The sequence below is a fragment of the Maribacter caenipelagi genome (assembly GCF_004364175.1).
In the GTDB taxonomy this organism is placed as follows: Bacteria; Bacteroidota; Bacteroidia; order Flavobacteriales; family Flavobacteriaceae; genus Maribacter; species Maribacter caenipelagi.
Map to the genome: position 1 here is coordinate 1 of NZ_SNZW01000017.1, position 230686 is coordinate 230686.

Consider the following 230686-nt stretch of genomic DNA (forward strand, 5'->3'; position numbering starts at 1 on the left):
GGAAATCCTTGCAATTAACTATCTTCGGTACGGGCGGACATTTTCCGTTGGAAAAGTCCGCAACTAATCATACACATGACCGTTAGCAAACATATAATGGGAACCTGTAAATTATGTAAACAAGAGAGGGAACTCATAAAAAAATCTCATATTCTGTCCGACTTCCTACATTCTGATTTGTACGATGAAAATCACAAACTGAGACAAATGGATGTTATTGCATTGTCTAATGGAATCAATAGGGAATCTAGACCATCTTCAGGAAGTTATGAAGGCGGAATTTTATGCAATATTTGCGATAACGAAACGATTGGAAAATTCGAAACTTATATTTCTAACGTAATAAAAGAAAACCTTGCTGAAAAAGAAAAAATCATTTGTAAAAGAGTAACTAACGTTCACGGGCTAAAGTTTATTGAGATAAGTAATTTGAATTACACTAAAACAAAGCTTTTTCTACTATCTCTGCTATGGCGTGCTGGAATTTCAACTCGTGAGGAGTATAAAGAAGTAGACCTTGGGATGTATAGTGAAATAATCCGAAAACAGATATTTGAAAATAAAACTTCGGAAGACAATAACATTCAAATAACGATTTACAAATTTGAAGATGGCTCAAATTACTCATCATTCATTGGGCAACCAAGAAGACACAAATTTGGTCACTCAACAGCTTATTCAATCGTTATTATTGGCTATCTTATTGTTTATCATCTTCGAGAAAATGACATTTCAAAGAAAGCCTTTAATAATCGACTTAAAGAAAATGATAGTGTGGCAATAATAGAAGTGCCAAAAAATAAAGTAGAAAAATTTGTAATGACATATACAGGAATGATATAAATACGTTTGCTAACAAAACCTAAACGTAATGCGGACTTTAGGGCAAAATCGAAAGGTCTGTGTATATTTATGAAGTCGCTAAATCTTATGGATTTAGCTTTGGAACAAAAAAAGAAAAAGCAAAACAATAAGCTATAGCTTCGTGCGCAGACGGAAACGAAAAGTTTCCTTAACACTGCACTACGCTTAGCTAAACCGTTGTAGTTTATTTATGAAAAACCTTATTTTAATTCTATACTTTTTACTACCAATGTGCAATTTTGCGCAAAAAATTGTGGATGTAAAAATTAAAAAAACTGGCGAAATATTCGAGACGTATAAAAAAGATAAAAGCTTTAGGGACGGGATTTACACGAAGTTTTATATATATCCAAAATGGAAAAAAAAGGAGATAACAGGATATTATTCTGAAAATAAAAAAGATAGTATCTGGTCATACTTCGATTGGCAGGGGAATCTATATAAAAAGGGTAGGTATGAAAATGGGCTGAAAAATGGGCTTTGGACATTTCATACGTTCAATGAAAAACATCCTAGTAGTAAAGGCATCTATTTTAACGATTTAAAGACTGGTATTTGGGAGTATTTTAATGAAAATGGTGTTTTAATTCATAAATTTAATCATTCGGACAACCAACTTTTATACTATACGGAGAAACAGGATTGCTTCGAAGAACAAGCTAATGATTTGATAGAATTGACAGATTTCAAAGGACTCGTCTTGGGTGGAGAAAAGAGTTTTCATAGTTATATAGGTCGAGAATTTCGATATCCAAAAGACGCTCAGTGGAATGGGGTGTCTGGAAGGGTGTTTGTCAATTTCTTTGTCGATGAAAATTTTAAAAAATCAGATTACAGTATTACAAATAATCCAGGTTATGGCATTGGGAAAGAGGCGAAAAGATTAATTGAAGAAGGTCCTGTATTTATTCCTCCGAAAAAAGATGGTAGTTACTCTAAAGTAAAACTATCCATTCCCATAAACTTTACGCTCAATTAAAAACAAACTACAACAACACCTATAAACAATACGGGCTTCGAGTATAAACTAATGGTTTGCGTATTTTTATGAGGTCGCGAAATCTTTGGGATTTCGCTTTAGACAGAAAAAAGAAAAAACAAAACCAAAAGATTTTGCTATGTACGTGGCGGAAAGCAAACGCTAGTTTGCTCCCGTACTGTTCATATCTCAACCGTTGTGCTTAAAGTAAAAAATAGAAAATAATGAAATTAAGAGATAATAATCCTGCTCTAATATTAGTCGATGTACAAAAAGCATTTATGGACGAAGAATATTGGGGAGGAAATAGAAACAATAAAAATGCTGAGATTGTTTGTGGTAAAATTTTGGATAAATGGAGAGAATTAGATTTACCAATATTTCATATTAGACACAGCTCAACGAATCTAAAATCCAAATTAAACCCATCTAACAAGGGATTTGAATTCAATGAAAATGTAACACCCTTGGAAAAAGAGCCAATTATTACAAAAGAAGTTAATAGTGCATTTATTGGAACTGACTTAAAAGAGCAACTGGACAAATTAAGCATTGACACTCTTGTTATCGTGGGAATAACAACAAATCATTGTGTGTCAACAACAACACGAATGGCTGGTAATTTCGGATACGAAACCTATCTAATTTCTGATGCGACCGCTACATTTGACAGAATTGGGATTGACGGAGAAAAATATGATTCGGAAACAATACATTTAACAACCCTTGCTAATTTGAATGATGAATTTGCAACTGTTTGGAATTTTAAAAAATTAATGTCCGAGATATAACAAAATGAAAAAACCAAATACAGCAGTATACATCGCTTTAGCAATTGTTATAATCGGTCTGATATTTCAAGTTATGGAAATGGGAGTTTTTGGTAAAGATCCCATACCTGAAATAACAAAATACAATCAACTGTTTTTTTGGACCGGAATCGCCGTTTGGGCTCTTGGTTATATTAAGCAAGAAGATAAAAAAAGAAGGATAGCGAAAATGACCTGTGAACTAAACAACAATCTAAATGGCCTGCTTGTTATGAACTACCACTTTAAAACAAACGAACCTTTCGCTATCCTCTTCTAAAAAAATATTCTCGCTTATTTAAATAAACGAATAGAAGATTCTTTCAAATTTAATTTTGCCGGTTGTGGAAACTCAGCGTGAATTATCAATACATTTTCATGATGCTGTTCTAGCTCGCTCAACACTTTTCTGTTCAACAATAAAATGGTTGAATGACCGTAATGATCTAGTTTATCTAGAATAGTTTTTCCGTTGAACTCACATACCCAATGGGTCTCAGACATATTCTCTTCATAAAATAATTCTAAAGTTGGTACTTGATAATATTCGTGCTCACCAATACCTTCTAAATCAAAAACCAAACGAAGCAATCCGCCCTCTAAAGAGGCTCCTTCACTAGAAATTCCTAATTCTTCAAACGATAATTTACCCGAAGTTGGTTCATTAAATTTTACTTTTATCTCTCCTTGATTTATCTCTACATTGCTCATTTACTATTGTTTTAATGATACCATCAAAGCTAGAGAACAACGACAATGTATTCTATGACATTTATCAGGGTTGAGAAATCAATTCATCATATATAATGTAGTTACAATAATACCGTGGGCATCAACGATTTTCAGTAGTTCTCGCTTTTCAACAATTTCCAAGTTAAATGGAGGCTCAAGAAGTTTGATGCCACTATTCTTTTTTAAACGCGTTCCCTGACCAGAGATAATATCTAAATTGGGGTTAAAATCTTTATTGGGAAGATGTTCTGTGACAATCACGTACTTATAACCAGATAACTTACGTGCAACTTGCTTTACCTCATCATTAGAGATATGCTGTAATACTTGACGAAGAATTGCGCAATCTGCAACAGGCAACATGTCTTTGGCGATATCTACACATAGAAATTCTAAATTCCGTGCTTTATACTTTTCCTTGTTACGTTCAATAAGTTCTGGGACAATATCTACCGCTACAATTTTTTTGGTGTAAACCACTAGTTCTTTACCAACATTGAAATCTCCGCACCCTAGATCACACACTGAAATCGGGTTTTTAAATGAAGTTAAAAATGCAATTAATGTCTCGATATAAGGTTTTAAAATTTCTGGTTTATGTGAACCTTCACCAGAGTAAAAATCTGAAGTACCACTACCCCACAGGTTATTTTCATAGACCTGCTGCATGGCATTCTTTGTGGGCCATGGTTGTTTATTCCGTTTCGATTTATTTTCTTCCTTATCCACCGGACTCCTATTTAAAAAAAACACGTCATAAATTTTTTGTTTATGACGTGTCAATTTACTTTAAAATAGATGAATTCTTGTTATTTCTGGGTTGCTATCCAAGCTTTAACCCTACGCTCTAATAAATCTAAAGGTAAAGCACCGCCGCCAAGTATAGTATCATGAAAGCCTTTAATATCAAATTTATCACCTAATTCGATCTCGGCCATTTTACGCAATTCTTGAATTTTAAGCATTCCTATTTTGTATGATGTTGCTTGCCCAGGCATTACCATATAACGCTGAACCTCTGCTACAATAGCACCTTGAGAGATGGAAGAATTATCGGTGAAATATTTAATTGCATCGGCTTCTGTCCATCCCTTGGCATGTAAACCTGTATCGACTACCAAACGAATGGCTCTCCAGATTTCATTTACCAAACGACCAAAATCATAATACGGATTCTGGTATCCGCCCATTTCTTTTGCCAATGCTTCTGAGTATAAACCCCAACCTTCGCTATACACACTAAAACCTGCTTGGGTTCTAAATTTTGGTACCGCCTCTAACTCTTGTGCAATAGAAATTTGCATATGGTGACCAGGGTTACCTTCATGATAGGCAACACCCTCCATCGTAGTTTTTGGCATCGCATTCATATCAGATAAATGCACGTAATAGGTACCTTTTCTAGAACCGTCGGGCGTACCCGCAGAATAGTGCTGTGGCGCACCATCTTGCTCACGAAATGCCTCTACCCTTTTTACCTGTAGCTTTGCTTTTGGCAAAATACCAAAGTAGTCTGGCAACTTCTTTGTCAGATCATCTAAGTACTTTGTCGACTCATCTAAATACCCCTGTCTACCTTCGTCTGTATTTGGAAAGAAGAATTGTGGGTCTGTATTTACAAATTTGAAAAAGGCATTTAAATCGCCATCAAAGCCAACCTTTTCTTTAATAGCCATCATTTCACCTTTGATTCTAGCAACCTCTTGGAGTCCGACTTCATGAATCTCATCGGCTGTCATTCCGGTTGTCGTAAAAACCTTTAAGCGATAATTATAAAAATCTTTTCCGTTCTCATGACGGCTAACGCCGGTCGGTGTTTCTTCGGCATTATCTATTTCAGTTTCTAACCATACCAATAGATTTTCATACGATGGTTTAAAATAATCATTTAACGCTTTTTCTGATTGCTCTTTCAACAAAGAAGCTTGTTCTACCGTTATATTTTCTGATGCAACAAGCGCATCGATTTTACCAGTCATATCATTTAATAATGGTGTACCATCTTTTAATGACTTTGTTTGAGCGATAACCGTAGTAAATGCAAATTTTGGTGGAAGATTACCCGCTGTAGCTTGTTCTTTTGCTCTAACCACCAACTGATCAATACCTCTAGATACTTCTTTAACCCTAGAGATATAAGCGTTCATATCTGACAGACTATCAACCTTATGAAAATTGATCAAATAACTTGGCAAACGCGTATGCATACCTCGCATTTGGTCAAAAACGTAATCTAAATTATCAAATGCGGCACCTTCTTTTAATGTCTCGTATTGGTATACCCATAAATCGTAAGACGTTTTATCGGCATCATTTAGCTTATCGTAATCGAATTTCTCTTTTAGTTCGTTGGTTGTTTCTGTATACCACGCCAACTCTTTTTCTTCAGCCGCCTTACTTAAATCGTCAATTTTATCATATTGGTCTTTTCTACCTTGAGCGGTCAACCCTAACGGACTCATCTGTAATTGCTCTTCGTATTTATCGTCGAACCATTGGTTCAACGCTACCGTTTGATCTATCTCAACCTTTGGTTCTTCTTTACAAGAAGAGAGTAGCAGAAAAGCAATGGAAAAGCTTGTCGCAATGCTCGTAGAAATAATTTTTTTCATGATAATTGATTTTGGATTTAATTTGTTATAATTCTACTGACTTATTTAGTAAAGAACAGCTGTCGGGGAAGAATTAAAGATAATGATTTTACCGAAATGAATTCTGCTAATAAGGTTTCCATTTTATAATCAAAATCTCTCATATGGAATATCAAGCTCGTAGGTATTAAAGCTTATAGACCATACCAAAAAAATCAATTTATCGATATAAATTATCGGGTCATTCTTGTTAATTCTTGTAGAAAATATAAATCCATATAGACCTAGATAGCCTAAAGTTTAAGGTGCTCAACAAAATTGCGCTTGAAGCTATTATAACGTACACCCTAACAGGTGATAAATCAACAAAGTACCAGAAGAGTATTAAGCATATAATCATTTGCGCTACAGCCAAAGCATAACTCACGAACATAGCGCCAAAAAAGAAACCTGTCTCTTTTTCGAACTTGAAATTGCATTCGGGACACCTCGCGTTCATCTTAGGCATTTTAAACAAGAAAATATTTCCGCCCTCACTAAAAACGTCTCCTTTTCTGCAATTAGGACATTTACATTTTAATACATCTACAACAATGCTCATAACTACTATTATAATACTGCAAAATTAAGACACAAAGTATCTATTTCGGTTATATTATTAGCCCCATTATTTGTACTTTTAAGACATTTATATGAAAATACCTGCTTTAAATATTCAACAATTCTTAGACAAAAAGCCTTTAGATAGCTTGTACGTAAACTCTTTTGCCACTCATATTGTACTTAACCAAAATTTAATCAATAGACCACACAGCCATAATTTCTACTTATGCGTTCTATTTACCAAAGGCAGCGGTACGCATGAAATTGATTTTAACAGCTACACCATTAAACCTGGTATGGTTTTTTTCTTAAAACCAGGTCAAACACATTTTTGGAAGTTCGATACACAACCAGAAGGATACATCTTTTTTCATTCACAAGAATTTTATGAGCTAAAGTATTTAGACCACACCTTGAGTTCTTTTCCGTTTTATTACTCGAATCAAAATCCGCCATTTCTTGAACTATCCGCAGAAAAACTACTTGATATCTCAATCCACTTTTCCGAGCTTTTTAAAGAATATCAAGAAAATAATCTTCTTCGAGAAGCTAAAATCATCAATCTCATCAATTACATTTATATTGAACTGACCCGTGTCTATACCGCTGATGTCGCCATAGAAAAATTAGGATCTACTAGTTATTCTCAAATACTAGAGCAACTAGAAACGTTAATCAACATCCATTTCTACAGCAAAAAACTTCCGAAATTTTACGCATCAAAACTAAATATCACTACAAAACACTTGAACAGAGTGGTACAAAAAACTATTAATAAAACCACTAGCCAATTAATATCTGAACGCATATTACTTGAGGCAAAAAGATTAATTGTACATTCTACAGACAATTTAGCCGGTATTTCAAATACGCTTGAGTTTTCTGATTATGCCTACTTTTCAAAATTCTTTAAATCTAAAATAGGAATGACGCCAATGGAATTTAGAAAAATGTATTTTCACTAAATCAATTTGGCATTATTTAAAACCAAGAATTATATATGGAACAAATAAAAATAATATTCTTTCTCTTAGCCTCATTTTTTGGTATTGAAGACGGTAAAATTGCTGCAGACAAAAACACCGTAACGGTTTACCCAAAAGACCATAAAATTGAGATTGTACAAGAACATCTTTTTACCATTATACAAACTGAAAAAGACACCGCACTGACCTTGGCACAATGGCAGCAATTAGTAAATTGGAAAGAAAACAAATTACCATGGGCCAAAGAACTAGATAACTTCACCAACAAAGATGTGACGATTAAAAATAACGGAGGGACTATAGAACCACGCATTTCTTTCAATTACACTGATGAAAATGATTTACGCGCCTTGGGTATTTGGTATAACAAAGAGAAAAATGAATATTCAATTAATAATGTTCCAAGAGAGCATACTACTAGCGAAAACGGTAAATTAGAAGGTAATTATTGGATTTTTGACGGAAACGGCAAATTTAGCTTTACCAATGAAGCTTTTGCTGGTTTACCTAATGAGTATAAAAAATTAAAACTCCCGATCACTGAAATCCTTAAGGACTAAATTTTCAAGTATGGACTTACAGAAGAATAAAGAAAATGCCATTGCTTTTTACAATACAGCTTATTTGGGGCAACCTAAATTGGCTATAGAGAAATATGTAGGCAACGAGTATATTCAGCATAACCCGGCCGTAGCGAACGGCACACAGGGCTTCATCGATTACTTTGAACGTATGCAAAAAGAATATCCTGAGAAGTCCATTAAGTTTGTACGCAGTATTGCAGAAGGTGATCTTGTTGCCTTACACACCCACCAAACGTGGCCTGGTAACGACCAATATATTACGATGGATTTTTTTAGGTTTGATGATAATGGCAAAATTTGCGAACACTGGGATGCTATTCAGCAAATTCCCGAGAAATCTGAGAACCCCAACACCATGTATTAATTCAACAACAAGACGAAAATCACTTTCATGAAGAACATTACTATTCAAGGCCTAAACTGGGATGCCAAGTCCTCTTTTCAACAAGGTCCGGCGAAAGCCCCTAATTTAATCAGAAAAGCATTGTATAGCGACTCTATGAATCTATGTACCGAATTCGGGGTATCGATTGAAAATGATGCCATAACCGATAAAGGTGATTTTATCATAAACGACTATTTTGATATTGCAGAAATTACCAAAAAGAACATGGAATCTGGCTCAAAATTGCTTTCTTTAGGTGGTGATCATTCGGTAACTTTTCCTATTATAAAAGCTTTTCATGAATACTACCCAGTTTTAGATATTCTGCATATCGATGCTCATGCAGATCTATATCATGATTACCAAGGCGACCCTTATTCTCACGCATGCCCCTTTGCTCGTATTATGGAAAATGGTTTTGCGGTTAAACTGGTTCAAGTCGGTATACGAACTTTGAATCCGCATCAGGCTGCACAGGCAAAAAAGTACAATGTAGACGTACATGAAATGCGGAATCTTGACCTAAATAACATTCCTAAATTTGAGAACCCACTATATATTTCTTTAGATATGGACGGGTTTGACCCTGCCTTTGCACCAGGAGTTTCTCATCATGAACCAGGCGGACTCTCATCGCGACAAGTTTTAGATTTGATCCATAGTATCGATACCGAAGTAGTTGGTGCCGACATCGTAGAATATAACCCAGATCGAGATTTTCAAGACATGACCGCATATTTGGCCGCAAAAATGATGAAAGAACTTTTAGGTAAAATGATGGAACGTTGAAACATATTTCAATAAAAACCATTAAATTGACCTGTTACTAAACCCAAAACCCTAATGCCGTTTTCCTTTAAAAATTTTATGAAACTCCATAGGGTTTCCTTGATATTGGCGGTATTGAGTTTTGTATTCTATTATACGTTTGCATATCACTTGCAGAGAACAGATTTTATAAAGCTACTTACGCTGTTTGTTGCGCTTTACTTTTTCTGTTTTAAACTTATACAGTTCGAAAAACTCAACTTTAGATTTCTACTGGGAATAGGGATAATTTTTAGGCTTATTTTTCTATTTACCGAACCCAATCTTTCTCAAGATTTTTATCGTTTTATTTGGGACGGTCACTTGGTATCTAACGGTGCCAACCCCTATTTAAACACACCAGATCAGCTAATGGAAAACATGGTATCTATGATACCAAATGCCAATATTCTTTATGAAGGCATGGGCAGTTTAAGTGCTCGACATTACAGTAATTACCCACCATTAAATCAGCTTATTTTTGCTATAGCAGCATTCGTAGGTGGTAAGAGTATTTTTTGTTCAGTGCTAACCCTACGGGCGATCATTATACTTGCCGACATTGGTATATTCTATTTCGGCAGAAAATTACTAAAGAACCTGAACAGATCTCCGCACTTAATATTCTGGTATTTTTTAAATCCGCTTATAATTGTAGAGCTTACCGGTAACCTTCATTTTGAAGGGGTTATGCTGTTTTTCTTTATTTTATCTATGTATTTATTATCTATAGATAAATGGAAAATTGCAGGTATTGTTTTAGCTTGTTCTATTTCAATAAAACTCGTACCCTTATTATTTTTACCTCTTTTCTTCAAGTACCTAGGATGGAAAAAAAGTTTCGCTTTCTATGCTATCATCGGTATAACCTCGATTGCTTTATTTCTTCCCTTTTACACACCAGAGTTCATTGACAACTATTCTAAAACCTTGAAACTGTGGTTTTCTAATTTTGAGTTCAATGCTAGCATCTATAACATAGTTAAAAAAATTGCCATACATTTTGATGCCAAGCCGTGGGAATTTATTAAAGAATATGGCAAAATTACCCCTATACTAAGTATAGCCACAGTAGGTCTATTTACGTTTTTACCTAAAAAATATGACCTAAATAGAGTACTATGGTCTATGATGTGGGTATTAACTATCTATTATTTTATTTCTACTACGGTGCACCCTTGGTATGTCATTTTTATAGTATTACTTTCTGTATTCACAACATATAGATATGCTATTATTTGGTCTGCCGCCATTGTACTGAGCTACTTCACTTATTCTCAAGCAGATTTTAAAGAGAACCTCTGGCTTCTTACCATTGAATATATTTCAGTGTACGGCTTCATTATTTATGAAATAATTGCACATAATAACAAAAAGTGAAGTTTTTGTAAAAATTATACGATGAGTGATGTCAAATAAATATAATTTGTACATTTACCCCGTAATGAACGAAAAAAACTACTTTCTAAATAGTACCGTGAGCGCAGTTGCTCTTGCGCGTCCGTTCACATCTCGCCGTCGTCGCCCGTAAGGGTAAGATATAATTATGGAATTAGGTGAGTCCATTTCCGCACGACAAATCAAATTTATTTTTACACTTTTAAATCTAACTGGCAATGAACTTAATTGTTGCTAACGAATCACATTTTAAATACGCTCAGGATATTTGCGATACTATAGCTGATTCTGCTAAAGTTCGCGGTACGGGTATTGCGAAACGTACTCCAGAATACATCCAGAGAAAACTTTCTAACGGCAATGCTATTTTAGCTTTGGATGGAGAAAAATTTGCAGGGTTCTGTTATATCGAGGTTTGGGGGCACGAGAAATTTGTTGCCAATTCTGGACTCATAGTACACCCAGACTACAGAGGTCAGGGACTTGCCAAGAAAATAAAAGCCAAGATATTCGATCTTAGTCGGGAGAAATTTCCAGATGCCAAAATATTCGGGATCACTACTGGTTTAGCGGTTATGAAAATTAACTATGAACTTGGTTATAAGCCAGTTACATTTTCTGAACTTACTGACGATCCTGAATTTTGGAAAGGCTGCCAAACGTGTAAAAACTTCGATATTCTTACCAGAACAGAACAAAAGATGTGCTTATGCACAGGTATGCTATATGATGGCAACACAAAGAAAAAAACCGAAGAAGCTAAAGAAATGAACGGTAAAGCTTTTACAAGATTAAAAAGTATTAAAGAGAGTTTGTTTCTTAAAAAGAAATAAGGAGTATAGAATATGGCAATCAAAAAAATGAATTGAATGAGGAAAATATCGATCTATTTTCCAACCTCTTTTTTCTTTATTCTATTTGCCTAATTTCAATCAAATAAAACAATAATTACCCGGTATTACCGGATTTGAACATATTAAAATGAAAAAATTAGTACTAGCATACAGCGGCGGATTAGATACATCTTATTGCGCTAAACATTTATCAAAAGACAAAGGATTTGAGGTTCATGCAGTAAGTGTAAACACTGGCGGATTTTCATCGGATGAAATAAAGGAAATCGAGAAAAAAGCTATAGAACTTGGCGCAACTTCATACACCTCTATTGATGCCGTACAAACCTTTTACGACAAGGTAGTAAAGTACCTTATTTTTGGAAACGTATTAAAGAATAATACTTACCCACTTTCAGTGAGTGCAGAACGAATCGTACAGGCAATTGAGATAGTAAACTATGCGAAGAAAGTAGGTGCAGGTTATATTGCACACGGTAGTACCGGCGCCGGTAACGACCAAGTTCGTTTCGATATGATTTTTCAAATCATTGCCCCAGAAATTGAGATTATCACTCCGATTAGAGATAACAAACTAGCAAGAGAAGAAGAGATTGCATATCTAAAAGAAAACGGAGTAGATTACCCTTGGGAAAAAGCAAAATACTCTATTAACAGAGGGCTTTGGGGAACATCTGTGGGCGGTGAAGAAACGCTAACTTCAGAAAAACCATTGCCAGATAGTGCATACCCTAGCCAATTACAAGAAAAGAACCCTACAGATGTAAAGCTTACTTTCGAAAAAGGAGAATTGGTCGCTATTGATGGAGAAAAAGATACTCCCGTTGCCAATATTGAAAAGTTAGAAGCATTAGCTTCTAAATATGCCATTGGCAGAGATATTCATGTTGGTGATACCATTATTGGTACTAAAGGAAGAGTCGGTTTTGAAGCTCCTGCGTCATTGATTATCATAAAAGCACACCATTTGCTAGAGAAGCATACACTTACGAAATGGCAACAATACCAAAAAGAGCAACAAGGTAATTTCTATGGTATGTTACTTCACGAAGGCAACTATCTAGATGCGGTAATGAGAAATATCGAAACCTTCTTGACGGATACTCAAAAAACCGTTTCTGGCGATGTATTTGTTGGTCTATACCCTTTTCAGTTTCGATTACACGGTATTTCATCTAAACATGATCTTATGACCGATGCTTTTGGTAAATATGGTGAGGTCAACAAAGGATGGACGGCAGATGACGCCAAAGGATTTATCAAGATTCTATCGAATTCAGGAAAGATATATAACCATGTAAATGGGGATAAATAGGAGTTAGGAGTTAGGAGTTAGGAGTTAGGAGTTAGGAAAAAAATAGTATTAAGTAATGAGTACAAAGTATTAAGTGAAAAGATTAAAAATGTTATTCAAGTACTTCGTACTTAATACTTATTACTTGATACTTGATACTCTTTACACAAAATAAAATTATGATTAAAGCAGGTATTATTGGTGGTTCTGGTTATACGGGTGGGGAACTTATTCGCATCTTATTGAATCATCCCGCAACGGAAATAGATTTTGTTTTCAGTACCACCAGAGCTGGAAAAAAAGTTACCACGGCTCACCCAGATCTATTAGGAACTACAGAACTTGAATTTACGGGAAATGTAAATCTAGATGTTAATGTTGTTTTTCTTTGCTTAGGTCACGGTAATTCTACTACATTTTTAAAGGAACACAATTTCTCTTTAAACACCGTTATCATTGATTTAAGCAATGATTTTAGATTACATAACGATGCTGATTTTGATGGTAAACAATTTGTTTACGGTCTTCCAGAGCTATTTAAAAATGAAATAGAAAACGCTAAATATATTGCGAATCCTGGTTGTTTTGCTACTGCTATACAACTAGCGTTGCTGCCATTGGCAAAAGCAAATCTATTGCAAAATGAAGTGCATATTAATGCCGTAACCGGTAGTACAGGTGCAGGTGTTAGTCCGTCTGCTACTTCACACTTTTCATGGAGAAATAATAATGTTAGCTGGTACAAGCCATTTACCCATCAACATTTGGGTGAGATTAACGAGAGCCTACATTCACTTCAAGAAAATACTGGCAACTTATTTTTTATGCCCAATAGAGGAAATTTCACTCGTGGAATTTTAGCGACTTCTTATACCAAATTTGAAGGCAGTTTAGGTGATGCCGAAAAAATCTTCCAAGACTTTTACAAAGATGCCATGTTTACCCAAATTTCTGATGAACCCATCAACCTGAAACAAGTGGTAAATACGAATCATTGCCATATTCATTTGCATAAACACGATGATATTTTGTTGATTACATCGGCAATTGACAACCTATTGAAAGGTGCATCTGGACAAGCGATACAGAATATGAATTTAATTTTTGGTCTAGAAGAAAATTTAGGCTTGAATTTGAAAGCAGGAGTCTTTTAGAAATAATGTAAAAAGTACTGAGTAATTGGTACAGAAATATATAAAACATGAAAATAGCCATTATAGGTGCAGGTAATTTAGGACTTTCTATAGCAAACGGAATTCTAAAAAGTAATGGTGCCACTAGTATGTACCTTACAAAAAGAGACACTAAATCTATTGCTGATTTTGAGAAATTTGACAAGGTTACGGTTACTGACGATAATCGTTTGGCCGTGCAAAATTCAGATATTTTAATTTTTGCGGTACAACCTGTTCATTTCGCTGTGATCCTAGAAAGTGTAAAAGATCTATTGACCGAAAATCATGTAGTAATATCTACCATAACCGGTTTCGGAATCGAAAAAATAGAGGCAGTTATAGGTAAAGATAATTACATTGTAAGAAGTATGCCAAACACCGCAATCTCAGTTGGTAAATCTATGACCTGTATTTGTAGCAATGAAAAAGGAAAAAAACGAATAGATCTAACAAAGGCAATTTTTAATAGAATGGGGCATTCTATGGTAATACCTGAAAGTCAAATGCAAGCTGCGACGGTTATTTGTGCAAGCGGTGTCGCTTTTTGGATGCGTTTAATTCGCGCCACCACACAAGGCGCCATACAATTAGGTTTTGATGCCAAAGAGGCTCAAGAGCTAGCCATGCACACCTGTAATGGTGCCGCAAGTTTATTAATAGATTCTGGTAATCATCCTGAAGAAGAAATTGACCGAGTGACGACACCAATGGGCTGTACCATAACCGGGCTTAATGAAATGGAACACCAAGGTTTAAGCTCTTCTTTAATACGAGGTGTTATAGCCTCCTATGATAAAATTACCGAATTTAAAACGAAGTAAATAACCTTGAAGAAAGATTGCGAGGTATTGAATTGAAAATATAATTATCATTTCGACGCAAACATCTCAGTATATAATCCTCGATTATCGAGTAAAACAAGTTACCAAACCGATTCATTATTAAAATTGATTCTATTGAATTATGAAATTATTTGACGTTTACCCACTATATAATGTTACTCCCGTTTCCGCCAAAGGAATAGTTGTAACCGATGATAAAGGACAAGATTATTTAGACTTTTACGGCGGGCATGCCGTAATATCCATTGGTCATTCGCACCCGCATTATGTGGAGCGATTAAAAGAACAGTTAGATAAAATCGGATTTTATAGTAATGCTGTTCAAAATCCGCTTCAAGTAGAACTTGCCGAAAAATTAGGTATAGTTTCCGGTTGTGAAGATTATAACTTATTCATGTGCAATTCTGGCGCCGAGGCAAATGAGAACGCCTTAAAAATGGCATCATTCGTAACTGGAAAATCAAAAGTTATTGCATTTAATAACGGATTTCACGGTCGTACGTCTGCTGCAGTAGCGGCTACCGACAACCCGTCTATCAACGCAGAGCTTAATCAACAACATGAGGTTGTGTTTTTAGACTTGAACGACATTAAAGGTTTTGAACGAGAAATTTCTAAAAATGTCTGTGCCGTAATTATTGAATCTATACAGGGTGTAGGCGGTTTAGATGAACCCTCTACCGAATTTTTACAACAAGTGGCTTTTCTATGTAAAGAAAACGACACATTATTAATTGCTGATGAAGTACAATCCGGATTTGGTAGAAGTGGAAAATTCTTCGGATTTCAACATCACGACATACAACCTGATATAATCAGTATAGCTAAAGGTATGGGCAACGGCTTCCCTGTTGGTGGCGTTCTTATTCACGATGATATTAAAGCTAAATATGGTATGTTAGGTACTACTTTTGGTGGTAACCATTTAGCATGTGTCGCCACCATGGCAGTTCTAGAAGTTATCGAAAAAGACAACTTAATTGCAAACGCCCAAGAACTAGGAGATTATTTCAACGAAAAGGCAAAAGAAATTTCGCAAGTAAAGCGCGTAAAAGGCAGAGGCTTAATGCTTGGGCTAGAGTTTGATTTTCAAGTAGCCGATCTACGTAAAAAATTAATTCATGAGCACTTCCTTTTTACTGGGGGTGCCAAAGATAAAATGGTTCTAAGAATATTACCGGCATTGAATATTACAAAACAAGATTTAGACGTGTTTTTCACAGCTCTTAATAAAGCCCTATCATGACAAAAACGCTCAGCTTAACAAAAAGAAATGCCGTATTAAAGCGTATGGCAGAATTGGTTTTACAAGAAGAATCTATTTTAATGTCTGCCAATGAAAAAGATTTAAATTCTTTCGAATTGGGTGATATCGCAATGATAGACCGCTTAAAAGTAGATAAAAACAAAATAGGGGAAATGATTTCTTCTTTGAAGAAATTAGCCGCTCTGCCCGACCCCTTACATGTAGAAAGTTTTCAGTTTACACATGATAACGGTTTAGAAATCAGTAATAAAACAGCCCCGTTCGGTACGATCATGATTATTTATGAATCTAGACCAGACGTAACAATTGAAGCTGCCGGTATCGCTTTTAAATCTGGAAATAAAATTTTATTAAAAGGCGGCAAAGAATCGTTGAACTCGAACTTGGTTTTAGTCAATTTATGGCATAAAGCTTTAGAGTCTTGTGACTGTTCTGAAGATTGGATTACGTACTTGAATTATTCAAGAATAGAAACCCAACAGTTTCTTGAAAATCCTACTCAAAAATTAGATTTGATTGTTCCACGTGGTGGCGAAAAACTAATCGCTTTTGTAAAGCAACATGCTCAGTGCCCTGTAATTGTTAGTGGTCGTGGAAACAACTTTGTATATGTTTCTCATGAAGCAGATCTGCAAATGGCTTTAGACGTGATCGTCAATGCCAAGACTACCAAAATATCGGCATGTAATGCGGTTGACAAAGTGATTATTTCTAGAGATTTACCTCGTAAGGCCGAATTTTTAAGTCACTTAATTCAAACTTTGAAGAAACATAATGTTGAAATTTTAACCGATACCAAACTAGCAGGTATGGATGGCACATCCCAAATGGAAGATGAGTCGGTGTGGTATGAAGAATTTTTAGACTATAAAATTGTTATCGGGCAAGTGCCTGATGTTGACGAGGCTATTCAGCATATCAACACATATGGCGGCGGTCACTCTGCTTCTATCATTACTAAAGACGAAGAAGAAGCTGATATTTTTATGCAATCTGTAGATACTGCTGCGGTATACCATAATGCATCTACCCGTTTTACCGATGGCGGTCAATTTGGTCTCGGTGGCGAACTAGCTATTAGTACAGATAAGTTACACCAACGTGGTCCCATTGGCTTACAGCATTTGGTTACCAATAAATGGTATGTTAAAGGGAATGGACAAGTAAGATAGGTTGTTCGTAAAACAAATGATAATTGTGTCCGGTCGAGCGCAGTCGAGACCTGAAAGAAGGAGTTAGGAGTTAGGAGTTAGGAGTTAGGAGTTAGGAGTTAGGAGTTAGGAGTTAGGAGTTAGGAGTTAGGAGTTAGGAGTTAGGAGTTAGGTAAAATAAAATTTACCTGACAAAATCAGAATTAGCATGTTGAAAAAGAGAATTTTATTGAAATTAGGTTCCAATACCTTAACCAAGGACACTGACCATATTTCTCGTGGTAAAATCGAAGATATTGGTAGGCAAATAGCTGCACTTAAAGATCAGTACGAATTTATTATTGTTAGTTCTGGCGCTATTGCGGCAGCGAAGCAATTCGTAAAGCTGGAACATAATGGTGAAGAAATCAATGTAAAGCAAGCACTCGCATCTATAGGTCAACCACACCTAATGCGTATTTTTCAAGAGAATTTTAGAGAACTAGGGCTTTTTACTTCACAATGTTTATTATCCTATTCCGACTTTGAAAAGGAGCAAACTAGAGTGAATATTAAAAACACAATAAATGTTCTCGTTGCCAATAATTTCATACCAATTATCAATGAAAATGATACTGTAGCCACTGATGAGATTAAGTTTGGAGATAATGATAAATTAGCGGGGTTGACAGCATCTCTTTTATCTGCAGATATATTAATTATTGCCACTAATACTGACGGAATTTATACAAAATCGTCTTTAGCTTCTTCAACACCAAAAACAATTGAGTTAGCATCAGACTTGGGTGAACTCTTAAAAGAAATAGGGGAATCTAAATCGACCCATGGTACGGGGGGAATGCAATCAAAAATAGATGCAGCAACCATAGCCCAAAAAGCAGGTATTGAAACCTGGATCACCAATGGCTTAAAAGATCATTTCATTACCGATGCCATTGACAATAAAAGCACATTTACAAAAATTAAAGCATCATGAACTACCTTTCAATAAATGATATCGACTCTTTATCTACATGGGTAAAAGAAGCTATATCTCTTAAAAAAGAGCCTAAAAAACATAAAGAACTCGGAAGTGATAAAACTATTGGACTCCTATTTTTCAATAATTCGCTACGTACACGATTAAGCACCCAAAAAGCAGCTATAAATTTAGGCATGGAAGTCATTGTTATGAACTTTGGTAGTGAAGGCTGGGCTATAGAATATGCTGATGGAACAGTTATGGACCAAGGTACTTCTGAACATATTAAGGAAGCTGCACAAGTAATTTCTCAATATTGCGATATTATTGCTATTCGTGCTTTTGCAGGTTTGAAAGACAAAGAATTAGATGAAGCCGAAAAAGTTTTGAACGGATTTAAAACTTACGCATCTGTACCAATAGTAAACATGGAAAGTTCTATTGGCCACCCATTACAAGCACTAACCGATGCCATTACTTTAGAAGAACATAATTTCAAAAATAACCCTAAAGTAGTTCTGTCGTGGGCTCCTCACCCTAGGGCTTTACCACATGCGGTTGCCAATTCATTTATTCAAATGATGCAGAAGCAAAATGCTGAATTTGTAATTACGCATCCTAAAGGATATGAACTTGACCCAAACATAACCAAAGATTCCAAAATTGAGTATGACCAAGAGAAAGCTTTAGAAAACGCCGATTTTGTGTATGTCAAAAACTGGAGTAGCTATTCTGATTACGGACAGATAAAATCTCAAGACACTAATTGGCAAATGACCCTAAAGAAACTAGGGAAAGCTAAATTTATGCACTGCCTACCTGTACGTAGAAATGTAGTAGTTGCCGATGAAGTTTTAGACAGCGAACAATCATTGGTCATTGAACAAGCGAATAACAGAACTTACGCTGCACAATTGGTTCTAAAGAAAATACTGGAGACTAATGAAAATTAATAAATGGATTTACATAGGTATCGCTTTATTTGCATTCATTTTATTTATTGCCAATATGATGAATATAGACCATAGTACTGCGCACTGGAAAACCTATATGGGTCCGGTCAGTAATATTATTCTCATTATTGCCATGGTACTCATGTTTAAATTTGCCGACTATGAAAAATAAACTAAGCGTTGTAAAAATTGGAGGCAATGTCATTGAAGATGAAAATGCTTTAGACACATTTCTTACCGCTTTTTCCAAAATTGAAGGCTTAAAAATATTAGTGCACGGTGGTGGAAAATTGGCAACTCAATTGGCTACGAAACTTGGCATTGAATCCAATATGGTAGATGGTAGGCGCATTACCGATGCAGAAACTGTTGATGTAATTACCATGGTTTATGGTGGTCTCGCAAACAAAAAAATAGTGGCTCAACTTCAAGCTAAAAATATAAACGCAATTGGCCTAAGCGGTGCCGACGGTAATAGCATACAAGCACATAAACGACCCGTAAAGGAAATTGATTACGGATTCGTAGGTGATATTGAAGGGGTAAACCCTGAATTAATCAGCAACCTCTTATCCATCAACCTTACGCCTATTTTCTGTGCTCTTTCGCATGATGGCGCCGGACAATTACTAAATACCAACGCAGATACAATTGCTTCAGAGATTGCCATTGGTATGGCATCTACTTATGAAACGACTTTATATTACTGTTTTGAGAAAAAAGGAGTATTAATGGATGTTGCCGATGATAATAGCGTAGTTAAGCATATTAACACTGCTACTTACCAAAAGCTTTTATCAGATAACATTATTGCTGACGGAATGCTGCCAAAACTACATAATTGCTTTCATGCTTTGAACAACACAGTTTCAAAAGTATGTTTAGGTGATGTTACCATGCTCGATAAAAATACAGAACTGTTCACTACAATAAAGCTTTAAGATGAACCAAACAGAACTTACAGAAAGTGCTATAGCATTATTAAAGGAATTAATTTCAATAGAGTCTTTTTCTAAGGAAGAGGATAAAACTGCCGATGCTATACAATCTTGGTTGGCACATTACGATATACCCACAGAAAGAGACCTCAACAATATTATTGCGAAGAACAAATTTTGGGACGATTCTAAACCGACGTTGTTACTGAATTCGCATCATGATACCGTAAAACCGAATACGGCTTATACTAAAGACCCTTTCTTTCCTCATATTGAAGATGGCAAGCTATACGGATTAGGAAGTAATGATGCTGGCGGACCATTAGTTTCACTTCTGGCAACTTTTGTGAATTATTATAATGCCGAAGACCTTAACCATAATATATTAATGGTCGCTTCTGCCGAAGAGGAAAATGCCGGTGAGAACAGTCTACGTGGATTGTTACCTAAACTACCCCATATTGATGTAGCGATCGTAGGCGAACCTACTTTGATGCAACTTGCTATCGCTGAAAAAGGTCTGGTTGTTTTTGATGCCGTGATTAAAGGGACTCCGTCTCACGCAGCCCACCCTAACGACGACAATTCGATCTACAACTCCATTAAAGTTTTAGAATGGTTTAAGAACTACAGCTTCGAAAAATCATCTGAAGCATTAGGAGATGTAAAAATGACAGTTACCCAAATTAGTGCTGGATCGCAGCACAATGTAGTGCCAGCTCAGGTTGATATGGTTGTTGATGTTCGTGTAAACGATGCCTATAGCAACAAAGAAATTGCAGATTTACTGAAGAAGGACGCGCCATGCGAATTAAAGGAGCGATCTTTACGCCTAAATTCGTCAAAAATAGATAAGAATCACCTGTTGGTTAAGTCAGGTATTGCACTAGGCAGAACCACTTACGGTTCTCCTACGCTTTCTGACCAAGCAGCATTAAGTTGCCAATCGTTAAAACTAGGTCCTGGAGACAGCACTCGTTCTCACTCAGCCAATGAATTTATCTATGTACATGAAATTGAAGAAGGTATAGATTTGTATATTAAAATATTAAAAGGCTTCATGCACTAGGCGTACGGCCAATTTTATAACTAATTTTATTATTAAGTTTTTGAACTTGATACTTGAACTTGACACTTGAATTATGAAACTCTGGGATAAAGGATTTAGCACTGATAAAAAGATTGATCATTTCACCGTTGGTAATGACAGAGAACTAGATTTACTTTTGGCCAAATACGATGTTATTGCATCTAGAGCTCATGCTAAAATGTTAGGAGAGATCGGATTGATTACGCCTAAAGAAACTCATGACCTCGTAAGAGAGTTGAATACTATCGCTGCACGAATAGAAAAAGGAACTTTTACCATAGAAAATTCTTTTGAAGACATGCATTCTAAAATAGAATACATGCTTACCCTTAGTTTAGGCGATACTGGTAAAAAAATACATACCGCACGCTCTAGAAACGATCAAGTTTTAGTGGCTATGCACCTATATTTAAAGGATGAGTTAACAGAAATTAAATCGATGACCAAGTCGCTCTTTAATCTTCTTTTAGTAAAAGCCCAAGAACATAAAGATGTTATGTTACCAGGGTATACGCATTTACAAATTGCCATGCCCTCTTCATTCGGACTATGGTTTTCTGCTTATGCAGAGAGTTTAATAGATGACCTATATTTTATTGAAGCTGCCTATAAAGTTGCTGATCAAAATCCGTTAGGCAGTGCTGCAGGTTATGGTAGCTCATTTGCTATCGACCGTAGATTTACCACTAAAGAAATGGGCTTTAGCACACTAAAATATAATGTAGTTGCCGCTCAAATGAGCAGAGGGAAAGTAGAAAAAGCAACTGCATTCGGCATCGCAAATATTGCAGCAACACTTTCTAAAATGGCAATGGATATTTGTTTGTACATGAGTCAGAACTTTAACTTCATCTCTTTCCCAGATGAGCTGACTACCGGTTCTAGTATAATGCCTCATAAGAAAAATCCTGATGTATTTGAATTGGTACGAGGCAAGTGTAATAAACTACAATCTATTCCTAATCAGTTGACTATAATCATCAATAATTTACCTAGTGGTTATCATAGAGATTTACAATTGGTGAAAGAAATTATAGTACCGGCAATACAAGATATGAAGGCATGCTTGGAGATTTTGACCTTTAGCCTTAAAGAAATTAAGGTCAACAAAGAAATTCTAGAAGACCCAAAGTATGACTATCTATTTAGTGTTGACACTTTAAACGAACTGGTACAAAACGGAATGCCTTTTAGAGACGCCTATAAGAAAATGGGTATGGAGATCAACGAAGGTACTTTCACTCCGAAGAGAGATATTCATCATACGCACGAAGGCAGTTTAGGCAATCTTTGTTTGAAGGAAATTAATGATAAAATGAAGGAGGTTTAATTCTCTTTCAAATACCTATCCGAATAAATTTTAGTGAATTGGGCACCGAAAGTGACTATTAAACTAGAATAAGATACCCATAGCATTACTAAAATTATGCTCCCGGCAGCGCCATATGTTGAACCTGGTTCTGCTTTTCCAAAGTAAAAGGCTAGCGCATATTTACCAATTAAAAATAATAAAGCAGTCAATGCAGCACCAACCTTAACCGCTTTCCATCGAATGTGTATGCTTGGCAAGTATTTAAACATTGCACCGAACAGGAGATAAATAAAAGAAAGGGATATAACAATATCCAAGACAAAACCAAGCTCTAACATCCCTTCTGGTAATAGACGAGAAAGTTGTTTAGAAAATGCTGATAAAAATGAAGTAAGGGCAAAACTAATTAATAATAAAAACCCGAAAATAAGAATAAATCCAAATCCCTTTAGCCGCATAAAAAGTGTAGATAATATTTCATTTGTATATTTTGGCTTTGCACTCCATATTTCATTCAAGGCATTTTGTAACTGATAAAAAACACCCGTAGCACCATATATTAGAACACCTACACCTAATATAGTAGCTATAATAGAAGTATTCTCACTACCTCTATCAGCCACCATTTCTTGAATAGATTGTGCAGTTTCTGGTCCCATGGCAGATGAGATTTCAGCAAACAATTCCCCACGAACTATTTCTTTTCCCCAAATACCACCTACCAATTCTAATATTAAAATGAGTAAACCAGGTAGTGATAAAATCGCATAGTATGCAATAACGGCACTTATCTGAAAGGGCTCTTTAGCCATCCAAGCCTTGTAGGTTCTTATAAGCAAGTTAGGAATATGGCTGAATCGGAATTTAGAATGTTGACTATCTTCTTTCTGTGACATCTAGTGATGTTTTAAACTTAGAATAAAAATAAAAACATCAATATAATGACTGTAACTCTAAACCGTATAATAGTATCCCTTAAAAGCTAGAAAAAACAATTAAATCATTAATATTTATGTAGTTCAACAAAAAAAGACGACTTCACATTCCATAATCATACATTCACAACAAATAATTTTAACATTTAACATTCATAGGCATCTTTGATATACACATTTGATCAAAACAACAGCATGCCATTATTTAAAAAGAGTATTACCCTTTTTCTTTTATTTTTAAGCGTTAATTTATTTGCTCAATCTTTCACCTCTACATGGAATACCAATAATATAGAATCTGGATCCTCTCCCAATAACGAAATTACCATACCCACAAACCCTGCATACACTACCTATAATTATGATGTAGATTGGGGAGATGGAGCAACGGATACTGGCGTAACGGGAAACATTACCCATGACTATGCCACACCTGGCACTTACACCGTTCAAATAAGCGGCACATTTCCTTCAATTTATTTCAATGATGAAGTAGCCAATGATAAACTTAAAATTATTGAAATACTTAGTTGGGGAAACATCCAATGGCAAACCATGGAAAATTCTTTTTATGGTTGCGAGAACTTAAATTTTGATTTAATTGACGCCCCAAATTTAAGTCAAGTTACTTCTTTAAAAAATATGTTTAGAGAAGGCACTTCATTCACCGGAATTGTGAACAATTGGGACGTTTCTACAATAACGGATATTTCAGGAATCTTTTCTGGTTGTACCATTTTTGATAGACCTGTTGATACATGGACAACAAACTCCGTTACCGATATGTCCGAGACATTTAAAAGCACAGCTTTTAATCAACCCTTGGATAATTGGAACACTTCATCAGTTACTACTATGAAAGGAATGTTTATAGCTGCTGGACGTTTTAATCAAAATATAAACAATTGGAATGTTAGCAATGTTACTGACATGTCACAAACATTTGCCTATACTAATGCCTTTAATAGACCTTTAAATAACTGGGATGTTAGCAGTGTTACAGATATGACATTTATGTTTGATGGCTCAGGTTTTAATCAGCCTATTGACAATTGGAATGTTAGTAATGTTACTAGTATGTCTGGCATGTTTAGACACGCTAAATATAACCAACCCTTAGCTAGTTGGGACGTATCTTCTGTTCTTGATTTTTCATTAATGTTTCAAAGAAATAGAACATTTAACCAACCTTTAAATACTTGGGTTGTAACAAATGCCACGGATATGTCTAGTATGTTTGATGGTTGGTATTGGGATCAAGTTTACAACCACCCATTAGACAATTGGAATGTTAGTAACGTAACGAACATGAGTTACATGTTTAGAGACAACTCTGGTTTTAACCAAGATATTAGCGGATGGGATGTGAGCAATGTCACCAATATGCAAGGTATGTTTTCGCAAACAGATGTTTTTAATCAGGACATAAGTGGGTGGGACGTTAGTAGTGTTACAAATATGTCTACAATGTTCCAACAGGCACAGGTATTTAATCAACCTCTAAACAATTGGAATATAAGTAATGTAGAAAATGTTTCATCAATGTTTGAAAGGGCTTCAAGTTTCAATCAACCATTAAATTTATGGAACCTCAGCAATGTTACTAGTTTCCAAAATATGTTTAACCTTGCAAGTTCTTTTAATCAAGATATAACGGGCTGGAATACATCTAGTATCACCAATATGTCTGGTATGTTTACTTCTGCCAGCACTTTCAACCAAAACTTGGGTGTTTGGGATATTTCTTCTGTAACCAACATGGCAAACATGTTGTCAAATAGTGGTTTATCACAAGAAAATTATGACAATACTTTAATAGCTTGGTCTGCACAAACTGTAAACTCCGGAATAAATTTAGGGGCAACAAACCTACAATATTGTGATGCCTTAAGCCAAAGACAAAGTTTAATAGATGATGATGGGTGGATTATTACTGGAGATGCCGTAAATTGTTCTTATGTATTGTGTACCGATATTACCATGCCACATGCTAGCGACACTGCTACACCAGCAAATAGTGATATCCGTTGGGATCCTGCACCTAATGCTACGGGATATCGTATTTACTTAGAAATTGAAAGAGGTGGAGCAAGAAATTATGTTAATATCAATGGCTCACCTGCAAACAATCTTGATGTTGGCAATACTGTTGGAATTAGTTTCTCTAGTGAATTTGACCCTGGAGATACTGTTTATGTAACAGTTGTTCCCTACAATGATGAAGGACCAGCGACAGGTTGTCAAGAAATTAGTTATACTGTAGTAGAAAGCTGGGTAAACAGAACCGATGTTTTTAAAATCACTATTGACACTAGAAATTTAGATACCCATTCTACCGCAGCTAATCAATATAGAATTGAGCTAAATGATGGTTATCCTGATTATTTAACCTATGATTTCAATATTGATTGGGGAGATGGACAGTATGATAATAATGTTACAAATGATATAACACATACTTACTTAACTCCAGATATTTATACCATTGCCATTATTGGAGATTTCCCTTCGTTCCGTCAAGAATCAAGCAATAGAGATAATAAAAAACTTATTTCAATAGACCAATGGGGAGATCAGGTTTGGGGTTCTATGGAGAATACATTCTATTACTGCCAAAATATGGAATACAATGCAACAGATATTCCTAATCTTACACAAGTTGAAAGCATGCAAAATATGTTTGGCTCTTGCTTCTTATTTAATGGCAATATTAATGATTGGGATGTAAGCAATGTTACTAATATGAGAGGTGTTTTCTTAGCGGCTCAAGCTTTTAACCAACCATTAAATAATTGGGATATAAGCAATGTAACAAATATATCTACAATGTTTCTTGGTGCGAATGCCTTTGACCAACCACTTGACAATTGGGATACCAGTAATGTAACCGATATGTCTAGAACTTTTGAACAGACCGAATTATTTAATCAAAACATTAATAATTGGAATGTCAGTAATGTAACCAACATGTCTAGTATGTTTGAAAGAGCATTACTTTTTAATCAACCACTAAATAATTGGGATGTCAGTAATGTAACCGATATGTCTAAAATGTTCGATGGTTTTGTTTTTGATATTCCATTTAATCAGCCTTTAGATAATTGGAATGTTAGTAGCGTTACCAACATGACAATGATGTTTAGGAGAGCAATAGACTTTAACCAAAATATCAATGGCTGGAATGTTACTAATGTAACCAATATGGCTTCAATGTTTAACAATACAGATGCCTTTAATCAACCTTTAAATAATTGGAATGTATCATCGGTAACAGATATGAATTCTATGTTCAACGGAGCAGATAATTTTAATCAAAATATAGATAGTTGGAATGTTACTAATGTAATTAATATGTCTTCCATGTTCAGCTATGCAGCTGCAATTAACCAGCCCTTAAATAGTTGGGATGTAAATTCTGTGGTAAATATGTCAAGTATGTTTCGTGGGGCATCAGCATTTAATCAACCTTTAGATAATTGGGATGTAAGTGCCGTAGCAAATATGACAAGTATGTTTGAAGATGCAGTTCTATTTAATCAACCAATAAACACTTGGAATGTTAGTTCAGTCACCTTAATGGAATCTATGTTTGAAGATGCTGCAGTATTTAACCAAAATTTAAATAATTGGAATACCGCGGTAGTAACCAATTTTGAAGCCATGTTTAAAAATGCCTTGACTTTTAATGAAACAATATCGAATTGGAATACAGGCGAAGCATTAACCATGCAAGAAATGTTTAGTGGAGCAACAGCATTTAACCAAAACATAGACCCATGGAATGTTTCTTTTGTAACTACTATGCGAGCTATGTTTAATGGTGCTACCAGTTATAACCAAACCATGAACTCTTGGAACGTAGCTTCTGTAACCACTATAGAAGAAATGTTTAAAGATGCAAGTACTTTTAATGAGAACATTGGTGATTGGAACGTTAGAGGCGTAACCACAATGGAAGAAATGTTCAGTGGCGCAACCGCCTTTAACCAAGACCTAAATAACTGGCGTATAGCGGGTGTAAGCAATATGGACTATATGTTTAGAAATGCATCGGCATACAACCAACCAATGGATTTATGGAATCCTGGTAATGTAACTATGCGTTCTATGTTCGATGATGCCATTGCTTTAAACCAAAGTTTAGCGGATTGGGATGTTAGTGGTGTTACCGATATGCGAGATATGCTGGATAATACGGCACTCATAAGAGAAAATTATGATACTACTTTAATTGCTTGGTCTGAGAAAAACTTAACTCCTGGTATTACACTTGGTGCAGAAGATTTACCTTATTGTGATGCTCAAGAAGAAAGACAGTCTATGATCGATAATTTTGGATGGTCGTTTGACCAAGATGTTCGAGATTGTCCAATACCAGATTGTACGCTACTAACATCTCCGCTTAATGGAGATATAGATGTACCGGTAAATACCAACATTACATGGGAGCATGCCTTATATGCAGAAGGGTACCGCTTAACGGTGGGCACCACTACAGGTGGTAATGATATTGTAGATAATATTACCATTACCAATAAAACTTCATACGAATTTGCATCAGATTTTAATACCGGAGATACTATCTACGTAACCTTGATTCCTTTTAATACAGAAGGAGATGCTGTGGGTCCTTGTACCGAAGAAAGCTTTACTATTTCCAGTAGTCCTGCTACCATACCTGAATGTACTAGTTTAACCGAGCCGTTACATGCCGCAACAGATGTAGCCGTAACTACAGATTTAAGCTGGAACCCGATTTCAAATGCCGATGGCTACAAACTTACTGTTGGTACTTCATCTGGAGCTAACGACATATTAGGCCCTGAAGATGTTGGTAACATAAATACCTATGAATTTACTTCTGACTTACCTGAAGATAGTGATATTTTCGTCACTATAATTCCTTATAATGATGAAGGAGATGCTACTTCATGTACCGAAGAAAGTTTCCATACCGAGATAATTCCTGTACCACCAACTTGTACAAACTTAACCAGCCCTGTTAACGGTGCTACCGATATTGCTATTGACACTCATTTAAGCTGGACACCAATAGCTAACGCAACAGGTTATTTAGTAATTGTAGGTACTACCTCTGGCGGTATAGAAATAGTAAACAATGCAGATGTTGTTGGCGCCAACACCTATGATATTCCTGTAGATTTACAAGAAGCTAGAATGCATTATGTAACCATTATTCCTTATAATGCTGAAGGGGATGCTACTGGTTGTATCGAAGAAACTTTTACCACTGGTGATTCTACAAGTCCACCGTCATGTACCACATTAACAGCTCCTATTAATGATGCAACTGCGGTTGACCCTAGCACAAATTTAACTTGGACAGAATTATCATCTGCAACCGGTTATAAATTGACTGTAGGAACAACAAGTGGAGGTTCAGATATTTTTACAGATGATGTGCTAAATGTAACTACGTACGACCTTGCCGCCAATTTACCAGAAAGCACACCTATTTATGTGACAATAACACCATATAACGATAATGGCGATGCTATTGGTTGTACCGAAGAAAGTTTTACTACAGATGGTGCTCCTTTATGTACCACACTAGCAACTCCAGCAAATGGAGCTACAAATGTTCCCGTAGACACCAATATTGAATGGAACACAGTAACTAATACCGACGGTTACCGAATTACCGTTATTGGCAGCAACAGTACCGCAAATAACATGACCGATTTTGAAGTGACAAGTGACAATACTCTTAACTTTTCAAATGATTTTATAGAAGGAGAAACGGTTACGGTAACTATTAAACCATATAACAGCAACGGAGAGGCCAGCGGTTGTACATCTGAAACTTTTACAATCGTGCCTCCACCAGTACCCACTTGTACTACGCTTATGACACCTGTAAACAATACTGCAAATGCAGATATAGATACTGATATTAGCTGGAATGCTGTTGCCGGAGCAACAGGCTACACGATAACCGTAACAGCAAGTGAAAGTACCGCCAATAACTTAACTGAGGTTGACGTTATTGCAACTTCCTATGATTTCACGAATGACTTTATACAAGGTGAAATGGTAACAGTTACCATAACACCATTTAATGAATCTGGTGCCGCTACCGGCTGTACATCAGAATCATTTGCCATTAAGCCCGTACCTACATGTACTAGCTTAAACACACCTGTAAATGGTAATGACGCGGTCGATGCCAGTATTTCAATATCTTGGGATGCAGTATATGATGCCATTGGGTATTTCGTTACCATTTCCGCCAATACAAGTACCGCTAACAATGTAACGGATTTTAAAACCACAGCTACTTCTTTAGATTTCACTGATGACTTTACGCAAGGTGAAACCGTTTCAGTTACCATTATACCTTACAACGAGTCTGGTAATGCCATTGGTTGTACTACAGAAAGTTTTTCCATTCAGGCAGTGCCTACTTGCACAGGTTTAATTTCACCTGCAAATGGTGCTATAGATGTACCTGTAAACACAAATCTAGAATGGACAACAGTGCCTGAAGCAGATGGTTATCTTCTTACGGTCACAGGTAGTTCAAGCTCAGCAAATAATGTTGACCAACTGAATATAACTACTGGTAACACCCATATGTTTACCAATGATTTTGATCAAGGCGAAACCGTATCGATTACTATAGTACCTTACAACAATGCTGGGGAAGCCATTGGTTGCACTATGGAAAGTTTCAGCATTAAGTCTATTCCAAATTGTACCTTCTTAACCTCTCCTCTAAACGGTGCAGTTTTGGCAGAAGTAAATGAAATTTCATGGAATGCTATACCAGATGCAGACGGATACAGATTAACTGTTTCCGCAAATAACAGTACAGCAAACAATGTATCCGATTTAGAAGTTACCGATACTACATATACTTTCCCTAATGAATTTAACGAAGGTGAAACAGTTACAGTGACGATAGTTCCTTTTAATGATGTTGGCGATGCCATTGGTTGTGTTTCTGAGAGCTTTACCATAAGACCATTACCAACTTGCACCAATTTGATAGCTTCGTTACAAAATGCAAATAATGTTGCCGTAACCGCAGATATTGAATGGAACCCTTCAAACGATGCAGATGGTTACAGAATCTCAATAGGTACAACCGCCAACGGAAACGATATCGTAGACAATGAAGATATAGCCTCTTTGACCAGTTATATACTGAATGAAGATTTACCTTCTGAAACACAAATTTTCATCACCATTACGCCTTACAATAGTTCTGGAGACGCTGAAAGATGTACTACCGAAAGTTTCACAACTGAAGTAATCGCACCCGATTGTGCGGTTCTTATTAGTCCGACAAACGGAGAAACAAATGTTTCATTAGAGAGTACAATTTCATGGAATGAAGTCGAAAAAACCAATGGCTATCGTATTTCCATTGGAACCTCAGCGAATTCTAACGACATCATCGACAATGTGGATATGGGTAATTTAACAACATATACTCATCATGATGAGTTTCCATTTGACACTGAAATTTTTGTAAATATCACCTCATATAACAGCGCAGGAGAATCCGCTGGTTGTGAAACTCAATCGTTTACTACAATGATTCCAGAAGATGAAACAAAATACGGATTCTCACCTGATGGTGACGGTATAAATGAATACTGGCATATTGAAAACATAGATTACTACCCTGAAAATGTAGTGAGTATTTATAACCGTTGGGGAGATATGGTTTTTCAAATTGAAAACTATGACAATGCCGCTAATGTGTTTTCAGGTACTGCGAATATGAGTATGAAATTAGGCGCAGACCAATTACCTGCAGGCACCTATTTCTTCAACATTCAAATAGATGGTGAAACTATATTAAGAAAAACACAAGGTTTCCTTGTATTAAAGCGATAATTACATGCAGAATTTATATAAAAATATCACTTTAATAGCATTCGTTTTAGGAGCATTGATCAATAATACAATGGCTCAACAAACGCCAACATTCTCAGAGTACAATTACAATCCGTACCTAGTAAATTCTGCTTTTGCCGGTTTGGCACCTAGTGCAGAAATAGGTATTAGTAATACTGAAACTTTCAATCAATTTGAAGGTAGTCCAAAAAGTTTTGCCTTAAGTTTCCATACTCCATTAAACAGAGGTAAAATTGGTTTGGGAGCCGGATTAATTCGTGATGAAGTTGGAGTCACCACTTCAACCAGTGTATTTGCTACATATTCTTACAAAATATTTTTCGACACCAAAAAGAATAGACCCTATTGGCAAATATATACCCCTAATTCCTTTTCATTTTCCATATCACCTGGCGTGCAACAATATCAAGAAAATTTACTGGAACTGGGTATTATGGACGACCCTAATTTTGCTATGAACATTAATGCTACCATACCTACTTTAGGACTTGGTTTCTTATTAAACTTAGCAGATGTATATGTGGGCTTCTCCACACCAAATGTAATTGGAGATATGCTGGTATCTGATGATAATGTGGAAATTTACGTGCCTTATTACGGGTACTTAGGCTATCGGTTTTTCTCTAGTAAATTTGAAGAATTAATGATCAAGCCCAACCTATTATTAAAGTATGAAAATGGCGCTCCTTTTCAAGCAGATGTAAATATAGCCGTAAGTTTTAGAAACCGATTTGAACTAGGTACCGGTTACAGAACCAATTCCTCTATAAATCTGTTGGCGGGAGTTTATCTTTTCAAAAATATTAGAGCTATTTACAGTTATAACCTAGCAACAAATGATTCTCCTTTAGGAAACACCCATGGTATTATTGCTACCTATCGTTTTGGAGAAGGCTTTAGTAGAGACTAGACCTTTCTCAATAAATCGTGAATGAATTCTAATTTTCTCTCAACGGGTTTAGAAATTATAAACGGATAAGGGTCATCTTCTCCCATAGAACGGTTCATACTATTTAAAGTAAACAATAATGGGATACCGGTATCCATTTTTTTTTCAAAACTAGTCTCTTTATAGGGATCAAAACTAGCATTCATTTTTATATTTTGCTTAGCGGTAATCTTAGGATTTGATCTTAATCCGAAATTATAGGCGGTCTCCAAAACATCGGTCAAGTGTAAATAATGCGACCATGTTTCCGCCCAATCTTCCCAAGGGTGAGAAGAAGCATACTTACTTATAAAATTTTGTTGCCAATTTGCTTGCGGACCATTGTTGTAGTGATTGGTCAATGCATCTGCATATGATTTTGACTCATCACCAAAAATGATTCTGAACTCCTCTAAAATATCAGGGTTATCACGAATAAGCAGGTCCCAAAAATAATGGCCTACTTCATGTCTAAAATGACCAAGTAATGTTCTGTAACGCTCGGCCATTTGCTGCTTTACCTGCTCACGAACAACGGGGTCGGCTTCTGATATTAAAAGGGTAATGACACCATTGGCGTGTCCTGTTTTGGTATCTTTTGATTCTTCCGGCAAATCTTCCCTAGCCAAAAAATCAAAACAAAAACCTTTTAAATCATCTCCAATTTTACTTACTACCGGTAATGAAAAACGCAATAACTGATAAACAAGTCTGTGCTTAGCAATTTCAATATGCTTCCACTTAGCTAAATTAGCATCATCTAATATATGGGGAATGGTTCTATTTAAGGAACAAGCCAGACAAAATTTTCGCCCTCTAGAAACATCTACCAGCCAATTACAAACTTTGTGTTTATAATTTTCACAGTACTCATAGGTTTTGCCATCTAATTCAAGTACTTGCCATTTAGAGGCATTCGTATCTAAAGCAACAATCTTATTATAATACGATGAATACCCTAAAAGGTAGCCACAGTTTACACATTTGTTATTCTCGAAAACAACTGTATTCTTACAGTTTGTACACTGAAATAATTTCATATCCTATCGTCTTTTTAATAGACAAGGACATTGTATTACTTGATCATCTTGAGATTTATAACCTCTTGATCGGTCAAATACCTCCAGTGCCCTCTTGGTAAATCTTTTTTAGTTAGACCACCATAAACAACCCTATCCATTCTTTGAATCTTATATCCTAAATTTTCAAAAATACGTTCTACAATTTTATTTCTAGAACTATAAATCTCAATACCGACTTCTCTTTTTGGAGCATCTGCAATAAAACTTACTTCTTGAACACGAACTGCCTTTTCATCAACAACTACACCTTCTTGAATCTTCTTTAAATCGGCACTTCTTAATTCTTGGTCTAAAACCAAATGATAAATCTTACGCATGCCGTTTACAGGGCTTTTCAACACCTTGGTCATGCTACCATCATTGGTAAACAAAAGTAAACCAGTGTGATCTTTTTCCAATTTATCTACAGGAAGTAATTTTGACTTAGACGCACTAGATATTAACCCAGAAACATGTCTTTTACCTTTTTCATCACGTATAGTCGTAAGAAAGTCTTTAGGCTTATTCAGCAATACGTATTCTCTTTTTACAGGGTTTAATAATTGACCGTCGAATTTTACCTCATCGCTCAACTTAACCTTATATCCCATTTCTGTAATTGGCTTACCATTTACAGTTACATTACCAGCTGCTATGTATATATCTGCATCTCTTCGAGAACATACCCCAGAATTAGCTACATATTTATTTAATCTAATAGAATTTGGGTCTTGTGGCTTAGCTGGCGTCACATTTTTCTTAATGGGCGCATTACCACGAGCGTAGCTCTTCTTTTTAAAATTACCGCCTTGCCTACCTGAAGCATTTTTTCCCCTACTAGAATCATCCCTACTCATAACTGTACCAATTTTGCACAAAGGTAGCAAATTGCATTGCGGTTCAAATAGTTATATGAAACATATTACCAACAACTATAGTATTCTGTTTAAAACAAGGTCTACATCTATAAGTAGAATACCAAAGACACCCATTACTATAATTAGTTTGAGAATATTGTGCAGCCAAACATAGTCTTTACGAGCCTTTGCTTTGAATAATAGAAATATAAACAATACCAATAATATTACACAAAGCATGAAATAAAGGTTCATATGCCCAACATCGAACTTAAAAATTAGAAGTAATGAGGGTACAATGGTCAATAAAATCAATAAACTGATGAGAATTTTAGAAGTACGAGATCCGTAAATTATCGGAATAGTTCTATAATTCTGGGCTAAATCTCCTGAAATATTTTCTAGATCCTTGATCATTTCACGTGCCAATATCAATAAAAAAAGAAATACTGCATGCATAAAAATCACAGGCTGAATATTCTTGTAATAAATGAATACTACAAAGAATGGTGTAATTGCCAAAGTGGCTGAAATAAAATTGCCCAAAAATGGAATTTTCTTCAACTTATGCGAATAGATCCAAATACCGAATATGTATGAAGAGAAAAAGAAAACAGCTCTGAAAGAAACATAACTGGCCGCTATTACCGCCAGAAAATTTAGCACAAAATAAGTCGTAAGCTTAAATCGCTGGCTTACCAAGCGATCCAACATACTCTTACGTGGTTTATTGATGAGATCTTTCTCTGCATCGTAGAAATTATTTATAATATAACCACCAGCAATAACCATGGCAGAAGCGATAACAATTACAAAAAGATTGACATCAAAAACTACTTTACGAACAGGAAGCTCTGGCGCAAGAATATAAATGGACGCCAAATATTGCGCTAGAGCTATAACTAGAATGTTATACCCCCTTACTACTGAAAACAGACTCAGTACTTTTAAAAGTAAGAGTTTATTTCTTCTATTAAGCATTTATGAAAATTACCTAAAAATTATAGACTACTTCTAGTTTGTAGCCTTTTAACGCAGTTTTAGCTTTTTCAAAATCTTCTGTAAAACCTAAAATATAACCACCACCACCTGAGCCACAAAGCTTTAAGTAATAATTGTTAGTATCGATTCCATTTTTCCATAAGGCATGAAACTTAGCAGGAATCATAGGTTTAAAATTATCTAAAACAACATGAGATAATTGCTTTAAATTACCAAACAATGACTGAATATTGCCGTTTACAAAATCTTCTACACAAGCATCTGTATGCTTTATAAATTGATTTTTTAGCATTTTACGAAAACCGTCATTCTTCATTTGTTCCATGAAAATCTGAACCATTGGTGCAGTTTCTCCAATAATACCGCTATCTAATAAGAACACAGCTCCTTTACCTTCTGCATTTTGTGAAGGTATGCTTGTAGACTCAATATTATCTTTAGAGTTTATAAGAATCGGAAGACTTAAATAGCTATTCAAAGGATCAAGCCCAGATGATTTACCGTGAAAAAACGACTCCATTCTACCGAATATCGTTTTGAGCTTCAATAATTTCTCTCTAGTTAAATTCTCAAGAACCGTTATTTTTTCGTGTGCGTATTTATCATAAATAGCTGCGACTAAAGCACCACTGCTACCTACACCATATCCTTGCGGTATAGAACTATCAAAATACATACCCTCGGCAACATCAGCTTTTAAAAGTTCTAAATCGAAAGAAACCAAACTTGGCTCTTCAACAGTTAACTCTTCTAAATAAAGAGCAAATGCTGCTAAACTTTTGTTAGATTTTATTGCCTCTTTTGAAATACTGGCATCCGATTTTAAAGCTCCTTTATAAAAATTATAAGGTATTGATAATCCTTTGGAATCTTTAATGATACCATACTCTCCGAAGAGAAGAATTTTTGAATAAAAAAGAGGTCCTTTCATTTTTAAATACTAAGCTACTTTTTAAACTTTTATAAATATAGTCAAAGATCGATATAAAGTTGAACGTTTTACCTTAAAAGGTTAAACAAAGTAGATAAATCATTCTTTTACAAACGTTTTTTATAAAAAAATAGTACATCAAATACTACAACTTCTTAGCACCCAGACCAATTCGATCACAAATATACTGCCCATTTTGACAAAAAGGTACTAACTTCTCTTTTATAAATGGAAAAACGATATCCTTTTCATATTCCGGATATAATACATGAACATTGGCACCTGCATCTAAGGTAAAGCATACATGGGTATTAGATTCTTGCCTAAATTTCCAAATCTCATTAATTATTGAAAGCGTATTAGGCTTCATTAATATGAAATATGGATTACTCGTCATCATCATCGCATGCAAGGTAAGTGCCTCGCTTTCTACGATACTTATGAAAGTTTTTAAGTCACCTTTTGATAAAACAGATTTTAACTTTTCTAAATTACTATGTGCCTGATCAAAACGTTGAGTCGCGAACGGATGCCCGTGCATTAACTCATGCCCGACAGTGCTACTTACTTGCTTCTCACCTTTATCGACCAATAAAATAGTATCATGAAAATTACTGAATACCTCATGCACTGCGTACGGATACTTTATACCGAATAGGTTTGAGCTTCCTTCGATTGAAGCTGTTTCTCCCCATTGTACCAAAGGCCCTTCAATACTTCGACATGCAGAACCTGAACCTAAACGAGACAAGAACGAAACTTTTCTATTGAAATCTTCATCGGAAATAGACTCAGAGAATGACCTTTCCATCTCCATAAAACATAATGCCAATGCTGACATACCGCTCGCAGAAGATGCTATACCACTACTATGCGGAAAAGAATTTGATGTATTAATGACAAAGTGATACTCTTTTAAAAACGGTAAATAGGCTTCTATCCTTTTTAAGAATGTATTAATTTTCGGCTTAAACTCTTCTTTTGGTTCTCCTTCAAACAATAGGTCGAAAGAGAACTCATCGCTTTTTTTATCTTTCTTTTTATACTGCACACTAGTTTTAGTTGTACAGGCTGCCAAAGTAAAACTGATTGATGGGTTTGCGGGAATCTGATTCTCTCTCTTGCCCCAATACTTTACCAAAGCAATATTGCTGGGCGAAGAATACGCCACAGTACCTTCTTCTTTCAATGTGGTATATGATGCTGGAATGAATTCTTTTTCTGACATTGAATTTTCAATTTGTGCAAATATAGTTTTTAGGGCTATCAATTAAAATAAATCCTTATTTTAGAGCTAAACACCAACCAATTGAAAAGAAAGCTTACATATATTATTATTGGTATTGTCATTTGCTCGGCTATTGGGTTTCTTAGTAGCGTGGTCACACAAAGCTCTGTAAACGGATGGTATATGACATTGAACAAACCAATTTTTAATCCGCCTAACTGGGTTTTTGCTCCTGTATGGAGCGCTCTTTATATTATGATGGGTGTTTCTGCCGGTTGGGTCTGGGCTAAAGGTTTTCATCACAAGTGGGTAAAAACCGGATTGTATCATTTTGGTTTTCAATTACTTTTAAATGGATTGTGGAGTATTGTATTTTTCGGTTTAAAACAACCATTTTTTGGGCTGCTAGTAATTATGGCCCTTCTCGTTGTATTATCTCTTACGATTAAATGGTTCAATGTGGTTAGCAAATTTGCCGCTGTATTGCTAATTCCGTATCTACTGTGGATTTGTTTTGCTACAGCTTTAAATTACAAAATTTGGGAGCTGAATTAATTTAATTGCCCAACTCTAACAATTTGTGCATGGTTCTATAATTTCGAGTGGTTGCCAAAACTTTTAGCTTTCGCTCTATTAAATTATTATTCAGCTTTGCTTTACCATACCCAGCTTTACACTTTAAATATATGCAATTATCAGAAATTGAAAATTCTTCGTTATTGTAGGATTCTGCTTTAAACTCCGTAAGCTCTCCAATTTTCGGAACATCATTTAACAGTACAAAATAGATTTGCTTTCTTATAATTTCACCTTCTGACTCGAACGAGTTATTATTAAGAATATCGTGTAATTGTAAAGTAGTCTTCACTATTACAGGTACTTCGAAACCAAAACTTTTTAAAATAGCTTTAGAAATGAGTGATTCTAATTTTGATGTATTCTGAAGTTCACTTTTAAAAACTACATTACCACTTTGAATGTATGTTTTAACGTCTTTCAAGTTTAAACTTTCGCATAATTCTCGAAGTTCAGCCATCGGAATTTTATGTTTTCCGCTGACATTTATCCCTCTTAAAAATGCAATATATGTCTTCATTTTATGATTGGTTTACATTCAAACTTTCTACCACTCCATTGGCTGCAATATAACCTCCTGTCCAGGCATTCTGAAAATTGAATCCACCAGTAATGGCATCTACATTTATGATTTCCCCAGCAAAATAGAGATTTGGAAGAATTTTACTTTCGTAGGTTTTAAAGTTGATTTCCTTTAAATCTAAACCACCGGCCGTCACAAACTCTTCTTTAAAAGTACTTTTACCGTTAACCTGAAAAACACCCATGGTTAATTGCTCTGCAAGTGATTGCAACTGTTGTTTAGATACTTCTGGCCAGGTTGTAGTATCGGCTATACCAGATGCTTTTACCAAGTTCGCCCATAAACGCTTCGGAATATCTAAGACCTTGGTTCTTAGAATAGTTTTCTTTTCTACCTGTTTTACTTTCAAGAACAATTCTAACAATCCGTTTTGGTGATACTCTGGCACCCAATTTACTTGAATTTTGAATTGATAATTATACTGTTCTAAAATTCTTGCTCCCCATGCAGACAGTTTTAAAATAGCCGGTCCGCTCATTCCCCAATGGGTAACCAACAAAGGTCCGTCTGAGCTTAAACCAGATGCATCTAATTTTGTTCTTGCTGTCTTTTTACCGAAGTTCTTTTTGGGTATAACGTTTACCTCGGCAAGCGTTACAATACCCGGTATATCCGTTATACGCTCATCTTTTATATTAAAAGTAAACAACGATGGCACAGGCGGAACAATGGTATGCCCTAAAGCTTCAAGATACTTCCACATTTTAGGATTACTTCCTGTTGCCAAAATGAGTTTATTGCAGTACATAAAACCCTCCCCTACGGCAACCTTCCACTTTTTAATTCCTTCTTCCTCGATTTGCTCAATTCCGCTTACCGAACAAAGTGTTTTCACCTGAACCCCTAATCTATCTGCCTCAGAAATAAAACAGTCTATAATTGTTTGTGATGAATTACTGACCGGAAACATTCTGCCATCTTCCTCAATTTTTAAAGATACACCGCGTTCTTCAAAAAAACCGACGGTATCACCACTGGCATAGGTATGAAAAGGACCTAAAAGTTCTTTTTCTCCTCTAGGATAGTTTTTGCTTAAATCTGCCGGATTAAATTCTGCATGAGTAACATTACAACGACCACCACCAGAAATTTTAACCTTGGTCAGCACATCCTTTCCCCGTTCTAAAATAGCTATTTTAGTATTTGGTCTTTTTTCTGCGATATGTATTGCCGCATAAAAGCCTGCAGCACCACCACCAATTACTAAAACGTCGTACATTATTTTACCCGTTCAGGAAAGTTTGTAATAATACCGTCAACTCCAATACGTTTCATGGCATCTATATCTGCAGGTTCATTAACCGTCCAAGTATAAATTTTAAATCCGGCATCTCTAATCGCATTCGCCTTCTCTAAATTTAGATTTTTGAAATACGGATTAATAGCTACGGCATTCAATTCTTTGGCTATAGGTATTGCATCTACAGGGTCTTCTTCGGTCAATACAGCTATAGCCACGTTAGGGTTATGTCTGCGCATTTCTTTTAATTCATCCCAATTAAAACTTGAAATTATGAAGTTTTCTGGCGACCAGTTTCTTTGCTCGATATAATACTTCATAATATGGTTAACCTTATCTGCAGTACCGGCACCTTTAAGCTCAATATTTAAGGTAACCTTATTGTCTATTAATTTTAAGACATCTTGTAGCATTGGTATCTCGTGCCCACCTTCAACAATCACCTTTTTTAGGTCAACTATATAATAATCTTCAATATTACCAGGGGCATTCGTTAATCGATCAAGCTTATCGTCATGAAAAACTACAATCTCTCCACTTTTAATTTTAAAGACATCGATCTCTATCATATCAACACCCAAATCCATTGCTTTTTGAATCGATGGCAAGGTGTTTTCTGTTTCGTGACCCATAGCACCTCTATGACCAATTACTAAAGGTTCTTTCATATTACAAGATGCTAAAGTGATACAAATAAAAGCTAAGGCAATTTTTTTGAGCATAACTTAAGATTTTAATTCAAAAATAAAGGATTCTAAAGGATTTAGTTTAATTGCGACATGACCTTCTCCATTTTCTATTCGTAATGAGTTGGTGTGACCATAAAGTGCATCTTTTAAAGGATAACTACCTTCTTTTAATTCCCAAGTTTTCATTAAATCAACCGGTAGTTTTAAATCGAAAGCAAAATGATCATTGACATCAAAATTCGAAACAACTATAAGTTTTTGATTCTCTGACCAACGTACATATGACAACACCCGGTGATTATAATTTTCAGTAATTTCTTTATTATAAAAATGAATTTCGCGGTAAGCCCCCATTAAGGCTTCACTATTAATAGTGAAATTCAATAGTCGCTTATAGAAGTCTCTTAATAAAGCCTCTTTTGGCGTAGATTGACCACCATCAAATTTTTTATTATTTACCCATCTTTGGTGGTGGGGCACACCAATGTAATCGAATATCGATGTTCTTGACGGACTTCCAAAACCTGCATGTTCAGCAGCTGGTTCACCTACTTCTTGCCCAAAGTAAATCATTGTCGGCGATGTACCTATCGTTGCAGATACTACCATTGCAGGCCTACCTATTTCAGCATTACCCACAAATTCTGGACTAGCGATACGCTGCTCATCATGATTCTCTAAGAAATGAAGCATGTTATGCTCTATGTCTTGCAAGCCGTTTTGTACCACCGGTAAATGATCAGACCAACCATAGCCTTTCATTATATGTTTTAATCCGTCATAAAAATCGACCTTATCATATAAATAATCCATTTTTCCTTTATAGATATATGTTCTATACAGATCTGGATTATACACTTCTGCCATTATAAAAGCATCAGGATTTTTCATTTTTATTGACGAATTCATGTAGCTCCAGAATTCTACCGGAACCATTTCTGCCATATCATACCGAAAACCATCAACGCCCATTTCCATCCAATACAAGGCAACATCTCTAAACTTGCGCCAAGAACTAGGTACTACTCTCTTTTTCCAATAATTAAAATGCTCTTCATGATCTTTTTCTCCGAAATCATTAGGTAACATATCAAAATCTAACCTGCCATCTGGTCTTACCCCATAATTTATACGAACGGTCTCATACCAATCGTTCATATCTGGTTGCGGACTGCGAGACCCATTACCTGTCCATTTCGCTGGAATTTCCTCTAATTCAGTATATGATAAATGAGGAGTATTCCCTCCTAAAGGCACATAACCATCTCGCCATTGGGGAGTTTTAAATTCCGTTCCCGGGATGTAATAAAAATTATTATCTTTTTGATATTCAATGGATGTATCATCACCAAATCCGAAATCAGAAACACCTTTCGGGTTCGTCTTTCCTTCATACTTTCTGGCCACATGATTCGGTACAATATCAATAATCACCTTCATATCAGCTTTATGCGTACGGTCAATTAGAGATTTGAACTCCTTTAACCTTTTTGCAGGATCTTTTGCTAAATCGGGGCTAACATTGTAATAATCTTTAACCGCGTAGGGCGAACCTGCTCTCCCTTTTACAACGTCTGGATCATCATTTGAAATACCGATTTCAGTATAATCATTAATAACCGCATGATGCGGAACACCTGTAAACCAAATATGGGTAACACCTAAATCTTTTATTTCATCAAGTGCCTTTTTAGTAAAATCTGCAAACTTACCTACACCATTTTCTTCAATGGTACCCCAAGGTTTGTTGTTGGTATTTGTATTACCAAAAAGTCTGGTAAATACATGATAAATTACAATTTTACTATTCATGAGGAAATTTCAATTTAATCTTAAAAATACTATAATAGCAACTACTTATACCGTAATCAACTCATTTGGTATTAAAGCTACTTTTTTTCCATTGACCCGAATAGATACTTCTTCAGTACCAATCAATTGAAACGTAGTATTCTGCGCCGTAACGGATACCTTAATTATTCGATCTCTAAAATTGACCTTGAAAGAATAGGCTTTCCACTGATTGGGTATTTGAGGCTTAAATGATAATTTATCATTGATAACGCGCATACCACCAAAACCTTCAACAATACTCATCCAAGTACCAGCCATAGAAGTAATGTGCAAGCCTTCTTCTACTTCTTTATTATAATCATCTAAATCTAATCTAGATGTTCTTAAATAGAAATTATACGCCTGTTCCATTCTACCCAATTTCGCTGCTTGAATACTATGTACACATGGCGACAAAGAAGATTCATGAACAGTAAAAGGCTCATAGAAATCGAAGTGTTTTTCTAAATCTTCAACAGAAAAATCTTCCTCAAAAAAATAAAAACCTTGCAAAACATCTGCTTGTTTTATATATGGAGACCTTAAAATTCTGTCCCAACTCCATTTTTGATTTATAGGTCTTTCTGTTTTTGGCAAATCATCTACCCTTACCAAATCTTTATCTAAAAAGCCATCTTGCTGTAAAAATACCCCATGCTCTTTCGAATACGGAAAATACATTTTATTGGCTACTTTCCTCCATTTATCACACTCTCTATCAGTTAGTTTAGTTTTACCAATTATTCTATGATAATCGTCTGAATAACCGTTTTTAACTTTGTCTAACTGAGTTAGCGTATAATTAATACACCATTTCGCTAAATAGTTAGTATACCAATTATTATTTACGTTGTTCTCATACTCATTAGGCCCTGTTACCCCAAGCATCACATATTTATTTTTATCCTTTGATAGGTTTACACGTTGGTGCCAAAATCTAGAAATACCGATTAATACTTCTAACCCCATTTCTGGTATGTAGCTGTAATCGCCAGTATATCTAAAATAGTTATGGATTGCAAAGGCGATTGCCCCGTTTCTATGAATTTCTTCAAAGGTAATCTCCCATTCGTTATGGCATTCTTCACCATTCATTGTTACCATTGGGTACAATGCCGCTCCATTAGAGAATCCTAATTTTTTGGCATTTTCAATAGCCTTTTCTAAATGGTTGTATCGATACTTCAATAACTTTCTAGCAACCTTATCATCTTTGGTAGCCATATAGAAAGGAATACAGTATGCCTCGGTATCCCAATAGGTACTACCGCCATATTTTTCACCAGTAAATCCTTTAGGACCAATATTAAGCCTAGAATCTGTACCTAAATAGGTTTGGTTTAATTGAAATATATTGAAACGAATACCTTGTTGCGCCTTTACATCGCCTTCAATAACAATATCGCTCATGCTCCAAATAGCTGCCCAAGCATCTTTTTGTTTTTGTAATAACTGATCAAAGCCTAAAGCACTTACTTCATCTAAACTATTATTAGCTACTTGTACTAATTCTTGATTAGGGTGATTTCTTGCAACAGTGTAACCACCAAATTTCGTCAACGTAACAGATTCGTCTGCCTTTAAATTCTGCTCAAACCTTAAAGACACAAATGAATCTGTCTTTTCATACGGCACACCCGAAATCTGATTCCCATTATATTCTAATGAAGCCTGCATAAACGTACAGGTCTTAAATTCAGTTTTCATAGTATGCGCCTCGATAAAGGCACGGTTATCTGTTGTGCTTACATTCGTAGTATTCCAGAATTTATCATCCCAATTACTATCTTCATTTGTAATACCACTATCTAAATATGGCTCAAAAACTAAGGTAGCATCTGTCTTTAAAACCTTAACGGTGTATGAAATAGCACCAACCGTATCAATATCTATACTCAAAAATCGTTTTACAACAACTTCTATTTCTACATTATTAGAAGCTACTGCTTGAAAACTACGGGTGTAAACGCCCTCTTTCATATTCAATTCTCTTCTAAAATTTGACACTTTTTTACTCGTGGCCAAATCGAACTCTACCTCATTAATATAAATTTTGATTCCGATCCAATTTGGAGCGTTCAAAACCTTTGCAAAATATTCTGGGTATCCATTTTTCCACCATCCCACACGGGTTTTATCAGGATAATAAACCCCAGCAATATAACTACCTTGAAAAGTATCACCTGTATAGGTTTCTTCAAAATTGGCACGTTGTCCCATGGCACCGTTACCTATACTAAATATACTTTCAGAAGACTTTACGTTTTCTTGATCGAAACCTTCTTCTATGATGCACCACTTATCTGGTTTAATATAATCTTGATTCATGAAATTTATATTGAATTGAAATATAGCTACCTTAAATTATTCTTTATGTTGTTTTTTGATCAATGATTCTAAAAAATCATCGCTCATTTCGGTAAAATCGTTAAAATTGTAATCTGCCTCGTTTAGTATTTCAGTATCTCCTATTCCTATGCTTACCATATTTGCTGCATTTGCTGCTTGAATACCTGCAACTGCATCTTCAAAGACCACACATGAATTTGCTGCAACACCTAAATTATCAGCTGCAATCAAAAACACTTCTGGGTCTGGCTTTGCCTTGGTTACGCTATTACCATCGACAATGCTATCGAAATATGGTAATAAATCAACCTTTTCTAAAATAGGTCTGGCATTTTTACTTGCAGAGCCCAATGCTATGGGGATATTTTTATTCTTTAAATATTGTAAAACCTTTGCAACATCTGGGAGAATTTCACTTGAATTCATCTTTTCAATGTAAGCTAGATAATCAACATTTTTCTCAACCATCCATTTATCGAACTGATCCTGTGTAGCAGTAATATTGCCAATATCTAAAAGAATTTCTAGGCATCTTTTTCTACTCACTCCTTTAAAGAGTTCGTTCTGATCTTTGGTAAATTCAAAACCTAATTCATTGGCTAGTTTTCGCCATGCTAAATAATGATACTTAGCTGTATCAACAATAACACCATCTAAGTCAAATATAAAACCCACTTTTTCCATTATTACAAAAATATTAGTTGATTGTAGAACCTCTTTTAATTAATGTCGCTTCAATTACCTCTGTTCTAAAAGGCTCTTCTACTACCTCAGTTGACTCCATTCTTTTTATCAGCATTTCGGCTGCTAATCCCCCCATTTTTTCACCATGCTGAGCAACCGTACTAAGTTTGGGCGAAGAGAATCGAGATAAGATTCCGTCCGTAAATCCTATTATAGATATATCTTCAGGTATTTTCAAACCTATTTGCTGAATAACACTCATACATTGAACTGCGAAAATCTCATTAACACACAATACCGCTTCTATTTCATTTTTCTGAAAAAACTCTGTTATTAGCTTTGTATTGTCTAAATCATGAGGTAAAGTCAAAATTAAATTCTTATCGAACGGAATATCATTATCCTTTAAAGCTTGTATATAGCCATCTTTTCTACGTTCACTTACATTAAAATAATTATCGGTCGTTATCAAGGCAATTTTCTTAGATCCTTTCTCTATTAAATGCTCAACCGACTCTCGAGCTATTTCCATATCATTCAATATAACCTTATCGCATGCAACCTCTGGGGCTACTCGATCAAAAAGAACTATTGGTATACCTTGATCTAACAATTCTTTTAAATGGGTAAAATCATTCTTTCGCTGGGTTTCGGCACTCAATGAAAGTATAAACCCATCTATACTGCCGTTTGCCAACATTTCCATGTTAATTACCTCTTTATCATAAGATTCATCAGAAATACAGACAATAACATTATACCCCATCTGATTGGCATACATTTCTATACCCCTAAAAACTGTGGTAAAAAAGTGATGCACAATATCTGGAATAACAACACCAATATTTTTGGTTCTCTTATTTTTTAAGCTAAGTGCGATATTATTAGGACGGTAATTATAGAATTTTGCAAAAGCCTTAATTCTATCTTTTGTGTCTTTGCTAATTTCTTTACTGTTCTTCAATGCCTTCGACACTGTAGAAATAGAAACATCAAGTTCTTTAGCAATATCTTTTAAAGTGATTTTTGGTTTCAAAAAAAAGGAATTTAAAATTTAAGATAAGAACTTAAATTAATCTAGAAACAAAAGTTCAAAAATAGATTCTATATCGTAAATATATATAAAAAAGGATTTTTCTTATATTTGAAGAATAATCATATATTCATATTTAACCTGTATGTTAATTAAGAATATCATAATATTGTCTATTAACATTCATTATACTCGCAAAAATTAAAAGTTATCAACACGAAACCGTTTTCGTAAATTTTAATTTTGCTTAAACTATTGTTAACACACCTTTTTACATATTTTTAACAATTGAAATTAAATTAACTCAACTTAAATTAACAATTTATGAAGATTACATTCCTAAAAAGTCTGTTAGTTCTCGGTGCATTTTTGTGCTTTGGATACATACAGGCGCAAGAAGTATCTGGAACTGTTTCAGATTCAAGTGGACCTTTACCAGGAGCTAGTGTTCTAGAAAAAGGGACAACGAATGGTACACAAACCGATTTTGACGGTAATTACACATTGACCGCTGAAGAAGGTGCTGTACTTATTGTAAGTTATATCGGCTACAAAACTCAAGAAGTGGCTATAAATGGTAGAACTTCAATTAACTTTACTCTAGAAGAAGATGCTGAAGCATTGGAAGAAGTTGTAATTATCGGTTACGGTACAACAACTGTAAAAGATGCAACAGGTTCGGTAACTGCTGTAACTGCTGAAGATTTTAACGGTGGTAACATTGCTTCGCCAGAACAGTTAATACAAGGTAAAACTGCCGGTGTTAACATTCAAGAAACTAGTGGTGAACCTGGAGCGGGCATCCAGATTAACATTAGAGGTTCTAACTCTGTACGTGCAAACAACAATCCTCTTTTTGTAGTAGATGGTGTTCCATTAGGCGGTGGTAATACTTCACCACAAGGTGAAACAGGTTTTGGGCAAAGTGCTGTTAAAAACCCATTAAACTTTATAAACCCTAATGATATTGAAAGTATCAGTATTTTAAAAGATGCATCTGCAACTGCTATTTATGGTTCTCGTGGTGCTAACGGTGTTGTAATCATTACTACTAAAAGTGGTAAAGGCAGCAGCAAAGGTGTATGGGATTTTTCAAGTTCATTAAGTATTGCCAAAGCAGCAAATACTTTTGACCTTTTAGATTCTTCAGAATTTTTATCTGGAGTTACTGCCGTAGGTGGTAATGCAAGTGCCGTAAATTTCGGTGCCAATACGGACTGGCAACAAGTTGTATTAAGATCTACTGCTTCTCAAAACCAAAACCTTTCTTACTCTAAGAATTATGGTAGTGGTAACGTAAGAGCAACATTTGGTTACGGAAAACAATTTGGTATCGTTGAAAACTCTGATTTAGAAAGAATTACCGGTAGAGTAAATCTTAACCAACGTTTTTTAGATGATAAACTAGTTCTTGGCCTTCAAATGTCGATTGCTAGAATCAATGATTCTCAAGCGCCAATTAGTGCCCAAGCAGGTGCTGCAGGTGATGTTTTAGGAGGGGCTTATGCTGCGAACCCAACATGGCCAGCTAACTCAAGTTTTAATGCAGGCGGATTAAACGTAAATCCCCAGAATGCTTTAGATAATACTCAAAATATTACCAACACCGATAGATATTTATTGAACGGATCTATTCAGTACAATTTCACATCTGAACTTTCGGCAAAATTAAATGCAGGTTTAGATGTTGCAGAGGCATCCAATACTTCTGTTATTTCAAGAGATATTATCAACCTTAACGGTGTTACCGATATAGGTCGTGGTAATTACGGAATTTTAAAGAGAGACAACAAAACTTTTGAAGCTACGGTTAACTACAATAAAGAATTCGAAAACTCTAGCTTAGAAGCTTTAGTAGGTTTCGGTTACCAAGATTTTCAAACTTATGGATTTAATGCTGGTGGTAGAGGTTACACAACTAGTGATTTAAATGCAATGGGTAGAGACCTAAGAGGTGCTGTAGTCGATTTACAGAATGCTGTAACTGGGTCTTACCAACAAGCTTATTACGCTCCTAACACGGGTGGGGTATTGGTGAATAGATTATTACCAACCGTTGTAGCTCAAGAAGAATTAGGCAGAACTCTTGACAGTCCTGTTACTTCTGTTTTCACAAACTCATTTGACAATACAGATGAGCTACAGTCTTTCTTTGCTAGATTAAATTACACTTTGAAAGATAAGTATTTGTTTACAGCGACAATGAGAGCTGATGGTTCTTCTAGATTTGGACCTGAAAATCAATACGGTTACTTCCCTTCTGGTGCTTTTGCATGGAAAATGAACGAAGAGGATTTTGTTGGAGAGAACGTTTCTACACTTAAATTACGTTTAAGTGCGGGTATCACTGGTAACCAAGATGGTCTAGGTTATGGTAACTTCGTAGCAAGACAACGTTTTTCTGATTTAACTGTTCAACAAAATCTTGATATTAACGCCAACGGTACTGCAATTGTAGCTACTGATAGACCCGACCTAAAATGGGAGTCTTCTTTCAACTTAAACGCTGGTTTTGATTTCGGATTTAACAATGATCGCTTAAGCGGTAGTGTTGATGTTTATAGAACTGAGACTACTGACGTTCTTTTACAAACTCCACCTGCAGCACCTGCTGTTGACCCTTTCCAATTTCAAAATGTTGACGCTAGTATTATCAACCAAGGGGTTGAATTTGCATTAGCTTACGATTTTGTGCAAACTGATGACGCAACGTTCTCTGCAGATTTCAATATAGCTTACAACAACAACGAAGTTCAAAATTTCGAAGGTCTAATTGATACTGGTGCAGTTAACGGTCCTGGTTTAACAGGTGCATTTGCACAACGTTTTGCTTCTGGTCAGTCATTATATTCTTACTACCTACCAATTTTCACTGGATTTGATGGTGCTGGTTCGCCAACATACCAAGATGTTGATGGAAATGGTGTAGGAGACCCATTTGCAGATAAAACCTTCGTTGGCGAAGATGCTTTACCAGATATTACAACTGGTTTAAGCTTAAACTTAAAAGTTAAGGATTTTGATGCATCTGTATTCTTTCAAGGTCAATTTGGTTTCTCAGTATATAACAACACCGAAAATGCGTACTTTACTGCAGGAGCGCTTTCTAACTCTAGAAATGTAACTCAAAGCGTATTAACAAGTGGTGAAGACCCAGGAGCTTCTGCTGATGCTTCTACTCGTTTCTTGGAAAAAGGAGATTTCGTACGTTTTCAAAATGCTAGCATTGGTTACAATGTACCTTTATCTGGTGAAGGTGCTTTAAACTCGTTACGTTTTTCATTAACTGGTCAAAATCTTTTCTTAATTACGGATTATAGTGGTTTAGATCCAGAGGTTACTGCAAATACTGGTGATTTAGGTTCAGGTGTACCATCTAGAGGTATTGATTACGGGTCTTACCCAAGACCAAGAACTTTCACTTTTGGTATTAATGCATCATTTTAATTAAAAAAATTGTATATCATGAAAAATAATTTTAAAATCTTAACGCTTTCTATTCTATCGTTGCTAGGGGTTACCTCTTGTACCGACCTAGAAATAGAAGAAACAGATTCCATCATTTCTGAGGGATTCCAAGGATTAGCCGACCCATCATCAACAGTAACGAATCTTTATGGTTCGCTTGCCGGACAATATGCCGGACAAGACAACTACTTTGCTCTTCAAGAAGTAACTTCAGATGAGCATTTAATCCCAACACGTGGAGGTGACTGGGGTGATAACGGGCTATGGAGAGTATTACACACACACGATTGGAGTGGGCAACATGCTTTTATTGTTAACGTATTTCAATTATGGAACGGAAACCAACTTCAAGCTTCTCAAGTTTTAGATCCTAGAAGTAACCCATCAGCAACTAACATTGGCGATGCAAGCTTTATTAGAGCTTACAGCATGTGGGTTATTTTAGACAATTTTGGTCAGGTTCCTTATAGAGACACCGCATTACCCTCTACATCTGTACCTGAAGTACTAAGTGGACAAGCTGCTGTTGATTTTATTCTTGCTGACATTGAAACTGCTATTGCAAATGCTCCTGCTACAGCTGCTGCAAGTGGAAACACTAGCTTAAGAGCAAGCAAGGCCGCAGCTAGGTATTTAAAGGCTAAAGTTCTTTTAAACAAGCATATCTATTTAGGCGGTTCTCCTGATTCAGGTGATATGGCAGAAGTTATTTCTTTAGTTGACGCTATTACCGCTGACGGTTATGCTCTACAAGAAGGATATTTTGACCTTTTCTTACCAGATGCCGATACTGAAACTATCTGGTCTTTAGAAGCTAATACAATCAATAAGGTAGTAATGGGACTTCACTACAACAACACCAGTATTCAAGGTGGTGGTTGGAACGGTTTTAGTACGCTTGCTGAATTTTATGATCTTTTTGAAGGTGATGAAGATTTCAATGAACTAGATGCCAACCAAGAACCAGCCAATAATCAAGAAGAGCGTAGAGGTGGTGTACCGACTGTAGGTATAACTTTTGCTGATCAACCTTATGCTGCTGAAAATGACGGCTATGTAGACGGCTCTAACGTTGGTTATGGTTTCCTTATCAATCAACAATATGCTCTTGACGGGACACCACTAAAAGACAGACAAGGTGCGCCACTTACTTTCAAAAGAGAATTTAAAGATGGTTCTGGTGCAGTAAACTTCATCAACAATGATGAAACTACTGGTATTAGAATTCAAAAATATGCCGCAAGAAATGGTGATGCCTCAATTAGCCATCAAATCGTTTTTAGATATGCAGATGCTCACTTAATGAAAGCCGAAGCTATGTTTAGAAGCGGTGGTGATCCAACATCAATGATCAATGATTTAAGAACAATACGTAACACTGAAGAGTTGTTAGGAACAGTGACTGAACAAGATATCTTAGATGAAAGAGGTCGAGAATTATATCAAGAAGCTTGGAGACGTAACGATTTAATTCGTTTTGGACAATTCGGTAGAGATTGGTTATTTAAAGCGGAAGGGACTATTAACAATGATGATTACAACGTGTTCCCTATTCCACCAGCACAATTGCTTGCTAATCCTAATTTGGTTCAAAACCCAGGATACTAAGCATATATAAATTTAAGTTTAAGTTGAAAAGGCCTCCAATTCATTTTGGAGGCTTTTTTGTTTTCTAAATAACTTTTCAAACTATCAGCTTATACTTTCACCAATCAATTTATGTTGAATACCTAAGAATAATATGATTCATAGAATTAAGATTATACAATACAAAAAGAGAGTACTTCCTATATAAGTAAAACCATTCAAGTAAAACAGCCACTACCTTAACGAACAATAAAACGTTAGGATTTAATATCTTCTAATAGTTGGCTTGAATTAGAGAAATATAATAAGCAATTATCTATAGCTAATAATTATCAAAAGAAAAGCCACAACATATGATTATGGTATGGCTTTTCTTTTATTTAAAATAATTAAAGCATACTACTTAGCAAAGTACACGTATATTCCAATAACAATACAACAAATTGCTATACCTACCTGATTAACATACTTATACGGAGTAATAGAAACTTGATCTGTATATTCCAAAACGAAAGGCTCTTTTCTTGGTCTAATAGCACCTATAATCAGCATTATAACAATATTGGTCACAAACAAAATAGCCATTATATGCAAGAAGTGGGGGTATGCTTCTGCTTCTATTAATTTTAATTGTATTGGTTCTGTAATACCTGCAGCATTAGCATCTGCCAAAGCCTCATCAACAAATTTATTCTTTAACCAAAACTGACTAATAATATATAACAATGAACCAGAAACAATACCCACTTTAGCCGCAATAGCCGGCACTTTTTTGGTCACATAACCAACCACTATAATGGTGAAAATCGGAATACTATAGATCCCATTGATTTCTTGTAAGTAATTAAATAAACTACCTGCATTTGCAATTAAGGGTGCAATGAACATCGCTGCTAACGCCAAACATATCCCAAAAATCTTACCGTACTTTACTACGGTAGTTTCTGGTGCATTCTGGTTAATATGTTGTTTATAAATATCAATACCGAATAAGGTTACAGAACTGTTCAACACACTGTTGAACGAACTCAAAATAGCACCAAACAATACTGCTGCAAAAAAGCCAACCAACGGTTTTGGCAACACAGCTCTTACCAGTTCTGGGTAGGCTAAATCACTAGAAGCCAAACCACCATCGAAATAATGATATGCTATCATTCCCGGTAACACCAAAATTAATGGACCCAATATTTTCAAAAATGAAGCTAACAATAATCCTTTTTGACCCTCTGCCAAGTTTTTCGCTCCTAATGCTCTCTGTATTATTTGTTGGTTTGTTCCCCAATAAAATAACTGTACCAACATCATACCGGTAAATATGGTTGCAAATGGAACCTCTTGACCAGTATTACCTGTAGAATCAAATCTCTCAGGGTTTGAACTTACCAAAATATCTAGTCCACTAAAAACACTGCCATCACCAATTGCCATCAATCCGAATATTGGAATCAACAACCCACCGATCAATAAACCCACTGCATTAATAGAATCTGATACTGCGACAGCTTTTAGCCCACCAAAAACCGCATATACAGAACCTATAAGACCTATTCCCCAAATACAAATAACCAAAGCCGAATTATCCGAAACCCCTAATAAAGAAGGTACATCGAACATACCACTTATGGCTACAGAACCAGAATACAAAATAACCGGCAACAATACCACAACATACCCGGTTAGAAATAGACCCGAGGTTATCGTTTTGGTCGTGACATCGAATCGTTTCGCCAAAAACTGCGGAACAGTGGTTAACCCTCCTTTTAAATATCTAGGCAACAAAAATATAGCAGCAATCACTATAGCTATTGCAGCCAATGTCTCCCAAGCCATAACCGACAATCCGTCCGTGTATGCACTACCGTTTAAACCTACAATCTGCTCTGTAGATAAATTCGTTAATAATAATGAGCCAGCTATTACTCCCGCAGTTAAACTTCGTCCACCAAGAAAATAACCATCGGAGGTTTGCTCATCGGTTGTTCTTGTTGCGAAATACGCAATTACGGCCACTAGTAAGGTAAAGCCTAAAAAAGATAAAATTCCTATCATTGGTTGAGTTGTTTGTTATTTAGTCAAGGTTAAATATATTGGATTATTTCCATTACTTCTAAAAACTGACTACAAAATCTCATTATTCATAATATTCGACCAAACCTATAACGTTTTCTTTAAATTTTAACGCCGACTTTTACTAAATAAGCCCGTCAAATAGTCGGTATTTGGCTATCTTGCAAATTAATTTTGAACGAACAAATATAAAGATTATTAACTCAACTTTAATAGTTTACCAAATAACTCAAAGTGCTATTCAAACATACTCAAGAATGAACTCTAATTTTCTTAAACTAAGCTGTCTCAGCTTAGTTTTCTCCCTTTTATATTCTTGCGGCTCTAAAGAAGATGCGAATGCATCAGATGAAAAAATAGAGCCTACTTTATTTACATTATTACCACCCGAAGAAACAGGTATCTCATTTGTAAATAAAGTTGCCAACTCAAAAGAATTCAACATATTTAAATATCGTAACTTTTATAACGGTGGCGGTGTTGCTATTGGCGATATTAATAACGACGGATTATCGGATGTTTTTCTTACCGGAAACATGGAGCCAAACAAACTATTTCTTAACAAAGGCGATATGAAATTTGAAGATATTTCGGAAAATGCCGGGATATCAGGGAATAAGCCATGGTCTACAGGGGTGGTTATGGCTGACATTAACAATGATGGCTTTCTCGATATATATGTAAGTAATGCAGGTAATATGGAAGGTAATAACCATGACAACGACCTTTACATAAATAATGGTGATGGAACTTTTACAGAAAAAGCGCATGAATACAATTTAGCGGAAACAGGATTTTCTACTCACGCTTCTTTCTTTGATTATGATAAAGACGGAGATTTAGATGCTTATATTTTAAACAATAGTAACATACCTGTAAGTAGTCTTGGTTATGCCGAACAACGAGACGTAAGAGCACAAGACTGGGAAGGTGTTCCAAAAATTTTTAGAGGTGTAGGCGATATGCTTCTAAGAAATGACAATGGTAAATTTGTTGATGTGAGTGAAAAAGCTGGTATTTATGGTAGCCTTATCGGTTTTGGACTTGGAGTTATGGTTGTGGATATTAACAATGACCTGTATCCGGATATATATGTTTCTAACGATTTTTATGAAAGAGATTATTTATACATCAATAATCAAGATGGCACGTTTAGAGAAGAAGTTCAAAAATGGACGAATCACTTAAGCTTATCTGCAATGGGTGTCGATATGGCCGACATAAATAATGACGGACTAACAGATATCTTCATTACAGATATGCTGCCCGAACCAGATCAACGTGTAAAATCTGTCATGGAATTCGAAGGTTATAACATCTTTAAACTAAAGCAGAGTAAAGATTTCCATCAGCAATACATTCAAAATACATTACAGCTAAACAACGGTAATGGCTCCTTTTCTGAAATTGCATATTACAGCGGTGTTGAAGCCACAGATTGGAGCTGGTCTGGATTGTTATTCGACATGGATAATGATGGTCTAAAAGATATTTATATTACTAACGGAATTAACCATGATCTTACAGATTTAGATTTCGTTGATTTCTTTGCTAACGAAATCATTCAAAAAATGGCCTTGACCGGCAGAAAAGAATCTATTGATTCTATCATTAATAAAATGCCAGTTACCCCATTACCAAATTACGCTTACCGAAATAACGGAGACATTACGTTCAGTAACTATAATAAAAAATGGGGTTTTGAATTACCCAGTCGCTCTAACGGTTCTGCTTATGGAGATTTAGATAATGATGGCGATTTAGATTTGGTCGTCAACAATGTAAATATGGAGACATTCGTATATCGTAACAATTCTGAATCTCAATCAGAAAATAATTATATCAAATTAAAATTCGAAGGTACTGACGGCAACAAATTTGGTATAGGAACAGTTGCTCGTTTATATTACCCAGATAATATTATTGACCAAACATTAATGCCGTCTAGAGGTTTTCAATCTTCGGTAGAATACCCAATGACTATTGGTTTGGGCGCTACAGAAATGTTAGACTCCATTCGTATTATATGGCCAAATGACGCTACAGTAAAATTAACCAATGTAAAAGCGAACCAGACTATAACATTTAAGCAAGAAGAAGCTATAGAAGTATTTAAAATCAAAAAGACCGAAACCCCTACCCTTTTAAAATCAATAGACAACAACTCTTTCTTGACCCATAAAGAAAATAGCTATATGGATTTTGACAATGAGGGATTGATATCTAAGTCATTGGCAGAAGAAGGTCCTGGTTTAGCCGTTGGCGATGTAAATGGTGATGGCAATGAAGATATTTTTATTGGTGGCGCAAAAAATCAAGCTGGTGCTTTATATCTGCACAATGGCAATGGATCACTTTCTAAACCTATTGTAAAATATTTTGAAGCAGAAGCCCTACTTGAAGACACCACTGCCTCATTTTTTGATTCAGATAATGATGGCGATTTAGACCTTATGGTGGGTACCGGTGGTAACGAATTGGGCATGCAAGGCACTTATGGAATTCGACTTTACCTAAATGATGGAAAAGGCACTTTCTCTTTAAGCACAAACAAACTACCTAGTATTAATAAAAATGTTTCCGTAATAGCTCCGTCCGATTTTGACGCAGATGGCGATATTGATGTTTTCGTTGGTATAAGAAGTGTGGTGGGTACATATGGCATCAATCCTGAACACTTATTCCTATCGAATAACGGAGACGGAATTTTTACTGATATAACCGAACGATCGGCTTATGATTTAAAAGATGCCGGTATGGTAACCGATGCCAAATGGATAGACATCGACACCGATGGCAAAGATGACCTTGTGACGGTATCTGACTGGGGAAGTCCAAAAATCTATAAGAACTCTGGCAGAAGGCTTAGCGACTCAAAAAGTACTCTTGACAGCCTTAGTGGATGGTGGGGAGCTGTTGAAGGGTATGACTTAGACAATGATGGCGATCAAGATTTAATTCTCGGTAACATGGGTAGTAATCTACATTATAAACCAGAACCTGGGCATCCAATGAAAATGTGGGTAAACGATTTTGACAATGATGGTACTATAGAACAAATTACCACCCAAAATTATGATGGCGGTGATTATCCTCTTCATCAAAAGAAGGAATTAACAACCCAAATTCTTGCATTGAAGAAGAAAAATATTAAAGCTTCTGAGTATGCTTCAAAAACCATTCAAGAGTTATTCCCAAAGTACATTATCGAAAATACCATATTAAAGCAGTCAAATATCTCTGAGTCTATAATTGCCATAAACGATGGCAATGGCAACTTTACTATTAAAATACTACCACCTCAAGTTCAATTTTCATGTATCTGTGGCATACAATGTTTAGATATCAATAAAGACGGAAACCTTGACATTGTGATGGCAGGTAATAATTTTGAATTTAAACCTCAATATTCGAGATTAGATGCTAATTACGGAAACGTTCTACTTGGCGATGGTAAATTGAATTTTGAATGGCAAAATTATGCCAATAGCGGTTTCTTTATTCGTAATGAGGTAAAGCAACTAAGAACAATCAAGGATAAGAACGGAAATGAATTCATCATTGCTGCGATTAACAATGATGCTCCAAAACTTTATCGAATAAATGAAGAATAACATACTATACTTTTGTGTATTGATATTTGCAATTGGCTGTAACGAAAACTCTGGTGAATTATTCGTAAAACGTTCTGCCGCAGAAACTGGTATTACTTTTGAAAACACACTTACAGAATCTAAAGATCTTAGTATTTTAGATTATCTATATTTTTATAATGGTGGTGGTGTTGCTATTGGTGATATAAATAATGATAGCCTACCAGATATATATTTTTCTGGTAATCAAGTAAAGAACAAACTATATCTGAACAAAGGTAATTTACAGTTTGAAGACATTACCGAAACAGCGGGTGTAGCAGGAAATAGTTCTTGGAACACCGGTACCATAATGGGTGATGTTAATGGTGACGGTCTTCTAGATATTTATGTTTGTGCAGTTGTGGGCCTAAACGGATTTAATGGATACAATGAGCTTTTTATTAACCAAGGTGATAACACTTTTAAAGAGAGTGCTGCCGAATATGGACTAGATTTTGAATCCTACAGTTCATCTGCTGCTTTTTTAGATTATGATTTAGATGGTGACTTAGATATTTACCTTCTTAATCATGCCATACACACCCTAGACTCTTACGGTAATGCAAAAATCCGCTACAAAAGAGTTTATGAAACAGGTGATAAATTACTTCGTAACGACAATGGTAAATTTATAGATATCAGCGAAGATGCTGGTATTTATGGTGGCATAAATGGATATGGACTAGGTATCGCAGTATCTGATTTTAACCAAGACGGCTATCCTGACTTATACATCGGTAATGATTTTCATGAAGATGATTACTACTACTTAAATAACGGAGACGGTACTTTTAAAGAAAGTCTGAAAGAAGCGTTTGGACATACTACTAGGTTTTCAATGGGTAGTGATGTGGCAGATATAAACCATGATGGTCTGCCAGATTTAATTTCTTTGGATATGTTAGGTAAAGACGAAATTGTCTTAAAATCATCTGAAGGCGATGATGATATCCAAATTCAAAAAATGAAAACCGAGACCTTTGGATATCACAACCAGTATACTAGAAATATGCTTTCGGTAAATCAACCCAACGGTAAATTCCTAGAAACTGCTTTGCAGAGTGGTGTAGCAGCAACAGATTGGAGCTGGAGTGCCTTGTTCGGTGATTATGATCAAGATGGAGAACAAGATATATATATTAGCAATGGTATACCAAAACGTCCAAATGATTTAGATTACATCAACTATATATCTAACGAAAATATTCGATCAAAAATCAATAATACCAATCTTGTAGACCAAAAAGCGTTAGAAATGATGCCTTCTGGTTTTATTGGTAACATGATTTTTAAAGGAGCAGCTGATCTTCAATTTATAGATGAATCTGAATCTTGGATAGCTCAAGACACAATTATTTCTGGGGCTACTGCATATAGCGACTTAGATAACGATGGCGATTTAGATCTGGTAACAAACAATCTATTTAGCCCTTCATTGATTCAAGAGAACACTACCAACAGTCAGCGCAATTGGCTAAAAATTAAACTGAACTTTTCCGATAAAAACAAATTCGGTATTGGCACCAAAGTATTTTCATATGCCAACGGAATTCAACAGTTTAAAGAAATGTATACTGTTCGCGGCTTTCAATCATCTTCTGAACCCATTATACACTTTGGTTACGGCGAACTTAATACTATTGATTCGTTGAAAATTATATGGCCAGATAAGAGCTGTCAATTGGTGAAAAATGTCGCCGTCAATCAAACGCTTTATGTAAGCCCTGAAAAAACACAACCTTTTAACTATACTGTTTTGCACCCAAAACAGCAGAACCTTTTTCAAAAAACATCAAATAATCTAGGCATAAATTATGCACACATTGAAGATGCCTACAGCGATTATTTACGCCAAAAGTTAATACCTTATCAAATGTCCGATCGCGGACCTGCAGTCAGTGTTGGTGATTTAAATGCTGATGGAAAAGATGATATATTTTTCGGAGGAGCTAAGTATATTCCGTCACAAATTTATATTCAAGAAGATTCCACTTTTCAATTAAAAAACTATCCTGAAATTAAAAAAGATAGCATCAAAGAAGACATCGCATCTATCATTGATGATTTTAATGCCGATGGGAAAAATGATATCATAATAGGTACAGGCGGGGCAGACTTCTTTAATAAAATGAAGCCATTAACCGACTCTTACTACGTGGATAAAGATAGTACTTTTACTCAAAGAGAATTTCCTGAGATGTTCGAAAACACCTCTGTTCTTTTAAAACTGGATTATGACCACGATGATGATTTAGATATTATTATATGTAATCAATCTATCAGTGCAGACTATGGAAACAAACCTAATAGCTATATTCTAGAAAATGAAAATGGCAACTTTAAAGTAGCCAATAATCCCTTTGAAAAGTTAGGTATGGTTACCGATGCCCTAGTTACAGATTTCAATGATGATGGCTGGGAAGATCTATTATTTGTTGGGGAATGGATGTCACCTCGTTTTTTTCAAAACAACAAAGGCAAATTCGAAGAAATTCAACCGTTAGACAATGAAAATATTAATGGTTTATGGCAAGCAGTTACTGGTTTTGACATTGATGGTGACGGGGACCAAGACTACCTTTTAGGGAACTGGGGAATGAATACCAAGTTTACTACATCACCAAAGCATCCGATGAAAATGTATTATGGTGACCTTGATAAAAATGGAGCTACCGAAACTATTGTTAGCACTTACAAAGACGGCAAAGACTACCCAATAGACGGGTTAAAAGAATTGTCGAGTCAATTGGTTTCGCTTCGTAAAAAGTTCAATACCTACAGTTCTTTTGCAGGAAAATCGATGGAAGAAATTCTTGGTAAGGAAATGTTACTCAATGCGGAAATTCATGAAGTACATACTTTAAATTCCGGATATCTAGAAAACAACAATGGCAAATTTGCTTTTATACCATTTAGTCACGAATTACAGCTGGCACCTATTATGGTATTTTTAGAATATGATTTTAATAACGATAACAAAACCGAAGTACTAGCTGCAGGAAATTATTTTGGTGTAAAACCATATCATGGTCGTTTTGATTCTTTTCCAGGAGCATTGATTAGTACTGGCAACAATATTACCTTAGCGAATGAAATAGGACTCGATTTAACTGGTAAATCGATTCGAAGCATGAATATTATAAACTCAAATAACAACACATACATTTTGCTCACTTTTAATAACGAGGCAGCAGAGGTGTATAGCATTCTCAAACAATAGTACAATGAAAAGGTATTTAATAATTTTAATTACAGGGCTTTTATTCGCGAACTGTACCGAAAAGAAGCAAGAACCCATATTAGTATCTCCTGATCAATTACACAATTCAATTGACAAGATAATAGATATTATGATTCATGATATTTTTTCGCCACCGGTAGCAAGTAGAATTTTTGCTTATCCGAATATTGCCGCCTATGAAATTGTGGCGCAGGTAAACCCTAATTATCAAACATTGGCTGGGCAATTAAAAGACTTAAAGCCGATTCCTGCAATAGATACTGTTTCCAGTATTAATCCTCAATTATCTGCACTGATCGCACATATGAATATTAGTAGACAATTAATATTCTCTGAAGATAAATTCGATGTTTTGCAAGACAGTTTATTTACGCAATGGAAGTCAATGAACGAACCTGAATTCGAAGCTTCTAAAGCCTACGGATTAAAAGTTGCAGACCACATTAAAGAATGGATGAGCAAAGACAATTATAGTCAAACGCGTACCATGCCTAAATTTACAGTAAATACAGATGATCCTACTAGATGGCAACCAACACCACCAGCTTATATGGACGGTATAGAGCCACATTGGAGCAAAATTCGCCCTTTTATTATAGACTCGGCATCTCAATTTAAGCCAATCCCGCCACCTCCGTTTTCATTAGAAAAAGACTCAGATTTTTACAGGGAATTGATTGAAGTTTATAATATTAGTAATGAAATAACCAAGAATGGAGATGAATCTGATGAAGTAGCAATTGCTAAATTCTGGGATTGCAATCCGTATGTATCAGTTACAAGAGGACATTTAATGTTCGCTACCAAGAAAATTACCCCAGGTGCACATTGGATAGGAATTACTAAAATTGCCTGTAAAAAAACCAATAGTAACTTCGACGATACCGTTTTTGCGTATACGAAAACATCAATGGCAATTGCTGACGGTTTTATTAGCTGCTGGGATGAAAAATATCGCAGTAATCTAATTAGACCAGAAACACTGATCAACCAGCATATTGACGAAAACTGGAAACCTATTCTACAGACGCCTCCGTTCCCCGAATACACTAGTGGACACAGTGTTGTTTCAGGTGCTGCAGCAACTGCTTTGACCAGCATTTTCGGTGAAGATTTTAGCTTTGAAGACGACACCGAAACACCGTATGGGTTGCCTATAAGAAAATTCAATTCTTTCAACGATGCTGCTGACGAAGCTGCCATTAGTAGAATGTATGGTGGAATTCACTATAGAGCCGCTGTCGAAGTTGGTGTGGGTCAAGGCAGAAAAATTGGAGCACTATTGAATTCAAAAATTAAAATGAAGAATAATTAAATTTTATTACATTTTAAATCATCATGAAAAAAGCGCTTTCAATTATAATTGCCATTATTTGCATTGGCCTACTTTGGTATTTTTTCATAAAACCACAAGATTACCAAATAAGAGTTGTAGCCAAGTCTAACACAGGTACAGTTAACCAAGCATTAAAATCATGGAGTAAAACACTACAAGAAGCCTCTATACGTCAAACAAAAGACCTAGGACATCTAGAGCAAATGATTGCTTCTGGTGATTCTACACATATTTATAATTGGAATATCACCCCTATCAACGATTCAACATCTCAATTAGTTATAGACGTAAAAGATTTAGACCACAGTTTTGCAAACAAGCTGTCTATTCCCTTTACCGATACCAATTTTGAGAAGCAAGCTAGAAAAACGGTTACTGATTTTATTGAGAGTTTAAATATCCATAAAAAAGAATTTAAAGTAACTTTTATGGGCGAGGACCATTTACCTTCTACCTATTGTGCTTGTGTTGAACATAAAACCATTCAAAGCAAAAAAGCTTTTGGAATGATGGAAAGTTACCCTTTTATAAACTCGGTTATCGCAAGTAATGGAATTCAAGTTAATGGAGTACCTTTTATTGAAACTACTGATTGGAATATGCAAAACGACAGTATTAGCTTCAATTTCTGCTATCCTATCATTAAAACCGATTCGTTGCCAACCATTAAAGACCTTATTTATAAAGAATTTATAGGCATGAAATCTTTAAAAGCAATTTACAATGGTAATTATATGACCTCTGATAGAGCTTGGTATACATTACTTGATTACGCAAAAGAGAAAAATATAAAAGTAGACCCCAAACCTATCGAATTCTTTTTTAACAACCCTAACATGGGTGGAGATGCATTGCGTTGGAAAGCCGAAGTATTTTTACCAATAAAAGAATGATATGAATAAACTTATACTATCCACGCTCATAATACTTACTTCCCTAGCATCATGTAATAATTACGGACAGTTAAAAGTAATTGCGGACTTACCTAATAGTTTAGCTGAAAATTCAGGACTGGTAACCTATAATGATTCTACAGTTTGGGTCGTTGAAGACGGTGGCAATAAAGACGAAATTTACCAAGTAAATTTAAATGGCGAAATCCTTAAAAGTTTAGAGGTGAAAAATGGTAAGAACCATGATTGGGAAGATCTTACTAAAGACACTTCTGGTAATCTCTACATAGCCGATATCGGCAACAACGCAAATGATCGTAAAAATTTGGTCATTCTAAAATTACCAAACCCCACTATTGAACCTGGCGACAAAATTGATGCAGAAAAGATTGAGCTATACTACCCAGATCAAAAAAAATTCCCGCCAAAAAAAGATGCCTTTTTCTATGATTCTGAAGCTATATTTCACCACGGTAACCAATTATATATTGTAACTAAAAATAGATCTAAATCGTTTACTGGTGAAGCTCATATTTATTCTGTACCTGATACTAAAGGTAATTACGAAGCTAAGCTGGTCGGTTCTTTTACACCATGTAAAGATTGGAAAACTTGCCAAATAACTTCTATTGACATATCACCAAAAGGTGATAAAATTATAGCACTCAGTTATGGAAAGCTTTTCATTTTTACGGATTTCACCTGGGATGATTTCACTAAAGGAAATATGCAAGAAATTGACCTAGGCGCTCGCTCCCAATTGGAGTCAGTTTGCTTTTTAAATGACAATACCTTACTCATTTCTGATGAAAAATCGCATGGTGAAGGGGGAAATCTCTACACTTACTCTTTAAAGTAATCAAATCACCTAAAAGCCAAAACCTAGTCCGAAGGTAAATCTTGGTCCTTCTTCACTAGCGAAAATGGCAGTATTGATCGAAATGATATCAGAAGCATTTAAAAAGAATCCTCCTCCATATGAAGTATGCCAACGACCAGAACTCATTTCAGGCATCCAAACTCTACCATAATCAAATCCTCCAAAAAGACCCATTGCCATTGGCAATAATCGGGTACGTTTCTTTTTTAAACTAAATCTTATATCTGTATTCTGATAGTATGATGTTTTACCGGTAAAACGTTGATTTCTAAATCCGCGAAGACCATCTATACCTCCAATACTTGCTGCTTGGTAAAATTCAAAATCATCACCAATATTAAAATGTGCTTTCCACTTAGTTGCTAATACCAGCCTACCATTAGGTATCAATTTATAATCAAAACCCAGGCTAGGTATAATGTAACCAAAACTACCCGCTTCTTTTGAAATATTCTCTTTGAAACCTGCCTGTAATGACGATGACATTCCTAAAGTTGGGAACGCTTCATTATCTTTATTTTGATAAGTGTAGGTAGCATGAGCTCCTACAAAATCACTATTAGTTTCTTCTCCGTTCTGTTGATAAAATGTGTTAATGAATCTATCGTTAGTTTCTTCAACACTTATATTTTCATAAGACACTCCTAATTTTACCTTAGCTCCTAACTGCCCCCTCCAAACTAATGATGGAGAAAACTCTATCTGTCGTAGCTTCACCCTATTATAGTCCAGCTCTAAATCGTCATCAAAATTTTCGGTATTGTTCCCAAATCCGAAGAAATTTATAGCAAAATTCGGACTCGTAAATCTTGCTTTCAGTTCAGCGTTCCAATTCTCGAATACATGTGCAAATTCACCTTGATACTTAAAATCAAATCCGCTTGTAGCAAAATAATACGATGCTGCAAAAGTGTGTTGCTGTGTAAAAGGATTTTGCCTAAAACCATTATAGGTATAGGTATTTACAAAACCTATTCGCATACCATCGTCTGGATTAAAACCTATAGTTGGTATAATTTGATTAAAACTATTTCTTAATTTTAACGGCTGATACGTATTCAGTTCATAATCATCTGACAATTTGACCTTTGCCCCTCCTGTTGCCTCAAATGTGTTCTTCTTACTTTTAAAGTCATACAAGGCAACATTTCTACCATCTTCTACTTTATAGATATCATTATTATGTCCGCCAATTATTCTAACCTTTACACCAGAGAAATTTGACGGATTTTTAACCTCAAAAATATCGTCATCATCTAATCCAAAAACCCAAAGTTCTTTAGTATCTTCTTTTGAAAATACTTTGTAATAGAATAGACGCTTTTTCTTGTCACCGATATTTCTAAACACCCTTACTTCGGTTTCTTTATTGTTCAGTCTATTAATCTCAAACCAATCATCTTTATCTGTACCTGCAACTACAGCATATTTATTCAATATTTGATAATATTTATTGGCGGTCTCTTGAATGTTACTTAAACGTGCCAGAAGAATTTCTTTAATTTCATCCACTGTTTCATCGCGTACTTCTACAGGAAAAGATTTAAAGGCCTCATCAATATCACTTGGCTTTAAGTTTTCTTGTAAGTATTTCGCTTGCGCTATCCACTGACTTTTTTCTGTCTCCCCCAATAAGGTCAAGTCTAAAACATAGGTCATTGGCGATGAATTGAACCCTTTTACACTTCTAATATCTTCATTAAAACCTTCCATTAATCGTAAACCAGGTATAATACGTGTGGCAATTTTCATTAAAGCGCCGTCTCCCATTTTTGAGAATACCTGATCTCTATCTCTGGGCACAGGTCGATAAATGGTTTTACCTTTCTTCTCATCTTTAAACTCTGCCCAACGCCATTGATCTACATGACGATCCCAATCACCTAAAACCATATCAAAAAGTCGAGCTCTTAAATAAAGGTCTTTATCTACTTCGTACTTTTCATCATCACGAAGGTCTTCAAGCATACCGTCAGTACTCGTTAAATTATTTGAATACCCAAAGCTTGCCAAATCTCCATGACCATCGCCAGTATGTTCTTCGATCATATATAGCTCATCGCCAAAGATGTCATTATATTCTTTTAAGGCTGGTTGCTTAGGCACATAATATAAAACAGGATTTGTATGATAAACACCTACAGCATCAGATAATTTCGCAGTTGTAAACGGACCATAAGGGTGTGATCCTGTATAAAAATCTTGCAATATTTCTTGAGTATAGGTTTCCTTCAGGTCATCAAGTACATATTGATCTTGAAATGCCATCGATTGTAAATACAATTCTGCACTTTTTCTTAAGGCTCTCATTACATACTCCCTTCCATCTTTTGCGCGTAAACGCAACGATTTAGACTGGTGACCACCTCCTTTTTTAACAGGCTCTAAACCACCCAAAAGAGAATCTAAATTCACCGTAGGCACTTTCACCTCGGTACCATAATACTTGCGGTAACGGTCTCCCCATATTCCTTTATATAATCCGCTTTTGTCAATTTCATCTTCTGTATATACGGATGCTTTTACACTATCTGGAAATTGCCCGGTAAATTCCCCAACATATTCTTTCTGAGTTGGTGGTAAAACTTCATTGGTAAACAAAAACTCTTCATTATCATTATCGTCTACACCATAAAACCGAACTCTAGATGAGCCATCTTTATATACTTCTAAAGTAGCATATCCCATTTTACCGGTGTTAAACTGAGAACCATTCAACAAACGTGTAAAACCTTCTTTTGCTCCAGATCCACTAACAATTTGTGGGGTGTTATTTTCTACAAAATATTGTAATGTATGTTCATGTCCAGATGCAAAAATTACGCGATCCGAATATTGTGCCAAGGTAGTGACCCTATTCATCAATTCTCTATAACGCTTATTGTTCACATCTTCTACCGATGCACCCGATGTACTTCTAAGCACATTGATAAATGAACCTAGAACGGGCACAGGCACTGCCATTTTCTTAGGATAAAAATGTTTTCTTAACGAGTATTGTCCACCGTGCTCTCCATAACTATTACTGGGGTGATGCATTGCAATGACCGTTGTGCGATCGCGATAGTCTTTTATAGCATCTTCAAGTTCCAAGAAAAACTTATCTCTACTCTTTATATCACACTTATCATTAATATCTGGGCGCTTGTCCCAATTGGTCAAATACCATTCTGTATCTAGGGTTATTATAGCGACATCATCACCTATTTCTACAACATCTATTGGGCACCCGTTTTCTGGTAAAAAAGGATCCTTCTCCTTTTTTTTAAGCGCTTTCTTAATGTAATTTTCTTCTCTTTCTAGACCTATCAAACCTTCGGTATACCAATCATGATTTCCTGGTATAAAAAGAGGTCTTCCCTTAAAATCATTCAAAGTATTTAACTGAGCATCTAAATGATTTTTTGCAGTTCTGAATGCATCAGTAGAATCTTTAGGATCTGGTAGCCCGGCCGGGTAAATATTGTCTCCTAAAAAAATAGCAGTACTATTCTTATCGGCTTTATCTAACCTATTTTTAAATATCTTCAGCGCAGGATTCATTCCACCCATTGGAGATAAACCAGCATCCCCAATTAAATAAAAGGTATGAGATATTTCTTTTGAATCATTTACATCTATAGCATATTTTTCATCAACATACTTAGTTTCATAAGTAGCACAGCTAGTAATGAATATAAAAACCGACAGATATGCATATAATTTTTTCATAGTAACGTTGCCCTCTTTAAAATTTTGTAATTTGGATATTTCAAACCAATTTCTTCTATGTCAAAGATTGTAGATAACACACAACAGTTTGTAATTGAATTACTTACCAATCATTTGGACAAGAAGTTTTTATACCATAACCTAAGACATACACAAAGAGTCGTTAAAAGTACTAAACAATTACTGGAATCTTGTTCTCTATCCGATCAGGATAAGGAACTTCTTGTAATAGTGGCCTGGTTACACGATACCGGGTACACAAAAGGGACCGCTAACCACGAAGAAAGTAGTTGTGAAATTGCAGAAGAATTTTTAACAAAAGAAGGATATAACACGGAAGGAATAGAGAAGGTGAAGTCTTGCATTCTTGCCACAAAATGGAAAGCAAAGCCAAACAATTTGATGGAAGAGATTATTCGCGATGCAGATTCTTCGCATTTTGCACAAAGCAGCTACCTTGAAACCTCTGACCTTTTACGTGAAGAACTCAAGCTGCTCGGCTTAAAAACTTACAGCCAAAAAGAATGGCTAGAACTTAATATTCAAGTATTTAGAACTGACCATCAATACTATACAGATTACGCTAAAGAAAATTGGCTTGCAAAAAAAGACAAAAACCTAAGAAAACTTATAAAGGACAAGAAGTCTGAAAAGAAGCTTGCAAAAAAAGAAAAACTAAAAGCTCAATTCAAAAGCGAAAGTCCGGATCGTGGTATACAGACTCTTTACCGCGTTACCCTAAAAAATCATATTACCCTTAGTGATATAGCAGATACAAAAGCAAATATTTTGCTTTCTGTGAATGCAATTATAATTTCTTTGGCACTGTCCAACCTTATACCAAAATTAGACAACCCATCTAACGACTATCTTATTTACCCTACCGTAATATTCGTATTCTTTAGTGTGGTCTCTATGGTATTAGCGGTATTAGCTACCAGACCTAATGTTACAAGTGGTGAATTCACCAAGGAAGATGTTGCAAACAAAAATGTAAACCTATTGTTCTTTGGCAACTTTCATAAAATGGCCTTAAGCGAATATGAATGGGCTATAAAAGAAATGCTCAAAGACAAAGACTACATCTACAATTCTTTAACGAAAGACCTTTATTTTCTTGGGATCGTGCTAAATAGAAAATACTCTTTACTACGATGGACCTATACCATTTTCATGATCGGTATGATTCTATCTGTAATTGCATTTGCCATTTCGTTTAAATTCTTTGGTCCTGAACGTAAAATTGAGCTACTAAGCCAGGTGCTACTCTTTTAAAGCATCCATAAGATCCTGATAGGTATATGTCTTTTCAGGTTCTTGATCTCTTTTGTAAAGAATCTCTGCGCGAATTGCTTTAAGCCCAGATACACCTTGCAGACCTTCCAATTCAACAATTTCTATCTTGTCTGTAAAGCAACCTTTAGATTTTAAAAATTTGATATACCTTAAATACTCTAATTCATCTTTCTTTTGAGAATACACAATAGAAAGAACTCCTTTCTGAGTCAACCTTTGATCGGTACCTTTTATAAAAGATTTATCAATTCTCTTTTTAATTACCTCATAACGTGCATTATAGGTTCCGTCAACATCAAATTGTTTTTCATCCATTCTAAATCGAATAGACAATGATGTATTGTACACTAATATTAACGACGCAGCATCTAATGGTACCGGTAATTTTGGCTTTAGAGCGTAATGAGCATTTTCCATTTCACACATTACCTGTAATTGCCACAACCTTAAATTATTTAGATATAACAGGTTGTATTCTTGACTTTCTGAAATTGAAGCTCCAATATACATGTTATGCTCTACACCATCTGTTTTATAACGCTCGTAATAATGAGGAAACATCGCTTGTGCACTCTCCTGTCTTTTATCAATAACCGAAGAAAGTTTTTTATTGATCAATGTTACACTCTCGTCATAGTTCTTTCTATGGTCGTAGTATGACCCTGTACCCATATCAATTTTAGACTCATACTTTAAAATATGCTTCTCTATATCTTTGTCAGATTTTTTTAAGTGCTCAAAAACAGGGGATATTTCTTCGTGAACAAAATCAAAAATAGCTTGCTCACTATTTGTATAAAGCATTTCCTTTATGCTTTCAAGGTGATTATTTACCCTGAAAATTAGTTCCTCATAAATTGGCAAATCCCACTTTTTTACCGCAATATTAAGCACATTGTCAATCTCTGAAAGCTGAATCATTAAATCGCGCTGAATTGCTAAATTTCTAGCTTGTGAAGAATCTTTTATGTCTATTTGACCAAATAAAGGATACACATCTTTAAAAACGATTTCTTTAAATGAAGGAGATCGACCTTCTGTTTCGTCTAAAATGAATTTTTTGGCCTCTTCTTGAAATTTCCAATAAACCGAAGAATGAACAGAAGTACATTCATTCTGTATGATTGCGTCTATTCTATTATTTTCTTCGTTTTTGGCACGTACAACAGCAGATACAATAAAAGGCAATACGTCATCTAACTTTTGGGCATTTACACCGTTAAGCACACTTTTCTTCTCAGAAACAATCTCTAAGACCCCTAAAAGATTATTTTCATAAGCTATTGGAGCAAAAATTGCACTTTGTATACCTTGTTCTTTTAGTCCTTTATAGGGATTCATATTACCTGACTGCTCTACTTCGCGATCCATGTCGGTAATAGTAAAGTATGCGGTTTTGTCAATTAATTTCTCATAAGAATCTTCACACAAAGCAGACTTACAATTCATATGGTGCTCCCCTCCTAAAAGAAAGCTTTCAAAGCCCATACCTGCAACCTCTTCAAACTCATTTTTCTTAGCATCAAAAGATGCAAAACCTACTTTAATATTAGGCAGTCTAAAAAACGACTTAAAAGTTTCCTGCAAATCATGCATGAAATTTGTAGGTTGTATGGTATTCTTAGAAATCAATTTTGACTTAATATTAGAAATTGCTTGTTCCATTGTAACATCGAACAAATTGGCAATTACAAAGCCTTTGGATATAAAACTCTCTGGAGGAATTTTTTCCATCCAAAGTTTAATATCATTTGGGCTGGCCAATAATTCATCTACATCTTCTTGAAGCACCTCTTTAGCTTTCTCTGTAGGAATAATGTCAATAAAATCAGCATTATATAAAATACGATAATGGCGCATTACACCATTGGCATCTGGAATATCGTAAAAATAAGGGCGACTAAAATCTAAATGGTAACCATAGTAATAATTCAACACCACTACACAGCTCATGATATAATCCATATCATCGCCAACATTTCTTAATTCTGGCACATAATTCTCCCCTGCTTCTTCAATAATTTTTTGAAAACGAGTAGACGATTTTATAATCATATCTTGATAAGGCAACGTCGCTACCTTTATCTCGTTACCGCTTAAAGCTTCTGTAAATGTATCTTGCAGAATACGATTAATGAGATCTTTATTCTTCTCTAATAAAGTAAAATCTGAAAAACCATCTCGAAGTTCAGGAAAACCTTTTTCAATAGACAATATCCTCTCAGCAGTTGCTGCCAAAAAAGGATCATCACCCTTCAAATGTTCATCGTACTTCTCTAGAAGTTTTTCAAAACTTATGAGGTGCTTAACCGGCATTATCTTTCTCTCGTGCTTTCCCATGGTTTAGTTAGTCTACTAATTGGCTGTAAAGTTACAAAACATACCAAGTTTTTTGAGGCTCTAAGACCTATGGTTGACTGGATTTTCGGATATTTAACGAAAAATAACCCATGTCATCGGATAGTAGACTTACCAGAGCATACAAAAACGCCAAAGTTATTCCGTTCGACGATACCTCAAAATTCATACTTTTTAGTGATTGCCATAGAGGAGACAACAGTTTTTCAGATGAATTTGCGAACAATAGAAATATTTATTTTCATGCCCTAAAATTTTATCATTCTGAAGGATTCGACTATTGTGAACTTGGCGATGGCGACGAACTTTGGGAGAACATTCATTTCGAATCTATTTTTGAAGCTCATAAAAATGTCTTTAAGCTTCTAAAGCAGTTTCATCTTGATCATAGACTGCATATGATATGGGGTAATCATGACATGGTCTACAAAGATGAAGCTTATGTAAAAAAACATCTTTCCAGTTATTTTGAGCCTATTGATGACAAAGACAAATCTCTTTTTGAAGGCATCAAATATCATGAGGCACTTATTTTAAAAAATAAAGAATCCCAACAAGAAGTTTTTCTAACCCACGGTCACCAAGCAGATTGGTGGAATTATACATTTTGGCGTTGGGGCAGGTTTTTAGTGAGAGTCTTATGGAAACCTTTACAAGTATGGGGTATTGCCGATCCTACTTCGCCAGCTAAAAATTACACCGAACTTATAAAAGTAGAGCGACGTATAAAAAAGTGGATTCTTAAAAACAATCTGAAAGTTACTGTTGTAGGACATACGCATAGACCTCGATTCCCCGAGCCTGGTGACATTCCTCTTTTTAATGATGGTAGTTGTGTTCACCCTAGAAGTATTACCGGTATTGAAATTGAAAAGGGTAATATATCTTTGATCAAATGGCAAATAAACACCACAGATGATGGTACGTTACGTGTGGTTCGTATTCTGTTGGAAGGTCCTCAAAAATTGGTAGATTATATAGATAAAAAATAAGATGGAAACGATTCATGATCTCATAGAGCAAATACCTATAAGACATAATCTTACTTCCACCATTATGCTTTTAGGTGTTGCCCAAAATCTCTTTTTAAGTTTTGTCCTTTTTATGAAAAGTAAGGATAACAAATTTTTACTTTATTTTGCTTTTCTAATTCTAAGTGGAGCATTTATTTTTTTAGACACTTATTTATGCTACACCGGACTCATTAAATACGCCCTTGAATGGAATGATTCTTCTGAAGTATTTGTATTGTTAATTGGTCCGTTATTATACTTCTCTATATATTGTTTTCTTAAAAGAAAATTGGTTTCTCTTAAGACCGGATGGTGGCATTTTATACTTCCTATTGGATATTTACTTTCACAAATACCTTTTTATACTGCCCCAATTTCAGTTAAACTAAATGCTTACCTAGGCGCATACTACCGAAATTTGGGTACGACACTAGTACCAGATACATTTAACTATTCTTACCATCACATTAAAGACATATTCGATTGGCTAATACTTTTTAGTCTTTTGTTATATACTCTTTTGTCCTTAAAACTTGTAAAAGATGAACGTAATAGAAATACTGAAAGTAAAAAAACATATCAGTCTTCCAAATACATTTTTACTAGAAACTCCGCTATTATTCTTAGCCTCTTTTTTATTTTACTATTCGTTGTTTTCTACCTGTACGATGATGATGGTGGCGACCATTATATTGCTATTTTTCAAACGATGGTAGCCTTTGCAACTTCTTACATCATTATTTCGAAATCTAAATTCTTTGAAAAATCATGGGCTGCCGACAAATATGAAACACTGGGAAGTTCTCAGCATGAACTAACGTTTCATGAAATAGAAACCTTTGTTAACAACAACGATTATTTTATTAAAAAAGAAGCAAGCTTAAAAGATTTAGCAAATCAGTTAAAAATACATCCCAATCAAATTTCAAAAACTATCAATTCAGATTTCGGATCTAATTTCAGCCATTACATCAATAGTAAAAGAGTTAATTTGGCAAAGAAAAGATTGATAGACCCACATTTTAGTCATCTAACGATAGAAGCTATTGGTGATACCGTGGGTTTCAAGTCCAAGTCTTCTTTTTACAATGCTTTCAAGCAGATTGCCAATATTTCACCATCTCAATTTGCAAAGTCAATTTCTCCAAAATTGTAATTATGGACGTATTGTAAGCACAAAATTTTATCAGTTAGCACTTTAAACTTCAACTTTGAAAAAAATGTTGAATATGGAATTTAAGTTTAGAAGGTATGATATTGACTGGCTACGTGTTGTTGTTTTTTCACTACTTATAGTTTATCATACCGGTATGTTCTTTGTGCCTTGGGGTTGGCACCTAAAAAACAATAACATCTATGAATGGCTTAAGTGGCCAATGCTTTTTTTAAACCAGTGGAGGCTACCCATATTATTTCTAATTTCTGGTATGGGAACATTTTATGCCTTATCAAAAAGAAACATTTGGCAATTTAATAAAGAACGTTTCTTACGTATAGGGGTGCCACTTTTGTTTGGTATGCTGGTAATTGTGCCTCCACAAATATACTTTGAAAGGTTTTCAAAAGGTCAATTTCTTGGGTCATATTGGCAATACCTTAGCTCTATTGCCTATAATGGAATATACCCTGAAGGCAATATAAGTTGGCATCACCTTTGGTTTCTACCTTACCTTCTAATTTTTTCAATACTTCTGTCTCCTTGCCTTATTTACTTGAAAAATAACAGTACAAAATTTATGGACTGGGTAAGTAATGTCATTAAAAAACCATACGGACTTTATATCTTCACCATTCCACTTTACTTACTAGAATCTCTTCTTGAACCGTTTTACGATATTACACATGACCTTATAAACGATTGGTTCAATTTCTTCTCTTCAATGACTTTATTTTTCTTTGGATTTATTATGGTTTCCTGCGGTCCTTCTTTATGGATTTCAATTAAAAAGACCAGAACCAAGGCTTTGTATTTAGGGCTCATTTGTTTTACAGGTATGCTAATTACTTGGCAATTTGAGGATGGATATATTCGTCACTTTACCGAAGCTTTTCTAAAAATTATGAATCTATGGTCATGGATCATAGTATTGTTAGGATATGCTGCTGAATACAAAAACAAACCTAGCCCTTTATTAAAGTACGCCAATCGAGCGGTATATCCACTTTACATTTTACACCAAACGGTTACAATTTCAATCGCATATTATATTAAAGATTTAGATTGGGGATTACTAATAAAGGCTACCACCCTTATTATAGGCACTTTTTTTATATGCTGGTTTATTTACCATTTTGTTATTTTAAAAATTCGAATTTTGCATCCTCTTTTCGGTCTAAAAAAATGATTATACCTGTATATGATGTATTAAAAAACTAAATTCTTAATAAAACTTCCAAATAATTGTGACTTATATAAAGTTTTGGTTTCTAAACTAATACAATCAATTAAACCTTATTAAAATGAAAAAATTTATTGCAGAATTTATCGGCACGTTATGGCTGGTATTAGGTGGTTGCGGTAGTGCTGTACTCGCCGCAGGATTTCCAGAAATGGGCATTGGCTTTGTTGGTGTGTCCTTAGCCTTCGGTTTAACTATAATAACAATGGCATACGCCATAGGTCATATTTCTGGCTGTCATTTAAACCCGGCAGTAACTATCGGTGTTTGGATAGGCGGGCGTTTTGAAGGTAAAGACGTTTTTCCATATATCGTTGCTCAGGTAATGGGAGGTATTGCAGGCGCTGCCATACTATTTCTTATTGCTTCGGGTAAATCTGATTTCGTTTTAGGCGGATTCGCTTCTAACGGCTATGGAGAACATTCACCTGGCGGATATAGTATGTCTTCTGCTCTGATTATAGAAGTAGTCATGACATTCATTTTCTTATTTGTTATTTTAGGTTCTACTTATACAAAAGCACCAAGAGGTTTCGCAGGGTTGGCAATCGGACTTTGTCTTACTTTAATTCACCTAATTAGTATTCCTGTAACCAACACTTCAGTAAATCCTGCACGTAGTACAAGTCAGGCTCTTTTTGTTGGCGATTGGGCTCTAGATCAGCTTTGGTTATTTTGGTTGGCGCCTATAGTTGGGGCTATTTTAGCAGGAATAGTTTACAAAGCTATCTCACCAGAAATAACTGATAAATAATAACTTTTTTTTTAGCTCAAGCTTATCATGTTTAGTATAAATATGATGAGCTTTTTTTTTATGGTATATTTAGAGAATCAACTAAACTAACTCGATTCAAATATGCCTTTATTTATTGTAATTCTAGGAATTCTCCTCCTATTCATTCTTATTGCCAAATTTAAACTCAATGCTTTTATCACATTTATCATCGTCTCTTTATTCGTTGGTATTGCAGAGGGTATGGAGCCTATTAGTGTCGTCGATTCCATTCAAAAAGGTATCGGTAATATTTTAGGATTTCTTGTCATTATTTTAGGTCTCGGTGCTATGCTAGGTAAATTGGTTGCCGATAGTGGTGCAGCGCAACGAATTACCACTAAATTGGTAGAGAAATTTGGAAAAAAGAACATTCAATGGGCTGTCGTATTAACAGGATTCATTGTGGGTATCCCAATGTTTTATTCAGTAGGATTTGTTATTTTGGTTCCTCTTGTTTTTACCATTGCTGCTGCAACAGGTCTACCCTTATTATATGTAGGTTTACCTATGTTAGCATCCTTATCAGTAACACATGGTTACTTACCACCTCACCCTGCACCAACTGCTTTGGCTACCATGTTCAACGCAGATATTGGTAAAACTTTGTTATACGGAATCATAGTTGCCATACCCGCAATAATCGTTGCCGGACCATTACTTTCAAGAACCTTAAAAGGTATTAACGCAACACCGCTTAAAGAATTTCTAAACCCTGTAGTTTTAAAAGAAGATGAAATGCCAAGTATGGCGAATAGCATTATCAGTGCACTTTTACCGGTTATACTTATTGCTGTTGCTGCATTGGCTCAACTTTTACTACCTGCAGATTTCTTTCTTACTAAGATTTTAGTTTTTATGGGCAACCCTGCCATTGCTATGCTAATAGCTGTTCTAGTTGCTATTTACACCTTAGGTCTAGGTCGTGGAAGAAGCATGAAAGAGGTTATGGATTCTGTTGGAAGTGCAATTACCGGTATTACCATGGTCTTATTAATTATTGCTGGATCCGGAGCATTAAAACAGGTGCTGATCGATAGTGGTGTTAGTGAATATATTGGTGGTATTTTAGAGCAATCTTCCATTTCTCCTTTAATCTTGGCTTGGCTGATCGCAACCGTTATTCGAGTTTGTGTTGGCTCTGCAACCGTTGCAGGTCTAACTGCTGCGGGCATAGTATTGCCACTTGTACAAGGTACTGGCGTTAGTCCTGAATTAATGGTGCTAGCTATTGGTTCTGGCAGCTTAATGTTATCTCATGTAAACGATAGTGGTTTTTGGTTGTTCAAAGAGTATTTTAATTTATCTGTCAACGATACATTAAAAAGCTGGACAGTTATGGAAACTACCGTTGGCGTCATGGGACTTATCGGTGTTCTTGTTATAAATACATTTATTTAAAATCAAATAATTTGCACATGAAACCTTCTGAAAGAATTAAAGAATTAGGCTTGGTTTTACCACCTGCCCCACCTCCTGCAGGTTTGTACAAACCTGTTTTAGTCGTTGACCATTTTTTATATGTTTCCGGTCAGGGACCTATGCAAAATGATGGCTCATTGATTGTCGGCAGAGCAGGTCATGATATGACAATGGACGAAGCTAAATTAGCTGCACGTCAAGTTGCATTAACCATGCTGTCTACCATACAGACTCATTTTGGCGATATCGATAAAATCAAGAGAATCGTAAAGACATTGGGAATGGTAAACTCTACTCCTGATTTTGGTCAACAACCTTTGGTTATTAATGGTTTCAGTGAGCTTATGGCAGATATTTTCGGACCGGATAATGGCGTTGGTGTACGTAGTGCTGTTGGTATGATTTTACCTGGAGGAATTCCTGTTGAAATAGAAGCTCATTTTGAACTACATCATTAATAGTTATGGCAAACGAAAACTGGTATTCCATACAACATCCTGAGCATGTAATTTCTCCATCATTATTGGTGTATCCTGATAGAATTCAACATAATATCGACTTGATGATTTCTATGATTGGTGATGTAAATCGACTACGCCCACATATCAAAACATACAAAAATGCCAATATTATCAAAATGCAAATGGCGGCAGGTATTCAAAAATTCAAATGCGCTACAATTGCCGAAGCCGAATTACTTGGTGACTGCAATGCAGTTGATGTATTATTAGCAATGCAACCTGTAGGCGCAAATTCACAACGTTTTATTGAATTGATTAAAAAATACCCTAACACCAAGTTATCGACCATTGTCGATAATTCTAAAACATTGATAATTCTTAGTGAACTTGCCAAATCTCATAACATTAAAATTTCGCTTTGGTTAGATATTAATAATGGTATGAACAGAACGGGAATTATACCAGACCACGATGCCTTAGAATTATATACTCAATTACATGAAAATGAACATTTAATCGCTGAAGGCTTACATGTTTATGACGGTCATTTGCGTAATTCAGATCCCATAATACGAGAACGAGAATGTAATACAGCTTTCGAAGCGGCAATCGATTTGAAAAAAAGTATCGAAGAAGAAAATATACCTAGCCCAAAAATTGTGGCAGGTGGTTCGCCAACGTTTCCTTTTCACTGTAAACGGCAAGATGTTGATGCAAGCCCTGGCACTACTCTTCTTTGGGATTCTGGTTACGGAAACCAATTTCCAGAAATGGGCTTTTTACCAGCTGCAGTGCTGTTTACAAGAATAGTAAGTAAACCGACTACCGGAATTCTATGTTTCGACCTAGGTCATAAATCTGTAGCTCCTGAAATGCCTTTTCCTAGAATTGAATTCTTAGACTTAAAACACAGTAAACAAATAAGCCATTCTGAGGAGCATTTGGTGGTAGAGTATGATGATTTAACCATACCAGAGGTTGGTGATGCTTATTATGCCATACCTAGACATATTTGCCCAACTGTGGCGAAATACGACACCCTAACCGTTATAAAAGATAATACCGTTATCGATTACTGGCCAGTAACTGCAAGAACCCAAAAATCTACTATTTAAGCATGTTTATATTTGACGCCCATCTAGACTTGTCCATGAATGCGATGGACTGGAATCGTGACCTTACTTGGTCTATTGAAGAAATCAGAAAAAGCGAACAGGGTTTAACCGACAAGGCTGGTCGTGGCAACAATACCGTTTGTTTAGAAGCGATGAGGAAAGGGAATGTCGGACTCTGCATGGCGACGCAAATTGCTCGCTATGTACATAAAGATAATACCCTGCCGGGATGGAAATCTCCCCAACAGGCATGGGCACACACTCAAGGGCAGCTGGCATGGTACAAAAGCATGGAAGATGCTGGTGAAATGGTTCAGATTACCAACAAATCCCAACTTGATGCTCATTTAGAACTTTGGAAAACGGACGAAGAAAAAAAGCCTATTGGCTACTTACTTAGTCTTGAAGGTGCAGATTCTATCGTTGACATCTCATACCTTCAGAAAGCGTATGATTCAGGTTTAAGAGCCATTGGTCCGGCGCATTACGGTCCGGGCACCTATGCCCACGGCACAAATTCAGTAGGGGGAATCGGAACTAAAGGAAGAGAACTTTTAAAAGAAATTGAACGACTAGGAATTATTCTTGATGTTACCCACCTATGCGACATAAGCTTTTGGGAAACGATGGTAAATTATGACGGTCCGCTTTGGGCAAGTCATAACAACTGCAGAGCTTTAGTAAATCATCACAGACAATTTACAGATGAGCAATTAAAAGAAATTATTGCTAGACAAGGGGTCATTGGCGTTGTTCTCGATGCTTGGATGATGACACCTACTTGGGAGAGAGGCGTTTCTACACCACAATCAGCAAACGTAAGTCTACAGCAAATAATGGATAACATAGATCATATATGTCAATTAGCAGGAAATGCAGATCACGTAGGAATTGGTTCTGATCTTGATGGTGGTTTTGGAAAAGAACAAGGACCCTCAGATGTAGATACCATAGCAGATTTACAGAAAATGACAAAATTATTGCACGATAGAGGTTATGCGCAACCTGATATTGAGAAAATCATGAACCGAAATTTCATTAACTTTCTAAGACGAAATTTGAAATCTTAAACCATCGTTCATCGAATAATTAGGACATCGGCAGTTTTTTAACGAAGCCTTAAGTGCCCATGACAGGGTATTTGTTATCTTTATTTCATCATATTAAAGATTCGATGAGAAAGCTTTTTTTTCTTTTTATTGTTTTGTTCTCTTTTTCTGCGATTGAGGTGTCTGCACAAACAGACTTACCTACGGCTAAACCTTTGAAAATTGACAAAGTAAACCCTATTAACTCAAACGGAACCCCTAGTTCTGGATCTGTTCTGAACATGCCCAATTTAATTAAAGAGTCACCAAGTGTGGATATGAAATCTCCCAACCCTGTAAAAATGCTACGTGATGAAGAATTGGTACAGGCAGGCACGGGTATGAAAATTGATCCACGAATTGGTCCCGGAGAACGGTTAGGTGGTTCTGGACAATATTTTGCCGACCAATATTTAGGCGATGTAAAAAGTAGCGGAAAATTTATTGGTATCGTTTGTAGAGATCATGAGTATGTAGACGGTGATCGTGTAAAAATATACATGAACGATATGGTAGTTGAACATAACCTACTATTAACAGGGGCTTTTAAAGGAATTAATGTTGACCTACAAGACGGTTTTAACCGTTTAGATTTTGAAGCTTTAAACCACGGTTCATCTGCACCAAACACTGCACAAGTTGATGTGTATAACGATAAAGGGGAATTAATCTATTCTAACAAATGGTTATTGTCGGCAGGTTCTAAGGCAACGTTAATCGTTACCAAAGAATCAATGTAAAAGGTGCTTTACAGAATTCTAGTTGTTTTAAATTTCTTAATTTTTATTCTAATTCTTCTAGACTTATTAAATTATCATCTGGTATTCTATCTATCATTTTATTGTAAGGATCTATACCTGCTTTTAACGGTTTTTTGTCGATGATAAATATAAAAGTACTTGTGCCTGGCTTAATCCATTTTTTCTCTAATACAAGTGGAACTTTTTTTGTTTTTCCGTTTATAATAGTGTCATTTTGAAATATGGCAATATCTAATAAATTTGGTTGATCAGGTGCTTCTAATTCTTTACCATTTCCATCATAATAGTTTTTTGCGCTTTCAACCGTAACTTTTACTTCATAAGTATTATCATCTAATTTTTTATAAGTTGCCTCTTTTGCCTTATTCGTATACAAAGTTATTTTCTCAAAACTATCCTTTAAATAATATTGCAAAGAATCTGGAGTGGTTTCTTTTATATACCCATACCATTCATTTGAAGTTGCGAAAGGTGCATGTGGTCTAAATGCAGCACTATCAATAAATTTTTTAAACCCAACATTCAACCTATCTTCATCAATATAATCTTGTAAAGCATACAGAATCAATCCTCCTTTCCTATACCAAACATATGCTTGGGTATCATTATCCAATAAAGTTTTTTCAAACTTATTCTCACCTGCCCTTCCTCGCAAATAATTATCCAACTCTCTTTTTAAGAAATCTTGCATTGCATCTACTCCATATTCTTTTTTCATAACCATAAGTGAAGAGTATTCTGCCATTGATTCAGAAATCTGGTTGGCTCCACGTGTAGCCGATGGTGTTATTTGATGCCCCCACCATTGATGTGCTACTTCGTGAGAAGTTACCATATAGGCATAATCCAAATCTTCTGGATCACTGAAATCTCCTGTCCACCCAAAACTTTCAGCATACGGTACCGTATTTGGAAAAGATTGAGCAAAAGACTGATACCTTGGAAATTCGATTATTCGCATTTGGCGATATTGATATGGTCCGTAATTTTCCGAAAAATAGTCTAACGAATGCCGAACAGCTTTGGCAAATCGCTCCACGTTGTAAGGGTGACCTGGATGATGAAAAATTTCAATGGCAACTTTTTCTCCATTTTTACCCTTCCAATCTTCTTTGTAAACATCATAACGCGCAGAGGAAACATTGAAAAAGTAATCCATTTCACCTTCCATTTTATAATGATAATATTTTCTACCGTTTTCTTCCCATTCCTTTTGCAAATAGCCGGGCATTATGGCAATCTGGTCAGGATCTGTACTAACAGTGCCTTCGAAGGTTACATAATCAGCATCATCATTGAATAGTAAATTGCTTAAACCCCATTTATCATTTTGAGGAGGTGCCGTATACTCCTTTACAGGCAAATCATATTCCTTTCTATATTTATCACTTGTGAGCTCATATTGTAAATTATAGCCAAAAGTCGGAAAAAAGTCATTGTTCAAAAAAGTACCGTTATACACAATATCAGACCCAGAACCCTCATTAGGAAAACCTTTATAACCCTTCTTTACCGCAAGAGTCATCACTACGGTATCGCCTGGCATCATCTCATTTGGTAGTTTATAGAGTTTATAATTAGACTCACTATATACCTTACCTTCTTTCAAATCGACATTATTTACAGCTAACTTTAATAATTCTGTATGTAGTAGTTGACTATCTCCCCAATTAAGATGTAAAGAATCAATAGGTGTTTCTCCTTTATTTACCATAGTAAACGTACCGGACATTGTTGCGTATCTTTCTTCCGGAACCAAATCCACATCTACCTTTACATCTGTAAATTTTGGTTGATTGATAAAGTTGTACTTACTAATTTCTTTTTCATAATTGGCTGCTAATTCCCTACCTTGTTTTACTGTTCTATAAGAATTTAATTCGCTGACATTATAATGCACATACCACCCAGCACAAATCCATACCAATGCACCAACTACTATTACCAATTTCTCTTTAATACCTAAGCGCTGTTTTGCCTCTTTCCACCTAGCCTTGATTCCTGAATCTGTTCCTCGTTTCCAAAATAATAATCCGATCACTGCTAGTACTAGACCAAAACCTAACCAATACAATCGAAACCAATTCTGACCAGAAAGAAAATGTCCAAAACCATTCATATCTGAAATTGTATAGCCAGGTGCGTAGCTATATAAATACATGTTATAATCAATATCGCCCAAACTGCTTATAGCAAATAAAGCTGCCCAAATAGCAATGGTTATTACATGACCTAAAAACTTTTTAGCAATTACGGCATGTACAAAAAATGCCAACATGACGTAAGAAATATATTTTGGAAATTCTATCAAATAGAGGTCGGTAAAGTACATGCCGAACTCAAAATTAAAATAACCTTTTAAAACTTGATTCAATACTCCACTTAATAAAATCATATTTACCAATACGAAACATATAAAGACCAAAGCCATAAATTTAGAACCGTATACCACCCAATTTGGTAGCGGTAGTGCACCATAGATCTGATCATATTTTACACTTCGTTCTCTATGCAAAACTTCACCCGTCATGAAAACAATGAGTATAAATATGAGAACTACATAGTTATAATCTTTAATTTCAAGCATATAATATGTCATGGGCATCATTGGTGTGCCATACGTCGGATTACCGAACCATCCATCAAAAAATAAGAACGCCACGGCAGCAATTAGAATTGCTTTAAAGAACAGATCCTTGGTTATATTTCTGAATTCCATCCAAGCCAGTTTCAGTAACATTTTTATGTTATGCGAGCCGCTAAAAACCTGAGATACTACTGGTATTTTTGTTAATACAGCCGCAGACGAACTATTTGAATCTGTAGTGTCTTTCTTTTTTGCACTTAACTTCTTATTTAAAAAGCGTTGAAAATCAAACTTAAAAACTGTAAACAAACAAATTAACAGACCTATACCTACCCATAATATTCTATTCCACATAACGGTATCTTTGAAAGGTACCGTTAATGTATTTTGCTCTTCTGGAGTCCAATATTGAATTGTATTATTCAATGCGCCAAAACCAAATGGATCCAGTAAACTTACCAACTCCTTATTTTCAATATCTTGTGTAAGCGTTAATGTCACCAAATAAATAATAAACAAAATTGCGCCACCGGCATAGGCCAGCATTATGCGCTTGGTCAATGCTACCAGAGCGAAAAAAATACAACCGGTAAAGAAAAAATTAGACCAGTAAAATACTAATGATGGTTGTAAATAGTGCCATAAGTTAAAACTTGCATAGCGTTCTGCAGGCTCAAAACCTGCAAATGGACCAATAGCGTAACCTATCATAAAACCAAGAATCAAGCCTAAACTGACTAGAAAAAGTATGGCCATCGACCCTGTAAACCTACCTAAAACATATCCCTTTTCACTTATAGGATAACTAAATAAATAATTTTGAGTACCATGCTCAATATCCCTGTAGATGGGCACACCCATTATGGCGCTTGCCAACATAATACCAAAAATACTGACAACATTCAAAGTTGAAGCTAAATTAGTGGGTGCATTCAAAAACACCTTTTCAGAACCTCCCTCAAAACCTCCAATGGAAATTATCATTCCATATAAAAAAAGAATTCCAAAGTAAGCCCAAGTAGCAGGGCGCTTTAAACGATATTTTAATTCAAATAAGAATATTTCAAAAAACATGTTGAATGGTTTTAGTTTGGTGGAAATTGTTGACTATGCGTTAACAGCATTCAAGCGTGCGGTTATTTCAGTGAAATAAACATCTTCTAAATTGGCAGGACTAGCTTGAAAGGTTTCATCTGGTTTTATTTCACTGTATACATGAATTATAGTTCTACCAGCTTTTAAATGCGTAGAAATTACCTGATGCTCTGCTTTATATGCATCGAGATCTTTCTTATCAATCATTTTTTTCCAGATTTTACCTTGTACTCCAGAGGTCAATTCTGTAGGGTTACCCTGGGCCACTACCTCCCCTAGACAAATAATTGCCATATTCTTACAAAGGTTAGCCACATCTTCTACTATATGTGTAGAAAGAATTATAATAGTGTTCTCTCCTATTTCACTCAACAAATTATGAAATCGAACACGTTCTGCAGGATCTAAACCAGCTGTAGGCTCATCAACTATAATTAATTTGGGAGAACCAATTAACGCTTGGGCAATTCCAAAACGTTGTTTCATACCACCGGAGTAAGTTCCTAAACTTTTATTTCGAACATGCCAAAGGTTAGTTTTATTCAATAGCGCCTCAACCAAATCTTTTCGTTCGCCTTTATTAGAAACACCTTTTAACGAAGCTATATGATCCAACATTTTATAAGAAGTCACTTTTGGATACACACCAAACTCTTGTGGCAAATAACCTAATACCTCCCTTACCCTGTCAGTATCCTTTAAAATATCGATATCACCCATGGTAATACTTCCAGAATCTGGCTGTTGCAATGTAGCCATGGTACGCATAAGGGAAGATTTACCGGCACCATTTGGTCCTAAAAGACCGAACATACCATGTGGAATGGTTAATGTAATATTTTTTAAAGCGTGTACGCCATTGGAATAGGTCTTACTTAGGTTTTCAATTTTTAGCTCCATGTATGGTTAGGTATTTAGTGATATTCGGATTAACACACTGATTATTACCTAAATATACTACTTTCTTTCACCAGGTCTGTAAGTTTTCTCTGCTCTTTTTAAGACATCTTCGCGGTAATAAGGCACTTCTTTCCAATCTACATTCTTATAGCTTTCAATCTGATCATCAAAATGTGGTGAGGAAGGATCACCACTTTGCCCGCCTGCCAATATACTCTTAGCCTTTACCATATCTCCAAATTCTACCACGGCCACAAAGCTATTACCCCTTGTACCATATATTTTTTTGGCACCTTCTGTTGTGTATCGCGCACCATATGCAGCCAGTGCTCCCCACCTTCCTGAGGCAAAACCGATAGGAATACTAGGTTTATTGTCATCAAATTGTTGAACGATATCACCTGTTATGCGTTGATACCTATTCACCTCTCCCCAAGGTATTTTCCACGTCACATAATCAGCCGTTAGCTGATCGATTACTTCTTCGAAGATTTTTAATGATTCTTCTGTATGTGTACCAAAATAGGTCATACGCTCCATATCACTAATATTTTCTGGATGCTTAGCCCTATTACCCATTGCGGTACCATAAAAATGAGCCAAGGTCATAGCAACTTGATCTTCGCCCGTAGTATAATCCCAATTTTCAAGAATTTTTATTGGCTCCCTTAGTTTCGGATTTTTATCATCATGAGAATTATAGGCTTTGACCAAACCAGGTATCAAAGCTTTAAATGCTGGTAAATATGGGTCGTGTGCTAATTGAATTAAACTATCTATAGTATACCTCTTTCTATCTTTTAGCAATTCTATTGCATGTACTCCCCTAAAATTCTCTTGATCTTTTGACATGTAATATGGATAATCTTCTGTCTTAGGACTAAATTCTAAAGCTGAAGTAAACGGAGTAGAATTACAATTTTGAATCCACCCATTTTCAGGATTCAAAACCAAAATATTTTCATCTACCGTATGCAATCCCTGCCAATCTGTTTTAGGATTACTACCATCAACGGGTTCAGCATAATTGAATTGTACATCGCGTTTTGGAACATAATTGCCATGAAAATAAGCAATATTCCCTTCCGCATCTGCATACACGGTATTGTTACTTGAATTGGTTCGAATATCCATCATATCACGAAAACCTTTGTACCCATTTTGTTTGGTTCGTATAAATGACTGCTCTAAAGCTTTTACTGGTTCCCACATCATCGCAGATGCTGTCCATTGTCCATCGGCAACGTGGGTTATGGGACCGTGATGAGTTCTATAGGCAGGATATTTCTTCTCTTTCAACTTTTTACCATCAAGATATTTCAATACGATTTCAAATGATTTTACAGGTCGTAATTCTTCTCCATATTCATAGAACAAATTATCATCGTTCTCAACAATGGTTTCCTTAAATTCATCCATAACATCGGTATAGGTAGATGTATGCATCCATCCGGTTTTTTCATTAAAACCTTGATACACAAAAAATTGACCCCAAGTTACCGCACCGTAAGCATTTAATCCTTCCTCCGAAACTACATGAACTTCTCCCCTAAAATAAAAAGAGGTATGCGGATTGATCAATAATAACGGATTGCCGGACTGTGTCAATTTTCCTGAAATAGCAATGCCATTAGAACCCTGGGGTTCTTCAGCTTCCTTTTCTTTCTGTAATTGCATCAATTCCACTTTTGGTAACGCCATATCACTTTCATAAAACGCGGCAATTTTCTTAGTTGAAATACGCTCAATATCTCCACCTATAGATCCTTCACTAAAATACATAGGCATCCATGGTTCAAAATGCGTTAATAATCTCGGTTTTACCTCTGGGTGTGTGTATAGGTAATAATTGATTCCGTCAGCAAAGGCATCACATAATTTTTTTAACCAAGCGGGACTATTTTCATAATTAACGATTGCCTCCTCTTCAGTCATGAACAACTTTGCTCTTAAATCGCTATACAACGCTTCTTTCCCATCTATTTCTGCCAACCTACCTGTTGCCCAAATATAGTTTTGCTCAACTCGATTAAAATCATCTTCACACTGTGCATATAACAATCCGAAAACCGCATCGGCATCGGTCTTACCATAAATATGAGGCACACCAAAATCATCTCTTATTATTTCAATATTGGCTGCTTGCGCTTCCCATTCTTCTATTTCACCTTTCTCTGGCTTATTTGTCTTACACGATAAAACCAATAGAAATACTAGCAAATAAATAATTCTGTTCATGAGCATTATTTTAATGAATTATTGAGGATTATAAAAGTACTTGAATTTTACCAACTTCCGCTTGATCCACCACCGCCAGAACTTCCACCGCCTCCAGAAAATGAACTACCACCTCCGCCTGAAGAACTGCTGCCAGAACCAAAAGAATGACTTCCTGATGAAGAAAATGTTTTTCTATAATATGTTTTATCGTTTTTTAGCCACGAAATTCTCAAATCTTCCTTACCCGATAGTTTTAGCTTTATAAATGCGATGATAGCAGCTATGCCAAAAAACGGAAGTAACAACCACAACAAAATTTTAGGATTATCAAAGATTTGCATGGCAATATCTTGATCAGCTGTATAAACACTATATCCAACAAAAAGTGGCACAACCATGAAAACCATACCAAACAATGTAGAAAGAGAACCTCCTAATAGCATAAAAAAACCAGGTAACACTCCCAGCTTACCCATAAATATCCCTCTAAAAACCTCTATGATATTCCTGTAACTTCTATAAAAGAAAAACCCACCAACACCTACAAATATGGATAGAAAAACTCCTAAAAATATAATCATATAAAGTCTTTCCCTACTATTTTCATCGGCAATTTCTTTTTTAAACTCATCAAGTGCTTCTGGATCATTAAGAAACGTTATAAGCTGATCCGTTGCTTTATCTATGCCTGCAAAATACTTCTCTTCCTTAAAGTTAGGAATCATGGTATTTCTTATAATTCTTGATGCTACGGCATCGGTAATGTAGGGTTCCAATCCGTAACCGACCTCTATTCTAACCTCTCTGTCCAATTCTGAAAATAAAATCAATAGTCCGTTATCCTTCCCTTTTTGACCAATTCCATTCTGATTAAATAGACCGTTGGCATAAGACTTAATGGTATCAAAGCCTAATTCTTTTATGGTTACCACCACCAACTGATTTGTAGTAGCGTCTTCAAAATCAACCAAACGCTGATTTAAATCAACCACTTGATCTGGAGTAAAAATGATAGCACTGTCAGTTACGAAATCGCGCAATTCGTAGTATTGCTCTTGGGCATTCGAATAAAATGTAACTAATAAAAAAAGAAGAATTGTTTTTTTAAGCATTGGTCGGTAATCAGGTTACTCAAATATAAAAACCTTTATCGACACAAATAGTCATTATCAAAATCTATTCTAGATTCGGTAAAACTTTAGAATTGAAGTAACTTGCAGATCGATGTCAGGTCGAGCGCAGTCGAGACCTCTTTTTATAATGTAAATGAAATTGTATTATGTATATATTTTAAAATGTTCTGATGGCTTAGCCTACACAGGTATAACTAATGATATTTCTAGAAGATTAGAAGAACACCAAAAAGGCATGAATACAGGTAGTTTACATACAAACGTAGACCGGTTGAACTAATTTTTCATCAAGAATTTAATGATGTAAAACAGGCAATATTATTTGAGAAGAAAATAAAAAAAATGGAGTGCAAAAAAGAAATATGCTTTAGCCAATGGAAATTTTGACCTAATCCAGATTTTAGCAGAATGTAGAAATGCATCACATTCAGATTTTAAACCAGAGAACAAATAAGGTCTCGACTGCGCTCGTCCGGACAATAGTATTTTAAACAGTAATTAGTAAGAGTAAACCCCTATGGCAGAAAAAAAAGTAAGTATTCTAACCGCATTCAAAACTATCATCTGGCCTCGTAGAAAATTGGTTTTGCTGGGCTTATTGCTTATTGTTATCAGTAAAGCGGCAAGTTTTGTTGCGCCGGTATCCTTACGTTACTTCTTAGATGACATCATACCCAATAAAAATTACGACCTATTAAAAATATTGGTTGCAGTGGTGATTTTTGCATTTTTGGTACAAGCGGTTATGTCATTCTTATTAACTAAAGTACTAAGTATACAGGCGCAGTTCATGATTTCTGAATTGCGCTCTCAAGTACAAAAACAAGTACTTTCGCTTCCTATTCGATTTTTTGACAATACCAAATCGGGCTCTCTGGTTTCTAGAATTATGAGCGATGTTGAAGGTGTAAGAAACTTGATCGGTACCGGACTCGTACAACTTGTAGGTGGTACAATTACCGCAGTGGTATCTCTTATTCTTTTATTAAGAATTAGCCCGACCATGACGCTTTTAACCTTTGTTCCCTTAATATTATTTGCATTTATTGCATTGAAAGCATTCAAGATTATTAGACCGGTATTTAGGGAGCGCGGTAAAATTAATGCGGAAGTAAAAGGTAGGTTGACAGAAACCCTTGGCGGAATTCGCGTTATAAAAGGATTTAACGCTGAAGGTCAAGAAAGTAAAGTTTTTGAAGAAGGTGTAGATAGATTATACCAAAATGTAAAGAAGAGTTTAACAGCCACAGCATTTATGACCAGTGCCTCCACTTTTTTACTAGGTCTGGCAACAACCGGAATCATGATGGGTTTTGGCGGTTATAAAATGATGCAGGGAGAATTGACTACCGGTGAGTATTTTGAGTTCACATTTCTTCTAGCTCTTATGGTAGCGCCTATTGTGCAAATGAGTAATATAGGAAGCCAATTGACAGAAGCTTTAGCAGGTTTAGACCGTACGGAAGAGTTAATGAACAAGGTATCTGAATCTGATGAAAAAGACAGAACCATAACACTATCTGATATTAAAGGCGATATGGTTTTTAATGATGTGTCATTTGCCTACGAAGAAGACAAAGATGTTTTACACAACATTAGCTTTGAAGCAAAATCTGGCGATGTAATTGCTTTAGTTGGCAGTTCTGGTTCTGGTAAATCTACCATTGCAGGCTTGGCCGCTAGTTTCCTAAATCCGGATTCGGGAGAGATTACCATAGACGGTACAGATTTATCAAAAGTTGATCTTACTAGTTTTAGACAGTATCTAGGCGTTGTTTTACAAGACGATTTTCTATTTGAAGGTACTATTAGAGAAAACATACTTTTCCCAAGACCTGATGCTTCTGAAGAAGAGTTGCAAGCCGCTATTAAAGCAGCCTATGTTGATGAGTTTACAGATAGATTTGAAGAAGGGTTAAATACCGTTATTGGTGAGCGAGGAGTCAAATTATCTGGCGGACAAAGACAACGTATAGCTATAGCCAGAGCTGTATTGGCAAACCCTAGAATATTAATACTTGATGAGGCTACTTCTAACTTAGATACCGAAAGCGAGGCGCTAATTCAAAAAAGTTTAGCTGAACTTACCAAAGGAAGAACAACTTTTGTCATTGCCCACAGATTAAGTACCATTAGAAAAGCGAATCAAATTTTAGTTATCGAAAACGGACGCATAGCAGAACAAGGTACTCACGAAGAACTAATTGCAGTAGAAGGCAGATACCACAACTTGTTTACATACCAGGCTAGAATATAAATTGGTTGAAGGTTGTTCGTTGTTGGAACAATAACTGTCATTTTGAGCGCAGTTGAAAAACTTAGGAACACGAATTTAGCAGATTACTTCTTCAATCTTGATTTCATCTCGTTTCCTCGCAATGACGGAAACAATAATCCCTTCGTCTTAGCGAGTGTAACGCGGCTATCTGTTCGTTTGGAACACGTATCTGATGGTTATTGGAAATTAAAAAGATGTTAGTTCGAGTGAATTTTCGAAGCATGAGAAAATTTGTATCAAGAACCCTTGTGAGTACCTGGGACATTCTCTATTTTTCCTCTCAATGACTGCTAAATTATTGTTTCGTAATATCAAGTATAGGGTCGTTATGCGTTGTTTGGAAAATATAGCTGTTAATTGATGTTGAAAATTTCAATCCATTAATGGAACAGTCAATAATAGCCAAAGCACAAACAACCCCCAAACTAAGCCTAAGGCATTAATTACCAGTAGTAACATACTTTTACTAAACCCATCCTTAAAAACAAGAAAAGCACTAATCAACAACAAATTGATTGAAAGGGTGAGTGGAATACTAGAAAGCCCATATTCTAAAGATTCAATAAGATTTCTAAGAGAGATAATGGTAAATGGCAAAAAATAAAAATTAATAAGAATAATTGAAATCGACAAAATCTTATTAGCAACTTTCATTTCTTAACCTTTACGACTATTAATTATGTTTAATGCCATAATCGTAGCCTTTCTTATTACAGATTACTTCCTAACAAAGAGACTCCTCGCAATAAAAACTAAAGTTCTTCGGGAGCTAGCTCAACTTCTAATCCGTCCATTTCTTCGGTAATATGAAGTTGACAGCCTAAGCGTGAATTATCTTTTACATTAAATGCTTCAGAAAGCATTGCTTCTTCGTCATCACTCATTTCTGGAAGTTCTGTGTCTGACACTACATAACATTGGCATGAAGCACACATAGCCATACCACCGCAAATACCAATGGTTCCTTCTGGAGCTAGTTCATAAGAACGAACAACCTCCATTAGGTTCATGTTCATATCTGTAGGGGCGTCTATTTCATGCAACACTCCTTCGCGGTCGATTATTTTTATTTTGATATCAGTCATTCAATAATAATTTTTCAAACTTATAGCGTTGTAGCCCTTCGACTACGCTCAGGATGACATTTTAGTTTATTTATTCAATTGTTTTCACTACCGCTTTTGGCGCTTCCTTTTTAGTTCCGTCAAATCCGCTTACTCCTCCTACGGTAGTATATTTCATGACATACTTTTTATCTGGATGAATTTTTTGAAAAGCGCTTTGGCACATCAACGTAGCTTCGTGAAAACCACATAGAATTAGTTTTAATTTGCCTGGGTATGTATTTACATCGCCAATGGCGTATATACCTTGTATATTAGTTTGATAATCGAACGTATCAACTTTAATGGCATTTTTTTCAATCTCTAATCCCCAATCACCTATTGGACCTAATTTTGGCGAAAGACCGAATAAAGGAATAAAATTATCTACCTCTAAAGTAATCTCTTCCTTAGCATCAGAAATCTTTCTAATTAATACAGATTCTAATTTCTCTTCACCATTTAGTGCAATAATTTCTGCTGGGGTAATCAAATTCAATTTTCCTGAATTTTTCAATTCTTGAACTTTCTCAACAGAATCTAAAGCTCCTCTAAATTCGTTTCTTCTATGTACCAAGGTTACTTGCGAAGCTACATCTGACAAGAAAATACTCCAATCCAAAGCAGAATCTCCTCCACCGGCTATGACTACTTTCTTATCTCGGTATACTTCAGGATCTTTAATCATGTAAGCTACCCCGTTGTCTTCAAATTTTGACAAATTATCCAATAGGGGTTTTCTAGGTTCAAAGCTTCCCAATCCTCCAGCAATAGCTACTATAGGCGCATGGTGCTCAGTTCCTTTGTTTGTGGTTACCACAAAGGTACCGTCATCTAATTTTTTGATTGTTTCTGCTCGTTCGCCTAAAGTAAACCCAGGTTGAAAAGATTTGATTTGCTCCATCAGATTATCTACCAAATCGCCCGCCAATACTTCTGGAAAACCAGGAATATCATAAATAGGCTTTTTGGGGTAAATTTCTGAACACTGCCCACCTGCTTGTGGTAAGGCATCAATTAAATGGCATTTTAGTTTTAGTAGTCCGGCCTCAAAAACAGCAAAAAGACCCGTAGGTCCTGCTCCAATTATTAATATATCGGTCTTAATCATTACTTCAATTCTTTGTAATATCCTTCAAAACTATCAATCTATCCTATTAAAAGTTAAGATAATTATCAGGATTCAATCTGCAATATTAATAACTTCTTGTATCTGTGGTGCGTATTTTTTAATCGTCATTTCAACACCACTTTTCAGCGTCATTTGATTGACACTGCATCCAACACAAGCACCTTCTAACTTTACTTTAACAGAAGATTCATCATCAATAGAAATTAATGTAATATCACCACCATCACTTTGTAAAAAAGGTCTGATTTCTTCTAAAGCTTTTTCAACATTTAATTTTAGTTCTACTGATGTCATATCTATTTTTTATTAACAGGCGAACAACCCGCCATCGTTGTAATCTTAATTGCTTCGGTAGGTGGTAGTGTTTTATTTCTAGAGACTACCTCACTAACAATATTTTTCGTCAATTCTTCAAATGCTTTTTCTACAGGTGTAGCTATTTGCAATGCTGCCGGTCTACCAACATCGCCAGCTTCACGAATACTTTGTACTAATGGCATTTCACCAAGAAAAGGCACATTCAAATCTTCTGCAAGGTGCTTGGCACCTTCTTTACCAAAAATATAATACTTATTGCCTGGCAACTCTGCAGGTGTAAAGTATGCCATATTCTCTACGATTCCCAAAACAGGTACGTTTATAGAATCTTGTTGAAACATTGCCACACCTTTTCTAGCATCGGCAAGCGCAACCTCTTGTGGCGTACTTACTACAACTGCTCCAGTTATTGGTAAGGCTTGCATAATACTTAAATGTATATCGCCTGTACCCGGTGGCAAATCGATCAACATAAAGTCTAAATCGCCCCAATGTGCATCAAAAATCATTTGATTCAATGCTTTAGAAGCCATTGGTCCTCTCCAAATTACCGCTTGATCTCGTTGAGTAAAAAAACCAATAGACAATAGTTTAACGCCATAATTTTCTACCGGCTTCATTTTAGATTTGCCGTCTACATTTACTGCAAGTGGTTTATCATTAGCAACATCGAACATTATAGGCATTGATGGACCGTAGATATCGGCATCTAATAAACCTACTTTAAAGCCCATTTTTGCCAAAGTAACTGCTAGGTTAGCCGTTACGGTAGATTTACCTACCCCACCTTTACCGGAAGCTACCGCTATTATATTAGAAATACCAGGTATGGCTTTACCTTTTATCTCATTAACTTTAGGCTTTGCAGCAGGTGCATCTACCTTAACATTGATTTTAATCTTTGCTTTTTCGTAAACCTCTCTGTGTATGATTTTTAAAATCTCTACCTCGGTCTTTTTACGTGCTTGTAGGCTTGGGTTTGCTATAGTAATATCAACCTCAACTTCATCGCCAAATATCTGTATATTGGTAACGGCACCACTTTCTACCATGTTCTTACCTTCACCAGGAACGGTAATATGTTCTAATGCCTTTAAAACGTCCTTTTTATCTATCTTCATTATATAAATTCATTCTAAACAACAAAGATAATCCTTAGATGTTAGATTATGAAGTTAGTGTATTGAAAATGAAGATGCCATTATAAACAGATCCTCTTATTGTCAGAAATTTAATTCTCAATTATTTATGATCTACAAGGAAAAATAAACTGCCTAAAAACCGTAATTTAGAATCTTGTTTAAAAATTAACTCATGTACCGACCTACCAAAAAATCAGCTTTACTGTCATTTTTTAGTCTCCTAACTATATTGCTTATTACATCTTGCTCTAGTTCTAAAAGTGAATTTTCTAAAAAAGACGTAAAAAGTTCGCAAAAGTTAATAGGTCTAGATTTTGACAAAAAATATATTGACACGCTTTACCCATATTTAAAAAGGAATAAAGAGGCATTTGACAGCCTGCGAAAATACACTTTGGATAACGATATAATTCCCGCAGTTAGGTTTGACCCTTTGCCCTTGAATTTCACTCCAAAAGCACAAACAGGATTTCCTGAATGGGAAATTCCAGATAATGTACCGCTACCAAGCAAAAAATCTGATCTTGCTTTTTACTCCATACCTCAACTGGCATCACTTATTAAAAATCAAAAAATTAGTTCTCTTGAGTTGACCGAATTCTTTATTGCTCGATTAAAAAAATATAATCCTATTTTAGAATGTACCATTACCGTAACTGAGGAAATGGCATTGGAACAAGCTAAGCTTCTAGATGCGGAACTGGCTGCTGGTAATTACCGTGGAATTTTACATGGCATACCTTACGGGGTAAAAGATTTAATGGCGGTCAAAAGTTATAAAACCACATGGGGAGCAGAACCCTACCGTAATCAACAAATTGAAATGACCGCAACCGTAGTTGAAAAATTACAGACTGCTGGCGGTATTCTAGTTGCAAAACTCGTATCTGGTTCGCTTGCCCGTGGAGATGTTTGGTTTGATGGAAAAACTAAAAACCCATGGGACACCACACAAGGTGCCACAGGATCATCAGCAGGTTCTGGATCTGCTACCTCAGCAGGATTGGTTCCTTTTTCTTTGGGTACAGAAACATTGGGTTCTATAACATCGCCCAGTAATAGAAACGGAATTACAGGATTACGACCTACATACGGTAGAGTAAGTAGACACGGGGTAATGAGCTTAAGTTGGTCTATGGACAAAGTTGGACCAATGGCGAGAAGTGCCGAAGATTGTGCTATTGTATACAGCATAATAACAGGAAAGGACCCAAAGGACGGAATGACCACAGATTACCCTGACGGATTTGAACCAAAAAAAGATTACAAATCACTAAGAATTGGATACCTAAAGAAAGATATTGAAAAAGACACTTCTTTAAGTAAAGGTAATCTTGAAAAGGCATTAAAAACTTTTCAAGAAATGGGAATAACGCTAACCGAAGTTGAATTGCCAAAAGATGTACCCTACAATAGTTTTGACATTATACTGAGAGCAGAAGCAGGTGCTTTCTTTGATGATATGGTACGTGCAGAAGAAGTAGATAAAATGGTAGAACAAACACAACGTTCACGAGCAAATTCACTTCGCCAATCACGTTTTATACCTGCAGTGGAATACATACAAGCCAACCGTCACCGACAAGTGCTTATCGAAAAAATGCAGGTTATAATGAAGGATTTTGATATTATCATCTCGCCAACCTTTGGTAATCGCCAATTGATTATAACAAACCTAACCGGACACCCTGTAATAGCAATACCCACTGGTTTAGATAAAGAAAAACATCCTACAAGTATTACTCTTGTTGGAAATCTTTACGATGAAGCCAGTATTCTTTTATTAGCAAAAGCTTTTCAAGACCAAACCGAGTTTGATGAAATGCACCCTGAAGGGTATACGGATTAGCAATTGGTTGTTAGAATATGGAATTTTGGAGTTTTGGAGTTTTGGAGTTTACTCAGAGAACTATTTATTTTCAAAAGGTTCTCGATAGTTCTACTGAGCTTAGCCGAAGTACATCCATTATTCATTTTTTTATTGAATAATGGGCACTCGAACTGACATTCTAACATTATATTCGAAAATCACATTTAAACATTTAAGTTCTCGACTACGCTCGAAGTGACATTTTATATATTTCAAAAACTAAATCTTTCTTCCGTCTAGAAGGTTGATGATTCTTGAACCATATTCAGCGTTTTTTTCTGAGTGTGTTACTTGTATGATGGTCACGCCTTCTTCTTCATTCAACTTCTTAAAAAGCTGCATAATCTCTTCACTCTGCTGAGAGTTTAGATTTCCTGTGGGTTCATCTGCAAGTATCAATTTTGGCTTTCCGATCAACGCTCTTGCCACACCAACCAATTGTTGCTGCCCTCCACTTAATTGCGCTGGAAACAAATCTTTTTTACCTACGATATTGAATCTATCCAACATATCGGCTACCAATGCTTTACGTTCAGAACCTTTTATATTTTTATATAATAATGGCATTTCTAGATTTTCCTCTACCGTAAGGTCATCCAACAAATGATAAGATTGAAATACAAAGCCGATATACTCTTTATACAGATTAGAGCGGTATTTTTCTTTTAAGGTGTGTACAGATTCGCTCAAGAAATCATACTCTCCTTCATCAAACGTATCTAGCATACCAATCACATTAAGCAATGTAGACTTCCCTGATCCTGACGGACCCATGATAGAAATAAATTCGCCTTCTTGAACTTCCAAATTAATATCCTTAAGTAAAAACACGCGTTGCCCGCCTTGCTGTACCCATTTGAATATATTTCTTAATTGTAATAACATTTTTATCTTGTGAATTAGTTGATTAGTGAAATAGTGAGTTAGCGCTTATTGGTTAAAATCTTATTTATTATTCTGTTCTTAAGCTTTTTACAGGGTTTGCTCTTGCTGCCCTTATGGTTCTTGTACCAATGGTGAGCATGGCTATTACTACGGCAATAGCACCTGCACCAGCAAAAAACCAAACACTTAGATCAATTCTATAGGTATAATTTTGCAGCCATTCCTTTAAAATATACCATGATAAGGGTGATGCTATGATAAAAGCTAATAGCACCAATTTCAAAAAATCCTTGGTTAAAATATAGGTGATGGAACCCACACTAGCACCTATAACTTTCCTTACACCTATTTCTTTGGTACGTTGTTGTACAATTAACAAAGACATTGCAAACAAGCCCATACAGCTTAAAACAATAGCAAGTAGAGAACCACTTGAAATCATTTTTGCCGTGGTTTTTTCTTGCCTAAATGTTCTATCTATATTCTCATTTAAAAAAGAACCTAAAAAATCTGCATTGGGCTCTAATTTTTTCCAAGCATTTTCTAAGGCAACAAATGAATTTGCCATATTGGTCGGGGCTACTTTTACAAATCCATAGGTAAGATCTTGTTGCCTACTCATAAAAAAGGTCATTGGCGCTATTGCCCTATCCAAGTCTTTAAAATTATAATCCTTTACCACCCCCAACACAGGATAAAAAATTCCATCCTCAATTTCCAGCTGTGAAGTTAACGGGTCTTGCTCGCCTAATTCTTTTGCCATGGACTCATTGATAACCACACCTAAACTATCCGCGGCACTTTCAAAATTTCTTCCGGCTACCATATTCAAACCAAGGGTTTGCACATATTCATGATCAACAATAAGAAAATTGGTCATAACGATACGACCTTTATACTCAAAACCGATACCGCTAGAAGATCTGCTGCCATCTTTTCCAAGTCCTAAGTTACTATCCGATCCACTTACAGAAACAATCTCTGCATTACCACTCAACTCATCGCGTAACAAATCTACCATATCATGACTGTTGCGTTTTCCGTTTAAAGGAAAAGACACAACCTGCTCTTTATCAAAGCCTAAATCTTTATTACGCATGTAATCAATTTGGCTCCATAACACCAAAGTACCCACAATCATGATGATAGCAATACTAAACTGAAATACCATTAGCACATTTCTTACTTGATTATTCCCCGAAGATTCGAGCTTTCCTTTTAACGACTGAATTGTACCTAAACGACTCATTAAGAGTGCAGGATATCCACCAACTACTACAGTAATTGCAAGAATGGACAATAATAGCCCGGCTAAAAACATGGGCGACCAAAACATACTTGATGAAATCTGCGTGTTGAACATAGATTTAAAATCATTCAAAAACACAAGACTTAATACTACACCTATGCTAATGGATATAATGAACACGAACAGGCTCTCGCTCCAAAACTGAAAAAATAGTTGCTTTTTTTGCGCACCCAAAGTTTTACGCATACCTATCTCTTTTAGACGTTTTGCAGTCTTGGCTATACTCATATTTATATAGTTAATACATGCAATGAACAAAATCAACAAGGCGACACCAAAAATTAAATAGGGTCTACTTCTACTTACCTCAACAGTTCCGTTTTTAAAACTTGCAAAATGTACATCTTTTAAAGGAACTAGCTCGAGATTTATAAAACGACCATTTTCGTCTGCAGTAGCGCCATCCCTTTTCAATCGTTCAATACCTTCGCCATAATAAAGATCTACAAACGATCTACTGCTTTGTTCAAATGATGACGCCAAAACCCCTTGTTTCAGCTCTACGAACACTTCGTGATATTGCCTATCCCACTGTTCTTTGGCTTCATTGTACTCTCTATGACTTTCAAAGCGGGCAGCAATTTGAAAGTCTAAATTACTTTGCGGCACTATATCTTTAGCTATGGCACTAACGGTAAATGGTTTTTCTTCTCCATTTACCATAAGATTGAATGTTTTTCCAACGACATCGGTTGATCCAAAAAGTTTCTGTGCTCCTTCTTCTGTAAACACTACATCGTTTAAATCTGCCAGCGGTTCTTTTTCATTTCCATGAAGTACAGGAAAACTAAACATGGAAAAAAAGTCTTGGTCCACCCAAACAATATCCATATTTACCTCTTTCTCACCAAACAATGCAAGTGTGCCGTCTTGAACCATTCTAGAAATATGCTTAACACCAGTCATTTCAGCTTCTAAAGTTGGCGCTAAAGGTGCAGCATGAACGGTACCTGCTTTGGGTCCTTTAGGTGTTTGCTCAGTTCTTACCATTTTATAAATTGATTCTCCCCGTTCATGAAAACCATCATACGACAGTTGAAACATGGCTGACATTCCCAATAAAATAGCGACGGCGCAGGCTACCGATAACCCAGTGATATTTAAACTGATATTCACCTTATCCTTAAGCAAGTTCCGCCAAGCGATTTTGAGATAATTCTTTATCATGATAAAATTATTTTGATTGATTGATGATTTTTATATTACTCCGTTCGTAAACTTTTTACCGGGTTTGCCCTAGCTGCACTTATGGCTTGAAAACTTACTGTAACCAGTGCTATAAAAAGGGCCAGAATACCGGCTAAGGCAAAAACCGTCCAGCCAATGGTAACGCGATATGCAAAATCATGTAACCAATTAGTCATTAACCAATACGCCATGGGAAACGCGATGGTAACGGCGACCAACACCAATTTAAGAAAATCCTTGGATAACATTTGTGTAATTCCCAAAACAGAAGCACCCAGCACCTTTCTTACCCCAATTTCTTTTTTACGTTGTTCTGCAGTAAAAGCTGCCAATCCAAAAAGACCTAAACAAGCAACAAAAATGGCTAAAACACAAAAGATAAGACCCATTAGTGCCGTTTTATGTTCTTGAGCGTAAAGGCGTTCCATGTTCTTGTCCAAAAAGACATACTCAAAGGCTGCATCTGTGATAACTGATTCAAAAGTTGATTTTAATTGATGCATAGTGTCCGTTAAATCTGCACTTTTAACCCGTAAAAGAACAAATGATTTAGCCTCACTTCTCCTATTATGGAATGCATAGGCCCCTATTGGTCTATGAAGGGATTCATAATTAAAATTATCCACTACGCCCATAATTCTGGCTTTTTCACCAAAGCCACCAATCAAAACCTTCTTGCCTACGGCTTCTTCTGGAGAATATCCCAGATACTCTATAGCTTTTTTGTTCAGAACAACTTCTACTAGGGTATCCCCTTCCTGTTTTACCAACGGCAATGTTTTACCTGCCAACAGGTTAAGCTTTAATAGTTCTATAACTTGAGCGTCTGAATGATTTGTACTTATTTGAGTTCCGTTTTCATCATTTTCATTTTTAAATAAGGTACGCCCGCTAACGGAAATACCAGGAAACCCCTGTGCCATTGCCACATCTGAAACCATGCTAAGCGATTTAAATTCCTTGACCAATGTTTGTTTAATGCTTGTTCCCCTAATTCCGCCTGTGGTTACAGCAATTGTATTTTCAGGCTCATAACCCAATTTTTGTTGCTGCATAAATTCTAATTGCTGGTAAATAACCGTTACGGACACAATTAAAACTACAGATGCCGCAAACTGTAATACCACTAAACCTTTCCTTAGGTTTATAACTCCCTTACCCCCTTTAGAACCTGGATTTAAAGCAGCATTTGGAGAAGATTTTGAAAGATAGAAAGCGGGGTAAGAACCGGCAACCAAAGTGGTTGTTAACCAAAAGACAACCAATCCTGTTAGCATTTCTAAACGAAATAACAAAGACATTTCTAACTCCATACCAGTTATGGTATTGAATGCCGGGAGCAACAGTGCCGAAATTCCAATTCCGATAAAAAGAGAAATTAAGGTCACTAAACCTGTTTCCGCATAAAAACGAATAACCAAACTTTTGGAGGATGCCCCTAATGTTTTATTAATACCAACATCTTTGGTACGCTTTTGGGATTTTGCCGTCATTAAATTCATATAATTGACACAGGCAATCAACAATATCAACAAGGCAAGAAATGTTAAATTTCGTATTTCCGAAATGTCACCAATATGTTTTGAGTAAGAATTTACATAACCTGCAGAAAATAAATGAACGTTTTCCAAAGGCTGCAAGGTCAAGGAAAACCACTGCCCCGCTTTGTCCACGTTTTTATCCAATACCGATTGCATTTGCAACTCCGTTGTAGCAATAGAAGCACCCGGGTCTAATTGAACATAGGTCTCAAAGCTTGAATTTCCCCAACTTGGTTCTTTAAATGCAAAAGTGGAACTAAAAGAACCAATAGCATTGAATGAAATTGAACTATTAGAAGCAAAATCCGGAAAAATTCCTACTACCTCTAGTTGATCTTCGTTGTCTACAAGAATTGTTTTCCCTATGGGGTCCTCACTTCCAAAATACCTTTTTGCCGTACTCTGGGACAGCGCTACCGTATTGGGTCTTTCCAATTCCTTATACGATCTGCCTTCTAAAATCTTAATGTTGAATATCTCAAACAATTCTGGATCACACCAGTAAAGTTCTTTTTCTAAGAAATTGGTATTACCCACCTTAACAAAAGCGGTTTCGCCAAAACCATGCTTTAAAATACGGGCCGCTTTTTTCACGGATGGTATATCTGTCTTAATTGCCGGGGCTACAGCCGCTGGTGCCGTACATAGTATTTCTTTTCCATAACTCTCATCGGTTTGAACCAAAACCCTGAAAATTTCTTCCTTATGCTCATACTCTTTATCAAAACTCCGTTCATAACTGATAAATAAAAATAAGACGATGGTAATGGCAAGACCTAAGGAGAGGCCAAGAATGTTTATTCCCGAGAACATTCTATTTGTTTTAAGACTTCGCCAAGCTATTTTTAAATTGTTATGGAACATGATTTCATTATTTTGATTGATTGATGATTTTATACTATTCCGTCCGCAAACTTTTTACCGGGTTCGCCCTTGCTGCTTTGATTGCCTGGAAGCTTACGGTAGCTATGGTTACCAACATGGCTCCCATCATGGCCAAGGCAAAAATCCACCATTTAAGAATTATCCTATAAGGATATTCCTGTAACCAACCGTTCATTATAAAGTAGGCAATGGGAACTGCAATAAAACAAGAGATGACCACCAGTTTTAAAAAATCTTTGGAAAGCATGTTCCATACATTGAAAATAGATGCCCCAAGCACCTTGCGCACTCCTATTTCTTTCTTTCTTTGTTCTGCTACGAATGAGGTCAACCCGAATAATCCTAAACAACTAATTAATATGGCAAGTGCAGTAAACACACCCGATAGTGTACCAATACGTTCTTCAGAGGCAAATTTTTCTCCATACTCACCATCAATAAAATCATACTCGAATGGTATATCCGGAAAGTGTTCCTTGAAAACATTTTCTATGGTTGTAATATTCTGAGTTGCGCTTTCGTTTGGATTTAATCGCATGTTGTAATAACTGGCATTATCATGCCTATCATACACATACACTCCTTGCTTTACCGGTTCATATGGCGATTGGGTAATCATATCTTGAACAACGCCTATAATTTTCAATGGTGGATTGGGATCTTCCTCATCATCATCTCGTAAAAACTGCCCTATAGGGTTTTCCATCCCTAAATACTTCTTTGCAGTTTCATTGATGAGTATCCCCAAGGAATCCGAAGCAAAATCTCTTGAAAAATCACGCCCTTCAACTATTTTAAGATTCAATGATTTTGCATATTCCGGAGATACTTCTGTCCACGCCAAATCCTCCTGAAATCCTTCCGGTTTACCATCCCAAACAAATCCGCCTCGGTTAGACCATATTCGGGTGGTTGGGCTACTTGAGGTCGACATTTCCACCACAGCACCAGACCCTATAAACTCCGTCCTCATTAAATCGTACTTACCATTAAAATCTTGACTAAAAGTAGGTATCTGTATTAACCCTTCCTTATCATACCCAACAGGACGATTTTTTGCAAAATTGATTTGTTGCATTACAATCACCGTACCGATTATAAATGCCACGGAAACTGTAAACTGTACGACTACCAATATTTTTCTGGGCAAGCCAGCATATTTTCCAGTTTTAAAGGTGCCTTTTAGCACATCAACAGGTTTAAAAGAAGAAAGGTATAATGCAGGATAACTACCTGCCAGCAATGCCGTAAACAAAATGAAAATCAGTGAAGCGCCCCAGAACAATCCGTTACCCCAAGGGAATACAATTTCTTTTCTAGAAAGGTCGTTAAAGCCGTTCAACGATAAGAGTACCAATAAAATTGCCACAATAAATGCAAATAACACCACGATGAAGGATTCACTTAAAAACTGATAGATCAACTGACCTCTCTGCGAACCAATCGATTTGCGAATACCTACTTCTTTACCACGTTTCTCTGACCGTGCAGTACTTAAGTTCATGAAATTGATACATGCCAATAACAACACAAATGCACCAATAATACCAAAGAGCCAAACATACTTTATACGCCCACCTTCTTGTTTGCCATTTTCAAAACTGCTACGCAAATACCAGTCTTTCATAGGAAACAGAAATATCTGCGGATTAAACTGAGCCGTATCTTCGTTTAAATCTTTTTTTACGTTTTTTATTCTATCCGTTACTTGTTCAATAGTAGTGTTGTCTGCCAACTCCACAAACATTTGAAAGGAGTTGTTCCCCCAAGAATCCTCCGCGTTCTTAATCCACTCATTAACTGCCAAATACTTTTCCCAAGGAATGATAAATTCTGTATCATTAAAGGAATTATTTACCGGTATATCACTATACACCGCGCTTACATTCAGCTTATGTTCGTTGCTAACGGTTACCGTTTTACCTATTGGGTCTTCACTACCAAATAAAGCATCTGCAGTAGACTGGGACAACATTATAGAATTGATTTCCCTTAGTCCGTCTTTTTCTCCTTTTATGATATTTAATCCAAATAACTCAGGACCCGCTTGCTGCATATAATTACCAGGTCTGGATATGCTTTTATCACCATATTTTAAGTAATGGTCGTTGGTCCAAGAGCACATGATCAGGTGCTTAAAATTATCGCTATAACCGTCTCTTAGCGCTTTTTCCAAAGGTCTAGGTATTGCAGGACCCGTACCTGTTTCGCCATTAAAAGTTTGCGATTGAAATACTTGTGCTATACTATCCTTGTTCTTAAAATAGCTGTTATACGTAAGTTCGTCTTGGATCCACAGCCCTATGATTAAGGTAACTGCCATTCCCAAAGCTAGACCTCCAACATTGATAATGGTATATCCTTTGTTCTTTAGAAGATTTCGCCAGGCTATTTTCAGATAGTTTTTAAACATGATCGTTCGTTTTTTGATTGATGTTTAGTCGGTACTAAACAGTGATTGTTGATTGATGACCATAAATTTAAACCTAAATTCATGCCACACTACTAATACATTGTTTATCAATTGTTTACAATAAAACACATAAATTAATATGTAAAATAATTTGACAACAGTTGTACAATATATTTACAAAGACTGCTTAAAAATGAGAATGTTACACCATTCTAATCAATGGAAAAACAAGTTTTGAACATTCATTTCAAAAATTACTCTGAGCGCAAGCTTTTTACGGGATTTGCTGCTGCTGATTTTAATGATTGCAGTCCCACGGTCAAAAATGTAATCACCATAACAAGTACACCACTTGCTAAAAACACCCACCACTTAATTTCAATACGATACGTAAAACCCTCTAACCATCTAGAGATAAAATAATAGGCTATTGGTGATGCAAGAACAAAAGCTATGAGTACCAGTTTAATAAAGTCCTTCGTTAGTAATTTAACTACAGACTGTACACTTGCGCCCAATACTTTGCGTACACCTATTTCTTTTTTCTTTTGCTCTGCTACATATGAGATAAGTCCAAATAAGCCCAAACAGCTTATGAATATTGCCAAAATGGTAAATCCTACAGAGATAAACCCTAAACGCTTTTCTTCTTCGTATAACTTTTCTACTTCTTTATCTACAAATCGATAATCAAAAGGAATATTATTTACTGCTGATTTCCATTGTTGCTCTAGTCCTTGTAGCAACTGACCATAATTATCTGTTTTTGTTTTTATAACCACCCAGTTTGGTTCCGTCTCCTTGTGTAAAAACAATGGTTGTATCTCTTCTTTTAACGAAGCAAAATGATAATTTTTTACTACCCCTATAATTCGTAATTCGTCAATTTCATCGCCATAACTTTGCATCAAGGTGGCACTTAACGCATTTTCAATATCAATATTAAAAGCTTTTAACGTAGCCTCGTTCACTATGATCTGGTCTACGGTATCGGCAGCACTAAAATCCCTACCTTTCAACAATTCTATACCCATGGTGTTAAAATAGCCATCGCTAACACCATTACGTTTTACCACTGTTTTATTTTCCTTATTTCCGCCAGGCAAGTAAAATCCGTTATCTGCCAATATAATTTCCGATGGCGAATAATTTCCACTTGAAACTTGCAATACGCCCGGTACTTTTAAAAACGATGCTTTTAAAGATTCAAACTTTTTAGATGATTCTTCGGTCCCTACCCGCAATGCTAAAAGGTTATCTTTTTTATACCCTAAATCTTTGGTTTGGGCATATTTAAACTGTTGACCTATAATAATTACCGTGCTTATTAAACATATAGAAATTACAAATTGAAATACCACCAAAGCCTTTCTAAACGTACCGCTACCAGATTGTAAAATAGCCGAACTTTTTAATGCTTTCACTGGTTTAATCGAGGATAAAACAATGGCAGGATATATACCGGAAGCCAATCCTGTTACTACACCAATAGCTAGTAAGATTACTACAATATGCCATTGATATAAGTTTATATAGCTCAATGATTCTTGAGTAATATCATTTACCAAGGGTAAAAGCAATATAACAATAGGAATACTTAATAGCATCGCAAAAATGGACAATAACAATGACTCGCCCAAAAACTGCCTCATTAATGCATTTTTACCTGCACCGACTACTTTTCTAACTCCAATTTCACGTGCCCTTTTGCTTGCTCTAGCCGTACTTAGATTTATAAAATTAATACAGGCTACCAATTGTATAAAGAATGCCAAACTCAGCAAAAAATAAAGGTATGTACTATTAGATACACGGTCTAGCTGATTTTTTCTACCATTTGAATATAAGTGAATGTCAGTCACCTTTGTTAGTTCTAGTGTCTTGTTGCTCATGCCAGCATCACGCAAATCTTGTGCACCCCTATCTTCCATGAATTGGGGCATTTTCTTTTGCAAGCCAACATCACTACTATTAGGTCTTAGCTTGACATAACTGTACACAAAATTATTGGTGGCAAAGCTTTGAAAATTTTGCACAAAAGTTCCCATTCCCGGGGTACTCATACTTACAATATAACTAGGATTAAAATGCGTTTTATATGCCTTTTCATGATACACGCCTTTTACCGTAAGGGTTAACGCATCATCGCCACTGCCCCAAACCACAGTTTTGTCTAAGGGACTGGAGTTACCGAATAATTTATTGGATATATAAGATGAAAGTACAACTGCATTTGGCTCGTCTAAAGCCGTTTTTACATCACCCTCCAGTATTTTAAAATTAAATACCTTAAAAAAAGTTGAATCTGCCAGATATACCCTTGGCTCGTAATATGCATCTTCACTATTTGCAGCTCTAATCAGCGGGCTGTAAAAAACATCGGTCAGTACTACCCTCGTTGCTTCTTCTACCTCAGCAAAATCATCTTTTAATGCAAATGCTATTGGTGGAGACGAGGTAGCGGAATCAAAAGATTCTTGACCATCACGCTCAATAATTGTCTCAACACGATAAATAGATGCCGCCTCATTATGGTGCTGATCATATCCTAACTGTGCAAAAACATACAGGAGAATTACCAAACAACTAACAGTACCCAGCGTAAGACCTAAAAGATTTATGATTGTTTGCTGTTTGTTTTTTAATAAATTTCGCCAAGCTATTTTGATGTAATTCTTTATCATGATATTTTTTTGATTGATGAAGATTGATGTTCTTTTTTACTCCGATCGTAAACTTTTTACCGGGTTTACAATTGCCGCTTTTATACTTTGGTAGCTTACTGTTACAATTGCTACGATAATGGCAAGAATAGCTGCCAGCAAGAATACGCCAATACCCATATCTATCCGGTACGAGAAATCTTCAAGCCATTTATTCATGGCAAACCAGCCTATGGGTAGGGAGATTAAAATAGCCACCCCAACCAATTTTAAGAAGTCTACCGTAAGTCGGTAAGAAATTTGACTTACAGTAGCTCCCAACACTTTTCTAACACCGATTTCTTTTGTTCGTTTTTCGGCATTAAAGGCAGCTAATCCAAATAATCCCAAACAAGCAATAAAAATGGACAGCATAGTAAAAATGAAAAATATCTGACTCAGTTTTTGTTCGGCTTCGTAAGTGGTGTTAAAGGCTTCATCCATAAACCGATAATCAAAAGGTTGACCAGGCGCCATGGTGTTCCACGTATTTTCTATCGCAGCAATATTATTGGCATAATTTCCACCACTCATTCTTACCGCCATGTTCTGTGCATTTGAATTCAAATGCATTCCCAAAGCGCCTATATTCGTTCTTAACGTTCTATAATGAAAGTCTTTGACCACTCCAATTATGGTATAGTAGGCAGGATTTTCTTGATCCATTTCCTCGGATATACGCATGCCTAAAGCTTCTTCTGCCGTAACATTTAAAATAGGCAGCGTAGCTTCATTGATAATAATTGCTGTAGAGTCTGATGCATAGGCGGAATTAAAATCACGACCGGCAACCAGTTCCATTTCCATAGTTTTTAGATAATCTGTATCTACATCCCACTCTTGCATTTGAATGGCACTTTCTTGATCTCTAGAACCTTCTTCAAAGAACGAAGTATCTGACCGCCAAGATGGCGTTGGATAATAATTGCTCAACGTAGCACTCTCTACAAAACTCATATTAGCAATCTGTTCTTTAAAAGCCTTGGTTTTGGACCCTAATGCACCCAATTCATTTATTAGCAATACTTGGTCCTTGGAGAAGCCCAAATCTTTATTCTGTATGTAATTCAATTGCTGAAATACTACCAAGGTGCTGATAATAAGAAATACCGAAATTGAAAATTGAAAAATTACCAAGGCATTACGTACCCTACCATTGCCCACACTTTCAGAACTGTTACCTTTTAACGTTTTAACAGGTGTAAACCTCGACATAAAAAACGCAGGATAACTTCCTGACAACAGCCCAAGTAACATAGTTGCCCCCAATAACGCCAACCAGAATAAGGGCTGCGTAAACGGAATTTCAATTGATTTGCCTGTAAAGCCATTGAAAAACGGCAAGGCTACCAGTGTAATCAATAGTGCAGCTAACAAAGACACAAATGCAATTAATCCTGATTCGGTTAAAAATTGAAAGACCAAATTCAGTTTATTTGAGCCCAAGGTTTTTCGCACCCCTACTTCTTTAGCTCTCTTTAACGAATGAGCCGTAGACAAATTCATAAAATTAACACTTGCCAAAATGATCAAGAACAACCCGATAAATGAAAGAATATAAATATTCTGAATACTGCTCGTTGCACTCATTTCTGAGTTTTTATCCGAATGCAAATGAATATCGGTCAATGCCATGGTATGGTACCGAATATAATTACCCGATGCCGCAAACGACTCCGCCGTCATCCCCGGAAAATATTTTTGTGCCCATGGTAACATGTAGCGCTCTAACATGTCTTGCAAGGGTCCTTGAAAATCTTCTACCGATGCTCCCGGTATTAGTTTTATAAACGTAAAATAATTATTTCCGCCCCAATTATCTTCTCTTGATGCCACGTTGCCCGCCATTGCCAAAAAAACACTGTAATCATTGAAATAGGAATTTTTGGGCATGTCTTCTATTACCCCCGTTACCGTATACGTATCTGTATTATCCAACAGTAGATTCTGACCAATGACATCTGTAGCACCAAAATGTTTCTCCGCGGCAGTTTTGGTCAACACTAAGGAGTTGGTACCCGTTAATGCTGTTTTTGCATTACCTGCGAGCAACTCTATTCCAAAGAATTCAAACATTGTAGAATCGACATAGGTGATTTGGTTTTCTTTGGCACTTCTGTTTCCCCCTTCTTTTTTCACATACGCACTGCCTATGGTTCTGAATCGAACAGTAGATTCTACTTGTGGATAATCTCTTTTTAAGGTTTCTGCCATTGGAGCTGCAGCTTCACCTGCCTTGATTTCCGCTCCGCCAAATTTGATATCAGAATCTATGCGATAAATTCTATCTGCATCGGCAAACATTTTATCATAACTAAGTTCGTCATAGATGTATAAAGATATTATTAATGCTCCAGCCATACCAATGGCTAATCCGAATGTATTTAGAAAAGTGAAAAAGGCTTGCTTTTTTAAACTCCTCCAGGCGATTTTTAAATAGTTTTTAAACATGGTTCTAGTTTTTAGTCCTCCCCCTACCCCCTCCAAAGGAGGGGAATGGATTGGAATTTCTTTTATTTAACTCCCTTCCTTTCGGGAAGGGTTGGGGATGGGATTTTACTCTGAACGTAAACTCTTTACCGGATTAACCCTAGCTGCATTGATCGCTTGAAAGCTAATCGTCAACAAGGCTATAACTATGGCTACCGCTCCAGCTATAATAAATGCCCAAGCATTAATTGCGATGCGATATGCATAACCTTCTAACCAATTTTGCATCAATAGCCACGCAATAGGTATAGCGATGACTATTGCCATAAATACCAAGCGCATAAAGTCTTTAGACAATAAGCCAACTATTCCTGTAATGCTAGACCCCAAAACTTTACGAACTCCAATTTCCTTTCTACGTTGGTCTGCCGTAAATGCAGATAAACCGAACAATCCTAAACATGAAATCAATATGGCAAGCAATGCGAAAACCTGAGAAAGATTACCTATCAGCTTCTCACTTTTAAACTTCGCATCATAGGTATCATCCACAAATTCATACTCGAAAGGAAATGCAGGGTTAAACTTTTTCAACGACGCTTCCATACTCCCTAATGCCGCTGTTGTTGCTACGCCAGACTTGGCTTTTACATACATAAAACGTGCTTGACTTGGGTCATTAAAAAATATGACCGGATCACTAGAACCATACATATCGCCGTAGACATAATCTTTTACTACGCCAATAACCGGGTAATCTTCTTCAATAGTTTTCCCAATGGCGCTACCGCTACCCATTAATTTTGCGAAGGATTCACTTACAATAATATTGACACTGTCTTGAGCGGGATTATTACTGAATCCCCTACCTTCAATTATCTTCAGTCCAGCAGTATTGAAAAAATCCGCCGTAATATCACGTACAGAAACCAAAACGTCTTCAGTATCTACACCGCCTTGCCAACTTAATCCTGATGTATTATTTCCTCCGGATAAAATATCAGAATTAATGAGTCCGATACTTTCAATCATTCCCGAAGCTTTCATGTCTTCTTCTATCGGATTGAAGTTTTTAATCATATCTCCGGTAACGGGAATCTTAACGAGGTTTTCTTTATTGTAACCCAAATCGCGCCTTTTTACATGCTGTACTTGTTGGTAGACGATAATAGTACTTATGATAAATACGATGGATACTACAAATTGTGTGGCTACCAATCCTTTTCTAATAAACGATGCGCTGCCTTTTGTTCTACGTGCTCCTTTCAACACATCTACGGGTCTAAAAGAAGATAAATAGAACGCCGGATACCAACCAGCTACCAATCCGCATATCAGTGTAATTCCCAATAGTACTGCTATATGAGTAGGGTTGAACAAACTAAAATCTAGCTGTTTGCTTATCATCATATTAAACTGTGGCACCAGTAATTTTAATAACACCACACTGAGCACCGCAGACAGTGTTGCGGTGATTACGGCTTCTGCCATAAACTGAGCTACTAACCCTTTTCTTCCTGAGCCCAATACTTTTCGTACACCTACTTCATTTGCTCTTTTTTCACTTCTAGCAGTTGCCAAGTTCATAAAATTGATGCAGGCTATCAATAAAATTATAATGGCAATAAGACTAAACAGTCTTACATAAGTTATTTGTCCTCCTATATTTTTACCTCCTTCAAAGGCTGACCTTAAATGCCAGTCTTTCATAGAAAACAAAAAGGCTATGGTTTCGTCATCTTCCGTTTTCATAGGAAGTATTGCTTTGACTTTATTATTGACAACATTAAAATTTGCCTCTGGTGAAAGCTCTACAAAAGTGTCTGAAAAATTAGCACCATATTCTTTTACCCATTCATTATCCTTTGCAAAACGTTCAAAAGGAACAACCCAGTCAAAACTATAAGTTACATTGTGTGGTAAATCTTCATAAACTCCTGACACGGTATAACTTGTTTCATTATTTATTTTAATTACTTTATCAATTGCAGAAGTATTCTCACCAAATAACTGGCTAGCCGTTTCTTGTGAAATGACAATGGCATCTACATCATTAAAAGCGGTTTCTAAATTACCTTCTACAAATGAGAGACTAAACATGCTAAAAAAATCTGGGTCGGCATATCGACCAAATTTATTGATAGAAGTTTCGCCTACTTGAAATAAAAAGTCTTCCCCTTTTGTTCTTGCAGACCCAACTATTCCTGGTACTTCTTCTTTTAAAACTTCTGCTAACGGACCGGGAGTTGCCTGAAAAAATGTTCGCCATTCGCCTTCGTACTGTTGATTGGTCGGCACATAATACACCACATCTTGCTTCTCAAAATTAGCATCATAACCAACCTCATCTTCTACCCAAAGTAAGATCATTGCAGCACAGGTAATGCCAATTGCCAAACCAAAAATATTGAGTAGGCTATAGCCTTTGTTCTTCCAAAGGTTTCTCCAAGCGATTTTTATATAGTTCTTGAACATGATTCTTGTTTTTTCCTCCCCTAACCCCCTTCGAAGGAGGGGGAATGGTTTGGTGATTGATTGATGATATTCTATTATCCGTGATTAAGGGATAGGTTGGGTTGGTTCGGTTTTTGGTTGATTAGTTGTCTTCACTTCGGCTCCGCTCAGTGAATGGAATTGATAATTGATTGACGAATAAACTCTTTTTCAAACCCTTTTGGGGGCACTACATCATGGCACCGATTGCCCTGTTCTGACTTTCCGTTACTATTTGACCGTCGAATAGGTTGACTACTCTGTGCGCGTAGTGCGAATCTCTATCTGAGTGCGTTACCATAACTATGGTGGTTCCCTCTTGGTTTAGTTCCGTTAACAAATTCATTACTTCTATACCGTTCTTGGAATCCAAATTACCTGTTGGCTCATCTGCAAGAATCAATTTTGGGTTGGTTACCACTGCTCTTGATATAGCCACACGCTGCTGTTGCCCACCAGATAATTGCTGTGGAAAATGCTTTTCTCTATGTGCTATTTTCATACGCTCCAATACTTTCATTACTTTTTCCTTACGTTCTGCCTTACCCATTTTTAAATAGATCAAGGGTAGCTCCACATTCTCAAAAACGGTTAACTCATCTATAAGGTTAAAGCTTTGGAATACGAAGCCTAAATTCCCCTTTCGCAGTTGCGTACGCTCGCTCTCTTTTAGTCCGCCTACTTCATTGCCCGCAAAATTGTAACTGCCTTCCGTAGGGTTGTCCAGCATTCCAATAATGTTCAACAAGGTAGACTTACCGCAACCGGACGGACCCATAATGGCAACAAATTCGCCATCTTCTACTTTTAGGTTGACACTGTTCAATGCCAAGGTTTCTACTTCTTCTGTTCTAAAACTCTTTTTTAGGTTTGTAATGGTTATCATATTCCTGCGTTTTTTGTTTGTTATAATGACGCTCAGATTACTCTGATGTGACAGTTTTTATTTTAAGACAATTCTTTCCGCTTCCCCGAAATTATCGTAGTTACTGGTAATTACTTTTTCCCCTGGTTCCAAGCCTTCCAATACTTCATAGTATCTAGAATTCTGTTTTCCTATTCTAATATTTCTTTTAATGGCTTCTCCACCATCAGGATTTACAACAAAAATCCATTGTCCGCCCGTACTTTGAAAAAAGCTTCCTTTTGGCAGTAATAATGCATCGTTAGATTCGCCTAACTGTAATTTAATATTGTAGCTCTGACCCGAACGAATGGTCTCTGGTTTGTTATCGGTGAAAACCAAATCAACCTTAAATCTTCCGTTTCTTACCTCTGGATATACTTTTCGCAATCGCAATGGGAATTCGGTACCGTTACGCTCTAAAACCGCCACTAAATCTCTCTTTACACGATCAATATAATGTTCGTCAATATCCGCTTCAATTTTATAATCTGTCAACACGTTGATTTGACCTATTCGTTGCCCTTGTGAAATGCTCTGACCGATTTCTGCATCTAAAAATCCCAATTGACCGTCTGCAGGAGCTCGTACATTTAAGTGATCCAACCTTTGGTACACCATACCTAAAGTTTTCTGCATACGCGCCAAATCGGTATCCAAGCCTCTTAATGATGTTTCACGTAATTCATCATCTTGCTCTGTCTGCAATTTTACGATCTCATATTGTTTTTGAGACAGTTCATAATTTTCTTTCGACAACTGAAAAGCTTCTCTTGAAATCAATTCTTCATCGAATAATTCTTTGTTCTGTTCGTAATTTCTTTTTAAGCGTTGCAAGTCTGTACTTGCCGTTGCCAAAGATTTTCTTCCTTCAACCTGTCTAGAATCGAAATTTAATTTTGTGGAACGTAAATCATTTTGCTTTAATGCCAAGTTACTTTCGCTTGCCAAAATTTGCTCGTACAGATTCATATTTTCAAGCTTCAAGATGACATCGCCTTTCTTCACCATAGCACCTTCTTCAATTAGTTTTTCGCTTACACGACCACCTTCATAAGCATCCATATAAATGGTAGCAATTGGGGCTACATTACCATTAATAGTAATGTAATCGTCAAATTTACCTGCAGAAACCTCGGCAATAGAAAGCTTATCCTTTTCTGTTCTAAATGTAGATACAGAACCTGCAAATAATAGTTGATATCCGACTAATAATAACAATACACCTAAGGCAATGTAGCCGATGTGTTTTAGCTTTAATCCTTTTTTCTTTTCTAATTTTATATCCATGGTAATCGTTTGTTCGTTGTTCGTTGCCTACAGCAATACTATTGTTTATTAAAAATTACTTCTTCTTTAGAGCATTCCTTTCTATGTTCGGTAGTTTGCTTTATTGGTTCCCCTTTTGTGGGTTAGGGGGCTGCAATATTGAAAACTGGTAATCCCCTGTAAAAATCTAATGTGCTTTTATTTATTTCTGATCGTAATTTCACTTGTAAATTTTCGTTTTGTGCACTGGCGTATAAATTTTTGGCGGTAAACAGTTCCAAGGCATTTATCAAGCCTTTTTCATAGCGTTTTTGAGCAATGGTGAACGCCAAGTTCTGCGCCTCCATTTTCTGATTGCTCTGCACCAATTCTACCAGCAAAGAATTATAATCTTGCACCAATTTCTGTATCGCCTGAAACAGCTCTTGCTCTTGTGTTTTTAAATTATTCTCTGCTCTTAACTTTTCTATTTTAGATTGCTTAACCCTTGATCTTGCAGACCAACCATTACTAATAGGCACATTAAGGTTCACACCTATGTACTGCGATGTATTATCTCTAAACTGCTCTCTAAAGGGTAAGGTATTACCAAGAGTATCTCTAAAAGTTTCAAAATATCCTGTGCCTATACCTGCAAAGAATGACAACGAAGGGTATAGTCGACCTCTTGAAACGGCCACTTGCTTTTTAGCTGCTTCTGCCCTAAACTCTTGTGCCTTGATCATTGGTATAAACTCCCTTGCCTCAGTATAAACAGCATCAGATTTCATTTCTTGACTATTAAGCTCCGTTGCTATTTCTTCTAAATCTTTTTGAATTTCTATATCTGAAGTATTCTCTAAATTCATTTCTTGAATCAAGGTCAACTTCGCCGTAGCCAATTGATTGTTACTTTGAGTTACGTTTAGCTTATCGGTCAACAATAAAGATTCTGCTTCATATAAATCTGCTCCTGCTTTTAACCCTAATTCTACCTGCTTTTCTACTAAGTTGTAATTCGATTGCGATACGGTTAGTTGTTCTTTTGAAATTGCTACCAATCCCTCAAAAAACTGGATATCGTAAAAAGCTTGCATCACTCTAAATGCCAACAAATATTTTTGCTGTAACACTTCTTCTTGTGTTGCCTTGAACAATAATTTGGATGCTTTGATGGCATTGATTTTCTGAAACCCCTGAAACAAATCGATAGAAGATTCTAAAGAATAATTGTTGGAGTAAAAATCCAGATTTACGAATGTACCGGTATTAGGATCCTCAGCTCTACCGTAATTAATAAGATAACTAGAAGATGCATTCACTGATGGCAACAGATTACGAACCGATTGTCTATAGGTTTCTCTATTAGATTGGTTGGTATATTTAAAGTCGTTCAACTGTAAATTATGCTCTAGTGCAAAAGTGACGCATTCATCTAATGTCCAACTTTCTTGAGCAAGAATAGACCCCCAAATTGAAAGTAGTAAAAATGCCGTTATTTTAAATTTTTGATTCATTTCTTAATTGGTATGCCATTCTCAATACTATATGCGTGCCATAATTTTATTATATTGATTATCAGTAGCTTATGTTTAAATAAAAATTATTAATATTTTACTAGTGTAAAAATGTTGTACAGATAATGTCAAAATTTTTTACAATGCCATGAAAATACAAACTTCTATGTGTAGATTTAAATGCGTTAATAGATTGTTGCCATGATAGATGCTAAAATACTTGTAGTAGATGATACCAAAAGTGTATTGAGCGCTTTAGAAATATTGTTACAATTTGAATATAAAAGTGTTCAAACAATATCCAACCCTAACTTACTTACCTCTTTCCCTAACTTAAAGGAAATTGATATCATATTATTAGATATGAATTTTTCTGCGGGAGTGAACACTGGTAACGAAGGATTATACTGGTTACGCGAGATAAAAAAGAAAGCTTCGCATATTTCGGTAATTATGATGACTGCCTATGGTGCCGTTGAGCTTGCAGTTGAAGCTATTAAAGAAGGTGCTACCGATTTCGTACTCAAACCTTGGAACAACGAACGACTATTAACTACGGTAAAATCTGCCTACGAACTTAGAAAGTCACAAAAAGAGGTTCAACATTTAAAGCAAAAAGAGAGCAACCTCAAGCAGGTTATTAACCAGAATTCAAATTACATTATCGGCAACTCCAAAGCACTTAACAGTGTTTTAAACCTGGTACAGAAAGTTGCCAAAACAGATGTCAACATTTTAGTAACCGGTGAAAACGGTACTGGAAAAGAACTAATAGCAAGAGAACTTCATAAATCATCTGCTAGAAATAACGAGGTTTTTATCTCGGTAGATATGGGTTCAATTTCAGAAAATTTATTCGAAAGCGAACTATTCGGTCATGTAAAAGGTTCTTTTACCGATGCCAAGGACGATCGTGCAGGTAAGTTCGAGGCCGCAAATGGCGGTACGCTCTTCTTAGATGAAATTGGTAACCTATCATTACAAATGCAAGCCAAACTATTATCTGTTATTCAAAACAGGGTAGTAGTTCGTGTAGGATCCAATAAACCAGTTGCCGTCGATATAAGATTAGTCTGCGCCACAAATTGCAATCTAGATCAAATGGTTGCGGACGGACTATTTCGTGAAGACCTTTTATATAGAATAAATACTATTCAAGTTCAGGTTCCATCCTTGAGAGATAGAGATAATGACATTTTGGTATTATCAGATTTCTTCCTGAAAAAATTCGCTAACAAATACGGAAAGCCCAATTTGAAAATCAATCAATCTGCACAAGAGAAATTGATGAGCTACCTATGGCCCGGTAATGTAAGAGAGCTTTTACATACTATGGAGCGTGCTGTTATTTTATCGGAAGGAAATGTATTAAAACCAACTGACTTTCTATTGGATACCAAAACAACAGTTACAATGGAGGGCGGACCAAAGACTCTTGAAGAAATGGAACTGGTCATGATAAATAAAGCCCTAGGCGATCATGATGGCAATTATAGTGCAGCTGCGGACCAATTAGGTATCTCTAGACAAACACTGTATAATAAACTCAAAAAATCTGGTAAATAATGGTTAGCAAAAGTATATACTACCAACTTGTTTTCAGGATTATTTTAATTGCAGTCTGTGCTTTGCTCACCGCATTCTTAATAGCCAAAGAGCATTATCTACTTGGCTTTATTCTAAGCTTGGTATTTATAGGACAAACTTATGGTTTAATACATTATGTAAACCAAACCAATAGAAAAATCGCTTACTTCTTCGATGCTATTAAAAATGAAGATTTCACCTTGCGATTTCCAGAAAAATTGAGTGTTAAGTCTATTGAAGAATTAAATCATAGCTTGAATATGTTGAATACTATGATTCAAGACATTCATGTAAAAAAACAGGCACAAGAGCAGTATTATCAAGAGATATTAAGACAAGCCGATATCGGTATTTTTACCGTAAATGAGAAAGGACATATTCTTTATGCAAACCCTACCGTACAGAATTTACTTAATTACAAACCATTAAATCATGTCAAGCAACTAAAGCTAATAGACCCGAAACTTTATGGTTTATTTGAATCTCTTGAACCTTTTGAAAGTACCTTGTATGCTTTAGAGAATGAACGAGGTAAAAAAGAATTAACCTTAAAATGTACACCTATCGCAATTGAAGGTAAGCAGCTATTATTGGTCATTGTTCATGATATTCAAAAAGAATTAGATGATAAAGAAACCGATTCTTGGGTAAAATTGATTCGCGTTTTAACCCACGAAATCATGAATACCATTACACCAATTACCTCTATTTCTGAATCTATCTTAAAATACTTCAAAAAAGGAAACGAACTTTCTAAACCTGAAGAATTTGGAGAACTTCAGATAAAAAATTCTGCCAAGGGGCTAGAGGTCATAAAAGAGCAAGGGAATGATTTAATGAGCTTTGTACAATCTTACCGAACATTTTTAAGTGTACCCGAACCTGATCGAGAATTGATACCCGCCAGCAAGATTTTAGAAAAAGTGCGGTTGCTATTACAAGAATATACGAATGGTCACAACATCAGCTTAGAAATATCGTCTGAACCTAAAGATCTAGAACTTTATATTGATGAAAAACAGCTTACCCAAATACTTTTAAACCTTGGTAAAAATGCCAAACAATCTCTAGAAGGGCAAGATTCTGGTAGTATTATCATTAAGGCCGGAATAGAACAACAGGGGAAAAAATACATTACCGTTACCGATAATGGACCAGGAATATCGCCTGAAATGCTAGACGAGGTATTTGTTCCTTTTTTTACCACAAAAAGTACTGGTACCGGTATTGGTCTAAGTTTAAGCAAACAAATTATGCGAATGCATGGAGGATCTATTCGGGTAGCATCAAATGAAACAACTACGTTTACTTTAACCTTTCAATAGTATTATAATTCCGCTTTAAGTTCTGTAAAAGGATCCCAGAAGTAATCTTCTAGTTTTACTATTTGCAGGTCTTTTATTACTACTCCTTCACCTTCTAATAGTTGTTGCATGAGGTTAGTGCCGTCAAAATGGTGTTTACCGGTAAGTAAACCGGCTTTATTGACTACTCTATGCGCAGGAATATCATCCATATTATGCGATGCATTCATAGCCCAACCTACCATTCTAGCGCTGCGGGCCGCACCTAAATATTTGGCTATTGCGCCGTAGGAAGTTACACGCCCTTCTGGTATTAACCGTGCCACCTGATATACTCTTTCAAAGAAATTCTCATTTTCAGGTTTCATTTGCTACATCCGTTTAATTGAACAATCTAAAAGCTGTGATCACAAATAGCAATACCATTAATCCGCTTAAAATAAAATTACTGTTTTTGGAGAAGGACGTTGTTTTATGCTCCCACTTATTAAAATAGATTACATATAAATACATGGCAAAAAAAGTTCCACTGCCTGCAGCAAGAATAAACAAAACCTCATCTATAATTTCGAAGGTCATGAATCCTTGTGAATGAAAAACGGTATTTAAACCGCTATAATATGGTATCGCCAAAAGATTAATAAGCGCCAAGAACACTCCTTTAGAAAAACTATTTCGCTTTTTTGTTTCGGTTAATATCAATGGCTTATTCTCTTGCTTTTTCCCTTTAATATAAAATACAATTGCCAACACAAAGAAAATACCCAATGCCAATTGCAGCAATACCTCTATAACATGTTGATTTCTAGAAATTAATTTTGCGATGCGTACCGACACATACGTTTGTAACATTACCGCAAGAGCAACACCTAAACCAAAAATTATTCCATTTGCTTTTCCCTTTTCTACACTGGTCTTTGCTGCATTTAAATTCAGCAACCCGGGTGGTAACGATGCGAAGAAGGCCGCACCAAAAGTGAATACAAATAAAATAGGTAATTGTTGCATTGAATCAGTTTACCTTGAACCTAATAAAAGTAATAGGTTTTCCCTTTTCAAGATACTGATTTTCATAGAAAGTCTGTATTTCCAAGACTTCTTTAGGGCTACCTTCATTCTTATAGACATCATGATTGGCATAGAGCACTTCTAAACCAAGACCGTGCAATAAGCCTAAAGTATACCCATGCATGAACTCACTATCGGTTTTTAAATTCACCGTTCCTTCAGGTTTTAGCACTTGTTTATAGCGCTCTAAAAACGTCGCATTGGTCATACGGTGTTTGGTGCGTTTATATTTTATTTGAGGATCAGGGAAGGTTATCCAAATTTCAGATACCTCTTCTTTTGCAAATAGATGATCTACCAATTCTATTTGTGTTCTTATAAAGCAAACATTAGGTAAGTCTCCTTCAACGGCTTCTTTAGCCCCTTTCCAGAATCGGGCGCCTTTGATATCGATACCAATAAAATTCTTGTTCGGAAATTTCTTTGCCAAGCCAACAGTATATTCCCCTTTACCACAACCCAATTCTAGGACGATAGGATTGTCGTTTTTGAAATGGGTATCCCACTTTCCCTTCAACGGAAAACCGCCTACCACTTCTTCTCTTGTTGGTTGAATTACGTTTGAAAACGTCTCGTTTTCCTGAAATCTTTTTAATTTATTTTTACTTCCCACAATTATTACATCTAAACTGGGGCAAATCTAAGAAAAAAGAGAGGGTTAGCGTTTATTGTACTTCCTCTATTTGAATGATACTTTTCTCCAAAGTAAAAGAAAACTCAGATCCTACCTCTACGGCACTTTCTACATAAATTTTTTCGCCGTGTGCTTCAATTACATGTTTTACAATGGCTAGACCCAGGCCAGAGCCACCTTCGCGACGGCTACCACTTTGATCTACCCTATAAAAACGTTCAAAAAGTCGCGGAATATGCACGGCAGGTATGCCCTCGCCATTATCGGTCACCCGAACAATTACCTTGTTTTTTACGAGATTTTCTACACTAACCTCTGTAGTACCATTATCATTACCATACTTAATAGAGTTCACCAATAAATTGGTAAGCACCTGTTGTATTTTTTCCTTATCTGCAAAAACAAATACGGAATCAACATATTCCATATCGAAAGTAAGGGTAATGTTCTTCTTCGCCGCTTTCATCTCCAATAAATCAAATACACTTTGTATTAAATCTATAATATCAAAAGAGTGTTTCTCAAGATTAAGATCACCAACTTCCAATTTTGTGATCAGATCTAAATCTTTTACAATATAAATGAGACGATCTACTGCTTTATTGGCACGAGTAAGATACTTTCTTCGAATATTCTTATCCTCCATTGCACCGTCTAATAAAGTCTCTATATACCCTTGAACAGTAAAAAGCGGAGTTTTTAGCTCATGAGAAACATTACCTAAAAAGTCTTTACGGTATTCTTCACGAATCTTTAAAGTGTCAATTTCGATTTTCTTATCCTTTGCAAATTTTTCTATTTCTTGCGTTAAAGTTCTCATATCTGTGGTAACAGGGTATGAGGGTATTGTACTGGATTCTAACAACTCTACATCATCATAAATTTTCTTGATTCTTTTGTAGATGAATTTTTCTATTCTTAATTGTAAGGTGATAAAAGAAATAATAAAAAAGAACAACGCTGCAAATAGCAAAATACCCCAATTTATGGTACTAAAGCGCCATTGTAACAATGCTAGCACCGATATGCCGATTATCACGATATAAAGTGATGAGCGAAATGCAAAACGATATGACTTTCTTGAACGAACTTTATCAGCCATTTAGAGTACAAACTTATATCCTACTCCCTTTACGGTTTTAAAATGGTCTTCACCTATTTTTTCACGAAGCTTTCTAATGTGTACATCAATGGTACGACCACCAACTACGACCTCGTTACCCCAAACTTTATCAAGAATAACCTCTCTTTTGAATACTTTACTAGGTTTTGAAGTTAACAAGGCAAGAAGTTCAAACTCTTTTCTAGGTAAAATGATCTCTTTACCTTTCTTGACAATCTTATATTCTTCCCTATTAATTACGATATCGCCTACTTTGGTAATATCTTCTTGAGCGTTTTCTTCGTTCTTGATACGTCTAAGAAGTGCATTAACCTTACTTACCAAAACTTTTGGTTTGATAGGCTTTGTAATATAATCATCTGCACCAGCATCAAAACCTGCTACTTGAGAATAATCTTCTCCTCTAGCAGTTAAGAAAGTTATAATAGTATTTTCCATACCAGGAGTTCTTCTTAGAATCTCACAAGCTTCAATACCATCCATCTCGGGCATCATTACATCTAGTATAATAAGGTGTGGCATTTTCTTTTTTGCCTTGGCGACACCATCAGCACCATTTTTAGCAGTGTACACATCATAACCTTCGGCAGATAAATTATAGGCCACTATCTCTAGAATGTCTGGCTCATCATCAACTAAGAGTATCTTAATGTCCTTCTTTTTCATGGTTTTCAAATTAGATTGATTCGCTCAAAAGTAAAGATAATACTATTACTGCAACGGCTGTTAACATTGATTTAATGTAGTAACGTTTAGGTAACATTAACAAAATAAATGTTTAACATGGATCTAACCCGAACATTACAACCGCTCTCTTTCTTTGCAGTGCAATAAAATAATAATTGAAAAGAACTCTATTGCCAACCTAGTTAAAATAATAAACTTAAAAAGAAAAGATGAAAAAAATTATTTGGTCATTTGCTACAGTAACTGCTATTATCGCTGCAGCATCTTGTGAAAAAGAAACCGTAGTGGAAGTTGAAAAAGAAGTTATCGTTGTAGATACGGTAACAACAGAAACTGAAGTTGAAGTTGAAACTTCAATAACTGTTTCTGAAGACATCATTACAGATGTTACTTGGACTGCTGATAAGATTGTTACTTTAGACGGTAGAGTATTCGTAACAGAAGGGGCTACACTTACCATTGAACCAGGAACAATAATAAAAGCAAATGCGGGATCAGGTGTTAATGCTTCTGTATTAATCGTGACAAGAGGTAGTAAAATTGAAGCTTTAGGTACGGCTGCAGCACCAATTATTTTTACTTCTGCTGCAGATAATATAGTAATAGGACAAACAAGTGGTACTAACCTTGACCAAAACGATCGTGGTCTTTGGGGTGGTTTAATTTTATTAGGTAACGCACCAGCATCTTTTGATGGAGATGCAGTGTCTGCTCAAATAGAAGGTGTACCAACAGATACAGACGGAGACAAAGGTCTTTATGGTGGTACTGATGCTGCCGATGACTCTGGAACTCTTCAATATATTTCTATACGTCACGGTGGTGCTTTAATAGGTGAAGGAAATGAAATTAACGGTCTTACCCTAGGTGCTGTTGGTACTGGAACAACTATTGACAATATTGAAGTTGTTGGTAATGTCGATGATGGTGTAGAGTTCTTTGGTGGAAGCGTTAACGCTACTAACCTATTTGTATGGGCACAAGGTGACGATGGTCTTGATATTGACCAAGCTTACTCTGGTACTATTGATAATGCAGTGGTTGTACAAGGTGGTATTTCTGATCATGCTTTAGAAATTGATGGTCCTGAAGGTTCTCTACAAGGTGCATACACATTAACAAACGCTACTTTAATCGGACTTGCCGAAAATATTGCTGGTGGTGAAATCGCTGATTTCAGATCAAACGCGCAGGGTACAAACAATAATATCTTAGTTACTGGTTTTACAGGTGTAGGTACTGATTTAGTACTTTCTGATGTTGAATTGGATAATGAAGGTGTTGCTGCAAATTATACTGCCGGTACATTAGTATTGACAAACTGGGAAATAGTTTTACCAACAGGTGTTACTAACTCTTCTGATGTATTCAACGATACAACTGACAGTACTACTTTTGAAGCTGATGCTGCAACTTTCTCATCTGCCGTTACAGAAGCAACTGTTGGTGCTGACACATCTGCTTTTTCTTGGACCTACTCTAACGCTAAAGCTAGCTTAGGTTTCTAATTATAAATACAAATAATAGTTACACATAATAATTGCTCGTCCTAAGATATTTTTTAGGCGAGCAATTTATTTCTTTTTAACAATTTCAATTCATTACTTATGAAACTCAAGTTATTATTAATTTTACTTATCACCTTTTCCGCTCAAATTATATCTGCACAAGAGGGTATTATATCAGGAACTGTGAATGATGGTGAATTTAATGACGTTCTCCCTTTTGCAAATATTCTTATCAAAGGAACAACAAAAGGAACTACATCAGATTTTGATGGAAAATATGTTCTAGACGTAGAGCCTGGCACTTACACTGTAACATTTTCTTATTTAGGTTACGAAACCAAAGAAATATCAGAAGTAATCGTTGAGCCTGGTGCCGAGCAAATAATTGACATAACATTAAACCCACTTGCAAATGCACTTGATGAGGTAGTTGTTACTACTACAGTTAGTAAAAACACAGAAGCTTCCGTTCTAAATCTTCAAAAGAATTCGGTAGCCCTATTAGATGGCTTATCTATACAAAGTATAAAAAAATCAGGCGCTAGCGATATTGCTAGTGCTATTAAATCGGTACCTGGTGTATCTGTACAAGGAGGTAAATTTGTTTATGTTCGTGGTTTAGGCGACCGTTACACTAAATCTATTTTAAATGGTGTAGATGTGCCCGGCCTTGATCCAGACAGAAACACTTTGCAATTAGATATTTTCCCAACTAACATCCTTGACAATATTATAGTTATTAAATCTGCTACCGCAGATCAGCCTGCAGATTTTACAGGTGGGGTTGTCGATATTGTCACTAAAGATTTTCCTACTAGAGCTGAATACAGTATATCTACAGGTTTAGGCTACAACTCTAGCATGCACTTCAAGGACAATTACCTTAATTATGATGGTAGCCCAACAGATGCATTAGGTTTTGATAATGGCCAAAGAGATTTGGCAATACCTCAAAATATAGAAACTCCTTTACCTGTTGTAGACGGCAATAGATCCGCTGCCTTAACAAGATTATTGGAACCAAATCTAAAAGCACTGGAAAATCAAAGTGGTGCAGATTTTAATATTGGTTTTACAGCTGGTAACCAATATGACCTTAATGAAGATGGAACTAAAAAAATAGGTTACTTAGCCTCTCTTACATATAAAAACAGTACTGATTTCTACGAAGATGCTGTTAGCGGACAAGTATTTAGAAAACAAGACCAAGATAAATCTGTTCTTGAGCTAACCGATGATAGAACACAATCTGGTAATATCGGTGTCAACAACGTACTTATTAGTGGGCTTGCAGGTATTTCATTAAAAAGCCTTCAGTCTAAATACAAGTTGAATGTATTACACATACAAAATGGAGAATCTGGTGCTTCATACATTAGACAAGATAACTTTAATGTAAATTCTAACACTATTTTCAAAGATGTATTAACGTATACACAACGTTCTATTACCAACATTTTATTAAATGGTGAACACACGAACGAAGATGCTTCTTGGAAAGTTTCTTGGAAAGTTTCGCCAACATTCTCTAAAATCTATGATAAGGATTTGAGAACGACTCCTTTTAGATTTGAGCCTGAAACTGGAAACTTTACTATTTCCCCTAGTGAATCTGGAGACCCTAGTAGAATTTGGAGAGACTTAGAAGAATACAACGTAGCTAGTAAATTAGATCTTACAAGAAAGCATCAATTATTTGGTAGAGATGCAAAACTTAAATTTGGTGGTGCGTTTACTATTAAAGAAAGAGACTTTGTTGTTAATCAATTCTCTACACCTATCCAATCACAAGCAGGAAACTATAGTTTAAATTTTGAAGGTAATGCAGATTTAGTTTTAGCTCCTGAAAATATTTATGATCCAGAAACAAGAGAAGGTACTTATGTAAGACGTGATTCTAATATATCTGATTCTTTCAACTCTCAAATTACCGTTGGCGCAGGTTATGTTGGCGATGAATTTAAACTATCTGATAGGTTCAACGCTATTGTTGGTGTAAGATTTGAAAAGTTTGACCTACGTTACTCAGGTGAAAACCAAGATGGTGAAGTATTTGACAATCAAACAATTTTAGACAAAGCAGATTTCTTCCCTTCTGCCAACTTTATCTACGAACTAAACGAAGAAGCAAATAAGAAAATAAGAGCTTCGTTTTCTAGTACTACAGCTAGACCTTCTTTTAAAGAGGCATCTAACGCACAGATTTTTGACCCTGTATCAAGTACGTTCTTTATTGGTAATATCGATATTCAACCAACTTATATTAATAACTATGATATAAGATTTGAAGCTTATGGTGAAGGAACGAATTTCTTTGCGATCAGTGGTTTTGCCAAAACTTTTGATGATCCTATTGAACTTACATTCATTAGAGAAGCTAGAGGGCAATTTATCCCCTTAAATTTAGGTGATGCCAAGGTATTTGGTGCTGAATTGGAATATAGAAGAAATATGGGCTTTATTCCAGGATGGGAAAATTTCAATTTCAATGCTAATATTTCTGTTATTGAATCTCAGCAAACATATAGTGAAGATGAAGAAGCTGCAAGAATAGATAACTTAAGAACAGGTGAAACATTAGATGACACTAGACAATTACAAGGGCAGTCTCCTTTACTTTTAAACGTTGGATTTGACTACTCAAATAATGATAATGGCTGGCAAGGTGGTATCGTTTACAATGTTCAAGGTAAAACCTTGGAAATTGTAGGTAATGGCGATATCCCAGATGTTTACACGCTACCTTTCCACAACTTAAAAATGAACTTAAGTAAAGAATTCGGTAAAGAAAACTCTAGCAAAATAACCTTAAAGTTTGAAAACATTATCAATGATGATATTGAGAGTGTTTACCAATCTTTTGGTGCTCAAGACCAAATATATTCTTCTAGATATCCAGGACAAGCTATTTCTTTAGGATATAGCTACCAGTTCTAAAATCTTTAAAATTCAATAGCCAAAAGCCCGCAATTAGCGGGCTTTTTTTTATTCTTAAAACCGATAACTATTTGATAACATTTAACTCAAAATAGATGTGGGATAATATCTTAATTTTAGTAAGAATCTTAATATGTATATAATGAAAAAATGCATCTTCTTTTTAGCTAGCATTATTATGGTCTTTTTAGCATCTTGCTCAAAAGAAGAATATATAGACGAGTCAACATCTGATGAAATATTAACACCGTATCTAATGATGATGCCTTTCTAATTCCTTTTGGAAATCAGACTATAAAAGATTCCTTACAATTTACATTGAGCCTAAAAGACCTTGATCTTGAAATCGATTTTGACGAAATTCACTCCATATCTTTGTTTTTTAAAGATCCCAATTTAAATGAAATGAAATCTTTGGCTTATATAAATCTAGAAAGGGACTATCGCATATTCTACGAAGGAGGAAGCGACCTTGAAGAATTAGACTATACCATTTATATTGAAAATGCTGACGGAACCAATGATTTTGGTTCAAGTTTCGAACTTAAAAACCTAACGATTATTGGCTTAAATATTTCCAAAATTAGAGATATCCCTACTGGTACTTTAGATTATAGAGATTTTGATGAGCTGGTCGATTATTTTAATCTTCAAGATTAATTTTAAACTTATTTTTCTAATAAAAAGCTCGCAAATTGCGGGCTTTTTTGTTTAAAATATTTCTTACGATCAAAGACTACACGCAACTTAAAACCCCAATAAAATTGGTAGTTGACGTCATAAACTGTGCATTTCATCGATCTTTTTGCATTTCATCGATCTTTTCACAATATCTCCTCTTACAAAAATATAAGAGACTGTTAAATTCCTATATTTGTGGCATAGCATTTGTAACCAGCTTTATATGAAGCAACTTTACCTAATCATCTTCTTTTTCTTTATTTCTTTTAGCTATGGACAAAGTACCCAAAGCAATGGAGATATTGATGGTTTTAGTATGTATCCAAATCCGGTTACTACAGGTAAAGTTTATATTTCTACCAACCTTAACGCTCCTAAAGAAATCTTTATTTACGATGTTTTTGGAACATTGCTATTGAAGACTACTATTTTGGGCAAAGAATTAAATCTTTCAGATTTAGATTCTGGTGTTTATGTTTTACGTGTTCTTGAAAAGAACAAGATGTGCACACGTAAGTTAATTGTTAAGTAATAATTTCCCTATTTTTCTCGATATTCTCAAAATACATTATCGGTTAACTACACGTTTTTACGACGAAATACTTCGCGTATTTCATTGACCTACATAAATTTAGCTTTCACAACATTTTCAGTGTACCAGCTACACTTCTATCTACCTTTACAGTGTTGATCCCAAATCAATAAAAAATGAAGAAAATCTACTTTATGCTATTTATGGTAGTCTCCGTTGGGGTATATGCCCAAGACACTATAAATATCAACAACCTACGTAACGATGAAATTGTCGGATTCAAATTATACCCTAACCCGGCAATTGCCGATGTTGTCTATGTAACAACACAGAAAAACAACTTAAAAGAAGTTAGAGTTTATGATGTATTCGGTGAACTAGTACTAACCGAAAAATTGTCTGCTAAAGCATTGAACATTTCTAGACTATCGCCCGGTGTTTACGTTGTTCAGGTAACTGAAAACGAAAAGTCGATTACCCGTAAGTTAGTGGTGAAATAAATACGCTACATATTCTCATCTCAAAACAATTAAAATAATTTGGTTCAGTACCTTTGCCAGAATTGGTAAGGAACATGGAGCATAACGCTATTTTTGATATACAAACAGAAGGGGATTTTCTAATCCAAGCACTGCGTATATTTAAATTTCAATACGACAACAACGTAGTCTACCACGATTTTTGCACTTATTTAAATGTGCAACCAGATGCTGTTCACACCTTAGAACAGATTCCTTTTTTACCTATAGAATTCTTTAAATCTAAAGATGTTCTTAGTACTACAGATACCCCAGAAATAACCTTTACCAGTAGCGGCACTACGGGCAGCGAAACCAGTAAGCACTATGTTACCGACCTCAGCCTTTACGAGCAGAGCTATTTGAAGGCTTTTAAACACTTTTACGGCGATATCGAGGACTATTGTGTAGTAGCGCTTTTACCTTCTTATTTAGAACGTACAGGTTCTTCATTAATATATATGGCAAATAATTTAATTAAGAAATCAAATCAACCAGAAAGCGGTTTCTTCTTAAATGAATACGAACAACTTCACCAATTGCTGCTACGGCTTCAAAAAACCGATACCAAAATTTTAATTATAGGTGTGTCTTTTGCATTGCTAGAGTTTACCGAGCAATATCAGATGTCTTTACAAAACACCATTATTATGGAAACTGGTGGTATGAAAGGGAGAAGAAAAGAAATTGTACGCCAAGAGTTACATGAGTTACTATCAAACGGATTTGGTGTACCTAAAATACATTCTGAATACGGAATGACAGAGCTACTTTCACAAGCCTATTCAAAAGGAAATGGTGTTTTCGATTGCCCTAACTGGATGAAGATTTTAGTGCGCGATACCGAAGACCCTCTTACTTATTTAAACACTGGTAAATCTGGCGGAATCAACGTAATCGATTTGGCAAATATAAATTCTTGTTCTTTTATCGCTACTCAAGATTTAGGTAAAATAAATCAAGATGGCACTTTTGAAATTATAGGAAGATTCGATAACTCTGATATTAGAGGATGTAATTTAATGGTGCTTTAGTTCTTGATAAGCAAATAATCTAAACCAGGACCATCGCATGCCATCCATAGGCTTGAAATCATAGTAGAACTTCTGTACATTAAAAGTTCTTTGTCATCGCCCGTACAATTACCTGCTAGTTCGTTTCCGGTTTCAAAAGTAAGTTCTAAGTAGTGATTTAGATTATTCTCGTATTCTACAACCTCAAAACTACCCGTAGCCTCAATAATCTCATCATCTATAGTTCTTGATTTTACAAAAGTACCTTCAGGTGAGAAAATGTAATATTCTTGCCATTCCATTTCTTCTCCTGTAGTTTCTGAATTTTGAAAACTACCAGACATTTGAGTTAGCTGCCATTTTTGTTCTGAGAAAACAAACTGCGTAGATTCCAACCCAAAGTCATCGTCATTAGCACAAGAGGCAAGAAAAACTAGAAACAGAAACAAAAGGGTATATCTTTTCATAGCACGAAGACTTTTAACTAGTTACAAGATACCCAACTTAGAAAATAGTTGCGTTAAGGCAATATTAAATTAAAGTCCTAATATTTTAGCATCTACAAAAAAGGTGGAATTTACTTCTAATTCGTGGTCGCTACTCATTAATTCATCGGTAACGGTATTTAATCGTAAACTGAATTCATCACTCTTTATATACTCTTTCAAATCTAAATCTGAGGTTTCTAAAGTAATAACAGTACCTGCATCTTCAGGAACTTCTTCTAAATAGGCAATTTTGATTTCTTCTAAACCATCGGCAGAGATGTATACTTCTATAGAATTTAAAAAGCTAAAATCAGCACCATCGGGCGATATAATGACCATCTCTAATTCGGTCAACTTAATCTCTTCAATTAAATCTTTTCTGGTATCGTTTACTTCAAAAGTAGATTCTGAGTTGGTTTCCATTTCTGGCGTAAAAACATCGAAAGGTAAATCAATACCTGCTGTAGAAGGTATGGTAGCACGTTGGCTATACTCCATATCAAACTTTGTCAACTCGTCTAGCTTATCACACGAAATAATTAATGCAAACAAACAAATGATAGTAATACTCTTCTTAAACATAACTTGGGGGTTTATGCTAACAAACGCTATTCACATAAAAATATTTAAAAATCGCTACTATATTTCACGCAATCTTTCCTATCGTTTAAAAATATAGGTTATCTCATCATCTGCAATATCAGGATTGTCTTCAAAGGTTAGTGTAAGTAACTCACCTTTAGTTTCGAAATAGTACACAGATCCATCAGAAAAATTGATTCGGTTGGCTTGACCACCATAAGTATGTTCCCCATTATTTCTAAAAAATGAGTATTCGCTTTCACTAGTAACGGTTACGCTATTTTTATTTGGATTAAAACTTACTTTAGTCAACGAAAAATCAATATCAGATGCGAATGCGCAATAACATATAACATCAGAAAGCGTCCATTCACCTTCTAATTCGGCATCTGCAATTAATGGATCATCATCATGACAAGAAATAAATAACAAGAACAATACCGCTACAAGTTTAAACTTCATAAAATACAGTCAAAAAAGATTTATCTAATTAAAAACCAATACAAAGTAGTTCTTCTTACCCCTCTGTAGTAATACAAACTTGTCATTGATCAAATCATCTGCAGTAATTAAAAAGTCTTCTTTTACTTTCTCTTTATTTACCGAAATTGAATTTTGTTTCAATTCTCTTCTTGCCTCACCATTAGAGCCCAAAAAGTCAGTTTTAGCTGCTAATGCCCCGATCATATCCAGACCGTCTGTTAATTCAGATTTTGAAAGTTCTGCTTGCGGTACACCATCAAAGATTTCTAAGAATGTTTTTTCATTCAATCCTTTTAAATCAGAAGCTGTAGACTTGCCAAAGAGTATTTGACTAGCTTTTACCGCATTATCCAAATCATCTTGCGAGTGTACCATTACCGTAATCTCGTCTGCCAATCTTTTTTGAAGTAATCTTAAGTGCGGCGCTTCCGTATGTTCTTTTATTAAATCTTCAATTTCTTGTTGCCCTAAGAACGTAAAAATTTTAATGTATTTATTGGCATCATCATCTGACGTGTTCAACCAATATTGGTAGAATTTATATGGCGATGTTCTTTCTGCATCTAACCAAACGTTACCACCTTCTGTTTTACCGAATTTAGTACCATCTGCCTTTGTTATTAACGGGCACGTAAGTGCATACCCTTTACCACCCGCTATTCTTCTAATTAATTCTGTACCCGTCGTAATATTACCCCACTGATCACTACCACCCATTTGAAGGCTACAATTATGTTCTCTGTACAAGTGCAGAAAATCGTATCCCTGAACCAATTGGTAGGTAAATTCAGTAAATGACATACCTTCTTTTGCTTCTGATGAAAGACGCTTTTTTACAGAGTCTTTAGACATCATATAATTTACCGTAATATGCTTACCTACGTCTCTAATAAATTCTAAGAAAGAGAAGTCTTTCATCCAGTCATAATTATTGACCAATACGGCAGCATTATCCTCATTTCCAGAAAAATCTAAAAAACGAGATAATTGCTCTTTTAAGGCATTCTGATTGTGACGAAGCGTTTTCTCGTCAAGTAGATTACGCTCTGCAGATTTACCAGAAGGATCACCGATCATACCAGTAGCACCGCCTATTAAAGCATAAGGTTTGTGCCCTGCCAATTGAAAATGGCGAAGCATCATTACCCCTACCAAGTGACCTATATGTAAAGAATCTGCTGTTGGATCTATACCTACATACGCAGACTGCATGCCTTCTAATAAATGCTCTTCTGTTCCTGGCATTGCATCGTGCAACATTCCGCGCCATTGTAACTCCTTGACAAAATTTGTCATCTCTTCCTGAATTTTAATTGAATTGCAAATATAAATGGAATTCTTGCCAGTACACAGTAGATTAAAGCATGAATTTATCCACCTGTATTCCCTAAATTTGAATTATGGTATTAGTTACAGGAGGCACAGGGTTGGTGGGGTCGCATTTGCTACTGAAATTAACAATGAACAATACAGAAGTTCGGGCTTTGTACAGAACTGAAGACAAGCTAGCTCAGGTAAAAAAAATCTTCTCTTACTATGCTGATGATGCTGCTTCTTTATTTGCTAAAATCGATTGGGTACAGGGAGATATTTTAGATATACCTTCTTTAGAAAATGCTTTTGAAAGTATTAATAATGTTTACCACTGTGCGGCATATATTTCTTTTAATCCATCAGATTTTAAAAAGCTTGAACGTATAAATAGAGAAGGTACTGCCAATATCGTAAATATCTGCATAGCAAAGGGTATTAAAAAATTGTGTCATGTAAGTACCATTGGTACTATCGGCAGAACGATTAGTAATAATCAAGCGGACGAAGAAACCGAATGGACTCGCCAAAATGCCAACCCATATGCCATTACAAAACACCTTGCCGAAATGGAAGTTTGGCGTGGCGCACAAGAAGAATTAGAAGTTGTAATCGTAAACCCGGGCGTTATACTTGGACCAGGGTTTTGGAATGCTGGTAGCGGTTCTTTTTTTAAAACAGCTGCTAAAGGATATCAATATTACCCACCTGGTGGATCAGGATTTATAACCATAAACGATGTTACCAATATTATGATCGCACTAATGAATTCTGGTATTTATAACGAGCGATTTATTCTGGTAGCCGAAAACTTGACATATCAAGAAATTTTGAAAAAAATTGCAATATCGATGGATAAAAAGCCTCCCTTTAAATCCTTAAAATTCTGGCAGTTAAATATCGGAAAGTTTGCAGATAAGCTTAGAAACCTAATGACCGGAAGCCCTAGAACGATAACAAAAAACACTATTTACGGACTAAAACACCCTACAACATTCAATAACGAGAAAATAAAGAACGCTCTAAATATGGAATTTGAGGGCTTAGACGAACAAGTAAAATTTTCTTCGAAGCTATTTATTTCTGAACACTCTTAGACGATACCGAGTCTTTCCCTTTAATATCAATGTTCTTTTTAGATTTCTCTACAAGACTTAAACTATCCCTAATTTTTTTCTCATCCTCTAATTTTAGACGTTGATCTTCAAGATCAGACTCCACCTTCTTGTACATATTCTCATATTGTAAAGGTTTTGACGCATAATACCTGTCACTATCTACAAATTGGGCACTATCAATTTCGTATTTCTTAAATATGAAAGATGTTGGCTCTACACCATTTTCGCGTAGCTTAGAAAGATTAGTTGCTTTTGCAGCATTGACGATAGCCATTTCTTTAATAACCGCCACCATCTTATCTTCTGGTATTAAATTATCTGGCTTTTCTACTAATTCTTCGGCACACGATGAAAGCATTAACAGTGCTACCACTAAAAATAATAAGTGCTTCATGGTCTATTGAATGTTAGCCTTTTTGCATTTCGCTTCTCAGAAAACTGTCCGTTACTATACCCTAAATGTCCGTTAATAAAGGTATGTACGATCTTAGATGAAAATGTGGTATCCTCAAAAGGAGACCATTTACATTTATAAGCAATATTCTCTTTAGTAACCGTCCAAGAACTATTTAAATCTGCAACTACTAAATCTGCATAATAGCCCTCACGTATATACCCACGCTTTTCTATCTGAAATAATATTGCCGGGTTATGGCACATTTTCTGCACCATTTTCTCTATTGTAATTTTCCCTTCTTTTACCTTCTCTAACATGGCATTTAAGGCATGTTGCACTAACGGTCCGCCAGAAGGTGATTTTGTATACACATTTTCTTTTTCCTCCAATAAATGTGGTGCATGATCTGTTGCGATAACATCTATTCGGTCATCTAACAATGCATCCCAAAGCATATCTCTATCGGTTGCTGTTTTTACCGCAGGATTCCATTTTATCAACGTCCCTTTTTCTGCATAATCTGCATCAGAAAACCAAAGGTGATGTATACAAACCTCAGCAGTAATTTTCTTTTGTTCTAACGGAATATCATTACGGAACAGATCGGTTTCTTTACCGGTCGATAAATGGAACACATGTAACCTTGCACCTGTTTTCTTTGCCAACGCAATTGCCCTTGATGAAGAAAGGTAACAAGCTTCTTCGCTTCTTATGATAGGATGCATTTCGACAGGAATATCATCACCATACTCTGCCTTATACTTCGCCATGTTTTTACGTATGGTCGTTTCATCTTCGCAATGTGCAGAGATGACCATTTCGGTATTACTGAAAATACTTTCAATTACCTTTTCATCATCAACCAACATATTGCCCGTAGAAGAACCTAAAAACAGTTTTATACCTGAGCAGGCATTTTTATCTAACTTCTTTAATTCTTCAAGATTATCATTGGTACCGCCGAACAAAAAAGAATAATTGGCAAAGGCAGAATTCGCTGCAGTTGCAAATTTTTCTTCTAACTTCTCAATTGTGGTCGTTTGCGGCGTTGTATTAGGTTGCTCCATAAAAGTGGTAATACCACCAGCAAGTGCCGCCCTACTTTCGGTTGCTATAGTACCTTTATGGGTAAGACCTGGCTCTCTAAAATGAACTTGATCATCAATAACCCCGGGTACTATATATTTCCCAGAAACATCAATAACCTCAGCATCTGCATCAGATATGTCTTTTCCTATTTTTGTAATAAGTTCATCAACAATTAGAATATCATTTTCTTCTGCTACTCCCTCATTAACTATTATTCCGTTTTTCAATAAAATTTTACCCATAACTAAAACTTATTTTTCAAAAATAGACTTCTCATTTTCATTACAAACACACCCCAAATAGCTTCGCTTATAATTGAGGAACTCATTTTTGATTTCCCTAATACCCGATCTCTAAAAATAATAGAAACCTCTTCTATTTTAAAGTGCTTTAAGTGCGCCCGAAACTTCATTTCTATTTGAAATGCATAGCCTACAAAACGAACCGAATCTAAATCTATAGCTTCTAATACTTTTCTTTTATAACAAACAAAACCAGCGGTAGGGTCATCTACCCGCATACCGGTAATCAGCTTCACATATATCGAAGCCCCGTATGACAACAACACTCTGTGCAGTGGCCAATTTACTACGTTTACTCCTTTTTTATATCGAGAGCCTACTGCCAAATCAGCTCCGTTCTCACAAGCTTTCAAGAGTCTCAATAAATCTGAAGGGGTATGCGAAAAATCGGCATCCATTTCAAATATATAGTCGTAACGCTTGGCAATTGCCCATTTAAAACCGTGAATGTATGCGGTACCTAAACCTGATTTCTCTAATCTAGTCTCTAAAAATAATCTTCCTTTAAACTCTTCTTGAAGGCCGCGCACGCAATCTCCTGTTTTGTCTGGTGAATTGTCATCTACTATGAGTACATGAAATTCTTTCTGCAAATTGAATACCGCCCGAATTATAGCCTCTACATTCTCAATTTCGTTATACGTAGGTATGATTACGATACTACTGGACATATATTATTTATAGGTGTTTCGACAAAAGTAAGGTTTTAAAAGTCTTCTTAAAATGGCTAACAATACCTTTATGAAATTTTTAAACTAGGTAGCTAACCTTAAATTTGTAATTTTGCCATTTAGTAATCGATGCAAATGTTGACTAAAATTCCAAAGCAGTTTTACTTTTTTTTAGCTGCAATATTCATTCTAAACCTTGTACAATCTAGTTTTACGCAACTCATTTTTGATGAAGCTTATTACTGGTATTATAGTCAGAACATGGCTTGGGGTTACTTTGACCACCCGCCGATGGTGGCGCTGTTGGTGAAAATCAGCAGCTTCTTTTTTAATGGTGAACTTGGTGTACGTTTCATGAGCTGCGTGCTATCTGCCATCAATATCATTCTTCTTTGGATGATGATAGACAACCCAAAAAAGAACGATTACATTAAACATTTCTTTGTTCTGGTTTTTTCGATGACGCTGTTAAATGCCTATGGCTTTTTTACATTACCAGATACACCGCTATTATTTTTTACGAGCTGCTTTTTATTGACATACAAGTACTTTATTAAAAAACCAACTGCAGGTTTAGCTATAGTAATAGGTATATTTATGGCCGCTTTAATGTACAGTAAGTACCATGCCGTACTGGTCATATTCTTTGTACTACTCTCAAACCTTAAGCTTACCACTAACAAATTTGCCTGGCTTGCCGTAGCAATTGCTTTGTTTTGCTATGCCCCGCATTTTTATTGGCTATACGAAAACGACTTTGTATCTATAAAATATCATTTATATGAACGGCCTAACGGTGCATATAGTTTTGAAAAATACACACTAGGCTTTATTGTAAATTTGGTTGCCATATTCGGTTTAACCTTTCCGTTTATTTATAAGGCGCTGTTTAAAACTAAAGGAAACGACTTGTTCAACAAGGCTCTAATATACCTTACCTACGGCGTGCTTATTTTCTTTTTTGTTTCTAGTTTTAATAGAAGGGTACAAACACAATGGATTATCATTGTTTGTATTCCTCTGGTGATTATCGCCTTCAACTATATGCTACAAAACAAACAGGCCTTAAACTGGATTTTTAGATTAGGACTCATCAATACTATTTTAATTATTTATTTAAGAATGGGGCTTGCCTACCAACCGCTACTTTTTAATTTCTATTACGAAACTCATGGCAATAAAGAGTGGGCAAAGGCAATTGAAAAGGAAGTTGGCGATATACCAGTGGTATTTGAAAACTCGTATAGAAATGCACCTATGTATTCTTTCTACACCGATGCAACACCAACCTTTTCATTGAACAACTTCATGTATCGAAAAAATCAGTATTCTATAAACGACTCTGAAGAACAAGTACGTGGTAAAGATGTCGCATACGTTTCTAAATATTTAAACAACCCTACGTTCACTTATACAAGAGAAGACGATGGTTTGTACAAAGGCAAGTACATAGCGAACTTTCAATCGTTTCGAAAACTAGATTGTATTGTTGCAGACATTCCGGTTGCTCTGAACTCCGAAGAAGACGTTGACCTTAAAATCTACAATCCGTATCAAGAGGATATAGACCTTAAAAAGTTGAAATTTGCAATAACGTATATGGATCACTACAAAAGTCCCGTAGAAACGCTGCAAATGACACCAGAGTCTACACAAACCGGAAACACCTTATTAAAGGAACAAGACACAACTCATTTTATATTTCAACTGCCTAAAACAAAAAAGGAAAACATTGGTTACTTTAGAGTAGTTATTTCTGAGAACGATTTATTATACGGTCTAAACGGCAAAGCAATTCCTATTAAATAATGGAACCTATTGCAAGAACTTTTGAGCAAACTGATTGGATCACCATAACACTTATGGTTAGTCTGTTGTTTCCGTTAATTGCAAAAAGTATCTATTACACCCGTTTTATAAACTTCATTATTCTTCCTTTCAATAACAAGTACATTACGATGTATACAAAGAAAGAAAAACTGTTTAATTGGTTTCATTTTCAAATGAGCGTGTTTCAAATCATAAATACGACCTTATTTATTTTTTTTATTTGGCGCTCCTATTTCAACCCTACCGAAGCAAAAAACCCTTATATTTTTCCTTTACTTCTTGCAGGTGTTTTCTTATTTATAACTGCGAAAACAATGGTGCAGCTATTTAATGGCTTCATATTTAATTCGTACAACACCTTTAATGAGTTGATTTTTAAGAAACTAACGTATTTAAATTATGCTGGCATTGTTCTTTTCATTGCTAATATATTTTTAGCCTATGTTTTTATTGACTCACAAATCGTAATTATTATCGCCCTTATTCTGTTTTTTATTATTAATATAATTGGTTGGGTAACAGTCCTCAGGAATTATCAAAAATTCATAAGCTCCTATTTTTTCTATTTTATTTTGTACCTTTGCGCACTCGAAATTGCACCCTTAGTTATTATGGGAAGCTTTCTAAAATAGTGCAGCATATGAAAGTAAAAACGATTTTGGTCTCTCAACCTGAGCCGAAAATGGAAAACTCCCCCTATTCCAAGCTTATTGACAAAGAGAAAGTAAAGGTTGATTTTAGACCATTCATTCATGTAGAAGGAGTTGACGCAAAAACAGTGCGACAACAAAAGATAGATTTGAATGATTTTACCGCGATTGTATTAACAAGCAGAAACGCAGTAGACCACTTCTTTAGAATCGCAGACGAAATGCGGTTCAAAGTGCCAGATTCTATGAAATATTTCTGCCAATCTGAAGCGGTAGCCTATTACCTGCAAAAATACGTCGTCTACAGAAAACGTAAAATTTACGTTGGAAAAAGATTATTTACAGATTTAGTACCATTGATCAAGAAATATAAGGATGAAAAATTCTTGCTTCCTTCTTCAGATGTACTTAAACAAGATGTACCTGACACCTTAGATTCATTAAGTATTAATTGGAAAAGAGCTATTTTTTACAAAACTGTAATTAGCGACCTTTCTGATTTACGAAATGTTTATTATGACATTTTGGTATTTTTTAGTCCGTCTGGTATAGAATCCTTATTACAGAATTTTCCAGATTTCGATCAAAAGGAAACTAGAATAGCTGTTTTCGGTAACTCTACAGTAGATGCGGCAACCGATGCCGGCTTACGAATAGATATCAAAGCACCAACACCTGAAACACCGTCTATGACGATGGCATTACAGAAATACATAATGAGCGTAAATAAATAATACACTCAAATAATTTTATAAAAAAAGCCTTGCAATGCAAGGCTTTTTTATTGTCTTAAAATGCGTACCGTTGTGGTCCGCCTCTTCTTATTTCTTCACTGGCATACCCTTCAAACTTTTTAAAGTTTTCTCTAAAGGCATTTGTCAATTTAAATGCTGTGGTGTAATATTTCTCATCATCGTTCCAAGTTGCTCTCGGACTCAATACCGACGTTGGCACACCAGGGCACTCTCTAGGTTGCGCTACACCAAATACAGAATGAATATGGTACTTATCATAAGAATACAAGCCAAGATCACCGTTTAATGCGGCAGATATCATTGCTCTTGTATATTTTAATTTCATTCTAGTTCCGATTCCGTAAGGTCCGCCTGTCCAGCCCGTATTCACCAACCATACATCTACACCAGATTCTTTCATTTTTTTACTTAACATTTCAGCATACTTTGTTGGGTGCAATGGCATAAATGGCGCACCGAAACATGCCGAAAATGATGGTACCGGCTCTACAACACCTGCTTCTGTACCAGCAACTTTTGCAGTATAACCAGATATAAAGTGATAAGCAGCCTGACTAGGCGTAAGCTTTGATATTGGAGGCAGTACACCAAATGCATCTGCAGTTAAAAAGAATATATTCTTTACATTCTTACCAATAGATGGTTGTTGAATGTTATCTATATGATGAATGGGGTAACTAACTCTTGTATTTTGTGTAATTGAAGTATCGGCAAAATCTACATTGCCATTACCATCTAATACTACATTTTCTAATATAGCACCTGGCTTAATAGCACCATAAATTTCTGGCTCTTGCTCTTCTGATAGATTGATCACCTTAGCATAGCAACCGCCTTCAAAGTTAAATACGGTATTTCTACTCGTCCAACCGTGTTCATCGTCACCTATTAGCTTTCTATTAGGATCTGTTGACAATGTTGTTTTTCCTGTTCCTGATAATCCGAAAAAGATAGCCGTATCACCATCTTCACCAACATTAGAAGAACAGTGCATTGGTAATGTTTCTTTATAAACCGGTAGTATAAAGTTTAAGGCCGAGAAAATACCTTTTTTGATTTCACCCGTATATCCAGTTCCACCAATAAGTGCAATTTTGTCTGTAAAATTTAAGATTGCAAAATTATGTTGTCTTGTTCCGTCAACTTCCGCATCGGCCATAAAGCCCGGTGCGTTGATTACCGTCCACTCAGGAGTAAAATCTTCCAATTCTGCATCCGTAGGGCGCAAAAACATATTATAAGCGAACATATTCGACCAAGGATATTCATTTATTACCCTAATGTTCAGTTTATAATCTTCATCTGCACATGCATAACTATCTCTAACAAAAAGTTCTTTTTCGTTTAAATAGGAAATTACCTTAGTATATAATGCATCAAATTTTTCCTTTTCAAATGGAATATTAATGTCGCCCCACCAGACTTTGTCTTTTGTGATATCATCTTTTACAATAAATCTATCTTTTGGGGATCTACCTGTAAATTCACCAGTATTGACCGCAAGTGTTCCATTGCTAGTCTCAACTCCCATATCCATTTCTAGAGTGGCTTTTTGAAGTTGTTCTGGTGTTTCCTGATAATGAAAATTGGCGTGTGTAATCCCGTAGTTTTTCAGGGATATGGTATTCGCATTTGTCATTGAGCTTTTCATGCTTTAGAAAATTTGTTCATGTAAAACTAAAAAAATAAAAGCTGAACCACAGATTTTCAGAGCTCAATTACAGCTATTTACGGTCGAAATACGAATTCTATTATATATGAACGATATATAAAAATATTCTCAGTCAAACCAATCATTTTTTTAAACTATTATAAGTAAATAACTATTTTGAATACGTCATTATTGATTTTGAATGTAAATATTAAGAAATAAATAAAAAAAGAGGTCTTTTTTTGACACGTAATTTTTACTTTTTAGCAAAATATTCAGCCGTTTTTGTAGTTAAAAGCACAGCTGCATGCTTCATATTGTACTCAAAATCCTTACGCTCATCTTGAATTTCAAAAACGTCAAAAACACCTATTTCTTTTAGCTTTTCTTTTGAGATTTCAAGAACTCCGCATATGGCAATTACAGGAATACCATATTCCTTACCCAAGCCTATAACCCCTTGTAATAATTTACTATTCAAATTTTGCTCGTCAATTTTACCTTCACCTGTAATAATATAATCGAATTTCTCTTTATGTAATATCTCACTTAAACCGGATAGCTCTAAAATAAAGTCCATGGCACCTAAGAACTCTGCGTTTAAAAAAGTTTTCAATCCGAAAGCAGCACCTCCTGCCGCCCCAGCACCGGGCACCCTATTATAACGTACATTATACTTTTCTGAAACAACCTTGTTCAATCGTATTAAACCCTTATTCAACTCTGTAACAACATCATCGGAAGCTCCTTTGTATTTTGCATATACATAAGCTGCTCCATTTTTACCGAATAACGGATTGACTACATCATTAACCGTATAAAACTTCACCTGCTTTAATTTTTCAATTACACGTGAATCATCAATTGACCTAATTAATTGCAAGCTTGAGCCAACTGGAGGCAGCATTACTCCGTTTTCATTTAAAAAATCATACCCTAAAGCATTCGCTATACCAATACCACCATCATTGGTTGCACTTGCGCCAAGGCCAATGTAAATATGCTTCACTCCTTTTTCAACAGCATCCTTTATTTCAATTCCCGTGCCATAAGTAGTGGTCAACATAGGGTTACGATTATCATAAGGCAACAATTCAAGACCCGAAGCATTGGCGAGCTCTATATAAGCCGAATTATCTTCTTTGTTGTATAAATAATATGACCTTATGGGTTCCCTTAACGGATTTTCACTAATTACTTCAACCGAAATACAAGGTTTATAATTAGCAATAACTCTTAAAAAACCTTCTCCACCATCTGTTGCTTTAATATAACGGGATGTAAAAGGCGCCCCAGTTTTCTTCATACCGTCAATAAAGGCATTAGCAAATGATTCACTTGTTAAAGAACCATCAAATTTATCTGGTATAAGTAATAGCTTCATTTATTTGAATTTAGCGGGGAAACTATTTATTGAAATATCCCATAACTCTGGGAGTATAAAATATACGAAAAACGTTAATATAATTATAGAGATTATATTCATAAAGAACCCTTTGCTCACCATATCGGGTATTCTCAAGTAACCAGACCCAAAAACTACGGCATTAGGTGGTGTGGCTACCGGTAACATAAAAGCACACGATGCCGCGACCGCTGCGCCCACCATTAGCACAAATGGGTGTACATCTATTGTCAACGCCATAGGGGCTAAAACGGGCAGCAACATCGCGGTGGTCGCTAAGTTAGATGTTATTTCAGTCAGAAAGTTTACCGCAGCTATCAACACTAAAATCAGAATTATTATTGGCAACCCCGATAGCGATGTCATTTGACTACCGATCCATACTGCCAATCTGCTAACTTCAAATCCTTTTGCCAATGCCATACCACCACCGAACAAAAGAATTATACCCCACGGCATTTTTACGGCTTCTTCCCAATTAATGAGTTGCTCTCCTTTTTTCTTTGAAGGAATCAAGAATAATACAATTGCAAAAAATATAGCAATGATAGTATCATCTAAACCGGGTAAAATCTTTTGTAACAGAAATGAACGCGTGATCCAACAGAATGCAGTCAATGCAAATACAAATGCCACTACTTTCTCTTCGTATGATATTTTACCAAGATTAGATAGTAGGCGTTGAATTTCTTGCTTTCCCCCCGGAAAAGACTTTTGCTTAAAACTAAAGGCATATTTAGTCAAATATTTCCAACATATAAAAATTAGAATAATAGAAATAGGCAGGCCAAAAGCAAACCATTGCATAAAAGTGATTTCATAACCATAGGTATCTAATACTACACCCGCCAATACTAAATTTGGAGGTGTACCGATCAAAGTGGCCAAACCACCAATAGAAGCACTATAGGCTATTGCCAACATAAGTGCCTTACCAAAAGTCTTATTTTCGTCTTCTATAGTATCAGGATTATCTTGTAATTGCTTTATTATCGCCAAACCTATAGGCAGCATCATTACCGAGGTTGCGGTATTTGATATCCACATCGATAGAAAAGCGGTTGCCATCATAAAACCCAGAATAATCTTTCTAACATCCGACCCTATGAGGTTGATAATATTCAAGGCTATTCTTCTATGTAAGTTCCATTTTTCTATAGCAATGGCTATTATAAAACCGCCCATGTAGAGAAATACATACTTGTGACCGAAAGAACCTGAAGTCGATGATAAATCTAGCCCGCCAGAGAGCGGAAATAATACTAATGGCAACAAAGCTGTTACCGCAATTGGTATCGCCTCGGTAATCCACCAAATAGCAATCCAAATTGTAGATGCCAATACTGCATTTGCTTGCTCTGAAAGTCCGTCGGGACGAAAAAACAATAGAATGAGTACAAATGAAAGAGGACCCAAGACCAGTCCTAATAATTTTGTTTTAGTCATGAAAATGCCATTGATACGTTGAAAATACGCTATTTATAGACTCAAACGACGTATTTCACCGCTATTTTATAAGTTTTGATTTCATTATTCCATAGCCAGTCATTGCCCAAGCCACTATTAAAAACAAACCACCGATAGGGGTTACAATACCTATTAATTTAAAATCGAATGCAACCAAAGAATTTAACGCCAACAGATAAATAGAAAATGAAAATAGCACCACACCAATGATAGTACATACGTAAATACTTTTCTTAGACTTCAAATATTCACTTGGCAATAACCCAACTGCAAACAGAAAAAAAGCATGGCACATTTGGTATCTAACTCCCGTTTCAAAGGTTGCTACAGCTTGTATATCTACTAATTCTTTTAATCCATGTGCACCAAATGCACCTAGTACAACCGCTAGCATTCCAAATAAGCACGCTGTACTTAAAATTGTTTTTTTCATAACTTTTTATATAACTTTCTTTATAAATGTAACAATTTGATACCTTAGTAAATCGTTACCAATCAAAAATACTGAAATCGTATGATGCGAAAAATTCTTGTTATAGGCGCAGGCAAATCAACCTCTTATTTGTTAGATTATCTTTTAGGTAAATCGGAAACCGAAAATTTAGAAATCACCATTGGTGATATCAACCCAGCCGCAATTTCCTCCTCGATTGCAAATCATAAAAATTGTAGCGTTATAGAACTCGATATTTTTGAGGAAAATGCGAGGCATAAGGCTATTGAAAACTCAGACATCGTTATCTCTATGCTTCCTGCTCGTTTTCACATTAAAGTTGCAGAAGACTGTGTTCGCCATAAAAAGCATTTAGTAACAGCATCGTACGTTAGTCCAGAATTACTTGCTCTTGATAAAGAAGTGAAGGAAGCGGGACTGGTATTTATGAATGAAATAGGACTAGATCCTGGTGTTGACCACATGAGCGCCATGCAAGTGATCGATCGAATTCGCGATAAAGGTGGTAAAATAATATTATTTGAATCTTTCTGTGGAGGACTCGTTGCACCTGAACACGATAACAATCTTTGGAACTATAAATTTACTTGGAACCCAAGAAATGTGGTGCTCGCTGGGCAAGGTGGTACCGCTAAATTTATACAAGAAGGCACCTATAAATATATACCTTACCACCGTTTATTTAGACGTACCGAATTTTTTGAAATTGAAGGTTATGGTCGTTTTGAAGGATACGCCAATCGTGATTCTTTAAACTACCGAGAAGCCTATAAATTACAAGATGCCTTAACCATATACAGAGGCACCATGCGTCGTGTAGGATTTTCGAAAGCCTGGAATATGTTTATTCAATTAGGGGCTACCGACGATACATTTACTATTGAAAACTCTGAAAAAATGAGTTATCGTGAATTCATCAATCTATTTCTTCCTTACTCCCCAACAGATTCTGTAGAATTGAAACTTAGACATTACCTGAAATTAGATCAAGATGATATCCGTTGGGATAAATTATTAGAATTGAACATTTTTGACAATACTAAGAAAATAGGCATACCAAATGCCACACCCGCTCAAGCACTTCAAAAAATTCTTGAAGACAGCTGGACACTTAAAGCCGAAGAGAAAGATATGATTGTTATGTACCATAAATTCGGTTACGAATTAAATGGCGAAAAGAAACAAATAGACTCTAAACTAGTGGTTACGGGCGAAAATCAAACGTTTACGGCAATGGCAAAAACAGTAGGATTACCCGTTGCTATGGCTGCACTTAAAATCTTGAACGGAAAAATAACTATTCCCGGAGTGCAAATTCCTATTACCAAAGAAGTGTATGAACCTATACTAAAGGAACTTGAAGATTACGGAGTCAATTTCAAGGAATACGATATACCTTATTTAGGTTATAACCCAAATTCTGTAGTCAACTAAGCATTTTAACTAACAAATTGAAACCAAATAAGTACATTTATGTTTTAATTCCTTATTGAGGATTTGATTACCCAAGGCTTGCCTTGGAATAATAGATATATTCATAAGCACACCTCCAACCCTTAGAATGAGGTTATTGATTTAACAAAACATGAAAAACGCAACTTCATTGGCAAAAATTGACGGAATAGATAAAAAGATATTACGTTTTTTAATGGAAGACGCCCGTAAACCGGTACTTGAAATTGCAAGAAGTATTGGAATATCTGGTGCAGCTATTCACCAACGACTTCGTAAACTAGAAGCATCGGGACTTTTATCTGGTTCTAAGTTCATTGTTAATCCGAAATCATTAGGCTATACCACTATGGCTTATATTGGTATTTACTTAGATAAAGCTATGAGCAACCCAATGGCGGTAAAACAATTGGAAAAAATACCTGAAGTATTAGAATGTCACTACACCACAGGAAACTGGTCTATTCTAATAAAAGTACTTTGTAGAGACAACGAACATTTAATGCAGGTGCTTAACAAAGAAATACAAGCTATAGAAGGTGTTTCAAGAACAGAAACCTTCATTTCTTTGGCGCAACAAATCGACCGACAAATATCTATTTAGGTAGAAAGTAAGAGTAATTCCTCTGCATCTTCACTTAGTTTAATAGTATCTATTTTTCTGAACCCCAATTTCCCCAATAGTGCAAGTGACTTTTCATTTGTCTTCATACATATAGCCAAAATGCGGTTTTGCTTTAACTCTATTCTACCAAATTGCATAGTAGCACTTGCAGCTTCAAATGCATAACCATAACCTTCATATTTTGGTAATAGAGCAAAACCTAAATCAATAGCATCCAAATAATCTCTTTTTAAAAGACCACAAAGCCCTATAGGAGTGCCATCTTTTAAAGCAACCACCATAAGTCCAAATCCGTTTTTAGTAAACCCATCAATTAATGAATTTCGAATATACTTTTTTGCATGATCAAGATCAGCAATATTCTTATCCCCGATAAATTTTAACCAGCTATCAGTATTCAGCAATTCATAAATAAATTGTGCATCTTTCAGGTTTGCAGATTTTAAATACAATCTTTCGGTTTGTAATTGTTTCATTTGCTTTTAATTGAAAACAAAAAAACCTGCCTTTTTGAGGCAGGTTTAAAATTATTAATGATTGAATTCAAAATTAATCTCTACCTCCAAAAACTTGAAGTCCCCAGTATACTAAAGTTGCCAATGAACCAATTGCAGCAACCAAATAGGTACGCGCAGCCCATTTTAATGCATCTTCAGAACCTTTATATTCTTCTGGTGTAACTATATTTTTATTTTTTAACCATGCCAATGCTCTATTACTAGCATCATATTCAACCGGTAAGGTTACAAAACTGAACAAAGTTGCCATACCCATCATTACCAGACCGGCAACGGCTACCCAATACCCGAAACCTACACCGGCTGCAGCACCTAAAGCCAAACCACCAAATACTACCCACATCGACATGCTAGATGTTACACTGACTATGGGTACCAATTTAGATCGCATACCTAACCACTCATAGGCCTGTGCATGTTGTACGGCGTGTCCACATTCGTGAGCCGCTACCGCAGCTGCTGACGCATTTCTTTGATTATAAACACCTTCACTCAAGTTTACTGTTTTATTAGCAGGATTGTAATGATCTGTAAGCATACCAGGTGTAGAAACAACCTTTACATCTCTAATACCATGATCTGCCAACATTTTTTCTGCAATCTCTGCACCACTCATTCCATTTTGTAAATGAACTTTGGAATAGAACTTGAACTTACTCTTTAACTTACTACTCACTAACCAGCTGACCAAAGCAATTGCTCCAATCAGTATATAATATCCCATCATAACGTTTCAAATTTTAAATCGATTAAATATACTAAAGATTCCTACTTTTTTAAGAATCTATTTATTTAAAAGCAAAAACCCCGCCAAATTCCTTTCGGAAATGGCGAGGCCTATTTTACTGACAAAATGTACTAACTAAGCAACTATTTCTTCCCAACCAAAGGCTTCAATAATTTCTTGATATACTACATTCCCTTCTACGATATTTAATCCTTTCTTTAAAGACGCATCTTTTTCACAAGCAGCTTCCCAACCTAAATTGGCTAATTTTAATGCATATGGCAAGGTTACATTGGTCAATGCCATTGTTGATGTATAAGGCACTGCACCTGGCATATTTGCAACGGAGTAATGGACTACATCATCTATAATATAAATTGGATCTTCATGCGTGGTAGGCCTGGTTGTTTCTACACATCCACCTTGATCTACAGCTACATCTACGATTACCGTACCAGGTCTCATTTCTTTCAACATATCTCTAGTTATCAAATTCGGTGCTTTTGCTCCTTTTAGCAGAACTCCACCAATGATTAGATCGTGCGTTTTTATAAGTCTTCTGATATTAAATTCGTTTGAAAATTCGGTAACTACATGTGGTGGCATTACATCGTTTGCATAACGTAGACGTTTCATGTTCACATCTAATATCGTTACGTGAGCACCTAAACCTGCTGCCATTTTAGCAGCTTGAATACCCACTACACCGGCACCTAATACCAAAACTTTACCTGGCGCAACACCTGGCACCCCGCCTAATAATACACCACGACCTTTTACCGGCTTCTCTAAATATTTAGCACCTTGTTGTATCGCCATTCTACCAGCTACTTCAGACATTGGCGTTAAAAGTGGCAATGTACCTTCTTCATCTTCTACGGTTTCATAAGCGATACAGATTGCTTTCTGTTTAATCATTGCCTTCGTTAAGGCTTCGCTTGATGCAAAGTGAAAATAGGTGAATAATATTTGACCTTCTTGAATTAGATTATATTCTTCTTCAATAGGCTCTTTTACTTTTACGATCATTTCGCACATGGCGTATACCTGACCAATAGTATCTAGTATTACAGCACCTGCCTGTTGATAATCTTGATTGAAAAAACCACTGCCTTCTCCAGCATCTGACTGGACATACACTTTGTGGTTGTTCTTTACCAATTCGAAAACTCCGGCTGGCGTCATACCTACCCTGCTTTCATTGTTCTTAATTTCTTTTGGAATACCAACAATCATGATTTATCATTTTATGTTACACTGCAAAATTGAAGCTAATTATGCAGATAACAAACAATAATTCGATAAAACGTAGGGGTTGATTGGTAAAAATATGATTTTATAAGTATTTACCCCTATAAATTTTAGGGGTCTAATTGATTATTTATGTTTAATTTTTAAAATCACCATTATTAATAATAATATTGCCGTTGTTAAATTTGCTATGATAATAGGTAGACTACCTAGTGAAGAACCATATACCAGCCACATTAAAACCCCTAACAGCAAAACACTGTACATGGTCAAAGAAATATCTTTGGTCGATTTATCTTTCCAAGTCTTATACACTTGTGGCACAAATGAACCTGTAGTGAAGGTTGCTGCGACTAAACCTAAGATTTCAATACCATCCATATTTTTTATTTTATAACCACAAAAGTAAATCTATGAAACAAAAAGAGGCGATGGAAATCGCCTCTTACTTTAAACATATTTTCTTATTTATCCTACGATATTGACAATCTTACCAGGCACAACAATTACCTTTTTAGGTGTTCTACCTGCTAGTTGCTGTTGGGTTTTTTCATTTGCCATTACCGCTGCTTCTATTTCATCTTTAGATAAATCTAAAGAAAGCTCTAAGGTGAACTTCATTTTACCATTGAAAGATATCGGGTATTCTTTACTACTTTCTACCAAATACTTTTCTTCAAACTTCGGGAAAGTCGCAGTTGCTATAGATTCAGCATGACCCAACTTACTCCAAAGTTCTTCTGCAATATGTGGGGCATAAGGTGACACCAAAATTGCCAACGGCTCTAATACTTGTCTGCTCACACATTTCTGCGATGAAAGCTCATTTATACAAATCATGAAAGTAGATACCGAAGTATTGAAACTGAAATTCTCAATATCCTCCTCTACCTTTTTAATGGTTTTATGCAAGGTCTTCCAAGAGTCTTTAGAAGGCTCATCTTCAGTTACCAAAAATGATACGTTCTCCCCTGTATGAAACTGTCTCCATAATTTCTTTAAGAAAGAATGTGTTCCTGTTATACCCGCCGTGTTCCATGGTTTTGATTGCTCTAACGGACCTAAGAACATTTCATACAAACGCAAACTATCTGCACCGTATTCCTCACAAATAGCATCAGGGTTTACGACATTGTATTTAGATTTGGACATTTTCTCGACTTCGCGACCTACTTTGAAAGAACCATCCTCTTCCGTTATGAACTCTGCATCGGAAAATTCATCTCTCCACTTTTTGAAACCTTCAATATCAAGTTCATCGGAAGCATTTATTAATGAAACGTCTGCATGTAATGGCGAAAAGTTTTTCCAACTAGCTTCAACAATATTTCTACCGCCAGGTTTAGAGGATAAAGATTCAATCAATTGTTTTAAGTTTTTAGAATAATCGTCTAAGAAACCCTTTTCATTAATAGCTTTCTGAATAATATCTTGAGAAATAAAAATTGGTTTTTTAATATAATTCTGATTCCACCTATAAACAAACGCACTAGTCCCCGTAATCATTCCTTGATTGATCAACTTCTTCGCAAACTCATCTTTAGGCACCAAACCTTTATCGAACATGAACTTTTGCCAGAATCGTGAATACAACAAGTGACCTGTTGCGTGCTCACTACCACCTATATATAAATCTACATCTTGCCAGTAATTAATCGCTTTTTGTGAGAATATTTCTTCGCTATTATGCGGATCCATGTATCTATTAAAATACTGAGAACTACCAGCCCAACCTGGCATGGTATTCAACTCAAGAGGCCACACGGTGGCATTATTTATCTCATTGTTATCTACAACTTTATTTGCAACGGTATCCCATGCCCAAACCTCAGCATTACCCAAAGGTGGTTCACCGGTTTCAGTAGGTAAATATTTTTCAACCTCTGGCAACTCAATTGGTAAATGTTCTGGAGAAATCATCTGCGGCATTCCGTCTACATAATACACCGGGAATGGTTCTCCCCAATATCTTTGACGACTGAAAACAGCATCACGCAATCTATAGTTTATTTTTCCTTCACCATGTCCTATTTTCTCCAACTCATAGATTGCTAATTTCATAGCTTTCTTATACGGAAGACCATTTAAGAAATCAGAATTTGCAATGACAGTCTTATCCTTGTCAGCAAAAGCTTCTTCAGAAATATCAACGCCTTCAAATATGTTAGGAATATCGATATTGAAGTGTTTCGCAAAATCATAATCGCGCTGATCTCCGCATGGAACGGACATTACAGCACCTGTACCGTAACCTGCCAATACATAATCACCAATCCAGATAGGAATAGGTTCTTTTGTAAATGGATGTTCTGCATATGCACCCGTAAAAGCACCTGAAATAGTCTTCACATCTGCCATACGATCACGCTCAGAACGTTTTGCAGTTGCTTCTATATACGCTTCTACTTCAGCTTTTTGTTCGGCAGTGGTTATTTTAGAAACCAACTCATGCTCTGGCGCCAAAGTCATAAATGACACTCCGAAAATGGTGTCAGGGCGAGTTGTGAAAACCTCAATCCCCCTAGCCCCCGAAGGGGGAATATTTTGTTGTTCCAAATGAGCCTTTATCTCTTCTAAAACACCATCAATATTTCCAATTACTTTTTCATTTTTAAATCTTACGACTTTATAACCTAAACCATTTAAAACTTTAGTTCTTTTTAAATCAGCTTCCTTTTGAGTTTCATGAATTTCCCCATCTACCTCAATTACCAATTTTTTAGATAAACAAACGAAGTCTACTATGAAATCATCTATTAAATGTTGTTGCCTAAACTTATAATCTAGTTTCTTAGATTTTATAGACTCCCAAAGAACTGATTCAGCAGCAGTAGGATTAGCCCTCATTTCTTTTGCTCTATCAAGCAACAAATGAGAATTATTACCTCCTGTCATATATCCAGGTGCAGTCCCTTCCCCTTTGGGGAAGGTTAGGATGGGGAACGTGACTGAAGCTCCTTGACTTCTCCCTATCCAATTGGTCTGCGAATCTTTTAAAGGTTGTGGCCAATCTATCTTATCCAATCCATCTAACAAACGCTGTGCGTATGCAGAAATACGCATACTCCACTGGGTCATTTTTTTACGAACAACCGGGTGACCACCACGTTCTGACACTCCGTTTACGATTTCGTCATTCGCCAATACCGTACCTAGTGCCGGGCACCAGTTTACCTCGGTATCCGCCAAATATGTTAATCGATATTGTAATAGTATTTCTTGTTTTTTAACATCAGAAAAAGAATTCCATTCATCCGCAGAAAATGATACTATATCATCATCACATACGGCATTTACATTGGCGTTTCCATCCGAAGAAAATTTAGAAATCAAGGTTTCTATATCTTCCGCCTTATCGGTTTCTTTATTGTACCAAGAATTGAAAATTTGAATGAATATCCACTGTGTCCACTTGTAATAATCGGGACTAGATGTTCTAACCTCTCTACTCCAATCGAAAGAAAAGCCTAATTGATCTAGTTGTCTTCTATAGGTTTTAATATTTGCCGCTGTAGTAACAGCCGGGTGCTGACCTGTTTGAATAGCATATTGTTCTGCAGGTAAACCAAAAGAATCGTACCCTTGCGGATGCAATACATTAAACCCTTTATGCCTTTTATAACGCGCATAAATATCACTTGCAATATAGCCCAACGGATGCCCAACATGTAGCCCCGCACCAGACGGATAAGGAAACATATCTAACACATAGAATTTTTCTTTATCAGAATCGTTCTCTGCTTTAAATGTTTGGTTTTCTGCCCAGTATTTTTGCCATTTGGCTTCAATTTCGTTGAAATTGTATTGCATGATCTTTACTTCTTTTCTGTAAGTCGCAAAAATAGGTTGAATCAATGAGAGTTAAAAAGATATTGGTAATTAACAGTTTTACTTCACCAAACTAAAAGAATATTGCCTATTTCTAAATTTGGTATCTTAGAATCGTGAAATTATCGTGTCCCAAAAAAATAATCTGTTTTTTAACCATTTTTTGCTTTGTTTCTATAGAAATGCATGCACAACTTGGTTTTTGTGGCGGTAATTCAGGCGACCCTATTTTTACCGAAGATTTTGGTTCTGGAACCACCGACGGACCAGAATTACCTGCCGGTACTACCACTTATAATTTTACCACTGGTACGCCCAATGATGGTGAATATACAATCTCTAGCACTACCAACTATTTTGACTGGTTATCTCTTCAAGACCATACACCGGGTGACAGTAACGGAAAAGCTTTTATTGTCAATGCAAGTTTTACGGCCGGCGAGTTTTACCAACGTCAAGTAACTGGCTTGTGCGAGAATACCACCTATGAATTTTCATCTTGGCTGATCAACCTACAATCTGCCAACAGTTGTGAAGGCAATAGCATACCTGTTAATGTACGTTTTCAAATATGGGATGAAACGGACACCAATATGCTTGCTCAAGGAGATACAGGGAGCATACCAGCAACAGGAACCACAGAATGGGAGCAATATGCTCTAGTTTTTAAAACCGAACCGGGTCAAACATCAGTTATTTTAAAAATGAGAAATAATAGTAATGGCGGTTGTGGGAATGATGTTGCCATCGATGATATATTATTCAGATCTTGTGGCGATAATGTTACCGTTGCTACTGCAGCCGATGAAGCTAGCTTAGTAGTTTGTGAAGACCAAGGTGGCATATCGAGAACGTTAACCGCAACACCGGACTCTTCTGTTTTTAGTACCCATGCCTACCAATGGCAGCAAAGCACTGACCAACAAACGTGGACAGATATCCCTGAAGAGAACAGTGCTGTATTTGACACCCCGGCAGTTACTGCCACCACTTATTTTAGAACAAAAATTGCAGAAGATATTATCAATGTAAATAACGATTTGTGCAACGTGGTATCCGATGTTTTTGACATTACCGTTCTACCTATTCCCGCTGCTCCTACGAGTAACGGAGATGTAACCATCTGTGAAGGAGAACTAGGCACGCTAACCGTCAATACACAAAATTCATATTCCATTAATTGGTACGATGCCGCCATTGGCGGAAATTTGATTTTATCTGACAACCAGAATTTAGAAATTGGCATTGCCGGCACCTATTATGCAGAAGCTAATTCTACAGAAATTGAATGCGCATCTACTACTAGAACGGCAGTCACTTTAACCGTTAATCCGTCACCCGTTGTACCTGATGATTCTAGTACATTTTTATGTGAAGATTCTTCTACCTCCTTAGATGCAGAAATTGAAAATGTTACGTATCAATGGTCTACTGGTGCGACCACCCAACAAATCGATGTTGCCGAACCCGGCGAATACGATGTCATCATCACCAATACAAATGGATGCTCAGCCACACGTAAATTTACAGTTGAACAAATAGATTTACCTCGAATTGATAAAATAGTATCTGACGGTCCCACAATAGTAGTCTCTACTGCCAACGGTGGAAATTTCGAATATTCTTTAGATGGTAGGTCATTTCAACCTAGTCCTTTTTTTGATGCCGTAGCAGGCGGTTTTTATACTATTTACGTGCAAGACAATACAAATTGTGGCGTAGTAACAGAAGATTTTTATCACTTGGTCATTCCAAAATTCTTTACTCCCAACGGAGATACATTCAATGATATTTTTGCTCCTGACGGACTTGAGGTTTTTAATTCTGTTACGATCTCAATTTTTGACCGCTACGGAAAGCTCTTAAAATTTGGAAATACAAATTCCACCTCTTGGGACGGTACTTTTCAAGGTGAACGATTGCCAGAAGATGATTATTGGTATCTCATTACCGCAGATTCTATTCAATTAAAGGGTAACTTTAGTTTAAAACGTTAAGGCTTTATTTTTTTAAGTTCCATTTAACAATACTTTGCTATTTTTACTGCACTTTTAAGTACTATGGCGAACTCCTTCGAAAATTATCAAAGACGCAAACTTATCTCCTCCTATTTTTCTGTGGTGCTGAGTATTGCATTAGTCTTGTTCCTACTGGGCATTTTAGGATTATTGGTTTTGAACACCAAAAAAATGGCTGATCGTTCTAAAGAGCAAATCACCATTTCTGTCTTTTTAAAAGAAAATACAAAAGAAATTGAAGTAGAACAACTTCAAAAGACCTTGGCAATGTCTGAATACACGAAATCTTCTACTTACGTATCTAAAGAGGAAGCTGCCGAGCAACATAGCGAAGAAATCGGCGAAGACTTTGTTGACTATTTAGGCTACAATCCGCTAAAGAACTCTATCGATGTAAAGTTGAATGCAGATTTCGTTACTGCAGAGAAAGTACAAGAAATTGCCGATACCCTTTCAGAAAAGAGTTTTGTCGATGAAGTTAGTTATGACAAGGTATTAGTAAGCATGGTAGCCAAGAGCGTTGAACAAATTGGTTTCTGGATTTTAGTTGCCAGCGCTATTTTCACTTTTATAGCTGTATTATTGATTAACAGTTCTATCAGACTATCTATCTATTCTAAAAGATTTATCATCAAAACCATGCAAATGGTGGGGGCTACAAAGACCTTTATTAGAAGACCTTTTATATGGCAAAACATTAAACTTGGTATGATCGGTGCCGCAATTGCTTTATTGGCTATTGGTGGTGTCGTGTACTACGTAAATACTAATTTTCAAGATTTAGGGCTGTTCGATGAGCCTTATATTTTGGTCATTTTATTTGTTAGCGTTTTTCTATTGGGAATACTTATTTCGTTCATTAGCACCTATTTCGCGACCCAACGCTTCTTAAATCTTAGAACGGACGAATTATATTATTAAATTTGCGGCATGAGTAAAAATAACAAAGTAGAACAGCATACTAAACAAGAATTTATTTTTCAAAAGAAAAATTATATGTTCATGTTCATTGGTCTTGCCTGTATTGCGATAGGTTTTATTTTAATGAGCGGTGGCGGCAGCGATGACCCCAACGTATTTAACCCTGAAATCTATAATTTTAGAAGAATTAGACTTGCACCGACTTTAGTGCTAATTGGCTTAGGTATAGAAATTTATGCCATTTTATTGAACCCACACAAAAAGAAAGATTAATTGGATACATTAGATGCTATTATACTCGGTATTATTCAAGGATTGACCGAGTTTCTACCCGTTTCTTCGAGTGGTCATTTAGAATTGGGCAAAGCCATTTTAGGAGACAATTCTGTACAAGAAGAAAGCTTATTATTTACCGTAGTACTTCACTTTGCTACTGCATTGAGTACCATCGTTGTTTTTAGAAAAGATATTTGGGAAATTTTAAGCGGTTTGTTTCAATTTAAATGGAACGAAGAAAATCAGTTTTCTACCAAGATCATCATCTCTATGCTTCCTGCCGTATTTGTGGGTTTGTTCTTTGAAGAACAATTAGAAGCATTTTTTGGTGGTAATATTAGATTTGTTGGCTTTATGCTGATTATAACCGCGATCTTATTATACTTCGCCGACAAAGCAAAAGATACAGACAAGAAAGTGAGTTTTACAAACGCATTTATCGTAGGTCTATCTCAAGCAATTGCCATGTTACCTGGTATTTCACGTAGTGGAGCTACAATTTCTACCTCTGTTCTTTTAGGTGTAGACAAATCGAAAGCTGCAAGATTTTCTTTCTTGATGGTCGTACCATTGATTTTTGGCAAAATTGCCAAAGATCTTATGAGCGGAGATTTAACTTTTGACGGAGAAAATAATGTAGCGATGGGCGCAGGTTTCATCGCCGCCTTTGTTGCCGGACTTGCCGCTTGTACATGGATGATCCAATTAGTTCGTAAAAGTAAGCTCTCCTATTTTGCCATCTACTGCCTTGTTGTAGGATTGATTGCGGTTATATACGGATTCACTAATCCGTAATACTTAAATAAAACACCCCATATTCATGAAAGATTTGACCAAAGAAGATTATTTAAACGGTCAGGTATTATTGATCGATAAACCACTAGAATGGTCTTCTTTTCAAGCGGTCAATAAATTAAAGTGGGCTATCAGAAAAAAGTTCAGTTTAAAGAAATTTAAAATCGGGCATGCTGGCACTTTAGATCCTTTAGCAACGGGACTACTTATTATTTGTACCGGAAAATTCACCAAAAAAATAACCGAATACCAAGGTCAAGAAAAAGAGTATACAGGTATATTTACTTTAGGTGCCACCACAGCTTCTTACGACCTTGAAACAGAAATAAACGAAACTTTCGCTACGGATCACATTTCGCCTGATCTTATTAAATCTACCACCAAAGAATTCATAGGTGATATCGAACAGGCACCACCTGTTTTCTCTGCATTAAAAAAAGACGGTAAACGGCTTTATGAACTGGCTCGTGAAGGAAAAACAGTTGATATCCCAAAACGAAAAGTAAATGTCAGTGCTTTTGAAATTACCGCTATCGATGGCTTGAATATTCACTTTAGAATTGCATGCAGCAAAGGAACTTACATACGATCTATTGCCCATGACTTTGGGAAAGCACTAAATTCTGGAGCACATTTATCTGAATTAAGAAGAACCAAAATAGGTGATTTTAACGTAGATAATGCTCAAGACCCTTTGGTTTTTGCCGATATATTATTAGGACCAGAAGAAAATAGGTAACAAACATTTGATTGCCATTTATCGATTTTCTAAAATATTTTGGTATTATTAAGGTTATATATCTATGAATCTGAACAGAAAACAATTATCATTACTTGCCACTACCTTTAGCTTGTCTATTGTAGTGTTGGTATTGTATAATATTCAGTTTGGTGGTCAAGAAGAATCTAAAGAAGATTATGTTGTTGAAATGGTCATGGATCCTGAAGTTTTAGAAGAAATTTTAAAAGATGAAGAGCCACAAGAAGATTTAGCAAAAGCAGATCCTATAAAAAGTCATTTAGCTTTTAACGAAACAGCAAAACCTAGTTATGGCAATCCTGAGCCTTTGCAAACTTTAGAAGAGTTAATGGAAGAGCGCAATGAGATGAGCGATGGCGATCCTACCGAAAATTTAATTTCTGACTCAGGTTATTCTGAGAGAGTAAAAGCTCTAGCTAAAAAACGAGAAGAGAAAAAACAGCTTTTAGGCGAAAAGGAAGCGCAAAAGAAAGAGTTTACAAACAACCTTGCAGCAAGAAGAACCTCAGTTTCATATTCTTTAGTGGATCGAAACAATTATAAATTACCCCCTCCGATTTATACTTGTATCGAAGGAGGAAAAGTGGTTATCAATATTGAAGTAAATGCTTTAGGCTATGTAACCGATGCAGATTATAATGAAAAAAGTTCTGGTACTTCTAACGGATGTCTTGTTGACAACGCCATTAATTATGCTTTAAAAGCAAGATTCGATTCTTCTGATAAAGACTCTCAAAAAGGTACTATTACCTACTTATTTCAAGGGAAATAACTTCAGCAAATCTTCTAAAATACTTTGCCCTTTATCCTTATTATAAAATAACTGTAAATCTTGTTTAAACTCAGGTGTTAAAGTTCCATGCGCTGTTTTATAATCTTCAACCAGCTTTGTTGCTATCATTGACCTTGGTCCCCAAGTTGCCAGTACAGAAGCTTCTGCTATATCTGTTGCTATCAACTTCGGAATGGACATGCCACCGTTGGTTAAAAACTGATTCATAATATCTAAATTCTCATCACGAAGAATGATAGACAAGGTTATATTCGGATTAATCTCAGCAATCTTGTTCATTACCGGTAATGCAGGCGAGGCATCACCACACCAGCTTTCTGATAATACCAACCACGAAATTTTCTGATCGACAGATTTAATCTTAGCCACGGCAGCATCGCTAAACTTCAAGGTTTTGTCCCATCTACGCATACGGCTATTATTCAACTGTGTGTACTGAGATAATGCTTCTGATTGCTCAGAACCAGTAGACTCACCCTTTTCAGCCAAATCTGAAACTAGTGTTCTGTATTCTGAATAGCTATAACTTGACGCTAGTCCTTTTTTAATTAAATTTTCTATTACTAATTCCATGCGAAGGCTAAATTTATAATCTCTAATCGAACGCTTTAGTAGCAATTAAAGTACAATACTTACAAATTCTCAGGATTGACCGCTAGACTATTGAATAGCTTAGCCTTTGCCGTAAAATATTTATTCTCTACCTGGTTTTGTTTTAAAACAGCATCTATCAGTTTGGTTTCTCTAGAATTAATCAAGAAAAGTGAACTTTCTCCAAAACTGAATTTTCGTTCTTCGGCAGCTAGTAACACTTCATAACTCGCCACAATATCATCTATCAATATATTCTGGTTCTCAAAAGAATCTAACTCATTATAAATGGCCGTTATTTTATTCTGAATCTGAACCTCAGCATTATCAAGCTCGAATTGTGCATCTTTTAATTTCAATTTCGCCAATTTTAAATCTCCCCGCTCTTTTCTAAGAAATAAGGGAAGCTCAAAATTCAATCCCGCTTTATAATTTTGTGTTTCAAATGAATTCAAGTACTCTGGCTCATCAGTTATAAACTTATATTCTACATCTATTCTAGGCAACAGCTTATTTGTTTTTAGTCGTTTATCTACAACCAGTCCATCAATTTTATATCCTAATGATTTTAACTTCGGATGATTCTCTAACACAAAACTATCCAACGGTTTTCCTAAAATTTCTAGAGCTTGATCTATCTCGGTATCTAAAGACGTATCTGGCACAACTTCTTGCTGCAATTCCATCGGTATGTTTTCACCCATCCACAGGTAATTAGAAAGTTCTAGTCTGGCATTACGTAAAGCTACATTTGCTTGTTCAAGCTCTAATGCTCTATTTTGTACCGAAATCTTTGCCTCTACAGTGTCTATAGCAGCTATTTCACCTGCTTGCGCACTTCGGTTAACTCCCTTCAATCGAACTTTAGCATTCAACAAAAAATCATTGAACAACAAACTATTTCTATACGCTTGCAACCAATTGAAATACGCCAAAGATGCATCGAACAAAATCTGATTAACCAATAAATCTCTATCTGCTTTTGACTGCTCTCTAAAAAACTTTGCTTTTTTTACGGTAGCCATACGCTCGTTCATCCAAGAGCCGCGACCTAAAGAAAGGGCAACCCCTGCACTATATAATCCATCATCGGGCACATTTCTTTCTGCATTCAAATATTCGCCAGAATATTGCTCGAACTCACCCTTCAATTCAATACCGTACCACGTAGGCACTTTAAAGGTTGAATTCAATAAATCGTAATATTCGGTACCTTTAAATTCTTTGGTTGAATAATCAACAGAAATCTTAGGATCAAAGCCGCCTCGTGCCTTCATTAGGTTTGCTTGACCAACACTCATCACCATCTCTGCTTGTTTTGCAATAGGATGATATTTTTTTACATAACCCAAGTACTCTCTAAAATTTAGTTGTACAGAATCTGTAGTCTGAGCATTCGCAAACAACCCAGTCATTAGACATAAAAAAATAACAATTCTCTTCATCGTTATTTTTTTATAGGTTTATCTTGAGCACCTTCAGGCTGATAATAATTAGCAGGAAAACCGTTCAGCTGACGCCATAATTCATACCAAATAGGCACATCTTCTAACAATGCAATCGTATTTGCCCCAGAACCTACACGTAAGGCTTCTGGCCATGCTTGATCTTCTGTATCGGGCGACAACAATACTCGATACTTTCCATTCGGATTTATAAAGGTCTCTATAGCAACCACCTTACCGGCATATGTACCGTAAGATGCATTTGGCCAACCACTAAATACAATTGCAGGCCAACCATCGAACTGAATCCTAACCGATTCGCCTAAATGAATCAACGGTAAATCTATAGGATTCACAAAAGTTTCTACTGCCATATCATACTGTGCCGGCATAATACCTACTAACGGAGTACCTTCTTTAAAAGTCTCGCCGATACCTGCAGTAAGCACTTTATTGATATAACCGTTTTGTGGTGCTCGAATGTAACGTAGCTCGCTTCGCATTTGGTAATTCGTATAATCGTTTTCTAGTTTACTTACCTGTGCCTCTGAATCGAATTGATTTGACATTGCCGTAAACTTATCGCTCTGCGCCTTTGAAATTTTATCGGTGTATGAAGCCTGAACCCTATTAATCTCTACCTCTGCGTTGATAATCTCATTTTTAGCGGCCAACAGTTTATTCTCTTGAGAAAGCAACTTTGCCTGTGTCTCTTGTAATTTTAAACGCTTTTCTTCAACATCGGTTACCGCCTTTAAGCCTTCGCTTTGTAACTGAGCTGTACGCTCATATTGGCGCTCGGCAATTTTAATATTGGTTTTTGCAGCTTCAAAATCTATGCTATCGCTTTGTGCTTTTAATTTTGATTGTAGCAACTTGTTTTTAGCTTGCTCTAGCTTTAATCGTCTTTCATTAATAAGTGCCGCCACCTGATTATCTAATGATTTTACTTTATCACCATATGAGCTTACCGATGAACTTTTCGACTTTAATTGCTGCCCTGTTCTTTCTACTAAATCTGGATCGAAATATTCTGATTTAACTTCAGATATAAAAAGGATGGTATCGCCCTTTTTTACATAATCACCTTCTTGTACATACCACTCTTCAATTCTACCCGGTATTTGAGATTGAATAGTTTGTGGTCTTTGACCAGGTGTTAGTGTAGTTAAAAATCCTCTTGCATTAATCGTCTGTGTCCATGGTAGAAACAATACGATTACACCTACCACGGCAAAAGCGAACAGAAATCTATTAAAATGCTTGTAATGCCTTTGGTGATTTACTTTTTGAACGGATTTAAATCGTTCAATAGATACCTTTTCGTTTAATTTTTTATGAGATATATTAAGCATCTTTTCCTGAGATTTCGTTAATAATCTGTCCTTTGTCCATGGTGATTATTCGTGAACACTTTTTGATCCACTTATCATTTTCACTTACTACAAGTAAAGCCCAACCGTTAGATGAATCACTTAAAAAGTTAAGAATGCGATCTGCCTCTTCACCATTAAACTGATCCAAAGGATCTTTTAGAATTAGAAGCTTAGGTTTTCGAACAATGCTTCTTGCCAGCACAATTTTTTTAGATACCGTATACGGAATCTGCTTGCCTTCTGGATATAGCACCGTATTTAAACCATCTGGTTGTTTCTTTACAAAATCTGTAAGTCCAACCTTATCCAACGCCCAATACACTTGTTCATTTGTAGTTTCTTTATCTCCAAAAGTGATGTTATGTAAAATGGTTCCTTCAAAGGGAGATTCTTCTGGTAATGATTGACCAAGATGTGAGCGATAGTAATTTAAATTCATCCCTTTTAAAGAAACTCCGTCTACATATACTCCACCGCTATCTGGCTCTAAAATTCCGGCAATAATTCGCAACAAGGTATTTTTACCAGACCCACTACTACCTCTTAAAAGAATTGTACATGTTGGTGAAATAGTCAAACTTAAATTAGAAATTATCTGTCTTTTTTGTTGGGGTACACTATAAGAGATATCACTTAACTCAACAGTGAAAGCTTGGTTCTCCAAGAAAGGCTTTTCACCTTCTTGTATTTCCAACTCTTTATCTACCACCTGACCCATTTTCTCTAAAGATGTCAACAAATCATAAAAGGTCTCTAAACCAAGAATCAATTTCTCAACAGAACTTATCACCAAAAGAATTATAATTTCTGCAGCAACGAATTGACCAATATTCATCTCTTGATTCAGTACCAACAAACCTCCAATCAGTAAAAGTCCGGCAGTAACCAGAACCTTAAAACCGATCATTTGTATAAATTGAAGTACAATGACCCTAAAGTGACTTTCCCTTGCATTCAAATATTCAACCACCAAGGTGTCGTTCTTATCTAATGCATGAGAAGTTTTACCCGATAATTTAAAACTAACGATAGAACGAGCAATCTCTTGAAGCCAGTGTGCTACTTTATATTTACTCTTTGATTCATCTAAACTAGTGTCTAAACCTCGTTGTGCCGTAAACTTAAAAACCACATAAATCAATAAAAGCAACAACATACCATACACTATAAAAAATGGATGATAAAAAGATAATAGCAACAACCCGAAAACAATTTGCAATAGTGCAGCAGGAAAATCTATCAACACTTTTGACAAAGATTTCTGAATGGTCAAGGTATCAAAAAACCTATTCGCCAATTCTGGCGGATAGTAATTATGAAGTTCACTCATTTTTATTTTAGGAAAACGATATGCAAACTCGAACGATGCCCGAGTAAATATTTTTTGCTGAACATTTTCTATAATTCTTATTTGCATTAATTGCAGAATACCAACAAATGCCACACCTACGGTCACACCTATTACCAAAACCACCCATGATGAACTTATTTGAGCACCTTGCATTAAATTGATAATCGCCTGTATACCTAAAGGCAAAGAAAGGTTAACGATACCAGCAAATATGGCGTAGTAGAATACCTGAAATATATCTTTCTTATCTAGTTTCAACAAGCCAAGAAATCGTTGCCAGGCGGTTAGTATATTTTTATTCATCTACGTCTTTGTTTAGTGTATTAAATACTAGGTGAGTTAAATATTGTGTCGGAGTTACTATCTCATTACAGTCTGTTAGAGAAGGAAAATGTTCTTTCAAAAAATGCTGATGTAATCCGTTTTCAAGTATTGTACTGGATAAACTCATAGCATACGGATAATCTGAATTCACCTCTGATATCATTTCACCCAGCCTACCTACAAGTCTTTTATAAATACTATAAAAACCTTCTTTATTTTCTGCATCTACTTCTTTGGTCAAATAAGATTTTGAATATTCATTGATTACAATCTTATTCAGCAACACTTCATTGATATGTGAAAACGCTGAATCTTCTTTTACTTCTCTTGTAATAATTAAAATAGATTTCAGCAATTTCTCTTTCGGATTTTTTATACTATTAGTAGCAAATACGAGTTGATACTCCATCCATCCCCAATACCATGATGTTAGATATAATAGTAATTTATGCTTGTTTTCAAAATAACGGTAAATAGAACTTTCGTTAGATCCTATTTGAAGTCCCAATTTTTTAAACGTAAAGTTTTCAAAGCCTTTTTCATTAATCATTTGAATACTGATCTCAATGATTTTTCTACCCAAATCTGAAGACTCAGGGTCTTTTAAAAATAACTTCTCATTGATTCTAATTTGTACACTTTGCAGCAATCTATCCATAATCGACTGTAATTTATTCGATTGCAAATATAATAGTATTACTATTATAATATAACAGTTTAACATTTAATAAAGAATGCAAAACAATTAATTTGTAACTCATATACCTATTTTAATAGAACTTTGGTTCTATTAAAATTATAAACATCATACCTCAATACACCAGAACACATCTTATTTCTCATCATTTTCAATACTTTTGTTACTTAATTATTTTACTATGGAACCTAATAGATGTGGCTGGTGCAAAGGTGATACACTTTACGAAGCTTATCATGATCAAGAATGGGGAGTTCCTGTTAAAGATGATGAGCTTTTGTTCGAATTTTTAGTACTTGAAACCTTTCAAGCAGGCTTAAGCTGGATAACCATTTTAAAAAGAAGAGAGAACTTTAGAGTAGCATTTGATCATTTTGATTATAAGAAAATTGCCAAATACCCTGAAACTAAAATATTATCTTTATTACAGGATGAAGGTATTATTAGAAACAAACTAAAAGTTCGGGCTACTGTGACCAATGCCATAGCATATCAAGAAATTCAAAAAGAGTTTGGCAGTTTTAGCAGCTATATTTGGAATTTTGTAAACAACAAACCTATTATAAATGAGGTCGTAAATTATAAAGATGCCCCTGCCAATACTCCAATTTCAGATGCTATTAGTAAAGACCTAAAAAAACGAGGATTTAAATTCGTCGGTAGTACCATCGTTTATGCATTTATGCAGGCTACAGGTATGGTAAACGATCATCAAGCAGATTGCTTTAGGTATAATCAAGTATAGCAAAAACCAATTTCAACTAACATGAAAAATCATCTTTTAAAAATAACTATTGCTGTATTTCTATTCTGTTTTCAATTAAGTTATTCTCAATACAAATATGAAAGAGAACATCGTATTCTTAAATCTCAATTCCCAGCTTTGGCAATTGCGAACATTAAGGAAAATATTACAGATTTTAAGCGTATTAAATTCTACAAAGAAACCGATAGCACTAAAATTAGTTATGAGGCCAAACTTAAGAAAGACAAGCTTTGGTACAGTATAGAATTTAATGAAGAAGGTATATTAGAAGATATAGAAATACTCATTAAATCTACTGATGTACCTAATGATACCTATGCCAAAATAGTAGGTTATTTAAACAATAATTTCTCTAAATATAAAATAAAGAGACTTCAACAACAATATCCTTCAAATAATGATACTGTGGAGGATATCTTTAAAAACGCATTCCAGAACCTAATCCTACCTTCTAACAACTATGAAATTGTTGTGGTAGGCAAAAAAGACAAAGGGTATTTAGACTATGAAATTCTGTTCGATGCAGAAGGTAATTTCAAAAAAATAAGAACTTCTCTTCCTCCAAATTATGATTACGTACTGTACTAGAATGCGGTTCTGTATAGTCCTTTTTTTATTTTTAGGCACTTACCTCGCTCGATCGCAAAATAATACAACCGCCTATTGGGAGCCTGAAGTTGCTTTAAACTATAAGGTTACCCCGGTACTTAAACAGAACTTTTCTTTATCGAATAGAAACTATACGTACCAAGACAACAAGTCTCAACTGACCATACGACAAATAGAAATTGCCCATTTTTCATCTTTAACAATCGATCCTTATAAGAGCATAGGTTTAGGTGTTCAATATCGATTTAGAGAGGCATTTGAAAGTGATAAGGAAAACGAACTTAGGCTTACCCAGCAATTCAATATTACTAAAAAAACAAATAGTGCTCGCTTTGGTAACCGATTTAGATTAGAGCAACGTATTCAACCCTCTAATTTAGTTCATCGTTTTAGATATCGTTTCGCAGTAGATATGCCATTAAATGGTTTAAAGTTGGATATTGGGGAGCCTTATCTAGTAGCCACCACAGAATCTTTGTTAAGTGTAGGTAAAAATATAAAACCTATGTATGATCAACGACTAACCTCACAAATAGGTTGGTCTATCACACAACATCTAAAAGCACAATTAGGAGTGCAGTTTAGAATGGAGAATTACACCAAGCAAACAGAATACGTTTTCTTATTTTTAAACAGTCTAGTCATCTCAATTTAGAAACTTCATAAATTCTTCTCTTGATATTTCTTGTGCGCCCATACTTTCTAAATGATCAGTATGTAGTTGGCAATCTATAACCTTATACTCTTTAGCTTTTAAATCTTCGGCTAGTTTAATAAAAGCAAATTTTGATGCGTTAGAAGTTAAACTGAACATACTTTCACCACAAAACACATTACCTAAATCAACACCATAAAGTCCCCCAACCAAAGTATCGCCTTCCCATACTTCATAAGATTTTGCGATACCTTTTTCATGTAATTCTAAATATGCATTTTTCATATCATCGGTGATCCAAGTACCATCTTGACCTTCTCGAGGTACAGATGAGCAATACTCCAACACTTCTTGAAAACAAGTATTTCTAGTTAATCGAAATTGTTCGTTGCGAATAACTTTTCGCATACTTTTTGAGATTTTTATTTGATCGGGATATAGGATCATTCTGGGATCAGGACTCCACCATAAAATAATAGAATCATTATCGAACCATGGGAAAATTCCGCTTTGGTATGCCAAAAGCAATCGTTCTGGAGAGAGGTCGCCGCCCACTGCCAATAAGCCTTCTACATTGGCACTATCTACTGGTGGAAAAATAAGTTCATCGGTCAAAAAATACATGACTAGCTGCGGCTTTTTAATTTTCGTTCAAAATAATTAAAGGTCGTAAAACAAAAAAACTTGTTTAACTATTTAAAGCTAAACAAGTCTACTATTATAAAGACAAAACGTCTTATAAAATTTCTTTACAATTCTTAGAAAGGAAGATCATCATGATCCTCTTCATTTAAATTATCGGCCGGCTCAAAAGCCTCCATTGGTGCAACTGGTGGCATACCCGATGCCGCTCCTTGAGATGCACCTTCTATACGCCATCCTTGAATAGAGTTAAAGTACTTTACTTGACCTTGAGGATTTGTCCATTCTCTTCCTCTAAGGTTAATACTCACCTTAACATCTTGCCCAACAGCATAACTGTTCAATAAATCACATTTATCTTGAACAAACTCGACCATTATATGTTGTGGATATTGCTCGTCTGTAGTAACAACTAATTCTCTTTTTCTAAAGCCATTAGACCCAAAAGTTTGGGTTTCTCCAATCAATTTTACTTTACCTTCTATTTCCATCTTGAACTCTTTTTACAATAGAGTCCAAAAATACATAAAATGATGCTGTAATAAAACATGCTACTAGGATAACAACACAACAATTATTCACAATTAGGGTTATCTTTAGTATTAGACAGCTATTGGATGAACTTTATTCCTAAAAACAAAATTTCCAACATTTTTCTATTGATAGGCTCTTTCGTGGTGGTGAGTCTAATCTTATGGAATACCAATAGCTTTTTCAAACAATTTAAAGAAGAAGAACGCCTTAAAATGGAAATTTGGGCTACCGCACAGTCAGAATTTTTACAATCTTCTGAAACCGTTGATTTAGGAAGTCTTCACTTGAAAGTTTTCCAAAACAATACCTCTACCCCAATGATCCTTATCAATAAAGATAAGTCTATAAGGGTAAATAATTTTCCGCCGAACAAGTCTAAAGACTCCGCTTATATTCAAAGTCAACTCAGAAAATTCAAGAACGAAAACACACCCATATCCATAGATCAACAAGGAGAACATTTAGCCACTTTGTATTATGGCAATTCTGATGTATTAACTAAATTAAAATTTTACCCGATTGCCCTACTTCTTATTATTTTTCTATTCGCAGCGGTAATCTATTTTCTTTTTAAAACAAATAAAGCTTCAGAACAGAATAAACTATGGGCAGGTATGGCAAAAGAAACCGCACACCAAATCGGCACACCACTTTCTTCTCTCTTAGGCTGGAACGAATTATTGAAATCTGAAGCAATCAATCCCAGCATTACCAAGGAAATTGAAAAAGATATTGATCGATTACAGACCATAACCGAGCGTTTTTCTAAAATTGGCTCGTTACCTAAACTTGTAGAAAGTGACATTGTAAAAGAAACACAAGATGCTTTCGAATATCTAAAGCGCAGAAGCTCAAAACTTATACATTTTTCATTTAATACCAAGGTGGATCACTTACCTGTTATGCTGAACAGTTCTTTATACAATTGGACAATAGAAAATTTAGTAAAAAACGGAATTGATGCCATGAGAGGCAAGGGTAGTATTGCCATAGAAATAGTTCAAGACAATAAATTTGTGAATATTTTAATAGCCGATACGGGTCATGGTATTTCTAAAAGCAACTATAATAGTATCTTTACACCCGGCTTTACCTCAAAAAAGAGAGGTTGGGGCCTAGGACTTTCTTTGGTCAAGCGTATTGTGGAAGAATATCACGATGGAAAAATAAAGGTGTTATCATCTGGAAAAGAAGGAACTATAATGCAAATTTCTTTAAAAGTATCTCACTAATTATGGCGAAGGAAAAATTAGAAGTTATTAAGGAAGCTAAACTAAGCAATAACTGTCCTGAGTGTTTTAATCAAGATTTAAATCTTACTTTTTATCAAAAACATACCTACGGTAGCTTCTTTCATAAAATTACGAGCGAACTAAGCAACAAATTAATTTGCAATACTTGCCATTCAACAATTTACCCTGTTAGCTGGACAGATGATATTGAACGCATGTTCAACTACTACCAAAAAACGGCTATACCCGCTAAAAAATCATCTAAACCTACATTGCTTTTTTATAGCCTTATCTTAGTCTTAATAGCATTGTTCGCCGGCTTAGTTTACTTATTTATTTCTGGAGCTATTCAACTTTAGAACCAATTTCACTGGCAAGATCAGCAAGTTCTTCGTTACTTAATTTTACCTTGTGTTGAAAAGTAGCATCTTTCATTTCATTTAATGGAATCAAATGAACATGCACATGTGGCACCTCTAAACCAATAACAGACATACCCACACGCTTACAATCAACTGTTCTCTCCAATGCCTTACCTACTTTTCTTGAAAAAGACATTAAACCTAAATAGGTTTCTTCATCTAAGTCCAATATTTTGTTCACCTCTTTTTTAGGTATACACAATGTATGCCCTTTTGCATTCGGATTGATATCTAAAAAAGCTAAGAAGTTTTCATCTTCGAAAACTTTAAAACATGGAATTTCACCATTTATAATCTTAGTAAATATTGTTGGCATAGTAATTCTTATTTTGTGGTAATAAAAAAATCCTACCCTTTAAAAAGGATAGGATTAAATATAGTTATTTAAAAAATTTAAGATCTTGTAATTTCAAGAATTTCAAATTTAATAGCTCCGCTTGGCACTGCAATCTCTGCCGTGTCACCTACTTTTTTACCTAATAGCCCTTTACCAATTGGTGAATTCACAGAAATTTTTCCTGTTTTGGTATCAGCTTCACTTTCAGCCACTAACTTATACGACATTTCCATGCCATTATTTTGATTTTTCAATTTCACCGTAGATAGTACCAAAACCTTTGAAGTATCTAATTGAGATTCGTCAATTAAACGTGCATTAGCCACTGTGTTCTCCATTTTCGAAATTTTCATTTCTAAAAGACCTTGCGCTTCTTTTGCAGCATCGTACTCAGCATTTTCAGACAAATCGCCTTTATCTCTTGCCTCGGCAATTGCTTGAGACGCCTTTGGGCGTTCTACATCTCGTAAATGATTTAGTTCTGCCTTGAGTTTTTTTAACCCCTCGACTGTATAGTATGATATGTTACTCATAACTTCCTCGTTTTATAAATAGACAAATCCTCTGCAATTGCCTGTTAATTCGGCTTTTTAAGCGAGGATTTAACACAAATATACATAATTTTTACGCACATTTGCTGAAGTTTTTTAAAACTAAATTTAAGCATGATGAAGAGATTAAGCATCGTAATTCTATTGATTATCACTGCTTGTAGCAATGACGGTACAAACAGAAATCCGTATTTACAAGAAATAGGTTTTCGTTTTGAAGCTAATTTAAATCTTCCTTCTTACAGTCCTCTTACAAATACGGGTAGCGCAATCTATATTCCAAGTGATCTTGCAGGTACAAGAGGTGTTTTTGTAATTAACTCAGGTTTTGATCAATTTAGAGCTTTTGAAGGCAGTTGTCCAAATCACGCCCCTAATGATTGTTCAACAATGGAGCTTGACGGTCAGATTGCTACTTGCTCATGCGACGATTATCGCTATAGCCTATTTACCGGTCAACTATTGAATACGCCTGAAGATGAAAATCGATATTATGACATGCTCGAATACCGCACCAGTTTTAGTGGAGGCAGCGTAATTATCTCTAACTAAATATTATTCTTCGGCACGGTATTTATCCATTATTTCCTTAAATAATTCGCCCGTACTTGGCGGAGTATACGATATCGCATTTGCCCCTGCATCAATTGCCTGTACTATAGTTTCTTCAGTCTTACCGCCAGTTGCAATGATACCCACATTGGCATCTAAATCTCTTATTCGTTTAATGATATCCGCGGTTTTACCTGCTCCCGATACATTAAAAATATCAACCCCTGCAGCTAACCTTCCCTTAAAATCATCTTTTTCAGAAACCACGGTAATAGTTACCGGTATATCAATTTTTTCTTTGAGCATTGTTATAAGGCTATTAGGGGTTGGTTTGTTTAAAACCACCCCTAATGCACCTTGAAATTCTGCATGTATTGCCAATTCTAATGATCGCACACCAGTTGTTAGTCCGCCTCCGACACCACAAAAAATGGGTTTGTCTGCAGCTAAGATCAACGCATTAGACATCACCGGTTGCGGTGTAAACGGATACACCGCTATAATTGCATTGGCATTCGTATTTCTAATAATTGCCACATCTGTACTGAACAAAAACGACTTTATAGATTGCCCAAATACACGAATACCAGAGCATTGAGATATGACCTCTGGCACCGTTACTATATTGTTTCTAAGCCTACTGCCAAATACCGGAATGTTGCGCTCCATAAACCTGAAAATTAGTATTCTAATTTAGATTATTCTTCTATACGCCTTACATTATCAGCAAATATTTAAGACAACTTTGTATCCTTTATTCCACAATTAAAAATTCACCGTTGCGCCTAACAAAAAGTTAGTACCTGCTTGTGGATAATACCCTTGTACTTCAAAAGTATTACCTGGTGTAGACCAACTATCTAGATAGGTATATCCGTTAGAAACATATTTCTCGTTAAGAATGTTATTTACCAATCCAGAGAATATGATGGATTTCACCACACTGTTCATTTTAATTTCATAGGTAATATTGAAATCGTTTGTAAAATAAGAATCCAATTTTGAAGCTTCTGTATCTGTATTACTTAAATACTGTTCTCCAACAAACTTTGAATACAGCGAAAGACTCAATGCCTCACATGGCATATAAGTGAGAACATTACCCGCAACTAAACCTGGTGAAAATGCAATATTGGTATCTCCCAAACCTTGTAATAGTCCATCTCTATCAATAAAGAAATCTTTGTTCTTATTATCGCTGATAGCAATATTAGGTCTTACACTAAACTTATCGTCCAATCTAATATTCGCATCGACCTCTAAACCAAATCTGTAGCTATCACCAACATTCTCTCTTAATGGTGCACCAACATCATTTAACTCTCCGGTTACAACCAATTGATCTTTATAGTTCATGTAATATAGATTGGTATTGACCTGCACATTGGTAGATACGTATCTCCACCCTAATTCAAAATCATTTAATTTTTCTGGCTTAGGGTTCCCGCTTTCGTAATCATTTCTATTTGGTTCTCTATTAGCTACCGCATAAGACAAGTAGAAATTGTTATTGGCATTTAAATCGAACGTTACCCCTGCCTTTGGGTTGAAAAAATTAAATGTATCATCTACCAAACCTGTTTCATCTCCATTAGCTTTATATCCAACGGTTCTATATTGCAAATCTCCATATAACGACCACTGATCTGTTAATTGATAATTTGCTTTTGCATACAAATTAAAATCAGTTTTAGTTGAACTATCATCATAATAGCGGTCTTTATAACTACTATTGCTAGCATATCTAGCCCAAATTACTTCTCCGAAATGGTCGCCTTCATACTTGTTAAAGCCACCACCCATTATTAAGTCTAGCTTGTCTTTTTTATAATTAGCAGAAAAAACAGTACCATAGAAATCGTTATCTAACCAACGCCTTCTTATTAGATCCGTGGAGTTTACTTCTACCCCATCAACTAATAATGGATCAAAACCATAAGTTTTAAAATCATCATCTTCTTTATATTGCTCAAAATAGCCTCTACCTCGTGTATAATGTAAGGCAATATTTGTACTCCAGAAATCTGAAATTTGTTCGTTCCATAAGAGCTGTGCATGGTCCTGCTTATAATTATCTACCTCATTATCATAAAATTGGGTGTTTCCATCTAAATCTGTATAAATACCTGAAGGATTAAACGTTCTATCATCCTTTAAAGTTTGCGCATCTATACCATACCATGCTTGATAGGTAATTTCATGACCACCAAAAATCAATGCTTTAATCAACGTATTGTCGTCTTTGTATGCGCCTTGCACGAAGTAAGATTCCAAATCTGAGCGAGCTCTATCTATATATCCGTCAGAATTTATTTGTGATAACCTACCGGAAATTTCAACATGGTCATTTAAGAGTCCGGTACTGAATTTCAAGTTACTTCGTAAAGTACTATAACTACCAATAGAAGTAGATATTTGCCCGTATGCATCTTGCAAGAATCCGTCGGTCAACACATTTAAGCTAGCACCAAAAGCTCCTGCACCGTTAGTTGATGTACCCACACCACGCTGCAATTGCAAACTCTCTGTAGAAGATGCAAAATCTGGCATGTTTACCCAAAATGTACCTTGAGATTCCGCATCGTTATAAGGTATACCGTTAATGGTAACGTTTACACGTGTAGCATCGCTACCCCTAACTCGAATACCTGTATAACCTACACTTGCACCTGCATCTGTGGTGGTTACTACAGATGGTAAAAAATTCATTAAAACAGGAATATCCTGACCCAAATTTCTAGGCTTAATATCCTCTTTTGTAAGATTTGAAAATGTAACCGGAGATTCTTTGGTTACCCTAATCGCTGAGACGAAAACTTCGTCCAACACTACTTTTTTACCCTCTAAAGAGTCGGTTTCCTGTTCTTGGGCACAGACACCCATACTCAGCGTAAAAAACGCCGCAATTGTGAAAATAGATAGTTTCATTCGTAAAATAATTACGAATAAAAGGGGCTATTATTCTAATGTTAAAATTGATTTTTGAGCAACTAAGCTCGATTTCCAAAAGACTTCACATGAATAAAAAACTCATACTACATCTTACTCCAAAAAATAAAATATTTTTTGGACTATCCCTTGGCAGCATTACCTGCCCAGGTTCTTTGGGTATAATCTCAGCTTTGTTCTAAAATTAGAACTCGGCACCCCTTTGAGATGCGGCAAATGTAATGCAGTTATTTAAACTGTCATAAATAAATTTAAAAAAATAACAACTTGTTTAATTAACATCATTTTAGAGCTTCTTGCCACAGTTTTATCGTACATATACTACGAGTATTGAAACGGCATATGGATTCAAAAAAAAATAAATTCACTCTTAAGATTACTATTAGTTATCTACTTCTAATTATTCTAGGGGTCATTGCCTCTTATTATATCTACAATGAAGTACAAGACTATGTATCTACTGAACAAACAACGGAAAAAGATAATAAACTGCTTAAAACTAACTCTTTTCTTGCGCAATTATATGAAGCTGAAAGTCTCTCTAAACTTGCCTTGCAAACCAAAAGCAAAATCAATTTTACCGCTTATGAGCATAAGATAGACTCCCTCTACACTTGTATCGAAGAATTAAAATCACTTACGGAGAGTGAACATCAACGCGGTCTTTTAGATAGCCTAAGTTCTTTACTTAATAAAAAAGTTACCAATATAAATGCCTTACGTTCCATTAGGCTTAAAGATCAAACAGGTACGGCCATAAACTCTGCTCTTAAGGAATTTGATAAGCTAGAAGAATCTTTAGGCATAATTAAACCTGAAGGTTTAGCACCTAACCTTAATGAGCTTTCACCTAAAGCACAGAGTGCCATAAAAAAGGTGGCAGATTATTTAAATGCAAACGTACCTGCCGATGGTGACCCAAAACAGAATACACAAACTATGGATAGTGTAGTTCAGGTGTCTAAAAATCTTTTAAAAGACATACAGGAAGAAAACACTATAAATGAAAATTCTTTAGCTATTAGAGAAACAACTATCAACAGAACAGATGTAGAATTATCGCAGCAATTACGCACCATACTTTCATCTTTTGAGCAAGAGATCATCATGAACAGCTTAGCAAATTCCATTAAAAAAGAAACGTTGCTAAAAAGAAGTATTCGCCTAGCTGTTATTGCCGCAATTCTTGGTTTTCTAGTAGTTGGAATTTTTACTTTTATTCTTAATAGAGATTTTTGGAAAGCGAACGTTTACCGAGAAAAATTAGAAAAAGAAAAGGCATATTCAGAATCTTTATTAAAAAGCAGGGAACAATTAATAGCTACTGTTAGTCATGATTTGCGTACTCCTTTAAACACCATAAGTGGTTATGCCGATATTATTGAAGAAAGTGACAACAGAAAGGACAATAAAGAACATATTACCCATATTAAATCTGCTACTGCCTATGTCAACAATCTAGTAAATGATTTGTTGGATTTCTCTCAATTAGAAGCAGGAAAAATGGTTGCTAAAAATTCTACTTTTAGGGTAGATAAATTAATACGGGAAAGCTCCAAGAACATAGCATCTCAATACCAAAACAAGAAAATTGAGATGGTTTTAAATTTAGATGATTCTATAAAACTACCTATTATTTCAGATGCTTTTCGTCTGCGACAAATTATATCAAACCTTTTAGGAAATGCCTACAAGTTCACAGAAAAAGGGACTATTACCTTGAACGGAATCATATTGGACAATAAAAATTCTAAAACCTTAAAACTAAAAATAACCGATACCGGAATTGGAATTTCTAAAGAGAAACAAGAGCTGATCTTTAAAGAATTTACGCAAGCCGAGAACGATACCGAAAAAAAATATGGTGGATACGGGTTAGGCCTTACCATCACCAAAAAACTTACCGAGTTACTTGAAGGATCCATTTTGTTAGAAAGTGACATTAATAAAGGGAGTACGTTCACGCTTGAAATACCTATTGAATTCGGAGAAGATTCGGAAGATGAAAATCAATCAATTATAGCATTAGAAGATATAAAAATGATTGTATTTGATGATGATACATCTCTCTTAAACCTCATCGGCGAAATGCTAAAATCTGAGGGAATTGAAGCGCAGTTGTTTACAGACTTTAACGAATTAAACCCCAAGGAGAATTTTAACTTTGATGTGGTTTTGACCGATATAGAAATGCCTACCGTTACAGGCTATGAGGTTGTAACCCAATTAAAATCTGGCGTATTAAAAAATTACCAAAATCAACCCATCTTGGCAATGACAGGAAGGCGAGATTTATCACTAGAACATTTTACAGAAAAGGGATTTACCGACCTTATCCGTAAGCCATTTTCTAAAACAGATTTATTACAAAAACTCCATCGATTATTCAATAACTACACCGAAGCTCAAAGTAGTACCATTGTTTTGACTGATGAAGAAAATAACAAGCCATTTAGCTTAAATAATATAAAGATGTTTTTGGGTGATGATCAGAATGCCATTAACGAAGTATTACTAATTTTCAAAAAAGATACTGCAGAAAACCTACAGCAACTTCGTACTGCAGCAACTAATATTGACATTGGGCAACTAAACAAAACTGCCCATAAAATGCTCCCCATGTTTCGTCAATTAGAAGTATATACCGCTATACCTATTTTAGAGATTTTTGAAGTATTGAAAACCGATGAATTCAGTAATCAGCAATTAGAAGAAAAATATCAAGAATTACAGAAAGAGATCAATATTTTAACAGAAGTACTTTCTGAAGAAATACTTAAAGATCCAAATCATAATAATTGATTCTATTATACAGTGTTTTTCTGGTTACCTGTAACAATTTTGCCGCTTTAGATTTATTGTAATTGGTACGCTTTAATGCATTTACAATTTGTTCTTTTTCAAAATCTGCCTTAGAGAGATTACCCAATGCTACTGTTTCCAAAACCGGACTCATTAGTTCTGACGGTAATGTATTTGCCTGCACTTTATCTGTTGTGGTCAATAGCACGGCACGTTGTATGACATTTTGTAATTCTCGTATATTTCCTGGCCAATGATATGCCTCAAAAATATCCCACACCTCATCTGAAAAATCAATAATTTCCTTATTTAGCTTTTCGTTGAATTTTCCTAAAAAGTAAGTGGCTAATACCGGCAGATCTCCATACCTGTTTTTCAAAGCGGGAATTTGTAATGAAAACTCATTCAACCTATGGTACAGATCTTCACGAAATGTTCCTTTTTCTACCGCAGCTTTTAAATCTTCATTCGTTGCCGACAAAATTCTAACATCAACCAGAATTTCCGTATTACTACCTATTCTCTTAATCTTTCGCTCTTGCAAGGCTCGCAATAATTGTATTTGGTTCTCATAAGAGAGATTACCTACTTCATCCAAAAACAAAGTTCCCCCATTGGCAGCTTCAAAACTTCCCATTTTATCGGCTACAGCCCCTGTAAAACTTCCTTTTATATGTCCAAAAAACTCACTTGCCGCAAGTTCTTTTGGTATTGCCCCACAATCTAATGCCACAAAAGACTTTTTACTTCTAGTACTTTTTTGGTGAATTGATTTTGCCGTAACTTCTTTACCTGTTCCACTTTCTCCAATAATTAAAACTGACATATCTGTTGGTGCTACCAAAGCAATGTATTCTTCTAATTTTTGGGTGGCATCACTCGTTAGAATCAATTCATTTGAATTAGATTTACTCAGCACATCTACTAGTTTATCCTTAGAATTTTCAGGTTTTTCTTGAGTACTTTCTTTTGAATACACAGGTTTTGAATTTAAAGCACCGTCAATAACCGACAACATTTGATCTGGTGTAAATGGTTTAGAAATATAATCGTAAGCACCCATTTTCATTGCTTTTACCGCTGTAGTGACTTCTGCATAACCCGTCATTACAATTACTGGAATCTTTCCTTTTAACTCACACACCAATTTAATTCCGTCATAATCCGGTAGACGTAAGTCTGTAATTACTAATTGAAAATCGTGTTCTTTTAATTGTTTTTCACCCTCTAACCCAGTGTGACTTATTACTACATCAAAACTATTTCTTACCAGAAACTTTTGAAGCATTTGAGCAAATGAAGTATCATCTTCAATGATTAGAATTTTAGTCATAGTCAATTAGGTGTTCTCAGTATCTACGTAAAAATACCATAAGCCGACTATTTGTATTTTAAAATTATCATAAAGCTTTTAAACGTTCATTTAAAAAATGACATAAAAAAAGGAAAGAATAGCCTTTAGCTATCCTTTCCTGACCAAACCAACTTGAACAAACAAGTTTCTCTATAATTACATATCTATCCAATTACCTTCTTCATCTGCATACACTGTACCTTGCGTGCCGTCTTCAAGAGATAATATTAATTTATATTGTTTCTTTTCATTTGTATAAGCCTTATCTAAATTTGCCGTTGGAAAATTTTTAGATATTGCATCTGTTACTGCTTGTGGTACTTCTGCTACTGAAATCTCTTCAAAATCTTCCGCTAGAATTAAAATTTCATTTACTTGATTATGCTGTATTCCATTTTCTGAAACCAATGCCTCTTGTGCATTCATTGCAAAACCTCCTATTGTCATTGCTCCTAATAAAAATAAAGTTTTCATATTTTCTATATTTAAGTTAATAATACATTTCTATACTATTAACTAAGAAAAAAGAGTGCCATAAAAAGAACACATGAAAATATATCTGATTATCAGTAATTTACATTTATCCATCTATTAAATACCTGGGTAAAATTGTATCTAATACATAGTACTGTGTAATTTTTACTCAATATTTACACCCAAAAAATAGCCTGAGAACTTTATTGAAGACAAAAAAAAAGGAGCTGCAAATTGCAGCCCCCCTCAAACCACCTATCAAACTCTTGTCTTAAAATTTTAAATCAACACCTCAATCAATTCAACAACAACTAAAATTGGCAATGCTAATCCGGGGGATTATTTCAAATACAATTATTTGGTGGCACTTTCATAGTTAACGGTTAGTGTTTACGCGAAAGTGATGTTTTAATTATTTATTTCTCTAAACATAATTTTGATATGACACCTAATGAAAAAATCAAAACTGTGCTTAATACTAAAATAAATACTAATGTGACCATTGTTTCATAACTTGCTTCACTTATTTAGACACAACATTTTCTGATAGGTCACATTTTAAATAAAAAAAAACTGCGAAATGCAGTTTTTTTTTATTTCTGTCCGTATAGCAGACTATCTTTTATTGATCCAATTACCGTACTGGTCTATGTAAACGGTCTTTCTTGTTCCGCTTTTAAGTACCATTATTAATTTGAACTCTCCCTTATCATTTTTGAAAGCACCACCAAGTTTAGATGTTGGGTACTGCTTTAATATTTCTTCGATAACCGGCGGTGTTAGTTCGCTCGATTTTATTTTTACGTACTCGTCGACCGTATTAATTACAACTTCTGTTTTAATTATATCTGAACTAGTTTTTGCTGTTGCGTTCAACATTATTCCAAAAGTTAAGAATACAAGTAATGCGTAATTTTTCATGCTTAATATTTTAATCGTTAACAACTCTCAATCTTAGAATACTTACGGAGTAATCTTACATATGGATTATCACATAACTAAATTTTAAAACTTTAAAAGTAAAAAAGCTGCCTAGGCAGCTTTTCATAAACAACTAACTCAAACTTCTAATTCTTACATTTCTAACCAGTTACCCTCTGCATCTGCATAAAGTACTGTTGCCGTTCCGTCTTGCGAAGTAATTTCTAATTTGTAATTATTTTCGTCGTCAACATAAGCTTTATTTAACATGGCACCTTCATAATCTGTTTCTAAAGCGTTTACAATTGGTGTGGGTAAATCAGAAGCAGCTACTTCTGTATAATCTTGTAAAAAGATATCTTCCATAATACCATCATGAAATATAATTGGGGTAGCGGCAGTACCTATTGTTAAACTACCTATGGCTAAAGCTGTGGCAAAAACTAAATTTTTCATATTTATATAACTTAAATTAAACATTCTTGAAAAGTATAATAGGAAAACTGTGCCACTAAATAATTTATCCATAGGCAACACATAAAATACTCTATATCATATAATTATAATTATTCAGCTGATTTGCATTCTGGGTAAAAATGTGTGTAAACAAAAAAAGTGTGTAGAAACTACACACTTTTTTATACAATACTATATGTTATGTTCTAAGCCTGATGAGAATCTTTCAAAAGATCTACAACACTTTTAACAGGATTAAAGGTCACTAAAGGAACTTCTACGAAGATAGTATTCCAAAATGCCATGGCACCGTTCCATAAGCCAGGAAGCTCCAGAGCTTTTAATTCTTTACCATCTTTAGTTTTACCTGTAATAAAACCTTGCTTCTCGTCAACAAACTTTAATAAGTCATATTTCTCTCCTTTATAGTTCCGAACGGCACAAACCAAATCTACCGGATTAAAATGCGTAGAATTCTTCAGAAGATTTGCCTGTTGTTGATCGTCCATATCTATCTGGGCAGATTCTATAATCTGTAAAGACACTTCACCTTTACCATTAGTTACCCAAAACGGACCACCACCAGGCTCACCTTCATTCTTCACCATACCGCAAATACGAATAGGTCTGTTAATCTTATCTTTTAATATGGCTATTTTATCGCTGTCTGATTTTGAATCAAAGTCATCTGAGAAACGTACATTTAAATTTGTAACTAAAAAGTTTCTAATTTCTTCAATTTGCGCATCATCAACAGTACCCTTGTCCAATAAAGACGCATATTCAAATGCTTTTTCCTGCTCTTTTAGAAGTACACCTGCCAATACTTTTTTACTATCGGCAACCGCCTTAGCATCTTTCATTACGGCAACGTTATCAATATTTTTTATAAATATTACATCGGCATCCTGCTCGTTTAAATTCTGTATCAATGCACCATGACCACCTGGTCTAAACAACACAGTACCATCTTCATTTCTAAATGGGTTATTATCCATATCTACCGCTAATGTATCGGTCGATGGTTTTTGGAAAGAATAATCTACATTATAGGTAATACCTGTATCTACTGAAACTTTTGGTCCAGAGGCTTTAAATTCTTCCCCAAACATTTCTTCATGCTGCTCAGAGATTGTAAAATGTAAATTTGCCTTTCCGTTAGAACCTGCATATAAAGCTCCTTCTTTTAAATGTTCTTCAAAAGGAGTTGCAGCAGAAGATTCGTATTTATGAAATGGTAATAACCCTTTTGGATAAAAACCATAGTTCAGTGCATTCTCGCCTAACAGCTCAGAGATAAAACTAAAAACTTTTTCTCCTTGAGAATCAGATTTCAACGTTATTCTATCCATCACCTTTTGGTAAAACGGAAAACGCTCTAAACCTTCAGAGAACTTTTTAATATCTTTATCATTAGTTCTCGCTAAATAAGCATCTAAGGTTTCTTCTGCAGGATTATAAGCTCCTAAAAAGCTAAATAAAGCCTTGAACATTCTTGAAGCAGCACCAGAAGCTGGAACAAATTTTAAAATATCAAGTCCTTTTAGTTTTGAATCATAAAATGCAATGAGTGCTTTCTCTTCTGCATCAGAAAATTTAAGAATACCATTTCCTATTACGGCCGCATTCTCCAATTTCACAAAAGGTATACCTTCTTTAAAAGTGTTGATATGACTCAACATTTGCTCTTTAGAAATTCCCTTTTTCTCTAATTGTTTTATATCTTTATCTGTAAGTTCAATCATTTATGTAATAAGGTATCTATATGGTTAATGGCTTTTTGTAAACGTTCTTTTTTGTTCCCCTTCAAGGTAATAAAATTTTTACCGTATTTTTCTAAAGTATCTTTAAAATAATTGAACATTTGTTCCCTTTCATTTGGCTTATCCCTTAAATCATCCGCTTCCCAAGGAATATCTATATAGGTCAGCAAATAAAGATCATATGAATTCTCCAATGCATATTTTTCTAAAATAGGATCGCAATCACCAACATAATATGCCTCTGAATATACTTTGGTTTCTAACAAATCGGTATCGCAAATAAGAATATCCGTAGCTTTTTTGGTCAACTTATTCTCTAAGCGCATTTGTCCTTCGGCAATGGGCAACAAATCGTGAGGCTCACAAGTTTTACGTTCGTTGTTCCATTTATCTTGCAAATAATCTCTGGCATATTCTGGTACCCAAACGGTATGGTAATGCCTTGCCAATTGTTCTGACAATGTTGTCTTACCTGTAGATTCTGGTCCAAAAAGAACCACTTTTAAGACATTTGAAGGTTCTTGTCTGTATTTTTCTTCCATGCATTATACCCGTAAAAGGCCAATATTGTAAAAATGAGATATTGAAAACTAGTAAATGTAAATCCTTTATAAAAATATAATGGAATAGATACTAAATCTCCAACGATCCAATATATCCAATTTTCTACTTTCCTTTTGGCCATCAGCCACATACCCACAAAAAATATAGCTGTTGTTATGGTATCAACATAAGCCGTCCAACTATTCCACTTATCAAAAATTTGGTAAACGGTAAACACAAAAATAATCGTACCTATAAAAATTAAAACCGAGGTGATATTTTCTTTTTTGGTTACCCTGGTAATAGGTGTGTAGTGGTCTGCATCTACCTTTCTAGTCCAAATATACCAACCATACAAACTCATTATAAAATAGTAGGCATTAATCATCATATCACCTAACAAACCCCATTTTAATAAGAGATAGACAAATATAGAAGTACTGATTAACCCTGTAGGGTACACCAAAATTTTATTCTGTTTGGAAAACCACACCGATAACAGTCCAAAAATGACCGCTACAATCTCTAGGATAATATCTAAAGTATCATAATCGGAATATTGACCAAAGAGATAATCAAAAATGGGGCTCATAGTCGCTTCTATCAGATTTAACTATTTTCATGAATAGGAGTCCGCGGTCCATGAGTTCAAATGCTGTTTTGATTTCGGCGTTCAATACGTTCATTACCTCATCATAAGATCCAAATACCTGTGTACTTAACGGATTTTCTAAAACGGTTAAGCCACAATCACGCAGTTTTTTTATGAAATCTATAATGTGTTGTTCAAAATCGTCCTGCAATGGCGAAAAGGTCAATTCTACTGATATATCCATATATAGTATGCTTTTATTTATTCTATTCTTTATCCCTTGTGGCATAAACACAGGTGAACTCTTCAAATTCTAGAAATCTAATCTTATAATTCGATAAATTACTTTCGAAAATAATCTGCGCAGTAGTGGCGTAAGCATCGAATTTAAAATCTTGTACATTGATGTGGTGTAAAAAACTTACTCCCCTATGGCCATAAATTTTATAGAGCGATTCTTTTGCTCCCCATACAATAGTCAACTTTCTAACCACCGCAGCAGTATTCGCGAGTGTTTTGTATTCTTCAAACGGAGTGAATTTATGTGCAATTCGTAAAATTTTATCGCGCTGCATTTCAATATCAATACCTACATGCTCGGAAGAACTTATTATAATTCCCGTAAAATTATGAGAGTGTGTTATGGAAATAAAATTACCATCTTTTAAATGCGGCTTGCCATTTTCATCATAGATTAAATCGGCATCTGTATAACCATATTTAGCAAGTAAGTGTCTAATACTCAAGAAAGCCTTACGATGAAGTTCAGATTTCATACCGTTGAACCTATTTTGACAATAGGGTGTGAGCTCTATACCCGTCCAAAGGTTTTCTTCGGTCTCGTCAACCATCCAAATAGCTAAGGAGGTTTCTTCATTTACTGTTATAGTTTTGTAAAGCGGCATGGGATTCTTAGTGTTATTCGTACCTTTGCACGAATTAAAAATTGCTGTACACAGATAAACGAAAGTATAAAATAATAAAGATATGAGCACGAAAACTATTCCGTATGTGCCTTATAAGGTTAAGGATATTTCCCTTGCTGATTGGGGAAGAAAAGAAATCGAATTAGCAGAAGCTGAAATGCCAGGTTTAATGGCACTAAGAGAAGAGTATAAAGATGAGCAACCTTTAAAGGGAGCTCGTATTGCAGGTTGTCTTCATATGACGATTCAAACTGCTGTACTTATCGAAACATTGACCGCTCTTGGTGCAGATGTAACTTGGAGCTCATGCAACATATTTTCTACTCAAGATCAAGCTGCTGCAGCTATCGCAGCAACAGGCGTGCCCGTTTATGCTTGGAAAGGTATGAACGAAGAGGAGTTTGATTGGTGTATCGAACAAACGTTGTTCTTTGGTGAAGACAGAAAACCATTAAACATGATCTTAGACGATGGTGGTGACCTTACCAATATGGTATTGGATAAGTACCCAGAAATGGCAGGAGAAATCAAAGGTCTTTCTGAAGAAACTACCACAGGTGTTCACCGTTTATACGAACGTGTAAAGAATGGAACTTTACCTATGCCAGCTATAAACGTTAATGATTCCGTTACAAAATCGAAATTCGATAACAAGTACGGATGTCGCGAAAGTGCTGTTGATGCTATACGTAGAGCTACTGATACTATGCTTGCAGGCAAACGTGTTGTTGTTGCAGGTTATGGCGATGTAGGTAAAGGTACCGCAGCTTCTTTTAAAGGCGCTGGTTCTATTGTAACCGTTACAGAAATCGATCCAATTTGTGCATTACAAGCTTGTATGGACGGATTTGAAGTTAAAAAACTAGAAACGGTTATTGGCAACGCCGATATCGTAATTACTACAACCGGAAATAAAGATATTATTAGAGCTGAGCATTTTGAAGCTCTAAAGGATAAAGCTATTGTTTGTAACATTGGTCATTTTGACAATGAGATCGATATGGCATGGTTGAACAAAAACCATGGTAGTACTAAAGATGAAATTAAACCACAAGTAGATAAATACACTATTAATGGTAAAGATTTAATCATCTTAGCTGAAGGCAGATTGGTAAACTTAGGTTGTGCAACAGGGCACCCTAGTTTTGTAATGAGTAACTCATTCACCAACCAAACGCTTGCTCAAATCGAGCTTTGGAAAAATAGTACCAACTACGAGAACGATGTTTATATGCTACCTAAGCATTTAGATGAGAAGGTTGCAAAACTTCACTTATCTCGTTTAGGAGCTGAGCTTACAGAATTGAAAGATTACCAAGCCGATTATATTGGTGTTACAGTTGAAGGTCCTTTCAAACCTGAATACTACAGATACTAGAACATTGGTTTTAGAAACTAAAAAAGTCCTGATTGTCATCAGGACTTTTTTTATACTTCTATTTTCTTCGGACTAGTTGTTTTCTGCCAACATCCCCTCTAAAAAATAACAATCTGTTTGCTCTTTAATTTGAGCCAAACCTTCTTCTTTAGAGCTTAACGGATTAATTTTAACCTCTTTTCCATTTGGCATGTAAACAATATAAAAACCTTCTTCGAAAGATGATAATTTTATTATCTCCCCATTAGGTCTTACGGCATTCCAAGATTTATCAGCTGGCTTATAAACCAAATCAATTTTTTTCCCTTTTTTAGGACCTTCAACTACGGTTACTTGCATTCTGTTCTTAGTAGCAGTCATTTCGAAGGTATTACCATCTCTTTCTACCATTTGAGTCTCTGACTCCCCATCTTCCATCGCTATTGGGTTAGAGCCACTCCAAAATTCAATTACGTTAAAGATTATGGTGTCACCTAAAAAGAATAAGCCATAAACCGGTATAATGTTCAAGCCCCAAAACACCAAGTTGTTTACAAACTTACTATCAGATACACCTTGGTTCCAGTCTTTTAAATTATTGAAGGCGCTAAAAGACCCCAAGCAACTAGAAAATAATAACGTACTCGCCATTGCCATGCAGATAATTGATTTTTTCATGATATGATTATTTAGAATTAGATCTGCAAAATACACGAAGACAAACCGTAAATCTTCTCTTATAAATTTTATTATTAACCCAATTGGTGCTTTGTTCTATAAATGGCATTAAATGATTGTTAAGCAGTCCACCAGTTTATTTCAAAATTCATAGCTTTAATTCTTAAATGGAAAATTGATTTTCAACGACCGCATTTCTTTTATTAAATCAAGAAAAATATATATGATACTATTTGTTGATATGGACGAGGTTATTGCAGATACCTATGGTGCCCATATAGAAATCTACAATGCAGAATTTAAGGGTGAGCTGACCACAGAAATATGCAAAGGATCAGAGGTATGGCATATGGTGCCAGAGGCACACCAAGATAGTGTGCGCAAACACGCTACTAGAAGAGGTTTTTTCAGAAACTTAAAACCTATTGCCGGTAGCCAAGAAATACTATCTAAACTAGCCAACAAACATGAGATCTATATAGCATCTGCCGCCATGCAGTTTCCGAATTCATTAGAAGAAAAAAGCGAATGGTTAGATGAACACTTTCCTTTTCTACCTTGGCAAAATCGAATTCTTTGTGGTCATAAGCACATTCTAAAGGGAGATCTTTTGATAGATGACCGCAGTTTTAATCTAGAGAATTTTGATGGTAGAAGTTTACAGTTTACCTCACCCCACAATGTAAACACCGAAGGTTTTGAACGTGTTAATACATGGTTTGAGATTGGGGAGAAATTATTGTAAACCTAATTTCCCCAAATCATAAAAGTAAAAGTTCTTTTCGTCGTTCATCGCGACGAAAAGTCCGTTTTTGAACATATCGTTCAACGGTACCGTTACCGCCTCACAACCATCTGTTTCAGTAGTTGATAGGTTTACAGCTGTAATAAACGCATTGGTCTCTCTATCAAAAATATTAAACTCACCCTTCTGTTGATTAGATACTATTAAATACCCATGTCCATCAGCATAACTTGCAATTGCTATACCTTCAATATCTTCACTAAAGTATTCACCTCCAAAACAAGATATTTCTTCACTTCCCATACTTGGTTCGGCATAGTATTTTTTTATGCAGACACCTTCATCAGAGAAATAAACAAACCCATTTTCATCATCAATAGCAATAGCCTCAATTTCCTTTACGCCGCTAAACTTGCCGAATTTTCTAACATAATTAGAGGTTATACCTAAACTATCAGCATTTAGAGCATACTGGTACAGATAACCATCTGCCGGACCGGTTTTTCTACCCACAATAGCATATACCTTTGCATCTTTAGGAGACTTATACAAGCTAACTCCCATTGGCAATCTATTCCCTTCAAACGTTTCATCTTCAAAAACCTTAAAACCGCCACCATCTAAAGGCTTCATATCTGGTACAGAAAACATTCTAATTTGCTGTTTTTCACGCTCAGTAAACACCAAAATGTCTGTTTTAGTAGAGTCGTTGAGCTGAAAACCATATTCAATATCTACATTGTTCGGTCGTTTAATATTCCTTATAGTTTTCTCTTCTATTATTTTGCCGTCTAAATCAAAAGCATAAATAGCTCCGTTGGTTTTCTTATCAGTACCAAAAACAATACTCATTTCTGCGTTTTCAGGATTAACCCAAATTGCAGGATCATCTGTATCGTTCAAGGTAAATTCAGTAATAACATCTGGTGCTATTTTAGGTAACATACTTTGATTACAAGAATTAAAAACAGCAACCAAGGTTAATAAATATGATATCTTTTTCATTTTAAGTAATTGATACATGTGCTATATTATTTTCTAAAAACATCATACTTTAAGCCTACAGTAAAACGCTGCCCATAGAATTCTATTTGTTGCGTACGCTCTTTAACACCTTGAAAGTAGCGTAACGGTTGATCGGTTATGTTCTTCAAATCTGCATACACACTAAGGTTCTTATTGATTTGAAATGTTGCGTTAAAATCTAAAAATAGTTGCGTATCATAATATCTATCCTCAAAATCATTGCCCCCAATTTCATCAATGTAACTATCAGAAAAATTAGCGGATAACCTAGCACTGAACTTTTTATCTGCATAGCCCAATGATCCATTGAACATATTCGGTGCCGTATTGGGCAAGTCCAAATCCTCTCTTTCATCACCATCTTCATTACGTATACCATCTGCTGAAGAGGACAAATAGGTATAGTTTAAATAAAGACTAAAGTTTTTGGCAAAACCAGGTAGAAAATCTAATTGACGCTGAAATGCGAACTCTAAACCAAAAAGTGTGGCACTGTCTCCATTTAAAGGCTGAAAAACATCATAACCTTCTGTACCTGCACCCAAACTATCATCTGGCGCCTCATATATAAAAGTGTAAATAAACTCATCTATATTTTTGTAAAACATACCTCCTGAAATTAAACCTACACTTTGAAAATAATGTTCTGCCATAAGGTCAAAATTCATTGAAGTAGTCGGATTTAGATCTGCATTCCCCAAGACCAACTCTTTATCTTCATTAATGACTTCTGCCCTTGGAATTAGATCTTGATAATTGGGTCTTGCCAAGGTGTTGGTCCATGCAAAACGGAGTATTGTATTCTTAGATACGTCATATTTTAAATGTACACCAGGCAAAACATTTGTATATGAATTTTCACCATTGACCTCTTCGACCAAAATTGCCTCTTCTATACCCGCATCTTCATCTTCTTCTATATAAACGACCCTATTACCCTTAGATTCCAATTTGGTGTTTTCTATTCTTACCCCTACCAAAGCACTAAGTTTTTCAGAGAGTTTCTGATTTAGCATAACATAACCAGCCAAAACATCTTCGTTTACCTTAAAGTTACCTGGGGCAAATTCATCTACGACCAACTCCCCTTCTGCAATATTTAGATCTAAAGCACCTAACCATTCCTCACTTGCAAAAGAACCAATTTGATACTGACTTCCCGCTAGATAATCTGGATCGCTGTAATCTTTAACCGGTACGGTTGCCAAAGTTGAAAAAGTATCTTCTAAATCAAATTCATAAAAATTATTATCCCTTAATTTTGATTTAAAACGACCTCTAGCTCCAAATTTTATAGATCCATCTCCTTGTCCAAATATATCTGCAGGAACTTCAAAATTGACGAATACATTTACATCTTCTTCCTCGGTATACTGATTTTCTTCTGTAATCTCTCCATACTCAAAATTATCTAAATCTTCATCTGCCATGTTGGCCGCCGAAAATCTTGGATATCTAGAATTCAACACATCATTATTAATAATATATTCTGATTCAAATTCAGCATATCGTTCATTTAATCGCTCTTCTGATGCTTTTGCAAAAGAGGTCATCCAATCTACTTTTAGATTACCCCAAAGATGATTACCACCTAAACTGTAATTCTGCATACGTTGATCTTCTAAACGGCGATTTTTATTTCTATTACTGTCAATACCACCTTTAGATTGTCTTTTAACCTCGACAGGAAACCTAGTAGGCACGCCGTTGGTAATTGTAAAGTCTCCTTCTACAATATCTTCACCATCTAAAATCTCATGCTCTAAACGAAATCTGTTTTCACGATCATCTCTCCAATTATACATTGTTTTTAAAAACACTGTATTGTTAACATTGAACTTATAATCTAAATTGGCCGAAAAGCTACGTCTAATACGTTGAACCAAGTATTCTCGTTGCTCATATACATTAACATAAGGATCAACATCTACTTCTTCTAAAATTGCCTCACCATCACCATCTTCTAAACCTGTATTAAATTCAAATTCATCTGTCCATTCTGCTTCAACGTTGTCAGAACCAAAGTCATTATCGTTACCCGAAACAGAAATCATCCATCCAAACTTGTCATTTTTGCTACGGTCACCCAACAAAACCGAGCCGTTTAATATTGGTTTATCAGTAATAAAATTTATACCTGAACCAAGTGTTGCAGAAAGTCGAAAACCTTGCGGCGATGTCCTTGTTATTAAATTTACCGACCCACCCAGTGCATCTGCATCCATATCTGGTGTAACAGCTTTACTGACCTCAATAGACTGTATCATATCTGCAGGAATCAAATCCATCTGTACATTTCTATTATCACCTTCTGCTGATGGTATTCTACTACCATTGAGCGTAACGGAGTTTAATTGAGGTGAAAGACCACGAACAATTATATTTCTAGCCTCACCTTGATCTACCTGCATAGTTATACCGGGTATTCTTTTTACAGCATCACCGATATTGGCATCTGGAAATTTCCCTATTTGATCAGTAGATACAACATTGGTAATATTTAAATTAGTTTTCTGTGTATTCAATGCTTTTGATTGACCACTTAAACCATAAGCAGAAACCTCAACACCTTCTAGCTCCATCGTTTTTGGATCTACACTTAAACTTACATCTATTGTTTTATTTGCTATTACCGTAATCTCTTGAGATAAATCGGCATAACCTAAATAAGAAACCTGGATTGTGTAGGTACCTGCAGGGACATCTACAATGGTAAACCTACCGTCAAAATCTGTAATCGCCCCTCTTGAGAGTGATGAGATTACCGCGCTTGCGCCAGGTAAATAAAGTCCGTTCTCATCTGTTACTGTGCCTTGAACATTACCTGACTGCGCAAGTAGAATAAATGGCGCAAGAAAGAATAGATAAAAAAATACTGAGTTTTTCATTTTCTAAGTGGTTGTTATTTGGCCACAAAGAAATTAGATTGAACGCAAAACAGTGTTGTCTTAATCTTAAGACTATTTTAAGATTAACCTATTTTCTTTTGCTATTTACTTTAGGTTAACACTGTGGTAACAAAAAACCCTCTTCATTGCTGAAGAGGGTTTTTTAAATTAAATTATTTAAAGCTTAAGCTTCAAAAGGCTCAATGGAAACAAATGATTTTCCACCAGCTTTTTTAGTAAACTTTACTAAACCATCTACACGTGCGTGTAATGTATGGTCTTTTCCTGCGTAAACATTTTCACCAGGATTGTGTCTTGTTCCTCTCTGTCTAACAATAATGTTACCAGCGATTGCAGCTTGACCACCAAAAATCTTAACTCCTAATCGTTTCGATTCTGATTCTCTACCGTTTTTCGAACTACCTACACCTTTCTTATGTGCCATTGTCTAAGGTTTTAAATTTTATTATACTTAATGGTTTAGCTTATTTAGCTACACCACCATCTAATTCATCTTGCCATTTCTGTAACTCGTCCCATTTACCATCAGCAGCTAATTGTGCTTGCTTTGGCCAAGTGTCAGTTACGTGATTTCCACGAACGTCAGCGATAATTTCAGAAATTTTAGCTGCGTCTGTTTTTGCTAATTCAGCAAAAGTAGAAATACCTGCATTGTTTAAAGTCTCAGCGATTTTTGGACCGATACCTTCAACTTTTTTCAAATCATCACCTTTAGCGCTAGCTTTCTTAGCTTTTGCTTTTGGTGCTGCTGGAGCTGCTTTTGCTTCAACCTTTTTAGCCTTTGGTTCAGCTTTCTTAGTTTCAGTTTTCTTTGCTCCTTTAGAAATAATAGATTCGATTACAATCTCTGTAAGAGACTGACGATGTCCATTTTTCTTTCTGTAACCTTTACGTCTTTTCTTATGAAAAACGATTACTTTGTCACCTCTTAGGTGTTTAACGACTTTAGCCTCTACTGCGGCTCCGTCTATAGCCGGGGCGCCGATAGTAACGTTCGATCCATCAGCTAAAAGAAGTACATTGTCAAAAGTGACTTTTTTACCTTCTTCAACCTGTAAACGGTGAACGTACACTTTCTGGTCTTTTGCAACTTTAAACTGCTGCCCTGCCATCTCTACAATTGCGTACATATTGTTAAATGTAATTATTAAACCTGATGGATTTTTTCCATAGGCGGGTGCAAATATAATTCTTAATCGTGAATTTACAAGTGTTTTTTATGATTTTTATACGCTCTTCATACTTCTAGTGTTCGAAGTCTTAAATAGTTGCATGAAAGCTAAGGTCAATACCAAGCTTGTCGTAAAACCCATTGTTGCAACCACTAAAAATACAATCGCTTCAAAACTACGATAAGTGCTCGCCCATTTAGTCGATAATTCCTCTAAAAAGCCTGGCTGAAGCTCAGTTGAATATATTGTAAAAAATAGCGTAAATATTAATGTTGCTACACCACCTGTTATCAAACCCGCCATAAATCCACCAGCGTATGTAAATTCATTTGCCTTTTTTAACTTGTAATATTTAATGGCTTCGTAAATGGCAAAGCCTGTAATTACAGCATTAAAAAGACTATAAAATACATTTACATGTAAGCCAAGTAAGGACAAAATTAAAAAATAAGCAATCAAAGAGCCACTGGCAGCGACGCCAAATCTAATTGGTAGAGCATAGTTATTCATAATAGAGAGTTTTTTTTGTTTAGACTTTTAATATAAACAATAAACAACTATAAATTGAATTTAATCTGTTAAAGAATACTTATATTGAAGATTGTTCTTACAAAAAAATACTTTTTATGTAACAATTTTGTAAAATTACATACTAACAAAACAGAACATTAAACACTTACCTAAAACAGTTTTAAATGAAAATGAAATTATTACTGGTTTCGGCCCTATCCCTTTTTGGATTTGCCGTACTCGCACAAGAGGTTACGTACGAAGAGTACAACCTTGAAAATGATTTACACGTTATTCTACATCAAGATAACACCGCCCCTATTATTTCCATCTCCGTATTATACCATGTGGGCTCTAAAGATGAAGACCCACAACGAACTGGTTTTGCACACTTTTTTGAACATCTTCTTTTCGAAGGTACCGAGAACATTGAAAAAGGACAATGGGACAATATCGTATCATCTAACGGTGGATCAGGTAATGCCACTACCAATGAAGACAGAACGTATTATTATGAAATTTTTCCTTCTAACAATTTAGAATTAGGACTTTGGTTAGAATCTGAAAGAATGCTTCACCCGGTAATCAACCAGAAAGGAGTTGACACACAAAACGAAGTAGTTAAGGAAGAAAAAAGACTTCGTGTTGATAATTCACCTTACGGAAAATTTATTGAGAACATAAAGAAGAACCTTTTTCAAAGCCATCCTTATAAAGAGACCGTTATTGGAAAAATGGCAGATTTAGATGCTGCTACTTTAGATGAATTTATTGCTTTTCAGAAGAAATTCTATTCTCCTAATAACGCCGTTTTAGTTATTGCTGGCGATTTTGAGAAAGAAAATGCAAAAAAATTGATTTCAGATTATTTTAAGGATATTCCAAAAGGAGCAGAAATTGCAAGAAATTTCCCAAAAGAAACTCCTATCACATCAGAAATTAATGCAAAGGCTTATGACTCTAATATTCAAATTCCGGCCTCTATGATTGCTTATAGAACTCCCGGTCTTAAAAATAGGGATAGCCAGGTATTAGAAATGATTTCTACTTATCTATCTGACGGACCATCTTCAAAACTTTACAAGAAAATGGTTGATGAAGAAAAGCAAGCATTACAGATTGGAGCTATTCCTGTTACTCTAGAAGAATACGGTATGTATATCATTTTTGCGCTTCCGGTCGGCGAAACAGGCTTGATCACACTTAATAATTCAATTGAAGCGGAAGTAGAGAAATTGAGAAGTAATCTTATTTCAGAAAATGATTATCAAAAATTACAGAACAAGTTTGAAAACCAATTCGTAAACAGTAATTCAAGTGTTGAGGGTATTGCAAGTTCTCTAGCTGAATACTATATGCTTTATGATGATACTTCTTTAATTAATAAAGAAATAGAAGTTTATAGATCTATTACAAGAGAAGAAATCAAAGAAGTTGCCAACAAATATTTAAAACCTAACCAAAGGTTAGTTTTAGAATATTTACCTGAACAAAATACTGCAAACTAAAAATAACTATGAAAAATACATATATACTATTCTTAACATTATTCTCGGTAATTGCTCTACAAGCCCAGGTAGACCGTTCGGTTATGCCAACACCAGGACCTGCACCTGAAATTAATTTAGGAGAACCTCAATCTTTTAACCTCAATAACGGATTAAAAGTATTGGTAGTCGAAAACCATAAACTACCAAGAGTATCAATGCAATTATCAATTGACAACCCACCTATTTTAGAAGGTGATAAAGCTGGTACTGCTAGTTTAACCGGTAGTCTTTTAGGTCTAGGATCTAAAAACATAACAAAAGAAGCATTTAATGAAGAAATTGATTTTTTAGGTGCCAGACTTTATTTTAGCTCTCAAAGTGCGTATGCACAATCTCTTTCTAAATACTTTTCTAGAATGATGGAGCTTATGGCAGATGCCGCCATAAATCCGAATTTTACGCAAGAGGAATTTGACAAGGAAAAGGATAAACTTATTACCGGGCTCAAAACTGAAGAGAAAGTAGTTTCTGCTATTTCTAGTCGAGTTCAAAGAGCTTTAGCCTATGGTAAAAATCACCCTTACGGAGAATTTACTACCGAAGAAACCGTAAACAATGTTACCCTTGGTGATGTTGAAGAGTTTTACAGAGAATATTTTGTGCCTGCAAATGCCTATTTAATTGTTATTGGAGATGTGAATTTTGAAGAAGTAAAGACTTTGACAGAAACCTATTTTACATCTTGGACGAAAGCCGTGCCACCAAGTTTCTCTTATTCTCAACCTAAGAATGTACCGAACACACAAATTAACTTGGTAGATATGCCAAATGCTGTACAATCTGAAATTACCGTACAGAATATTGTAAACCTAAAAATGAGCGATGACGATTACATTGCGGCATTATTAGCTAATCAAATATTAGGTGGTGGTTCTGATAGTAGAATAAATCTTAATCTTAGAGAAGATAAGGGGTATACTTATGGTGCATATTCGTCTCTTGGAAATGACAAATACGGACCATCTAGATTTGCCGCTTCTGCCGAAGTAAGAAATACGGTTACAGATAGTTCTGTCGTACAATTATTAAAGGAAATTGAACTCATTAACACACAACCCGTAAAAGACGATGAGCTAAAAACTACAAAGGCACTATATGCCGGTAGTTTTATAATGGCATTAGAAGATCCCGAAACAATTGCCAGGTATGCTTTGAACGTTGAGAAAGAAAATCTATCTAAAGATTTTTACAAAACATTTTTAGAGAAACTAGATAAGGTTAGCAAAGAGGAAGTAGAAACAGCTGCTAAAAAATATTTCAACGTTGATAATGCCCGAGTAATTGTCGTTGGCAAGGGAAGCGATATTTTGACTAACCTAGAAAATGTTGAGTTTAAAGGAAAAAAACTTCCTGTGCTTGCTTATTCTAAAACTGCCGATAGAGTTGACACTCCCGATTACAATGCTGCTTTACCAAGTGACGTATCTGCACAATCTATACTTGAAAAATATATTAAAGCCATTGGCGGAAAAGACAAACTTGAAAGTGTCAATACCTTAGCCATGATGGCCGCAGCAGAAATGCAAGGAATGAAACTAGACCTCAACGTAAAAAAGACATCTAGCAACCAACTTATGCAAGATGTACAAATGATGGGGAATTCTGTTAGCAAGCAAGTTCTTAACGGAGATACTGGATACATGGTCATGCAAGGTCAACGTAAGAATCTTGAAGAAGAGGAAATGAAAAACATTAAAAAAGAATCTGCTCCTTTTTCTGAACTTCATCTTTTGACAGATGATTCTGTAACCTTAGAAGGTATGGAAATGGTAGGCGAAAAAAATGCTTATAAATTAAAAGTAGGCGAAAATAAATCTGCTTTCTTTGATGCCGAAACCGGACTAAAATTGCAAGAGGTTACCGTAACCGAAATGCAGGGGCAACAAATTGCCAGCACTTCTAATTTTGAAGATTACAAAGAGGTATCTGGCATATTATTTCCTTTTAAAATAATGCAGACTGTTGGTTCGCAATCTTTTGAATTTATAGTTTCTGAAATCAAAGTAAATGACGGTGTATCGCCAGCCGATTTTGAATAACAATAATTTATTACAATAGAAAAACCCGCTACTTAGCGGGTTTTTTGCTTTTAATCTTCTAGGTTAAGTTCTTATCCTATTTTTCTAATGGTTGCTTCTCCGAAAATCAAGCCTTTATCCACTTCTGGGTTACCAGTATAGTTGATATTTGTTTCTCCATAGCACGTTACCTTCAATCTATCAACAACATTAACTCTAAAATTACTTTCGCCATAGGCGGTAATTTTAGTTTCATCTGCTACCATACCTTCTGTATTAACTTCACTCTCACCATATGCCCTAAATACTTGGCGAGCAACATTGCCTTCTCCAATTTCTAAGTAACTACTACCATAAATCGCTACCGTCAATTCATCTATTGAAACCGAATCAAAGTATACTTTCGCTTCTCCGTATAATGACATTTTAAAATCATCGGCATTAAAAAGGTTTTTGCATCTTATTATTTCTTCTCCTCGTATCGATAGATTTTCTAGCTTTCTATACGTTACCGTAATAGAAGCCATAGTACCATTATAAAGCGATTTGCTACCTCTCCAATTATCAGTTGAAATACGTTCAGATTTGGTTACAACCTTAGCACCGTCTAAGTACAAACGCAATGTTCTACCTTCTACTTCCACATTTATTTTCTCTAACGAAACTTTAGCATTGTCAATAACCACACTTTCTTCTTCTCCCTGCACTAAATTTACCTCAATATGCGGACTCACTATTAGCTTATCAAAAGATTTTACGTTGAATGTTTTATCCTGAGCCTCTATGCTACCTACAACAAAGGTTACTGCAAGTAGCGCAAATATTAATTTTTTCATGATTTCGTTTTTTTGATTAGTTCTATACAAAGACAAGCTAAAGTTTCTTTTGTTACAGTGCAGATCACTATTTCTGCAGAATTACCACCTTTTTTCTATTTACAAGCCAAACTCCGAATAAGATAATAAGACCGCCCAACAGCTGTAGAACACTTATATTCTCGCCATCCAAAAAACCCCATAGCACAGCCACAAGAGGTATTAAATACGTAACAGAAGCCGCAAATACGGGACTAGATAATTTTATCAATTTGTTGAACAGAATATTTGCCAAAGCGGTTCCTAAAAAAGCCAAAGCCATAATATACCACACTGCCTCATACATAGCACTATTACCAACAAATTGTTGAAACACGCCTGAATACACCAATATAATCAATGCCGGAAGAAAAGCTACACCAAAACTAGCAGTGGTTACCGCTAGAGGGGTTAAATGAGATAAGTACTTCTTGATTATATTTATATTAAAGGCATATCCTAGAGCTGAAAAAATTATGAAGAGAGCATACCAGTAATTCTGATTTACATTATTCTCCATTCCTGCTGCAATCAACACAACCGTACCAAAAAGACCTATTAGCACACCGAGCACCTGCCTTCCTTTTAACGCCAGACCAAAAAGTGCCAATCCTACCAATGTAGTAAACAAGGGTGCTACAGAATTTAAAATTGAAGTTATACCACTACTAATTTCAGTTTGTGCCATCGCAAAGAAAAACGGAGGAAAAAATGAACTGCACAACCCGGCAATAGCAACCCATTTCCAATCTGTTTTTGAAAGTGTCTTCAACGACTTAAAACCCAGAACAAATAACAAAATAGATGCAAATACTATTCTTAAACCGCCTACCTGCAAAGGCGTATAACCTAATAAAGACCTTTTAATAAGTATGAAGGAGGAGCCCCAAATAAGCGATAAAACTACTAGGTAAATCCATTTTTGATCTAAATTCTTCAATGCTAATAAGTTTAAAGCAAAAGTGGGCTTTTTTCTAAATAAACCAACCCGTTATCTACTTATTTTTATAATTCATTTACTAATGGATTTTACATATTTGGTATCTTTACACTATAAAGCTCTTTACTTTATTTAAGACGTATACTAAATCCATAAAAATGAAATTCAAAATATTAACCCTCTTCGTTACTATATTTACCTTAGCAATAAATGTTTCTTTAGCTCAAGAAGATGCAGCATTACCTGCTGAAATTGAACATAATTCTGCACGTACCATTCTGGTAGCTATAGAAGGTATGGCCTGCCAAGAAGGTTGTGCCGATAAAATTTCGTCTAATCTTACGGATAGCGATGGAGTCGTTTCTTCAGAAATTAGTTTTGAAAACAAAAACGGACTAATAACTTTTCAACCTACAATTATTACTATTGAAGAAGTAAAGGCTATAATTACCAATACTAAAGTCAAAGATTACAATTACACCATTACATCTGTTACGCCTCAAAACAACTAATATGAAAAAGATACTTTACACACTTGTTATAGCAACATTCTTAACTTTTACCTCATGTAAGGAAAACAAAAAAACGGAGGAGCCTTCTAAAATGGAGCATGTTATGAGTATTCATGACGAGGTAATGCCAAAAATGGGAACATTAGGAAAGTTAGTTGGTCAATTAAAACCAATGGCAGATTCACTTGGAGCAGAATCAGCTGAATTCAAGGCAATGAAAGACCTTCAAGAAGCAAATAGGTCTATGATGGATTGGATGCAAGGTTTTGGGGATCGTTTTGATGCTGAAGAAATAATGAACGGAAAAGAACTTTCTGATGAAAAGAAAGCATGGTTAAAAGAAGAGGAAGAGAAAGTTCAACAAGTAAAAGAGAACATCAATTCTAGTATTGAGCGTGCTGAAGAGATTCTAGGTAAGCAATAAATAAAAGACACGTATTCTAAAAGGGTAATTTAGAAAGATCTACATTACCACCAGAAATTATAATTCCAATTTTCTTGTTCTGAAAAACTTCTGGCTGCTCTTTTGATTGTTTCATAACTGCAGCCACAGTTACAGCGCTAGAAGGTTCTATGATAATTTTCATACGCTCCCAAACCAATTTCATAGCAGCAACAATCTCATCTTCGGTAATTCTAACAATACCGCTAACAAGCTCTTTTATAATCGGGAAATTTTTATCGCCCAACATTGTTTTTAATCCGTCTGCAATGGTATTCGTGGTATCATTACTTTCTATTTTTCCACTTTGTAAAGAACGATAAGCATCATCTGCCTCAAATGGCTCAGCACCGTAAATTTTACAATTTGCACTAAAATATTTAACTGTCAATGCAGAACCGGCAATGAGACCGCCACCCCCTACTGGGCAAAAAATAAAATCTAAATCGGGTTGTTTTTCTAGTAGCTCTAATGCAGCAGTGCCTTGACCTAAAATAACATTGTTATCATTTGAAGGATGCACAAAAGTTGCTCCCGTTTTTAATCCTATTTCATCTGCCAACGTTTGCCTCGCCGCAACTGTAGGTTCGCATTCATAAATTTTACCCCCATACTCCCTAACACCTACTTTTTTGACTTCTGGTGCAGTATTGGGCATTACAATATGTGCTGTTACCCCAACACTTTGAGCTGCTAATGACAAAGCTTGGGCAAAATTACCAGATGAGTGAGTGACTACTCCGCTTTTCTTTTGCTCTTCTGGCAACTGTACAATAGCATTAGTAGCGCCCCTCATTTTATAAGCTCCCGCTCTTTGAAAGTTCTCGCACTTAAAAAACACCTGAGCATTGACCTCTTTGTCAATCAATCTTGATGTTAAAACAGCTGTATTATGAATAAATGGAGTTATTCGTTTATGACAGTCTAGAAGATCTTGTTTTGTCATCATACAACTTTATTTTTTCCAACGAAGTGTTTCTATGATTCCCCTGATGTCATTCTGAAGATAGGATGCTGCCGGAAGAATAGAGTCATAATTGGGTTTCGTATAAAAATAGACAGACCCAGTTAAAAAATGCTCTGTGCTATCGGTAACAAAAAATTGCGACTGAGAAGCTGCGTTACCTTGTACCTCAAATAAAGCGCCGTAGATTCTCTCATCAGGATTCACATATGGTTGTTCCACTATGTTATCTGCCTTTGCAGCATGCTCATAGCTAAGCCTTTTAGAATCGTTAATTAGCTGAGCCAAATTACCATCAATCTTTTTATAGCTTAGAAAAATAGCACCTTTCATTTCAGGATATGAGATGGTGTAAGCTTTATCGCCATTCAACTCTGCATTTGCCAGTTGATTGTATTTAAAACTAAAGTTCTCAGTTTCTAGGTCAGCCAATTTCCCTTGAGGATATTCCAATCTCATTTTAGCTTTGGGCTTAGGTAACACCTCTTCATCTTTACAGCTTACCATAAACAGAAATACTACTAAAAATCCAACTAACGACTTACTCTTCATGTGGCAAGGTTACTTTTATTTGTTTCAATCTTTTCTTGTCCATTGCCTCTACAACAAAGGTAAAGGACTCAAATACTATTTTCTCTCCACGTCTAGGAAAACTTCCTGCCTTTTCTAACACAAAACCAGCCAAGGTTTCTGACTCCCCTTTATTCTCTTCAAAGATTTCACTATCCTCTAGTTTAATAACTCTATAAAAATCTTTAAGAGGTGTTTTACCTTCAAACACATAATTAAAATCATCTAATTTCGAAAAAATTAAATCTTCATCATCGAACTCATCACTGATATCACCAACAATTTCTTCGATAATATCTTCTAAAGACACCAAGCCAGAAGTACCACCATATTCATCTACAACTATAGCCAAGTGATTCTTCTTCTCTTGAAATTCGCCCAATAAATCATCTAATTTTTTATTTTCAGGCACAAAGTAAGGCTCCCTGATCAAAGTCATCCAATTAAACGTTTTTCTATCTAAATAAGGCAATAGATCCTTTACATACAAGACACCTTTTACACTATCGATGTTCTCGCCAAAAACCGGAATTCTAGAATATCCATTCTTCTTTATTTCACCTAACACCTCAGGAAATTTCATTTGCTCATTAAGGGCGAAAATATCTATACGAGGTCTCATAACCTGCTTGGTATCTGTATTACCAAAGGTAACAATACCCTCTAATATCTTCTTTTCTTCTTTTGTGGTATCGCCATGAGAAGTTAAATCTAAGGCTTGCGACAATTGATCTACACTTAAACTCGACTTCTGTTTTCCAAGCTTGTTATATAGAAACAATGTACCAGAACGCATTGGCAAGCTCAATGGTGAAAAAATAAAATCTAAAACCCTTAACGGATACGCCATTAAATGTGCAAAGCTCATTCTGTTCCTGTTCGCATACACTTTTGGTAGAATTTCACCGAACATTAAAATAAGAAATGTTGCGACTACGACTTCTAAAAGAAAACGTACCGAAACAACACCAAACCATACTTGATTTACATTTTCAAAAAGGGTATCGCCGATGATACTGAATAGCAACACTACCCCAATGTTAATAGCATTATTGGCTATCAATATGGTTGCCAATAATTTTTTTGGGCGCTCGAGCAGCTTAATTAGAATAGAACTTTTAGCAGATTTTTCGTCTTGCAGCTCTTTAATTTCGGTTGATGAAAGACCGAACATTGCCACTTCTGCTCCAGAAATAAGTGCAGAACAAACAAGTAGTACACATAGTACAACTATATTCATTGCAAAAACACCGTTTACAACCAATGTTGTCATTAATAACGGTAAGGGGTCTGGGTCCAATAGTTGTTATTTAAATTTTTGTTAGAATGGTAAATCATCATCCTCTTCTGGACTTGCAGATGCAGGTGCAGGTGCAGAGGCCTTAGATGGTGCTTTATTTTCAATACTTGTTGGTTTTTGAACGCTTGGAGCCGAACCACTATTGTTTTGCATACCTTCTTTCTTGGTAGTCAAAAAAGTAAATTCTTGTACATGTACCTCGGTTGAATACCTGGTGTTACCATCTTCACCTTGCCATTGACGATTTTTCAATCTGCCCTCTACATATACCTTATCTCCTTTACTTAGATATTTTTCACAAATTTCAGCAGCTTTATTTCTAACTACCACATTGTGCCAATCTGTATTTGTAACACGTTCACCAGTAGATTTATTGGTATAAGTCTCATTTGTAGCTATTGGAAATCTACCAATACTACCGCCTCCTTCAAAATAATGCATTTTAACTTCATCACCTAAATGCCCAATCAACATTACCTTATTTAATGTACCGCTCATAACTTAAAGATATAAAAATCAAAAGTACTAAAATTTAAATGCTTTGATAAAATCTGCGATTAAAACTGGTACCGGAAAATCAGTTATTTTTTCAATGGGAATCTTATCGGCAAAATCATCATTTATATACACCAACCAGAACTTCGTATGCAGGTGTTGATGCGACAATTTATGAACGATTGCGCTTTCATTGTATTCTATTACTTCGTCAGACCTCATATTACCGAGAACTTCTTTATACCTTATAGTAATATCATCTATTTCTAATACATCATCTGACTCCAATAAAGGAAACTGCCATAAATTCTGCCAAATACCTTTACCTATTCTTTGGTTTATACTTGTGTATTGGTTTCCATCCGTATCCTTATATATAGGTATAAGATAATTAAAGTATCGGTTGCGGACTTTTGTCTTCTTTAACTTTACAGGCAAGGTATCTACCAAGCCTTTTTCTAGAGCAACACAACTATCGTTAAGTGGGCAAAGTAAACATAAAGGCTTTTTCGGGAAGCATTGTATGGCTCCAAACTCCATAATACCCTGATTATAATCTCGAATATTAGCGGAATCCATGACTTTTTGAGCCAAGCTTTTAAAATATTTGATACCTTCTGTACTATTAATAGGAGTATCTATACCATAGTATCTAGAGAGTACTCGATAGACATTTCCGTCTACTACGGCTTGCGCTTCATTGAAACAAATAGACGAAATAGCACTTGCAGTATAGTCACCGACACCTTTTAGTGTTAAAAGTTTCTTGTAATTATCAGGAAATTTTCCCTTATACTGATCGACCACCATTTTTGCAGCTGCATGAAGATTTCTAGCTCGTGAATAATACCCGAGTCCTTGCCAAAGTTTTAAAACTTGCTCTTCATTTGCATTGGCTAAATCATATACAGTAGGAAAATTTTCCACAAAACTCAAGTAATACGGGGTTCCCTGAGCTACACGCGTTTGCTGAAGTATAATTTCTGATAGCCAAATTTTGTATGGATCAGTACTCTGACGCCATGGTAAACTGCGCTTATTTTCATGATACCAATCTAAAATTTTACTCGAAAATGACATGCTATTCAATACTAAGTTATAAAAGTAGCAGTTTATACACTTAAAATTAACCTATTAGAAAGAAAGATTGAATTTAATTTATATATTTGCAACCCGAAAAAACATACAGAAAATCTAATATTGAAAGATGACGAAAGCGGAAATTGTATCGAAGATCTCAGATAAGCTGGGAATTGAAAAAGGAGATGTACAGGCAACTGTTGAATCTTTTATGGAAGAGGTAAAAACATCATTAGAAAGTGGTGATAATGTTTACCTAAGAGGTTTTGGTAGTTTTATCATTAAAACTAGAGCCGAAAAGACCGGTAGAAATATTTCCAAAAACACAACTATTAAAATACCCGCTCACAACATTCCAGCATTTAAGCCTGCGAAGGTTTTTGTAGAAGGAGTTAAGAGCAACGTACACGTAAAATAATTAATCTTAAAAAAAGAACTTTATGCCAAGCGGTAAGAAAAGAAAGAGACATAAGGTAGCTACACACAAGCGCAAGAAGCGTAGAAGAGCTAACCGACACAAGAAAAAGTAGTTTTAATAACTACTTTTTCTTTTTAAAATACGTTCATTGACATAGAGATCCAGAAATTGGGTTTCGGCAAGTACATTTGTATTTGTCTATGGTATTGTTTAATCAGTTCGTTCCCTATTTTTATAGGTGAAACGACTAAAAATATATTCAGGTGAATAGAGAATTAATCGTAAGATCTAGTTCCCAATCTGTTGACTTTGCCTTGTTAAAGGACGGAAAACTCACTGAACTGCATAAAGAAGAAAATAGTAACGACTTTTCTGTAGGCGACATTTTTCTTGCCAAAATCAGAAAGCCGGTAACTGGGCTTAACGCAGCGTTTGTAAACGTTGGTTATGAGAAAGATGCATTCTTGCATTACCACGACCTTGGTCCACAATTATCTTCTATGCTTAAGTTCATTAAACAAGTGAGTACAGGAAAACTAAAGGATTACTCTTTAGGAAATTTCCCGTTCGAGACCGATATTGACAAAAACGGTGTTATTACCGATGTCATAAAAGCGAACCAATCATTATTGGTTCAAATTGTAAAAGAACCTATATCTACTAAAGGACCAAGAATTAGTTCTGAGCTATCAATCGCCGGACGCTACTTGGTAATGGTTCCTTTTTCTGACCGTGTATCCGTATCTCAAAAGATTGCGAGCAAGGAAGAAAAAGACAGGTTAAAAAGACTCGTTAGAAGCATTAAACCTAAAGGTTTCGGTGTTATCATTAGAACAGTCGCAGAAGGACAAAAAGTTGCAGAACTGGACAAAGATCTAGAAAACTTGCTGAACAAATGGACAGCAATGTGTAAAAAATTACATCGTGCTCAAACACCATCAAAAGTATTCGTAGAACTCAATAGAGCATCTTCTATTTTAAGAGATGTATTCAATGATAGCTTTACTGGAATACATGTAGATGACGACACCTTATACAATGAAATTAAGGATTATGTGTCGGAAATTGCTCCTGAAAAAGAGAGTATCGTTAAGCACTATAACACCAACGTACCTATTTTTGAAAAATTTGGTATTGAAAGACAAATTAAAACGTCTTTCGGCCGTACTGCCGCAATGAGCAAAGGCGCCTATTTAATTATAGAGCATACAGAAGCACTTCATGTAATAGACGTAAACAGTGGTAACAGATCTAATAAAGCCAAAAACCAAGAAGACACTGCCCTAGAGGTAAATCTTTTATCCGCATCAGAGATCGCAAGGCAATTACGCCTTCGTGATATGGGCGGTATTATAGTTGTAGATTTTATCGATATGGTAAAACCACAACATAGAAAAAGGCTATTTGAACATCTTAGAGATGAGATGAAAGATGATCGTGCCAAACATAAAATACTACCTCCTAGTAAATTTGGTTTAATTCAGATTACCCGACAAAGGGTACGACCTGAAATGAATATTAAAACAACTGAAGAGGACCCTAACAACGCAGGGAAAGAGGTGGAAGCACCTATTGTTTTAATAGATAAAATTACAGCGGACCTTGAAAAACTCCTTAAAGGACCTGCAAAAGACAACAGTATATCACTAAATATACACCCGTTTATAGCAGCCTATATTACAAAAGGTTTTCCATCTTTAAGAATTAAATGGTTCTTAGAATACAAAAGATGGATTAAAATTCAGCCGCGTGATGCGTATACGTATCTTGAGTACCGTTTTAAAAACAAAGACGGCAAAACAATATATTAAGCTTTAATGGCTTTATACAAGAAAAAGCGACCTATAACAGGGTCGCTTTTTTTGTGCCGAAAAATTAATAATATTTCAGAGAATACTAAAACAAACTACTCTCAAAATTTGATAGTGACCAACATCAAGAATTGCCAATTCGACTATTGATATTTGAAGCACTTAAGGCAACAATTTCATTACTTTTGAACTACATGAACCAAAAAACTAAAGGCTTCACCATTCAAGAAGCCACTAAAAAAATAGAAAACTATTGTGCCTACCAAGATCGCTGCCATAAAGAAGTGGTTTCTAAATTGAAAGAGATGGGTATGATTCCATTAGCGGTAGATACTATTATAGCCCAACTTATTGAAGACAGATTCTTAAATGAAGAACGCTTTGCAAAAAGTTTTGCAAGAGGAAAATTCAACATTAAAAAATGGGGGAAAAACAGGATTGTCAGGGAATTAAAGTTTAGAAACATATCTAAATATAATATCACTACTGCTTTGAAAGAAATTGAACCCGAAGTATACTTAGAAACTTTAGATAATCTAGCTAAAAAAAGATTAAATCAAATTACTGAAACCAATATTCAAAAACGGAGAAAAAAATTAGCTGATTATCTTTTATATCGTGGTTGGGAAAGTCATTTGGTGTATGAGAAATTGCAAGAACTCATAAAATAAGCCTGCTTAGTTTTCCATCAAAACCTTATTGTTCTTATTGGTTCTGGATATCGCCTTTTCATTCTTATAATCTATCCAATCTTGACCTTTCAATTTACGCATTAACACATCATAATAACGCATTATAAGAATGTTATACGAAGCTTTAGCCAAATTCTTAGGGTTTCGCGCTAATCCCCTCAAACTCATTGAAAAACCCGGAGTGTTATATTTCATATAATGCCAATAACCTTCTGGCATATATAAAACTTCGCCATGAGAAAGGGTAGTTTTAAATCCGTTTGCTTTTTTTAAAGCAGGCCACTTGTTATAATCAGGGTTTGAAAAATCTATGCTTTCATGTGTAATTAAAGAATGTGGAACTTTATAAAGCTTCTCAGTTTCTGACTGAGGAAACAACACTACTTCCTTTTCTCCATCGAAATGAAAATGAAAAATATTGGCCAAATCTATATCGTAATGCATAAACGTATACGAGTCTCGTCCGCCGAAAAACATCATCGGCACACCTTTTAAAAGCTTTAATCCAAAGTCAGGAAACCTATAATCTTTCTGTAGTGCTGGAACTTCCTTCAAAATATTCCAAAGAAAAATTCTATACTTTGTAGGTTCCTTCTTTAATAGATCCACATATGCTGCCATTTTCATTTTGGCATGTGGTTCGTTAAAACCATCTTTATGTTGAACTGGTCTATCATCATACAAAGGCACGGTTATATCACCTGCTACTTCTTTAATATAGTCTAGATTCCACTTATTAAAAGCAGGCCAATCTTCAATAGCCTGTTCTAAAACAACAGGTTTTTGAGGCTTAAAGTAGTCGTTAATAAAAGTGTCCTTGGTAATATGCTTTACCCTGGGAATATCTGTTAACTTCAATTACTAATGGTTTTTAGGGAAGCCAAAGGTAATTAACGTTAAGAAAATATTTTCTTAAAAATGTATTAATGTAGCTTTAGTCGGCAATTTTAGCCTTTTGCTTCGCAGTTTCATTTCGCTCGATAGAGTGACCCGGTCTAGACCATTTTGGCTTTTCGCCCAATGAGTTAATTTGAGAATCTTCTGCTTCTACCGTTTTAGGCTGTGATACCTTGGTAAATGGCTTTTGTGGATTTAGACCTAACATTTTAAACATTGCCATATCCTCATTTACATCAGGATTCGGGGTAGTCAATAATTTATCGCCTGCAAATATTGAATTTGCACCAGCAAAGAAACACATTGCCTGCCCTTCTCTACTCATTTCGGTACGACCTGCAGATAAACGCACTTGAGTCTCTGGCATTACAATTCTGGTCGTAGCTACCATACGTATCATATCCCATATTGAAACTGGCTCAATATCTTCCATTGGCGTACCTTCTACAGCAACTAACGCATTAATTGGCACTGATTCTGGTTGCGGATTCAATGATGTCAAAGCAACTAACATACCTGCCCTATCTTCCAATGCCTCGCCCATACCAATAATACCCCCGCTACAAACGGTTACATTACTTTTACGAACATTTTCAATCGTATCTAAACGATCCTCAAAAGCACGAGTAGAAATAACATCTTTATAGTAATCTTCTGAAGTATCTAAATTGTGGTTGTAAGCATATAAGCCAGCTTCTGCCAAACGTTTTGCCTGATTCTCGGTAATCATACCTAAAGTACAACATACTTCCATATCAAGCTTATTAATGGTACGTACCATTTCTAATACTTGGTCAAACTCAGGACCATCTTTTACGTTTCGCCAAGCAGCACCCATACAAACACGAGAACTACCAGAAGCCTTTGCCCTTAGCGCTTGAGCTTTAACTTGAGAAACAGCCATAAGATCGTTACCTTCAATATCTGTGTGGTAACGAGCAGCTTGCGGACAATACCCACAATCTTCTGGGCAACCACCGGTTTTTATAGAAAGTAAGGTAGAAACTTGAACCGTATTAGGGTCATGATTTTTTCTGTGCACAGTTGCAGCTTCATAAAGTAGCTCCATTAAAGGCTTGTTGTATATTTCTAAAATTTCTTCTTTTGACCAATTGTGTCTTGCTTCGCTCATATAATCTTAGGTTGTTACCAAGGTTCAAAAATAACGGAATTTAAATTGAAAAAATAATTGGATGTTTTTAAAATAATGACTTACCTCGGTATCTAAAGTTGATTATTCATTTTTACATATCAAAATACTTACCGCATTTCCACCGAAACCTACAGCATTTACCAGTATTTTTTTAAGGTTTCCATTAGTAAATTCAGATGCTACAAAAGGTACCGAAATCATCTTATTATGCTGCAACATTAAAATCGCCAATTCTAGATTTAGCATTCCTGATGTCGCGAACGTATGACCTATCTTCCATTTATTGGTGGTCAATTGAGGCATATTCTCACCAAACACTTCTTTGATGGCATTAAATTCTGATGAATCTCCTTTTATAGTACCTGGCGCATGCATTACAATAGCATCTACCTCAGCAGGATTTAAATTACCCAAAGCCATTTTTATGGATTTTTGAAAGCAAACGGCGTTCGCGGAAATAGAAGTATTATGTTTTAATATTTCCGTAGCAAACCCTACGCCTTCAATAACTGCTAATGCATTTTCTACCACACCCGTTTCTAAACAAGCTACAGATGCCGCTTCGCCCAAAATCATGGTATTATATTGTTTTTCCATGTTTAATGCTTGGCAAGGATAGTTTCGGCTACGCTCAACTACTGAATCTGTATTCGACTCAGGTGCTTTTGCATAAATCTTTAATGCCTTCATTTGGGCAATAGTGAAATTGGTCAACGGCGCTTCACTAGCACCTACCAAAAACTTAGTTGACATTCCGCTACTGAGCCAAGCCACTCCATTCAATACCGAATGTAAGCCTGTGGAACAGGTAATGGAATGTGATATTTCTGGACCTGTAGCTCCTAAATCATGAGATACCCAAGATGATATATTACCCAACGTGGTCGTTGGGGAGCTTAATGTTGATGTAACCCCAGTATCTAAATACTCTTTATGATACTGCTCAAACAACTTCGTTGCTCCACGAGACGAGCCCATATTGATTCCGAATTCAGCTGTGTTTCCCCAACCAGATTGCTTCACTGCCATTCTTGAAGCTACCATTGCGAATAGTACACTGTCATCTAATTTTCTGTATTTACCATCAGACTCCCTAAGTTCATCTACTTGTAATTTCGAAGATTCAGACAAAGGTGCCATCCAAGTTTTATCACCATTTATTTCTGACAAAGAGAAGCTATGGTCATTATTTTGATATGACTGCCAAGTTTCTTCTAAAGTGCTTCCTAAAGGGGAAAGCGAAGCTATGGATGTTATGGATATTTTTTCTTTCAATTTCTTATCTAAAATGTATCTAATGCTTCAGCAATGGTATCGTAAACCTTCTGTAACTCTTTATTTGAAATAACGAATGGTGGTAATACATATATAGTATTCCCCAATGGTCTTAGCAAGACTCCTCTTTGTAAAAAGAAATTATATAGCTCATCTCGTAGACTACCGTAACGCTCCATTTCTATTTGTAGATCAATAGCCAAGATCACACCCATTACCCTAACCTCTTTCACTTTTTTATGATCCTTAATTTTGTCTGCGTATGAGTTATGTGCATTTTCAATATAGTTTCTTCTTTCTAAGATTTTTGGCGAATTTAAAAGTTTAATTCCTGCTAAAGCAGCTGCACAACCTAAAGGATGCGCGCTAAATGTATGCGCATGAAAGAAACCTTTATGCACCTCATCACTAAGAAAACGATTATAAATTTTCTGCGTACAACTGGTAATACTTAAAGGAAACATACCTGCCGTTAACGCCTTACTTAAACAGATAACATCAGGTTTATTCGATAAATTATCTGATGCAAAATTCTTACCTGTTTTACCAAAACCGGTCATTATTTCATCGGCAATACATAAAACCTCATGTTGTTGACAAAGACCGATCAACTCATCTAACCCTTGGGCCGAATGAAATTTCATACCAGCAGCACCTTGCACTAGTGGCTCAAAAATAAAAGCTGCACAACTATTTTCTTTTAAAATTTCAGATAACTTACTTTTTACTTCTTCTATATTATCCTCTTTTGGAGTGGGTATTCGCACTACTTTTAATAGAAAATCTTCAAAAGGACCATTGTACGACGACAGACCCGATGCACTCATGGCACCAAAGGTATCGCCATGAAAACCGTCTTCAAAAGCAATTAACGTATCTCTTTTTTCTCCGTTATTATGAAAATACTGAAGTGACATTTTTATAGCCGCCTCAATAGCGGTAGAACCATTATCATTGAAAAATAATTTTGCTTGATTATCGGGCAAAATGGCCATTAATTTTTCTGACAACTCTATGGCCGGTTCATGAGTTAGACCACTGAACATTACAAAATCTAACTTTTGCATTTGCTCGGTCATTGCCGAAACTATAGTGTCATTTGCATGACCGTACATTACGGTATACCAAGATGCTATTCCGTCAATATAGTCTTTTCCCGACTCATCAAACAATAAAGCACCCTTTGCACTAGTTATAGGTAATTGCGGTTTACCCAACTTATGCTGGGTTAACGGATGCCATAAATATTTTTTATCTCGACTAGATAGATTTTCCACTTTCATAGAATTTATAATTCTTCATTTTATCTATCTTGCAAAGATCGGGAAAATAAACCTCAACAAAGAGATGCCCTTAAAAAGAAACGAAAAAGCATTTTTAAATTTTTCCGAGTTGAAGAATACAGCTGTATTCTTCCTATTCTTTTTAATTACTTTTTTTATTCGTTTTCCTTTTTTCTTTAGAGATTACGTAGATCGCGATGAAAGCACCTTTATTCTTTTAGGTCAATCTTGGGCAGACGGATTTCTACCCTACACACAACTGTGGGATTTAAAACCACCACTAACCTTTGCTTTTTTCGCAACAATCATATCTATATTCGGCAAAAGCTTTATTGCAATACGCCTGGCGGGTGTTTTTTTAGTTATAATCACAGCATTTTACACCTATAAAATTGCGCTAACCCTTATACCTAAAAAGGCTTCTATTTTCGTTGGTGTATTCTGCATTGTTCTTTTAAGTCTTTTTGGCAGCCTACAAGGTGTCATGTCTGAACATATCTGTATTGCCTTATTTGTGCCTGCTGTTTACCTTCTGAAAACAAAAGAATCTAATGCTTATGTTTTCTTGGCAGGAGTATTAATGGGTGCCACCATTATGGTAAAATTGAATATGGCTTTCCCTATTTTATTTATTGGCCTGTATCTGGTTTACGAGGTTATAATTACTAAAAAGAATAGCAATTTTTTATCTATTCTTTTATTTGGCACAGGTGTACTCTCCATAATTTTCGCTACCATAATACCTTATTTTTTAAGTGATCAAACATATATATGGTGGGAATCTGTAGTGCTGGCCCCACTAGAATATACCGGAGCTAGAAGATATTCCATCATTAAACTAGCACCTATTTTTGTAATTACGGGACTATTTCTTGTATATGCCTACAAAAGCAAAAAGCTTGATTTCAAGAACAGAACTGTTCAGCTACTTTTAGTCGCCATTTTTGGAGTTTTATTTTCGTTTGTAAAAGGAGGAAGAATCAATGGTCACTACCTTATACAACTACACCCTATGTTACTTATATTAGTTGGTATAGTCATCTACAACTTAACAGTGCAATACAAGCCGAAACTACCCGTTTATTTGTCGTTCATTGCATTATTGATTCCTGCTGAAAGTTATCTGGAATATGTAAATATTATAAAGAATAAAATTGAAAAAGGTACTTTCTTTAATGGGGAAGGTTTTTCTGTTCCGCAGTACATTATAGAGCATAAATTAGATACTGAAAACATATTGTTTTTTGAATACCATATAGGGTATTGGAATTTAGAAACCTTACCGCCTACAACAGCGTCAACACACCCAAGTAATATCTGTAGAGATGAACTATTTCCTTTTTTTTATAATCCAAGAAAAAACTCTATCGAAGAACTTGAATATATCATGGAAGAGTTACAACCCAAAACTGTTATAATACGAAAAGGCAGACGAATTTTAGATAAAAAAGAAGTTGAAGAAAATAAATATCTCGATACTTATTTAGCGCAACATTATAAGCTATTTGCTACAGTAGATAATGCTGAAATCTTACAGCGATTATAAGGTTCTCAAAACTCCTTGAAACTTATCGGCATACTTCTTAATGACCTCTTTGGTAAATTCTTTTTCTTCATCAATTCTTCCTATTAAGGATACTCCCGTTTTATGAAGAATAATATTCTCTGTATGAGGATTCGCCTCTCCGCTAAATAATACAGAAACTTCATAACCTTTGTGCAACAACCAGTTTATGGTCAATAGCGAATGATTGATACTTCCCAAATAATTTCTAGATACCACCACAACTTTATAATCGGGCATGATGATATCGAACATGGTATCCTCTTCATTTAAAGGAACCAAAATACCCCCAGAACCCTCAATAATTAAATGATTATCCGTCTCTGGTTCGTTAATGTGAAATCTATCAATTGTAATACCCTCAATTTCAGCAGCTGCATGCGGACTCATTGCTGCTTTAAGATTATAACTACTTGGGTGAAATTTAGATGCATCATTAGATATTAACCTTTTCACCTTATCGGTATCAGTGTTATCTAAATCACCAGCTTGTACAGGTTTCCAGTAATCTGCTTGTAATGCTTCGGTAAAAATTGCAGATGCAATTGTTTTACCAACCTCTGTTGAAATTCCGGTTACAAATATCTTTTGCATGTATTCTTACTTTGAGTTCGTAATCATTCCACAATTTAGGCACTTATATTTTCTTTTTTCAAAAAATGGAAAAAGTTTATAAAATACTCCTTTACTGTTATAATATGATTCAGATTTTTGAGCCTTACAATTAGGACAAACAATAGGTTCGCCGTAATTATCAACTGCATAAGCCCTTATTTCGTCATAAATAGCGATTGCCCGTTCTTTATCTTTAGTATACACCTGTAATTTAACTCCGCCGATTGCATTGCTAATTAGCGGATCTGAATTTAAGGTGTTTTCATCCCTAAGAAATACCGGTATACCTTCAGACTCCAATTTACCTTTTACAATCTGTACATCGGCCACGTATTCAAAAGAAGCTAGCAGATAAAATTTATCTTCCATATTTTATATAAAACTAGCCAACAATTTCACCAATAGACCTATTTCTTCTTTAGAATTAAAACTATGCAAACATATTCTAAGTCTTTCTTGACCTTCTGGCACCGTAGGCGATAGAATTGCTTTTATATTGAAGCCCTTATCAATTAATTTTTTCGATACTAATTTGGCTTTTTTAGAACCAGAAATTATACAACCCTGTATGGCGGTATCACTTGGTATAAAAAACCTTTCGATTTTATGTGACCTCAGCTGCTCTTTAAAATAAACTATATTTTCGCTCAAAAGTGCTTTGGGTTCCTTTCCCAGTTCACCCATATAATTATGCGCCGTAATAATTGTCGCCAAGGTATGTGGTGTTAATGCCGTTGTATAAATGAAGGGCTTGGCAAAATTTATCAAATAATCTCTTAATTCTTCAGAGCCTAGTATAGCTGCCCCGTGACAACCAAAAGCTTTACCAAATGTTACTGTTCTAGCAAAAACATCTTTTTCAAGTTTTAAATCTGGTATCAGTCCTTCTCCGTTGCTTCCTAAAACACCAACTGCATGAGCTTCATCTACTATTAAACGGTAGCCATTAGATTTTGTAAACTTTGCAAATACTTTTAAATCCGGCGTATCTCCATCCATAGAAAAAACACTTTCGGTTACGACATAAACAGCACTATCTTCATGTTCGTTTCTAGCAGTATTTAAATCTACTTTCTCTTTTAAACTTGATAAATCGTTATGTAAAAAACTATACGCTTTGGCATTGCTCATTCGAATACCTTCTCTTATACTGGCATGTACATACTCATCATAAAATATTAAATCGCCTCGTTGGGGCACTGAACTGAAAAGACCCATATTGGCATCATAGCCAGAATTAAATACTAAAGCTGCATCTGATTTATAAAAATCAACTAATAATGGCTCTAATTTTTTATAGAGTTTATGATTTCCAGACAAAAGACGAGATCCCCCAGAACCATTTGATGCAACACCTTCTGTCAATAATAGCTGAAACGTTTTAGAAAATAAAGTTTCATCGGTCGCAAAACCTAAATAGTCATTAGACAAAAAGTCTATTAACCTATCAAGGGAGTTTAAGGAACGGAAAATATCCTCTTTTTTACGATTTGCTAGTACTTTCAGCAATTTTTTAGGCAGTTGGGTCATATCACAAAAATAGCCTTTCTACGAAATGAATGGTATTTAATTAACTAATTAGTAAAATTTTTCTAAGCTCAGTATCTATAAAATTGAAAATAGTTCAAATTTACCTGAAAACTATTGATAAAATCATTTTATGATTCTGATTAATAACTACTTACAAATATGAAAAATCGCCTTAATTGTGAAAAAAAACCATTTATTATGCGCTCAAGATAAACTTAAAGTATATTTTTGCGTCTTTTTTTAAGGAAATTTCCTACTTTGATGTTAAAGTATTAGATTAACTATATGTGTTTTGATCAGGATAAAATGAAAGGGAGTACAATTTTAGATACAAATAGATTAGAAACATTGATGTCTTATGATGTTATGGATACGCACCCAGAAGCTATCTATGATGAAATAACCTCTTTAGCAGCTTCAATATGCAACACCCCAACAAGTTTAATTTCATTAGTTGACGATAAAAGACAGTTTTTTAAATCTCATTTCGGATTAGATATTAACGGAACACCTTTAGAAGACTCTTTCTGCAAGCATGTTATTACAGATGATATTGATATACTGGTAGTAGAAGACACGCATAAGGACAAAAGGTTTCGTAATTACAATTTAGTAAAAAACGACCCGAATGTTGGTTTTTATGCCGGTGCATCTTTAACAGCAGAAAATGGTCAACGCCTTGGTACCATTTGTGTTCTAGACTATGAACCAAAACAACTTAACGACGCTCAAATTAATGGACTACAGACACTTGCAAAACAAGTGGTGCAATTATTCGAACTTCGTAAATCTAAAAAGGTAGAAGAAGATCAAAAATTAGACTTAGAACAAAAAGGTAAACTTTTAGACAATATCGTGAATGCTACGGGCATTGGTATTTGGGAACGTAATCTTATCGATGACTCAATTACCTTAAATGAACAAGCACTTAATATTTATGGTTTAAATAAAGCAAACTTATCAGAGTTTAAAACCGATACATGGTTTAACCTCATTCACAAAGATGATTTAGAAGAAGTAAAGAAGAAAATGTTAGCCTGTTTAAGCTACCCTTCTAACGACTGTACTGTTCAATATAGAATGTTACAAAAAGGAGGTGAATATAAATGGATTCAAGATCAAGGAAAAGTACTTCAGTGGAGCAATGATAAGAAACCACAATTAATGTACGGTACAGTTCAAGACATAACTGATAAAAAGAACTATACCGCCGAGCTTCAAAGAGTTAAAAATAATCAAGAAGCCATGATCAATAGTACTAAAGACTTGATGTGGTGTGTTGATCTTGAATTTAGGCTTATAACCGCAAATACCGCATATCACCAGTTAGTTAAAAAAATTCAAGGCAAACCTTTTGAAGAAGGAGAGTTAGTATTTTCTGACCATGTATCTATGGAGGTAACTACAAAATGGAAAGGCTACTACAACAGAGCTCTTACTAGTGGTGCCTTTTCTGTGAAACAGAAAATTCAAGACCCTCAAAAATTCTGGACGACGTATGGTCTTACCTCATTCGACCTCTTATACAATAAAGAGGGCGATAAAATAGGTATTACTTGTTTCTCAAAAGATATTACCTCAGAAGTATTATCTCAACAAGTGTTAATAAGTGCTAAAGAAGAAATGCAAAAAATAATGGATACTTCTTTAGACATTATTTGCACCTTAGATGAAGAAGGCTATTTCTTGAGCGTAAATAAAGCGTGTAAACAAATTTGGGGGTATTTTCCTAAAGATATAATAGGTACTAAATATCTTGAATTAGTTTATAAAGAAGACATAAAATCAACTGAAGATTCTGCCGAATCGGTTTTGTCTGGTCAAAAAGTTGTCAATTTTGAAAATAGATACATACACAAGAACAGAACCATTGTGCCTATGCTATGGTCATCTTTTTGGGACGAAAAAGACCGTGTATACTACTGTATTGCAAGAGATAATACTGAAAAGAAAAAAGCAGAATTACTATTAAAAAATAGTGAGCGTCGATTTAAAACATTAGTTCAAGAAAGCAGTGATATCATTTCTATTTTAGACTTAGAAGCGAATTTCACCTATGTAAGCCCTAGCTCTTTTAAGATATTGGGTGCTACTCCAGAAGATTATGTTGGCACCAACGCATTTGATTATATACACCCAAATGATATAGCAAGGGTTAAAGAAAAATTTAATTATATATTACAAAATGAATCTGTTGAAATAGATTCGTTTAGGTTTAGAGATATTAATGGCGAATGGAAATGGTTCGAGAACGTAATAACCAATCAACTTACTGAGCCTTCAATAAACGGATTAGTTGTAACTACTAGAGACATTACCGCAAAGAAAAAGGCAGAACAGCAATTAGAAAATAGCGAACGTCGTTACAAAACTTTAGTTCAAGAAGGCAGTGATATGATTTGTATTGTTGATGAAAAGGCTATTTTCTCTTATGCCAGCCCAACTTCTACAAAAATTTTAGAAATTACACCAGAAGAATTTGTTGGGTCTAATGCTTTTGATTATGTTCACCCAGATGACTATGATACTGTTTACAACGAATTTCTAAAGGTTCTCAATATTCCACAAGTAAATATTAAACCATTTAGATTTAAGCACGGTGCGGGTCATTGGGTCTGGTTAGAAACCGCTATCACCAATAAACTCGATGAACCCACTATTAAAGGTATTGTGGTAAATTCTAAAGATGTAACTACCAAAGTACAACACCTAAACGCAATTGAAGAACAGAACGCTCAACTTAAAAAAATTGCATGGACACAATCTCATATTGTTAGAGCACCTGTTGCAAGATTAATGGGTTTAATTAATTTATTGACAGACGATAAAGGAAAACTAAACGTTGAAGAAAAAGAACAGGTACTAAGTTTTATACTTACCTCAGCAAATGAAATTGATCATATTATTAAAGACATTGTTGAAAACACTATCAATGTAATTGATATAGAAGAAAATAAATGAAGTATCAACTATTATTAATAGAAGACGATCCAATTTTCACTTTTTTACTCAAAAAAGGTATTCAACATGCCGAGTTAAAGGGCGAAGTCATTAGTTTCTCTAATGGAAAACCAGCTATAGAATATTTAACAAAAGAATATTCAGAAGCGGACAACTATATCATATTTCTTGATCTTAATATGCCCGTAATGAACGGTTGGGAATTTATGGATCAATTAGAAACAATTATAAAGGCTGACAATTGCATGGTTTTTATTTTAACATCTTCAGCTTACCGCAATGATATTGAACGCCTAAAGAAAAAACCCTTGGTAGTAGATTTTGTTACCAAACCAATTACCGAGTATCATTTAAATGGTATTAAAGAGACTATTGAAGATAAATTTGAAAAAAATCAGCCCATATAATTAACCTGAACATTTTAAAAATTAAACTGCATACAACATGAATTAGCTTCATTATCTTAGCTAAAAATCATAGTATGCGCTATCTTGTTATTTTATTATTATTTGGTTTACAATCTGTTCAACTATTTGCACAAACCAACTCTTACACCATATCATTTGAAAATGCTGTTCATCATGAAGCGAACATTACGGCATCGTTCATCGATGTAGCAGAAGATACGTTATCGCTTAGAATGAGTAGAACCTCACCCGGCAGATATGCACTTCATGAATTTGCTAAAAATGTATATAATTTCAAGGCAATTGACAGTAAAGGAAATGCCCTAACTATTTCGAGAACAAACCCATATGAATGGAAAGTTTCGGGGCATGATGGTACCGTTAAAATTACATATTCACTTTATGCAAATAGAGGTGACGGCACCTATTCTCAAATAGACGAAACCCATGCGCATTTAAATATTCCGGCAACATTTATGTATGCCCCCTCACTAAGAGAAAGAAAAATTGAAGTAAGTTTCAAAATAAGAGAAGATTTGAATTGGAAGATTGCTACGCAATTACCTCATGTAAAAGACAATACCTACAGCGCGCCTAATCTATATTATTTTATGGATAGTCCTACAGAGCTAAGCAATCATAAAGTGCGCGAATTTGAAGTAGACGGGCAAACTATAAAATTAGCATTACATGACCCTGGTACCGAAAATGAAGCTGATCAATATTTTGAGAAAGTAAAAAAAGTTGTTCTAGCTGAAAAAGAGGTTTTTGGTGAACTACCTAAATTTGATTACGGATCTTATACCTTTTTAGCCTGTTACATACCAAATGCCTCTGGTGATGGTATGGAGCATAGAAATTCTACCATTTTAACTAGCACAAGAACCTTAGCCAACGGTGGTTTGGATGGAAATATTGGCACCGTTTCACATGAGTTTTTTCATAGTTGGAATGTTGAACGTATTAGACCAAAATCTTTAGAACCTTTTAATTTTGAAGAAGCCAACATGAGCGGTGAGCTTTGGTTTGCAGAAGGTTTTACCAGCTACTACACCAATCTCATACTTTGCCGAGCAGGTTTAATTACACCTGAAAAATATATAGAGGGATTAGCCGGGACTTTCAACTATGTTTGGAATTCACCCGCCAGGCAGTTTTTTAACCCAATTGAAATGAGCTACCAAGCTCCATTTGTAGATGCCGCAACTTCTGTAGATCCTGTGAATAGAGAGAACACATTTATTTCTTATTATTCCTATGGTAGTGTTCTAGGTTTAGCCCTAGACCTTTCTTTAAGAGAGAAAGGTTTGAATCTAGATGATTTCATGAAACTGGTGTGGACTACCTATGGGAAAACTGAAAATCCATATACCATTGAAAAATTGAACAAAACTTTGAACACGTACGCTGGCGAAGATTTTGGTAAAAACTTCTTTAATAGCTTTATCTACAAAAGCGGAATGCCAAGCTATGCCGAACTATTTAAAACTGTTGGGGTAAGTGTATCTCAAAACAAAGAAGCTGCTTATTTTGGCGCCGCTGTATCTATAACAGACGATTTAGATGGTAAAATTCGAAGCAATACCAAAATTGGGAGTCCTGCTTATATTGCTGGGCTAGATAAAGGCGATATCATTACCGCTATTAATGGAGAAAAATTCCCCAACGGCATTCAGCTCAACAAATTCATAGAAAATGAATTTAAGCCAAAAGACAACCTTTCAATAACCTTTTTAAGAGATGGATTGGAAAGGAAAACCGAAGTCACATTGACCGCTAACCCTAACTATACCATTAGCTTGATTGAGAAAAATGAAGAAGCTCCTTCAAAAAAAGTATTAAAAGCCCGCAAAGCTTGGTTAAAAATTGAGTAAATGAATTTGATATATACCACCGCCACCACAAATGAAGAATTGATACAGATTCTTTCTTTACAGCAGATGAATTTAAAATCAGCTGTTTCTAGCGATGAAATGGAAAAAGAAGGTTTCGTTACTGTACACCACACTTTAGATGTGCTTACTAGAATGAATAATGCTTGTCCGCATATTATTGCAAAAGATGGAGACAACGTAGTTGGTTATGCCCTTTCAATGACCGATGACTTTAAAGATGAAATCTCTGTTTTAAGACCGATGTTTACCGAATTAGAAAACGTAAACATTCAAAATTTTATTACCATGGGGCAAATTTGTGTTGCAAAGACCCATAGAAAAATGGGGATTTTCCGCGGACTTTATAGCGCTATGAAAATAGCCTCTTACCCAAAATACGATGCCATTATCACTGAAGTTGACGCAACCAACTCCCGTTCTCTTGGGGCACATTACGCCGTAGGATTTGAGAAAATATGCACTTATAGTTCTTTAGGGCAAGATTGGGAATTGATTTCTTTGAAGACTAACTAATTCACGAAATATTCTTTTTTATTATTGTTATTCGATAATTTTTATATATTTGTTATCGTTAAACGATAATAATATGAAAAATCTTATTTTTTCCCTATACCTATTAATTTGCCTTTGGATTATAGGAGGATTGACCGCAATTTTTAGATCATGCTCAGAAGTTTACAACATGATTTTTATACATAACACCAACGATAACTTAACAATTCCTATTTGCATTTTATTAATAAAAATTAGTATCAATAGTATTGTAACCTTTTATTTATTCAAATTTAGTAGAGTCATAAATAAATTAAACCTAGAAAATTTTCTATCCAAGAAAAACGGAAAATCTTTTAGAACTATTGGAAGAGTATTTTTGTATTATTCTTTTATAAGATTATTCATTAACGTAATTGAAATTTCGCTAGGTGAAAACTATCAAAAATTAACAGAATATAATGGTAAAGGAGTCATTGAAGGAGTTGTAACGTTGCTAATTACTTCATTATTCCTTTTAATAATATCTAAAATAATTGATCAAGGATATAATTTTAAGCAAGAAAACGACCTAACCATATAACTATGAGTATCGTCGTAAACTTAAACACCGTATTAGCAGAGCGAAATTTGAAAAGCAAAGACCTAGCCGAAATGATTGGTATAACCGAAGCCAACCTTTCCATTCTTAAATCAGGTAAAGCTAAAGCAATTCGTTTCTCTACACTAGAGGCAATTTGCAAAGCTTTAGATTGCCAGCCAGCTGATATTTTAGCATATGAAAAGGAATAAAAAAAGGCTACACTTTTCAGTGTAGCCTTTAAAACTTATTACGTATTCTACTTACTAATCTGCAAGTACAATTACTTTATTATTCTTAAGCTCAATAGTACCGCTAGAAATTTGTAATACTGTACTTCCGCTAGCATCTTTAGTAAACTTAGAGGCATATTCTTCATCTAAAGAAATATTACCTGAAATCTTAACCTTACCTTCTTGTAACAATGATACAATTGGGGCGTGGTCTTTTAACATTTGAAACTCACCATTTATACCTGGTACCGTAACCGAAGTTACTTCGCCTGCAAATAATGTTGCTTCTGGTGATACAATTTCTAAATACATATCTCTTTTAGTTATGAGTTATGAGTTATGAGTTATGAGTTACAATTCTGAACTCTGAACCCTTAACTCTGAACTTAATTACGCTTCAGTCAACATTTTTTCACCAGCTTCAATAGCCTCTTCGATCGTACCTTTAAGGTTAAAAGCAGATTCTGGCAAGTGATCCAACTCACCATCCATAATCATGTTAAATCCTTTTATAGTCTCTTTAATATCAACTAACACACCTTTAAGCCCTGTAAATTGTTCTGCTACGTGGAAAGGTTGAGATAAGAAACGTTGTACACGTCTTGCTCTACCTACGGCAGATTTATCTTCTTCAGACAATTCTTCCATACCTAAGATAGCAATAATATCTTGAAGTTCTTTATATCGTTGTAAAAGCTCTTTTACTCTTTGTGCACAAGCATAATGCTCATCTCCTAAAATTTCAGCTGTTAAAATTCTTGATGTAGAATCTAATGGATCCACCGCTGGGTAAATACCTAACTCGGCAATTTTACGAGACAATACCGTTGTTGCATCTAAGTGAGCAAAGGTTGTTGCCGGTGCAGGATCGGTTAAATCATCCGCAGGTACGTAAACCGCCTGCACAGATGTAATAGAACCTCTTTTTGTTGATGTAATACGCTCTTGCATAGCACCCATCTCTGTTGCCAAAGTTGGTTGGTAACCTACCGCTGAAGGCATACGACCCAGTAGTGCGGATACCTCTGAACCTGCTTGTGTAAAACGGAAGATGTTATCTACGAAGAAAAGTACATCTTTACCTTGACCTTCACCTGCTCCATCACGGAAATATTCAGCAATTGTCAAACCTGAAAGTGCAACTCTAGCACGTGCTCCTGGTGGCTCGTTCATTTGACCAAAAACGAATGTCGCTTTTGAACCTTTCATCGCCTCTTTATCAACTTTGGTAAGATCCCATCCGCCTTCTTCCATAGAATGCATGAAATCATCACCGTATTTTATAATACCTGATTCTAACATCTCACGAAGTAAATCATTTCCTTCACGAGTTCTTTCACCTACCCCAGCAAATACAGAAAGACCACCATGACCTTTTGCAATGTTGTTGATCAATTCTTGAATCAATACTGTTTTACCAACACCGGCACCACCAAATAATCCAATTTTACCACCTTTTGCATAAGGCTCGATCAAATCGATTACTTTAATACCTGTAAATAAAACTTCTGTAGAAGTTGAAAGATCTTCGAATTTTGGTGCTTCTCTGTGTATTGGAAGACCAGCTTTTCCTGCTTTAGGCAAATTACCTAAACCATCAATAGCATCGCCAATCACATTGAATAAACGACCATATACATCATCACCTACCGGCATTTGAATCGCACTACCTGTAGCAACTACATCTACTCCTCTGCTTAAGCCATCGGTAGAATCCATTGAGATAGTTCTTACCGTGTTTTCACCTACATGAGATTGTACTTCTAATACTAAAATCGACTTATCCTTGTTTACAATTTCTAAGGAATCATAGATTCTAGGAAGATCAGCACCTGACTGAAATTCTACATCAACCACGGGTCCAATGATTTGCGAAACTTTACCTGTAACTTTTGACATTACTTATATGTTTATGTATTACGTTTAATATATTCTGAAAAATGCTCTCATTTTCAGGCTGCAAAGATATAGTTTTCAATTTTAAAGAAAAATTGTTTTTTTCCTTTTTTACAAAAGTAAAAAGGTGCCTATTAAGCACCTTTTAAATCTTACTATTTTATATACGTCTATTGTAGTGTAACCGGGTAGTTCGTAGGGTAATCACCTACATTCAATAAATTACCTGATGCCTCAAAATTAGAGCCATAAGTAGCATCAATCGCTTTCATAAACTCGTTTGCCAACAAGGCATAACCTCTAGCAGTCGGATGAATACCGTCTAAAGAGAAGGCTCCACCTGTTACTAAATTTGATTGTAAAGTGTAATCACCACTAGTAATACCACCATTAGCCAATTGATTCAACAATGTATTTGCGTCTACCAAAGCTAAACCTGCTTGACTAGCTGTTGCTGCAATAATTTGATTGAATGCCGCTGTAGCAACCGCAATTTCTTCTTGCTCACTAGGTATCAACACCCATTTGTCTTCTAAAGGAAGAGAAATACCCTCAACAGAAAACTGACCTGCCAATGCTTGTGGTAAACCAGCCGCCATTAATGCACCTACTGATTCTAAGTTTACAGTTCCTATTACCGAAGAACTTGGTAATACAAATAAATCTGCAGCTGTAGCTTCTCTTGTTTGCCCATAAGTACTACCTAATAGACCAGCAACCAAAGGTGCCGCCTGTTCTGGCAAGCCAAATGACGCTACAAATGCAGGGAAAGTTGGACTAGCACTCAATACGCCCGCAATTTGAGCAGATAAATCTGTTAACGTTTCATCTCTAATAACTACTTCACTTGCTGCAGTTGTCGAGAATTCAATAGAACGTTCTGGAACTCCTAAAAAAGCATAAACCTGATTTAATTGACCGAAGATTCCGTTTAAAGTTGCTATCTGTGGTCCAAAATCTGGATTTGTTGGGTCTAAAGGATTATGTGGTACTGTAGTGAAATGTGGTACATCTGTAACATTAGGAATATTTGCAACAACACCCTGTGCTCCTCCTGCAGTTAACGTAGCGATTAAAGCCCCGTAACTACCATCAAAACCTTGACCAGGCACTCCTGAAACAGGAGTAATAGGATTGGTACCGTCACCACCTGTAGTAGCATAACCCAATACATCATTATTACCGATCCATAATGAGAAAAAACTAGGTGCTTGACTTACGGCCATTTCTAACACACTAACATCAGGTGTTGCACCCGTCATTCTAACAAAATAAGGATTCGCAAGACCTAATTGCACGTTAGCTATATTACCATAACCAGGTGCCAATAAGTGAAAACTTTTAGCACCAGGAACACCTAAATTATTGAAAGGACCTGTTGGATTGTTCAATGCAATATCGGTTGTAACCGTAACATCACCAATTAAAGATTCTAAAGAAACCGGACCGGCTCCCCCAAAAACTAATCTTGGGTCTTGAATTCTTGTACCAGCAAGTGCCAAGCCACCAATATTATCATTGGTCAAAGGTTGGGCAAAACTACCACCTCCGGCAAGACTGAATTTTTGAGAAAGTAAATTAGGCAGAGATAATGATTGACTTGCCTGAAACAAGGCACCATCTGTAAAACCTGCAGTCAATGAATTTCCTAAAGAAACATAATTAGAAAAATCTGCTGATCCAGCGGTTAATGCTGGCAGCTCTTCAGCCAATATTTCTGGCTCAAGGTCAACATCTTCAGGTTCATTACAAGCTGTAAAGGCCAATATACCTAAAGAAATGTATAAATATTTTAAGTTTTTCATTTCAACTTTTGATTTTAATTAGTTGTTAATTGTCCAAGATAGGTAGTACATAGAACCTATGAAGCCGGTACCGAATGCTGTGAAATATTCTTTATTAGTAAGGTTTGTACCCCCTAATTTGAAAGAAGATTTGATACTTGGCACATCATAGTTAATTTGCGCATCTACTACATGAAATTCTGGAACAACGCCATTACCAAAAGTAGCTTCCCAGAAATAATCATCGCTAAATCTGTATGATACATTAAATCCGAAATTATCAAATAACTCCTTGTTACCAAAAGATGCCTTGAACTTATGCTCTGGCGTGTTGAAATTCAACATTACATCTGGATTAGCTTCACGGTCAAAATCTAATTTAGTAAAGGTATAACTACCACCTAAATCAAAATTACCTAGTACTTTCATATCCAAACCTAAAGATGCTCCGTATGAATTTACATTTGCATCAGTATTAGTGTAAGCGCTATATGCTTGAAAATCTCCATTTGCAATTGCCGCTACAGAAAGTCCACCATCACCTACTTCACCATAAAAAGGAGCGATAACCACTTCTTGAGAAATAAAATCTTCGTAAGTGTTATAATAGGTACTAAAGTCTATAACCAACTTATCAACTTTACCTCTGTACCCAATTTCAAAAGAAGTAACTTTTTCTGGCTTAATTAAATCTGGATTAGAAACTTCTAATACCGCAGGGTTTCCTGTTTCACCCAAAGCTGTCACAGAGGCGGCAGAATATGAATTAGTATATGCAGCGCCCCCAGTTTGTGTAATCTGTGATGGTTGACCTAAAAGTTGACCGCTAGCACTTACATCATAATCTCTAGTGTAACGGTCTAGATTGCTTGAAGCAGAACCTACCAAAATAGCTCTACCAGCATCTAAACCGATGAACAAATCTTGAGTAGTAGGGTTTCTAAATCCTGTTTGCGCTGAGGCTCTAATATTATGATTTCTGCTTAATGTATAACCTGCAGATAATCTAGGGGAATAAAAACCGTCGAAAAGTTCTGATTTATCATATCTAATAGAACCTGTTAATTTCAAACTTTTTTCACCTTCGAAAGGAAGTGTCTTTTGAACTTGAGAATAGACACCAAATTCAGAATATCTAATTGGACCATCTAAATCTGTATAGATTGTTCCTGAAGAATTTAAGTCGTATTCTCTAAAAGAACCACCTAATTGAATTTCTGCCCAATCGATTAAATGACTAAAGTTATAGTTAGCATCTGCATGGTAATAATTTGATGCATCTTGAAATTTTGATCCTGTAGATAAATCTGGATCATTAATACTTCTATTAAAAGCAGCTTCAAATTCCGGAGAGCCTGGTAAATATCTTCCAGATTCCGCTTGTGCTCTTGCGGCAGCATGTGCCTGCTCATCAGTAGCTCCTCCTAAAGTAGCCTGAACATAAGTACCGGCATACTCACCGAACCAAGTATTGTCATCTTTCCAAGCTCTGTTAATATTGATACCTGTAAATACCATATCGTAAGAATCACCTGATTTATCGCCAACCATATAACCCCTTACAAAAAAGTTATCATTTTTGATTTCTAATTTATGTTGCTCTTGAAAGAAGCCTTTAATATTATACCTATTTGTACCTTGATAAATTGTATTACCAGTACCAACTTTACCAACATAAGAAAGCTCTAAACTATTATCTTCAATAGGTCTATAGTACAAACCCCAATCAGCCTTTATGCTTTCTGCATTATAATTTGTTAGATCACTTTCTCTGTAACCAGTTCTACTTACTATTTCTGAAGGAACCAATGCATTTGCTCCAGAAGGCAAAACACCTAACCCTTCTAATGTAAGGGCAACTTCTTTTATGTTTGTAGAAACCTCATCTCCATAAATATTTACCCCATCGTAGTTCAAATTATCTCTTGTACCACCTGGTGTTACCTTATCATCTTGATTATCTGCTGCCCAATCAGTTCCTTTCAAGTAACCAAAATTAACCTTCACAGCAAATTTATCACTGAACTTATGCGCAGCTCTAATACCGAAATCGGTATAGGAGTTATCACCTGCCGACTGCTGAGAAGTTATACCTTGCTTAATAGAAACACTGATACCTTCATAATCGAACGGACTCTTACTACGCATGAACAAAATACCGTTAAAGGCATTTGCACCATAAAGCGCAGAAGAAGCTCCTGGCAATAATTCAACACTTAGTACATCTGTTTCAACCATACCCACCAAGTTACCGATAGGGAAATTCAACGCTGGTGTAGAATTATCCATACCATCTACAAGTTGCATGAAACGGGTGTTTGCAAAAGAAGCAAAACCTCTGGTGTTTACCGATTTAAAAGTTAAACTGTTTGTGTTTACATCAACACCTTTCAAATTTTCTAGTCCGCCATAGAAATCGGCAGCCGTAGTATTCTTTATCTCTGAAACACCTATTCTCTCAACCGTAACCGGCGATTCGAAAATACGTTCTGGTGTTCTAGATGCCGAGATTACAACCTCATCTAAAAAAGTTTGTGACTCATTTAAAGTAATTGTAATTGTTTGGCTTGCACTAGTAATACTTTCTGTAGTACTCGTATATCCGATACTTGATACCTCTATTTTAAAAGGCGGTACTTCGGATGTTGCTAGATTGAAATTACCATCGAAATCTGTTACTGTACCAACGGTTGTGCCAACAATAACAATATTGGCCCCCGGGATAGGCTCGTTGTTTTGATCAACAACATTACCATTGATATTGGTCTGGGAATACCCAAATGTACCAATAATCATCAATGCTAAAAGTAGTATTGTTCTCATTCTTAATTAAAGTTTAAAATTAGTTGAGGGTTAAGATACAGATTATTTTAAACGAACTATAAGAATTTCAAAAAAATTATGCACGCATAGTAAAATTTTCATAACCAAATAGGGTGAATTCTACGATATACGCAATTAACTTTACTATAACAGTTGGTCTATAAAATATTTAAAAATTGATTTATCTACATAGAAAAGAACAACATACAAATGAAAAAAGGGGCGTGAAATGAATCACGCCCCTTTATAATGTACTAAAATTTATTTTTTATTCTACCGTAACCGATTTGGCAAGATTTCTGGGTTGATCAACATTACAGCCTCTCATTACTGCAATATGATAAGAAAGTAATTGCAGAGGAATTGTTGTTAATAACGGCGTTAAGCTTTCTAAAGTTTCTGGTACCTCAATAACATGGTCAGCCAAATCTTTAACCTGCTCATCACCTTCGGTAACAATTGCTATGATTTTACCTTTTCTAGATTTAATTTCTTGAATATTACTTACCACTTTTTCATAATGCCCCTTTTTAGTTGCTATTACGAAAACCGGCATATGCTCGTCGATCAAGGCTATAGGTCCGTGCTTCATTTCTGCAGCAGGGTAACCCTCTGCATGAATGTAACTAATCTCTTTTAATTTAAGAGCACCCTCTAAGGCTACAGGAAAATTATAACCCCTACCTAAATAAAGACAGTTTGTTGAATCTTTGTATACATCAGCGATAATTTCAATCAATGTATTCGATTCTAATGCCTTTTCAACTTTATTTGGAATAGTTTCCAATTCTGTTAAGTACTCATGATACCTTGATTCAGAAAAAACACCTTTTGCTTTCGCCAATTTTAACGCCATTAAGGTTAGAACCGTAATTTGCGTGGTAAATGCTTTGGTAGATGCCACACCGATTTCAGGTCCTGCGTGCGTATACGCACCAGCATCAGTTTCTCTTGCAATAGAAGAACCAACCACATTACAAACTCCAAAAACGAAAGCACCTTTTTCTTTAGCTAATTTAATTGCTGCTAAAGTATCTGCAGTTTCACCAGATTGTGAAATAGCGATTAAAACATCTTTATCTGTAATAACAGGATTTCTATATCTAAATTCAGATGCATATTCTACCTCTACAGGAATTCTTGCCAAATCTTCAAATATATACTCAGCAACCAAACCAGCGTGCCATGAGGTACCACATGCTACTATAATAATTCTATTGGCATTTAAGAATTTTTCCATGTTCAGGTCGATACCTGCCATTCTAATTATACCTTGATCAGCCAACAAGCGACCTCTATATGTATCTTTTATAGCTCTAGGCTGCTCATAAATCTCTTTCAACATAAAGTGATCATAACCACCTTTCTCTATTTCCTCAAGATTCATTTGAAGCTCTAAAATTCTTGGGTATGCTACTGCATCATCCTTAATTTTTCGAAGCTTAATTTCTTTTCCTAATCTAATAATAGCCATTTCTTCATCTTCAAGATAAACGGCATTATTAGTAAACTCAATAAACGGAGAAGCATCTGAAGCGATAAAAAATTCTTCTTCACCAATACCAATAGCTAAAGGACTACCTAATTTGGCAACAACTATTTCATCTGGCTTTTCTTTATCAAATACAGCAATTGCATACGCACCTACCACTTGGTTAAGTGCTATCTGAACTGCTTTACCTAATTTCACACCTTCAGTTTTCTTAACTTCTTCAATTAGATTTATTAATACCTCAGTATCTGTGTCTGAGTGAAAAACATATCCACGTTTGGTTAACTCTTGTTTTATGGCCTCATAATTCTCAATAATACCATTGTGGATAATCACTAATTCCCCTGAGTTAGAATAATGAGGGTGAGAATTAACGTCATTTGGAACACCATGTGTTGCCCAACGGGTATGACCTATGCCGATACTACCCTTTTGAGAAATCTCCTTAGCTTTATTTTTTAAATCTTCAACCTTCCCTTTTGTTTTGGCTAGATTGATTTGGTTACCATCAAACAATGCAATACCAGCACTATCGTAACCACGATATTCTAATCTTTGAAGTCCTTTTATAACTATAGGAAAAGCTTCCCTATATCCTATGTAACCTACAATTCCACACATAATACTATCAATTTGAAAATTTTATCTAATTTTTAGAACATTAGATATACGAACTAGCCCAAAATTTAGCCTATTTAGGTTATACAACGTAAATAATTCGGAAGTGGTATAAAAACTGTAAATAAAAAACTAAAACTAAATTCTTTTTCTAATCTGCTTTAGTATACGATATTTCAAGCTTTAACCTTTTATCAAAATCAGGATCTGTTGCCTCTAGATTACTTCCAAATAAAACTGTACTTAATGGAGTAACTGTAGAAGTCATTGCCAATCTTTCTTCTCCCCCTACAACTTGCGCATCAGCAATACTCCAGTTTTGAATATTGGTAGTCAATGTCAATGCCAATGTTGCATTCGTAGAATCTCTAACCACCATATTATTGATATGGTCTGTTATTTTGACAGAGTACTTTACACCTTTATCGTTAGATTTTTCTATAATGCCATCATAATTAAGATAAGCTCCAAATAAAGAAGGTGATTCTAGATCTGTTTGCTCTGTCAACGTATTTATCAAAGGAAATTTATTCTCTGCATTATATAAGTAAAGTCTTGGTGGCTCTAATTTACTACCAGAAGCATCTAATTGATCTCTATCTATGTAAAAAACTAAATTAGCTTCATTTATAACCCAGTTCTCACTTTTAATCTGCTCCAAAATACTTTCACCTCCATCTTCTTCAAAAAGATTAATTTCAGCATACGTACCCGCACCTCCTTTTAAATATATTCTTGATGCATTTTCTCCATTATCTAATACCTGTACAATCTGAGGACCATAATTTTCTGTAAGCAAGGTATTAACCGCATTACCAGAAACAGCTCCACTCGTATTGCCCGTCAAGAATGAAAACGTAAAATCTTTTTCTAAAATGTTATTCGGATTATCGTCACTTGTATCGTCTGTTGTACCATTAGTATCGTAATTCGTATAACTATACGTCATAGTAATATTAGAACTTTTTAAGTCAAACAATAACATAACATCGTTACTCGCATCATCAGTAATTGAAAAGTGAAGTCCACGAATGAATTCAGTGAAATTTGACTGACTTACTAATTCTGAATCACCTTCTTTATCTAGAATATTAGTTTGAAAAAACTCATTATCTAATGCAACTCTAATACCTGGCTGAAGTTTCGTGAAGGTTTCAGACTCATCTGTATCTTCTGTAGATTCATCATCTTCGTTCTGAATCAATATTTCTTCATCGATAATTTCAACAACACCATCGTACAATGGCTCTCCAGTAACAAAATCTGGCGAAAAAACCTGATTAGAATAATACTCTTGTGCCTCTTGAAAACTTGCATTCGGATCCAAGTCGCGTAAGAAAAACGTTGACCGTTCTACTTTCAAATTAAAAGAAGGCAATGTAGATTTAGATACATCATCATAGTTTTCACCATTAATATAAATACTGTCTAATTCTACTTTTTTCGCGAAGTTATTTGCGAATATAGTTGCACCATCACCATCATTTAAACCATCACGATCTTCATCTACACTAGTATCGTCTAACGGATCGGTATTAGATGCCGTTTCAATAATATTAGAAACTCCGTCGCCATCATTATCATTATCACTATTATCCGGCTCAGCATCAAATTCATCTGCAACGCCATCACCATCACTATCCAAAGCACTAGTATTTGTCAAAAAAGGAATATAAAGATATACCTCTTTAATAGTTTCATTTTCTTGAACAGTTGTAATCGATTCATCTGTAATACCCTCTCTATCTTCTTTGTCTTGAGAAAAACTACCAAACGAAGGGCTTGCCGCGCTAAGAAAAAGTTGCGATGTTACCGAAGCCTCTGTTCTACCATAAATAGGATCATTATAAGTACCCAGTTGATATATCGGCAATTTATTGGTCTGCACCGCCTCAATGTTCTTATTATATGCAAAAACATCATACACCTCTGTACCAGTAGTAAAAGGCTGGTTACCAACTACACCAGACCCTACAGTAGTTAAATCTTGCTCACAAGAAACTAAAAGACCCAATATCAATAACAATCCCGAAAATTTGGGAAGAGCGGAATTAGCAATAAAATTCATTCAGATTATTTTAAAACTTCGGTGTTATAAAAATTAGCATAAGCCTCTTCAAACTCTTGAACAGGAACATATGGCAACACTGGTTTTTCTTGGTTGGAAATATGGTTTTCTAATTCTTCTGGAATATCTTCCGAAGCTAAAATAACTGCATCAGAATAATCAACAGCTACCTTTAACAAATTATTATAGGTAGGATCACCTAAAGATGCAATCTCTTCTTCTGGAATACCATCAAAAGAAATTCTTTTAACCATATCTTTATCTAAAGAACCTTCAAAAGTTTTACCGTAAACCGACAAAACAATTTTACTGTCTGCAAAAAGTGGTTCGTCTGCATAATACTTCTTAAGATATAGTGGTAATAAACTTGCCATCCATCCATGTACATGAATGATGTCTGGTGACCAATTTAATTTTTTCACAGTTTCCATAACTCCTTTTGCAAAGAATATTGCACGTTGGTCGTTATCTGGAAATAGATTTCCTTGCTTGTCTGTAAATGTAGCTTTACGCTTAAAGTACTCTTCGTTATCGATGAAGTAAACTTGAATTCTCTCTTTAGGTATAGAAGCCACCTTAATAATCAATGGCATATCCATATCATTGATGACCAAGTTCATACCTGATAATCTAATTACTTCGTGTAATTGATGCCTTCTTTCGTTAATGTTCCCATATCTAGGCATGAAAATCCTGATCTGACCACCATTGCTGTTGACCATTCTAGGTGCTTCATAAGACATTAGGGAAACTTCGTTTTCGGGTAAGTAAGGAACTAATTCAGAAGATACAAATAATATCTTTTTACCATTCA

Annotated in this window: 193 protein-coding genes and 1 pseudogene (1 of these 194 cut by a window edge); 88 read left to right on the forward strand and 106 right to left on the reverse strand. The window is 35.5% G+C overall.

Features of this window, described 5'->3' with window-relative positions; genetic code table 11:
* The first annotated feature begins 207 nt into the window (after window positions 1–207).
* The 4 genes from DFQ03_RS14430 to DFQ03_RS14445 all read left to right on the forward strand — a co-directional run bounded on the left by DFQ03_RS14430 (window position 208) and on the right by DFQ03_RS14445 (window position 2932).
* Window positions 208–843, forward strand: coding sequence for a hypothetical protein (locus tag DFQ03_RS14430; protein WP_133673895.1), 636 nt, complete (start codon window positions 208–210; stop codon window positions 841–843).
* Between the two features lie 211 nt (window positions 844–1054).
* Window positions 1055–1843, forward strand: a complete 789-nt coding sequence (locus DFQ03_RS14435; protein WP_133673896.1) for an energy transducer TonB — start codon at window positions 1055–1057, stop codon at window positions 1841–1843.
* A gap of 224 nt (window positions 1844–2067) precedes the next feature.
* A complete protein-coding gene (locus DFQ03_RS14440; RefSeq protein WP_133673897.1) occupies window positions 2068–2634 on the forward strand; it encodes a cysteine hydrolase family protein in 567 nt (188 codons plus the stop codon).
* Window positions 2635–2638: 4 nt separating this feature from the next.
* A complete protein-coding gene (locus DFQ03_RS14445; RefSeq protein WP_133673898.1) occupies window positions 2639–2932 on the forward strand; it encodes a hypothetical protein in 294 nt (97 codons plus the stop codon).
* Window positions 2933–2946: 14 nt separating this feature from the next.
* Here the strand turns inward: DFQ03_RS14445 and DFQ03_RS14450 are convergent, their stop codons facing one another.
* The 4 genes from DFQ03_RS14450 to DFQ03_RS14465 form a co-directional block, all read right to left on the reverse strand.
* Complete coding sequence (locus tag DFQ03_RS14450; RefSeq protein WP_133673899.1) at window positions 2947–3363, reverse strand: hypothetical protein; 417 nt, start codon at window positions 3361–3363, stop codon at window positions 2947–2949.
* Window positions 3364–3441: 78 nt separating this feature from the next.
* On the reverse strand, window positions 3442–4113 hold the full coding sequence (locus tag DFQ03_RS14455; protein WP_243834516.1) for a class I SAM-dependent methyltransferase: 672 nt from the start codon (window positions 4111–4113) through the stop codon (window positions 3442–3444).
* 80 nt (window positions 4114–4193) lie between these two features.
* Window positions 4194–5996 carry a DUF885 domain-containing protein gene (locus DFQ03_RS14460; protein WP_133673900.1) on the reverse strand — a complete coding sequence of 601 codons (1803 nt, stop codon included), beginning with the start codon at window positions 5994–5996 and terminating at the stop codon, window positions 4194–4196.
* A 229-nt stretch (window positions 5997–6225) separates the two neighbouring features.
* A complete protein-coding gene (locus DFQ03_RS14465; RefSeq protein WP_133673901.1) occupies window positions 6226–6576 on the reverse strand; it encodes a DUF983 domain-containing protein in 351 nt (116 codons plus the stop codon).
* A 91-nt stretch (window positions 6577–6667) separates the two neighbouring features.
* On the opposite strand from DFQ03_RS14465, the gene DFQ03_RS14470 reads away from it, so the two are divergent.
* From DFQ03_RS14470 to argH, 17 genes are all read left to right on the forward strand, one after another.
* Window positions 6668–7543: a helix-turn-helix domain-containing protein gene (locus tag DFQ03_RS14470; RefSeq protein WP_133673902.1), complete on the forward strand. Its 876-nt coding sequence runs from the start codon at window positions 6668–6670 to the stop codon at window positions 7541–7543.
* 35 nt (window positions 7544–7578) lie between these two features.
* On the forward strand, window positions 7579–8124 hold the full coding sequence (locus DFQ03_RS14475; RefSeq protein WP_133673903.1) for a hypothetical protein: 546 nt from the start codon (window positions 7579–7581) through the stop codon (window positions 8122–8124).
* Between the two features lie 10 nt (window positions 8125–8134).
* Window positions 8135–8512: a nuclear transport factor 2 family protein gene (locus tag DFQ03_RS14480; protein ID WP_133673904.1), complete on the forward strand. Its 378-nt coding sequence runs from the start codon at window positions 8135–8137 to the stop codon at window positions 8510–8512.
* A gap of 27 nt (window positions 8513–8539) precedes the next feature.
* A complete protein-coding gene (speB, locus tag DFQ03_RS14485; RefSeq protein ID WP_133673905.1) occupies window positions 8540–9322 on the forward strand; it encodes an agmatinase in 783 nt (260 codons plus the stop codon).
* Between the two features lie 78 nt (window positions 9323–9400).
* Window positions 9401–10720 (forward strand): polyprenol phosphomannose-dependent alpha 1,6 mannosyltransferase MptB, encoded by a 1320-nt coding sequence (gene mptB, locus DFQ03_RS14490; RefSeq protein ID WP_243834517.1) that lies wholly within the window; start codon window positions 9401–9403, stop codon window positions 10718–10720.
* Between the two features lie 236 nt (window positions 10721–10956).
* On the forward strand, window positions 10957–11571 hold the full coding sequence (locus DFQ03_RS14495; protein WP_133673907.1) for a GNAT family N-acetyltransferase: 615 nt from the start codon (window positions 10957–10959) through the stop codon (window positions 11569–11571).
* Between the two features lie 148 nt (window positions 11572–11719).
* Window positions 11720–12907 (forward strand): argininosuccinate synthase, encoded by a 1188-nt coding sequence (gene argG, locus DFQ03_RS14500; protein ID WP_133673908.1) that lies wholly within the window; start codon window positions 11720–11722, stop codon window positions 12905–12907.
* A 158-nt stretch (window positions 12908–13065) separates the two neighbouring features.
* Complete coding sequence (gene argC, locus DFQ03_RS14505; protein WP_133673909.1) at window positions 13066–14040, forward strand: N-acetyl-gamma-glutamyl-phosphate reductase; 975 nt, start codon at window positions 13066–13068, stop codon at window positions 14038–14040.
* A 47-nt stretch (window positions 14041–14087) separates the two neighbouring features.
* Window positions 14088–14882 carry a pyrroline-5-carboxylate reductase gene (gene proC / locus DFQ03_RS14510; protein WP_133673910.1) on the forward strand — a complete coding sequence of 265 codons (795 nt, stop codon included), beginning with the start codon at window positions 14088–14090 and terminating at the stop codon, window positions 14880–14882.
* 142 nt (window positions 14883–15024) lie between these two features.
* Window positions 15025–16149, forward strand: a complete 1125-nt coding sequence (locus DFQ03_RS14515; RefSeq protein ID WP_133673911.1) for an aspartate aminotransferase family protein — start codon at window positions 15025–15027, stop codon at window positions 16147–16149.
* Window positions 16146–17342 carry a glutamate-5-semialdehyde dehydrogenase gene (locus DFQ03_RS14520; RefSeq protein ID WP_133673912.1) on the forward strand — a complete coding sequence of 399 codons (1197 nt, stop codon included), beginning with the start codon at window positions 16146–16148 and terminating at the stop codon, window positions 17340–17342. The genes DFQ03_RS14515 and DFQ03_RS14520 overlap by 4 nt, the downstream gene beginning before the upstream one ends.
* A gap of 187 nt (window positions 17343–17529) precedes the next feature.
* Window positions 17530–18297, forward strand: a complete 768-nt coding sequence (gene proB / locus DFQ03_RS14525; RefSeq protein WP_133673913.1) for a glutamate 5-kinase — start codon at window positions 17530–17532, stop codon at window positions 18295–18297.
* A complete protein-coding gene (locus DFQ03_RS14530) occupies window positions 18294–19235 on the forward strand; it encodes a Rossmann-fold NAD(P)-binding domain-containing protein (RefSeq protein WP_133673914.1) in 942 nt (313 codons plus the stop codon). Before proB ends, DFQ03_RS14530 begins: the two co-directional genes overlap by 4 nt.
* On the forward strand, window positions 19225–19407 hold the full coding sequence (locus DFQ03_RS14535) for a hypothetical protein (RefSeq protein ID WP_133673915.1): 183 nt from the start codon (window positions 19225–19227) through the stop codon (window positions 19405–19407). Before DFQ03_RS14530 ends, DFQ03_RS14535 begins: the two co-directional genes overlap by 11 nt.
* On the forward strand, window positions 19397–20176 hold the full coding sequence (argB, locus tag DFQ03_RS14540; RefSeq protein WP_133673916.1) for an acetylglutamate kinase: 780 nt from the start codon (window positions 19397–19399) through the stop codon (window positions 20174–20176). The genes DFQ03_RS14535 and argB overlap by 11 nt, the downstream gene beginning before the upstream one ends.
* Before the next feature lies 1 nt (window position 20177).
* A complete protein-coding gene (locus tag DFQ03_RS14545) occupies window positions 20178–21242 on the forward strand; it encodes a M20 family metallo-hydrolase (RefSeq protein WP_133673917.1) in 1065 nt (354 codons plus the stop codon).
* Window positions 21243–21315: 73 nt separating this feature from the next.
* Window positions 21316–22593 carry an argininosuccinate lyase gene (gene argH, locus DFQ03_RS14550; protein WP_133673919.1) on the forward strand — a complete coding sequence of 426 codons (1278 nt, stop codon included), beginning with the start codon at window positions 21316–21318 and terminating at the stop codon, window positions 22591–22593.
* On the opposite strand, the gene DFQ03_RS14555 is transcribed toward argH, so the two are convergent.
* Window positions 22590–23471, reverse strand: a complete 882-nt coding sequence (locus DFQ03_RS14555) for a YihY/virulence factor BrkB family protein (protein ID WP_133673921.1) — start codon at window positions 23469–23471, stop codon at window positions 22590–22592. The two genes, argH and DFQ03_RS14555, sit on opposite strands and share 4 nt — an antisense overlap.
* A 234-nt stretch (window positions 23472–23705) precedes the next feature.
* On the opposite strand from DFQ03_RS14555, the gene DFQ03_RS14560 reads away from it, so the two are divergent.
* Entirely contained in the window at window positions 23706–31376 is a 7671-nt protein-coding gene (locus DFQ03_RS14560; RefSeq protein ID WP_133673923.1) for a BspA family leucine-rich repeat surface protein, read from the forward strand.
* Between the two features lie 4 nt (window positions 31377–31380).
* A complete protein-coding gene (locus DFQ03_RS14565; RefSeq protein WP_133673925.1) occupies window positions 31381–32307 on the forward strand; it encodes a PorP/SprF family type IX secretion system membrane protein in 927 nt (308 codons plus the stop codon).
* Here the strand turns inward: DFQ03_RS14565 and DFQ03_RS14570 are convergent.
* The 5 genes from DFQ03_RS14570 to DFQ03_RS14590 form a co-directional block, all read right to left on the reverse strand.
* Window positions 32304–33365 (reverse strand): zinc-binding metallopeptidase family protein, encoded by a 1062-nt coding sequence (locus DFQ03_RS14570; RefSeq protein ID WP_133673927.1) that lies wholly within the window; start codon window positions 33363–33365, stop codon window positions 32304–32306. The two genes, DFQ03_RS14565 and DFQ03_RS14570, sit on opposite strands and share 4 nt — an antisense overlap.
* Window positions 33366–33400: 35 nt before the next feature.
* The gene (locus tag DFQ03_RS14575) at window positions 33401–34243 is read right to left on the reverse strand and encodes a pseudouridine synthase (RefSeq protein ID WP_133673929.1); all 843 of its coding nucleotides are present in this window, start codon (window positions 34241–34243) and stop codon (window positions 33401–33403) included.
* Between the two features lie 75 nt (window positions 34244–34318).
* Window positions 34319–35224: a geranylgeranylglycerol-phosphate geranylgeranyltransferase gene (locus DFQ03_RS14580; protein ID WP_133673931.1), complete on the reverse strand. Its 906-nt coding sequence runs from the start codon at window positions 35222–35224 to the stop codon at window positions 34319–34321.
* A 13-nt stretch (window positions 35225–35237) separates the two neighbouring features.
* Window positions 35238–36176, reverse strand: coding sequence for a mevalonate kinase family protein (locus DFQ03_RS14585; RefSeq protein ID WP_133673933.1), 939 nt, complete (start codon window positions 36174–36176; stop codon window positions 35238–35240).
* Between the two features lie 145 nt (window positions 36177–36321).
* Window positions 36322–37404 (reverse strand): diphosphomevalonate/mevalonate 3,5-bisphosphate decarboxylase family protein, encoded by a 1083-nt coding sequence (locus tag DFQ03_RS14590; RefSeq protein WP_133673935.1) that lies wholly within the window; start codon window positions 37402–37404, stop codon window positions 36322–36324.
* Between the two features lie 81 nt (window positions 37405–37485).
* Between DFQ03_RS14590 and DFQ03_RS14595 the strand changes: the two genes are divergently transcribed.
* Complete coding sequence (locus DFQ03_RS14595) at window positions 37486–37959, forward strand: TspO/MBR family protein (protein WP_133673937.1); 474 nt, start codon at window positions 37486–37488, stop codon at window positions 37957–37959.
* Between the two features lies 1 nt (window position 37960).
* Here DFQ03_RS14595 and DFQ03_RS14600 read toward each other — a convergent pair whose 3' ends face one another.
* From DFQ03_RS14600 to DFQ03_RS14630, 7 genes are read right to left on the reverse strand one after another with little or no spacing between them, the layout of a single operon-like run.
* Window positions 37961–38500 carry a DUF1697 domain-containing protein gene (locus DFQ03_RS14600; protein WP_133673939.1) on the reverse strand — a complete coding sequence of 180 codons (540 nt, stop codon included), beginning with the start codon at window positions 38498–38500 and terminating at the stop codon, window positions 37961–37963.
* A 1-nt stretch (window position 38501) separates the two neighbouring features.
* Window positions 38502–39782, reverse strand: a complete 1281-nt coding sequence (locus DFQ03_RS14605; RefSeq protein WP_133673941.1) for a BaiN/RdsA family NAD(P)/FAD-dependent oxidoreductase — start codon at window positions 39780–39782, stop codon at window positions 38502–38504.
* A complete protein-coding gene (locus DFQ03_RS14610; protein ID WP_133673943.1) occupies window positions 39782–40525 on the reverse strand; it encodes a glycerophosphodiester phosphodiesterase in 744 nt (247 codons plus the stop codon). The genes DFQ03_RS14605 and DFQ03_RS14610 overlap by 1 nt, the downstream gene beginning before the upstream one ends.
* 3 nt (window positions 40526–40528) lie before the next feature.
* Complete coding sequence (locus DFQ03_RS14615; RefSeq protein ID WP_133673944.1) at window positions 40529–42304, reverse strand: alpha-amylase family protein; 1776 nt, start codon at window positions 42302–42304, stop codon at window positions 40529–40531.
* Window positions 42305–42349: 45 nt separating this feature from the next.
* A complete protein-coding gene (locus tag DFQ03_RS14620) occupies window positions 42350–44653 on the reverse strand; it encodes a glycoside hydrolase family 65 protein (protein WP_133673946.1) in 2304 nt (767 codons plus the stop codon).
* A 36-nt stretch (window positions 44654–44689) separates the two neighbouring features.
* Window positions 44690–45358: a beta-phosphoglucomutase gene (pgmB, locus tag DFQ03_RS14625; protein ID WP_133673947.1), complete on the reverse strand. Its 669-nt coding sequence runs from the start codon at window positions 45356–45358 to the stop codon at window positions 44690–44692.
* A gap of 13 nt (window positions 45359–45371) precedes the next feature.
* Window positions 45372–46394, reverse strand: coding sequence for a LacI family DNA-binding transcriptional regulator (locus tag DFQ03_RS14630; protein ID WP_133673949.1), 1023 nt, complete (start codon window positions 46392–46394; stop codon window positions 45372–45374).
* A 321-nt stretch (window positions 46395–46715) separates the two neighbouring features.
* On the opposite strand from DFQ03_RS14630, the gene DFQ03_RS14635 reads away from it, so the two are divergent.
* Window positions 46716–49838 (forward strand): SusC/RagA family TonB-linked outer membrane protein, encoded by a 3123-nt coding sequence (locus DFQ03_RS14635; protein ID WP_133673951.1) that lies wholly within the window; start codon window positions 46716–46718, stop codon window positions 49836–49838.
* Between the two features lie 18 nt (window positions 49839–49856).
* Complete coding sequence (locus tag DFQ03_RS14640; protein WP_133673953.1) at window positions 49857–51467, forward strand: RagB/SusD family nutrient uptake outer membrane protein; 1611 nt, start codon at window positions 49857–49859, stop codon at window positions 51465–51467.
* A 378-nt stretch (window positions 51468–51845) separates the two neighbouring features.
* Here the strand turns inward: DFQ03_RS14640 and DFQ03_RS14645 are convergent, their stop codons facing one another.
* Complete coding sequence (locus DFQ03_RS14645; protein ID WP_133673955.1) at window positions 51846–53498, reverse strand: solute:sodium symporter family transporter; 1653 nt, start codon at window positions 53496–53498, stop codon at window positions 51846–51848.
* Between the two features lie 275 nt (window positions 53499–53773).
* Here DFQ03_RS14645 and DFQ03_RS14650 point away from each other — a divergent pair, with 275 nt between their 5' ends.
* From DFQ03_RS14650 to DFQ03_RS14670, 5 genes are read left to right on the forward strand one after another with little or no spacing between them, the layout of a single operon-like run.
* Window positions 53774–57130 (forward strand): VCBS repeat-containing protein, encoded by a 3357-nt coding sequence (locus DFQ03_RS14650; RefSeq protein ID WP_133673957.1) that lies wholly within the window; start codon window positions 53774–53776, stop codon window positions 57128–57130.
* Window positions 57120–60371 carry a VCBS repeat-containing protein gene (locus DFQ03_RS14655; protein ID WP_133673958.1) on the forward strand — a complete coding sequence of 1084 codons (3252 nt, stop codon included), beginning with the start codon at window positions 57120–57122 and terminating at the stop codon, window positions 60369–60371. The genes DFQ03_RS14650 and DFQ03_RS14655 overlap by 11 nt, the downstream gene beginning before the upstream one ends.
* Before the next feature lie 4 nt (window positions 60372–60375).
* Window positions 60376–61707 carry a vanadium-dependent haloperoxidase gene (locus tag DFQ03_RS14660; protein ID WP_133673960.1) on the forward strand — a complete coding sequence of 444 codons (1332 nt, stop codon included), beginning with the start codon at window positions 60376–60378 and terminating at the stop codon, window positions 61705–61707.
* A gap of 23 nt (window positions 61708–61730) precedes the next feature.
* Window positions 61731–62621: an AraC family transcriptional regulator gene (locus DFQ03_RS14665; protein ID WP_133673961.1), complete on the forward strand. Its 891-nt coding sequence runs from the start codon at window positions 61731–61733 to the stop codon at window positions 62619–62621.
* A gap of 1 nt (window position 62622) precedes the next feature.
* Window positions 62623–63480, forward strand: a complete 858-nt coding sequence (locus tag DFQ03_RS14670) for a hypothetical protein (RefSeq protein ID WP_133673963.1) — start codon at window positions 62623–62625, stop codon at window positions 63478–63480.
* A gap of 9 nt (window positions 63481–63489) precedes the next feature.
* Here DFQ03_RS14670 and DFQ03_RS14675 read toward each other — a convergent pair whose 3' ends face one another.
* Window positions 63490–67212, reverse strand: a complete 3723-nt coding sequence (locus DFQ03_RS14675; RefSeq protein WP_133673965.1) for a metallophosphoesterase — start codon at window positions 67210–67212, stop codon at window positions 63490–63492.
* Window positions 67213–67269: 57 nt separating this feature from the next.
* Here DFQ03_RS14675 and DFQ03_RS14680 point away from each other — a divergent pair, with 57 nt between their 5' ends.
* Window positions 67270–68487, forward strand: a complete 1218-nt coding sequence (locus DFQ03_RS14680; RefSeq protein ID WP_133673966.1) for a Pycsar system effector family protein — start codon at window positions 67270–67272, stop codon at window positions 68485–68487.
* Here the strand turns inward: DFQ03_RS14680 and DFQ03_RS14685 are convergent.
* Window positions 68476–70848, reverse strand: coding sequence for a GAF domain-containing protein (locus tag DFQ03_RS14685; protein WP_133673969.1), 2373 nt, complete (start codon window positions 70846–70848; stop codon window positions 68476–68478). The genes DFQ03_RS14680 and DFQ03_RS14685 overlap by 12 nt on opposite strands.
* Window positions 70849–70958: 110 nt before the next feature.
* Here DFQ03_RS14685 and DFQ03_RS14690 point away from each other — a divergent pair, with 110 nt between their 5' ends.
* The 9 genes from DFQ03_RS14690 (at window position 70959) to DFQ03_RS14730 (ending at window position 79876) form a co-directional block, all read left to right on the forward strand.
* A complete protein-coding gene (locus DFQ03_RS14690; protein WP_133673971.1) occupies window positions 70959–71858 on the forward strand; it encodes a metallophosphoesterase in 900 nt (299 codons plus the stop codon).
* Window position 71859: 1 nt separating this feature from the next.
* Window positions 71860–73035: a helix-turn-helix domain-containing protein gene (locus tag DFQ03_RS14695; RefSeq protein WP_133673973.1), complete on the forward strand. Its 1176-nt coding sequence runs from the start codon at window positions 71860–71862 to the stop codon at window positions 73033–73035.
* Window positions 73036–73108: 73 nt separating this feature from the next.
* A complete protein-coding gene (locus DFQ03_RS14700) occupies window positions 73109–74224 on the forward strand; it encodes an acyltransferase family protein (RefSeq protein ID WP_133673975.1) in 1116 nt (371 codons plus the stop codon).
* 115 nt (window positions 74225–74339) lie between these two features.
* Window positions 74340–75032 carry an aquaporin Z gene (gene aqpZ / locus DFQ03_RS14705; protein ID WP_133673977.1) on the forward strand — a complete coding sequence of 231 codons (693 nt, stop codon included), beginning with the start codon at window positions 74340–74342 and terminating at the stop codon, window positions 75030–75032.
* 102 nt (window positions 75033–75134) lie between these two features.
* Window positions 75135–76451, forward strand: a complete 1317-nt coding sequence (locus tag DFQ03_RS14710; protein ID WP_133673978.1) for a gluconate:H+ symporter — start codon at window positions 75135–75137, stop codon at window positions 76449–76451.
* Window positions 76452–76468: 17 nt separating this feature from the next.
* Complete coding sequence (locus tag DFQ03_RS14715; RefSeq protein ID WP_133673979.1) at window positions 76469–76930, forward strand: RidA family protein; 462 nt, start codon at window positions 76469–76471, stop codon at window positions 76928–76930.
* A 5-nt stretch (window positions 76931–76935) separates the two neighbouring features.
* Window positions 76936–78048, forward strand: coding sequence for a D-TA family PLP-dependent enzyme (locus tag DFQ03_RS14720; protein WP_133673980.1), 1113 nt, complete (start codon window positions 76936–76938; stop codon window positions 78046–78048).
* Window positions 78049–78050: 2 nt separating this feature from the next.
* Window positions 78051–79118, forward strand: coding sequence for a dipeptidase (locus tag DFQ03_RS14725; protein ID WP_133673981.1), 1068 nt, complete (start codon window positions 78051–78053; stop codon window positions 79116–79118).
* 104 nt (window positions 79119–79222) lie between these two features.
* The gene (locus DFQ03_RS14730; protein WP_133673982.1) at window positions 79223–79876 is read left to right on the forward strand and encodes a hypothetical protein; all 654 of its coding nucleotides are present in this window, start codon (window positions 79223–79225) and stop codon (window positions 79874–79876) included.
* A gap of 43 nt (window positions 79877–79919) precedes the next feature.
* Here the strand turns inward: DFQ03_RS14730 and DFQ03_RS14735 are convergent, their stop codons facing one another.
* From DFQ03_RS14735 to DFQ03_RS14750, 4 genes are read right to left on the reverse strand one after another with little or no spacing between them, the layout of a single operon-like run.
* Window positions 79920–83558, reverse strand: a complete 3639-nt coding sequence (locus tag DFQ03_RS14735; RefSeq protein WP_133673983.1) for an ABC transporter permease/M1 family aminopeptidase — start codon at window positions 83556–83558, stop codon at window positions 79920–79922.
* 33 nt (window positions 83559–83591) lie between these two features.
* A complete protein-coding gene (locus tag DFQ03_RS14740; RefSeq protein WP_133673985.1) occupies window positions 83592–84479 on the reverse strand; it encodes an ABC transporter ATP-binding protein in 888 nt (295 codons plus the stop codon).
* 57 nt (window positions 84480–84536) lie between these two features.
* On the reverse strand, window positions 84537–86717 hold the full coding sequence (locus DFQ03_RS14745; RefSeq protein WP_133673987.1) for an acylase: 2181 nt from the start codon (window positions 86715–86717) through the stop codon (window positions 84537–84539).
* A gap of 47 nt (window positions 86718–86764) precedes the next feature.
* Window positions 86765–87811, reverse strand: a complete 1047-nt coding sequence (locus tag DFQ03_RS14750) for a TPM domain-containing protein (protein ID WP_133673988.1) — start codon at window positions 87809–87811, stop codon at window positions 86765–86767.
* Between the two features lie 154 nt (window positions 87812–87965).
* Between DFQ03_RS14750 and DFQ03_RS14755 the strand changes: the two are divergent.
* Window positions 87966–88286: pseudogene (locus tag DFQ03_RS14755) on the forward strand (GIY-YIG nuclease family protein).
* Window positions 88287–88349: 63 nt separating this feature from the next.
* The gene (locus tag DFQ03_RS14760) at window positions 88350–90089 is read left to right on the forward strand and encodes an ABC transporter ATP-binding protein (RefSeq protein WP_133673989.1); all 1740 of its coding nucleotides are present in this window, start codon (window positions 88350–88352) and stop codon (window positions 90087–90089) included.
* Between the two features lie 773 nt (window positions 90090–90862).
* On the opposite strand, the gene DFQ03_RS14765 is transcribed toward DFQ03_RS14760, so the two are convergent.
* From DFQ03_RS14765 to DFQ03_RS14780, 4 genes are all read right to left on the reverse strand, one after another.
* A complete protein-coding gene (locus tag DFQ03_RS14765) occupies window positions 90863–91195 on the reverse strand; it encodes a 2Fe-2S iron-sulfur cluster-binding family protein (protein ID WP_133673991.1) in 333 nt (110 codons plus the stop codon).
* Between the two features lie 70 nt (window positions 91196–91265).
* Window positions 91266–92324, reverse strand: a complete 1059-nt coding sequence (locus DFQ03_RS14770) for an NAD(P)/FAD-dependent oxidoreductase (protein ID WP_133673993.1) — start codon at window positions 92322–92324, stop codon at window positions 91266–91268.
* Window positions 92325–92396: 72 nt separating this feature from the next.
* A complete protein-coding gene (locus DFQ03_RS14775) occupies window positions 92397–92639 on the reverse strand; it encodes a NifU family protein (protein ID WP_133673995.1) in 243 nt (80 codons plus the stop codon).
* 2 nt (window positions 92640–92641) lie between these two features.
* The gene (locus tag DFQ03_RS14780) at window positions 92642–93784 is read right to left on the reverse strand and encodes an Mrp/NBP35 family ATP-binding protein (RefSeq protein WP_133673997.1); all 1143 of its coding nucleotides are present in this window, start codon (window positions 93782–93784) and stop codon (window positions 92642–92644) included.
* Window positions 93785–93977: 193 nt separating this feature from the next.
* Here DFQ03_RS14780 and DFQ03_RS14785 point away from each other — a divergent pair, with 193 nt between their 5' ends.
* Complete coding sequence (locus DFQ03_RS14785; protein WP_133673999.1) at window positions 93978–95654, forward strand: amidase; 1677 nt, start codon at window positions 93978–93980, stop codon at window positions 95652–95654.
* Between the two features lie 240 nt (window positions 95655–95894).
* Here the strand turns inward: DFQ03_RS14785 and DFQ03_RS14790 are convergent, their stop codons facing one another.
* The 10 genes from DFQ03_RS14790 to DFQ03_RS14835 all read right to left on the reverse strand — a co-directional run bounded on the left by DFQ03_RS14790 (window position 95895) and on the right by DFQ03_RS14835 (window position 115190).
* Complete coding sequence (locus tag DFQ03_RS14790; protein ID WP_133674001.1) at window positions 95895–96560, reverse strand: ABC transporter ATP-binding protein; 666 nt, start codon at window positions 96558–96560, stop codon at window positions 95895–95897.
* Between the two features lie 67 nt (window positions 96561–96627).
* Entirely contained in the window at window positions 96628–99036 is a 2409-nt protein-coding gene (locus tag DFQ03_RS14795; protein WP_133674003.1) for an FtsX-like permease family protein, read from the reverse strand.
* A gap of 35 nt (window positions 99037–99071) precedes the next feature.
* Window positions 99072–101462: an ABC transporter permease gene (locus DFQ03_RS14800; RefSeq protein WP_133674004.1), complete on the reverse strand. Its 2391-nt coding sequence runs from the start codon at window positions 101460–101462 to the stop codon at window positions 99072–99074.
* A gap of 34 nt (window positions 101463–101496) precedes the next feature.
* Window positions 101497–103896, reverse strand: a complete 2400-nt coding sequence (locus DFQ03_RS14805; RefSeq protein WP_133674005.1) for an ABC transporter permease — start codon at window positions 103894–103896, stop codon at window positions 101497–101499.
* A 254-nt stretch (window positions 103897–104150) separates the two neighbouring features.
* Window positions 104151–106580 (reverse strand): ABC transporter permease, encoded by a 2430-nt coding sequence (locus tag DFQ03_RS14810; RefSeq protein ID WP_133674006.1) that lies wholly within the window; start codon window positions 106578–106580, stop codon window positions 104151–104153.
* Between the two features lie 36 nt (window positions 106581–106616).
* Complete coding sequence (locus DFQ03_RS14815) at window positions 106617–109049, reverse strand: ABC transporter permease (protein WP_133674008.1); 2433 nt, start codon at window positions 109047–109049, stop codon at window positions 106617–106619.
* Between the two features lie 105 nt (window positions 109050–109154).
* Window positions 109155–111503: an ABC transporter permease gene (locus DFQ03_RS14820; RefSeq protein WP_133674010.1), complete on the reverse strand. Its 2349-nt coding sequence runs from the start codon at window positions 111501–111503 to the stop codon at window positions 109155–109157.
* A 208-nt stretch (window positions 111504–111711) separates the two neighbouring features.
* Window positions 111712–112407 carry an ABC transporter ATP-binding protein gene (locus tag DFQ03_RS14825; protein WP_058104953.1) on the reverse strand — a complete coding sequence of 232 codons (696 nt, stop codon included), beginning with the start codon at window positions 112405–112407 and terminating at the stop codon, window positions 111712–111714.
* A gap of 57 nt (window positions 112408–112464) precedes the next feature.
* A complete protein-coding gene (locus tag DFQ03_RS14830) occupies window positions 112465–113715 on the reverse strand; it encodes an efflux RND transporter periplasmic adaptor subunit (RefSeq protein ID WP_133674012.1) in 1251 nt (416 codons plus the stop codon).
* Between the two features lie 122 nt (window positions 113716–113837).
* Entirely contained in the window at window positions 113838–115190 is a 1353-nt protein-coding gene (locus DFQ03_RS14835) for a TolC family protein (protein WP_133674014.1), read from the reverse strand.
* A 201-nt stretch (window positions 115191–115391) separates the two neighbouring features.
* On the opposite strand from DFQ03_RS14835, the gene DFQ03_RS14840 reads away from it, so the two are divergent.
* Both DFQ03_RS14840 and DFQ03_RS14845 read left to right on the forward strand, forming a co-directional pair.
* Window positions 115392–116756, forward strand: a complete 1365-nt coding sequence (locus tag DFQ03_RS14840) for a sigma-54-dependent transcriptional regulator (protein ID WP_133674015.1) — start codon at window positions 115392–115394, stop codon at window positions 116754–116756.
* Entirely contained in the window at window positions 116756–118102 is a 1347-nt protein-coding gene (locus DFQ03_RS14845) for a sensor histidine kinase (RefSeq protein WP_133674016.1), read from the forward strand. Before DFQ03_RS14840 ends, DFQ03_RS14845 begins: the two co-directional genes overlap by 1 nt.
* Before the next feature lie 2 nt (window positions 118103–118104).
* Here DFQ03_RS14845 and DFQ03_RS14850 read toward each other — a convergent pair whose 3' ends face one another.
* The 5 genes from DFQ03_RS14850 to DFQ03_RS14870 are packed head-to-tail and all read right to left on the reverse strand — an operon-like array spanning window position 118105 to window position 121572.
* Window positions 118105–118449: an MGMT family protein gene (locus DFQ03_RS14850; protein WP_133674018.1), complete on the reverse strand. Its 345-nt coding sequence runs from the start codon at window positions 118447–118449 to the stop codon at window positions 118105–118107.
* A gap of 13 nt (window positions 118450–118462) precedes the next feature.
* Complete coding sequence (locus tag DFQ03_RS14855; protein ID WP_133674020.1) at window positions 118463–119089, reverse strand: LysE family transporter; 627 nt, start codon at window positions 119087–119089, stop codon at window positions 118463–118465.
* A 4-nt stretch (window positions 119090–119093) separates the two neighbouring features.
* On the reverse strand, window positions 119094–119762 hold the full coding sequence (trmB, locus tag DFQ03_RS14860; protein WP_133674022.1) for a tRNA (guanosine(46)-N7)-methyltransferase TrmB: 669 nt from the start codon (window positions 119760–119762) through the stop codon (window positions 119094–119096).
* A gap of 52 nt (window positions 119763–119814) precedes the next feature.
* Window positions 119815–120885, reverse strand: coding sequence for a sensor histidine kinase (locus DFQ03_RS14865; protein ID WP_133674023.1), 1071 nt, complete (start codon window positions 120883–120885; stop codon window positions 119815–119817).
* Window positions 120886–121572 carry a response regulator transcription factor gene (locus DFQ03_RS14870; protein WP_133674025.1) on the reverse strand — a complete coding sequence of 229 codons (687 nt, stop codon included), beginning with the start codon at window positions 121570–121572 and terminating at the stop codon, window positions 120886–120888.
* A gap of 230 nt (window positions 121573–121802) precedes the next feature.
* Between DFQ03_RS14870 and DFQ03_RS14875 the strand changes: the two genes are divergently transcribed.
* The 7 genes from DFQ03_RS14875 to DFQ03_RS14900 all read left to right on the forward strand — a co-directional run bounded on the left by DFQ03_RS14875 (window position 121803) and on the right by DFQ03_RS14900 (window position 128803).
* The gene (locus DFQ03_RS14875; RefSeq protein WP_133674027.1) at window positions 121803–123101 is read left to right on the forward strand and encodes a hypothetical protein; all 1299 of its coding nucleotides are present in this window, start codon (window positions 121803–121805) and stop codon (window positions 123099–123101) included.
* A gap of 99 nt (window positions 123102–123200) precedes the next feature.
* Window positions 123201–126038, forward strand: a complete 2838-nt coding sequence (locus DFQ03_RS14880; protein ID WP_133674028.1) for a TonB-dependent receptor — start codon at window positions 123201–123203, stop codon at window positions 126036–126038.
* Between the two features lie 142 nt (window positions 126039–126180).
* Window positions 126181–126312, forward strand: a complete 132-nt coding sequence (locus DFQ03_RS19145) for a hypothetical protein (RefSeq protein WP_262711600.1) — start codon at window positions 126181–126183, stop codon at window positions 126310–126312.
* A 44-nt stretch (window positions 126313–126356) separates the two neighbouring features.
* A complete protein-coding gene (locus DFQ03_RS14885; RefSeq protein ID WP_133674030.1) occupies window positions 126357–126698 on the forward strand; it encodes a hypothetical protein in 342 nt (113 codons plus the stop codon).
* Between the two features lie 244 nt (window positions 126699–126942).
* Window positions 126943–127251: a T9SS type A sorting domain-containing protein gene (locus DFQ03_RS14890; RefSeq protein WP_133674032.1), complete on the forward strand. Its 309-nt coding sequence runs from the start codon at window positions 126943–126945 to the stop codon at window positions 127249–127251.
* 176 nt (window positions 127252–127427) lie between these two features.
* Window positions 127428–127751: a T9SS type A sorting domain-containing protein gene (locus tag DFQ03_RS14895; RefSeq protein ID WP_133674034.1), complete on the forward strand. Its 324-nt coding sequence runs from the start codon at window positions 127428–127430 to the stop codon at window positions 127749–127751.
* 74 nt (window positions 127752–127825) lie between these two features.
* Complete coding sequence (locus tag DFQ03_RS14900) at window positions 127826–128803, forward strand: LuxE/PaaK family acyltransferase (RefSeq protein WP_133674035.1); 978 nt, start codon at window positions 127826–127828, stop codon at window positions 128801–128803.
* Here DFQ03_RS14900 and DFQ03_RS14905 read toward each other — a convergent pair.
* The 4 genes from DFQ03_RS14905 to tyrS all read right to left on the reverse strand — a co-directional run bounded on the left by DFQ03_RS14905 (window position 128800) and on the right by tyrS (window position 131631).
* Window positions 128800–129249: a hypothetical protein gene (locus DFQ03_RS14905; protein WP_133674037.1), complete on the reverse strand. Its 450-nt coding sequence runs from the start codon at window positions 129247–129249 to the stop codon at window positions 128800–128802. The two genes, DFQ03_RS14900 and DFQ03_RS14905, sit on opposite strands and share 4 nt — an antisense overlap.
* Window positions 129250–129318: 69 nt before the next feature.
* Window positions 129319–129852, reverse strand: a complete 534-nt coding sequence (locus DFQ03_RS14910) for a hypothetical protein (protein ID WP_133674039.1) — start codon at window positions 129850–129852, stop codon at window positions 129319–129321.
* A gap of 78 nt (window positions 129853–129930) precedes the next feature.
* Window positions 129931–130314 (reverse strand): hypothetical protein, encoded by a 384-nt coding sequence (locus DFQ03_RS14915; protein ID WP_133674041.1) that lies wholly within the window; start codon window positions 130312–130314, stop codon window positions 129931–129933.
* A gap of 24 nt (window positions 130315–130338) precedes the next feature.
* Window positions 130339–131631: a tyrosine--tRNA ligase gene (tyrS, locus tag DFQ03_RS14920; RefSeq protein WP_133674043.1), complete on the reverse strand. Its 1293-nt coding sequence runs from the start codon at window positions 131629–131631 to the stop codon at window positions 130339–130341.
* 104 nt (window positions 131632–131735) lie between these two features.
* On the opposite strand from tyrS, the gene DFQ03_RS14925 reads away from it, so the two are divergent.
* A complete protein-coding gene (locus tag DFQ03_RS14925) occupies window positions 131736–132743 on the forward strand; it encodes an NAD-dependent epimerase/dehydratase family protein (RefSeq protein WP_133674045.1) in 1008 nt (335 codons plus the stop codon).
* On the opposite strand, the gene DFQ03_RS14930 is transcribed toward DFQ03_RS14925, so the two are convergent.
* From DFQ03_RS14930 to DFQ03_RS14940, 3 genes are read right to left on the reverse strand one after another with little or no spacing between them, the layout of a single operon-like run.
* A complete protein-coding gene (locus DFQ03_RS14930) occupies window positions 132724–133158 on the reverse strand; it encodes a DUF4296 domain-containing protein (protein WP_133674046.1) in 435 nt (144 codons plus the stop codon). The two genes, DFQ03_RS14925 and DFQ03_RS14930, sit on opposite strands and share 20 nt — an antisense overlap.
* Window positions 133155–134492 carry a dihydroorotase gene (locus DFQ03_RS14935; RefSeq protein WP_133674048.1) on the reverse strand — a complete coding sequence of 446 codons (1338 nt, stop codon included), beginning with the start codon at window positions 134490–134492 and terminating at the stop codon, window positions 133155–133157. Before DFQ03_RS14935 ends, DFQ03_RS14930 begins: the two co-directional genes overlap by 4 nt.
* Window positions 134493–134494: 2 nt before the next feature.
* Window positions 134495–135223 (reverse strand): polyprenol monophosphomannose synthase, encoded by a 729-nt coding sequence (locus tag DFQ03_RS14940; protein WP_133674050.1) that lies wholly within the window; start codon window positions 135221–135223, stop codon window positions 134495–134497.
* 135 nt (window positions 135224–135358) lie between these two features.
* Here DFQ03_RS14940 and DFQ03_RS14945 point away from each other — a divergent pair, with 135 nt between their 5' ends.
* Genes DFQ03_RS14945 through DFQ03_RS14955 form a run of 3 tightly spaced genes read left to right on the forward strand, consistent with a single transcriptional unit; the run spans window position 135359 to window position 138437 of the window.
* Window positions 135359–137032, forward strand: a complete 1674-nt coding sequence (locus tag DFQ03_RS14945) for an ArnT family glycosyltransferase (RefSeq protein ID WP_133674052.1) — start codon at window positions 135359–135361, stop codon at window positions 137030–137032.
* 53 nt (window positions 137033–137085) lie between these two features.
* Window positions 137086–137685 carry a DUF4271 domain-containing protein gene (locus DFQ03_RS14950; RefSeq protein WP_243834525.1) on the forward strand — a complete coding sequence of 200 codons (600 nt, stop codon included), beginning with the start codon at window positions 137086–137088 and terminating at the stop codon, window positions 137683–137685.
* Between the two features lie 8 nt (window positions 137686–137693).
* Entirely contained in the window at window positions 137694–138437 is a 744-nt protein-coding gene (locus DFQ03_RS14955) for a uroporphyrinogen-III synthase (RefSeq protein WP_133674054.1), read from the forward strand.
* A 55-nt stretch (window positions 138438–138492) separates the two neighbouring features.
* On the opposite strand, the gene pckA is transcribed toward DFQ03_RS14955, so the two are convergent.
* The 4 genes from pckA to DFQ03_RS14975 all read right to left on the reverse strand — a co-directional run bounded on the left by pckA (window position 138493) and on the right by DFQ03_RS14975 (window position 143414).
* Window positions 138493–140109: a phosphoenolpyruvate carboxykinase (ATP) gene (gene pckA / locus DFQ03_RS14960; protein WP_133674055.1), complete on the reverse strand. Its 1617-nt coding sequence runs from the start codon at window positions 140107–140109 to the stop codon at window positions 138493–138495.
* 256 nt (window positions 140110–140365) lie between these two features.
* On the reverse strand, window positions 140366–141493 hold the full coding sequence (locus tag DFQ03_RS14965) for a glycerate kinase (protein ID WP_133674056.1): 1128 nt from the start codon (window positions 141491–141493) through the stop codon (window positions 140366–140368).
* Window positions 141494–142960: an SLC13 family permease gene (locus DFQ03_RS14970; RefSeq protein WP_133674058.1), complete on the reverse strand. Its 1467-nt coding sequence runs from the start codon at window positions 142958–142960 to the stop codon at window positions 141494–141496.
* A gap of 61 nt (window positions 142961–143021) precedes the next feature.
* Window positions 143022–143414, reverse strand: coding sequence for a DUF423 domain-containing protein (locus DFQ03_RS14975; RefSeq protein ID WP_133674059.1), 393 nt, complete (start codon window positions 143412–143414; stop codon window positions 143022–143024).
* A gap of 81 nt (window positions 143415–143495) precedes the next feature.
* Between DFQ03_RS14975 and DFQ03_RS14980 the strand changes: the two genes are divergently transcribed.
* The gene (locus DFQ03_RS14980; RefSeq protein ID WP_133674060.1) at window positions 143496–144869 is read left to right on the forward strand and encodes a saccharopine dehydrogenase family protein; all 1374 of its coding nucleotides are present in this window, start codon (window positions 143496–143498) and stop codon (window positions 144867–144869) included.
* Window positions 144870–145020: 151 nt separating this feature from the next.
* Entirely contained in the window at window positions 145021–145491 is a 471-nt protein-coding gene (locus tag DFQ03_RS14985; RefSeq protein ID WP_133674061.1) for an Lrp/AsnC ligand binding domain-containing protein, read from the forward strand.
* Here the strand turns inward: DFQ03_RS14985 and DFQ03_RS14990 are convergent.
* From DFQ03_RS14990 to DFQ03_RS15010, 5 genes are all read right to left on the reverse strand, one after another.
* Complete coding sequence (locus DFQ03_RS14990) at window positions 145488–145988, reverse strand: GNAT family N-acetyltransferase (protein WP_133674062.1); 501 nt, start codon at window positions 145986–145988, stop codon at window positions 145488–145490. The genes DFQ03_RS14985 and DFQ03_RS14990 overlap by 4 nt on opposite strands.
* A 73-nt stretch (window positions 145989–146061) precedes the next feature.
* Window positions 146062–146757, reverse strand: a complete 696-nt coding sequence (locus DFQ03_RS14995; RefSeq protein WP_133674063.1) for a zinc metallopeptidase — start codon at window positions 146755–146757, stop codon at window positions 146062–146064.
* Between the two features lie 135 nt (window positions 146758–146892).
* Complete coding sequence (gene ald / locus DFQ03_RS15000) at window positions 146893–147993, reverse strand: alanine dehydrogenase (protein ID WP_133674064.1); 1101 nt, start codon at window positions 147991–147993, stop codon at window positions 146893–146895.
* A 141-nt stretch (window positions 147994–148134) separates the two neighbouring features.
* Window positions 148135–148389 (reverse strand): SemiSWEET family sugar transporter, encoded by a 255-nt coding sequence (locus DFQ03_RS15005; RefSeq protein WP_133674065.1) that lies wholly within the window; start codon window positions 148387–148389, stop codon window positions 148135–148137.
* A gap of 87 nt (window positions 148390–148476) precedes the next feature.
* Window positions 148477–151818, reverse strand: a complete 3342-nt coding sequence (locus tag DFQ03_RS15010; RefSeq protein ID WP_133674066.1) for a leucine--tRNA ligase — start codon at window positions 151816–151818, stop codon at window positions 148477–148479.
* A gap of 200 nt (window positions 151819–152018) precedes the next feature.
* Between DFQ03_RS15010 and DFQ03_RS15015 the strand changes: the two genes are divergently transcribed.
* The 6 genes from DFQ03_RS15015 to DFQ03_RS15040 all read left to right on the forward strand — a co-directional run bounded on the left by DFQ03_RS15015 (window position 152019) and on the right by DFQ03_RS15040 (window position 157378).
* Complete coding sequence (locus DFQ03_RS15015; protein WP_133674067.1) at window positions 152019–153833, forward strand: T9SS type B sorting domain-containing protein; 1815 nt, start codon at window positions 152019–152021, stop codon at window positions 153831–153833.
* Window positions 153834–153896: 63 nt separating this feature from the next.
* Window positions 153897–154775 (forward strand): cell division protein FtsX, encoded by an 879-nt coding sequence (locus DFQ03_RS15020; RefSeq protein WP_133674068.1) that lies wholly within the window; start codon window positions 153897–153899, stop codon window positions 154773–154775.
* A gap of 9 nt (window positions 154776–154784) precedes the next feature.
* On the forward strand, window positions 154785–155048 hold the full coding sequence (locus tag DFQ03_RS15025) for a DUF3098 domain-containing protein (protein WP_133674069.1): 264 nt from the start codon (window positions 154785–154787) through the stop codon (window positions 155046–155048).
* Entirely contained in the window at window positions 155049–155846 is a 798-nt protein-coding gene (locus tag DFQ03_RS15030; protein ID WP_133674070.1) for an undecaprenyl-diphosphate phosphatase, read from the forward strand.
* A gap of 25 nt (window positions 155847–155871) precedes the next feature.
* Window positions 155872–156585, forward strand: coding sequence for a tRNA pseudouridine(55) synthase TruB (truB, locus tag DFQ03_RS15035; RefSeq protein WP_133674071.1), 714 nt, complete (start codon window positions 155872–155874; stop codon window positions 156583–156585).
* A gap of 64 nt (window positions 156586–156649) precedes the next feature.
* Window positions 156650–157378, forward strand: coding sequence for a hypothetical protein (locus DFQ03_RS15040; RefSeq protein ID WP_133674072.1), 729 nt, complete (start codon window positions 156650–156652; stop codon window positions 157376–157378).
* Here the strand turns inward: DFQ03_RS15040 and DFQ03_RS15045 are convergent.
* The 5 genes from DFQ03_RS15045 to DFQ03_RS15065 are packed head-to-tail and all read right to left on the reverse strand — an operon-like array spanning window position 157361 to window position 163144.
* Entirely contained in the window at window positions 157361–157972 is a 612-nt protein-coding gene (locus DFQ03_RS15045) for a thioredoxin family protein (protein ID WP_133674073.1), read from the reverse strand. The genes DFQ03_RS15040 and DFQ03_RS15045 overlap by 18 nt on opposite strands.
* Window positions 157973–158031: 59 nt before the next feature.
* A complete protein-coding gene (locus DFQ03_RS15050) occupies window positions 158032–159435 on the reverse strand; it encodes a TolC family protein (RefSeq protein WP_133674074.1) in 1404 nt (467 codons plus the stop codon).
* A 2-nt stretch (window positions 159436–159437) separates the two neighbouring features.
* Entirely contained in the window at window positions 159438–160790 is a 1353-nt protein-coding gene (locus tag DFQ03_RS15055) for an HlyD family secretion protein (protein WP_133674075.1), read from the reverse strand.
* Window positions 160783–162465, reverse strand: a complete 1683-nt coding sequence (locus tag DFQ03_RS15060) for a peptidase domain-containing ABC transporter (protein ID WP_133674076.1) — start codon at window positions 162463–162465, stop codon at window positions 160783–160785. The genes DFQ03_RS15055 and DFQ03_RS15060 overlap by 8 nt, the downstream gene beginning before the upstream one ends.
* Complete coding sequence (locus DFQ03_RS15065) at window positions 162458–163144, reverse strand: TetR/AcrR family transcriptional regulator (protein ID WP_133674077.1); 687 nt, start codon at window positions 163142–163144, stop codon at window positions 162458–162460. Before DFQ03_RS15065 ends, DFQ03_RS15060 begins: the two co-directional genes overlap by 8 nt.
* 220 nt (window positions 163145–163364) lie before the next feature.
* On the opposite strand from DFQ03_RS15065, the gene DFQ03_RS15070 reads away from it, so the two are divergent.
* From DFQ03_RS15070 to DFQ03_RS15080, 3 genes are read left to right on the forward strand one after another with little or no spacing between them, the layout of a single operon-like run.
* Window positions 163365–163928 (forward strand): DNA-3-methyladenine glycosylase I, encoded by a 564-nt coding sequence (locus tag DFQ03_RS15070; RefSeq protein WP_133674078.1) that lies wholly within the window; start codon window positions 163365–163367, stop codon window positions 163926–163928.
* A 21-nt stretch (window positions 163929–163949) separates the two neighbouring features.
* Entirely contained in the window at window positions 163950–164537 is a 588-nt protein-coding gene (locus DFQ03_RS15075) for a hypothetical protein (RefSeq protein WP_243834518.1), read from the forward strand.
* Window positions 164518–165213 carry a DUF2490 domain-containing protein gene (locus tag DFQ03_RS15080; protein ID WP_133674079.1) on the forward strand — a complete coding sequence of 232 codons (696 nt, stop codon included), beginning with the start codon at window positions 164518–164520 and terminating at the stop codon, window positions 165211–165213. Before DFQ03_RS15075 ends, DFQ03_RS15080 begins: the two co-directional genes overlap by 20 nt.
* On the opposite strand, the gene aat is transcribed toward DFQ03_RS15080, so the two are convergent.
* Together aat and DFQ03_RS15090 are read right to left on the reverse strand one after the other, a co-directional pair.
* Window positions 165205–165837 (reverse strand): leucyl/phenylalanyl-tRNA--protein transferase, encoded by a 633-nt coding sequence (gene aat, locus DFQ03_RS15085; RefSeq protein ID WP_133674080.1) that lies wholly within the window; start codon window positions 165835–165837, stop codon window positions 165205–165207. The genes DFQ03_RS15080 and aat overlap by 9 nt on opposite strands.
* Window positions 165838–165971: 134 nt before the next feature.
* Window positions 165972–166346, reverse strand: a complete 375-nt coding sequence (locus DFQ03_RS15090; protein WP_133674081.1) for a DUF3127 domain-containing protein — start codon at window positions 166344–166346, stop codon at window positions 165972–165974.
* A 126-nt stretch (window positions 166347–166472) separates the two neighbouring features.
* Here DFQ03_RS15090 and DFQ03_RS15095 point away from each other — a divergent pair, with 126 nt between their 5' ends.
* A complete protein-coding gene (locus DFQ03_RS15095) occupies window positions 166473–167621 on the forward strand; it encodes a sensor histidine kinase (protein WP_133674082.1) in 1149 nt (382 codons plus the stop codon).
* Window positions 167622–167623: 2 nt separating this feature from the next.
* Complete coding sequence (locus DFQ03_RS15100) at window positions 167624–167980, forward strand: hypothetical protein (RefSeq protein ID WP_133674083.1); 357 nt, start codon at window positions 167624–167626, stop codon at window positions 167978–167980.
* Here the strand turns inward: DFQ03_RS15100 and DFQ03_RS15105 are convergent.
* Together DFQ03_RS15105 and greA are read right to left on the reverse strand one after the other, a co-directional pair.
* Entirely contained in the window at window positions 167967–168359 is a 393-nt protein-coding gene (locus DFQ03_RS15105; RefSeq protein WP_133674084.1) for an HIT family protein, read from the reverse strand. The genes DFQ03_RS15100 and DFQ03_RS15105 overlap by 14 nt on opposite strands.
* A 77-nt stretch (window positions 168360–168436) precedes the next feature.
* Window positions 168437–168913, reverse strand: coding sequence for a transcription elongation factor GreA (gene greA, locus DFQ03_RS15110; protein ID WP_133674085.1), 477 nt, complete (start codon window positions 168911–168913; stop codon window positions 168437–168439).
* A gap of 132 nt (window positions 168914–169045) precedes the next feature.
* Between greA and DFQ03_RS15115 the strand changes: the two genes are divergently transcribed.
* On the forward strand, window positions 169046–169483 hold the full coding sequence (locus DFQ03_RS15115; RefSeq protein WP_317128185.1) for a Rieske (2Fe-2S) protein: 438 nt from the start codon (window positions 169046–169048) through the stop codon (window positions 169481–169483).
* A 3-nt stretch (window positions 169484–169486) separates the two neighbouring features.
* Here DFQ03_RS15115 and DFQ03_RS15120 read toward each other — a convergent pair whose 3' ends face one another.
* Together DFQ03_RS15120 and DFQ03_RS15125 are read right to left on the reverse strand one after the other, a co-directional pair.
* Window positions 169487–170152, reverse strand: a complete 666-nt coding sequence (locus DFQ03_RS15120; RefSeq protein ID WP_133674086.1) for a beta/alpha barrel domain-containing protein — start codon at window positions 170150–170152, stop codon at window positions 169487–169489.
* Between the two features lie 96 nt (window positions 170153–170248).
* Window positions 170249–172411, reverse strand: a complete 2163-nt coding sequence (locus tag DFQ03_RS15125; protein WP_133674087.1) for a TonB-dependent receptor — start codon at window positions 172409–172411, stop codon at window positions 170249–170251.
* Window positions 172412–172774: 363 nt separating this feature from the next.
* Between DFQ03_RS15125 and DFQ03_RS15130 the strand changes: the two genes are divergently transcribed.
* A complete protein-coding gene (locus tag DFQ03_RS15130) occupies window positions 172775–175234 on the forward strand; it encodes an ATP-binding protein (RefSeq protein ID WP_133674088.1) in 2460 nt (819 codons plus the stop codon).
* Here DFQ03_RS15130 and DFQ03_RS15135 read toward each other — a convergent pair.
* The 9 genes from DFQ03_RS15135 to DFQ03_RS15175 form a co-directional block, all read right to left on the reverse strand.
* Window positions 175209–176567, reverse strand: a complete 1359-nt coding sequence (locus tag DFQ03_RS15135; RefSeq protein WP_133674089.1) for a sigma-54-dependent transcriptional regulator — start codon at window positions 176565–176567, stop codon at window positions 175209–175211. The genes DFQ03_RS15130 and DFQ03_RS15135 overlap by 26 nt on opposite strands.
* A 177-nt stretch (window positions 176568–176744) precedes the next feature.
* A complete protein-coding gene (locus DFQ03_RS15140) occupies window positions 176745–177062 on the reverse strand; it encodes a hypothetical protein (RefSeq protein ID WP_133674090.1) in 318 nt (105 codons plus the stop codon).
* Window positions 177063–177677: 615 nt separating this feature from the next.
* Window positions 177678–177983, reverse strand: a complete 306-nt coding sequence (locus DFQ03_RS15145) for a hypothetical protein (RefSeq protein ID WP_133674091.1) — start codon at window positions 177981–177983, stop codon at window positions 177678–177680.
* A 153-nt stretch (window positions 177984–178136) separates the two neighbouring features.
* Window positions 178137–178439 carry a hypothetical protein gene (locus DFQ03_RS15150; RefSeq protein WP_133674092.1) on the reverse strand — a complete coding sequence of 101 codons (303 nt, stop codon included), beginning with the start codon at window positions 178437–178439 and terminating at the stop codon, window positions 178137–178139.
* A gap of 206 nt (window positions 178440–178645) precedes the next feature.
* Complete coding sequence (locus DFQ03_RS15155; RefSeq protein WP_133674093.1) at window positions 178646–180184, reverse strand: DUF4301 family protein; 1539 nt, start codon at window positions 180182–180184, stop codon at window positions 178646–178648.
* Window positions 180181–180744, reverse strand: coding sequence for an AAA family ATPase (locus tag DFQ03_RS15160; RefSeq protein WP_133674094.1), 564 nt, complete (start codon window positions 180742–180744; stop codon window positions 180181–180183). The genes DFQ03_RS15155 and DFQ03_RS15160 overlap by 4 nt, the downstream gene beginning before the upstream one ends.
* Window positions 180705–181337, reverse strand: a complete 633-nt coding sequence (gene pnuC, locus DFQ03_RS15165) for a nicotinamide riboside transporter PnuC (protein ID WP_133674095.1) — start codon at window positions 181335–181337, stop codon at window positions 180705–180707. Before pnuC ends, DFQ03_RS15160 begins: the two co-directional genes overlap by 40 nt.
* Window positions 181321–181581 (reverse strand): thiamine-binding protein, encoded by a 261-nt coding sequence (locus DFQ03_RS15170; protein WP_133674096.1) that lies wholly within the window; start codon window positions 181579–181581, stop codon window positions 181321–181323. The genes pnuC and DFQ03_RS15170 overlap by 17 nt, the downstream gene beginning before the upstream one ends.
* Window positions 181582–181603: 22 nt before the next feature.
* Window positions 181604–182242: a 4'-phosphopantetheinyl transferase family protein gene (locus DFQ03_RS15175; protein ID WP_133674097.1), complete on the reverse strand. Its 639-nt coding sequence runs from the start codon at window positions 182240–182242 to the stop codon at window positions 181604–181606.
* 82 nt (window positions 182243–182324) lie between these two features.
* On the opposite strand from DFQ03_RS15175, the gene ahcY reads away from it, so the two are divergent.
* Window positions 182325–183641 (forward strand): adenosylhomocysteinase, encoded by a 1317-nt coding sequence (ahcY, locus tag DFQ03_RS15180; protein ID WP_133674098.1) that lies wholly within the window; start codon window positions 182325–182327, stop codon window positions 183639–183641.
* Between the two features lie 72 nt (window positions 183642–183713).
* Here ahcY and DFQ03_RS15185 read toward each other — a convergent pair whose 3' ends face one another.
* Window positions 183714–184298, reverse strand: coding sequence for a DUF3332 domain-containing protein (locus DFQ03_RS15185; RefSeq protein WP_133674099.1), 585 nt, complete (start codon window positions 184296–184298; stop codon window positions 183714–183716).
* Between the two features lie 223 nt (window positions 184299–184521).
* On the opposite strand from DFQ03_RS15185, the gene DFQ03_RS15190 reads away from it, so the two are divergent.
* Window positions 184522–185043, forward strand: a complete 522-nt coding sequence (locus DFQ03_RS15190; RefSeq protein WP_133674100.1) for a 5' nucleotidase, NT5C type — start codon at window positions 184522–184524, stop codon at window positions 185041–185043.
* On the opposite strand, the gene DFQ03_RS15195 is transcribed toward DFQ03_RS15190, so the two are convergent.
* From DFQ03_RS15195 to DFQ03_RS15215, 5 genes are all read right to left on the reverse strand, one after another.
* On the reverse strand, window positions 185035–186048 hold the full coding sequence (locus DFQ03_RS15195) for a phytase (RefSeq protein WP_133674101.1): 1014 nt from the start codon (window positions 186046–186048) through the stop codon (window positions 185035–185037). The genes DFQ03_RS15190 and DFQ03_RS15195 overlap by 9 nt on opposite strands.
* Window positions 186049–186074: 26 nt before the next feature.
* The gene (locus DFQ03_RS15200) at window positions 186075–188957 is read right to left on the reverse strand and encodes a TonB-dependent receptor (RefSeq protein ID WP_133674102.1); all 2883 of its coding nucleotides are present in this window, start codon (window positions 188955–188957) and stop codon (window positions 186075–186077) included.
* A 184-nt stretch (window positions 188958–189141) separates the two neighbouring features.
* Window positions 189142–189402, reverse strand: a complete 261-nt coding sequence (gene rpmA, locus DFQ03_RS15205) for a 50S ribosomal protein L27 (RefSeq protein ID WP_073240841.1) — start codon at window positions 189400–189402, stop codon at window positions 189142–189144.
* A 40-nt stretch (window positions 189403–189442) separates the two neighbouring features.
* Window positions 189443–190108, reverse strand: a complete 666-nt coding sequence (gene rplU / locus DFQ03_RS15210) for a 50S ribosomal protein L21 (protein ID WP_133674103.1) — start codon at window positions 190106–190108, stop codon at window positions 189443–189445.
* A 96-nt stretch (window positions 190109–190204) separates the two neighbouring features.
* The gene (locus tag DFQ03_RS15215) at window positions 190205–190660 is read right to left on the reverse strand and encodes a DUF4199 domain-containing protein (protein ID WP_133674104.1); all 456 of its coding nucleotides are present in this window, start codon (window positions 190658–190660) and stop codon (window positions 190205–190207) included.
* Between the two features lie 185 nt (window positions 190661–190845).
* On the opposite strand from DFQ03_RS15215, the gene DFQ03_RS15220 reads away from it, so the two are divergent.
* Complete coding sequence (locus DFQ03_RS15220; RefSeq protein ID WP_133674105.1) at window positions 190846–192168, forward strand: M16 family metallopeptidase; 1323 nt, start codon at window positions 190846–190848, stop codon at window positions 192166–192168.
* An 8-nt stretch (window positions 192169–192176) separates the two neighbouring features.
* Entirely contained in the window at window positions 192177–194249 is a 2073-nt protein-coding gene (locus DFQ03_RS15225; protein ID WP_133674106.1) for a M16 family metallopeptidase, read from the forward strand.
* 71 nt (window positions 194250–194320) lie between these two features.
* Here the strand turns inward: DFQ03_RS15225 and DFQ03_RS15230 are convergent, their stop codons facing one another.
* Both DFQ03_RS15230 and DFQ03_RS15235 read right to left on the reverse strand, forming a co-directional pair.
* The gene (locus DFQ03_RS15230; RefSeq protein WP_133674107.1) at window positions 194321–195064 is read right to left on the reverse strand and encodes a head GIN domain-containing protein; all 744 of its coding nucleotides are present in this window, start codon (window positions 195062–195064) and stop codon (window positions 194321–194323) included.
* Between the two features lie 67 nt (window positions 195065–195131).
* Window positions 195132–196022 (reverse strand): DMT family transporter, encoded by an 891-nt coding sequence (locus tag DFQ03_RS15235; protein WP_133674108.1) that lies wholly within the window; start codon window positions 196020–196022, stop codon window positions 195132–195134.
* Window positions 196023–196180: 158 nt separating this feature from the next.
* On the opposite strand from DFQ03_RS15235, the gene DFQ03_RS15240 reads away from it, so the two are divergent.
* Window positions 196181–196534 carry a heavy-metal-associated domain-containing protein gene (locus DFQ03_RS15240; protein WP_133674109.1) on the forward strand — a complete coding sequence of 118 codons (354 nt, stop codon included), beginning with the start codon at window positions 196181–196183 and terminating at the stop codon, window positions 196532–196534.
* A gap of 1 nt (window position 196535) precedes the next feature.
* Window positions 196536–196958 (forward strand): hypothetical protein, encoded by a 423-nt coding sequence (locus DFQ03_RS15245; RefSeq protein ID WP_133674110.1) that lies wholly within the window; start codon window positions 196536–196538, stop codon window positions 196956–196958.
* Between the two features lie 16 nt (window positions 196959–196974).
* Here DFQ03_RS15245 and DFQ03_RS15250 read toward each other — a convergent pair whose 3' ends face one another.
* From DFQ03_RS15250 to mutY, 5 genes are read right to left on the reverse strand one after another with little or no spacing between them, the layout of a single operon-like run.
* Window positions 196975–197922, reverse strand: a complete 948-nt coding sequence (locus DFQ03_RS15250; RefSeq protein ID WP_133674291.1) for a pyridoxal-phosphate dependent enzyme — start codon at window positions 197920–197922, stop codon at window positions 196975–196977.
* Window positions 197923–197931: 9 nt separating this feature from the next.
* Window positions 197932–198492, reverse strand: a complete 561-nt coding sequence (gene gldD, locus DFQ03_RS15255; RefSeq protein ID WP_133674111.1) for a gliding motility lipoprotein GldD — start codon at window positions 198490–198492, stop codon at window positions 197932–197934.
* Complete coding sequence (locus DFQ03_RS15260; RefSeq protein ID WP_394346271.1) at window positions 198482–199810, reverse strand: gliding motility-associated protein GldE; 1329 nt, start codon at window positions 199808–199810, stop codon at window positions 198482–198484. The genes gldD and DFQ03_RS15260 overlap by 11 nt, the downstream gene beginning before the upstream one ends.
* Before the next feature lie 21 nt (window positions 199811–199831).
* Complete coding sequence (locus tag DFQ03_RS15265) at window positions 199832–200308, reverse strand: single-stranded DNA-binding protein (protein ID WP_133674113.1); 477 nt, start codon at window positions 200306–200308, stop codon at window positions 199832–199834.
* Window positions 200309–200335: 27 nt separating this feature from the next.
* On the reverse strand, window positions 200336–201385 hold the full coding sequence (mutY, locus tag DFQ03_RS15270; RefSeq protein ID WP_133674114.1) for an A/G-specific adenine glycosylase: 1050 nt from the start codon (window positions 201383–201385) through the stop codon (window positions 200336–200338).
* A 127-nt stretch (window positions 201386–201512) separates the two neighbouring features.
* Between mutY and DFQ03_RS15275 the strand changes: the two genes are divergently transcribed.
* From DFQ03_RS15275 to DFQ03_RS15285, 3 genes are all read left to right on the forward strand, one after another.
* Window positions 201513–201803, forward strand: a complete 291-nt coding sequence (locus DFQ03_RS15275; RefSeq protein WP_027065813.1) for an HU family DNA-binding protein — start codon at window positions 201513–201515, stop codon at window positions 201801–201803.
* A gap of 263 nt (window positions 201804–202066) precedes the next feature.
* Window positions 202067–203614 (forward strand): Rne/Rng family ribonuclease, encoded by a 1548-nt coding sequence (locus DFQ03_RS15280; protein ID WP_133674115.1) that lies wholly within the window; start codon window positions 202067–202069, stop codon window positions 203612–203614.
* Between the two features lie 194 nt (window positions 203615–203808).
* Entirely contained in the window at window positions 203809–204285 is a 477-nt protein-coding gene (locus DFQ03_RS15285; protein ID WP_133674116.1) for a regulatory protein RecX, read from the forward strand.
* 6 nt (window positions 204286–204291) lie between these two features.
* Here DFQ03_RS15285 and DFQ03_RS15290 read toward each other — a convergent pair whose 3' ends face one another.
* From DFQ03_RS15290 to bioA, 4 genes are all read right to left on the reverse strand, one after another.
* Entirely contained in the window at window positions 204292–205164 is an 873-nt protein-coding gene (locus tag DFQ03_RS15290; RefSeq protein ID WP_133674117.1) for a cupin-like domain-containing protein, read from the reverse strand.
* A gap of 76 nt (window positions 205165–205240) precedes the next feature.
* Window positions 205241–206335, reverse strand: a complete 1095-nt coding sequence (gene bioB, locus DFQ03_RS15295; protein ID WP_133674118.1) for a biotin synthase BioB — start codon at window positions 206333–206335, stop codon at window positions 205241–205243.
* A gap of 102 nt (window positions 206336–206437) precedes the next feature.
* The gene (locus DFQ03_RS15300) at window positions 206438–207631 is read right to left on the reverse strand and encodes a beta-ketoacyl synthase N-terminal-like domain-containing protein (RefSeq protein WP_133674119.1); all 1194 of its coding nucleotides are present in this window, start codon (window positions 207629–207631) and stop codon (window positions 206438–206440) included.
* An 8-nt stretch (window positions 207632–207639) separates the two neighbouring features.
* Window positions 207640–208914: an adenosylmethionine--8-amino-7-oxononanoate transaminase gene (bioA, locus tag DFQ03_RS15305; protein ID WP_133674120.1), complete on the reverse strand. Its 1275-nt coding sequence runs from the start codon at window positions 208912–208914 to the stop codon at window positions 207640–207642.
* A gap of 64 nt (window positions 208915–208978) precedes the next feature.
* On the opposite strand from bioA, the gene DFQ03_RS15310 reads away from it, so the two are divergent.
* A complete protein-coding gene (locus DFQ03_RS15310; protein ID WP_133674121.1) occupies window positions 208979–210460 on the forward strand; it encodes an ArnT family glycosyltransferase in 1482 nt (493 codons plus the stop codon).
* Here the strand turns inward: DFQ03_RS15310 and bioD are convergent.
* From bioD to DFQ03_RS15325, 3 genes are read right to left on the reverse strand one after another with little or no spacing between them, the layout of a single operon-like run.
* Window positions 210455–211072 carry a dethiobiotin synthase gene (gene bioD, locus DFQ03_RS15315; RefSeq protein ID WP_133674122.1) on the reverse strand — a complete coding sequence of 206 codons (618 nt, stop codon included), beginning with the start codon at window positions 211070–211072 and terminating at the stop codon, window positions 210455–210457. The genes DFQ03_RS15310 and bioD overlap by 6 nt on opposite strands.
* 6 nt (window positions 211073–211078) lie before the next feature.
* The gene (locus DFQ03_RS15320; RefSeq protein ID WP_133674123.1) at window positions 211079–211462 is read right to left on the reverse strand and encodes a putative signal transducing protein; all 384 of its coding nucleotides are present in this window, start codon (window positions 211460–211462) and stop codon (window positions 211079–211081) included.
* A 3-nt stretch (window positions 211463–211465) separates the two neighbouring features.
* Window positions 211466–212602, reverse strand: a complete 1137-nt coding sequence (locus DFQ03_RS15325) for an aminotransferase class I/II-fold pyridoxal phosphate-dependent enzyme (RefSeq protein WP_317128187.1) — start codon at window positions 212600–212602, stop codon at window positions 211466–211468.
* Window positions 212603–212929: 327 nt separating this feature from the next.
* On the opposite strand from DFQ03_RS15325, the gene DFQ03_RS15330 reads away from it, so the two are divergent.
* The 6 genes from DFQ03_RS15330 (at window position 212930) to DFQ03_RS15355 (ending at window position 219170) form a co-directional block, all read left to right on the forward strand.
* The gene (locus tag DFQ03_RS15330) at window positions 212930–215584 is read left to right on the forward strand and encodes a PAS domain S-box protein (RefSeq protein WP_166637481.1); all 2655 of its coding nucleotides are present in this window, start codon (window positions 212930–212932) and stop codon (window positions 215582–215584) included.
* Window positions 215581–215991 carry a response regulator gene (locus tag DFQ03_RS15335; RefSeq protein ID WP_133674126.1) on the forward strand — a complete coding sequence of 137 codons (411 nt, stop codon included), beginning with the start codon at window positions 215581–215583 and terminating at the stop codon, window positions 215989–215991. The genes DFQ03_RS15330 and DFQ03_RS15335 overlap by 4 nt, the downstream gene beginning before the upstream one ends.
* Window positions 215992–216065: 74 nt before the next feature.
* The gene (locus DFQ03_RS15340; RefSeq protein ID WP_133674127.1) at window positions 216066–217865 is read left to right on the forward strand and encodes a M61 family metallopeptidase; all 1800 of its coding nucleotides are present in this window, start codon (window positions 216066–216068) and stop codon (window positions 217863–217865) included.
* Window positions 217866–218399 (forward strand): GNAT family N-acetyltransferase, encoded by a 534-nt coding sequence (locus DFQ03_RS15345; protein ID WP_133674128.1) that lies wholly within the window; start codon window positions 217866–217868, stop codon window positions 218397–218399.
* Window positions 218400–218472: 73 nt separating this feature from the next.
* Window positions 218473–218961: a DUF2975 domain-containing protein gene (locus DFQ03_RS15350; RefSeq protein WP_133674129.1), complete on the forward strand. Its 489-nt coding sequence runs from the start codon at window positions 218473–218475 to the stop codon at window positions 218959–218961.
* Window positions 218962–218963: 2 nt separating this feature from the next.
* Complete coding sequence (locus DFQ03_RS15355; RefSeq protein ID WP_133674130.1) at window positions 218964–219170, forward strand: helix-turn-helix domain-containing protein; 207 nt, start codon at window positions 218964–218966, stop codon at window positions 219168–219170.
* 54 nt (window positions 219171–219224) lie between these two features.
* Here the strand turns inward: DFQ03_RS15355 and DFQ03_RS15360 are convergent, their stop codons facing one another.
* From DFQ03_RS15360 to DFQ03_RS15390, 7 genes are all read right to left on the reverse strand, one after another.
* Window positions 219225–219503 carry a F0F1 ATP synthase subunit epsilon gene (locus tag DFQ03_RS15360; RefSeq protein WP_036157208.1) on the reverse strand — a complete coding sequence of 93 codons (279 nt, stop codon included), beginning with the start codon at window positions 219501–219503 and terminating at the stop codon, window positions 219225–219227.
* A 78-nt stretch (window positions 219504–219581) separates the two neighbouring features.
* On the reverse strand, window positions 219582–221090 hold the full coding sequence (gene atpD / locus DFQ03_RS15365) for a F0F1 ATP synthase subunit beta (RefSeq protein WP_133674131.1): 1509 nt from the start codon (window positions 221088–221090) through the stop codon (window positions 219582–219584).
* Between the two features lie 167 nt (window positions 221091–221257).
* Window positions 221258–222892, reverse strand: coding sequence for an SGNH/GDSL hydrolase family protein (locus tag DFQ03_RS15370; protein WP_133674132.1), 1635 nt, complete (start codon window positions 222890–222892; stop codon window positions 221258–221260).
* A gap of 18 nt (window positions 222893–222910) precedes the next feature.
* Complete coding sequence (locus DFQ03_RS15375; protein ID WP_133674133.1) at window positions 222911–225694, reverse strand: TonB-dependent receptor; 2784 nt, start codon at window positions 225692–225694, stop codon at window positions 222911–222913.
* Between the two features lie 268 nt (window positions 225695–225962).
* On the reverse strand, window positions 225963–227807 hold the full coding sequence (gene glmS, locus DFQ03_RS15380; protein WP_133674134.1) for a glutamine--fructose-6-phosphate transaminase (isomerizing): 1845 nt from the start codon (window positions 227805–227807) through the stop codon (window positions 225963–225965).
* Between the two features lie 148 nt (window positions 227808–227955).
* Complete coding sequence (locus DFQ03_RS15385; protein WP_133674135.1) at window positions 227956–229872, reverse strand: DUF4270 domain-containing protein; 1917 nt, start codon at window positions 229870–229872, stop codon at window positions 227956–227958.
* Window positions 229873–229877: 5 nt separating this feature from the next.
* Window positions 229878–230686, reverse strand: the 3' portion of a protein-coding gene (locus tag DFQ03_RS15390; protein ID WP_133674136.1) for a glycogen/starch synthase. It continues 1 nt past the right edge of the window; the window shows 809 of its 810 coding nt (coding positions 2–810); only part of the start codon is in view: it crosses the right edge, with 2 bases visible at window positions 230685–230686; it ends in the stop codon at window positions 229878–229880.

Bases quoted from the DNA above. Each gene is read 5' to 3' on its own strand.
- DFQ03_RS14665 (WP_133673961.1), top strand. From the start codon at position 61,731: ATGAAAAAAGCGCTTTCAATTATAATTGCCATTATTTGCATTGGCCTA.
- DFQ03_RS14605 (WP_133673941.1), bottom strand. From the start codon at position 39,782: ATGTACGACGTTTTAGTAATTGGTGGTGGTGCTGCAGGCTTTTATGCG.
- proC (WP_133673910.1), top strand. From the start codon at position 14,088: ATGAAAATAGCCATTATAGGTGCAGGTAATTTAGGACTTTCTATAGCA.
- DFQ03_RS14640 (WP_133673953.1), top strand. From the start codon at position 49,857: ATGAAAAATAATTTTAAAATCTTAACGCTTTCTATTCTATCGTTGCTA.
- DFQ03_RS14965 (WP_133674056.1), bottom strand. From the start codon at position 141,493: ATGAAGCTATTACTTATACCAGATAAATTTGATGGTTCTTTAACAAGT.
- DFQ03_RS14680 (WP_133673966.1), top strand. From the start codon at position 67,270: ATGTCAAAGATTGTAGATAACACACAACAGTTTGTAATTGAATTACTT.
- DFQ03_RS14435 (WP_133673896.1), top strand. From the start codon at position 1,055: ATGAAAAACCTTATTTTAATTCTATACTTTTTACTACCAATGTGCAAT.
- DFQ03_RS14545 (WP_133673917.1), top strand. From the start codon at position 20,178: ATGAACCAAACAGAACTTACAGAAAGTGCTATAGCATTATTAAAGGAA.
- DFQ03_RS14820 (WP_133674010.1), bottom strand. From the start codon at position 111,503: ATGTTCAAGAACTATATAAAAATCGCTTGGAGAAACCTTTGGAAGAAC.
- DFQ03_RS14515 (WP_133673911.1), top strand. From the start codon at position 15,025: ATGAAATTATTTGACGTTTACCCACTATATAATGTTACTCCCGTTTCC.
- DFQ03_RS15060 (WP_133674076.1), bottom strand. From the start codon at position 162,465: ATGAATAAAAATATACTAACCGCCTGGCAACGATTTCTTGGCTTGTTG.
- glmS (WP_133674134.1), bottom strand. From the start codon at position 227,807: ATGTGTGGAATTGTAGGTTACATAGGATATAGGGAAGCTTTTCCTATA.
- DFQ03_RS14700 (WP_133673975.1), top strand. From the start codon at position 73,109: ATGGAATTTAAGTTTAGAAGGTATGATATTGACTGGCTACGTGTTGTT.
- DFQ03_RS14560 (WP_133673923.1), top strand. From the start codon at position 23,706: ATGCCATTATTTAAAAAGAGTATTACCCTTTTTCTTTTATTTTTAAGC.
- DFQ03_RS14610 (WP_133673943.1), bottom strand. From the start codon at position 40,525: ATGCTCAAAAAAATTGCCTTAGCTTTTATTTGTATCACTTTAGCATCT.
- DFQ03_RS14650 (WP_133673957.1), top strand. From the start codon at position 53,774: ATGAACTCTAATTTTCTTAAACTAAGCTGTCTCAGCTTAGTTTTCTCC.
- DFQ03_RS14905 (WP_133674037.1), bottom strand. From the start codon at position 129,249: ATGAAAAGATATACCCTTTTGTTTCTGTTTCTAGTTTTTCTTGCCTCT.
- tyrS (WP_133674043.1), bottom strand. From the start codon at position 131,631: ATGACAAATTTTGTCAAGGAGTTACAATGGCGCGGAATGTTGCACGAT.
- DFQ03_RS14875 (WP_133674027.1), top strand. From the start codon at position 121,803: ATGAAAAAAATTATTTGGTCATTTGCTACAGTAACTGCTATTATCGCT.
- DFQ03_RS15125 (WP_133674087.1), bottom strand. From the start codon at position 172,411: ATGAAACTATCTATTTTCACAATTGCGGCGTTTTTTACGCTGAGTATG.
- DFQ03_RS15285 (WP_133674116.1), top strand. From the start codon at position 203,809: ATGAACCAAAAAACTAAAGGCTTCACCATTCAAGAAGCCACTAAAAAA.
- argC (WP_133673909.1), top strand. From the start codon at position 13,066: ATGATTAAAGCAGGTATTATTGGTGGTTCTGGTTATACGGGTGGGGAA.
- DFQ03_RS15335 (WP_133674126.1), top strand. From the start codon at position 215,581: ATGAAGTATCAACTATTATTAATAGAAGACGATCCAATTTTCACTTTT.
- DFQ03_RS14780 (WP_133673997.1), bottom strand. From the start codon at position 93,784: ATGAAGATAGATAAAAAGGACGTTTTAAAGGCATTAGAACATATTACC.
- DFQ03_RS14725 (WP_133673981.1), top strand. From the start codon at position 78,051: ATGTTTATATTTGACGCCCATCTAGACTTGTCCATGAATGCGATGGAC.
- DFQ03_RS15095 (WP_133674082.1), top strand. From the start codon at position 166,473: ATGAACTTTATTCCTAAAAACAAAATTTCCAACATTTTTCTATTGATA.
- DFQ03_RS14955 (WP_133674054.1), top strand. From the start codon at position 137,694: ATGAAAGTAAAAACGATTTTGGTCTCTCAACCTGAGCCGAAAATGGAA.
- DFQ03_RS14555 (WP_133673921.1), bottom strand. From the start codon at position 23,471: ATGTCACAGAAAGAAGATAGTCAACATTCTAAATTCCGATTCAGCCAT.
- DFQ03_RS19145 (WP_262711600.1), top strand. From the start codon at position 126,181: ATGAAAAAATGCATCTTCTTTTTAGCTAGCATTATTATGGTCTTTTTA.
- DFQ03_RS14585 (WP_133673933.1), bottom strand. From the start codon at position 36,176: ATGAAAGGACCTCTTTTTTATTCAAAAATTCTTCTCTTCGGAGAGTAT.
- DFQ03_RS14480 (WP_133673904.1), top strand. From the start codon at position 8,135: ATGGACTTACAGAAGAATAAAGAAAATGCCATTGCTTTTTACAATACA.
- DFQ03_RS14915 (WP_133674041.1), bottom strand. From the start codon at position 130,314: ATGAAGTTTAAACTTGTAGCGGTATTGTTCTTGTTATTTATTTCTTGT.
- DFQ03_RS15340 (WP_133674127.1), top strand. From the start codon at position 216,066: ATGCGCTATCTTGTTATTTTATTATTATTTGGTTTACAATCTGTTCAA.
- DFQ03_RS14760 (WP_133673989.1), top strand. From the start codon at position 88,350: ATGGCAGAAAAAAAAGTAAGTATTCTAACCGCATTCAAAACTATCATC.
- DFQ03_RS15310 (WP_133674121.1), top strand. From the start codon at position 208,979: ATGCCCTTAAAAAGAAACGAAAAAGCATTTTTAAATTTTTCCGAGTTG.
- DFQ03_RS15070 (WP_133674078.1), top strand. From the start codon at position 163,365: ATGGAACCTAATAGATGTGGCTGGTGCAAAGGTGATACACTTTACGAA.
- DFQ03_RS14790 (WP_133674001.1), bottom strand. From the start codon at position 96,560: ATGTTATTACAATTAAGAAATATATTCAAATGGGTACAGCAAGGCGGG.
- argG (WP_133673908.1), top strand. From the start codon at position 11,720: ATGAAAAAATTAGTACTAGCATACAGCGGCGGATTAGATACATCTTAT.
- argB (WP_133673916.1), top strand. From the start codon at position 19,397: ATGAAAAATAAACTAAGCGTTGTAAAAATTGGAGGCAATGTCATTGAA.
- atpD (WP_133674131.1), bottom strand. From the start codon at position 221,090: ATGTCAAAAGTTACAGGTAAAGTTTCGCAAATCATTGGACCCGTGGTT.
- DFQ03_RS15045 (WP_133674073.1), bottom strand. From the start codon at position 157,972: ATGGAATTAGTAATAGAAAATTTAATTAAAAAAGGACTAGCGTCAAGT.
- DFQ03_RS14575 (WP_133673929.1), bottom strand. From the start codon at position 34,243: ATGAGTAGGGATGATTCTAGTAGGGGAAAAAATGCTTCAGGTAGGCAA.
- DFQ03_RS15360 (WP_036157208.1), bottom strand. From the start codon at position 219,503: ATGTATTTAGAAATTGTATCACCAGAAGCAACATTATTTGCAGGCGAA.
- DFQ03_RS15250 (WP_133674291.1), bottom strand. From the start codon at position 197,922: ATGACAAAACAAGATCTTCTAGACTGTCATAAACGAATAACTCCATTT.
- bioB (WP_133674118.1), bottom strand. From the start codon at position 206,335: ATGAGCGAAGCAAGACACAATTGGTCAAAAGAAGAAATTTTAGAAATA.
- DFQ03_RS15275 (WP_027065813.1), top strand. From the start codon at position 201,513: ATGACGAAAGCGGAAATTGTATCGAAGATCTCAGATAAGCTGGGAATT.
- DFQ03_RS14715 (WP_133673979.1), top strand. From the start codon at position 76,469: ATGAAACCTTCTGAAAGAATTAAAGAATTAGGCTTGGTTTTACCACCT.
- aqpZ (WP_133673977.1), top strand. From the start codon at position 74,340: ATGAAAAAATTTATTGCAGAATTTATCGGCACGTTATGGCTGGTATTA.
- DFQ03_RS15130 (WP_133674088.1), top strand. From the start codon at position 172,775: ATGGATTCAAAAAAAAATAAATTCACTCTTAAGATTACTATTAGTTAT.
- DFQ03_RS14990 (WP_133674062.1), bottom strand. From the start codon at position 145,988: ATGAAACAATTACAAACCGAAAGATTGTATTTAAAATCTGCAAACCTG.
- DFQ03_RS15265 (WP_133674113.1), bottom strand. From the start codon at position 200,308: ATGAGCGGTACATTAAATAAGGTAATGTTGATTGGGCATTTAGGTGAT.
- mutY (WP_133674114.1), bottom strand. From the start codon at position 201,385: ATGTCATTTTCGAGTAAAATTTTAGATTGGTATCATGAAAATAAGCGC.
- DFQ03_RS14930 (WP_133674046.1), bottom strand. From the start codon at position 133,158: ATGAAGCACTTATTATTTTTAGTGGTAGCACTGTTAATGCTTTCATCG.
- DFQ03_RS14660 (WP_133673960.1), top strand. From the start codon at position 60,376: ATGAAAAGGTATTTAATAATTTTAATTACAGGGCTTTTATTCGCGAAC.
- DFQ03_RS15240 (WP_133674109.1), top strand. From the start codon at position 196,181: ATGAAATTCAAAATATTAACCCTCTTCGTTACTATATTTACCTTAGCA.
- DFQ03_RS14740 (WP_133673985.1), bottom strand. From the start codon at position 84,479: ATGGAGCTAAAAATTGAAAACCTAAGTAAGACCTATTCCAATGGCGTA.
- DFQ03_RS14535 (WP_133673915.1), top strand. From the start codon at position 19,225: ATGAAAATTAATAAATGGATTTACATAGGTATCGCTTTATTTGCATTC.
- DFQ03_RS14670 (WP_133673963.1), top strand. From the start codon at position 62,623: ATGAATAAACTTATACTATCCACGCTCATAATACTTACTTCCCTAGCA.
- DFQ03_RS15120 (WP_133674086.1), bottom strand. From the start codon at position 170,152: ATGGAGCGCAACATTCCGGTATTTGGCAGTAGGCTTAGAAACAATATA.
- DFQ03_RS14685 (WP_133673969.1), bottom strand. From the start codon at position 70,848: ATGGGAAAGCACGAGAGAAAGATAATGCCGGTTAAGCACCTCATAAGT.
- DFQ03_RS15115 (WP_317128185.1), top strand. From the start codon at position 169,046: ATGATGAAGAGATTAAGCATCGTAATTCTATTGATTATCACTGCTTGT.
- DFQ03_RS14440 (WP_133673897.1), top strand. From the start codon at position 2,068: ATGAAATTAAGAGATAATAATCCTGCTCTAATATTAGTCGATGTACAA.
- DFQ03_RS14620 (WP_133673946.1), bottom strand. From the start codon at position 44,653: ATGAATCAAGATTATATTAAACCAGATAAGTGGTGCATCATAGAAGAA.
- DFQ03_RS15100 (WP_133674083.1), top strand. From the start codon at position 167,624: ATGGCGAAGGAAAAATTAGAAGTTATTAAGGAAGCTAAACTAAGCAAT.
- DFQ03_RS15220 (WP_133674105.1), top strand. From the start codon at position 190,846: ATGAAAATGAAATTATTACTGGTTTCGGCCCTATCCCTTTTTGGATTT.
- DFQ03_RS15150 (WP_133674092.1), bottom strand. From the start codon at position 178,439: ATGAAAAATTTAGTTTTTGCCACAGCTTTAGCCATAGGTAGTTTAACA.
- DFQ03_RS14475 (WP_133673903.1), top strand. From the start codon at position 7,579: ATGGAACAAATAAAAATAATATTCTTTCTCTTAGCCTCATTTTTTGGT.
- DFQ03_RS14765 (WP_133673991.1), bottom strand. From the start codon at position 91,195: ATGACTGATATCAAAATAAAAATAATCGACCGCGAAGGAGTGTTGCAT.
- DFQ03_RS14825 (WP_058104953.1), bottom strand. From the start codon at position 112,407: ATGATAACCATTACAAACCTAAAAAAGAGTTTTAGAACAGAAGAAGTA.
- DFQ03_RS14445 (WP_133673898.1), top strand. From the start codon at position 2,639: ATGAAAAAACCAAATACAGCAGTATACATCGCTTTAGCAATTGTTATA.
- DFQ03_RS14835 (WP_133674014.1), bottom strand. From the start codon at position 115,190: ATGAATCAAAAATTTAAAATAACGGCATTTTTACTACTTTCAATTTGG.
- DFQ03_RS15155 (WP_133674093.1), bottom strand. From the start codon at position 180,184: ATGATTGAACTTACAGATAAAGATATAAAACAATTAGAGAAAAAGGGA.
- DFQ03_RS15330 (WP_166637481.1), top strand. From the start codon at position 212,930: ATGAAAGGGAGTACAATTTTAGATACAAATAGATTAGAAACATTGATG.
- DFQ03_RS14880 (WP_133674028.1), top strand. From the start codon at position 123,201: ATGAAACTCAAGTTATTATTAATTTTACTTATCACCTTTTCCGCTCAA.
- rplU (WP_133674103.1), bottom strand. From the start codon at position 190,108: ATGTACGCAATTGTAGAGATGGCAGGGCAGCAGTTTAAAGTTGCAAAA.
- DFQ03_RS14785 (WP_133673999.1), top strand. From the start codon at position 93,978: ATGTACCGACCTACCAAAAAATCAGCTTTACTGTCATTTTTTAGTCTC.
- DFQ03_RS15075 (WP_243834518.1), top strand. From the start codon at position 163,950: ATGAAAAATCATCTTTTAAAAATAACTATTGCTGTATTTCTATTCTGT.
- DFQ03_RS15375 (WP_133674133.1), bottom strand. From the start codon at position 225,694: ATGAGAACAATACTACTTTTAGCATTGATGATTATTGGTACATTTGGG.
- DFQ03_RS14770 (WP_133673993.1), bottom strand. From the start codon at position 92,324: ATGATTAAGACCGATATATTAATAATTGGAGCAGGACCTACGGGTCTT.
- DFQ03_RS14795 (WP_133674003.1), bottom strand. From the start codon at position 99,036: ATGATAAAGAATTATCTCAAAATCGCTTGGCGGAACTTGCTTAAGGAT.
- DFQ03_RS15215 (WP_133674104.1), bottom strand. From the start codon at position 190,660: ATGAATAACTATGCTCTACCAATTAGATTTGGCGTCGCTGCCAGTGGC.
- pnuC (WP_133674095.1), bottom strand. From the start codon at position 181,337: ATGAGCCCCATTTTTGATTATCTCTTTGGTCAATATTCCGATTATGAT.
- DFQ03_RS14940 (WP_133674050.1), bottom strand. From the start codon at position 135,223: ATGTCCAGTAGTATCGTAATCATACCTACGTATAACGAAATTGAGAAT.
- DFQ03_RS15385 (WP_133674135.1), bottom strand. From the start codon at position 229,872: ATGAATTTTATTGCTAATTCCGCTCTTCCCAAATTTTCGGGATTGTTA.
- DFQ03_RS15080 (WP_133674079.1), top strand. From the start codon at position 164,518: ATGATTACGTACTGTACTAGAATGCGGTTCTGTATAGTCCTTTTTTTA.
- DFQ03_RS15230 (WP_133674107.1), bottom strand. From the start codon at position 195,064: ATGAAAAAATTAATATTTGCGCTACTTGCAGTAACCTTTGTTGTAGGT.
- DFQ03_RS14830 (WP_133674012.1), bottom strand. From the start codon at position 113,715: ATGGATATAAAATTAGAAAAGAAAAAAGGATTAAAGCTAAAACACATC.
- DFQ03_RS15160 (WP_133674094.1), bottom strand. From the start codon at position 180,744: ATGGAAGAAAAATACAGACAAGAACCTTCAAATGTCTTAAAAGTGGTT.
- DFQ03_RS14565 (WP_133673925.1), top strand. From the start codon at position 31,381: ATGCAGAATTTATATAAAAATATCACTTTAATAGCATTCGTTTTAGGA.
- DFQ03_RS14870 (WP_133674025.1), bottom strand. From the start codon at position 121,572: ATGAAAAAGAAGGACATTAAGATACTCTTAGTTGATGATGAGCCAGAC.
- DFQ03_RS14950 (WP_243834525.1), top strand. From the start codon at position 137,086: ATGGTTAGTCTGTTGTTTCCGTTAATTGCAAAAAGTATCTATTACACC.
- bioA (WP_133674120.1), bottom strand. From the start codon at position 208,914: ATGAAAGTGGAAAATCTATCTAGTCGAGATAAAAAATATTTATGGCAT.
- bioD (WP_133674122.1), bottom strand. From the start codon at position 211,072: ATGCAAAAGATATTTGTAACCGGAATTTCAACAGAGGTTGGTAAAACA.
- DFQ03_RS14730 (WP_133673982.1), top strand. From the start codon at position 79,223: ATGAGAAAGCTTTTTTTTCTTTTTATTGTTTTGTTCTCTTTTTCTGCG.
- DFQ03_RS15200 (WP_133674102.1), bottom strand. From the start codon at position 188,957: ATGAAAAACTCAGTATTTTTTTATCTATTCTTTCTTGCGCCATTTATT.
- DFQ03_RS14615 (WP_133673944.1), bottom strand. From the start codon at position 42,304: ATGAATAGTAAAATTGTAATTTATCATGTATTTACCAGACTTTTTGGT.
- DFQ03_RS14675 (WP_133673965.1), bottom strand. From the start codon at position 67,212: ATGAAAAAATTATATGCATATCTGTCGGTTTTTATATTCATTACTAGC.
- ald (WP_133674064.1), bottom strand. From the start codon at position 147,993: ATGATTGTTGGTATTCCAAAAGAAATTAAGAACAATGAAAGCAGGGTA.
- DFQ03_RS14590 (WP_133673935.1), bottom strand. From the start codon at position 37,404: ATGTCAGAAAAAGAATTCATTCCAGCATCATATACCACATTGAAAGAA.
- DFQ03_RS14775 (WP_133673995.1), bottom strand. From the start codon at position 92,639: ATGACATCAGTAGAACTAAAATTAAATGTTGAAAAAGCTTTAGAAGAA.
- DFQ03_RS14900 (WP_133674035.1), top strand. From the start codon at position 127,826: ATGGAGCATAACGCTATTTTTGATATACAAACAGAAGGGGATTTTCTA.
- DFQ03_RS14985 (WP_133674061.1), top strand. From the start codon at position 145,021: ATGAAAAACGCAACTTCATTGGCAAAAATTGACGGAATAGATAAAAAG.
- greA (WP_133674085.1), bottom strand. From the start codon at position 168,913: ATGAGTAACATATCATACTATACAGTCGAGGGGTTAAAAAAACTCAAG.
- DFQ03_RS14495 (WP_133673907.1), top strand. From the start codon at position 10,957: ATGAACTTAATTGTTGCTAACGAATCACATTTTAAATACGCTCAGGAT.
- DFQ03_RS14840 (WP_133674015.1), top strand. From the start codon at position 115,392: ATGATAGATGCTAAAATACTTGTAGTAGATGATACCAAAAGTGTATTG.
- DFQ03_RS14570 (WP_133673927.1), bottom strand. From the start codon at position 33,365: ATGAAATTATTTCAGTGTACAAACTGTAAGAATACAGTTGTTTTCGAG.
- DFQ03_RS14805 (WP_133674005.1), bottom strand. From the start codon at position 103,896: ATGTTTAAAAACTATCTGAAAATAGCCTGGCGAAATCTTCTAAAGAAC.
- DFQ03_RS15050 (WP_133674074.1), bottom strand. From the start codon at position 159,435: ATGAAGAGAATTGTTATTTTTTTATGTCTAATGACTGGGTTGTTTGCG.
- DFQ03_RS15140 (WP_133674090.1), bottom strand. From the start codon at position 177,062: ATGAAAACTTTATTTTTATTAGGAGCAATGACAATAGGAGGTTTTGCA.
- DFQ03_RS14910 (WP_133674039.1), bottom strand. From the start codon at position 129,852: ATGTTTAAGAAGAGTATTACTATCATTTGTTTGTTTGCATTAATTATT.
- DFQ03_RS14810 (WP_133674006.1), bottom strand. From the start codon at position 106,580: ATGATAAAGAATTACATCAAAATAGCTTGGCGAAATTTATTAAAAAAC.
- DFQ03_RS14750 (WP_133673988.1), bottom strand. From the start codon at position 87,811: ATGCTTAAAAAAACAATTCTTCTTTTTTTATTAGTTACATTTTATTCG.
- DFQ03_RS14450 (WP_133673899.1), bottom strand. From the start codon at position 3,363: ATGAGCAATGTAGAGATAAATCAAGGAGAGATAAAAGTAAAATTTAAT.
- DFQ03_RS15040 (WP_133674072.1), top strand. From the start codon at position 156,650: ATGAATCTGAACAGAAAACAATTATCATTACTTGCCACTACCTTTAGC.
- DFQ03_RS14745 (WP_133673987.1), bottom strand. From the start codon at position 86,717: ATGAACAGAATTATTTATTTGCTAGTATTTCTATTGGTTTTATCGTGT.
- gldD (WP_133674111.1), bottom strand. From the start codon at position 198,492: ATGAAGAGTAAGTCGTTAGTTGGATTTTTAGTAGTATTTCTGTTTATG.
- DFQ03_RS15195 (WP_133674101.1), bottom strand. From the start codon at position 186,048: ATGAAAAAGATATCATATTTATTAACCTTGGTTGCTGTTTTTAATTCT.
- DFQ03_RS15370 (WP_133674132.1), bottom strand. From the start codon at position 222,892: ATGAAAAACTTAAAATATTTATACATTTCTTTAGGTATATTGGCCTTT.
- DFQ03_RS15010 (WP_133674066.1), bottom strand. From the start codon at position 151,818: ATGCAATACAATTTCAACGAAATTGAAGCCAAATGGCAAAAATACTGG.
- DFQ03_RS14645 (WP_133673955.1), bottom strand. From the start codon at position 53,498: ATGATAGGAATTTTATCTTTTTTAGGCTTTACCTTACTAGTGGCCGTA.
- truB (WP_133674071.1), top strand. From the start codon at position 155,872: ATGAAAGATTTGACCAAAGAAGATTATTTAAACGGTCAGGTATTATTG.
- DFQ03_RS14710 (WP_133673978.1), top strand. From the start codon at position 75,135: ATGCCTTTATTTATTGTAATTCTAGGAATTCTCCTCCTATTCATTCTT.
- DFQ03_RS14970 (WP_133674058.1), bottom strand. From the start codon at position 142,960: ATGACTAAAACAAAATTATTAGGACTGGTCTTGGGTCCTCTTTCATTT.
- DFQ03_RS14470 (WP_133673902.1), top strand. From the start codon at position 6,668: ATGAAAATACCTGCTTTAAATATTCAACAATTCTTAGACAAAAAGCCT.
- DFQ03_RS14720 (WP_133673980.1), top strand. From the start codon at position 76,936: ATGGCAAACGAAAACTGGTATTCCATACAACATCCTGAGCATGTAATT.
- pgmB (WP_133673947.1), bottom strand. From the start codon at position 45,358: ATGGAAAAAGTGGGTTTTATATTTGACTTAGATGGTGTTATTGTTGAT.
- DFQ03_RS15105 (WP_133674084.1), bottom strand. From the start codon at position 168,359: ATGCCAACAATATTTACTAAGATTATAAATGGTGAAATTCCATGTTTT.
- DFQ03_RS15320 (WP_133674123.1), bottom strand. From the start codon at position 211,462: ATGGAAGATAAATTTTATCTGCTAGCTTCTTTTGAATACGTGGCCGAT.
- DFQ03_RS15175 (WP_133674097.1), bottom strand. From the start codon at position 182,242: ATGCCGCTTTACAAAACTATAACAGTAAATGAAGAAACCTCCTTAGCT.
- pckA (WP_133674055.1), bottom strand. From the start codon at position 140,109: ATGAAAAGCTCAATGACAAATGCGAATACCATATCCCTGAAAAACTAC.
- speB (WP_133673905.1), top strand. From the start codon at position 8,540: ATGAAGAACATTACTATTCAAGGCCTAAACTGGGATGCCAAGTCCTCT.
- DFQ03_RS14690 (WP_133673971.1), top strand. From the start codon at position 70,959: ATGTCATCGGATAGTAGACTTACCAGAGCATACAAAAACGCCAAAGTT.
- DFQ03_RS14865 (WP_133674023.1), bottom strand. From the start codon at position 120,885: ATGGCTGATAAAGTTCGTTCAAGAAAGTCATATCGTTTTGCATTTCGC.
- DFQ03_RS15005 (WP_133674065.1), bottom strand. From the start codon at position 148,389: ATGGATGGTATTGAAATCTTAGGTTTAGTCGCAGCAACCTTCACTACA.
- ahcY (WP_133674098.1), top strand. From the start codon at position 182,325: ATGAGCACGAAAACTATTCCGTATGTGCCTTATAAGGTTAAGGATATT.
- argH (WP_133673919.1), top strand. From the start codon at position 21,316: ATGAAACTCTGGGATAAAGGATTTAGCACTGATAAAAAGATTGATCAT.
- mptB (WP_243834517.1), top strand. From the start codon at position 9,401: ATGAAACTCCATAGGGTTTCCTTGATATTGGCGGTATTGAGTTTTGTA.
- DFQ03_RS14925 (WP_133674045.1), top strand. From the start codon at position 131,736: ATGGTATTAGTTACAGGAGGCACAGGGTTGGTGGGGTCGCATTTGCTA.
- DFQ03_RS14530 (WP_133673914.1), top strand. From the start codon at position 18,294: ATGAACTACCTTTCAATAAATGATATCGACTCTTTATCTACATGGGTA.
- DFQ03_RS14845 (WP_133674016.1), top strand. From the start codon at position 116,756: ATGGTTAGCAAAAGTATATACTACCAACTTGTTTTCAGGATTATTTTA.
- DFQ03_RS14815 (WP_133674008.1), bottom strand. From the start codon at position 109,049: ATGTTTAAAAACTATTTAAAAATCGCCTGGAGGAGTTTAAAAAAGCAA.
- DFQ03_RS14465 (WP_133673901.1), bottom strand. From the start codon at position 6,576: ATGAGCATTGTTGTAGATGTATTAAAATGTAAATGTCCTAATTGCAGA.
- DFQ03_RS14695 (WP_133673973.1), top strand. From the start codon at position 71,860: ATGGAAACGATTCATGATCTCATAGAGCAAATACCTATAAGACATAAT.
- aat (WP_133674080.1), bottom strand. From the start codon at position 165,837: ATGTATTTTTTGACCGATGAACTTATTTTTCCACCAGTAGATAGTGCC.
- DFQ03_RS15245 (WP_133674110.1), top strand. From the start codon at position 196,536: ATGAAAAAGATACTTTACACACTTGTTATAGCAACATTCTTAACTTTT.
- DFQ03_RS14580 (WP_133673931.1), bottom strand. From the start codon at position 35,224: ATGCTTAATAGAAGAAATAAACTCTTACTTTTAAAAGTACTGAGTCTG.
- DFQ03_RS14980 (WP_133674060.1), top strand. From the start codon at position 143,496: ATGATGCGAAAAATTCTTGTTATAGGCGCAGGCAAATCAACCTCTTAT.
- DFQ03_RS15090 (WP_133674081.1), bottom strand. From the start codon at position 166,346: ATGGAAATAGAAGGTAAAGTAAAATTGATTGGAGAAACCCAAACTTTT.
- DFQ03_RS15225 (WP_133674106.1), top strand. From the start codon at position 192,177: ATGAAAAATACATATATACTATTCTTAACATTATTCTCGGTAATTGCT.
- proB (WP_133673913.1), top strand. From the start codon at position 17,530: ATGTTGAAAAAGAGAATTTTATTGAAATTAGGTTCCAATACCTTAACC.
- DFQ03_RS14430 (WP_133673895.1), top strand. From the start codon at position 208: ATGGATGTTATTGCATTGTCTAATGGAATCAATAGGGAATCTAGACCA.
- DFQ03_RS15145 (WP_133674091.1), bottom strand. From the start codon at position 177,983: ATGAAAAATTACGCATTACTTGTATTCTTAACTTTTGGAATAATGTTG.
- DFQ03_RS15190 (WP_133674100.1), top strand. From the start codon at position 184,522: ATGATACTATTTGTTGATATGGACGAGGTTATTGCAGATACCTATGGT.
- DFQ03_RS14850 (WP_133674018.1), bottom strand. From the start codon at position 118,449: ATGAAACCTGAAAATGAGAATTTCTTTGAAAGAGTATATCAGGTGGCA.
- DFQ03_RS14600 (WP_133673939.1), bottom strand. From the start codon at position 38,500: ATGAAGACATATATTGCATTTTTAAGAGGGATAAATGTCAGCGGAAAA.
- DFQ03_RS14995 (WP_133674063.1), bottom strand. From the start codon at position 146,757: ATGATGGGATATTATATACTGATTGGAGCAATTGCTTTGGTCAGCTGG.
- DFQ03_RS15055 (WP_133674075.1), bottom strand. From the start codon at position 160,790: ATGCTTAATATATCTCATAAAAAATTAAACGAAAAGGTATCTATTGAA.
- DFQ03_RS14460 (WP_133673900.1), bottom strand. From the start codon at position 5,996: ATGAAAAAAATTATTTCTACGAGCATTGCGACAAGCTTTTCCATTGCT.
- DFQ03_RS15065 (WP_133674077.1), bottom strand. From the start codon at position 163,144: ATGGATAGATTGCTGCAAAGTGTACAAATTAGAATCAATGAGAAGTTA.
- DFQ03_RS15185 (WP_133674099.1), bottom strand. From the start codon at position 184,298: ATGAAAAAATCAATTATCTGCATGGCAATGGCGAGTACGTTATTATTT.
- DFQ03_RS14735 (WP_133673983.1), bottom strand. From the start codon at position 83,558: ATGTTTTTTGAAATATTCTTATTTGAATTAAAATATCGTTTAAAGCGC.
- DFQ03_RS14635 (WP_133673951.1), top strand. From the start codon at position 46,716: ATGAAGATTACATTCCTAAAAAGTCTGTTAGTTCTCGGTGCATTTTTG.
- DFQ03_RS15015 (WP_133674067.1), top strand. From the start codon at position 152,019: ATGCATGCACAACTTGGTTTTTGTGGCGGTAATTCAGGCGACCCTATT.
- DFQ03_RS15020 (WP_133674068.1), top strand. From the start codon at position 153,897: ATGGCGAACTCCTTCGAAAATTATCAAAGACGCAAACTTATCTCCTCC.
- DFQ03_RS15025 (WP_133674069.1), top strand. From the start codon at position 154,785: ATGAGTAAAAATAACAAAGTAGAACAGCATACTAAACAAGAATTTATT.
- DFQ03_RS14935 (WP_133674048.1), bottom strand. From the start codon at position 134,492: ATGGGTAAAATTTTATTGAAAAACGGAATAATAGTTAATGAGGGAGTA.
- DFQ03_RS14800 (WP_133674004.1), bottom strand. From the start codon at position 101,462: ATGTTCCATAACAATTTAAAAATAGCTTGGCGAAGTCTTAAAACAAAT.
- DFQ03_RS15135 (WP_133674089.1), bottom strand. From the start codon at position 176,567: ATGACTAAAATTCTAATCATTGAAGATGATACTTCATTTGCTCAAATG.
- DFQ03_RS14975 (WP_133674059.1), bottom strand. From the start codon at position 143,414: ATGAAAAAAACAATTTTAAGTACAGCGTGCTTATTTGGAATGCTAGCG.
- DFQ03_RS15355 (WP_133674130.1), top strand. From the start codon at position 218,964: ATGAGTATCGTCGTAAACTTAAACACCGTATTAGCAGAGCGAAATTTG.
- DFQ03_RS15345 (WP_133674128.1), top strand. From the start codon at position 217,866: ATGAATTTGATATATACCACCGCCACCACAAATGAAGAATTGATACAG.
- DFQ03_RS15350 (WP_133674129.1), top strand. From the start codon at position 218,473: ATGAAAAATCTTATTTTTTCCCTATACCTATTAATTTGCCTTTGGATT.
- DFQ03_RS15170 (WP_133674096.1), bottom strand. From the start codon at position 181,581: ATGGATATATCAGTAGAATTGACCTTTTCGCCATTGCAGGACGATTTT.
- DFQ03_RS14855 (WP_133674020.1), bottom strand. From the start codon at position 119,089: ATGCAACAATTACCTATTTTATTTGTATTCACTTTTGGTGCGGCCTTC.
- DFQ03_RS14520 (WP_133673912.1), top strand. From the start codon at position 16,146: ATGACAAAAACGCTCAGCTTAACAAAAAGAAATGCCGTATTAAAGCGT.
- DFQ03_RS14945 (WP_133674052.1), top strand. From the start codon at position 135,359: ATGTTGACTAAAATTCCAAAGCAGTTTTACTTTTTTTTAGCTGCAATA.
- DFQ03_RS14655 (WP_133673958.1), top strand. From the start codon at position 57,120: ATGAAGAATAACATACTATACTTTTGTGTATTGATATTTGCAATTGGC.
- DFQ03_RS14890 (WP_133674032.1), top strand. From the start codon at position 126,943: ATGAAGCAACTTTACCTAATCATCTTCTTTTTCTTTATTTCTTTTAGC.
- DFQ03_RS14895 (WP_133674034.1), top strand. From the start codon at position 127,428: ATGAAGAAAATCTACTTTATGCTATTTATGGTAGTCTCCGTTGGGGTA.
- rpmA (WP_073240841.1), bottom strand. From the start codon at position 189,402: ATGGCACATAAGAAAGGTGTAGGTAGTTCGAAAAACGGTAGAGAATCA.